This is a genomic window from Fictibacillus fluitans, assembly GCF_030418125.1.
Lineage (GTDB): Bacteria > Bacillota > Bacilli > Bacillales > Fictibacillaceae > Fictibacillus_C > Fictibacillus_C fluitans.
On record NZ_JAUHTR010000002.1, the window covers coordinates 115344 to 346029 of the forward strand.

A 230686-nucleotide genomic window follows, 5' to 3' on the forward strand; every position below is an offset into this window, starting at 1 on the left:
GGGAATTGGCGGCACAGAAATTTCTTTATGACCAGGATGTACTTGTATGCCCCGCAACACCCATTAACCCTAAATTATCAGCGCTTAAGACTGAAGAAATCTGTTCAAAAAAGGAATATGAGCTCGTTGATAAGCTTGTCTATGCCTTGAAAATTGGAAACAAGGACGTCGTTTATAAGATCATTGAGCACGATATCCTTCAGCTGATTAATGGAAAGGACAATGAGAAGTCGGTGAAGGCCAAGTATATTCAGTTCATTTCTTCTGTTTTGACCAAGTTAATGCATATGGATTCCTCTCTTTCCTGGCTGGAAAAGGAATACCCCAAACAGGTCGACCGGATCTATCACTATACACGTTTTGAGCAGCTGGAAACAGGAATGCTGGACTTCTTTACCATGATTTTAAACGAGATGAAAACCGATACGAGAGAAGTCCAAATGGAAAAGCTGCTGGAATTCATTCATGAAAACTATCATAAACCCCTGAAATTAGAGATGCTGGCAGACCTCTTTAATTACAGCAGCGCGTATTTAGGCAAAATTTTTAAAAATGCCACAGGAGAATCGTTCAATACATATCTAGATCAAGTACGCATTGAAAAAGCAAAGCAGTTGCTGCGAACCGATATGAAGGTGTATGCGGTGGCGGAATCGGTGGGCTATACGAATGTGAATTACTTTTTTAGCAAGTTTAAAAAATATATCGGTGTTTCTCCGACAACGTTTAAAAAGAACAAGGAGACAGCAGGGAGGAGGTGAGGCTTGCGCTGAATGTGCAAGCCTTTTTCCCGTGTTTCAGCTTAAATCAACATCATATAAAAAGGCCATCCGCTTCAATTGGGCGGCTTCCGATTCCCGTTTTAACAAAAAGTTTCTCACTTTTATCATCATTTTGTTTTCAAGCTGTCCCACTTGCCCAATCCTTCTTGACATCTTTATTATTTTTGCCGTTCTTTCCATTCTTTTGGCTTCAAACGCTTTAAAGGCACTCTTTGCATCCTCATGTTCTTTAAGGCAGTTACCGAGAATAATGGCGTCTTCAATCGCCTGTCCCGCTCCCTGTCCCATATTGGGCGTGGATGCATGGGCGGCATCTCCCAATAAAAGAATCCTGTCAAAAGCAAAACGCTTGATGGGTGTAATATCCAAGATATCATTATGGATGAGGGCATGATCTTCCGTCATTTGAATAACGAAAGGGATTGGATCATGATAGTCTCTAAAAATAGAATGCAGGTCCTCTGTTTTCATGGCTTTCATTTTTGGATCGTGGGCGTTTGCATTCACACAGGCAAACCAGTAAAGTTTTTGGTTTGCCAACGGAACAATGCCAAAACGGCCGTTTCGCCCCCATGTTTCTGTTGCTGTGTTTTCATTAAATGGATGGTGGTCAATGATTCCGCGCCAACAGGTATAACCCGCGTAGCGCGGGACCGATTCGGGCATTAATTTTTGGCGGATAATGGAATGGATGCCGTCTGCTGCTATAATATAATCACATTTTTCGCTGGTTCCATCTTCAAAATAAACCGTAGCCTCTTGTTCATTTTGTTCCGCATTCACCGCTTTTTTGCCTGTTACCACATGAGTGTCCTTCAAATTTCTCATCAGAATGTTGTGCAGATCGGCCCTATGGATGGTGACATTATCTGTGCCATACTGAGCACTAATGACCCTGGTATCCACTTTACTGATTTGCTTTCCGCCCTGATCACAAATCACCATTCCATCCAGCTGATGTCCGGCTTGTATTACTTCTTCAGCGATACCGAGCTTCTCCATTCCTTTTAAGGCGTTGGCTCCGATTCCAAGTCCAGCTCCGAGCGCTTTTATTTCCGCAGCCCTTTCATAGACAACGGTTTGAATTCCTGCTTTTTCTAAAGCAATTGCCGTGCATAAGCCTCCAATTCCGGCGCCAACAATCAATGCTTTCATAACCAACACTCTCCTTAATGAGTTGCTCATTCATGACTTATATTTGTGTCAAAACATAGACAAGCGGCTCCCGGCTCTTTGTTCCAAAAAAGTAGATGTGGTTGGCCAAAAAAAGTTCATAGTACGAATGAGAGGAGGGTGCTTGATTCCCTTCCAAACTTATTACCATCTGGGGAGGTGCATTTTCCACGGTTTCAAACTTCATATCTTCCGGCAGCTGCATCAAGAAAATCATGGACACTTCCGAGTTATAGCTGCCTGGAGATTCATCATCCAGCAGCCAGTTTGGGGATCCGCCTATTTTTTCATGGTTTTCGTAAGGATCCGCAGCAGGTGACAAACGCCATTTTACAAATTTAATTTTTTCCTCATACTCATTTCGCAGTTCTCCTTTTTCTGTTTCAAAGAGAATGATCCTGAAGTTTTTCTGGTAGGATTCCAGGAACCCCTGTGGGATATCAATTCCCTTTAATGTATCCTGAAGCATCTCGGGAATCAGGTAATCTTCATGTGCGCACATCGTGCAGCCAAAAACGGCCATTGTTCTTCCTTCCCAGCTGTGCCCCTCGGGGAACGATACCTGAAAAAAGAAGGTCAATTTTTCCCCGCACAACTCACATGTGGGCAGCGGTTCTGACTCAGGGATGCGGGGAAGTCCGCCAATGAATGTCAGATCGCTTTCTTCTTGCTGTCCGGAATCCTTTATTAGAAGATAGCTTTTATCCATCTCATCACTTCCTCAGGGATTTTTAAAGATCCTTGTTATTGTACGTCCATTTACTCTTACGGAATAAGCCACTTCATGCGGCCGGTTGGCTCCTGCCGCATACTTCGGAACGACTCGTACGAATACGGTTTTACCCGCTTTTACTTCATCATGTATCTGCTTCTCAAAGGCCCTGAACGCCCCGCGGTTGATACTGTGGTTTTGGGGAAACAGATTGGCCGAATTTTTGTTGCCAAGCCCGCCGAGCTTGTTTCCGATCGCGTGTCCGGCATCGTCCGTATTTCTTCCGCCGAAGAGTCTCATTAACTTTCTTGAAGCATCATTCGTATCCGTTCCTTTTCCAAGGCTGTTTGGTTCAATTTTAGCAAAAACGGCCCGCAGCTCTCCATTTTTTCCGAGTGTTGTACGGTACACGAGGCCATCCTTAGTCACAAGCTCATATTTTTTCCATCCGGCAGCGGTCTTCAATATTCTCTTCCCGACAATTTTACCAAAAGGCAGCCGGTTGAAACCGAGAGTAAAAACAGCAGCGGCCGCATATTCCGGAGACGCTAATTTTCGTGGATGGCGAATGATATCGGCGACTTGATGCCCGCTTTGAGCCAGACCTGCAGCGGCTGAAACGGCTCCGAGCGCAGACCATGCGCCAAGAAAAGGGAAAAACAGCGCAAAGGCGCCTGCGATCAGCATTACTTTTTCTGCTCCTGATAATCGGTGATCCCACCAGTTCTGCAAGGAATCGAACAGGCAGGCAAAGCACGACTCAAGACCTGAAGATTCATTAAACCATCCATATCCTGTGATAATAAGTATAGCTGTAAGCAACAGCAGCGCCCCATAGTACCTGTGTACGGTTGCCGAAAGATCCTGGACCCTGCTCCTGGCCTCCTCATCTCCGCGAATCAGCGTAAACCCAAGCTCTCTCCGTTCTCTGTAGAAATACAGCAAACTTCCGAACCTTTGCCGGTCACGATAAAGAGAAGATAGAAGATGATGGACTTCGCTGACAGGATTAATCAGCCTTTCTTCCGGAAGCAAGAGCAGCTTGTCTTTTACCCTGTTCAGATCCCAGTAATCGATACTAACGGCCGCAATGAGCATACCTAGAAAAAGAGGTTTCGATGCATATCCGCTTCCGAGCAAATCATGAAACCCTTTTAGAACATCAGGTGCCCGGTAACCGGCATTCCACACGATATGATCAAGGATACTTAAGACCAGCAATCCTAATGGTATTAACAAGGTCGCTCGCTTTAATCGATGTTTATACCTTAATGCCAAACCAAAGCCAACGGTTACCATTGCGGTAAGTACCGCATGCCCCGCACTGGTGCCATCGCTGAAAATATTCCCCTCGAAGTAACCAGGAAACAGACTGAAGAATTCCCAATGCAGGACTTGCCCGGTCAATAGGCTTTTCCCGTAAAAAGCCCCTGAAACGAGCCGCCGTGCGGTTTCCTCCAAAAACTGAAACCCTGCTCCTGTGGCTGCACCAGCCAACGCATAATCACTTAAGCTTAATGCAGTGGCTCTGCGGGATAAAAACAAATAGATGGCAAACGGAAGCAGTTTCAGCACTTCTTCTGTTACCGGCGTGATAAAAGACTGGCTCCAAACATCAAGCGCCCTGCCACCAAACATTCCAGTAATAAGAAGGACAATCACCGCATTGAGCGGTGCAATAAGCCAGGCTCCCGCCATAAAGAAATACGTGAATTTTCGCCAGGTAAACGTCTTGCTCCGGCAAAGAAGCCAAAATTGCAGTAAAAGATAAAAGGACCAAAGAAACTGCACAAACATCGTCCGGGAATCTTTCATGAAAAACAGACTTAATATAAAGAGCAGCAGGGAGATCCACGAAAGGATGCTATAAACTGTCTTTATCCAGGGGTGAGACTCTGTCCAGTTCTTCATATGCCTGGCCATTGCCTCTATTTTATTCCTTAAGGTGAACTGTACACGATCCAGATTTGTTTTCAACTTGACCACTCCCATAGAAGTCACTTCTGCAAAGGACATGGTGTTTTCGGTTTCTTACTATACGCTAAGAAGAAGTAAATCTAAATAGGCCAATATTTTCAATTTTCCGAACGTTACTATCCATGTACCCAGAGAATACAAGAGAAAGAGACTGCTAAACTAGCAGCTTCCCCACATGGCCGGGCGTTAGTTGCGGTTCGACACGGAATAGTTGCGGTAAAGCTGGATTTACTTGCGATTCGACACGGAATACTTGCGGTAAAGCTGGATTTACTTGCGGTTCGACACGATTTAGTTGCATATCACGTCATTTTCAGTTTTCGACAAACCCAAAATCATAGCTGAATTTCTGCAATATCAAATAAGTGTATGAAAAGTGTCTAAATTTTTCAGGTTTTGTAACTTCTCTCTTTGTCTTACACTTTTTATATAGACGAAGAAGGGGTGAGAAAAGGGAATTGAAAACGCTGCCATTAGAAGTCTCTAAGCCAATGGTTGTGAAGACCAAAAAGTCAGTATGGAGCAAAATCCTCAGTCAAAAGTATTTAATACTGATGTCGTTTCCGTTTGTGATTTGGGTTTTTGTCTTTTCGTATATCCCGATCTGGGGATGGACGATGGCGTTTCAGAATTTTAAGCCCGGGCTGTCGTTTTCACAGCAGGAGTGGGTGGGCCTGCAGAACTTTAAAGAGTTATTTCTTGATCATGACTTCTATCTGGTCATGCGAAACACGCTCGCCATGAGTATTATGGAATTGGTTGCCGGTTTTCTCTGCCCCATTGTTCTCGCCGTTCTTTTACATGAGTTGAAAAATAAGTACTTCAAACGAACGGTTCAAACCATTTCCTATCTGCCTCACTTTGTTTCATGGGTGGTTGTTTCCGGGATTGTGATTCAAATGCTTTCCACGGATGGCGGGGTCGTCAATCAGTTGCTGATGAACCTTCATGTCATCAACAAGCCCATTGAATTTATGGGAAAGGAAAATTGGTTCTGGTCCATTGTCACCACAGCGGATGTGTGGAAAGAGGTCGGCTGGAACACGATCATCTATCTCGCGGCCATCGCCGGCATCGACCCGCAGCTGTATGAAGCCGCAAAAGTGGACGGAGCATCAAGGTTCCGCCAAATCTGGCACATTACCATTCCGGGCATCCGGACGACCATTACGATTCTATTAATTTTATCCATTGGTAACTTAATCAATATCGGTTTTGAAAAGCAAATGCTGTTAGGAAATCCTCTTGTGCAAAGCCATTCCAATGTCATTCAGCTCTACGCCTTAAACTATGGTATTGGGTTGGGAAGATATTCATTCGGAACGGCAGTCGGTATCTTCAATTCTGTAGTCAGTATTATCCTGTTGTTTTCAGCGAACCGGATCTTTAAGAAAACAACCGGCGAAAGCGTCATGTAAAAGGGGGATATCATGGCAAAAAGGAGAAGTGCTTTACCAACGAATACGTCAGACCGGATTTTCGATATCTGTAACATGGCTTTTATGATGATTGTCGTTGTGGTCATGCTTTATCCGTTTTTAAACGTGCTGGCGATCTCGTTCAATACATCATTGGACACAGTAAAGGGCGGCATTACGATTTGGCCACGGGATTTTACTCTTGAAAATTATAAAAAAATTCTCGAATACGATACCTTATTGGTCGGTTTGAAAAACTCTGTTTTACGGACGGTGCTGGGAACCTTTTTGGGAGTGTTATGTGACTCGATGATCGCATACACGCTCAGCCGGAAAGATTATAAAGCAAGAAAATTCGTTTCCACTTTCCTTGCGCTGACCCTGTTCTTCTCAGGAGGATTGGTTCCGGGATATATGCTTGTTCGTGATCTCCAATTGATGAATACCTTTTGGGTGTATATTTTGCCCGGTATGGTGAGTGTGTTTAACATTTTCATCATCCGTTCGTTTATTGACAACCTGCCCATTTCCCTTCAGGAATCGGCCAAGCTCGATGGCGCCAACGACTTTGTGATTTATTGGCGGATCATCCTGCCGCTTTGTAAACCAGTTCTGGCAACTGTTGCCCTTTTTATAGCGGTGGGTCAATGGAATTCATGGTTCGATACGTACCTTTATAACTCAATGAGTCCCAGTTTAACGACCCTGCAGTATGAGCTGGTTAAAATTTTGCAAAATACGAATTCCACCACCAACGCCAATGCGCAAAGTGCGGAAAACATAGCCAATATGGTGACACCGGAATCGATCAAAATGGCAGTGACGATTTTTGTGACAGTACCGGTTCTTGTGATTTATCCGTTTCTGCAAAAGTACTTTATGCAGGGGATGACACTCGGAGCTGTAAAAGATTGATCTAAAAAGGGGAGGGTTCACAATGAAAGTGAAAAGCAAGGTTATCAGTATCGTTTCTGCCGCACTTCTTCTGATGGGTACAGCCGCTTGCAGCAATGACACCGCAAGCACGGATGCCACCAAGGCAAAAAGCAGTAAAGGTCCCGTTACATTCACCTATTTCGGAGCAGATCCGGTTCCTACCTGGAACAATATGCAGGATGAAGTAGGAAAAGAGATTACCAAACGCACAGGAGTTACGTTAAAAGCCTCCTACCAGGTAGGAAATGATGATAAGGTCGGGCTTATTGCTTCGAGCGGACAGTATCCTGATTTGATCAGTCCAAAGGGTTCTGCAGCCAAAATGGTGGATGCGGGGGCAATGGTCGACCTGAAACCACTCATTGAAAAATATGCGCCCAATATTAAAAAATTGATCGGCAACAACTGGGGCCGCTTAAAGTACAGCAATGAGGATCCGAAGGTTTATTTTATCCCGACCTATGATGCGGTCGGACAAAAGCAGTTCGATGCAGGCGGAGGCTTCGAGCTTCAGCATGCCGCTGTAAAGGAAGCGGGCTATCCGCAAATCAAAACGCTGCAGGATTATGAGAATGTAATCAAGCAATATGTAAAGAAGCATCCAACGGTTGATGGGAAGCCAACCGTCGGAATGTCTCTCATCGGGAGTGACTGGCACTTCCTGATCACGGTCACGAATAATGCCACAGGCGCGACAGGCAAACCGGATGAAGGAGAATATTCCATCGATCCGAAAACCCATAAAGCAACCTTCCATTCCAGGCTGCCTGAAGAAAAGGAATACTTCAAATGGCTCAACCACATGAATGATATCGGACTTTTGGACTCACAAAGCTTTGTTCAAACGTATGATCAATACCTGGCGAAAGTCGCGTCAGGCCGTGTGGTTGGATTGGCAGACCAGTCATGGAGCTATGGAAGTGCGGAAAACACCTTGAAGGGTGCAGGAAAAGATGAATTAACGTACGGACACTACCCTGTTACGTTAAATGATAAATACAAGCGTCATGATTTCCAGAGTATCGGCTTTAATGCAGGATGGGGAATTGGGATCACAAAGAATTGCAAAGATCCGATCCGCGCCATCAAGTTCCTTGATTTCCTGGCTTCAGATGAAGGACAAATTCTAAATTACTGGGGAATTAAAGACAAACAGTACAAAGTGGATAACGGCAAACGCGTTATTCCAGCGGACGTCCAGGAACAAAAAACGAAAAACAATGCGGAGTTCACGAAGAAAACTGGCATTGGCATGTATAACATCTCAATGAGATATGGAGATGGCATGAAGGATTCTACCGGAAACTACTACACAACAAACTTCCCTGAAAATGTGGTTAAAAACTACTCGAAAGAAACCAAGGAAGTATTGTCACATTACAACGCAAAAACCTGGAAGGATTTGTTCCCAAGTGAAAAAGAGTTCCCTGTTCTGCCTTGGGGTGCGGCGTGGAGCATCAATGCATCAAGCAATACCGAATACGGCGCAATCTTCCAAAAAGCAGAGGATACGGCAAAGTCATATGTCACAAAAGCGATCCTTGCCAAGCCAGCTGATTTTGACAAAGAGTGGGATAACTACTTGAAAGCATTGGATGCCATCGGCGTCAAGAAGATGGAAGCCGAGTACACCAAGCTGGTGAAAGCCCGTGTTGAGTTGTGGAGCAGCAAGTAAAATAAAAAAGCTGAAAAGGGGCCGAGTCAATGAAAGTAAGCGGCAATTTGTATAAGTATTGTGATTGGATTATGAAATTTGGTTACCTTAATTTGCTGTGGATACTGTTTACGTTAATGGGTTTGATTGTGTTTGGATTCGTACCGGCTACAGTCGCCTTATTCACGATTACGCGTGCATGGGTCAGAGGAAGCACGGAGATTCCAATGTGGTCTACCTTTATAAATGTATATAAAGCGGAGTTTGTTCAATCGAATAAAGCGGGATTCTTCTATATACTCGGAGGCTGTATTTTATTTGTTGACGAACGATTCCTTGCCCAGTCTTCAGGCGGTCTTCATTTTATTATGGTGCCATTATTGCTGGTCGTTATGGTGCTTTTCGGACTTTCTTTGCTGTACTTTTTTGCCGCATATGTGCATTTCGAGTTAAAGCCGTTTGCCTATATCAGATACTCGCTCATGATCAGTCTCTCTCAATTTCCTTACACCGTCATGATGATCGCCGGAGTCTGGTTTTCGTATATGCTTCTCAAATACGTGCCTGGAGTCTTTCTGTTTTTTGGCGCAAGCTTACTGGCTTTTATGATGACGTGGGCGGCGAATCAGGCTTTTGTCAAAGTCCAGGCAAAGGCTGCCCATCTGCAAAAAGCAAGTAGTCTGTAATTTTATAAAAAAGGTGGAGAACAATGCATGAAATTCAGTAATGGATGCTGGTTAAATAAAGAAGGCTATCAATTTTTTCACCCAACTGAGGTAAATGATACGAGAGTGACAGATAAGAAGGTCACCCTTTATGCTCCATGCCGGAAAGTCAATCACCGCGGCGATACGTTGGATGGAGGGATGGTAACCATTGAGCTGTCCTCTCCCATGAATGATGTGATTAAGGTAAAAGCGTATCACCATAAAGGAGCTGTTAATCAAGGGCCTCATTTCGAGATTCATGAAGACAATGACGGGGCAGTAATGGACGATGGTGAGCAAGAACTGACCTTTTCGAGTGGCAGCCTGAAGGCCCGTGTAGATAAAGAGAATTGGAAGCTATCGTTTTACCATGAGGATGAACTGCTGGCTCAATCTGACAGCCGGTCGATGGCGTATATTTTATCAGATGAGAAGCAGCCGTTTATGCGCGAGCAGCTTTCTCTGGATGTCGGGGAACTGATTTATGGGCTGGGTGAACGTTTTACACCGTTTGTGAAAAATGGCCAAACCGTTGATATCTGGAATGAGGATGGCGGTACTGGCAGCGAGCAGGCATACAAGAATGTTCCCTTCTATGTCAGCAACAAAGGCTATGGCGTGCTGATCAACCATCCTGAAAAGGTATCCTTTGAAATTGGCTCGGAAAAAGTGTCAAAGGTTCAATTCAGCGTGGAAGGCGAATATCTGGAGTATTTTATTATCAACGGGCCAACGCTGAAAGATGTTTTATCTCATTACACCAAACTCACAGGAAGGCCGAGTCTGCCGCCTGCCTGGTCGTTCGGTTTATGGCTGAGCACCTCCTTCACGACCAATTATGACGAAGAAACGGTGACCAGCTTTGTGGAAGGAATGGAGCAACGGGATATTCCAGTGGATGTTTTCCACTTTGACTGCTTTTGGATGAAAGAGTTCGAGTGGTCCAACTTTATTTGGGATGACCGGATGTTCCCGGATCCGGAAGGCATGCTAAGAAGACTGAAAGACAGGGGCTTGAAAATTTGTGTGTGGATCAATCCGTACATTGCCCAAAAGTCCGAGCTTTTTGATGAAGGCATGGAAAAGGGATATTTGGTAAAACGGGCGGACGGCTCCGTTTGGCAGTGGGATAAATGGCAGGCCGGAATGGGGCTGGTTGATTTCTCTAACCCGGAAGCCTGCAAGTGGTATCAGGACAAGCTGGAAGTGCTGATTGAAATGGGCGTGGATTCGTTTAAAACCGACTTTGGTGAACGGATTCCAACCGATGTGGTGTACTTCGATCGATCGAACCCGCAAAAGATGCATAACTACTATACTCATCTTTACAACAAAACCGTGTTTGAATTATTGGAGCGGAAGCTTGGCAAAAATGAAGCGGTGGTTTTTGCCCGATCAGCTACTGTCGGGGGACAAACCTTCCCGGTTCACTGGGGAGGCGACAGCTGGTCCAACTATTACTCCATGGCTGAAACACTGCGCGGCGGCCTATCGTTCAGCTTATCTGGTTTTGCTTATTGGAGTCACGATATCAGTGGATTTGAAGCGGGAGCCACACCGGATCTGTATAAGCGCTGGACCCAGTTTGGCCTGCTTTCTTCTCACAGCCGCTATCATGGCAGCGGAGAGTACAAGGTGCCCTGGCTTTATGGCGAAGAAGCTGTTGACGTGTCCAGATATTTTACTCAGCTGAAATTACGGTTGATGCCGTATCTGTTCAAGAACGCGGCAGAAGCTTCCCAAGCTGGAACTCCGATGATGCGGCCGATGGTGTTGGAATTTCAGGATGATCCCACCTGTCATTATTTAGATCAACAATACATGCTTGGGGACTCCCTGCTGGTTGCGCCGATTCTGAATGACCGAAGTCTGGCAAACTACTATCTGCCTCAAGGAAAATGGACCAATTTCATCACAAACCATGTCGTAGAAGGCGGAAAATGGGTGAAGGAAGAGCATGGATACATGACCCTGCCGTTGATGGCTCGGGAGAACTCTATTATTGTCATGGGGGCTGAGGGAAAGAGAGCCTCTTACGATTATACGGAAGATGTAACGGTTCATATTTTTGAGCTGCAGGATAATACGCCTGCAAGTGCGGATATCTATAACATTCATGGTGAGAAGGCAGCGGCAGTGACCGCGGTAAAAGAAGGGAACCGGATTAGTGTGAATGCGGAAGGGTTGAGTGGGTCTTATCAGGTGGTTTTGAGGAATATCTTCGAGGTGGAAAGTGTTTCTTCTGGGGAGGTTATGCGGACAGAGGAAGGGACTTTGATTAGGGTTGATGGTGAGGGTTTTGGGGTGGAGTTAATATCTTAGAGTATTGTATAGGTTAAGGTGATAACTGGTATTTGCAGTTATCACCTTATTTATTGATATTTCCTTGATGCTTGTCCTGCAGTGACTTACATAATTAGATTGAACGAATTAAGTGTAACGTGGAATGTTATTTTTCATAGAATAAAGTACAAGTTTTATGATACGGGGGATTGTACTTTGTGAAGAAATTTAACAACTTGCAAAGGAGAGTAAAAGATTTAAGAAGAGGAACTTCCATAAACGTTTTTTTAAAAGATTCTTTGCAATCAATTAATATTGTTTTTGTAAATTATCATTGCAGAACTAAATGTGTGACGGCTTTATCTGAAGGGAAAATAATTATTTTTAGTATTGAAGATATTGTGGGTGTTTTATTCCCGTTTTATATTGATACCAATCCGCCGGTCATTATCCCGTGCAGAGGTTGTTCAATTGTAGGTAGTGGAACTGCATCCCCAACTGCTGATTTATCGTACTCTGTCTCCAATATGAATGTAGATTGTGATTGTGAAAATTCCCCGCTATTATTCGCAACCCAGAGAAGAATTATTCGTGTACCACTATCAGAAGAAATTATTCAAGAGGAGCCCATAAATATGGAGCTTGAATTGAACAGTATTACATTAACAGGCCTTGCATATGATTTAACCACTACGACAATTATTATTGATCCTTTAACAATAGCAATAGATACATTTTTAATAGTGTATAGCTCTTCGGATGTTCGATGTGATAATACTGATATACCCTCTGGACCATATGTTCAGTTTATAAAGACAGGAAGTAATACTTCTATTTTTAATTCAAGTTTTTTTGGCCCTGTTTCAATGACAGGAAGTATAACCATTAATAGTTGCTAAAGCAGCAATGAAACTTCAACTTGCTTAAAGGCTATTTCATGGTGAATAAAACCCGTACCGTCTATAGGTACGGGTTTTATCCTTTTTAGCAATTGCTACAGGGACTGATAATTAATTGTCATATTTATTCTTGTTAATTCGCTGCCCGGATTATGGTATGCATGGTGGCAGTTGGCTTTGAAACGGATGGATTGATCTTTTTCGAGTAAGTAGGTTTGCCCAGATATCGTTAATTCGAGCTGTCCATCAAATACTGTAATGTATTCTTCCGTGCCATCGTGATGAGGAGCTGCCTCTAAATAACCACCTGACTCAATTTCTACCATATATATTTCGAACTGCTTGTTGTTTTCGAAAGGGAAATAGGGATACACTTTATATTTTCCATCGTTTTCGGGCAATTCCAATAAGTCCTCTTTTGAAATGATCGTTATATCGTTCGTTGATTCTTTAATGAGCGAAGTGAATGATACCTTTAGTCCATTTGCGATTTTCCACAGCGTTGTTATGGTTGGAATCGATTCTCCGCGTTCGATTTGGCCTAACATCGTTTTGCTGACACCGGTCAACTCAGATACTTTATCCAAACTTAATTTATTTATCCTTCTGAATGCCTTCATGTTTTCAGCGACCACCACATGAATTTCCTTCACATATATCCCTCAATTTTTTTATTTACAATATAACGTATAAATAATACAATTTAAAGTACATAACGCTATAGCGTACATTTGTGCATTATAGCATACAAGGAGTGCTGCCATAATGTCCGTGTTGTCACTGTTGGTTTATGCTTTTATTGCAAGCTTCACACCTGGTCCCAATAATATTATGTCATTGTATTTCGCCAATCAATTTGGTTTGAAACAGACGTTTAAATTTTGTGTAGGAGTGGGTTTGGGATTCTTCATGTTATTGTCGATCGCAAATTATTTTACTGTTGCATTAACCACTGTTTTTCCAAAGCTTGAGGCCATTATGAAACTAGTTGGCTGCCTCTATTTGCTTTACCTGGCTTATAAGATCATGAAAAGCAAACTTGGGAAAGAACAACAATTCAACAGCCGGTACAACAATTTAAAATCAGGTGCGATGCTGCAATTTATCAATCCTAAAGGGACCGTTTATGCCATTACCGTTACGGCTACATTCATTGCTCCTTTTTACCAGCATTATTTGTCTCAATTCTTTTTTGTTCTCTTGTTGGCTGTCATTGGATTCATGGGAACATTCAGCTGGAGCTTGTTTGGGTCATTGTTTAAGAAGTGGATTGCACAATATCAGAGGGTTTTCAATATCACGATGGCTTTGTTGCTTGTTTATACGGCCGCTACGATTTTGTTTCATTAATATAAAGCAACACCCCTACCATCTCGGCACGGGTGTTGCTTTAGGTTCTTCTTAATTCACCGAAACTCCCTCTTCCTCCGCATATGAAGCATCCGCTTGTCTCTTAAGACGGGCAGATCCATATAGCACATAGTAGACTAAAGAAATTAGGAAAATACCGAGAATCACATAGATCAAAGGGACAGAAGCGCCAAACAGCATCATGTTGGTAGTCAGCACGCTGTATTTAATAATGCTGTACAAACAAACCAATCCGAGGATCAGGGCAATGCTTGGCACGACCGGATACTTTACCTTGAACGGACGGGCGAGCTCCGGTTCCTTTTTACGCAGGATGAAGAGGGAAACCATGCTGATGCAGTACATCATCATCGCGCCAAAAACGGAAAGAATGATCAGCGCGTTGGCAAAACTTGCTGAACCCGCACAGATGACACCGATGGCTCCAGGGATCAAGAGGCCGCCGACCGGAACGCCTTTTTTATTCGTTTTGGCAAGGAACTTGGGGAAGTAGCCATCACGTGCCAGGGCGTACGTTTGTCTGGAGAAGCCCATGATGATGCCGTTCAAGCTGGCAATCAGGCCGAACAATCCGATGATGGCAAGAGCCGTGGAAATGCCGTTGTCATAAACAGAGGAAAGCGCCTGTGGAAGAGGGTAATCCGCCAGCTTTCCGCTTCCGCCGCCAAGACCAGCCGTAACAAACAGCGTAAATAACGTAGCAGTCGCCAATGTGATAATGGCACCGATAAAGCCTTTGGGAATGTCTTTTCTCGGGTTCTCCACTTCTTCCGCAGCCATCGCTCCGCCTTCAATTGCCAGATAAAACCAGACAGCGAACGGGATAGCGGCCAGAACGCCTGTCGGGCCATTCAGAAAGGAGTTGCCGTTAAAGATGTTGGAGGCTTCCACATGAGGCAGGCCGGCAACATAAAAGATAGACAAGCCGATCAGTGCCAAAATAGTCGCAGTCAGCTCAATAACGGCAACTTCTTTTACACCGATCAGATTTAAAAGAATGAAGAAAATGAATGCGCCAACCGTGGCATACACCGGGTTCACGACTGGGATGAGGAAGTGAATGTACGCGCCGGTCGATACCGCAATGGCAGGAGGCGCAAATATAAATTCAAGCAGACAGGCCATGCCTGCCATATAACCGCCAAACGGCCCCATCGCCCGTCTCGCATAAGCGGAAGGGCCGCCCGCCTGGGGAATGGAGGTGGAAAGTTCCGCATAGCTGAACATAAAGGTGGTGTAAAAAACGGTCACAATCAGCGTAGCGATCGCTAGCCCGATAATTCCGCCTTGTTCAAACCCATAGTTCCACCCGAAATATTGTCCGGAGATTACCATACCTACTGAAATTGCCCATAAGTGAATCGGTTTTAGCTGCTTTTGTAGCGCCATCTTTTCTCCTCCTTTGTGTTTTATATATTGCTTTCGGACATTTTCGGATAAAGTCTTCCTTGATAAGTTGATTGAAGTGGAAGGTGCGAGACTCCAGCAGGAGATGCGGGACAGGTGAGACCAAGTAGGTGCTTGCGCTGGTAAAGAAGGCGATTGCGCCTGATGGGCTCAGCCCCGCCCTGCGAAAGTAGGCGCTCGCGCCGGTAAAAGCGAGCGACCTGGAACGGAAAGCAACCACTTCCCAAAAGCAACAAAGTAAAACTTAAACAATAAGGTGTACACCGCTCGTCTTCTGCTGAAGCATCTTGTCAATCAAGGTTCCGATATGAGCGGCGGCTTCAATCGGAGGAGTGCCCCGCTTATGGATATTGGAGATGACCATTCGATCCGATTCCTTTTTGCCCTTGCCCGGCTGGTAGCACATATAGGCACTCATTGATTCGGCGCTCATCAGTCCCGGCCGTTCCCCGATCAAGAGCACAAGAGCTTTTGGCTTCAGAATTTCTCCAATTTGATCCATGCAGGCAACCCGCCCGCCTTTAACAAAAAAGGAGGTACCGATCTGAAGATTGTAGGATTCGAGGGAATCAATCAGTGCTGGATACACATCGCCCAGGTTCTCTTCAATGGCTTTCGCGCTTAACCCGTCGGATACAACGACCTGTACATCGGGTGTCTGCAGGCAGTTTTTCTGGAGGAGGGTTTTCGCTTCATCAGCCAGTAACCTTCCGTGGTCGGGTCGTTTTAAATAGTGTTCCATGGATTCCACTTGAGTGGTAACGGAGAAAAGGCTGAATTCAGAAAGGATACTCTCAGGCACGGTGCCGTATACCGAATCGACGGCAGCGGCGTGATCGGTCCGGAACTGAAGCACATCCCTGGTTAAGGGCCTTGTTCCTGTCCGTCCGACACCGATGCGGGCAGGGGTGAATTGTTTGAGCGTTTCAAGCGGATCTTTTTTTGAATTTGCCAACATGATAAGCCACTCCTTACGTTAAATTCAGAAAAATCGTCGGATCGCCGGCCTTGGAAGTAAACCGGCCGTTTTGCGTGATGCCTTGTTCTTCAAGCCATTGTGCAAAGAGGGGAGCAGGGGTCTGGCCCAGAACCTGACGGACGGTGGCGATATCGTGATAGCTCAGGGACTGGTAATTCAGCATACAGTCATCGGCCATCGGTACGCCGATCATGAAATTTACTCCCGCAGTTCCGAGCAGCATACTCAGGTTGTCCATGTCATTTTGGTCGGCGTCCATATGATTGGTGTAGCAGACGTCAACGCCCATCGGCAGGCCGTGCATTTTTCCCATAAAATGATCTTCCAATCCCGCCCTGAGAACCTGTTTGCTGTTATACAAATACTCTGGTCCGATGAAACCGACCACGGTGTTTACGATGAATGGCTTATAATGGCGGGCGAGTCCGTAGCACCGTGCTTCAAGTGTCAACTGGTCAATGCCAAAGTGAGCTTCAGAAGAGAGTTCGGAACCCTGTCCGGTTTCAAAATACCAGCGGTTTGGCCCGGCTGCTGTTCCTTTTTCGTGAATTAAAGCGGTCGCTTCATCCAGCATGGAGAGGGAAATGCCGAACGAGTCGTTGCCGGCTTCGGTACCGGCCAGGCTTTGAAAGATCAAATCGGCAGGCGCGCCTTTTTCGATTGCCCTCATCTGGCTGGTCACATGCGACAGCACACAGTTTTGTGTGGGGATCGACCATTCATTGATTATATTTTTCGTTTCATGCAAAAGGGCATAAATGTTGTCTGTCGTGTCGATGACAGGATTGATTCCGATGACGGCGTCACCAATCCCGTAGCTCAACGCTTCATATAAAGAGGCTCTCATGCCTTTAATGTTATCGGAGGGGTGATTGGGCTGGGCTCTGGAAGCGAGTACTCCTTTTTGCCCAATCGTCGTCTGGCACGTGGTTTGCACCTCGATTTTGGAAGCAGCCTGAATCAAATCCAGATTGGACATGATTTTGGCCACTGCCGCAATCATTTCACTGCTCAACCCCTGGCTGAGTGTTAACAGATCATCGCTGGCGTGCTGGTCGGACAGGATATATTCCCTCAGTTCGGCGACGGTCCAGTTTTTAATAATTTCGTAGACGGCAGGATCCAACTGGTTTTCAATGAGTGCGGACACATTGTCTTCATCGGGACTGAGCAGCGGGTAATTCCGGATTTCTGAAAGTGTGAGATCAGCCAGCACCTGCTTGGCGGCCATCCGTTCTTTCATGGAGCTAGCGCTGATTCCAGCCAGTTCGTCCCCGGAACGTTCTTCATTTGCTTTGGCCATGATTTCCTTCAGACTATGAAATGCAAAGGTTTCTCCTAATAAGGTCGTCGTTTTATCCATGGTCATTCTCCTTGAAAGTGGTTTGGATTATGATGAAAAAGCCAGTGTTTTCACCGAAACAGAAATGGCTTCTCCTGCGACTGGCAATCCTAAATCGATATAGTCTCCATGTGTAAAATCAATCTGATCCAGACAAATGATATCTAGTGTCTTGCTCTGTTTGGCCAAAGCCTGTCCCAATGCTTTAGCGATATCCTGCTCACAGAGGACAACAAGGCATTTCGCATCCTTAAAACAAGCGGTAAATTCAGCAAGTATTGCTTTTGTCAGCTGCTGAAGCATTTTATAGCTGCAGTACGGAAAGTGAGATAACGCCAGAGCAACCGGAGGATCATCCTCGCTAAATAGGGTGGACGCCTGCTGTAATGCCTGTTGAAGCCGTTCTTGGAACCGTTCAGGCATCCATTCTTCTTCCTGCTGCACGGGTATATTCACAATCGGGACGTTTTTTAGCGGAAGCCGGTCAGACCGGATGTACACGGTTGATCCGCTAACCTCCGTATTTTGCATGCCGGCACCAATGACCGTTGCTCGTGCCGTTTCAGGAGCCGGTGACACACCCCATGCTTGGAAATGCCAGGCGAGAAGCGGTCCGACATCTCCATGTACGGTCACTTCCTCCAGCGTTTCCGGCTTTTTCTCCTTCATCATCGCGCCAACACCGCCAGAAACAAGAAGAGTATCGGGCTGAATGTCGGATCTCGTATGAGGAGATACGAGCAGGGAGGAGGCTTTGCTGATTCCTTTAACGTAGTTGATCGTTTCTTCCGCCATGTGCTGGCAGATGGCAGAGAGCTGTTCGAAGGTTGCTTTTCCCCCTTTTTTTAATAGAACGGAAATACTATCTAAAAATTCAGTTAAATAGGAAGAGACGTAGGTCACTTGGCCGTTCTTATCCAGACGGATCAGTCTTCCTCCCACATGAAGGGTGAACGTTTCAATGACTTTTCCGTCCTGGCATAAGGCAATGTTGGCCGTGCCGCCGCCTACATCGATATTTGCGATGGTTTGATCGGTTTGAGTGGAGCGTTCAATGACTCCGGATCCCTTGGCCGCCAGGACGCCCTCCAAATCGGCTCCTGCCGTTGCGACCACGAAGTTCCCCGCATGCTCCGCCAAATAATGAACGATTTTCTCAGCATTTTGCTTGCGGGCACTTTCGCCTGTAATAATGACCGCTCCCGCATGAACTTGGTCCAGGGTAACCCTGGCTTGCTTGTACTCCTTCTGAAGTAACTGAGTTAATTGCTCCACATCAATTTCAACCTCGTTTACCATAGGGGTGGTATAGATGGAACTGGCATACGTTACCCGGCGGTCGATGATTTGACAGCCTGGCAGCGTGAACTGATCCTGTGATTGGGAAATCAACAGCTCACTGGCAATCAGCTTGGTCGTGCTTGTTCCAATATCTAATCCTATGCTCGTTATCCATTGCCGGGTCATATCACCAATTATTCAGCTCCTTTTCAATATGTTGACTATCATAGTACACATTTTTGACCGCTTTCACTAAGTGCGTAAGATAATCTAACAACCTTTCAAATGGAAAAGGTCACAAGAGGCGGGAATTTTGTAAGATTTATAGTAGTGTAACCGCTTTCTAGCAGTCTAACATGAATTAATGAAGAAACGATACAGGCAGTAAAGCCTATATCGGATTGGTATGATACTCCCAGACTTACTCTGTTAAAAGGTATCCTGCGATTCTTGTTGAAGTGTAGAGGCAGAGGTGAGAGAAATGGTCAAAGCAGATAAGTTCGCCTCCTAAAATCGCAGAACTATATTTTAGGAGGCGAATCAAATGACATTTCATAGAATTGATCGGGAAAACTGGGACCGGGCTCCCTATTACGAACACTATTTAAGCCAAAAGTGCAGCTACAGCGTCACAGTGAATATCGATATTACGAAGCTGATAGAACGGCTTCAGGCTAAGGTCTTTAAGTTTTACCCTGCTTTTATCTACATGGTCACTAAGGTAGTGAATGAACATATTGAATTTCGAACGTGCTTTAACGACGGGGTGTTGGGCTATTGGGATCATATGCTGCCAAGCTATACCATTTTCCACAACGAAAACAAGACCTTCTCCAGTATATGGACAGAGTTTTCCAGGGATTATCCTGTATTTCATCATAACTATAATGAAGATCTGAAGAGATATGCTGATGTACCGGGCTTTTTCACAAAGAGTAATGAACCTGATAACACCTTTCCTATTTCCATGGTACCGTGGGTCAGTTTTACAGGATTCAACCTCAATATTAATGAAGACAACAACTATCTATTGCCCATCATTACAGGCGGAAAGTATTTCAAACAGGACGGTAAAACACTTTTCCCATTAGCCATACAAATGCATCATGCGGTATGTGATGGCTATCATGTGAGTTTGTTTATCAATGAGGTTCAGGAGTTGGCTGATCGCTGTGAGGAATGGATGTTTTGAATATGGTTTAGGGGTAAAAGAGGCCCGTGAAGGTTGGGGTTTTTTTGTATATATGCCAAAAGGAGCTTTGCTAGGAGCTTTGCTAAAAAGCTCCTTTTTATGCTTCTCCAATTCCAAATGAGAGTATTAAAAGATAACTGATCCGTTCAAAACAATTCCAAGCAAAATGCTAACCCACGACTTGGACAAAATGGCGAAAACGATTCCGGTTAAAGATATTGACGATCAGGGGAGAATGGAGATGCTGATACATTTACCCCTCATTCCGAAAAAAGCGAAAAAGCTCTTCATACGTTTCATCTGGCGCTTCTTCAGCAAGATAGTGCCCGCAGTCAATTTCCCTGCCCTCGACATGGCCCGCCCAGTCCTTCCAAACATCAAGGACGTTATACCAACGTGGGAGCATTCCTTTTTTGCCCCAGAGCACGAGAGTAGGGCATTGGATTTTTTTATTTCCACGGTCTGCTTCATCCAGCTCATAATCAAACGAGACTCCCGCCCTGTAATCCTCGCACATCGCATGGATGGTTCCAGGCTCTTTGATCCACCGCATATAATCCTCAAGTGCTTCTGGGTCAAAAAGATCTTTTTTTCCGTTGAAGTAAAAGTGATCCGGGTTTTCACCAATCATTTTTTCAGGAAGGTCGTAAGCCTGGGCGAGAAAGAACCAATGAAAATAGCCCATGCCAAAGTCCATCGTTGTCCTGCGGAAAGCTTCACCGGTTGGTACGATGTCGAGGACGGCCAGCCTTGTCACCTTTTCCGGTTTGTCAAGGGCTAAACGGTAGGCGACCCTGCCGCCCCGGTCGTGGCCCGCTACGGCGAATTCGTTGTAGCCAAGCTGATCCATGAGCGATATCATATCCTTTGCCATGGCCCGCTTGGAATAGGGATAGTGGTTCTCATCCGTCTGTGGCTTAGAGCTTCCGCCGTACCCTCTTAAATCAGGAGCGATCACCGTAAAATGTTTAGCCAAAAGGGGTGCGATTTTATGCCACATGACATGGGTCTGGGGGTGTCCGTGAAGCAGCAGCAGCGGTGGTCCTTCTCCGCCAATGCGGACACGCAGGGTAGCTTCACCGGTTTGTATTTGTTTTAACGTGAAATGTTCAAACAATGCATTCTCCTCCTTTCCTTCCTATTTCCCTGTTGAAATACAGGGGTAAACAGACTTCTTAAGGACTTGGAGATGGGTAGGCAGCGGAAGACTGTTGCCCTCCTTTTAAACGCTCGTTTAAGTAGTATTACTCGCTATTCCCATCAGGAATAACGTTTCCTTTTGCATCATAAACGGTCAACTTTACCGGCAATTTCACGCTATCCTTCTGGAAAGTCGCATACCACACCCAAAGGTTATCCCGTATGTAAAAACGGTTGGGCTGCACATTGCCTTCACTGTTAATGACGATGGTCTTTGCCTCATCCTCGGAAAATCCGTATATGATAGACGAATTCTTTTGAACCTTATTTTTCGCCTGCCAGATAATCGGGCCTCTGTCGCCGCGTTCCTCGTTAAATTCCTGGAAATTCAGCATCGGAAAAATGAACTTCTTAAATTTTGTGAACTCATTATTGGTCAGTGCAGGAGTGATTCCTGTACTGCTTTCAGCAAAAACCAGATAGGAATCTGCATCGAATAAACGGATACCTTTGCAGTCACCATCCTGATCCGCTACTTTTTGGCAGACCTGCTCTTCAAGGGAGGTGGCAGGAATGTCGGGGGGAGCTGGACTGGCGGGACTAGATGGCCGTGATACAAAAAAATAAATGACCACAATGATTCCTAAACAGAGTACCGCTAATATCCATTTTTTACTCATTTCCGTTGTCCTCCGTTTTCATCTTCATAATTAATTTCCTTTTCCGTAAATGATTTCCTTTTCGTTAAATCGTATGTTGGCAGTGGTGTGGTTATTAGCAAGAAGACTTATGGCAATAGATAATATATGAAACGATGATAGTTTATTAGCGTGATATACTGTAGATAATTTTATAATGTATAAAGGAAAAAGAGACAGTTATTCAGAAATTTATAGTAAATGAATGTAGGAGGTGGAGCACTTGAACAAAAGAGAAGAACAGATTATCCGTTTTTTAGCCGCTGAGCTGGAACCTTACTTAATTGTTCTGTTCGGTTCCACCATAAAAGGGAATGAGAATCAAGACAGCGATGTTGATATCGGCTACTTAAGTGATAAAGAAATAGATCATTATGAGAGATTTATGAAAAGCCAGGAGTTGGCGTCTATATTAAACAAAGAAGTAGATCTAGTTGATTTAAAAAAAGCGTCTACGGTTTTTCAGGCTCAAATAGTCGGGACAGGCAAAGTTATTTTTTGCGCCGATGACAAACGTAGGATGGAGTTTGAGATGATGACATTGAAGATGTACGCAAAGCTGAATGAAGAACGTGAAATCATCATGAAGGATATTGAGAAGAGAGGATCAATCTATGAAGAATGACGTGATTGTTAACAAAATTAGTGTCATAGAACGGTGCTTAAAGAGGATCAATGAAGAATATGATAACGATTCAAGTAATTTAAACAACTTTACTAAACAAGACTCTATTATTCTTAACATTCAACGTGCCTGTGAAGCAGCGATTGATCTGGGGGTGCATGTAGTGGCAGAAAAAAGGCTCGGAATTCCACAAACGAGCAGAGAGACATTTGATCTGTTAGAAAAGAACGGCATAATTACATCTGAACTTGCCGCAGGACTTAAGGCTATGGTTGGATTTCGAAACATTGCCGTTCATGACTATCAAGAGGTGAACTTAGCTATTGTTCAAACCATTATCGAGAAGCATTTATCCGATTTTAAGAAATTTACGAAACAAATTTTAATGTGTGAATAGAGTGGTAACCAATTAATTGTGAATACGTTGATAGGTTAAGTGATGAAAGTAAAAAAATAAGCCTAAGGAAAGGGAGAAGAGTATTCTAAACCGTTTTAATAGAAGGAATACACTTATTTTGAAATGTGGCACCCTGCCACCAATTAATCCGTTTATTTCCTGCGTAAATTGGGGATAACATAAGTAACCCTTTTACTTGCTTGCCCCCCATGACAAGCAAGACCCCCTAGTGAGCCTGAGGGATGACAGACCTTCAGGCTTCTTTTTTATGTAAATGAAAGTATAAATATAAAATTACGCCTAAATAACCGATTGAAGGGGCTAGCTCTCTACAACCGATATACAAGCCAGTTTCAGAACTTTTCTGGCCAAAATTGGATACTTACTGGCCGATTTACGATTTTTACTGGCCAGTTTTGAAAATTTACTGTCCAACTCCCTATTATGTCAACTGTCACACATACCCTGTTTGCCCCTGAGGCACAACAGGTTATTTTTTTATTCAACAAATTCCTTAAATTTGTCTTGCAATTCTGACAATAAAAGCTATACTAAATGTAACCGATTACATTTTACATCCAGTAGAAATCAATCCAGTAGTATAGGGGATACACCAATGGTGAAGATGAGTGACGTAGCAGAGAAGGCAAATGTTTCAAAAGCAACAGTTTCAAGGGTTTTACGGAATCCTGAAACGGTGAAAAAGACGACTCGTGATAAGGTGATGGCGATCATTGAGCAGATGAATTATCAGCCGAATATTTTGGCCCGGCAATTCAGGCGCAGTGAGACCAACACGATCCTTGTGGTCATTCCGAACATCCTGAATACGGTGTTTTCCCATATTCTTGGCGGCATTGAGCATGAAGCCGGGAAGAATGGATACCGGGTCCTGCTCGCCAACACGAATAAGCAGGTGGAAAAGGAGTATGAATTTCTCGACCATCTGAAGCAGCGCCAGGTGGATGGCATGATTCTGCTTTCTGCCCGGATGGACAAAGGAATTTTAGCTGAAGTCATGAAACAGTATCCTGTCGTTCTCACTGCCGACTATCTTGAAGGGATCCCCATTCCAACGGTTACGATTGATAATGTAAGCAGCGGCCGGACGGCAACCGAGCACCTTATCAAGCTTGGGCATTCACGGATTGCGCATATCAGTGGCCCGCTTCATCTGCTGGTGAGTAGGGACCGCCTGAAAGGATACCGCCAGGCGCTCTTGCAAAATAACCTGGACGTCGACAACATCCTGATTCAGGAGGGAGATTTTTCCCATGAGTCGGGGTACAACCAGATGACCAAGCTGCTGGCCCTCGAACATCCGCCCACTGCGGTATTTGCGGCCAACGATGAAATGGCAACAGGTGTCATTAAAGCAGCGAAGGACCACGGCCTGTCTGTTCCGGAAGATCTTGCGGTGGTCGGATTTGATAACGTTAAGCTTTCCGCCATCTATGATCCTGGCATTACGACCATTGCCCAGCCGATGTTTAAAATGGGCAACAAAGCGATGGAGCTGTTGCTTCAGCAGATCAACGGAGATGACAGCAACAAGACACAATATGTGCTGCAAAATGAACTGGTCATCAGAGAGTCTTGCGGAGCTAAGCAAAAAAATCATGGTTAGTCATGTAATGGGTTACATTTTTACAGAGTTAAGAACCCTTTATTTTTAAGGGTTTAGCAACAACAAAAATGAAACCGATTACATTTATTAAATAAGCTTTATATATAAAAAAGGAGAGTTGTTTATGTCCAATCGCATACCCGTTGCGCTCCAGATGTACACGCTGCGCAATGAAACAGAGAAAGATTTTGTTGGAACACTTAAAAAAGTAGCTGAAATCGGCTATGAAGGCGTAGAGTTTGCCGGATATGGCGGGCTGGAGGCTGCTGAATTAAAGAAGGTGCTTGATGATCTGGGGCTGAAAGCTGCATCCAGCCATGTGCCTCTTACCACATTGGAATCCGAACTGAGCTCTGTCATTGAGTATCAGCAGGCGATTGGCAATAAGCATATTGTCTGTCCTTTCCTGCCTCCGGAGCGAAGAAGTGAACAGGATTACCGTGATCTTGTATCTATTCTAAATAATGTTGGTGAAGCCTGTTCCAAGGAAGGCCTGTCCTTCGCGTACCACAACCATGATTTTGAGCTTCAGCCGCTGTCTGACGGACGAAGGCCGCTTGATCTGCTGCTTGAGGAAACGAATCATGACTGGGTTAAGGCAGAGTTTGATGTGTACTGGCTGACCAAAGCGGGAGAGGACCCTGTGAAGTGGCTTGAAAAGTATCAGGGGCGCACACCGCTCGTTCATTTGAAAGACATGACTACAGACAGTGAGAAGTTCTTTGCCGAGCTTGGCACCGGCGGCGTAGATCTTTCGGGAATTTTAAATAAAGGAGAAGCCTCCCAGGTGGACTGGTGGGTCGTTGAACAAGACCAAAGCCGCCGCTCACCGCTTGAAAGCATCGAAATCAGTTTTAAATACCTCACCAAGAACTACATAACGGCTTAAACCTATTTAAAAACCAGGAAAAGAGGGGATTGCTGTGAAAAGAGTAGTGTTGATGTTAAGTCTAGTGGCAGCACTTTTGTTATCAGCATGTGGGTTAAATGGCGGTGGATCGAAGGAATCATCTGTCGATGGTTCAGGTTCCAAGGGGAAGAAGACGCTGGAATTCTGGCAGATTGATCCGGGCGAAAAAGAGAAAGTGTATAAGGAAGCAGTGGCACGCTTTGAGAAAAAGCATCCAGATGTAAACGTGAAATTCCTTACGATTCCAAATGACGCATATAAGCAAAAGCTTTCTGTTGCGATGTCCGGAAACCGTGCGCCTGACGTGTTTGTCAGTTGGGGCGGCGGCTGGCTCAAGAACTTTGTGGATCAGGACAAGGTGCTTGATATTACAGCTGATACCGACAAAGATCATTTCAACAAACTGGCGCTCGACAATTCAACGTATGACAACAAAGTATATGGATTGCCGCTTGGTTTATCCATCGATGTGATCTTTTACAACAAAGAGATTTTTAAGAAATACGGGTTAACCCCTCCGAAAACCTATGATGAGTGGCTAAAAGTCATTGATACTCTGAACAAAAATGATATTATTCCTCTTTCGTTGGCCAACAAGACCAAATGGCCGGGCGCTTATTACTTTATGAACTTTGCCAGCCGTATCGGCGGACCGGAATTGTTTGACAGCGCGTTCCACCGTACAGGCAAAACCTTTGATGATCCTGCCTATGTGAAGGCAGGCGAAAAGATTCAGGAATTGGTGAAGAAGAAAGCCTTTAACTCGGGCTTTAACGGTATCCCGTATGATGAGGGTCAAAGTCGTCAGCTTATGTATTCCGGCAAGGCGGCCATGATGGACATGACGATTTCATTCGTAAACAACATGAATGAAGAAGCACCTGATTTTGCAAGCAAGCTTGATTTCTTCCTCTTCCCGACAGTAGAAGGAGGAAAGGGTGATCAAACCAATCTTGGTGCAGCGGCAAGCCCGGTATGGTCTGTAGCAAAAAACAGTAAAAACCAGAAGCTTGCGACTGAGCTTGCGAATGAGCTGGCCAGTACAGAAACCGCTAAAGCCTATGTGGAGCGTACAGGCTCATTAACGTCAGTAAATGGCGTGGTTCCAAAAGATCAAATGGGCAAACGCTTCTACAAAGCTGTAAGTAACGCGACACATCTTCAAATGCCTTACGACCAAACACTTCCTCCAGAGCTTGCGGAGCTTCACAAAGACACGACACAAGCGGTGTTCGGTCTTGATATGACACCGCAGGAAGCAGCCAAAAAGATGGAGCAAAAAGCAAAGCAAGATCTGAAGAAGGAATAAATGATGGAGGATTAAAGGGGCGATGAGCCCCTTTGATTCTTTCCTTCATAAATCGTGAGGAGGGATGACGTGGAAACGCAATTAAAAGGAGTACGTACGGCCACACCCGCGGCGCAGACAAAAACACGTCCAAAGAAGAAATCGCTGAATAAATTCATTACGATCAGCTTGTTTTTGGCCCCGGCTATCATTGTTTATATCCTTTATGTGCTGTACCCCATCTTCTCGACGCTGCTCTACAGCTTTTACAAGTGGGACGGGGTGGGCGCCGGTGAGTTTGTCGGGCTGCAGAACTATATTAACCTGCTGAGTGACAACGTGTTTTGGACATCGCTTACGAATAATACATGGGTCATTCTGACATCGATCTTTGTCCAGATTCCGCTCGGACTGATCATGGCGCTCATGCTTCTGGCACCGATCCGGGGCATCCGGTTGTTCAGCGGCATTTACTTTTTCCCCTTCCTGATCTCCACTGTAGCGGTCGGTTTATTGTGGGTACTGATGCTGGATCCGTTGAACGGAATCATCAACCAGATCGTGAGTGTGTTCGGCTTTGAAAATGTGGAATGGCTGAGCCAGAGCCGTACGGCCATGTTTGCGGTACTGCTCGTCATCGTCTGGCAGTTTTCCCCGTTTTACATGATTCTCTTTAAGGCGGCGATCGTCGGTATTCCGGAAGAGCTGTATGAAGCGGCGGAAATCGATGGGGCGAGCGCGTTCACGAAATTTTTCCGTATCACACTGCCGCTCTTGATGCCCACGATTGTAAGTTCATCCATCCTTGCCATTGTCGGGTCACTGAAGGCGTTTGATATTTTCTACGTTATGACCGGCGGCGGGCCGAACCATGGTACGGAGCTGCTGGGAACGTACATGTTCAAGCAGGCGTTCGTGAACTTCAACATGGGCTATGCCAGCGCCATCGCGTTTGTCATGTTCTTCCTGGCCATGATTGTGACCATCATCATTCAGGCGCTTGATTATTACCGGAAAAAGAAAGGAGCCTATGTATGAATGTAGCGATTAAAAAGGTCCCTTTGTATGTGATTGCCCTGATTCTGCTTGTGTTTACAGGCTATCCTTTTCTTTACATGATTTCCACCAGCTTAAAAAGCCGGACGGAGTTCTTTGAAAAGCCATATTCCCTTTTTTCATCCTTTACCCTTGAAAACTTCAAAAGTGTCTTCGAAATGGGATTGTCCCGTTATTTTATCAACAGTATCCTTGTGTCGGTCATCGCGGTGTTCGCTGTTATGCTGATTGCTGCGCTTGCCAGCTATCCGCTGAGCCGGATGAAGTTCAAGCTGAACCGGGTGGTTTTCCTGCTGTTCATCGCGGGCATGATGCTTCCGATTCATGCGACCCTCATCCCGGTTTTCAAGCTGTCTCAAACCATGGGTTTGTATGACACGATTTGGGCGCTGCTCGGTCCATACATCGCGTTCAGTTTGCCGATTTCCATCTTTATTTTAACGCAGTTCATGCAGGAGATTCCCGCGTCACTGGAGGAAGCGGCGAAGATTGACGGCTGTAACCACTTCGGCATTTTCTGGCGTGTCATTCTGCCGATGCTGACTCCGGCGCTAATGACGGTTTTAATCTATAACTTTATTCATCTATGGAATGAATTTATCTTTGCGCTTGTTCTTATTTCAAGTCCCGAAAACATGACACTGCCGCTCGGCCTGCAGGATTTTAAAGGCGAATTCTCCGTTAACATCCCGGGCTTGATGGCCGCTCTGACACTGGCCAGCTTGCCGATCCTCGTGGTCTATATTTTCTCACAGGAAAAAGTGGTTAAAGGGCTTGCCGGCGGAGCAGTAAAAGAGTAATAGACAGGAGAGAGATACCATGAAAAAAATCAACATTGGACTGATTGGCTGTGGTGTCATCAGTGATATTTATTTAAAAAACTGCAGCAGTTTCGAGCATCTGGATATCGTGGCTGTATCCGATCTGGATCAGAAGCGGGCAGAAGAGAAGGCCCGGGAGTACAACATCCCGTCTGTCCTAACGGTGGATGAACTGATTCACTCTGAAGACATTGATATTGTGCTGAACCTTACGCCTCCGGGCGGCCATTACGCGCTTTGCCTGCAGGCGCTGAATGCCGGCAAGCATGTGTACGTGGAAAAACCGCTTTCGGTTTCCGTTCCAGAAGCCCAGGAGCTGATTGATACGGCAAAAGAAAAGGGACTGTTGATCGGTGCCGCGCCGGATACGTTCCTTGGAGCGGGATTGCAAACATGCCGCTCTTTGATTGAGAACGGAGCCATCGGCCAGCCGGTAGCTGCGACGGCTTTCATGATGTCACGCGGACCGGAGCAATGGCATCCGAGCCCGGCATTCTTTTACCAGGCTGGGGGCGGACCGATGTATGATATGGGGCCTTACTACCTCACCGCCTTTATTTCCCTGCTTGGACCGGTCAAGCGCGTGACCGCTTCTGCCGGCATGCCGTTTTTGGAGCGTACGATCATGTCAGGTGAGGATGCGGGCAAGAAAATTCCTGTTCATACACCGACTCACATTTCAGGTAATGTGGAGTTTGAAAGCGGAGCGGTCGGCACCATCATTACGAGCTTTGACGTACAGGCGAGCCGCCTTCCTTTTATCGAGATTTACGGAACGGAAGGAACAATCTCCGTACCGGATCCAAATACATTCGGCGGTCCTGTCGTGTTCAAGCAAAAAGGATCGAACGAATGGGTGGAGCAGGAGCTTGTGTCAGACACAGTGGAAAACTCAAGAGGTATCGGAATTGCCGATATGGCAGCCGCCATTTTGGAAAACCGGCCGCACCGCGCGTCAGGCGATCAGGCATTTCATGTGCTGGAGATCATGCACGGATTCCATGAGGCAGCATCACTTGGCAAGCATTATGACATGACGAGCACCTACAACCGACCTGCAGGTGTAAATGAAACATTAGTATCAGGAGGGAACCAATAATGACTACATTGCGAGTTGGAGTCATCGGCTGCGGCAGTATTGCTAGAAAGCGTCACCTGCTGGAATATGAAGCGAATGAAAATGTGGAAATTGCAGCGGTATGCGACCTTCTTCCGGAACGGGTGCAGGAAACCGCCGAGCAGTATGGTGCTGCCAGTTATACGGATTATGAAGAGTTGTTGAAAAATCCCGATATCGATGCAGTTAGCGTATGTCTGCCAAACTATCTGCACGCGCCTGTAACGATTGCCGCATTGAACGCCGGCAAGCACGTCCTTTGCGAGAAGCCGATGGCTACATCCAAGGAAGAAGCAGAAGCGATGAACAAAGCGGCAGAGGAAAATGGCAAAACACTGATGATCGCTCACAACCAGCGCTTTGTGGCTTCCCATCAAAAGGCGAAGCAGCTGATCGACAGCGGCGAGCTTGGCAAAATCTACAGCTTCCGCACCACGTTCGGCCATCCGGGACCGGAGCAGTGGAGCATCGACGGCCGCAACAGCTGGTTCTTTGACAAAGAAAAAGCCTTTATCGGCGCGATGGGTGACCTTGGCGTACATAAAACCGATCTCATGCGTTATCTCCTCGGTGAGATTACCGAAGTCGGCTCGTTCATCGATACGAGTGCGAAGGAAAACACCGAAGTCGACGACAATGCGGTCTGCATTTTAAAAACCGAAAAAGGTGTCATAGGTACCCTGGCCGCCAGCTGGTCCTACGTCTCCAGCGGCGACAACTCAACCGTCATTTACGGCGAAAAAGGAATTCTCCGTCTGGAAGATGATCCGAACTATTCACTGGTCGCTCAATACAAAACAGGTGAAACCGTCAACTACGAGCTGGAGAGAATCCAGTCCAACGAAAAGGGCGGACAGACCCAGTCTCATGTCATCGACCATTTCACGGACTGCGTCCTGAATGGGAAAGCCCCGCTCATTACTGGCGAAGAAGGCATGAAGTCTCTGGATGTCATCCTCGCTGCGATCGAATCGAACGAGAGCAAGCAGATTGTGAAGGTTGGGGTGAGTGAGGGGAAAGCTGTTACGAATTAATAGAATGTGAGAATACAAGCCTGCTATCTATTAAAAGAATAGATGGCAGGCTTACTTGTTTTTTATAGAATTAAGAAAGGGGAATCTTATGCCTGGGCAGTTGGACGGACAATCATCTCATTGACATCAATATCTGCTGGCTGTTCAATCGCAAACGCTATCGCCCGTGCGATGGCTTCAGGAGGCATTGCGATTTTTTGGAGCTCTTTGAGTCTGTCTTTCGCCGTCGGATTTGTTATAGATTCCGCGCCGCTTGTCAGTGTCATGCCAGGAGAAATAATCGTGACCCGCAGCTTGTCACCTGCCTCTTGCCGCAACCCCTCTGAGAGGGCACGAACAGCATACTTTGTAGCGGAATAGACGGATTGACTGGGTACGGTTTTATGTCCTGCTGTTGATGCAATATTGATAAAATGGCCGGTGCCCTGCTTGCGGAAGACAGGCAGTGCTGCTGCTATGCCATACAGAACCCCTTTAATATTGACATCGATCATTTTCTCCCAGTCTTCGACCCGCAGATCATCAAGGGGAGAAATAGGCATAACACCAGCATTATTTATGATGACATCCACTTTGCCATAAGATTCAACAGCACATTTGACCAATCTTTCTACATCGCTGCGAATTGTCACATCCGTCACCTGATAAATGGCTGATCCGCCAGTGGATGTAATGGCAGTGACTAATTCTTTAAGCTGTCCTTTTCTTCGTGCACCAACCACCACTTTCGCGCCTCGTTCCGCCAATAAAGCTGCGGTGGTTCTTCCCATACCGCTGCTTCCGCCTGTAATAACAACAACCTTGTCTTTAATGTTTACCATGATAATTCCTCCTGCTCTATAAATATTGAGTTCTATTCAAGGATATCTTGTTATAGTAACTGCAAGGCAAGTTTAAATTGTCTATCCGAAAAAGCACGGTCAAATAAGGGTTTTCAGGTTTATCCTTTTCTTTTTATTGCACTTAGCTTATTGTTACTATAACTAGAAAGGGGGAAGTTAGATGTCCTATTCAATCAAATATATTGAGGAACATGTAAATGTGACGGCAAATACGCTTAGATATTACGAAAAGGAAGGACTATTAAAAAACATTTCCCGTGATTCCAAAGGACACAGAGTATACAGCGATGAAAATATTAGGAATTTGTCTTTCATCCGCACGTTAAGATCGACTGGTATGCCTATTTCCGAGATAAAGCGATACCTTGAATTATATGAATTGGGTGATGAGACTCTATCGCAAAGAAAGGAAATAATGATGCAGCATAAAGCAAAGGTTCAAAATAAAATTAACGAGGATTTAAAGCATTTGGAGGTCATAAGTTATAAAGCCGCTATGTACAGCATTAAAGATAATGAGGCCAACCAGATATAGATCATAAATGAACCGAGTAGGGAGGGAAACAATTTGTCATACGAAGTCATACAAACAACCGTATTTTCTTTAGAAGAAGGTGGAGGAAATCCTTGTCCTGTGGTATTAGATGCAGACGAACTGACAACAGAGGAAATGCAAAGGATGACAAAGAAATTTGCACATGAAACAGCCTTTGTGCTGAAACCCACTCGTTCGGATTGTGATGTGAAGTTCCGTTTCTTTGTTCCGCTTCATGAGATGGAAATGTGCATCCATGCAACGATAGGAAGCACCACCGTTCTTGTTAAACGGGGATTGATCAAACATTCGCCGATTACGTTGGAGACCCTGCTCGGGCCTGTAAATGTGGAGTGGGAAGTAAAAGGTTCGGACATCGCCGTTACGGTGGAACAATTCACCCCAAAATTTATGGAGGAAAATCCTTCGGTACAAGAAGTATGTAAAGCTCTGCGTATTGAAAAGGAAGAGATCGGGGATTTTCCTGTTCAATCCGTTTCTGCGTCTCGTTATAAGTTAATCGTTCCGTTAAAAAGCGTTGAAACACTTAATCGTCTTGCGCCTGATTATGAAGCCCTTTGGAAGTTATGTGATGAATATAATACGACCGGCTTTTATCCTTTTGCGATTGACCAAAAATCGGAGCAAAGTGTACAGGCGCGCCAATTTCCCAAAAGAGCGGGGTATAACGAGGATCCGGCGACGGGTGTGGCTGCCTGTGCATTAGGTGCCTATTTAACCAAGCATAACGTATTATCGCCTTTAACGGATGGTTGGAACAGTTACATAATAATCCAGGGAATTGCTATGGGGCGGCCGAGTATTATTGTTTCTGAAACCATGAGCAAAGAAAACAAAGTGATCCGCACCCGAATTAAAGGAAGCGCACTAGAGTTATAGTGCGCCGGGTGTCAGATATCCTGTTATAGCGTATATTGAAACGCCTTTACCACAATTCCATCGTCAAGCGGAGAAAAGTCCAGCTGCGGTAAACGCTTGAAGCCCATCCCCTCATAAAGCTTAACCGCGCTTTGCATAAAATCTGCTGTATGTAAACCAACAGCAGGATAACCTTTGGCTTTGGTTCTTGCAAGGCATTCTTCAACGAGCGCTTTTCCAATCCCCTGTTTCCGAAAAGAAGGCTCGACCACAAGCATTCTTATTTCCGGTAATGTTGAAATATCAGTCAATCCGCCATAAGCATCGCTCTCCGGCGGGAAGACTACGATACTCCCGGCAACCTCCCCGTTCCATTCTGCTACCAAATATTCCGCTTCCTGCTCCATGCTGACATCGGCAGAAATCGCCTTTATTAATACCTCTAAATGCGCTGCAGGTACATCTTTTTCATACTGTGAATAGGCTTTGATCCTTTGCTCCTGAAGGAACTCAAATTCAGATTCCTTCGCTGTTCGAACGACTAACATGTAGAACCCTCCTGAACTAATGGTACATACATCTTACAATAGTTTTCACAGGTAATTATATGAATTTGTTTACGAGGATTTTTCAAATAATTTCGATATTCATTCAGAGAAGGATACGCTATAATATTTTGCGAAAGTGATAGGAAAATAGACCTATTAAAATAAACCCGTTTTCTGGTGGCTTACAAAACAGGAGGAGTCTGCAATGAATCATTCTGAAATACTGGAACATTATATTGATGCTACAAATACGCATGATTTTAAAAATGTGAAGAAGTTGCTGCACCCGCACGCTGTGTACTGGTTTTCAGGGAAAAACTGTACAACCAGTGAGGAAATTCAGCGTTATTTTGAATCCGCATGGAACACTGTGAAAGAGGAAGTGTATTGGGCATCAAACGTTCAATGGCTTGCTGTCGATCAACACGCGGCTACTTGCATCTATACGTATAACTATGAGGGCTATGCAGAAGGCAAATTCGTTCAAGGCAGCGGCAGAGCGACCAATGTGTTTGTTAGAGAAGAAGAGGGCGAGTGGAAGTTGATTCATGAGCATTTGAGTCATTTTTAGAATGAACCTGACGAAACCTCCGGGATGCCCGGCAGTTTCTTTTTTTTGCCCGGTGAGATCTCAAATGATTTTATGGAAAACATTACAATTGACGCTTTTAAAATTTTAATTTAACTTAATAGTTAAGATAACTTAACAGTTTAAGGAGTGAAAATGTGAATTCTAAAGAACGATTGCTGCAGGCGAAACGGAAATCAGAAGAAATTTCAGCTGTCTTTTTAAAGGAATATCAGGAATTAATGGAGGAGTATGAGCTGACATCCAAACAATTGAATCTCCTTCAGTTCATTCAGCGAAATAAACAGACAACCATGAATGATATTGCCCGATTTTTAAATGCATCTGCGAGTGCAGCCAGCCAGGCGATTCGAAAGTTGGAGGGAGAGGGCTATTTGATGCGGGAAGTGAATGTTTCTAACCGCAGAGAAACGTTTGTCTCTCTTGGTGAAAAGGGAAGGACCCTGCTTTCAGACACGGAAAAAGCGGATGTAAGGATTATCGAAAAGTATTACATGCAGCTGCCTGAAAAGGAAATCGAGGCTTACTGCTGTTTTGTAGAACAAATGCACCGTCTGGTAAACGGAGTTGAAGAAAGTGAATGATGTGATCATTTTGGGCCAAAAAAAGTACAAAGAAAACGTGATAGCCGAAAAGGTTAAGGTCGCAGGACACGGATGCTTTCTGAAGGGGCTTCAAGCGGCTAATGCGTATGTATCCGGTGTGTTCACAGTCGGGGGCAAAACAAGCATCAATCATCTTAAAAACAGAGGTCACTTTAAATCGAGGGAACTCGAAGCCTTTACTGTAGACTCCAAAGGTTTTATGAAAATAGATGGGCATGCAGCAGTAAACGAACAATTTTTCTCCAAGGGGGTTTTAACCATTGGTGGCATGCTGTGTGCGAGGAACATTTCCATAAAAAGTGGAGCACTTAGCAAAAGGGGCTGGGGAAGACGCTCGAAATGTTATCAGGTAAAGGGAGACACCATTGAAATGGAAGCTGTTGCTGCGGATTCGGTGGAAGGAAATGTGGTGAGGATCGGAGCCCGGTGCGTGGTTGGGGAATTGCGATATGGAGAACATTGTGAGGTACATCCAACATCCATTGTCAAAAAAGTAACGAAAGCAGGTGGGAACCCATGGCTGAACCTCAACAACGTACGCCATTATGGAAAAAGAGTGGAGTAACCGCGGCCAGGTCAGTTACCTTGCTGTTTGCCATTCCGGTATTAACCGTTCTGTCTCTAGGATTGGCAATCTGTTCTGCAGTAGTGCTGGCCGGAGGGCTATTGAAAACGTTCGGATGGAAAGAACTGCACATGGAAATGCTTCCTGGTATGCATCTGCCCTATTGGCTCGATCTACCGGTTTCCCTCATTTTTTGCGCTCTCTTTTTAGTACTGTCTTTATGGTCCCGTAAAAAGCTGAAATTCTTTTTGCAATGCACAAAATAAGCCGGAAACTTCTGCTGATTTGCACGGCAGAAGTTTTTTTATGAGGATTCACCGGTTTAGCGTTTCTCAACAACGGAAAGATAATGTGCGGTTAATTGATTTAACAGTTCATCAAGCTCGGTGCTTGTCTTGATGGTCTTCTCACTTCTGAATCCTTCAAGCATCCCGGTTTCAATCATCATTTCTCTTTTCTTTTCGAGTTCTTTCCATAAGGTCTGGCATTCGAGGCAACTATGACAATGAGGAGGTTCAATTTTCATGGTATGTACCCAACTCCAGTGTTTTTACATAAAAATAACTGTAAAAAATCACTAATCATAGAAACTTAAGTCACCATTAAGTAACAAAGTGTGCTATATCAGGTTTTCCTTGCTGGCTTTCTGGATGGCCTCGATGCGGTTTGCCACGTCGAGCTTCGCGTACAGCTTGGATACGTAGTTTTTTACCGTTCCCACGGATAGATATAATTTATCCGAAATGTCCTGATTGGTCAGGCCGTTGGCGAGACACTCGAGAATTTCTTTTTCTCTTTTGCTGAGACGATATTTTTCCTGTCTTTCTTCTGCCTGGCTGATGGATTGGTTTTGCACATGCTCCTTAAAGAGCAGCTTGGCAAGGTCCTGAGTGATCAACGTTCCGACCCGGTGAACCAACTTGATTCCGGCAACAAGGTCTTTCGTGTCGATGGCTTTCAGCAGGTAGCCATCAGCTCCTGCTTGAAGGGCATTAATGACGTACTCCATCTCTTGGAAGGTCGTCAAAATGATGACCCTGCTCTGTATTCCTTTTTCCTTAATCCTGAGGGTTGCGTCAATTCCATTCATAATCGGCATATTTATATCCATCAAAACGACATCAGGCTGTGTTTCAGTAATTAAATCGATCGCGGCTTTTCCGTTTTCGGCGGTGCCCGCAATTTGGATTCCATCTTCTGCTTCTAACACGATGGCCAGGCTTGAACGGATCAATTCCTGATCATCTACAATCATAACGCTAATGTCTTTGCTCATTGTAAATCCTCCAAATGAACGGAACACTCGATCGTGGTTCCTTTTGTGGTATGGGCTGAAATCGTTAACCTTCCCCTTAATGCTTCAATTCTTTCTTTCATGGAGGTTAATCCGAACCCCATTTCTTTGATTTCCAGTCCAACTCCATTGTCCCGGATTTTCAAAATTAAAGAAAGATCTGTTCGCAGGAGTTCAACATGAATGGAGGAGGCTCGCCCGTGGCGGATCGCGTTCGTCAATCCTTCCTGCAAAAAGCGGAGATAAACAATTTTCTTTTGGTTGGAAATCGAGAAGTCCCCCGTCTTAACGCCCAAATGGACATCGACACCTGTTTGTTCCTGAAACTGATGAATGGTGCTTTCCAGTAATTTTTCCAAGGGCTGGTTGAGCTCGGAGATCGCCATGGCATGAACGATCTTTCTAAAGTCCAGCAGCCCTTCCTTATTATATTTAATCAAGCTCTCCAATCGTTCTTTGGCCATTTCCGGTTTGCGTTCTATCAGGGAATAGATGGCTTCCATGCCCATAATGGAAGCGGTCATGGAATGGCCTACAATATCATGAAGGTCTTTGGAAATACGGTTTCTCTCTTCTAATATCGTTAACTTTTCGATTTGCTGAACGTAGTTTTCAAGCTCCTTGTTTCTTTGCTCCACAATGGCAATGAATCGGGATAATTGCATCTTCTGATTGAGGAACACTCCGAAGACACTGCCGAACACACTGAAAAGAAGCAAATTTAACACCGATCCGAAAAACCGCTCGAACGGATACTGCATAAAGAAAATTAAAAATAATAGGATCGCTATAAAGAAAATTCCGGTTATCAGGTACTTCCTGTGCCTCATGGCAACGTAGCTCACCACGAGTATGGGGATACTGAGATAGGCAATCGATTCCGGATGGATAAGCAGCAGATAGAGCGTCAGTCCTCCGCTCATGAGCATTTCAGAAATGATATAGCCTGCCGGCCGAATATTATTTGGAATGTAAAACAGCTGCGGAAGAGCAAAAGCTAATAATGACCATGAAAAAATAAGATCGACATGCTTTAGGTAGGGTTCCTCAAAGGAATTGGTCATCGCAATGATAAAGCTGACAAAACGTAAGCAGACCACAAACCAATCAATCCAAACCCAGTCTTTTCTTGTTCTGTTCATAGAACCCTCCTTTTCAAAGGCTCGTTTTTAAGTATGTCCCAAAGTGCTGTATCTCCATTAATATGACTGGGTAATACCAGGTAATTTTATTGTACAAGACAATGATTGGTTCAGTCTACCTGGGTATAAAGTTCTATAAGTTACTACATAAAAAAAGACTCTGGCAATGTACGCCAACGTCTATTTCTTAAAGTTTGTATCTAAAAATGCCACCATGCTGCTGCGGACCTTTTCGTGGAGAGCCTCAGGAGAGGGACCCAATACAGGTGAATAAAGGTATATGTCACTGAAGCTTAAATGTTTGGCATCCTTTATTACCATGTGATCAGTGTTCTTTTGCAGAGCATGTTCTTCCCGTTTTTTGATTTCATGGGCGTAGTGTTTAAATTGTTCTTTTGACATGTTCATATCATTCAGCTGTTTTTGGGGAGGCATATCGATATCTTTTTCATGATCAATTGGCTTGGTCGTCACGTAAAGAAATGGTTTGGTCAGCTTGTTGTTTTGAAGTTGGCTTCCAAAAAAGGTGCCGTCCAGGTTTGCCCCAATTTTTATTCGTGAATCTTTCATAAGGGAATCCGCTGCATTCGCGCCTCCGAATGAGTGGCCGGCCACAGCAATTCGTGTAAGATCAAGTTTTTCCTTCAATGGAGTTTGGATGGTTCCGGCCTGAACCTTCTCCAGCTGATCTAAAATAAAGGACGTGTCACGAGACCAAATATTATCAATAATTTTGTCCCAGGCATTCAATTGGACGGGGGAAGGAGTTTTCACAAGGGAAGCAGCCCGTCCATCCCCGAGTGTCGTGATCAAAGAATGATACGTATGTTCCATGGCAACGACAACATAACCATGACTCGCCATTTCTTCGGCCAGATACGTGTAATTAAATCGGGAAGCAGGAAAGCCGTGCGAGAAAAGAACGACAGGAAATTGTCCTGAAGCCGGCTTCGCTTTTAATTCCGAATAGGTGCTCACATTTTCTAAATAAGAAAAAAGGAAGGTTGGGATGTTATATTTTCTTTGCATTTCACCGCCGGCAGCGTTCAGTCCGAAGATATAGGGAGCCTTCCTGACAACGCCTTGATTCTGATTGGCAGGATACCAGATCTGCACAGGAAGCTCTCTCGCTTTCCCTTTTCGTTCGCCGAGTGTTTCAGTTCGGCTCTTGTCACTCCAATACTTTACAACCGTGCCCACCTCATATTTTCCCGCGGCCTTATCCCAGGACACCATGGGAACAAGAAGGGGAGGGAGCCAAAGAAGAATCACCCAAAGAACCATACCGGCTATAAAAAATACTCTTGCCGTTTTACCTGGCTTTTTTTCTCTGTTTTTATTTAAAGGCAGCGATCCCCATGCCAAAAAGAAACATAATACATAAGCGGGAATCATCTGCCACCGGAAAGATTCCACGGCGATCTGCACGAAGGCCAGCAGAACGGCTCCATAAGAAAGGTACGTCAATCCCCGGCCTCTTCCCCTCGATAAAATAACAAAAATGACGAGCAGACTGGCAGCCGCCAGCAAGACTCCCTCCATAATCTTCATACCGTAGTCTCCTTTTATATAGTAAATTTGCATACCCCCTAACACTATCGTTCCAGTTCGGCGCTCTTAGTAGCATCAGATAACATAGGGCATATTTATCTTATAAAGTTTTAGTCATCATTCGATAGTGAAGTTTGTCATTTGCCTGTCATATGAAGGCAGGGGATGGTGTAAAACCACGTGACTTATTCGTTACTTTCCCCACTTCATTCCCGTGATTTTGGATTGATAAGATGGCCATAGAAAGCGAAATGAGGAGGAATTTATGACATACATTATTGAAACGGCCCACCTCACGAAACAATACGGTGAGAAGCAAGTTGTGTCAGATGTCAGCATGAAAGTGAAAAAAGGTGAGATATACGGTTTTCTCGGGCAAAACGGTGCGGGGAAAACGACAATTATGAAGATGATCACCAACCTGGTGAGGCCAACATCAGGAGAGATCCACCTGTTTGGTGAGCGCTTCACGCGTGATTCGGTTCACGTGATGTCCAAAATCGGAAGCATTATTGAGTACCCAACTTTATACGGTCATCTTACAGCGAAGGAAACACTTCAGCTGCATTGTGATTACATGGGCTTCCGTGACGACTCATCTATTAACGAGTCGCTCGAGCTCGTTGGACTGCAGGATGCAGGGAAAAAGCGGGTGAGTGCCTTTTCATTAGGGATGAAGCAAAGGCTCGGCCTTGCCAGGGCAATCGTTACAAAGCCTGAGCTTCTTTTGCTGGATGAACCGATCAATGGCCTTGATCCTGTTGCGATTAAGGATATGAGACAAGTGTTTAAAACGCTTCAGAAGCAATATGGCATGACGCTCTTCATCTCAAGCCATATTCTTGGCGAGATCGAACTGATCGCAGATACAGTGGGTATTATTCGAAACGGGGCATTGGTAGAGGAGATTACCATGAGTGCTCTGCATGCAAAAAGCTCTGGCAGTATTGTGGTGGAAACCAACAATGCCAACGCAGCAGCCATCGTCCTTAAAGAACAATTAGCGATTCATGACTTTGAGATCACAAATGAAAAACAACTTCAAATAAAGAACTCGCCGGTATCCGAGCACGAAATTACCAAAGTGCTCGTCAACCATGATATTCAGGTGAACAGCGTTTATAAATCAGCTTATTCTTTGGAACAATTTTTTATGGAGAAAATGAGCGGAGGTGCTTTGCATGTTTAATTTCATGAAGCTGGAGATGAAAAAGCACCGGTTAAAAGGTTTAATCCGCGGTGTGATCAGTGCCAATATTGTCATTTTAGCGCTCATTACAGTTATTTTCTTTGCCGAAAAATCCAATCGCGTTATTGCGTTTCCGGATTACACCACGCTATTGGCAGCCATCCATTCTTTCATCCGGCCGACGATGCTGATGTTTACAGGAGTATTGCTTGTCCGGCTCATCATTGATGAGGGGAGAAACAAAACGATGTCCCTCATGTTTATGTATCCTGTGACAAGAAGTAAAGTCATGCTGTACAAGTCTGTTATGGTTTTTGCCTTCGGTTTCCTTACCATTGTTTTGTCGAACGTGATTTGTGGAGCTGTTGTCATTCTTGTAAATCCAGCCGTAGGATTTGTTTCGGGGCCGTTTGATCTTTCCACGCTGTCAAAGTTTTTCATGCAAGTGCTGATCGATGGCTTGATTATTGGGGGAATGGCTTTGCTTCCGATGTATATCGGCATTAGAAAGTTTTCCGTGCCGGCGACCCTTGTAACGACAGCCATCCTGGTCATTCTGTTATTGACCCAGCTTGGCGGCAGCATTCCGGTTCTTGTTTCTTTAAGCATAATTGGCCTTATCGCTGCTTTTCTGGCTGTTAGAAAAATTAATGTGATGGATATGTAATGAATAATAAAAGAAGGCTGAACAACGTGAAAAAATATTCGAGTATTCTCACAGGAGTAGTAGCCGTCTCCTTACTGATCACGGGCTGTGGCACGAAAGCCGCGCCGCATGATTCAGGGGCAAAGGTACAGGCTGCAAAAGTGGCTCCACTCAACAAAAAAGATCTGACAGCGTTTGCTGATCAATTTTTCAACCGTAAAGATATTAAGAAAATGTACCCTGGCCTTGTCGTTACCGTCGTACAAGGAGAAAAGGTCCTGCTGAATAAGGGGTACGGAGTCAGGGATACGGAAAAGAAGCTTCCGGTAAATCCGGACCAAACGCTATTCCGGATTGGGTCGGTAACGAAGTCATTAACCGCCACAGCGTTAATGAAGCTCGTTGACGAGGGGAAATTCAACCTGAACGATGATATTAGAAAATACATTCCTGAAATGAAATTTAAAAACCCGTACACTGAGCCGGTCCAAGTGAAAAATTTGCTTCTTCATAATACGGGCTTTGAGAGCCGTGACCCTAACATCGATGATATTCATGGAGATCTTAAAACATATTATCCGTTAAAACAATATATCAAAAACAATTTTCCGCCGGTCGTCCGTAAGCCTGGCACTTCCTATATGTACGATAACTTTGCCAGCCTGCTTCAAGGCTATATCGTGGAAAAAGTATCTGGTCAGCGCTATGAAGATTACATGAAGAAAACTATTTTCACTCCGTTGCAAATGAAGAACACGACATCTGTTTTTCAGGAGAGCATTGTCCCTCAATTAGCTGCAGGATACAGCCCTGACGGTAAGCCTGTAGGATTGTATGCTGTAAAGCCATCCAACCTGCCAAACGGAGGAGCATTCTCTACCGGTTCAGATATGGCGAAATTCATGATGATGCAGCTGAATGGGGGCAATTATAAGGGGATATCTGTCATCAGCAAGCGAACAGCGGACATGATGCACGTTTTTAAACAACAGATTTCCCCGGGCTTTAGGGACACAACGTATGGATTTGAAGCACCCTACTTTTCACCATCAAAGGAAAGGGTTGTCTCCAAAGCAGGAGACGCACCAGGATTCAGCTCGTACATGTGGCTCCTTCCGCAGAAAAAAGTCGGTGTATTTATCGCCAATAACACGAACGGAGGACCGCGTGAAGAATTTTACCGGGCCTTCATGAACAAGTATTATCCAAGCAAAGCCGTAAAGGAAATGTATTTAAAATCAAGTGCCAAGAAACTGGCTAAGTTTGAAGGGGTATATCGTGATCTGCGGGGCAAAACCAATGTCTCTGAGATTAAAGCTGCTGGAAATGGTGTTCTCAACATCACCTATTACGAAAGCCCGCCAAGGACATTCCGTCAGGTAAAGCCCTTAGTTTTCAAAGAACCCTCTTCTGGAAAATACCTTGTGTTCAGGGAGAAGAACGGAAAAATTGATTACGTTAAAGATGTGACGAGAGCCCGCTACAGTGAAAAGTTAAACATCAAATCCTTTAAAGACGTTCCTGTGTCCGATCCTTATGCGAAATATATCCGCACACTGCAAATCTTAGGATCAGCTGAAGGCAAGAGAGGTCATACCTTTGGCGGGAAGGAGACTTTATCCCAAGCGGAATTTATTGCGATGATGCTTAAATCAATTACCTATAAGGGGTCCCAGAACCCGGGCGTTTTTACCGATACAGCTGGCCACAAGTATGGTTCCTATGTTCAATTCGCTGTTGAGCTCGGCATCATTACTCCTGATCAGTCGAAGCGCTTCTATCCAGACCGTCAGATCAGCCGGCAGGAAGCAGCCACTTTCGCGTACCGCCTCCTGGCAACTAAAGGAGTGCCAAAAGGCGAAGCCAAGTTGGTTGGAGATACGGATCCATGGGCGGTTGAAGCCGTCAAAACGATTGTTGCCAATCATTTGTACGGGCCGGATGTCCAGCCTGAAAAAGATGGTTCCGTCAATTATCATTCCAAACAAAGCATGAAGCGTCAGGAAGCTGCTGCCCTCATCGCTAAAATTATCAATCCGAACTTGTAATGTTTCATGTCATTCGCAACACCTGATTTTTTTGGAATTTCGGGTGTTGCTTTTTCTTCGCGCTTTTCGATTTCGAATTAATATATGATTTTATTTTTGTCAATGAGTAAATAATCATGTAAATCTAAAAATATTTAGAATTTTTGTTGAATTTATAGGACTTTTGATTTATTCTTTATGTAATTAAGTGAAGTTAAAACTTCTTATATATATTTTAAGAAGCATTAACTTCTTAGCGAGGATGGTGGACAGATGTTCTTAAACGCTAACATCGTAAAGGAAGTCAATCATGCGTTCCGTTATTTGCATAGCCATCCGGAAATCAGCTGGGAAGAAGTAGGCACCACGGAGTACATTAGAAACCGGCTCATTGAGAATGGATGCAGGGTTAAAACATTAAATGGAATAACAGGCGTGGTTGGAGAGATTGGCAGCGGGAAACCGGTTGTTGCGATTCGTGCAGATATGGATGCGCTCTGGCAGGAGGTAAACGGCTGCTTTCAAGCCAACCATTCATGCGGCCATGACGCACACATGGCCATGGTGCTTGGAGCCGTCAGTGCGCTCAGCGCGCATAAAGAAAAGCTCAAGGGAACGGTTCGATTTATTTTTCAGCCTGCCGAAGAAAAGGGGACCGGCGCTTTGGCACTCGTTGACCAGGGGATCGTTGATGATGTGGATTATTTGTTTGGGGTCCACCTCAGGCCGATCCAGGAATTAGCCAACGGAAAAGCGAGTCCCTCCATTTTGCATGGAGCAGGAGCTTTTGTCGAAGGTGAAATTATAGGTGAAGATGCCCATTCCGCAAGGCCGCATCTTGGAGTGAATGCGATTGAAGTCGGAGCTGCAATCGTCCAGGCTCTTCAAAGCATTCACGCTGATCCGATGATTCCTCATTCGATCAAGATGACATCCTTTCATGCGGGAGGCACCAGTTCAAATATCATCCCGGGATGCGCGCGGTTCGGCCTTGATGTCCGGGCTCAGACCAATGAGCTGATGGAGAGTCTTTTGGTTACTTTAAAGCATAGAATCCGCGCTGTTGAGTCACTTTACCACGTAAAAGTGATTCTGAATGACAAAGCTAAAATAGCCGCGGCGCAAAATCATGAGGACGCCCAGCGTCTGATGGAAGAAGCGATTATCGAGGTGATTGGAAGAGAAAACCTGAAGCCGTCCATTATAACTTCTGGAGGGGATGACTTCCATTACTACACGATTAAACGGCCCCATATTAAAGCCACGATGCTCGGCCTGGGCTGTGATCTTGCGCCAGGTCTCCATCATCCGAACATGACGTTTGATCATCAGGCACTGGAAGCAGGAACAGGAATTTTAATCAATGTGATTTTTAAAGCGTTACATTCAAGCAGCAACAGTTAATGGGGACAGGGGTGATGGGATGAAAGTATTTATTTCGGCTGATATGGAAGGAATATCAGGAATCACGGACATTGAGGATATTCTTCCAAATGGAAGAACGTATGAATATTGCAGAAAACTTTTTACAAAGGATGTAAACGCTGCGATTGAAGGGGCGCTTGAAGGCGGAGCCACCCAAATCGTCGTAAACGAATCACATGGACCAATGAGGAATCTCTTGCCGGAAGAGCTGCATCCAAAAGCAGAAGTCGTGCGGGGCTTTTATAAGCCTTTGCTGATGATGGAAGGGCTGGATGACTCGTTCGATGCTGTATTTTTTGTCGGCTACCACGGAAAAGCCGGTGAAAAGGACGCCATTTTAAATCACACATTCCTTGGGAGCAGTATTCAAAGGCTGTATTTGAATGGCAGGGAAGTGAGTGAGGGGGACTATAATGCCGCCGTTGCCGGAGAACTGAACGTGCCGGTCGTTCTCCTGACAGGAGACAGCCAGACCTGTGCCGATGCCAGGCGGAATTTTCCAGGCATTATAACAACGGAGGTCAAACGGGGGATTGGTGCCTTCACTGCACAATGTCTCCATCCTAAAATAGCGAGAGAGCTAATCAAGTCTGATGCCCGAAAGGCTGTAGAGAATTGCAAAGCTGTCAAACCGGTGGAAAAACAATCTTCTTATACGATCGATATTGAGTTTAAACATACCAATATGGCCTCTATCGCGAGTTATATCCCCCAAGTGGAATGGGTTGATCCGCGTACTGTCCGCTATATTACGGATGATCTTATCAAAGGCACGAGAGTCTTACTGGCGCTTATGCTGCTATCCATTCAAGCCTCAGGCACAATGAGGTTCTAGAAAATGCTTTTTGGGAGGTATGATTTGAAAAATCAAGCGGAAGTATATCCAAAACGCAAACGCTTCGTTCTTGACGCTCATTTTGATTTGCTGATGGATGTGCAATTGAAGCGTGAAAAGGGAGCAAGAAGGGTCATTGAACGCGAATACCTGGAAGCGTTCAGAAAGGGAGGAATCCATGTGATAGTGGCTGCTGTTTTTGTGGACAGCCAGTTCGTCCCTTATTCCGCTCTCCAAAAGGCCTTAAATCAAATCAGCTGTCTGTATCAGGAAGTAAAGGAGTCACCGGATAAATTAATGATCTGTTTGAACGACAGCGATATGCTGCAAGCGTATGAGACCGGCAAGATCGGGTTTCTTCTGTCGCTGGAGGGGGCTGAGCCAATTGGCACAGACCTGAGTCTTCTTCACATCTTCTACGAGCTTGGGGTAAGAAATCTGGGGCTTGTTTGGAGCAGACGAAATGAAGCTGGCGACGGAAGTCATTTCCAGGAGGTTCGCGAAGGGAAAAAAGGAGGACTGACCTCTTTCGGCATCGAGCTCATAGAGGAAGCTGAGAAGCTGGGCATTACGATTGATGTCAGCCATATAAATGATGAGGGATTCTATGATGTCCTGGAGGTCGCTCAAAAACCGCTTATTGCTTCTCATTCCAACGCCAGAGCACTTTGCCCTACGATGCGGAATCTTACGGATCACCAGATTAAAGAGATCGCGGGGAAAAAAGGAGTCATTGGGGTAAATGCGGTGTCCATGCTGGTTCATTCCGAAGATGCCAAAAGTACACCAACTGCCCTGGCGGACCATATTGAATACCTGATTCAACTTGCCGGAATAGAGCATGTCGGCTTTGGTTTTGACTTCTGTGACAGTGTCATGAAATACATCTCCCGGGAGGATTTGCTTAAGATGCCCCGGATTCCGTTTGATGTGATAAAGGGACATCAAAATCTGGATGGCCTCATGAATGAAATCCTGAAGCGGGGTTATGCCGAAAGTGATCTTGCTTTGTTGGCTGGGATGAACTTTCATCGAATATTTAAATACAACAATGCCGGGTTGGGGTGAGGTTATGAAAATTTTAGTTGGACAAGTCCTGCACGAAACAAACACGTTTTCCAATATAAAAACCACAGTCGATTCTTTTAAAAAATGGGAGTGGGACCTGGGGGAAGCCATTCTGCTGAAAAACCGAGGAGTCAGAGGATTTATGGGAGGAGTCATCGACCGGATTGAAGAGCTGGGACATGTGGCAGTTCCGACCTTCAGTGCATCGGCTTACCCTACAGGGCTGATCACGGAAGAAACCTATGAAATCCTTAAAGATGAACTTCTTCGTCCTCTTTCTGCGGCAGATGAATATGACGCGATTGTGCTGTGCCTGCATGGAGCAGGCGTGGTTGAAAATCATGACGATCTTGAAGGCGAAATTCTTTCCGCTGTGAGAAAAGCGGCAGGGTATAAAATTCCGTTGGTCGTTACTCTGGACCTTCATGCGAATGTTACCCCGCTGATGGTACAGGAAGCAGATGCCATCGTCGGAAACAACCATTATCCTCATATCGACTGCTACGAAATTGGACAAGAAGCAGTGGATCTTGCTGTTGAGATCGTCAAGGGAAACCTAGTTCCTGCTATGCATCTCATCAATGTGCCGCTCGTCATTCCCACATCAGCAACTCATTTTTCTCCGGTAAAGGACATTAATGACTGCACCAGAGAATGGGAAGCGTTGAAGGATGTAGTGGATTGCACATTCTATCACGGATTTCCCTATACGGATCTTCCCCAGATTGGCGTCTCTGTTGTAGCAACCACTCATAACAACCTTAAATTGGCGGAAGAGGCGGCAACGGCCATTGCAGAAAAGATATGGGACATGAGGGAATGCTTTATGCAGCATACAATTGGACCGAAGGAAGGCATTAAGGAAGCGCTGAAATCTCATGCATCCATGGTGGTGATCAATGAGACATCGGATAATCCGGGGGGCGGAACTCCGGGGGATGGGACGCATTTGTTAAAAGAGCTGCTTACCATAAAAGACGAAAAAATTTGCTTTGCCTGTATATTTGACCCGGAGGCCGTGGAACGGGCATTTGAAGCGGGTGTGGGGAATGAGATTGCCCTCATGTTAGGTGGAAAGACCGATGAACTGCATGGAGATCCCATTCTCCTGACCGCTTATGTAAAATGCCTGACTGACGGACAATTTACGTATACTTCCCCGCTTTGGACCGGCCGCAAGGAAAATCTGGGAAAAACGGTACGCCTCCAGGTAAATAATGTGGATATCATTGTCAGCTCTGTTAAAACTCAGGTTCTGGATGACGAAATTTACAAGCTGCATGGCATCGATGTCACGGGATACAAGATTGTGGCATTAAAGTCCAGCGTTCACTTCAGAGCGTGTTTTGAAAAGCTGACAAATGAAATTATAACGGTAGATTCTCCAGGCTTATCGACCATAGACTTTACTTCACTTCCATACCGGAGAGTGGATGATTTTATCTATCCATTGAATGAACGGTTAAAAGGCGCGGCTGCATATTAACCCAAGGAGGGAACCGATGTCATCCCTGAAAGAACTCATAAAAACACATTATGAAAACCTGACCAAGCTTCAAAAGAAAGTCGCAAAACAGATTCTGGATGATCCCAAGAGAGTTGTTCTTCAGACCGCTAAAGAGCTTGGCACAGAGATTGGGGCAAGCGAAACGACGATCATTCGCTTTTGCTACGCCATTGGCTATGACGGTTATGCGGATTTGCAGGAAAACGTCCGCACTGAACTGTTGATTCATAAGGATAAAGATGCTCTGAACAAGTTTGCTAACCGGATGACAGATGCAGAAACGGCATTAAGTGAAACGGCCCATACCGAAATGAACCAGGATCTCCTGTCCATCCAGCGGACACTCGAGGAATTTGACCATGAACAATATATCCAGATTGTAAATGCAATCATTAAGGCAAAACGAGTGGTGGTCGTTGGCTTGAGAACGTCCTTTGCTCCGGCGCATTGGTTGTCCTACACGTTAAATGTGGTCAAGGGAAACACCATTCTTTACCGGGGAGAAGTGGATGATGCCCATTACATCCTTTCTGATTTGAATGAAGAGCATCTGGTGATCGCCTTCTCCTTTCCAAGATATGCAACCGAAACCATTTCTTTTGTCAAAGCCGCCAAAAGTAAAGGAGCTAAAGTATTTGCCTTAACGGACAGTGAACTTTCTCCAGTGGCTGGCTCAGCAGATTACCTGATTAAAGTCACGACACCCGAGCCCTCATCCATTAAAGGAATGCCGACGATCTTTTCCATATTAAATTTGTTCGTAACCGGGATCATGAAGCAAGATAAGAGCAATGTTCAAAAGCAGTTAAATAAATACCGCGAATCCAGCCACTTATTTCATTCTTACGCCGCATCCCATAACAGTCGAGAAGGTGATTAATTGAACATTGAAAGAGTAAGCCTCACACAATTACAGATTCCATTAAAGTCGAGATTTGAAACGAGTTTTGGCGGTGTGGAACTAAAGAATTTTCTTCTTGTTTCCGTTGAAGGAGGAGGAAAGACGGGTTTTGGAGAGAGTGTTGCCATGCCGTACCCCATCTATAATGAGGAAACCACAGAAACCGTAAAGTACATGTTAAAGGAATTTCTCATTCCTATTGTCAAAAATAGTGCGATTCAGCATCCGAAAGAGCTTCTGAAGGCTTTTTCTGGCATCAGAAGAAATAATATGGCCAAATCAGCGATTGAGGGGGCGGTTTGGGATCTCTATGCCAAACAAAAGAATATTTCTTTAGCCCAGGCGCTTGGGGGAACGAAAACCGAAGTGGAAGTCGGGGTGAGCATCGGGATTGAATCCAGCGTGGATGAATTGCTCCGGAAAGTCGATCAATTTCTGACGGATGGCTATAAAAAAATAAAAGTGAAGATTAAACCGGACTGGGACATTGTGCCGATCAAAGCCATCAGGGACCATTTCGGCGATCAGGTTCCTCTCATGGCAGATGCGAATTCCGCCTATACGCTTAAAGATTTGGACATTCTGAAGCAGCTTGACGAATTTAATCTCATGATGATTGAACAGCCACTCGCACATGATGATATCGTCGACCAGGCGATATTGCAGTCCCAGCTCGTTACACCGGTTTGTTTGGATGAAAGCATTCATACGCTCGAGGATGCCAGGAAAGCTCTTCAACTGGGAAGCTGCAAAATTATCAATATTAAGATAGGGCGTGTCGGAGGGCTTACAGAAGCCATTCGCATTCATGATTACTGTAGTGAGCAGGGGATTCCGGTTTGGTGCGGAGGAATGCTGGAGGCCGGAGTGGGACGGGCTCATAACCTGGCCATCACTTCGCTAAGTAACTTCGTTATCCCGGGAGACACTTCTCCATCCAATCGTTACTGGAGCGAAGATATTGTTGAGCCTGAGATTTCCTTCAGCAAGCCCGGCATGATTACTGTGCCTTCAGGACCTGGGATTGGCTATGAAGTAATGGAAGAACGTGTGAGGAAGTATGCCGTAAACGAAGAAGAGTTTGTCATTGCATAAATAAATGATGGAGTGGAGCTTTAGTGACTTCTGCAATTAAATATAAGAATATTACTAGGGTTAAAGAACTGGAAACGGTGGTCAGCCTTCAAAAATTAATTTGGGGAAAAGAAGCTGTAACCGAGGTCCCCCAATTATTTGCTTCGATCCAGAGCGGAGGTTCTGTCATTGGCGCCTACCTGGATGATGAGCTCGCAGGATTTTGCTACGGATTCCCAGGCTATCAAAGTCATAATCTATATCTCTATTCGCACATGATGGGAATCCTCCCAAGTCAGCGGAACAACGGCATCGGACTTCAGCTGAAGCTTCAGCAGAGATTGTGGGCAAAGCAGGCTGGATACGAGAAGATTATTTGGACGTATGATCCTCTGCAGACGAGAAACGCGCATCTTAACTTGAACAAGCTTGGAGGCTATGTTGATCATTACAAAGTGTCTTACTACGGAGAGATGAAGGACAAGATCAATACGGGCTTCCCAACGGATCGCTTTTTATTGGAGTGGGACATAGGCAGTGAAAGGGTGTCCGACAACCTGAGGATTTCTGAAAAAGAAAAGGTGTGGCAGCAGTATCGAAAACTGTCTTGGACCACTACCGGGAGCCATCCTGTTCCTGAAACTTTGAACCATGCTGCAATTGATGAACAGGGTTATTTAGTGCCCGTTCCTGCTGACATCGAACGCATAAAACAAGAGAATTTCAACCTTGCCCTGGAGTGGAGGCTGCATGTGCGGAACAAAATGCTCAGCCTGCTGGAAAAGGATTACAGAGTCGTTGGTCTTCTCAGACAGAAAGAGCCCGTTCATTATTATGTTCTCGAGAACAAGAGTGACAGAGGCTGAAAGTGTTTTCTAACATAGCATGAATTGCGGCAAAATTAGTCAGAATAGTCAGTTTTTATAGTATTACCCATTAAACAAGGAGTGATTTCGGATGGCAAATGACATGAAAGTATTGAATGATTTTGATTCGTATAGTGAAAATCTCGCTCAAAAGTATCACGTTCCAGGAATCTTTATGGCATTGGGGAAAGAGGAGAAGATTGTATTTGAAAAAGGGATTGGCTACCGGAATGTCAACGAGAAGCTTCCTTTATCAAAAGATACGGTGTTTGGTATAGGTTCGGTTAACAAGCAAATAACAGCAGTAGCTGTTCTTCAGCTGCATGATCAAGGAAAGCTGTCTGTTCATGATCCTGTTGTAAATTATTTGCCTGAGTTCCAAACACCCAACGACCTTTATACAAAGGAAATGACGATACACCACTTTCTGACTCATACTTCTGGGCTTCCTCCATTAGCCACGTTGTATGGAGCCATGAAAAAGAGTATGGAAAGGGACCCTAAGCCCGAGAGCGGAGAGCAGCCGGCTGAAAATCCTTTGGATAAAGTTCCTGTTATCGATACGTATGAAGAGCTTATGGATGCATTAAGTAAAGATTCCTTTACCTTGCTTGGCAAACCGGGAACGGTTTTCAGTTATTCGAATGAAGGATATGCCCTTCTTGGTGCCATTATCGAAAGGGTCAGTGGAGTCCCCTACGAGCAGTATATTAAGGATTACATTACAGACCCCGCCGGAATGCATCATACGGTTTTTCAGTATGAAGAGCTTGGAGAATATGATGATATAGCAATTTTGTATCATTCGCGCAAAAAGGACGAAGAGACTGTTGTGTTTGAGTCCAATAATCCGTGGGACGCTCCTCCGATGAGGGCTGCAGGGTTCTTAAAATCAACGGTAGCTGACATGCTGAAGTATTCGGATCTCTTTCACACGGGAGGGAGAATTGGCAATGCTCAAATTCTGACTCCTGAGAGCGTGGAGCTGATGACAACCCCTTACATTAAGTGTGATTTCAACAAATATTATGGTTATGGTGTCATGATCCATCCCGACTTTTTAGGCTATAAGTTTGTAGAACACGGCGGGGCAATTAAAGGGGTGGCTGCACACATCGGGACCATTCCGGAACTCAAGTTAACTGGAGCGGCACTTGCTAACCTGGGAGGTGTTCCGTCCACCAAATTATTATTCAGTGCCTTTGCCAGCTATCTCGGACGCGACATAGAAGATACAGAACTTCAAGTAGAAGAAATTCCTCTCTCTCTGGATGAGTTAAAAGCATATGAAGGTATGTTTGCCTCTCCGGAAGGAATGGCCGTTAAATTTTACCTGGAAGAGGACAAGCTTCAAGCATCAATGGAAAATGAGGCGACCACGCTTACTCCAGTCGGTGAAGATACCTTCTTGTTTGCAATGAGAGATTCCAAATATGCAATTTCTTTCTTGAGAGATGAAAATAAAAAAATACACCGTGTTGCCTTTGGTTATCGCCAGATATCAAAAGCGGAATAGGGTAAATCAGTGCGTGCATCTAACGCATGGGTCTGATGTAAAAATTCAAAATAATCAAAAAGGGGTGTGGAGTTTGGGCAATGCGCTGGCTGTTTCATCTGGATTTGAACAGTATGCTGCGGAGGTGGCGAAAAAGTATCAAATCCCGGGAATTTTTATTGCCTTGGGAAAGGACGAAAAACTAATTTATGAAAAAGGTATTGGTTTCAGGAATACCTCGAATGAACTCCCTCTATCCAAGGACACTGTATTTTCTATCGGTTCGGTAACAAAGCAAGTAACAGCGGTGGCCATTCTTCAGCTCCATGAACAAGGAAAGCTTTCATTGCATGATCCGGTAATCAATTATTTGCCGGAATTCAGGACTCCGGACAAAGAAAGAACAAAAGAAATGACGATTCACCATCTTCTTACTCACTCCTCGGGACTGCCTCCGCTCTCTACCTTGTATGGGGCGATGAAAAAGAGCTTGCTGATAGCAATGAATCCTGAAGTAGATAGCAGGAAGGAGAATTCATTAGTAACGTTCCTGGAAAAATTCCCTGAAATTGAAACGTACAGTGAACTATTGGATGCTATTTCAAATGACACCTTCACATTGCTTGGCCCGCCCGGAGCACAATTCAGCTATTCCAATGATGGCTATGCGCTTTTGGGTGCCATAGTAGAACGGACGAGTGGAATCAAATATGAGCACTATGTAAAAAGCTCTATTCTGGAGCCGGCCGGTATGCAGCACTCCGTCTTTCATTATGAAGAATTAAAGGATTATGAGGATATTGCCGTTTTATATGAATTGCATAAGAAAGACGAAGAGAACATTGTAGTTGAATCCAACATACCGTGGGATGCTCCAGCAATGAGATCGGGCGGCTTTCTTAAATCCACGGCAAGGGATATGCTGAAATTTTCTGATCTGTTTCACACAGGAGGAAGGATTGGCAACGCTCAAATCCTGACTCCTGAGAGCGTAGAACGGATGACGACACCTTACATGAAATGCGGACATGATTTGTTTTATGGATATGGAGTAATGATACACCCTGATTTTTTTGGCTATAAGCTGATTGAACATGGCGGGGCAATCAAGGGAGGGTCTTCAATTATCGGGACCATACCCGAATTGAAGCTGACTGCAGTCTCGCTGGCTAACCTGTTAGGTGTACCGGCAGATAAGCTGCTTTTCAGTGCTTTTGCCAGTTATCTTGAGCGAGACATAGAGGATGTTGATATAAGGCTCGGTGAAGTTTCTTTAACGGTTGAAGAATTAAAAGAATATGAAGGAGAATTTGCTTCTGCAGAAGGGACGAGGGTCACTTTTTATGTGGATGAGGAAGGCCTGCTCTATGGCTCAGAAGGAAAACCATTCCTTCTTACACCAGTTGGTAATGACACCTTCCTTTATAAGAGCAGGGAATTTAAAAAAACACTTCAATTCATACGAAATGAAAATCAACAAATTCACCGTATTGCCTTCGGATTGAGACAAATTCCAAAAGTAGAAGAGGGGGAAGCATGATGTTTGAGAAAAGAATGGGAAGAATGCTGTTAACCGTCATCGCTATTGTTTCAATGTTATTTGTATCTGCTTGCAGCTCCAATGAGGCTACTTCTAAGAATAAAGATAAACAAAACAGTGCCAAGGAAGCGGGAACTCCTCAAAATGGGGGGACGATTTCTATCGGATATACGCAGGAGCCGGATACTATGGATGTGCATAAAACATCGATGAGCATTGTTGATGACATCGGTACTCAAATTGGGGGTTCTCTGTTAGTATTTGACCCCAAAACATTAGAACTGAAACCGCATTTAGCTGAAAGCTACAGCATTTCGGAGGATGGAAAGAAAATCACCTTTAAGCTGAGAGAAGGGATCAAATTTCATGACGGTACCCCGTTTACAGCGAAAGCGTATAAAGAAACCTTTGATCGTTTGCTGGATCCAAAAACAGGAGCCACGGTGGTTAAAAACCTTTTAGCAGGTGTTAAATCCATTAAAGCTCCAGATGATGCAACTTTAATCATTGAGCTTGCTGCTCCGACAGCCCCGGTTCTCTCAAATTTGGCGATAGAAGGTTTCATGCAGCCTTTATCTAAAAAGGCGATAGATACGCATGGAGATAAATATGGAAGAAATCCGGTCGGGGTTGGGCCATGGAAGTTTAAAGAATGGAAGAATGGCCAATCCATTACTCTTGCAAAGAATGAGGACTATAAATGGAGCAAATATTACTTCAGCAATAAAGGGAGTGCGTACCCTGATGAACTGGTATACAAGTTCATAAAGGATTATCAAACCATGCTTTCGGCATTGGACAGCGGGTCGATTGATATTGCTGCCAACTTGCTTCCAAAGGATGCCAAGAGGTATAGTGCAAATCCCCAATTTAACGTCTTTGAGTTTGATCGGCAAGGCATGGGCTTAACGATTGAAATGAATACGGAAAATGAGATTTTAAAAGATATTAAGGTGAGAAAAGCATTAAATATGCTGATCAACAAGGATTCCATCATAAAAGCGGTCCTTCAAGGCGAAGGGAATCCAGCATACGGTCCGATATCATCAAACATTTTTGGGTACGACAAAAATATTGAAAAGTATGGATATCAATACAATAAAGATGAAGCAGTAAAACTGCTTAAAAGCTCCGGTTGGAAGAAAAACAGTAAAGGTATGCTGGAAAAGGACGGTAAAGAACTAAGTTTTGAATTGTCTTCCAGTGGCCAGTGGAATCAGCCGGCTCAAATTGTTCAGGCAATGTTCAAAGAGGCGGGAATCGGAATAAAGATTCAATCCTTTGAAGCGGGAGCATTGAGCGAGAAAGTATCAAAGGGAGATTATGAACTTACCTTCCTTGGTTACTCTTACCCTGACCCGGACATTCTTTTCATGCTGTTCCATTCAAGCCAGCTTGGCGGTTTTAATCACTCTCGCGCCAAGAATAAAGAGCTGGATGCGTTATTGGAAAAGGGAAGGGCGACACTCGACTCTGAAGAGCGCAAAAAGATCTATGCAGAGGCCCAAAAGATTATTGTAGAAGAGGCGTATTGGGCTCCAATTTATGTTGAAAAAATGTTCTTCGTAAGCAATAAGAGAGTGCATGGCCTTAAACAATCACAAACTACGCTTCTATTCCATGACAGCTGGGTGAAAAAATGACCTACCTGTTGAATCGAATCTTCTCGGGCATTATTGTCATCATAGGAATTTCTATCTTTTCCTTCTTCTTGATTCACCTTATTCCTGGAGATCCCGTCAGGATGCTTCTTGGCCAAAATGCAACCAATGAAGAAGTAGCGAGGCTGACCACCTATCTGGGGCTTGATCAGCCCCTGATGGTTCAATACAAGGATTATGTTGTCAATACCTTGCAGGGGGATCTGGGTACATCCATTAAAACAGGCAGACCTGTACTGACAGAAATATTGGAACGATTCCCTGAAACGATGAAACTGGCAGCTGCCGGTATCCTGATTGCTACGGTATTGGGTATATCCGTCGGGGTTATTTCTGCTCAATATAAAGGATCCTTCATTGATAAATTGTCCATGACTTTTGCTACGCTGGGGGTTTCTATTCCGGGCTTTTGGCTGGCCCTGGTTGTTATTATGCTGTTTTCGGTAAAGCTTGGATGGCTTCCGATCGCCCAAGGGACGGGCATCCGGGATTTGATTTTGCCTGCCATGACGTTAGGGGTCCTGGCTTCAACGATGATCAGCCGGCTGACACGCAACGGGCTGGTTGAAATATTATCCAATGATTTTGTCAGGACAGCCAGAGCCAAGGGTCTGGCGGAACGAATGATTTTAATCCGTCACGCCTTAAGGAATGCCCTCATTCCTGTTGTCACGGTCATCGGCTTACAGATGGCGGCTCTTTTAGGCGGTACGGTGATTATTGAACAGGTGTTTAACTGGCCTGGACTTGGAACGCTGGCCATTGGAGCCATTTCAACAAGGGATTTTCCCCTAATTCAGGGAACCATTTTGTTCATGGGGGTCGTATATGTCACCATCAATATTCTGGTTGATTTCCTTTATACAGTGATTGATCCACGCGTGGAGTTAAGTGCAAAGGGAGGGAAATAGGTGGCTAGATTAAAAGAGGTTACACAATCACTTCATGCGCCGCTTATGAAAGAAGAAAAGAATCCGGCCCTTGTTCAGAAGAAGCTGAAGGTCAGTATGTTTTGGAAAGTATGGAATCATAAACGGGCAAAGTATCATCTGATTTTCCTATTTCTTTTCCTGGTGATGGGAATATTCGGGCCAATGATTGCTCCGTTTGATCCCAACAAGCCCTTTTACGATGCCCTTCTGCAAGCGCCGGGCAAAGAACATTTATTAGGAACGGATGCCTTGGGAAGAGATGTTCTTTCCCGTTTGTTATATGGTACCCGGGTGACGCTAACCGTCTCCATTCTGGCTGCCGGCATTACCTTTGTTGCAGGGACTTTGCTTGGTTTGATCAGCGCTTATGTAGGCGGGATTGTCGATAATATTTTGATGAGAATTATGGACATTCTGCTGGCACTGCCGAGTATTATCCTTGCTCTTGCCATTGTTGCTGTGCTTGGGCCAAGTTTAACAAACGCGATGATTGCGGTTGGGGTTTCTTCGATACCGAGCTTTGCAAGACTTACCCGGAGTGCGGCTCTGACGATAAAATCTTCTGGTTATATTGAGGCAAGCCGTTCGATTGGGAGTTCACATTCCTGGATCATTATGAGGCAATTTCTTCCCAATATTACAGGGGTTCTTGTTGTGTACACGACCCTATTTATTGGGGGAGCGATCCTGGACACAGCAGCATTAAGCTTTATCGGCCTCGGTGCGCAGCCTCCTGCACCTGAGTGGGGAACGATGCTGAGTGAGGGGAAAAATTATATATATGAAGCCTGGTGGCTTGCCACATTTCCCGGAATTGCCATTACGGTCGTTGTTTTTGTCATTAATGATTTTGGTGACGTCCTCCGGGATATCTTTGATCCTAAATCAGTGAATTAGTTTTTTACGTGTTTTTTTTAGAGAGGGAGAAACGATATGCCATCTATTTTAAAGGTGAAAGGACTTTCTACCACGTTCTCAGGCAAACATGGAGATACGACCGTAGTGGACGGTGTTGATTTTGAGCTGGGAAAGGGAGAAATTTTAGGAATCGTGGGTGAATCCGGCTGTGGAAAGAGCGTAACCTCTTTGTCCATCCTTCAACTGTTGGGCAAAAAAGGGGAATCATCGGGTGTCATCCAGTTTAACGATATGAATCTTCTTGAACAAAGCGAGAAAGCCATGAGGGGGATTCGCGGACGTGATATTTCCATGATTTTTCAAGACCCTATGTCTTCCCTTAATCCCATTCTCACGATCGGTAAACAGATCGGGGAAATGATTGAAATCCACGAAGAGGCAAGTGGAGCTGAACGGAAGTTAAAGGTAATCGGGTTATTAAAAAAAGTGGGAATTCCCCGTGCGGAGGAAATTTACCGGGAATATCCCCATCGGTTATCTGGAGGGATGAAACAAAGGGTGATGATTGCGATGGCAATTGCCTGTAATCCTGCTGTCTTAATTGCTGATGAACCAACGACTGCATTGGATGTAACGATTCAGGCACAGGTATTGGATTTGCTGAAAGGACTGCAGAAGGAACTCAATATGTCCATTATCCTTATTACCCATGACCTTGGTGTTGTGGCTGAGATGTGTGACCGTGTGGTGGTTATGTATGCCGGGCAAGTGGTTGAGACAGCGGATACGAGAACATTACTGCGTTCTCCCAAGCATCCTTATGCAAAGGGGCTGGTGCATTCCGCTTCCTTGGTTTCCAATGAAAATAAACGCCTTAACTCCATACCGGGACAGGTCCCGCTGCCTGGACAATTTTCAAGCGGTTGCCGCTTTGCGGACCGATGTGAATATGTATTGGACGTTTGCAGGAGGTCACAGCCTTCTTTATCCAAGCTGGACAAGAACACGACTTGCAGGTGCTGGCTGTACGGAAGCAAGGAGGCTGTTCAATGAAAACCAAGCTTCTGGAAGTAAAAGACCTTGAGAAGAGATTCAAATTAAAAAAAGCGGTTTTTGCTCCGCCTTCGTTTGTTCATGCCATAAATGGAGTCAATCTGGTCCTTCATGAGGGGGAGACGCTTGGCATTGTGGGAGAGTCGGGCTGTGGTAAATCCACAACAGGACGATGCCTGCTGCGCCTTATTGAGCCGTCACATGGTGAAGTGATCTTTGAAGGGAAAGACATTACTCACTTCACGAAAAGCGAGCTTAAAGCTTTCCGGAAACAGGTGCAGATGGTGTTTCAGGACCCCATGGATTCCATGAATCCGAAAATGACCATTGGCGAAATCATGGCTGAGCCGCTTATTTCGCATAAAATACCAAAGGCCCAATGGCAGGAGCTGCTGACCTCTACCATTAAACTTGTCGGACTGAACGAGGACCATCTTTCACGATATCCCCATGAATTTTCAGGTGGCCAGAAGCAGCGAATCGGGATTGCAAGAGCCATTATATTAAGGCCAAAGGTGATTGTGGCAGATGAGCCGGTCTCCGCCCTGGACGTTTCTGTTCAATCGCAGATTATCAATTTGCTTCAGGATCTGCAGGAAGAACTTGACCTGTCGTATGTCTTTATCTCGCATGATCTGGGAGTCGTTGAGCATATTGCTCACCGGGTTGCGGTGATGTATTTGGGAGAGGTCGTGGAATTAGCAGACAGTGAAGAACTATTCAGGGATCCGCTTCATCCATATACGAAAGCACTCATTTCTTCCATTCCCAGAAAAGACCCTGATGAACGGAAGGAAAGAATCATACTGAAGGGAGAAATTCCTTCTCCATCCAGCCCGCCTGCAGGCTGTAAGTTTCATCCCCGCTGTGAATTTGCAGCAGAAATTTGTAAAACAAAAAGGCCGGCCCTTAAGCAAGTTTATGGCCGGGAAGTCGCATGTCATCTTTATTAGTTTCTTGGAAGCTGGCTGGAGCCGCATAGTCAATCGCTAAGCGGCTCTTTTTCATGACTTCAAGAAGTGATTACTTTTTTCATGACAGCAGACACTTTGTTATATGACATTCCTTCCATAAAATTTGTAGTGCAAGGCATCTTAGCATCTTACGATAGGAACAGATAAATACTAATTTTATGGAATAGGATGATTCATCATGCCTAAAAAGATCATACTTTTAGTTTCGTTATTAGCCGTTATCCTGCTTATTACATCGGTGACTCCTGCCTATGCATCACGTGAGAGACCCGTGTTTCATGAAGGGAACATCGGAAAGTTTGCAGAGCAGTATTTTTCAGACACCGAAAGGAAAAAGAACGGTGTGACCGGTGCGGTATTTACATTTGTTCATGGGAACAACGTGATTTACAACAAAGGATTTGGATATGCCGACGTGCCAGGGCAAGAACCGGTGGATCCGATTCAGACATCCTTCCGCATTGGATCGGTAAGCAAACTTTTCCTCGGAACAGTCGCGATGCAGCTCGCAGAGGAAGGGAAAGTGGATTTAGATAAGGATATTAATCAGTATTTATCGTCCTTTCAGATTCCACAAACGTACAGGCAGCCGATCACTTTGCACCATCTGCTAACCCATTCTGCAGGCTTTGATGATGATTTAAATGGGTTTGCAGAAGCATCATACAAAAATCGCCAGAAGCTGGGATCCTATGTTAAGAATGAAGTGCCAGACCGGGTTTATCCCCCTGGAAAAGTCATCTCATACAGCAATTACGGAATATCGTTAGCAGCTTATGTTCTTCAGGAAGCTGCGGACAACCCGTATGCAGATTTGATGCAAAGGAAAGTTCTTCGTCCTTTAGGCATGAAAACCAGCAGACCCTATTTAACTTCAGACCGGATTCCGCATTTGGCAAAGGAGTACGCCTTGAAGGGCGGGCAGTATAAACCGCTTCCGCTTTATGACAACAATGTTTTTCCGGCTGCGAGCATCACATCAACCGGCCAGGATATGGCTCGATTTATGCTTGCCCATAAACGAAGTGCGCAACATAAAAGTAACGTGCTCTTTAAGCGTTCAAATGAACAAATGTATAAAACACAGCTTACGGCCCATGAAAAAATTCCGGGATACACCTACACCTTTCATGAGAAGCTCCAGGACGGCCAGCGGTTTCTTGAGCATAACGGAGACATGGCAGCCACACACAGTTATTTAATGATCAGCCCGGAACACGATTTTGCTTTCTTTTATTCGTATACGAGTATAGGTAAACCGCTGCCGATTGAACAAGATTTCTATGAAACGTTCTTTCCGGTTCAGCAATCGGAAGAGCTCCATACCACGGTATCCAAAAAGGCGCTTGAGCGATATGAAGGAGCTTATCTTTATAACCGATATGCGAGAAAGGAATTCACGAAGTTTCAGCTGCTGCTGGCCCCTCCGCTTAAGGTAAAAGCGACGGAGGAGGGATTGCTATTCACAATGGGAGGCAAAGAGGAATTATTCCGGCCTCATCATGGAAAGCTGTTTAAAAGCGATCACAATGACTATGTACTGATGGATGAATACCAAAAAGGAGACGTTGAAGCTGTAACGTATCTGGGCGGCCGTTTTGAAAAGGTGCCATGGTATTTTGTCTCTTATGGCCATCATGCTTGGGTGATATATACCGCTGCTGGAACCATCCTGCTTTACTTCCTGTATTTCCTGGCAAAGCAAATCGTAAGGTTATTCAAACGCACACACCAAAGCAATTCCCTTTTGGACCATACGGCTTTTGCCATGACGATGTCCTTTGTTTTATTCCTGAGTGGTTTTCTGTATGCTGCGGGCTCTGTTGATACGCTGTGGGAGCTCACGTTTTCAGTTCCGCTCATTCTAAAAATCGCTATGCTCATGCCATTGCTTGCGTTCGTATTTACCGGGATACTCATTTACTTGCTTATAAAATGCTGGAACAGTCACGGTATGCACCTGATACAAAAAGCGGTCTATAGTTTGCTCGTCATCTCCAGCATTGTTCTTTTGTTTATTTTAAATGACTTTAACCTTGCAGGATTACGTTATTAGCAGCCAGGAAAGGAGGAAGCACTATTGATTCGCTTTATGAAGCTGGAATTGAGAAAACACAAAATCGGTGGTTTAATGACAGGCTTGCTGGTGATTAACCTTTTAATCGCAGGAGGGTTGACAGGGCTCGCTTATGGCGTGAAATTGACGCAAGGCGTTCACATCTTCTCCAGTTATTCCTTGATGGTTTTGGCATCGCTGGCCTTGATACGACCGGTGGCGCTCATCTTTTCAGCCCTTTTTCTATCCAGGATCGTTATTGAAGAATTCAAGAATAAAACCATCGCTCTTATGTTTTTGTATCCTTATTCCAGGAAGCAGGTTTTGGTTTATAAGGCACTTATGGTATTTCTTTTTACTGTTTTGGTTGTTTTGGGCTCCACTTTGTTTTTCTTGATGGCCATATTGTCACTCAATCCGTTCTTTCATGTGATCGAAGGTTCGATGCGCTGGTCGGATCTGCTTGGTCCATCTCTATATCTTGTAATGGATGCGGTCTTGCTTGGGCTTTCATCTTTAATCCCGATGTATGTGGGATTATTGAAATTTTCTGCTCCTGCTCTGTTTGCATCAGAAATCATTTTACTTTTAATGCTTTCCTCATCGATCAGTGCTAATCCAATATCCTATAGTGCCGTAGGTCTGGCTGGGGTGCTTGCTGTTGTTTTATCTGTCCGAAGAGTTAATAATCTTGATTTTTAATGAGTGTTTTTCAGAACAGTTCCACAGATTACCGATAGTAAGAGGGGAGAAAAAATGCCAGCGATAATCAATACACCATTTGCAATCGGAGAAGTCACTTTAAATAATCGTTTAATGATGGCTCCTATGCAGCAAAATGGAGGAACGATAGATGCGTATGCTACAAACCATCATATTAAGCATTATAAAACCAGAGCGGGAGGAATTGGCTTAATCATTGTAGAATCGACCGCGGTTTCACCCAATGGCCGGCTTTATAAAGATGATATCGGTATTTATAGCGACAGACATATTGAGCCTCTTGCAAGAGTTGTGGACGCTGTTCATTTCGAAGAAACACCTATTTTCATACAGTTGTCACATGGGGGAAGAAAGTCGTGGCCGGAAGTGACTGAACATTTACTTGCCCCCAGTGCGATAAAATTTGATGATCATTACGGTACACCCAATGAAATGAGTGCACTGGATATAAAAAATGCAGTAGAAGAATACCGTCTCGCTGCAAGAAGGAGTGTGCAAGCAGGATTTGACGGGATTGAAATTCATGCGGCTCATGGATACTTGCTTCATCAATTTCTTTCTCCCATTTCCAATCAGCGTACAGACGAATATGGCGGATCTTTGGAGAACCGCAGTAGATTGGTGAAAGAGGTTTTGAGTACAGTCAGAGATGAGGTCGGAACACATTATCCCGTCCAAATCAGGGTCTCTGCTTCGGACTTCTTAAGTGGTGGCCTCACGCCTAATGAAGTGGCACAAATCCTTAAAGGGCTGGAAGCTTTTCTCGATGCCGTCCATGTTTCAGCAGGAGGCATTTTGCCGATTCAGCCAAAAAGTATTTATTCCGGATATCAGGTTCCGTATGCAGCTGTAATCAAGCAGGAGCTTGAGGTTCCTGTCATCGCCGTAGGCAATATTCATAATGCAGACATGATGAATCAAATCATTGAAGACAATTTGGCTGATTTTATCGCAATCGGCCGTCCATTGCTGGAGGATGCTAAGTTTGCGGAAAAAATTTTGGTTAACAGTTAATACAAATGTATTCAAAGTCTGCTTTAATTAAGGAGTGTATGTTGAAATACAAGGGAGAGATTTTTTTGGATTTACAGGATATTTTGAAATTGGATTTTGCTTATCTTTCTACCTTTTCAAAGCGGAAGGATACAGATTGGGGAGCTTTATTCTGCAATGAAAACCAGCCCAACTATTACGATGCCAATCATGCTCATCTTAGTGACAGGTGTTCTGATCCGAAGCGTATAGTGGATGAAGTCGTATCTTACTATGAAAATAAAAACATTGTTCCCCGCTTTTATATTTATAAAATCGAGGAGCAGCAAGACTTATTGAGGGAACTGAACGATAGAAAATTCCGTTATGAAGAAATGATCAGCACCGTACAGTTATGGAATGGGAAGCCGGTGGCCAAAGATCGGGATAAGAGGATTACGGTTGAAGTGGTAACAGCAGAAACCTATCAGGAGGCTTTAACGATTGAGGCAGGTATTCCGGAGTTTGGCGGTATGGAAACGGTGGAGAAGATCTTTGAGGAACAATTCAGCCATCCTGCGTTCACCCATTATTTGCTGCGGTATGACGGTATTCCTTGTTCTGCCGCTTGCCTGTTCGCGGATGGTGACCAGGCGCGAATTGAAAGTGTTGCGACATTGAAAGAGTTTCGAGGAAAAGGCCTGATTGGTGAAATCATTCGATTTATTCAGGAAGAGACACTTGAAAGAGGAATCCGCCAGCTTTGGATCTTCCCTATTAACGAAATGGTTGAAAAGGTGTATCAGAAGTACGATTTCGAAACCGTTGCGCAAGTTAAAACCATACACTCCTTCTTGCGTGGAAAAAGTATTAAGGAAATTCATGAAGGAAAATGAAAGACAAGGGACCGTTCAAATCGTCAGGGTAGACTGACTGTCTGAACGGTCATTTTTCGTATGATAACGGTTTGAAAAGAAAATACTATACTGATCGTTCCGGGATTGGAGGTGTTTTTATGAAAAATCAGGGTTCCCCGCCATTTAATCAAGAAGATTTCTTCACCGCACTTTCGGCAAGGCTGGGTCATCCGCCTGATTTGATTAAACACACCTTTCTTCTTGGAGAAAAGCTGTGGGCTACCTGTATTTTTTTACATACATTGATCGATGTGAAGCGTATAGAAACCTTTGTGTTCGAACATCTGATGACAGAGCAGAAAGCAGAAAAATCGAGGCAGCATGGGATGTCTTATTTTCAGAAGGAAATCCCGATGTCTGATATCACCTTTGAACAAAGCTATAAAGATTGTGCGGATTATCTTCTGTTGGGCAATTGTTTATTATTTATCAATGGTGAAGCGGGTTTTCTGGTGATTGAGGCAGAGGATATTCCGGAAAGAAGCATTGCTGAACCACAGACAGAACCTTCCGTTCGTGGTCCCAAGGACGGGTTTACGGAAAATGTAATGACGAATCTATCCCTGGTTCGAAGCCGTCTCCGGACGCAAGAATTCCGGGTGGTTAAATCCTATATAGGAAGTAAAAGTAAGACAAAGCTTCTTTTATGCTACTTAAATGATACGGCCAACATGAAGGTGGTGAAAGAGCTTCAAGATAAGCTTGAGAAGATTAAGATTGACAGCCTTCTGGACAGTGCCTACATAGAAGAATTGATCACAGACAAGCCGTTTAATCCCTTTCCTGTTTTTCTGAATACGGAACGGCCGGATGTTGCCGTATCCCATTTAACAGAGGGAAGAGTTGTATTGCTTACAGAAGGCACACCGGTGTGTATCATCGCACCCGTCACTTTTTTTCAGTTTTTCAATGCGGTTGAGGATTATTACCAAAAGGCTGTTATTTCATCGCTGATGCGCATGCTTCGTATACTCGCATTCATGCTGGCGGTGTTCATTCCCTCTCTCTATATTGCGATTACTACGTATCATCAGGCGATTCTTCCGACAAACTTGCTGATCAGCTTGTCTGCACAAAGAGAAGGTGTGCCTTTTCCAGCATTTGTGGAAGCGATGTTAATGATGATTGTTTTTGAAATTATACGTGAGGCGGGAATCAGGATGCCCCGCGTGGCCGGGCAGGCAATATCCATTGTGGGGGCCCTTGTTTTGGGACAGGCCGCTGTGGAAGCCGGGCTGGTCTCACCGGCTATGGTCATTGTGGTTTCGCTGACCGCGATTTCTAACTTTGTTTCCCCATCGTACAGCTTTAGCAGTGTCCAGCGCTTATTGCAATACGGATATATGTGCCTGGGGGCGTTCATGGGTTTGTTCGGGATTTTGTGCGGAGTGCTTTATACGTTGCTTTATCTTGTTTCTCTGGAGTCATTTGGCACCCCCTATTTTGCGCCGGTAACGCCCCTGTCCTTTAAGGATTTGAAAGATACCGTTATCCGGGTGCCATGGCCATGGCTGAAAAAGCTTCCCAGCATGAATCATCTGCAGAGGAAAAGGAGGTAACGGTTGAAGATGAGACATACCAAGCTCTTGCTCATTTTGATGCTGTCATTTTCTTTGCTGACAGGCTGCTGGGATAAAGTTGAAATCAACCAATTGGCCATTGTGACAATGGTGGGAATGGATTATGACCATGCTTCCAACCGTTATACCGCATTTTATCAGGTGATTAATCCTAAAGGGCTGGCGAGTAATAAAGGGGGAACGGCTGCACCACTCTATACCTATCACATTAAAAGAAAAGATATTGCTTCTACCCATCTGGAGGCCTTTGATATCCTCCCAAGAGTTTTGTTTCCGGATCATATTCAAGGGATCATGGTTTCCCAAAGGCTGGCTGAAAAAGGGCTGAAGGATTTTATTAACTTTATTGAACGGCAGCCCAATCGCAGGTCCAATATTCCAGTGCTGGTCACTTCTGATTCTTTAGAGCAGGCCATGAAAACCTATACTCCCCTTGAAAGTATTCCGGGAGTAGATCTTCGTTCGCTGATTAAGATGCAGTCAAAGCAATCGGGAAAAGTGTCGGAAAAGAATCAGGTATTGGACCTGTCGGAAAGCATGGAGACGGGAAGCCTCGTTTTCCTGCCAATGATCCGTCTTATACCGGGTGGAAATCTCCGTGGTAATATGGAAGGCCTTAACGACATTGATGCGAATCAAGGGAATTTCCGGCTGGACGGCACCGTCCTCATGAAGTACGGAAAAATGGTGGGTATGCTTAATGGAAAAGACTCGGCTTTGCTTCACTTTGCAAAAGGTCAAAGCACAGAATTTTTTAAAGCGGTTCACTATGATGAGAATAAAAAAGTCGTCCTGAAAAGTATGATCAAGCCAAGGATTCATAAAGAATTAGTTATGGAAGAAAACAAACCGGTTATGAAGCTGAGAGTGAATGCAGCTCTTCAAATCTATGACAGCAATGCCAATGTGGTTCTTACCCAAAGCACATTAAAAAAAATGCAAAAAGCCTTTGATCGTGAAGTCCAGCAAAACCTCGATGAGCTCGTGGACAAAAGTAAAAGAAAAGGCTGGGACCTGTTTGATATTCAGGGACAATTGAAGATGAAAAGAGAAGACAACTGGAAAAAAGGCGGATACTGGAGAAAAGTCCAGGTCCGCACAGAAGTGAATTCTGCCATTCGTAATGTAGGTAATCTTACAAATCCGTATAAAGGTGGATAACGATGGAGCAAGCAATACTTTCAAGGTGGCAATTTTTTTTATTAACCTTCAATGTGACCTTTGGCACGGCCTTTTTTATCCGTCCCGGGGGACTGATCGCCATAGGCAAACAAGATGCATGGGTGCTGCCATTAATCGGAGGGGTGGCGGGGCTTTTGATGGCGCTCCTCTGGTTAGGGCTTGCTTCTCTTTATCCCCAAAAGAACATCATTGAAATTTGCAGGGAGTCAGCCGGAAAAGCAGGGATATTCTTTGCCTTGCTATATATCTGGTACTTTATCGAAATCGCAAGCTGGGTAACGCGCAATCTGGGGGATTTTATGCAGGTTGTACTGATGCCAAAAACACCGAAATCAGTGTTTCACATGATGTTCCTGTTGGTCGCTGCGTATGCAGTTATAAAGGGGATCAATGCTATCTCAAGGTTGAGCGAATTTCTGAGTCCCATCATGTACAGTGTGTTCCTGTTCGTCGGCGTTGTTCTTATTCGTGATTGGGATACGGACAAAGTAAAACCCATTCTGGATACGGAGATTTGGCAATCATTTTGGAACTCAAATTCCATCATCGGTTTTCCTTTTGTGGAGCCAATCTTGCTGTTAATGTTATTTTCCTATGCGCCGAACAAAGGGGGCAAAAGGATATTCTTGTTAGGAATAGGATTGACTGCACTCGCATTAAGCCTTGTGGTATTCATTACGGTTGGCACCATCGGTATTACCCGTGCTTCACATCTTATCTATCCTATTTTCACCATGATCCAAGAAGTCCAGTTGGCCTCGTTTATTGAACATATGGAAGCGACCATCATTATCATCTGGCTGTTTTCCATTTTTATTAAGCTTGCGATCGCCTTGTATTGTGCAACTATAGCCATCTGCCACCTTTCCGGCATCCCAAACCGAACGGGCATTGTCATCCCTCTCAGCATTCTCGTAGCGGGCCTGGCCCTGACCATACATACGAATGTCATTGAAACGATGGATTGGGATAAGAACTACTCGTTTTGGTATCACATTGTATTTGGTATCTATATCCCGGCTTTTCTTCTTCTGATCACATTTGTAAAAAGACGCTTTAAAAAGAATAATGGACTCCCTCATGGTAAGTTAGGCGGTGGCATAAGAAATGAAAAATAAAAAAGGAACAGAAGTCATTCTCTTTTTATACGCACTGGGAATCTCGGTATGGCTGAGCATTTTCCTCGGGAAACCGCTGAACCCCCATCACCTGATCGAATGGATGTTTAAACAGTTTTAACGCGACTGTAATAATGACTTTTTTAATGACAGCAGGCACTTTGTTTTATGACATAACTTTCATAAAATCTTAGTGTAAGGCCCGATGCTATTAAAACAGGAGGTCTGCCATGATCCATGGATTATTTGAAACACACATAAATGTTTCCAATGCGGAGGTTTCTGCAGAGTTTTATGAAAAGGTACTGGGTCTGCAGCGGTTATTTCATGACCCTGAAAGGAGAGCTTACTTTTATTGGGTAGGCAAACCTGGGGAAGCAATGCTTGGCATTCGTGAAAACTACCCTTCAGCAAATGTTCAACGACAGCATTTTGCTTTTCGAACGGAGGTAGATGAATTGAAACAAGCCGCAGCCTGGCTGGAGCAGCGGGGAATAGAATCCCGAAACTTTTTCGGCGGGGATTCATGTACCTTATATGTTTTCTCTTTTATGCCGGCGGTGTCCATTTATTTCAAGGATCCTGACGGGCATTCCCTGGAACTGCTTGCGATGCTCCCCGAGAAGCCCAAACCCGAGCTCGGCATCATCACTTGGGAAGAGTGGGAACGATTGAAGAAAGGATACCTAAAAGGAGAGATAAAATGAAGGTCACAAAAGAAAAAACCATTCACCAAATTACATTCTTTCCAGCTCTGTTTCCGGTAAATTGCTTTTTAGTGGAGGAAGAAGACAGCTTAACGCTGGTGGATACCGCATTGGCCAGCAGTGCTGAAGACATTATTCGTGTCATTAAAGAACTAGGGAAACCATTACACAATATCTTGTTAACACATGCCCATGGAGATCACGTTGGCTCACTGGACGCTTTGAAAGCAGAGTTCCCCGGCGTGTCTGTTGCGATTTCAAAACGGGATGCCCGTCTTTTAGCCGGAGACCGAACAATGGATGCGGGGGAACCGTCCTCACCAATCCGCGGAAGTCTGCCAAAGGGATTGAAAACAAAAGCCGATGTTCTATTGAATGATGGTGACAGGATTGGTTCCTTGTCAGCCATTTCCGTTCCGGGCCATACTCCAGGTTCCATGGCATTCTTGGATCAGCGGAACCATATTCTAATTGCAGGAGATGCCTTTCAAATCAGAGGAGGGCTGGCTGTATCCGGGCAGCTTCGCTGGTCATTTCCGTTTCCGGCGATGGCAACATGGAACAAAGCAGCCGCTCTTGATAGTGCCCGGAAGCTAAGGCAGTATCAGCCGTCTGTTTTGGCTGCGGGACATGGGAGCTTTTTGAAGAATCCTGCTGCAGCAATGGATCAAGCGATAGGCGCTGCAAAGAAAATTTAATAAAGAGGTGCTATTGATTTGAAGAAGACCTTACAGGCAGAATCTCTCCTGTTTTTAATTCTTACATTGCTGCTATATTTTTATCATTTTCATTTTAGTATCGTGTGGTTTTTCGTTTTACTCTTTGTTCCTGATTTTTCTATGCTGGGCTATTCCGTAAATCCGAGAATGGGTTCTATTACTTATAACTTTTTTCACACCTATCTGCTTCCATTGCTGCTTGGTATCGTTGGCATGATCGTAAAGATGGATGCGTTCATCATGATTGGACTGATATGGGCCGCTCACATCGCCATGGACCGGACATTAGGATATGGATTAAAGTCTGAGCATTCATTTAAAGAAACACATTTGCAATTATTGAAATAACAAAGCTGGAGAGAAAAGAAAGTGAAAATCCTTAAAGTATCATTACAAACGAAATCACTGGAAAAGGTTAAACATTTTTACTGCGATTTATTGAGGTTTCCTTTGATATCGGAAACAAAAGAGAGCGTGATCTTAAAAGCTGGAGAATCCCATCTTGCTTTTGAAAGAGTGGAAACAGAAACAGGGGAAGAACCGTATTATCACTTTGCCTTTATGATTCCATCCGATACATTCCGTGAAGCGAAAGCTTGGCTGAGAGAAAAAGGGGTTCAGTTGTTTTCTCGGGAAAACCAGGATGAATTCTCTTTTACGGACTGGAATGCGACAGCTTGTTACTTTTATGATTCAAACGGGAATTTGGTGGAGTTTATTGCTCACCATTCTCTTGATAACCCATCTGATTCTGAATTTGATCAATGTGACATTCTGCGTATTTGCGAGGTCGGTATGCCCGTTAAACAACCGTTTATCGAGTCGCGAAAAATATGTGAACCGTTTAACGTGGATACATGGAAAGGGGCCGGAGAGGGCTTCCTTCCCATTGGGAATACCCATGGGTTAATGATTTTGGTAGATCATGAAAGAAAGTGGTTCCCTGATAACCGGATGCCAGGGAGATTTCCTTTAAAAGTTTCCATACAAGGGACCGAAAATGCAGAATTAACCATTGAAGATATGTATGTTGTCACATCCGTTACTCCACGCTGACAAAGTTACTATTTTCATGACCGCGCCCACTGATTTTATATGACTTTTATTGATTATTATAAAGTTAATAAAACCTATGGAGGAACGAATGAAATGACCAAAACTTATATACGGATAGTGATTAAAACTTTGGCGAGTATAGCTTTCCTTTTTGCATTCATCATGCTGTTTACTATCCTGTTGCAAAATGCAGAACAAATCAACGGAGAAATTTATGCCACTCCCCTTGCTTTAACATTAAGTGCACTGCTGATGTACAGGCTGTTTGAAAAAAACAGCTCATGGGATTTCAGGCTAAAAGATCCTTTATGGTCCCGTAACCTGTTAATGGGAAGCCTGGTGGCGGCCTTGTTCGTAGGAATCAGTGTACTGCTTATGGTGATCGCCGGAAACATCGAAATTCAAAAGAACAATGTAAGTGGTCAAATTCTGCTCTCACAAATTGCCTTATTCTCGCTCGTTGCTGTCGGGGAGGAACTATTCTTTCGCGGGTATCTGTACGGACTTTATGAGAAAGCCTATTCGCCAAAATTTGCTGTGATCATGAGTTCCATCCTCTTTGCCGCCATTCATTTGATTAATCCGGATGCTTTCTCAAGACCGCCTGTGTTCATTGCGCTTGAAATGATTAACATCTTTATGATTGCGTTGTTGTTTGGAATCTCGCGTTATTCTTCGAACAGCTTATGGTTTCCCATCTTTCTGCACCTGTTCATTAATGTCATTCAAACGACCATCTTAGGGTTTGTGAACGGCGGGAAGCAAATGCCGTCCCTGCTGTCACTGGAGAATACAAAGAATACGCTCATTAACGGTTCGGGCTATGGCTTTGAATCCAGCCTGGCCGCTACGATTGTCCTCTTGGCCATTTTAATGATTTTTATCGTTTTTGGTCTGAGAAGAAAAGACGAACCAACGTTAGAGCTCTCTTGAATATATTGTCAGTTGGGGATGTGCCTTTGTAGCTTTTGAAAGCATTAGCTTCGCACCTGCATAGTCTCACCTGTCACGCGCGTCCCACTGGAGTCTCGCACCCATCACTCCAGGTAACTAATCAATGAAGATTATGACCAATACTGCCAAATGATAAAGGAACTGCCAGAAGTCAATTTTTATTTTTCTGGACAGTTCCTTTTTCTTTTTCTAAGAAACAATAAATGAAAACTCTTTTACTCCTTAAGGAAAACTGCTAACGTGTAAGCAAGCCGATCACCAGGCGAAAAAGGAGGATGTTTATTGGACCTGCAGACGCAAAACCGCTCTCCTCTCATTTCCCTTTATGAAAGCAAGCACAATGAAAAAGACGTTGTCCAGCTTCATCACCACCAAAACCATCAGATTCTCTACATTCTGGATGGAGAAGGGATCTGCATGCTTGGTGGGGTGGAGCATGAGCTCAAAAAGGACTGTTTTATGATCATTCCGCCCGGGGTGGAGCATTCCATCCATTCCCATTCAAAAACGAGTGTGCTTGTTCTCGATTTTGATGCAGGCAGTCTTGGGGAGGACATTCAGCAGGAGGTCATCCCTCATGTTTTTCGAAACGCGTGTGTTCTTCAGCTGAATACGTTCGACAGCAGTGATGTCCGGCAGCTTCTGCGGAAAAAGCTGTATGAACAATCCCACCGTGAGCTTTTTTGGCAAATGACACTCAAAAACTCGTTGAGCGAGATGCTTATCATCATTTCGCGCTCCTACACCCAGGAAGCGGCCGACCTTAATTCGCTGAGAGTGGAGCAGTTGAAACGGTACATCGAAACCCGGTACTTTGACATCCGGAGCGCGGAGGATTTGGCGAACCGGCTCGGCATCAGCAAACGTTATCTTCAACAAATCTTCAAGGAACACTACAGCATGACTCCTCTTCAATATTTAACCGAAGTCCGCATTGGGCGGGTTAAAAAAGAGCTGCTTGAAACAGAAAAGGATATTGTATCGATCTGTTTTGAGATGGGCTTTGAATCGTTATCTACGTTTTACCGGCTGTTTAAAAAAATGGTTGGTGTCTCTCCAAATGTTTACCGAACAACCTACAAATCAAAATGAGTTCCGAAATTGAGAATCATCTTCGCTATCTAGTAAGACAGGAAAAGCCTCCGCCTTTAAACTGACGTTAAATCAGTGAGGAGGAAAGAGCCATGACGACCCATAATGCAGGTGTAATTTTAAACGGAGTAACAGGAAGAATGGGAACACGGCAGCACTTGATCCGTTCCATTCTGGCTATTCGGGAACAAGGCGGTATACAGCTTAACAACGGTGATGTGGTCATGCCGGATCCAATATTGGTCGGACGGAATGAAAAAAAGCTGGAAGCATTAGCCGAAGCTCATTCGCTCAGCAGGTGGACAACCAATCTGTCAGAAGCGCTTCAAGACGAGTACAATGTGATTTATTTTGATTCCCAAACGACCGACCGACGGCAGGAGTCGATTAAACAGGCGATTGCTGCCGGAAAGCACATCTATTGTGAAAAGCCGACAGCCACCTCGATGGAAGGTTCTCTGCAGCTGGCGAAACAGGCAGAGGAGGCTGGTGTCAAAAACGGTGTCGTGCAGGACAAATTATTCCTTCCAGGCATCATGAAGCTCAAACGCCTGCTGGATGTTGGCTTTTTTGGAGAAATCCTTTCGGTGCGCATGGAATTTGGCTATTGGGTGTTTGAGGGGGACTGGCAAGAATGCCAGCGGCCGTCGTGGAACTATAAGAAGGAGCTTGGCGGAGGGATTATTGTGGATATGTTTCCGCACTGGCGCTATGTGCTCGATGACCTGTTTGGCGGGGTAAAGGCTGTGTCAGCGGTGGCTTCGACCCACATCAGCACCCGGGTGGATGAAGAGGGGAATACATACCAGGCCACAGCTGATGATGCGGCATACGCCACCTTTGAACTGGAAAATGGTGTGATTGCGAGCGTCAATTCTTCCTGGGCGGTACGGGTCAAGCGGGATGACCTTCTCACCATTCAAGTGGACGGAACGGAAGGAAGTGCTGTGGCCGGTCTTCGTCAGTGCAAAACACAGCACCGGATCAACACGCCAAAACCGGTATGGAATCCGGATTTGGAGAATACGATCGATTTTCAAAGCCAGTGGAGCGAGGTTCCAGATAACCAGATTTTTGACAACGCTTTCAAGGTGCAGTGGGAGATGTTTTTCAAGCATGTCTTCCAGGATGATCCCTTTCCATGGGATTTGCTTGAGGGAGCAAAAGGAACACAACTGGCCGATCTCGGGCTGCAGTCGGCCAAAGAACGCCGCTGGCTTGATGTGCCGGAATTGACCACAGCAGGGAGGGTGAAGGATGAGCACTATTTATCTTCCCGCACCTGATGGTACAGTGTTTCCCTATCAGCTTGAAAACAAGGAACCACTGCCAAAGCCTGGGGCCAACGCGTTTCATTCAAGAACGGCATATGCCGCCGCACATGTGGTGGCCAATCCGTTCTCACAGGGCAAAGGGGATGTCATCGACTGGGAGAGTACATTAAATTACCGCCGCCATTTATGGTCGCTCGGCTTGTCGGTGGCAGAAGCAATGGACACCGCGCAGCGCGGCATGGGATTGCGATGGGAGGACGCAAAGGAACTCATTTCCCGCTCTGTAAAAGAGGCCAAAGCGGTTGGCGGAGGGATTGCCTGCGGCGCCGGGACCGATCATCTTCGAGATAATGAACATTATTCACTACAAGCCATTTGTGAAGCCTATGAGGAACAGGCAACACATATTGAGCAGGCCGGGAGTAAGGTGATCCTCATGGCAAGCCGCGCGCTTGCTGCCTCTGCCCGCTCACCGGAAGACTATGACGATGTGTACGGTAGAATTTTGAACCAGACCGAACAGCCGGTCATCCTCCACTGGCTTGGTGACATGTTTGATCCGATGCTTGCCGGCTACTGGGGATCAGACGACCTGGATGAAGCGATGGAAAATTGTCTGGCCATCATACGAAAATATGAAAACAAAATCGACGGGATCAAGATTTCATTGCTGGATGACCAAAAGGAAATCAAAATGCGCCGGCTGCTGCCGGCTGGCGTGAAAATGTACACAGGTGACGATTTCAATTATCCGTCACTGATTGAAGGAGACGAAGCGGGCTACAGCCATGCACTGCTGGGCATTTTTGACGGGATCGCGTCTGTCGCCTCTTCCGCTCTTGGCGATCTGGACAGCGGAAACCTGGCGGACTACCGCAAGAAGATGGATGCCACCGTACCCCTTTCCCGTCATATTTTCCAGACGCCGACCTACTGCTACAAAACGGGCATCGTGTTTCTGGCGTATCTCAATGGACATCAGCCTCACTTCCGGATGGTAGAGGGTGCGGAGAGCGCGCGTTCCATCCTGCACCTATCGCAATTGTTTCAGCTCGCTGACCAGGCGAATGTGCTGTCTGATCCGGAGCTTTCCATTGAGCGGATGAAGCCTGTACTGCAGCTTGCAGGCATTCATCAGATGGAGGCGGTCAAATGAGCGGTTCTGTGGATGTAAAAAGACTGAGCCTGAACCAGATCACCACTGAAAACTGGTCGCTGGCCGAGGCGATTGAAGGATGCCTCCGGCAAGATATTGAAACGATTTCGATATGGCGGCACAAAATCGCTGATATCGGGCTGAAGGAGAGCAGCCGGCTGATCCGGGAATCCGGCCTGAAGGTGTCCAGTGTATGCCGGGGCGGAATGTTTCCTGCCCTGTCCGCTTCAGAACGCAGCGAACGGATTGAAGATAACAAGCGGGCAATAGAAGAGGCAGCAGAGCTTGGGACAGAGGTGCTTGTGCTGGTCTGCGGGCCCTCACCTCATAAAGATCTTGCCGAAAGCCGCAAGTGGGTACAGGAGGGAATCGAGGCCATCCTGCCGTTTGCACAGCAGCATGGAGTAAAGCTTGGCATTGAACCTCTCCATCCGATGTTTGCGGCCGACCGGTCGGTGATTACCACCCTGGCTGAAGCGAACGACCTGAAAAGCAGAATCGGGTCAGATCAGGTTGGCGTGATTGTGGATGTGTTTCATGTATGGTGGGACCCCTATCTTTATGAAGAAATCAACCGTGCCAACGGCAATATTCTTGGGTTTCATGTTTCCGACTGGAAGGTGCCGATTATCGACCTGTTCATGGGGCGTTCCTTGATGGGAGAAGGAGTCATTGATATCCCGCGCATCCGGAATGCGGTGGAGCAGAACGGCTATCACGGGCCGATTGAGGTGGAGATCATGAACAAAGAATTGTGGGAGATGCCTGGCGATGATAATCTCGCCTTGATTAAAAAAGCTTTTGCTCAGCATGTATAACTCTTCAACAAATTATAGCAATATCTGTCATCAATCCCGAAAAATGAGGCAACGTGAACAAAGCAGGCAGATTGCCGGCCTTTTACCATAAAGGGAAGGAGTAGTGCATACAGGGAGGGATTTCATGAAATTGGCGTTTACCACGCTTGGATGTCCGGGCTGGAGCCTGGGGACGATGATTTCACATGCTCGTCAGTACGGTTATGAAGGAATTGACTTTCGCGGGTATCAGGGAGAAATGGAAATTTACCGGTTGCCTGAGTTTTCGACAACGCTGGAAGAAACAAAGGAAAGGTTCATGGAAGCGGAACTTGAGATTCCCTGCTTTTCCAGCTCGGTCCGCTTATTTACCGAATCAAAGGAAGAACAGAAGAAATACCTCGAAGAGCTGAAGCAGTATGCCGATTTATGTGAGTACTTCGAAACCCCCTTTATCCGGGTGTTCGGCGGTTCGATTGGGGACCATGGCAGAGGGGAAGCGGTGGACATTGCCGCTGAGAATACTGCGGAGTATTTAAAAGTGATTGAAGGGCGGCCTGTCACTCTGCTATTGGAAACACACGATGACTGGACCAGCTGCCAGGTTGCCCAGGAGCTGCTCAGCAGGGTGGATTCTTCTCAACTGGAGGTTTTGTGGGACGTTCACCATCCGTACCGGACGCTTGGAGAGGAACCGGAGCAGACATGGAATGTGCTCGGGAAGCACATCCGATACACCCACTGGAAGGATTCCTATGTTAAAGAAGATCACAAGAGAGGCTATCAGCTGTGTCTGCTTGGAGATGGAGATCTTCCGCTTTACCGGATGTACCGCCTGCTGAAGGATGAAGGCTATCAAGGGTACTTTACGCTGGAATGGGAGAAGGTCTGGTGCCCTGAGATTGAAGAGCCGGAAATAGCGTTTAAGCAATATGCTCATTTTATGAAAAAGTTGGAACAGCAGGTCTCCTCTGGTCCGACCATGAAATTCTGACACCGGGAGGAAGCTATGATCAATTTTGCGATTGCAGGGTGCGGAAGGGTGGCAGCCGTTCATGCGGAGGCGATCCAACAGGCGCAAGGAGCCCGGCTTCTTGCGGTTTGTGATACGAACGAAGAACGCCTTTATCCCTTTGCACAAAAATATGGAGCGGAATCTGCCATTACTGATTTCTCCGCCATGATCAATGATCCCGCGATTGATGTGGTTAATATATGCACACCAAACGCCCTCCACGCGGAAATGGCGATCCAGGCGATGGAAAAGGGCAAGCACGTCATGATCGAAAAACCGATGGCATTATCCGTTCATGATGCAGACCGGATCATGGAGACAGCTGAAAAATACCAGGTTAAAGCAACCGTCGTCCACCAAAACCGGTTCAATGAAGCGGTCCAGACGACAAAAAAAGCACTGGAGCAAGGCAAGTTCGGAAAAATGGCATACGGAACAGCGAATATCCGCTGGCGCCGGGGCCAGGAGTATTATGACCAGGACTCCTGGCGCGGAACGACAGCCATGAAGGACGGCGTGTTGATGAATCAGTGCATCCATACGATCGACCTGCTGATTTGGCTGATGGGACCGGTCAAAAGCGTAATGGGCAAAACGGCAACCCGGACAGTGGATATTGAAATGGAGGATGTGGGCACGGCACTTCTGGAGTTCCAGGACGGATCCATAGGCATGGTAGAAGGAACAGGAGCTATTTACCCCGCAGACCTCGGAGCCAGCCTGAATCTTTTCGGAGAAACCGGCACCGTATGCATTGGCGGTAACGCCGCAAACCAAATTGAAAAGTGGCGGTTCTCCACCTCATTTGCTGAGGAGGAATACAAGATGGTCTCCAGCCAAAAAAACCTGCCCGACTCAGTTTACGGCGAAGGCCACAAGACCATCATCGCCGACTTCATCCGGGCCATCCAGACAAATACCGAACCCTACGTCTCACTACAAGACGGCCGAGCCGCCATCCAAGTCATCCTGGCGATCTACCAATCTTCCAAAACAGGAAAAGCCATCGAACTAGGAGCACCGCAGGACACTAACTCACTTCTATCAGGCTGACAAAGGATTGATTTTAACAAAGTCTTGCTTAGACAGGGAGCTTCATTGCTAGGTTGATTGGAGTGAAAGGGCGAGACTCCTTAGGGATTAGCGGGACAGGTGAGACTGTGAGGCGCTTGCGCCGGTCAGGCTCACCGCCCGCCCCTAGGAAAGCGAGCCCCTGGAACGCAAATCAACTACTCTCATAGAGGCTACGAAGCCAAAACAAAAAACCACAAGGAGGCATTCACATGGAACACGTAAGACTTGGAGTCATCGGAGCAGGAAACATGGGAGGAGCACACGCGCGCTATCTCCTGAACGGAGAAATCAACGGAGCTGTCCTTACCGCCGTCCTCGACTCAAGCGTAGAACGAGCAGAGGCACTAAAAAAAGAAATCGACAGCAGCGTCCAGGTATTCACCGACGAAGACTCATTCTTCGAGTCGGGTCTTATCGATGCTGTGCTCATCGCAGCACCGCACTATTATCATTCGCCGCTCGCCATCAAAGCATTTGGCCATGGCCTGCATGTGCTCTGCGAAAAGCCGGCAGGCGTGTACACCAAGCAGGTTCGCGAAATGAACGAAGCCGCTGAGAGAAGCGGAAAAATATTTTCCATGATGTACAACCAGCGCACCAACCCGCTGTACCAGAAGCTCCGCAACCTCATTCATACCGGTGAGCTTGGGGAAATCCGCCGGGTGAACTGGCTGATCACCAACTGGTACCGGTCGCAAAGCTATTACGATTCAGGCGGCTGGAGAGCCACATGGGAAGGTGAAGGCGGCGGTGTACTGATCAACCAGTGTCCGCACCAGCTCGATCTGTGGCAATGGATGACAGGCATGATGCCCAAGCGCATGCGCGCGTTTTGCTATTTTGGCAAGCACAGGGAGATTGAGGTGGAGGACGATGTCACTGCCTTTGCGGAGTATGACAATGGCGCGACGGCGGTTTTTATTACGACAACCGGGGAAGCACCGGGAACGAACCGGCTGGAGATTGCCGGCAGCCGGGGAAAGGTGGTCGTTGAGGACGGGAAGCTGGATTTCTGGAGGCTGCGAGTATCGGAGCCAGAGTTTAACCGTGAATACAAAGGCGGCTTTGGAGCACCGGAATGCTGGAAGGTCGAGGTGCCGATCGAAGGCAAGGAAACGGCGCACCGCGGCATCACCCAGAATTTTGTGGATGCCATCCTGAAGGGAACGCCGCTCATTGCACCGGGGATCGAGGGCATCAAGGGGCTTGAGCTGTCCAATGCCATGCATCTTTCCACGTGGCTGGATGACTGGGTGGAGTTTCCGGTGGACGAGGAGCTCTATCTGAAGCATCTGCAAGAAAAAGCGGCACAATCCAACGTGAAAAAAGATAAAAACAGCGTTGTGCTGGATGTTGGCGGAACGTACTGATAAAGGAGCGGACACATGAGCAAACAAGACGGCATGAACTATGCCCCAAAAGGAAAACCAAACCGTGTGGTGGCAGAAGGTGACTTTGCCATTGCCGCTGTTGCCCTTGATCATGGACACATTTACGGCATGTGCAATGGACTGGCAGAAGCGGGTGCCACCCTTAAATGGGTGTATGATCCCGACCAGTCAAAAGTTGACCAATTCAAGAAAGCTTTTCCGGAGGTCAGGATCGCTTCCTCCGAGGAAGAAGTTCTGAATGATCCGGACGTAAAAATGGTGGCCGGTGCTGCCATCCCTTCCAAGCGCTGTGAACTGGGTCTTCGAGTGATGGGCCATGGAAAGGACTATTTTACGGATAAAACACCGTTTACCACATTGGAGCAGCTGGAACAGGCGAAGAAAAAGGCTGCTGAAACGAGACAGAAGTACATGGTGTATTACAGCGAGCGGCTGCATGTGGAATCGGCTGTATTTGCCGGACAGCTCATTGATGAGGGAGCCATCGGCAGGGTGATACAGGTGACAGGCTTTGGTCCTCACCGCCTGTCAGCGCCATCAAGGCCCGACTGGTTTTTCAAAAAGGAAACGTATGGCGGAATCCTTTGTGATATCGGCAGCCATCAGATCGAGCAGTTCCTTTTTTATACAAAGTCAAAGGATGCCAGGGTGCTCTCGAGCAAGGTCGGAAACTATGCAAGCAAGGATTATCCAGAGCTTGAGGATTACGGGGACGCCACACTTCTCAGTGAAAATGGGGCGACCCAATACTTCCGGGTCGACTGGCTGACACCGGACGGATTGGGCACATGGGGAGACGGAAGAACGTTCATTCTCGGAACGGAAGGCTATATTGAAATTCGCAAATATATCAATGTGGCCAGTGAAGACAGCGGGGATCATCTGTATCTGGTAAATGGCGAAGGCGAACAGCACTTTCACCTCACTGGCAAAGTCGGTTATCCGTTTTTCGGCGAGCTGATCCTCGACTGCCTGAACCGGACGGAAAAAGCGATGACCCAGGAGCATGCCTTTAAAGCGGCAGAGTTGTGCCTGGTTGCCCAGGAGAACGCAATCAGGGTGGAATAGAAAAAATTAAAAGACAGGCGGGCTGATATCATGAAGTTTTCTGTGTTTACCGTAATGGCACCGGACGCAACACCTGAGCAGTTATTGGGCTATCTGAAGGAATACGGATACGAGGGAGTGGAATGGCGGTTTAAAGAAACGCCACAGGAACTCAAAAAGGAAGAGCCGAGCTTTTGGGGCAATAACCTGTGCACCATTGCCCCGGATATCACGGATGAAGAGCTTGCGCATTTATCGTCTGTAACAAAGGAAAAAGGCATTGAAGTCACAAGTGTAACGCCTTACCTGTCCTGTGGTGATCTGGCGGCAACGGAAAATGTGCTGCGGGTCGCCCAGTCACTCGGTGCATCAACAGTACGACTTGGTGTTCCCCGGTATGACCGGAGCAGAAATTACAATGATTTGTTTAAGGAAGCAGTGAGCTACTTAAAAGAGGCTGAGGAGATGTGCAGGCAATACGGCGTAAAGGGACTTGTGGAGACGCATCACCAGACGATTGCCCCGAGCGCCGGGCTTGCCCATCGGTTGGTCTCATCCTTTAACCCTGACCATATCGGCGTCCTGTATGATCCGGGCAACATGGTGCATGAGGGATTTGAAAATTACCGGATGGGCATAGAGCTTCTCGGCCCTTACCTCGCACACGTTCATGCGAAAAACGCCGTCTGGAAGCAAAGCGGACAGGCGGCTGACGGAAGTGTTCAGTGGAAAGCGGAATGGGCCTTGCTGGAAAAAGGAATCGTGGACTGGAAGCAGGTGATTCAGGACTTAAAAGCGGTTGGCTATGATGGATATATTGGCATTGAAGACTTCAGCCAGGCGCTGTCGACGCACGACTCCCTGAAGCATCATGTTCAGTCCTTGAAAAAACTGCTGAATGAAACACTGGCTGTATAAAGGAGGAGAAGGAATGAAGCTTGGCTGTTGTACGACCATTGATAACTCCGCCATCGCCAAAAATGCCGGTTTTGATTTTCTGGAATGTACGGTGGTATCCCTCGTTCCGGAAAATGATGACGAATTTCCCGCAATCCTGGAACGCTACCAGGATTGCGGGCTTCCGGTGGAGGCCTGCAACATCTTTTTGCCGGGATCACTTAAAGTTACCGGTGAACACGTGAACATTTCATCGGTTGAACGATATGTCGAAAAAGCGCTTCTTCGTGTGAAGCAAATCGGTGCCGATACCATCGTTTTTGGAAGCGGAGGCGCACGGTCCCTGCCGGAGGGGTTTTCAAGGGAAAAGGGTCAGGAGCAGATTGTTCAGTTTCTTGGTCTGGTGGCCAATTACAGTGATTCTCTCGGCATTACGATTGTCATTGAGCCGCTGAACCAAAAGGAAAGCAATATCATTAACTCGGTTCCCGAAGCCGTGGAGATAGCCAAAAGGGTAAATCGTCCTTCCATCAAGGTGTTGGCTGATTTTTATCATATGGATGAAGAAAATGAGCCGCTTGAGCACCTGGTATCTGAAAAAGACTATATCCGACATATCCATGTGGCCGATTCAGGAAGGAGGGCGCCCGGCACGGGAACGTATCCTTATGACCGGTTTGTCTCCTGCCTGAGCGGGGCGGGATACAACGGCCGCATCTCCATCGAATGCCAGTGGCAGGACTTTGAAGCGGAAGCTGCTGCGGCAAGGCAGTTTCTATCATCGGTTCTTTACTCGGGGAAAGTGTAGTCAGGTTTGCCTTTCGTTTTAAATCGTAAAGGGGGAGAAAAAATTGGAGGAAGAATTTTTTGTTTCTGAATATCGGATGTCCAAAGAGATCAAGAAAGAGGACTATGATTTTCATTCCCATGATACGTACGAAGTATATTTCTTTCACAGCGGCCGGTGCAAGTACATGATCGGCGATGAAATCCATCATCTGCAGGAAAACGACATTATCATTATGGACGGTTTGACGCTGCACCGGCCTTATCCTGAAGAAGATCAGCCTTATATCCGGAGTGTCATTCAGTTTTCCGGAGAATGGCTGAAACCGGTGCTTGCCAATTTAAAGGTGCCGGAGCTTCTCAACCCTTTTTATATGCTGAACAATTGCCTGTTCCGCGGGGTGGATCAGGCTATGCTCGCTGAAATTGAAGAGCTGATCAAGAAAATAGCACAGGTTGGTTTTTCAACAGGGTACAAGCAGGAGGACAAGTTTGAAAACCGGCTGAAGGAAGGGGAAGTGACGACACTTCTCGTTCAGCTGCTGTTTAAAATCTATGAATTAAGCAAGCTGAGGATCGTCAAAATTCCCTCCGTCAAGTCGGAAAAACGCATGCACGTCGACCGCATCATCCGCTGGGTGGAAGACAACCGTGAAAAAAACATTAAACTGGATGATATCGCCAAAAGCCTGAATATCAGTAAATATTACATGTCCAGAATCTTCAAGTGCGTGACAGGCTTCACCATCATGGAATACCTGATGAGCTGCCGCATCAAAAGAGCCAAATACTTGCTCGAAATGCATCCTGAAATGTCGATTTTGGAGGTGGCATTGGAGTCTGGATTTGAAAATTCCTCGCATTTCAGCCGCTTTTTCCGCAAACAAGTCAAAATAACACCCACCGCCTACCGCAATGAGCGCACCATAAGTGAAGCACTGGATCAAATCGGAAACTACTAGAACGAAAATAGAGCAACATCAGACAAATTTTTCAAGAAAAAGGACCATCCTGCAACCTTTAAATTATCCGAAAATTAGTAAAATTAAAACAGATAAATGAAAGCGTTTTATATTTACCCTGCCACTTGAAAGGAGGCTGTCATGGCTAACAACAGCATTGAGCTGAACGTAAAAATGGAAGTGGAGAAGGTGCAAAGCAAACGGAAGGACTGGGGGCTGAAATGGTATGTGTTCCTCATTCCGAGCTTTCTGGGAATCCTGCTGTTCATGGTCTACCCTGTGTTTGAATCTCTGCGTCTCAGCTTCTATCAATCCAATGGAACGGTCGAGAATTATATCGGACTCGCAAACTTTAAATCTGTCTTAACCTCGAACTCGTTCTGGAACTCAGTATGGAACACCTTTTATATCGGCATCTTCCAAATCATGATTACGATCCCGCTCGGTTTTATCTTTGCATCACTCATTAACTCTACCAAGCGGGGACAGAACTTTTTCAAGGTACTCTATTTCCTGCCCAATGTGACATCCATCGTTGCCGCTGCCATGATTTTTGCTTTCGTGCTTCATCCGGAAATGGGGATCGTCAACTACGTCCTTCACGCCATCGGTCTTCCGACTCCAGGCTGGCTTTCTGATCCGTCGACCTCAAAGTGGGCGGTTATCATTCTTGCGGTCTGGCACTGGATTGGTTTTGTCATCATCATCTGTCTTGCCAATCTCCAGGCGATTCCGAGTGAAATGTACGAAGCCGCACGAATCGACGGGGCAAGCGGGCTGCAGCAATGGTTTTTCATCACCATTCCCAATATGGCAGGAACCTTCGCCTTTTTACTGATTACCGGATGGATTGGAGCACTGCAGCGTTTTAATGAAGTCTATGTGCTGGGCGGACCGAACGGCAGTCCTGCAAGGTCGATTCAAACGATGGGAGCATTTATTTACGAACGGGGCTTTACAGGGTTCGAGTTCGGAATCGCTTCGGCCGCAACCTATATCATGTTCATTTTGATACTGGTCTTCACGTTTATCAACCTGAAATTTTCCAAAATGAAAATATAAGTGAACGGGGGTTGTGTTGTATGAAAGCTGGATCTTCCTATAAAAAGAGAGAACAGATTGCTGGAGGCTTCAAGTTCGCTATTTTGCTGCTGTTTGGTTTGCTGCTTATTACGCCTTTCGTCTGGATGGTGAGCGTGGGATTTGACCGTACTGCCAATGTCACGATGCCCTTTCCGCCCAAATTAATACCGAAGAGCCCATCTTCATTTAACTTTGGCATCGTATTTGAAAACGGAAGCCTGCTTAAGGCTTACCTGAACTCCGGGATCGTAACCGTAAGTTCTGTGTTTATCGGGGTATCGGCATCACTGCTCGCAGGATACGCCTTTTCCAAAGGACGGTTCAAAGGAAAAAAGGTGCTGTTTGTGGTGGTGCTTTGCACGCTCATGATCCCCATGGAGCCGCGCCTGATTCCGTTGTACAAGCTGTTTAATTCGGTGCACCTGCTTAATACGTTCTGGCCGCTCGTTCTGCCGTCTTTGATCAGCGGCATGCTGATCTTTCTCTGCAAGCAGTTCTTTGACCAGCTGCCTGACACACTGAGGGAGGCTTCGCAAATTGACGGAGCAGGGGAATTTACAACCTTCTTCCGCATTTATCTTCCGCTTGCCGGGCCGATAGTTGCAACGATGATCATTTTGGCCTTTATCTGGAGCTGGAACGATTTCATGTGGCCGCTCGTTGTATTGAACAGCAAAGAGCTGCAGACGGTTCCTCTTTATCTCGCCAGCTTCTCCCTCGAGAATGGGACAAGCCTTGGCGGATTAACGATGGCATTGGCGACCATGAGTGTCCTGCCGATCGTTATTTTGTACCTGTTTTTGCAAAAATACATTATTCAAAGCATTGCGCTCAGCGGAGTAAAAGGAGAGTAGGACCCATTTTAAAGGAGGCGAAAAAATGAAACACATTCGGAAAGGGATTTCGTTATCGCTCATTTTAATGCTGGCTGTCATGATTATGCTGACCGGCTGTTCAAGCTCGGACACCTCAGGAAAAGCGGACGGAAAGTGGGCAGGAAAAAAGATCAAGGTGCAGATGATCGGGGACTTTAAGGACAAAACGGCTACCGACCCGATTACAGGGAAAAAAGTGAAGGGCATTGACGTCTTAAAAGAGGAATTTGAAAAACAGCATCCGGGTGCAAGCGTTGATTTTATCCTGATGCCCTGGGAAGGATACACGGAAAAAACACAGGCGATGATTACCTCCAATGAAGCCGATGTGTACCAGATGCCTGGGCTTGCCGATTTTGCGCCGCAGGGTGTACTGGAACCTCTTCAGCCGTACATCGATAAAGACAAGGAAATGGATCTGGACAAGTTTATCGACAGTCAGGTTGATGGCTGGAAGGTGCTTGGCAAGGACGACGACAAGCTGCAAATCTACGGCCTTCCGTTTTTGGGAGACGCGCGTTTTATCGCATATGACAAAAAGCTGTTTGACGACTGGGGTGTTGACTATCTCTCTGACCATCCGACCATGAAGGAGGTTGCGGAGAAAGCAAAGAAAATGACCGGGAAAAACCCGAAAACCGGAAAGCAGAACTATGGCATCTGGTTCCGCGGTGATTGGTCCTCCGCGTTCACCTTGATCGATCTGGCTGAAGGACAAAACGGCAAATGGGGAGAAGGCTTTGCCTGGAAAGACGTGAAGTTCAATTTTAATTCCCCTGAGATGAAAAAAGGGCTGGACTGGCTGCTCGACATGAAGAATTATGCGCCAAAGGGCCTTGTCAGCAACCAGGGTTCAGAAAAATGGCTCACCAAGGATAACAACGTTGCCATCATGATGAACCAGGGACCTGGCGACACCATCAAACCGACATATGCCCAGGGGCTTGAGGACCGCATTGGCATCGCACAAGAGTTTAAAAACAAGGACGGAAAAGGCGGATTGTTTGCGGGAAGCCCGCTGGCGATTGCCAAGAGCAGTAAAAATAAAGACCTGGCCTGGGAATGGATTAAATTTGCGACAGATGAATTTGCCCAAAAGTATATTTTTGAAGAGGTTGGTGCCATTCCAGCCATTAAAGCCGCAAAAACCTGGAAGAGCACAAAGGAAATGCCTTTGATGCAGCCAGTGTTTGAAGCGATGAGAAGTCCAGTGACACCGCGATACCCATGGGGTTCCTCACAGCCGCGCTTTACCTTGACGTCAGAGATAGAAGCTGCCTTAACGGGTAAGCGCACGGCACAGCAGGCGCTGGATAAAGCGCAGCGGGAAAGCACCGCCTGGGTCGAAAATAGAAAGTAAGTTGAAGGAGGAGGAGAAATCCTCCTTTCTTTGCATAGGAGGGAAGTTTGATGGATGGAACGGCCTTTGGCGGCTTTTATATGGCCTGTGTATGGTTTGCACGGTTCGCGTTTTTAAATGTTCTGTGGCTTCTTTTCAGTCTGGCGGGATTGGTGATCGGCGGTATTTTCCCGGCAACCGCTGCGTTGTTTGCAGTTGAGCGTTCATGGATTCGAAAAGAGGAAAGTCCTTCACTTATCCGGCAGTTCTGGAGAGAGTACCGGGCTCAGTTTGTAAAAGCGAACATGCTGGGGTATCTTATGGTGCTGTTCGGAGGGCTATTGTGGGTGAATGTAAAACTGATGTTCCCGCTCGATTATTTAGTAATTGGTGTGCTGAAGGTTTTACTGCTTGGTTTGTTCTTTTTATTTGTCATCGTACTGCTGTATCTTTTTCCGGTGATGGTTCATTTTAAAGGCGGAATCCTGGATTGTGTGAAGAATGCGCTGTTTGTCGGGCTGTCATCACCGCTGATGACGGTGATGAGCGGGCTGGGTATCCTGGTGGTAACGTATAGTTGCTACAAGATTCCTGGGCTTTCTGTCTTCTTTTATGTGAGTGGTGCAGGCTTTCTTTCAATGTGGTTTTCTCATTGCGCATTCCTCAGGCTGGAAGGGAAGGCAAAAGCGGGTGGACTGGATGGATGATTCCACGCGCTCATTTTGGCTGGTCACGATGCTTACCCTGGCCAGAACTCCGCTTGAAGTACTCGCTAAAAGAGAGCTGAAAGCAAAAATGAAGGTGGAAATGAAGGAAGGTGCAGACCGAGAGTCGTATGTTTATCTGGAAACACTGTCTCGTCTGCTTGTCGGCATGGCACCGTGGCTTGAAGGAAAATCAGAGGGCAGTGAAGAACATCTTCGAAAGCATTATGGTGAGCTGGCCCGTCAGGCGATTGATGCTGGAACAGACCCGGCATCCCCCGATTATATGAACTATTCAGAGGGCTTCCAGCCGATTGTTGACACCGCATTTTTGGCTCAGGCAATTCTTCGGGCACCGACCGAGCTGTGGGAAAAGCTGGACGGGCATGTGAAGAGGAATGTGATCACCGCTTTAAAAGCGACCCGTTCACGAAAGCCCGTCTTCTCCAATTGGCTTTTGTTTTCTGCCGTGATTGAAGCCGCTTTGCAGCGGATGGGTGAAAGCGACTGGGATCCTATGCGGATTGACTATGCCATCAAGCAGATGGAGCAATGGTATGCGGGGGATGGCGTCTACAGTGACGGTCCCCATTTTCGTTTTGATTACTATAACAGCTTTGTTATTCAGCCGATGCTGCTCGAGGTGCTGGAGGCAGTTGGCTCTCATTATGAGGACTGGCAGGTAAGAGTGGAGACGGTGAAGGATAGGTCGCGGCGCTATGCGGAAATTCTTGAACGTTTAATCTCTCCGGAGGGCACGTTTCCGCCCGTTGGCCGGTCACTTGCCTACCGCTGCGGTGTTTTTCATACACTGGCGCAGCACGCATGGCGAGAAGATCTGCCGGAGAGTGTATCATCCGCCCAGGTTCGGTGCGGGTTGACCGCCGTTTTGAAAAAGTGCCTGCATTCACCCGGAACGTATAGTGATGACGGTTGGCTAACGGTTGGGTTTTGCGGTCATCAGCCCGGCATTGGTGAACACTACATCACCAATGGCAGCGTCTATCTGTGTTCACTGGTCTTCTTGCCGCTGGGATTGCCGGAATCGGCTTCCTTTTGGCGGGATCAGGATGAAAATTGGACCTCAAAAAAGGCATGGTCAGGAATGGACTTTCCGAGAGATCATGCGTTGAAAAGTTAAGTGGAAAAAGGAGTGCAAACGGTATGAAAGGCTTATTTATCATGGATGAAGCCCCTTTTGATTGGGTGTATCCATCAGATATACGCGAACAAATTCAAGCACTGGTTGATGGAGATCTTCCTTTTTTGACCAGGGATCAGGTTATGGATAACCTGTCATTGCTCAAGGATGTTGAAGTTGTTTTTTCGGGATGGGGAGGGCCAACGCTTGACGAAGAATTCTTGGAGGCAGCGCCCCGTCTGGATGCCGTTTTTTATGCTGCTGGAACCGTAAAAACTATTGCCACTCCGGCTTCATGGAGAAGAAACGTCCGGATCGTCAATGCGGCGGATGCAAATGCCGTACCGGTCACGGAATTTACACTGTCACAGATTCTGTTTTCCTTAAAAAACGGCTGGCGCTATGTGCGGAGCATTCAGCAGGAACGCGCTTATCCCGAGAAATCCATATCCGCAGGAGCTGGGGCGTATGGTAGCACAGTGGGAATTATTTCATTGAGTAAAATCGGCCGCCGGGTATGTGAGCTGCTGGAGCCGTTTGATGTAAAGGTGATTGCCTATGATCCCTATGTAAGCGAAGAGGCTGCCCGAAGTTTAGGTGTGGAGCTGTGTTCACTTGAAGAGGTTTTTCAGCGGGCAGACGTTGTTTCCCTGCACACGCCGCTGTTGGATGAAACACGGGGGATGATTACCGGAGAGCATCTCTCCCTGTTAAAGCCAAACGCCAGTTTTATTAACACTGCGCGCGGGGCCATCGTGCGGGAGGATGAAATGATAGAGGTGCTGGCGTATCGCGACGACATCACTGCGATCCTGGATGTGACGTATCCCGAGCCGCCTCTCCCTGGCTCGCCTCTATTTACTCTCCCAAATGTGGTGCTGACGCCGCACATTGCAGGCAGCAAAGGAGCGGAGTGTGCACGGATGGGACAAAGCATGCTTGAGGAGTTTCAGCGGTATTTGAAGAACGAGCCGCTGAAGGGCGAGGTACTGGAGAAGGATATGGGGATTATGGCGTAGGTTTTCAATCCCCGGCTATCGTCTCCTTGATTTGCTATGCAAAAAACATCGATCCAAAAATGCAGCGGCAAGGATTCCTGAGGTATACCTCACCAAATCAACCGGCAGAAATCCTTTGCCCAAGATTAGTGCCCCTACCACTGTATCCCGAATCTGATTGATCCCGTCAGCCTGATAGAGCTGTGAAAATTCTATAGCAAAGCTGAACAAAATACTAAGCATCATGGCTGTAAGCAGGCTTTTCCGTACCAATAGAAACCGAAATCCAAAGTACACCATGGCTGCCCAAAGAGCGTCTCCTGCATTTTCAGCAATGATTGCTGGAAGTGAGGAGCCGTATGCTCTTGAGGCAAGGCCAAGCATAATTGTCATTACCATTAGCAAAAGATAAAAGGCACGTTTCAATTCATTCACTCTTTCATACTAGATTAAAACTCTCTCAGATAATCTAACCTATTTTAGGCATATGTCTCAACAAATTATAACAAGAAGTGCCGGTGAGCTTTCTCAAAATGCTCATCGGTTTTTTTGTGGCTTTTTGCCCACATGAAGTGGGTAAAAAGTAGTGATAATTTTCTGAGTATTGTGTTGACGTAATGAATTTACTCAGGTAGAATAAACTCAAAATCTACAGGAAAACGTTTTCCTGTTCTTGCAGGGGGTGTAACTGGTTAGAATTTCAATTAAAGAAGTGGCACAAAAAGCAGGTGTTTCTGTAACAACCGTGTCACGGGTGATCAACAATAGTAAACCTGTAAGCAGCGAACTCAGAGAGAGAGTTGAGAGAGTAATAAAAGAAACCGGCTTTGCGCCGAGCGAAGTAGCCAGGGGACTGGTACACAGAAAAACCAAATTAATAGGCTTGATGATCCCAAAGGTCGCCAACACCTTTTTCTCCCAGTTAATTGAGGGAGCAGAGCAGGTGGCCAAAGCCAATGGATTTAACATTCTGCTTACCGTATCCCACATGGATATGGAAAAAGAAGTAGACTACCTTTCTATTTTTAAAGACCGTCAATTGGATGGAATTATCTTCTCAGTCAGTCAATTCACAAATCTCCACCGCCAATTTTTTAATGAGTTCGAAATACCAACAGTATTTCTCGGACAGCAAATCAAAGAAACTCCTTATCCTTATATTCTCATTGATAACTTTAAAGCCAGCTATGAAGCAACCAAATACCTGATTAATAAAGGCCATGAAAAGATTGGTATTTTAAAAGGGCCCGATTATGATATTTCAACCGGTTACGAACGTTACAGGGGATATCAGCAAGCATTGCAGGACGCGGGACTTGCCGTCCATGATGATTGGGTATTCTCGGATTTTCATGATATCAATAACGGTTACCGTGGCATGAAAACCATTATGGAACAAGACGAACTTCCCACCGCCATGTTTGCCTGCTCTGACGTGATGGCGGTTGGCGCGATCAATTATTTGCAGGATCATGGATTCCGGATTCCGCAGGATATGTCCATTATTGGGTTTGATGATGCGGAGCTGTCAACGATGTTCCGGCCCAAGCTGACCACCATCCGGCAAGACTCCTTTGAAATGGGAGCTGAGGCCATGCGCTGCTTAATTGAACAGATTGTAGAAAAGAAAACGGAGAAAAAGGAAATCATTTTTCCTCACCAGTTGATTGAGCGGGAAAGCACTGCGGAGACTACCAATTATTTAAGGAGATGAGCCATGGAAACGACGGTTATGGACCACCCCTTATTGCACCGGCTGTTTACACGATACCAGATGCTGAAGAGCTGTGAAGATTCCATTATTCAAGCTTACGAAATTCTTGAAAGCGCTTATCGTGCGGGAGGAAAAGTGCTCGTTTGCGGAAATGGGGGGAGCGCATCAGACAGCGATCATATCGTGGGTGAATTGATGAAGGGCTTTTACAGCAAACGGTCATTATCCAATCAGACAAAGAGTGATTTTCATACGATGTTTGGCAAGGAAGGGCAATGGCTGGCAGATAACCTGCAAGGAGCGTTGCCGGCAATCTCTCTGGTCAGTCAATCCGGCTTGATGACGGCCTTCTGCAACGATGTGGATCCCTGTATGATGTTTGCTCAGCAGGTATACGGCTACGGCCGAAAAGAGGACGTACTGATTGGATTAAGCACGTCGGGCAACTCAAAAAATGTTATTGCGGCCGTTAAAGTGGCCAAGGTGCTTGGCATGAAGACCATCGGGTTTACAGGTGAGGACGGCGGAGAAATGAAGGATTTATGCGATGCTGCCATTTGTGTTCCGGAAAGGCGGACAGCAGATATTCAAGAGCTGCACCTCCCAATCTATCATACGCTTTGCCTCATGCTTGAGGAGAAGTGGTTTGTATGAAAAAGGTGCTGGCAGGCATTGATATTGGCGGAACCAAACTTGCTGTCTCTCTTGCGTTCTGTACCGGGGAGCTGACGATTTTAGAAAAGATAAGCACCGATACACCGTCTTCCCCAAAGGAAGCTGTTACTTTTTTTATCCAATCGATTTTTCAGTTAATGAAAAAATATCATGTGAAGGAAGTCGATTCGATTGGGATCAGCTGCGGCGGTCCATTGGATTCCAAAAATGGAATCATCCTTTCGCCCCCTAATCTGCCCAATTGGGACCGGATCGATCTGTTTACTCCTTTACAGGAAGCTTTTGGCTCACCGGTTGCTCTCCAAAATGACGCGAATGCATGTGCACTCGCAGAGTGGCAATGGGGTGCCGGAAGAGGTGTGGGCAACATGATTTTTCTAACCTTTGGCACGGGAATGGGAGCCGGATTGATTTTAAATAACCAGCTTTATTCCGGAACCAATGATATGGCTGGAGAAGCAGGTCATATCCGTTTGGAGGAAGACGGGCCGGAGGGCTATGGCAAAAGGGGATCCTTTGAAGGCTTTTGCAGCGGTGGCGGTATTGCCCGGTTTGCTCAGGAGGTTGTGCTTGGCGAGCTGGAAAAAGGGAGAATTCCAGCCTTTTGCAAGGACAAGGACCACATCCCGTTGATTACCGCTAAAACAGTTGCGCTTGCTGCCCATGAGGGTGACTCAACCGCACAATGGATTTATGAGCAGGTAGGCAGAAAGCTTGGCAGGGGAATTGCTCTCCTGGTTGATATCCTCAATCCCGAGCGCATCGTAATCGGCAGTATCTATTCGAGGCAGCAGCAGCTGTTGGAACCGATGGTAATGGAGGAATTGAAAAAGGAATCACTTCCGCAGGCATTAAAGGTTTGTGAAATTGTTCCTGCTGAACTGGGTGAGCAAATTGGAGATTATGCCAGCCTTTCCGTCGCGCTTCAGCATTTGAAGGTTCAGCCTGATATGAAAGCGTATACAAAAACGTTCGTCAATAGAAAGGGGAAAATGGGTTATGAAGTTGATTAAAAAGGCAGGTTTAACAATTGCAACGGTTTCCTTAGGATTATCAGTTCTGTCGGGGTGCAGTGATTCAGCCGGTTCGGACAGCGGAAAAAAAGTGATTACCGTCGCGTACCCCAACTGGTGGCAGAAGTGGCTTCAGGATCTGGAAAAGGATTATGAAAAAGAAAATCCAAAGGTGGATATTAAGCTCCAGCCGTTAACGGCCAATGAGGGCGGAATCAGCTCTAAAATGGCCATGATGATGAAATCAAAAAAGACAGCTCCTGATGTCGTGCTCGAAGATACATTTATGATTGATGCGGATGCAAAGGCAGGATATTTGGAACCGCTCGATCAAAAGCTTCAAAAGTGGGGAGACTGGGACAAATTCGTTGATACAACGAAAAAAGGGATCACCGCTTCGGATGGAAAAATGTATGGCGTTCCATTCAGCACCGATGTTCAGGGATTATGGTATAACAAAAAACTATTGAAAAAAGCAGGGGTGACCTTGCCGTATGAACCAAAAGACTGGCAAGAGGTCATGAAGACCGCTCAAGCCGTGAAAAAATCCAGCTCGAATGTGATTCCGTTATTTTTGTACGCGAGCAAAGCGACAGGAGAGTCAACGAGCATGCGTACCTTCCAGGTTTTGCACAGCGGAACTGGAGCAGAATTGTACGACTATGACAGCAAAAAGTGGACGGTCAATCAGAAAGCGGTAGAAGATTCATTAGGCTTTGTTCAGCAAGTATTTGACAAAAAGCTCGGTGAAAGCATGAGCCAGGCGGCAGACGGACAAGCAGCCCAGACACTGGCCAACGGCTTAATGCCGGATGATAAGGTAGCGATGGTGATGGACGGCAACTGGGTTACGGCAAGCTGGAGGGAAGGCGGCAGCAAGCCATGGCCAAAAGCTCTCGATACATGGGCCTTTACCGCATTCCCAACGCAAAAAGGCCAGGATCCGAAAACAACATCCATGTCCGGGGGCTGGGCGATGTCCGTTCCTAAAAACAGCGACGAAAAAGACCTGGCATGGAAGTTTATCCAGATGAGCACGGATAAAGAGCATCAGTTGAATTATACAAAACAAACAGGAGATATGACGGTGCGCAGCGATGTTCAGCAGGAAAAGGATTATTTGAACCAGCCGCTCGGCGTTTATAAAGAAGCCGGTGAAATGCTGAAAAAGACCAATTTCCGCCCTGCAGTAGACGGCTATCCTTCCGTATCCACGCTCATCCAGGAAACAGTGGAAAGTGTGGCATCCGGCAAGAAAACACCGAAACAAGCCACGGCCGATTATATTAACGGGCTCAAACGACTGGTGAAAGAGAAGAATATCGAGGTTCAATAGCCATAAAAAGGGAGAATGAAATCCTGAAGGGATTTCATTCTCTATTCACAAAGGGTGATGGAAATGGACACAACCGCAGAAACATCGATGAAGCAAAAGTGGAATACCCAGGGAAAGAAAAAGTCTTCAAACAAAAGAAAATGGCTTCAAGCCCTTATTTTTTTATTGCCATCCTTGCTTTTACTCGGCATCTTTTTTGCCGGTCCGATCATAATGACCTTTTATTTTGCCTTTACCGACATGTCATTGACCGGTGCCTCAGCACAAAATATCCAGTATGTCGGCTTTCAAAACTTCACCAATATGTTTCAGGATCCTTCGTTTAAAACCTCCTTTATGAAAACGATGGTTTTCCTCCTGATGTCAGCCATATTGGGTCAGCAGGTGCTTGGCTTTATCCTGGCGATGCTGATGAGAGAAAAGAACGCGACCGTCAGACGGATTACAGGAACTGCCGTAATTGCCGGGTGGGTAACGCCGGAGATTATCTGTGCGTTTGCTTTTGTTACCTTTTTTAGTGATAACGGTACGCTTAACCATTTACTTAACATTTTTAATTTCGGTCCTGTTTCCTGGTTATACACATTTCCAATGGCTGCCGTTGTTATTGCTAACATATGGCACGGAACCGCCTATTCCATGATGATGTTTCAGGCGGCGCTTGACGGGGTGCCAAAGGAAATCCATGAAGCTGCCATGGTCGATGGAGCCGGAAGATGGCAGAGATTGTGGCGCATCACGATCCCTTCGATCAAAAATACGATTTCAACCAATCTGGTCGTCATCACGCTCGGAACGCTGGGGGTCTTTTCCCTCATCTATACCATGACAGGCGGAGGGCCGGCGAATTCCACCTCCACCATGCCAGTGTTTATGTATAAGCAGGCCTTTGTGAACTATCAGCTCGGTTATGGTACAGCCATCTCATTAATTCTATTGCTGATCGGCATCACGTTCAGTCTGCTGTACATTAAATTCCTGAAAACCGATCAAGAATAGGAGGCGAATCCATATGAAAAAAATGGGCTATCGGCGAACCAAAAATATACTCCCTTACTTCTCTTTATTATTTATTGCGGCCATGTTTATTCTCCCGCTCCTGTGGGTGATCGTGGCTTCGTTCGATTCACAGGCACAACAGTCATTGAAGCTTCCGGACTCGTTTACATTGTCAAATTACTCGTCCGTTCTTTCTGATCCTGCTAACCAGAGAGCGTTTATGATCGGTCTCTTGCTTTCAGGCTGCCAGACGCTGATCGTTGTGTTTTGCTCTGCTTTAGCGGCATATCCATTATCACGATTTAAGTTGAAAGGAAAACAGAAGCTGATGCTGGTCATTCTCTTTTTGACGTCGCTTCCGATCACCGCTGTTATGGTTCCTGTGTATCAATTGTTCCTCATGATCAATCTGCAGGATTCAATCATTGGAACGATGCTGTTTTTGTCTGCTTCTTCCCTTCCTTATGGGATTTGGATGATGAAAAACTTTATGGACAATGTGCCTGTTGAACTTGAAGAATCCGCGTGGATTGACGGCGCGTCTTTGTTCACAAGTTTGCGGCGTGTAGTGGCACCGCTTATGGTTCCTGGACTATTTACGGTGTGTATTTTTACCTTCATCGGAAGCTGGGGCAATTTCTTTGTTCCGTTTATTCTGCTGCAGTCACCGGATAAGCTTCCGGCTTCGGTCACGATCTTTCAGTTCTTCGGACAATTCGGCACGGTTCAATATGGCCAGCTTGCCGCGTATTCCATGCTGTACATGATTCCGACCTTTGTACTCTATGGCATTGCCCAACGGTATATGTCCCAGGGATTCGTGTTAAGCGGCGCCGCAAAAGGCTAAGGAGGCTACTTTATGAAAAAGTTGCACATGATTGGAAATGCCCACCTGGATCCGGTATGGCTTTGGCAGTGGCAGGAGGGCTTTCAGGAAACAAAAGCGACCTTCCGTTCCGCGCTGGACCGGTTAAATGAATACGATGATTTTATTTTCACTTCCAGCTCGGCACAGTTTTATGAATGGATTGAGGAGAATCATCCTGAAATGTTTAAGGAGATTCAGGAGCGCGTAAAAGAAGGCCGATGGGTGCTGTGCGGGGGCTGGTGGATCCAGCCGGACTGCAACATTCCCGGCGGAGAATCCTTTGTACGGCAAGGACTGCTCGGCCAGCGGTACTTTTCCGAAAAGTTCGGGGTTACTGCCAAGGTCGGCTATAACGTGGACAGCTTCGGCCATCATGGCATGCTGCCGCAGATTCTGAAAAAGTCCGGAATGGATGCCTATGTTTTTATGAGACCAGGGCCTGATGAAAAAGGTCTTCCGGGGCGGCTGTTTGTCTGGGAATCCAATGACGGTTCAAGAGTTACAGCTTACCGGATTCCTTTTGAGTACTGTACGTTCGGCAATATGTCTTCCCATATCGAGCTTTGCAAACCGGAGCTTACGTATGCAAAAGATGAGGGCATGTGCTTTTATGGCGTAGGTAATCACGGAGGCGGCCCAACAAAGGAAAATATTGAAGAGATCCGGTCACTGAAGCAAAGCGACCAGGAAACAGAAATCATCTTCAGTGATCCGAATCAATATTTTGAACAGATTAAAGGGAAAGAACATCTTCTTCCCGTGGTCCACGATGATCTGCAGCACCATGCGAGCGGCTGTTACTCCGTCCATTCGGAGGTTAAAAAGAAAAACCGTGACGCGGAAAACCGCCTCCTTGTGGCTGAGAAGTTTTCAAGCATCGCCTCGGTTATGACGCATCAGCCTTATCCGGCGGATTATAATCGTGCATGGAAAAACATCCTGTTTAACCAGTTTCATGACATTTTGGCAGGCACAAGCATTCAGTCAGCTTATGAGGACGCCAATGAAATGTACGGAGAAGCGCTGAGCATTTCTTCACGGGGATTGAATCATGCGCTGCAGGCCATCTCCTGGGACATTCAGATCGACGAAGAGGAAGGCATGAAACCGGTTGTCGCTTTCAACCCCCATGCGTGGGAAGTAACCACAGCTGTTGAAGTGGAATGGGGCATTTTTGGCAATTATGGATCCATTGCCGATGTTCATGTTGTGGATGCCGACGGGAATGAGGTGCCCCACCAGTTTATCAAGCCGCATGCCAAAGTACCGGGACGAAAACGCATTGCGTTTATGGCAAAGCTGCCGGCACTGGGCTATGCCCTTTATAAAATCCGGCCTGGCAGCAGTGAAACTATCCCGGCAGATGTAACGGGTCGGCCCAATACAATCGAAAGCGACCGCTATCATATTACCTTTGACAAGGAGACGGGCGGTCTGAACATTTATGACAAAGAGCACGAGCTGCAGGTTTTTGAAGGTCCTGCCGCATTGCCGGCCATTATAGACGATCATTCCGATACATGGGGGCATGGCAAGCTTCATTTTAACCAGCAGGGTGAATCTGCGAAATTGCTTCATATCAAGGTGATGGAGAAAGGTCCGGTCGTCCATGTCGTCCGGGTGACGACCCGATTCAATCAATCGACGATTACCCAGGACTTTACCCTGCATGCGCAAAGTCCACGAATCGATGTGAAAGTAAAGGTGAACTGGCAGGAGCAGCATAAAACGCTGAAGCTGCTTTTCCCTCTTAATCTGAACCACAGAACCAACACGTATGATATCCCGTTTGGCACCATTACCCGTGAGGCCAACGGGGAGGAAGAAAGCATGCAGCAATGGCTGGATGTTACGGGCACATCCAAAAGTGTGAAGAAAAGGTATGGAGTCAGTTTGATTAATGATGGTAAATACAGTGCAGATATCCTGGGAAATGTGGTTGGACTGACGGTTTTGAGAAGTCCTATTTATGCCCATCATGATCCATATGAAGTTCAGACCGATGAATCCTATACCTATATTGATCAGGGCATGCAAACATTTACGTACAGCATCCTTCCCCACACGGGCGGATGGGAGTCAGCCGGGACGATTCGTGCAGCGCATGAGGTGAACCAAAAATGCCCGACGGTGGTGGAAACCTATCATCAGGGCCGCTTACCGGCAACCCATTCCTTCTTATCGGTGGATGCGCCGAATGTGATTGTTACCGCGCTGAAAAAATCAGAGGATGGCGAAGGGATTGTCCTGCGTTTATACGAAGCCCATCAAACGGAAACCGTTGCGAGCATCCATCTTCCTGAATCGGAGCGGGAAGTTGAAGTTTCGTTCAAGCCCTGTGAAATTAAAACACTCTACATTCCACTGGATGTTACAAAGCCTGTGCTGGAGACAGATCTGACGGAATACAACGGCGCACCCCTCAGGAGTCATGATGAACTGTTACTTAGGAATTGACCTTGGAACGTCTTCGTTAAAAGTCTTATTAGTGAACAGCAGAGGGGAAGTGGTGAGTGCCTCATCAAAAGCTTATCCCATCCATACCCCGAGTCCGAACTGGATGGAACAAAACCCTTCTGACTGGATTGCTGCGCTTAAGAAAGCCATTGCCGAGATAAAAGAAAACAATCCGGTGGAGTACGGTGAATTAAAATCCATAGGAATGACAGGGCAAATGCATGGCATTGTTCCGGTGGACCAGGAAGGCGGAGTTTGTTCACCTGCCATTATTTGGAGTGATCAGAGAAATGAAGCTGAAGCTCAGCAATTAAAGGAATGGTATTCCACAGAACAGTGGGTGGATACCACCGGAAATCAGCCGAACATCAGCTTTTCTCTGGGTAAAATCATGTGGTACAAAAGGCATTATCCTGACCTGTATCAGAAAACCGATGTCTTCCTGCTGCCCAAGGATTATATCCGCATGTACCTGACCGGAAGCAGGGAAACGGACTATACCGACGGATCTGCGACATTAATGATGGATCTCTCCAAAAGAGAGTGGTCAGATGACATTTTAAGCAAGGCCGATATCGAAAAGAACAAGCTGCCTTCACTCTGTGAATCTACCAAAACGACAGGGCAGGTCACAAAAGAGGCAGCCATGGAGCTTGGCCTGGCAGAAGGGGTACCGGTTGTTTGCGGATGCGGGGATGCCCAGGCCCAGGCCATCGGAAACGGAGTGATGGAGGAATCGACCTGGCTGTGCACAATTGGAACCAGCGGGCAATTGTTTGTGACAAGCTCTGAGCTGTTCAACCAGTCAAAGGACACCATTCATACGCTCTGCCATCCGGAACAAGCGAAATGGGCGGTTATGGGTGCGACCCTTTCTGCCGGAGCCTCCTTATCCTGGCTTGCAGCACAGCAGTACAAAAACCAAATCCCGATCAAACAATTAATGGATGAAGGAAGCAATGCCAGAAAAGACAGGGGAATTCCCCTTTTTTGGCCATATCTTGCGGGGGAGAGAACACCGTATATGGATTCCGGAGCCAAAGGCGCTTTTATCGGGTTTACCGCCCAATCTACCAGGGCCGAAACGGTCAGGGGCTTGATTGAAGGTGTTGTTTATTCGTTGTACCATTCCATGGAGTATCTCAAAGGCCGGACGGGCTGCACGCCTGAGCGGCTGGTCCTGTCCGGAGGCGCCACCCTGCATCCCCTGTGGGGGCAGGTGGTGGCTGATGTTTTTGGAATTCCTGTACATGTCAAGGCCAGTAAGGGAGGCGCTGCGCTCGGTGCGGCGATGCTTGCTGCCGTTGGTGTGAAGGATTTTCCATCGTTAACAGAGGTTATGGATCATTGGGAGCTGGATAAAAGCAGCTTTGTCTTCCATCCGGATGAAAAGGAAGCACCTTATCATCAAAAGAGAATGAACCTGTACATAACAGGCTACGGACAGATGAAGGAGATCTTCAACGGCCTGCACGGAATGATGGAACCTCATGAACAGGAATCATTATCTTTATAATTGTCATCAAAAACGGTTGACCATATAATCTTGGTCAGCCGCTTTCTGTTATTTCTTAAATTGAATGGGAGAGGGATACTTACAATGGCTTCTCCTCCCTGGCCGAACGAAATCTGATGTATGTAGTAATAATGACCTTGATTTTAATCTAAATGGAATGGTAATAAATTACTACTAGGTGTTTGTTTTTCTTTTTTTTATTTTTGTAGAGCATTTATTCATTTCATATCTTTGAAGCATTAACAGTCAAATAAATTTTAATTATAAAAATTAAGTTGGTGAACAAGCGAAAGGCAAATAAATAAAACATTCTTTTAGTCGAGATGTTAGTGACTATCATTATATTTGAAAAATTAATGGGTTCTTTAGTGGAATTAACAAGGTACAAAGACTCTCTTCAGTTATCCGACTTTTTAACCTTGTCAATTGGCAGGCTTTCCTAATGCTGATTCTAATGGAACGTGATATTCGGATCAATAATAGTTATATATTACCTTATTTGTGAATAGGTTCTAGACCTAGGTAATTCTTCATGGTATTATTTGGTTTGCATGCTACTTGTGAGGGAAGGTATGAGGGATTTATATGATACCGAACGAAAATGAAAAGTACTGTTATGCGTTGAGTCATCCGCAAAAGAGGATTTGGTACAATGAACAATTGTTCCCTGAAACGGCGATTCACCATATTTGCGGTATAGGAGAAATTAGGGGGAACATCAATGTTTCCCATCTTATAAAGTCTATCCAATCCGTCATTCAAAATCATCAGGCGTTTCAATTTAATATGTCCCGGAGGCAAGAAGAACCAGTTCAGACATTATCTTTTCCAAACGTTTTTAATCTTAACTTTATGAATTTTACCATTTATTCTGACCCATTGGGTGAATATAATAAATGGCTTCAAACTCAGTTGAAGAAACCACTGCTTCTCCATGGTTTCCCATCCTATTTTTTCGAGGTTTTTAAAATTTCGGATGATCATTACGGAATATTTGCCAAGCTGCATCATTTATTTTTTGATGGATGGTCAATGCAGCTTTTGACAGAAGAGATTAGCCGTGCTTATGAAAATGTGACCCTTGATCACTTGCCGCTATATACAAACTTTATTGATCGGGAAACGAAATACCTTACATCAAAAAGGGCTGAAAAAGACCGGTTATACTGGAACCATAAGTTTAAGAACATCCCCGACCCCATATTTCACGTAAAGCCTGGAGAGTTACAGGCAAAACGAAAGTCCTATTCCATAAACAAAAATCTGACATCATCCATCCATGAATGGATTAACAACTATAATTGTTCCATTAATGATTTCTTTATGCTTTTGATTACGATATACATATACAAAGTATACGGGATGCAATCCTTTACACTTGCTGCTCCTGTCTATAATCGAACAACCTCTCACGAAAAAAAGACAATTGGTATGTTTACAAGCACCTTGCCTTTGCTCTTCACCATAGATCCCAATTACTCAGTTCTTGAAATGCTTTCGCTGGTAAAAAAGGAAATTCGCCAAACCTATCTCCATCAGAAATATCCATATGATCTGCTGATTCAAGACCTTCAGTTAAAAAAACGCGGTTATGATTCGTTATTCCAATTAGCTGTAAATTATTATCCTTTTTCACCTGTATCTCTACTATCGGACAACCCTTTTACGTTGATTGAAATGCACCCCGGGGAACAAGCGCTTCCCATGCAACTGATTATAAAAGAGTGGGAAAAAGGACAGCTTTCGATAGAAATCGATTATCAAACATCCGTATTTACTGAAGACGATGTCCAAAGTATGTTTTGCAGGTTAATAGAAACGGCTAATACGGTCATACATAACTCTGAAGAAAAAATTCGAAATATTGGGATATTAACACCCGGCGAAAAATTAAGATTGCTTTCCGAGTTCAATCAAACCAAAAGAGAATACCCGCATGATAAAACAGTCATCCATCTTTTTGAAGAACAGGTTCAAAAGGCACCTGAAAAGACAGCAATCAGTGACGGCCCTGTTCAATTATCCTATGGGGAATTATATGAACAAATGAACCGGATTTCTCATTCCCTGATCAGTTCTGGAGTTAGAAAAGGGGATAAGGTTGGGCTGCATGGGCCGCATTCGATCGATCTGGTGGCAGGAATATTGGCCATTCTAAAAATAGGTGCTGCTTATGTACCGCTTGAGCATACATATCCTGCCAAACGCTTGGCAGATATTATTTTTGATAGTGGCCTTAATCATGTATTAACCAACCAAACTCTTCCGGCAGAAGTGGACTATAAGGGAGAAGTTCTGCAGCTGCAAAAAATGGATGATGAGCCGGGACCAAATCTGTTCAATGTGGGGATGAGTTCAGAACCCGCTGAAACTGCTTATATGATTTATACGTCAGGTTCGACAGGGAAACCAAAGGGCGTAAGGGTTTCGCATAAGAATCTTACAAACTACTGTTGGTGGGCGAACAAAAAATATGTCCAAGACGAGACAGAAGTGTTTGCACTTTATTCATCTTTATCCTTTGATTTAACGCTAACCTCCTTGTTTGTTCCTTTAATTGGAGGCCATGAGATTCAAATTTACAAAGAGTCAGAGGAGGATTTTGTTTTATTCCAGATCCTTCGTGAAAATAAAGTATCTGTTTTAAAGCTTACTCCATCCCATTTATCACTGATAAAGGATTCTGGGTACGAAAATACCTCTCTTCAAACGTTGATCGTCGGTGGTGAAAATCTAAAAAGTGTAACAGCACGTACAGTGCAGAACCAATTTAATCAGGAGATTAAAATTTTCAACGAATATGGGCCAACGGAGGCTACTGTAGGCTGTATGATTCACCACTTTGATCCTGCAAAAGACACGGGTGTCTCTGTTCCAATCGGGAAACCGGCGGACAATGTTCAATTATATGTATTGGATGAACAGCAACAGCCAGTACCGGAGGGAAGCACAGGAGAACTGTATATCGCTGGTGACGGGCTTGCAAGTGGTTATTGGCGACGACCTGACATAACGGATAGCCATTTTATTCCTAATCCTTTTCAGCATGGTAAAAGGATGTACAAAACGGGAGATTTGGTTCGCTTCATGGAAAATGGTCTTCTGGAGTACATAGGCAGGAAAGACCATCAGGTCAAAATCAATGGATTCAGGATTGAACTGGAGGAAGTTGAAGCAAGACTGTTGGATGTTAAAGAAATAGATTATGTTCATGTATTGGATCGGACTCTTAAAGATGGAAGAAAGCAGCTCTGTGCCTATGTCGTTTTGAATGAGGAAATGGATACATCAGCTCTTAAAAAGATATTATCTCATTCTCTTCCTGCCTATATGATTCCCGTTCACTTCATAGCTTTAGATCAAATTCCCTTAACGACGAACGGTAAAGTAGATCGATCCAAGCTTCCTGAGCCGGTATCCCCGTTAGTTGTATCGGAGGGAATGATACAAATGTCAGAAGCCGAACAAATTTTAGTGGATGCACTCCGGGATGTATTAAGAGTAGATACTATTGAGCTCATTCATGATTTCTATGAATGGGGGGGAGACTCCATTAAGGCTATTCAGTTGTCCTCCCGTTTAAAACAACGGGGATATTCCCTTAAAACAAAAGATATTCTGGCCAATCCTCAAATTGGACAGATGGCTTCCTGTATGAAAAACAATCAGCAGCGTAACATGGATGATCAACCCGTTGAAGGCGAGGTGGGGATGTCTCCCATTCATTCATGGTTTTTTGACCAGCATTTCAGTCAGCCCGACTATTATCATCAGTCTATCTTATTGGAATTAAGCGACTGGATGGGTGATCACGACCTAGAGTCAGCATTCCAGGAATTGGTCAGGCAGCATGACAGCTTACGTATGAACGTTCGCAATAACACTGTTCTTTTCTATAATCCTATTCATTTAGAGAAAGATTTCCAATTAAATGTTTTTGATCTTTCGGCAATGGAATATGCCGAACAGATGATAGCGATTGCTGAAATGGGTAGACATCTCAAATCGGATTTTGACCTTGAGTCCGGATTACTGATAAAAGGAGCCTGCTTTGACCTGGGAACTCAGGGGAAACGATTGTTGGTTATTGTCCACCATCTTGTGATCGATGGTGTCTCGTGGCGAATACTTCTTGAAGATTTTGCACTGATTCTTTCCGGCAAACAGCATGGAAATGACAACCATCAATTAGCAAAGACGACATCTTACCGTAACTGGGTTGAAAAAGTTAACGAGTATGCACAAGAAATGCCCAGCAAGCACACTCAGCATTGGGGGTTACTTGAGGAACAATTTCTTCGGAAGACGAGGTTTGATTCGCCTCATTCCCCAGTTTTAATGAGGGATACGCTAACATCACATAAAGCAATGGGCCGGGGATTAACCAAAAAATGGCTTCTTGATGCCAATACAGCCTATCAAACGGAGTCCGTAGATCTCCTGATTGCCTCTCTCGCCATGGCCCTGCTGGATATGAGTAAGGATCGATGTATTGTAATGCAGCTCGAAGGTCATGGAAGAGAAGAGTTTAATGAAGAAATTGATATATCACGAACCGTTGGATGGTTTACAAGCATCTATCCAGTCATGTTTGAATTGCCGGATAACAGCTTGGGTGAGCAAATCAAATATATAAAAGAACAACTCCGAACGGTGCCGAACAAAGGCTTTGATTATCTTATCAATCGCTACTTGAACAATAAGAATATCGCCGCCGGAAAATGGGAACATCAAACCGTTCGTTTTAACTATCTTGGAGATTTTGAGGGCCTGGAGGTTCCTGGGCTGTTCACACTGGCCGATGAAACGATTGGATTGGATACCGGCCCAGAGAATCATTTAAATGTACAATTGGATGTTTCAGTTTGGATTTTAAAAGGGGAAGTGCATTTTTCAGTAACGTATGGATGCAGTGTATACACGGAGGAACAAATCACTGGATTACTGAATCTTTGGAGTGAAAAATTTATTCAAATTATTGAACATTGCACCAGCAAGGAAAGCACTGAATACACACCATCAGACTTTGAAACGGTGGGGCTTGATCAAGAGGAATTGGACTTTTTATTAATGGATTAGATAAAAATACTCTGGGAGAAAGAAGTGTTTCTGTGTCGATAAATGCTTATTACAACGATAAGATGGAGAATTTGGAAATGTATCAGCGTTTGATCCAATACTGGAGCATTATTTTTGAACGCCGCGAAAATATCAATGTACTGGATAACATGAATTTTAACATCAATCTTTTCCAAGAAATCTTCACAAGAAAAGAGATGGCGGAACTACATCCCATCGAACCAGGTTACACATCTCCAGACGGCTATACGGAAATGAATGAGGTAATCAGGGCCCTTGAATTAGCAAGATTGCTTAAACGTGCTCCTGAAGAGGAGAGGGAGAAGAAAGAACAGCTTGTAAGACAGGCTGGAGTAGGATGCGGAAACGGCTGTACAAACGTCATGAATGGAATCATTCATTCAATTTTAAAACACAAGCAGGAAGAAAATCGTTTAGAACAGCCGGAAGTCATTCTAATTTTGCCCAATTACACGGTTTATACAGCACAGCTGTCTAACTTACAAGGAAAAGTGACTCCACGGTACATTCATACAAAAAGGGAAAATGATTTTCTGCCAACCAGTGAGGAAATTAGGAGCGCTATTACTCCTCAGACCGCAGCAATCGTAATCACTTATCCTAACAACCCGGCCCAGTCCACGTATGAAGGCGATAATGTTCAGGAATTAAAAGAAATTGTCGCAATATGCCAGGAAAATGAAATTTTTCTAGTGGTTGATAATATCTATCAGGACCTTGTATTCCCTAAAGAACGTGGATTTACAGAAATTTTTAATCTCACAGATCGTTTGGATTACGTGGTAAAGGTATATGGATGCTCGAAAGATACACCTTTTTATTCAGGATATAGAACAGGCTATTGGTTTGGGGATCCGCGTCTTTCAGAGAAGTATAAGTACATGATTTCCTCCTCGGAAAACAGCTTGAGCACTCCATCATTGGTTTACTTTGCTCTTAATTTGTATTTTAAATATCTATTACTCATTAACAAAGAACCAAAGCTTGAGGATATGAAGTTCTTTTCAGAAGGACTCTTTGGCTGGAGTCAGCTTATAAATGAGAATGATTTATTCGAAAAAATAATGGAGTTGGATTTATTTTCTAAATATAAAACCCGTATTCAGGCATCCAATCAAATTCAAGAGGAAGCACTGCGTAAAGTTACGGAATTTGTCTCACAGTCTCATGTATTTTCAGATTATATGAATCAACAAATCGGTAATGTCTTTTTTATTAAACTGAATCCGGAGCTTCATCAAAACAACGACGATGAATTTTTTAAGAAGTTGTTCCACGAAGCGAAATGCGGAGTGCTTCCTGGTAATGTCTTTGGCATTCCCCGATGTGATAATGAAACCTGGTTCCGCATTACTTTAATTCATGACCATGTTGATAATATCATTCGAAATTTGAGGAAAATTGAGGAAGTTTATCAAGTGCACTGTGTCTAATAGCTTAATAGCGAACGGGGGAGAGAGCATGACCCAGCCATTAAACAAAAGTCTGGTAGAAGATATTGTTGCCTTGTCACCGATACAGGAAGGGATTTTATATCATTGTTTAAAAAGCCCGCAGCTTCCACTGTATATCAGTCAAGTTTCCCTTCAGGTGGAAGGACGAATTGAAACCCATTTCATTCAGGAAGCCTTTGACCGGGTGGTCCAGGAAAATGAATGTTTGCGTTCCGTTATCCGTTGGGAAAAAATCAGCCATCCTGTCCAAATTGTTATGAAAAAAGTGAGCGTTACGATTCAGGAAGAGGATCTTTCACTCTTATCAGCTTCTGAAAAAGAAATAAAAGTTAAGCAAGTTCGGGAGCGAAAACAAAAAGAGGGGTTTGATCTGTCGAATGGTCCCTTGGCGGGGATTGTTATATTTAAAGAACAGCCTGGCCGGTATCAAATACTATTTCAATTTCACCATATTATTCTAGACGGCTGGTCTCTTGGAGTCATTCTCAGTGAATGGTTTAAGACCTATGATTTGTTGCTTAGAAATAAAAAATGGTCACCGGGAAGTAAACCGAAGTACAAGTCATATATTAAGTGGCTGCAGAACTATAATCAGGACAAAGCATCTGAATTTTGGAAGGAAGAACTATCCTCATTCTCTTCTCATACCAAGCTGCCTTATCAGATTAATAAAAGGCACAGCGGAATGGACAATTCATGTATTTCTCTCTCTTTTTCGGATTTATTGCCGAAAGTAGAAGTATTCTCGAGGACGTATGGAGTAACCATTAATGCAGTAATTAACTCAGCATGGGGGTTATTGCTGCAGCATTACAACGATAGTGATGAAGCCATTTTTGGGCTGACCATTTCTGGAAGGCCGGATGAATTGCCCGGGGTGCAGCAGATTGCTGGCTTATTTATTAACACGATTCCATTTATTACGAGAAAAGAAGAGAACTCAACAATAGTTGAGTATATTCGTGGTATACATCAACAAATGATTCGGTGCAAGTCAGCAGAACAATTGCCTCTCAGTGAAATTCAAAGATCTGCGGGCTTGAAAGGAACAGAGGCATTATTCAATCACATCCTGGTATTTGAGAATTATCCGCTTGATCAGCAGTTGATGACTGGCGCTTTTTCTGACTTTAAAATTACAGGCTATAAAGAGGCAGAAATAAATCATTATGATCTAACGGTATCTTTTCTTTTAGCTGGAGATCCGGAATTAAAGCTCGAGTATAACGCTAATCTATTTGACAGACAAACCATAGAGCAGATGGGCAGGCATTTCCTCTCTGCCATGAGTCAACTCATCTCCCGTCCGGAAGAGCTGGTTAACTCATTGAGCTTAGTCACTGATGAGGAATACACTCAGTTACTGAAACAGTTTAATGATACTGAAACAACGTATTCTAACCAGGAAAAAGCAGTCTATGAATTGTTTGTGCAACAGGCGAAAAGAACACCTGATGAAACTGCTGTTATTTTTCAGCAGGATAGCTTATCCTACCGTGAATTAGCAGCAGGAGCAAACCGGCTGGGCTGCCATTTAAAGCAGCAGGGTGAAGGCGAAGGCCATATTGTTGCCATTCTTATGGATTGGTCAACGGAAATGATAACAGCCATTATGGGGGTCCTCGGTTCAGGCAGTGCATATCTTCCAATTGATCCCGGCTATCCGGAAGAGCGAATACGCTATATCGTGAACAACAGCCGGGCTCAAGTGATAATAACTTCTGAGCAATATTCTGCAATGGCCGCCTCCCTTGTCCCCAATACGGTTATTATGGCCAAAGGTGATTTCAGAGCAGGCACTGGCAGCGGTAAGGTGTTATCAGGACACGGTGAGAAGCTTGTTGATTTCCCTTTGGCATATGTGATTTATACTTCTGGTTCCACAGGACAGCCGAAAGGAGTAATGATTGATCAGCAAGCGTTTACTGAATTTGTGCTATGGGCTGTTGAAGAATATGAGCACAGAGCAGGCTACCAGGTATTACTCTCTAACTCATTCGCTTTTGACAGTTCCATTCAGCAAATATTTCCGCCTCTGGTCACCGGCGGTACGCTGCATTTACTTCATCCAAGTGTACGGATGGATGCCAGACAATATTTACGCTACTTAAAAGAGAAGCGCATCAATAATATGGATGAAATCCCCGTGCTAATGAATGTTTTAGTGGAAGCTGCAGCAGAAGAATACGAAGGGCCGTTGTTGGGGGACTTAACCTCGTTATCGCTGGGAAGCGAGTATGTTCCGATTAGCCTGGTTAAAAAATGTAAAAAGTATTTGATTTCGGATGGAAAGATTATTAATGGTTACGGGCCAGCAGAGACGACAGTTGAAACATGTACCTACCATTTTACAGGAGAACAAGATGAAATATCTCTTGTTGGGAAACCCCGAAGTAATCTTAAAGTTTATATAGTAGACAAAAAAAACCGTCTGTGTCCAATCGGGGTTCCGGGTGAAATTTGTGTTTCCGGCCTTGGACTATCAAAAGGATACCTTAATCAGCCGGAGTTAACGGCAGAAAGGTTTATTTCGAATCCTTTTTCAAGCATTTCAGGAGATAAAATGTATAAAACTGGTGATGTCGGCCAGTGGATGCCTGATGGCAATGTTCAGTATATCGGACGAATGGATCATCAGATTAAAATCAGGGGCTACCGTGTAGAACCAGGGGAGATCGAAGAAACACTCCTTACACATCCTCTTATTCATGATGCAGTTGTTGTTGCTCAGAACCGGAATAACTTTCATGTGCTCTGTGCCTTCTTAAAATCATACGATGCTCCTGCTCAACATGAGTTAAAACGTTTTTTAGCAGATGTTTTACCAGATTACATGGTTCCAAGCTTCTTTCAATTTGTAGATGAATATCCCAAAACCCCTAATGGGAAGGTCGACAGGAGTGCTCTGGAAAGAAGTGATACGGGCGGATTCAAAGAGCAGAGGGACACGAGTATGCCTCGTCATGAACTAGATGAAAAACTGGTCAAGATTTGGGAAAGCGTCCTTCAACTGCAGCATATAGGAGTTCATACTAATTTTTTTGAAATTGGCGGAAATTCCATTCAGCTAATGAGAGTGTTTAGCAAATTAAAAAAGGAAATGCCTGATGTAACGATAGATATTAGCGACTTTTTTTCATACAACACCATATCCGAACTGGCAGACTATATACAAAAACCGAACGAGAGCAAAAAGTCTGTACTGTTGTCAGATAGCAAGAAAGACCGTGCTAATGAAACAAAAAATCAGGATATAGCCATTGTCGGCTTGGGTATTCGACTTCCTGGAATCACAGGGCCAGATGAATTCTGGAAGTTACTCGAGAACGAAAAGAGTACCATTCAGGAAATTCAGACATCCAGAAAAGAACTGGACCCTAAAGGCTTTGAAGAGAAGAATTATTTACGCTATGGATATCTTGAAGATATTGATCATTTTGAACCTCAATTTTTTGGTATTACACCAAAGGTTGCAAAATATATGGATCCCAATCAAAGAATTATGCTGGAAACAGCCTACTTTGCTTTGGAGGATGCAGGGTACTCCAAGGAAAAGGTTAAGGATCGGCCGATTGGAGTCTTTATGGGTGCAGTATTGCCGGAATATCACCACTTCTTAAATATACGAATAGATGAATTGCTCTCTAGTAATCTTCCTGCAAACTTAGCGGGCCGTTTATCCTATCATTTCGGTTTTAACGGTCCGTCACTCGTCATTGATACAGCGTGTTCTTCTTCCCTGGCTGCTCTTCATTCAGCGATGCAATCCTTGCGGAACGAGGAATGCGAAATGGCAATGGTAGGTGGAATCCACCTCGATGTAGCACCTGTCAGACGGGAAGAGGCTATGGAATCCAATATTGTCTCCCCGACAGAGAGCTGTAAAGCATTTAGCGAAGACGCCGACGGTACAATTGGTGGAGAAGGATGTATATGTGTATTACTGAAACCATTAAATCAAGCATTAACAGATAACGACCGGGTCTATGCTGTTGTAAAGGGAAGCGGAGTTGTTCAAGATGGGGCCCGTTCAAACGGCATAACTTCCCCAAGTCCTGATGCACAGGCAGAAACATTACTGAAAGCCTGGAGAGATGCAGGTATTGATGATCCAAAGACCATTTCCTTCATCGAGGCACACGGGACCGGAACCAAAATCGGCGATCCGATTGAAGTAAAAGGAATTCAGAAGGCCGTTCAATCCTTTACAAATGAAAAACAATTTATTGCTCTTGGATCCGTTAAATCAAATATCGGTCACTTGGATAGTGCGGCAGGATTAGCAGGACTGGCAAAGGCTGCTTTAAGCTTGAAGAATGGACAAGTCCCAGCCTCCCTTTACACCAAAAAACTCAATCCATTGATTCACTTTGACAAATCACCGGTGTTTATAAACAAGGCGTTAACTCCTGTAGGGGCAAACGGAGACAGTCCGCCAAGAGCCGGAGTAAGTTCTTTTGGATTAAGCGGGACGAATGTGCATGTCGTTTTGGAGAAATATGAACAATTAGCAGAAAAGGTCGACAACCTTTCAGCAGGGCCATATTTAATGACTCTCTCTGCTTCTACTGAAAACAAGCTGGCTAAAAAAATCCAAGACTTGCAAACTCTTTTGAAAGAGAGAAACGGGCAGCAGCTAAAGGATATAAGCTATACATTAAACTGCCGCAGAAGTCATGAGGAATATCGTTTTGCGGCAATTGCCAAAGACACTTCTGAGCTCATTCAGCAATTGAATGGTCCTTCGAAGATCAGCAGTGAAAATCAAGAATCTGTACTCACTGTACAGCTGCAAGATTATGAGACAGGTTCAGAGCAGCTGTATGAAGAACTCTGTCAGTCAGGATTTTTTAACGATGAAGAATTGAAGAAATACAGTCTGGAGATTGATCGATATCAGGAGAATGAACGGTCAGCGCGTTTGGCTAAGTATGTATCCTTTTTATCAGGAATAGTTCAGTTATTGCGTCATACTGGACTGACTCTCAATATTACAGGCACAGGAATCGGGGCCTTAGCAGCGGATTACATAAATGGCGGTTCCACGTTGAAACATGTCATTGACAGCTGGGAAGAAGGAAACGAGAGGAGTTCCGTACAAGAAGGGTATCAAGAAGGCATGCTCCTGTCTATTGGTCATGCTTCTAACCTCAATGCTGGACAGCAAAAGGCAGATTTATATTTACATGAAGCAAAGAGAGCTGCCATCCTGCAACTGTTGGCAAAGCTATATTTGTCAGGAATGAATATGAACTTCAAACCTTTGCAGGAAGGAAAGGTCGTTTCCTTGCCTGTCTATCCCTTCCAGCGAAAATCATATTGGCTGGATATGAATGAGATTAATAATCAAAAAGTACTGCCGCGTGATGAACAGAAGAAGAGTTCGTTAAACTCGGTCAGTCATTTGCTTCATCATTTAGCATGGAAGCCTAAGGAACTAACAAGACAAAACAGACGTCCGCTTAGAGGGACTATCGTAATAGCCGGAGAGCATTCCGATTTAGAAAATTTACTGGCCAGCCAGTTGAGAAAGGAAGGCCGCTCTGTTCTTCAAATCCAGTATGGACCTGAGCATACGGAAAAAGAAACAGAGCAGCTCCTTCACGAAATAAAAAAAGCTGGAATTCCTATGGGGGCTTTCATTTATTTATCAAAGGAGCGAACGGAGAAAAGTCTTCACGACCTGCGCTATCCTAAATCTGATCATTTATCAGCTGTGATAGAGGCACAGCTGCAAACCATTTTAAACACTGGGAAAATCCTTGCTGCCCAAACGGAAGAAGGCCCTTTACCGATGTTCCAGATCACCTTTAATGCGGATAAAGTAGAGCCTTCTGATATACCGGTAGACCCTTTGCAAAGCTTAAACGTTTCATTAAACCGCAGTTTAAATAGAGAATACCCGCAGCTACAAGCGTATTCTATTGATTTCTCAGCTTATGATCAATCATTGGAAGCCATGGTAGAACGTATTGTTCAAGAAGTAACGTGGTATCAGGAAATCCGGGAAATTGCTTACCGTGGCAGCAATCGATATGTTAAGCAGCTGCAACGGAAAGTACTTGATCAGCCGGAACGAGACATGTTCCGCAAAAATGGCGTTTATGTAGTCACAGGAGGGGCAGGAGGTTTAGCGGCAGAAGTCTGTCGTTCAATTGCCAATAAGGTTAATGCTACCTTCCTTTTGCTTGGACGATCCGCATATGAGCAGTTGAGCGAAGAACAGCTAACGAATATGCGTGAGCTTAAAGCATTGGGAGCTTCCGTTGAGTATTTTTCAGTCAATATTGCTGATTTCAGTGCACTTCAGCAAATGGTTAAACAAATTAGCAGCACCTATAAAAAGATAGACGGGGTCATTCATACGGCAGGAGTAATGGGTAACCGTGTACCATTTGGGGAAGCGTCCCTCTATGATTTTAAGCGTGTCTTTGAATCGAAAGTATATGGAACGGTTTACCTTGATTATCTGCTGCGGGATCAGATGCTGGATTTCTTTATTCTGTTCTCTTCTGTTGATGCAGTTCTTTCAGAACAAAACATTGGTCCCTACACAAGTGCCAATCATTTTATGGATCAGTATGCACTGCATCAAAGGCAATTAGGGAAAAATTTCATTTCCGTTCAGTGGGGTGGATGGCAGCTGACTGGAATGGGGGACGCAGCAAGAAAAGGAAAGCAGGAATCACTTATCAATGAAATTAAGCGTTTATCTCTGCTCATCCTTGGCTTTGAGCGCCAGGATGGATTACTTTCGTTTCATCAGCTTGTAAGTTCAAATGCCAGTCACACTCTGGTGACAGGGTTGAACACTCAAGATTTACAAGAAATCAAGGATTTATCCTTTTTTGAGTTGTCTAGTGAACTGCAGATTTTGTCAGAAAAGAAACCAGAACATAATGCTGAGCCTGTCACTTTAGAAAGCATTACTGCTTCAGTCGCATCCTTATGGAAAGAAATTTTGGAATTGGATGAAGAGCCTGGTTTGAAAGAGACTTATTTTTCATTGGGCGGTGACTCGATACAAGGCCTGGATATAACAGTGGAGCTCTCCGAATTGTATGAACTAGAGCTGGATGCCAATATTCTGTTCCGTCATGAAACGATTGAAGCATTGAGTCAATATATTCACGAACAATTAAACAAATCCACGCAAAAAGAGGTTAGCTTTCCCATTCCCAAAGCCACACCGCTATCCTAAATGGATAAGAATAGACGAGGAGAGGATGATCGCTTTATGGGAACAAATACGGTATCACTATTCAACAAATATGAAGTATCTCATACACAAAAGCGCTTTTGGTTTATTGACCAGCTTGACTATTCGAAGGATGAATCCATTCGTTCCATGTCGCATGTGTCAACGGTATTTACGTTATCCGGAACGCTGGACCTGGCCGTATTTCAAAAGTCCATTCAGGATTTGACAGATCGGCATCAAGCCCTGCGCACTTGCTTGAAAGAAGAAAATGGAACTCCTTTTCAACTTGTGTACCACAGGTTAAATATGCAGGTGAATGTTGAAGAAACGGATGAGGACCATCCGGAAGAACAGCTGGAGCAACAGATTCAAAATGAGCTCAACACGCCGTTTAATCTGGAGAAGCCGCCGTTATTAAGGGTAAGGCTGTACAGAGTATCAAAGGAGAAGCATGTTTGTCTTGTAATGGCTCATCATATCATAGCAGATGGTTTATCCATTGATATCCTGCTTGCTGAACTCATGGCATTGTACCGTGCCAATCTGTATCCGGGTTCAACACCACATCCGGCATCAGAGGTTCAGTATAGTGATTACGCTCATTGGCATAACAGTCTATTGAATTCTCCCGATGGAGAAATGATCAGACAAAAGGAATTTTGGTCAAAAGCCTTAGGAGAGCTGCCAGACCTCAATTTTCCTGTTGACCGTCAGCGTTCCACTGTACCCTCCTATGAGGGATCTACCGTTCCTTTAGTGATCGAAAGTGAACTGCTCTCTAAGTTGAAAAAGGTGTGCGAGCAATTGGATGTAACCTTGTATATGTTTTTGTTGGGTGTGAAGAATGTGCTGCTCGCCAAATATACGCGAAACAAGGAGATTATTGTTGGAACTTCTTTTTCCGGACGGTTTCATCCAAGTCTGAATCAGGTAATTGGAAGCTTCATCAACACCCTGCCGATCCGAAATGATGTGAATGGTGAGGAGTCGTTTACTTCTTTTGTGAAACATATCAAACAGAATGTGCTTAATGTACAAGAAAATCAAGCATATCCCTTTGATAAAATCGTTGAAGATTTAGGGGTGGAACGTAATAGCAGCCGAAATCCGATATTCGATGTTGTGTTTGAGATGCACACTCTGCATTCCGACAGCAAAACGGTTCAGGAAATTGCACCGGGACTGTTATTATCATTCGAACATTCTTTAAACCCGATACGATATTCTCCCTTTGATTTTGCCTTTGAATTGTTTCAAAAAGAAGGAAAGATAGAAGGCTATATTCAGTATGCAACCAGCTTATTTAATCAGGAAACAATGGAGAGGCTAGGCGGTCACTTCCTTCACATTGTTCAGCAGGTAGTCGACCAGCCATCTGTGCGCATCGAGGAAATCGATATGCTGTCAGCGGAAGAAAGAGATCAAATTCTTCTGGAGTTTAATCAATTGTCTCAGGATTTCCCAACAGATACTGCATTTCCTTTGCTGTTTGAGAAGCAGGTCCAGCGAACGCCAAATCATATTGCAGTTACTTTTGAAGGAACAAGCTTTACCTATCAAGAGCTGAATGAAAAGGTCAATCAAACAGCAAATTATTTGATCAGTTCTGGAGTTGTTTCGGGGAAAGTGGCTGCCGTAATGTGCGAACGCAGCGTTTATTGGCTGACCTCTTTATTGGCTATTTTAAAAAGCGGGGCGGTATACGTCCCCATAGACCCCAATCTTCCAGATGAACGGGCAGCATTTGTGTTAAATGATTGCGGAGCTGAATGTTTATTTACACAAGAAAGCCTTCTGGATCGTGTAGCGGGAATGGAGACAGCTTCAGCTTTAAAAGTGATCTGTCCAGATGCACATTTAGCCAGTTTGAATGGTACCTCTTCTTACGATCTTGTTACAGGAGATCAGCTGATGGAAGCTCCAACTGCAAATCCAGAGGTAGATCCACGTTCTGACCGATTGGCTTATATGATTTATACATCGGGCTCAACAGGCAATCCGAAAGGGGCCCTTGTCCGGCATAACGGAATGATCAATCATCTTTATGCCAAAATATTTTCTCTTCAATTAACTGAGGACGATGTGGTTGGACAGAACGCATCCATAAGCTTTGATGTATCCATTTGGCAATCACTCGTTGCGCTTCTTGTTGGAGGAAAGACCTCTATTATATCTTTTGAAACGGGACGCGATCAGTCTCTTTTGATCGAGCACTTGATAAAAGAAAAAGTAACGATCATTGAAACGGTACCATCACTATTATTTGCTTTTCTCGATACTGCGAAAGGGATGAAGCCAGAGGAACGCTTTCTAAATTCATTGCGGTGGATGATTGCAAATGGAGAAGAGCTGCCGGTTAAACTGGTGACGAGCTGGTTTGACATGTTCCCTGAAGTTGCTCTAATCAATGCGTATGGACCAACCGAATGCTCTGACGACGTGACACAGCATGTTATGAGGAAAGAGACACAGAACGAGAGTGTGTTAGCGCGCACTAGAATACCAATAGGAAAACCGCTTCCGAACATGCGTCTTTATGTGGTTGACCAGTTTAATCAATTGGCGCCAGTGGGAGTAAAGGGTGAAATATTGATTGCTGGCATAGGAGTAGGAAGCGGTTATTGGAACAATGAAATCCTCACTCAAAAGAAATTTATCGAGAATCCATTTGCAAGAAATACGGATGAAAGCACCGTGTACCGTACAGGCGATCTTGGGTGCTGGCTGCCTGATGGAAGCCTTGAGTTTTCCAGCAGAATAGATTTCCAGGTGAAGGTTCGTGGTTTCAGGATCGAGCTGGGCGAGGTGGAGGCTGCTGTTAATCGTCATAGGCTGGTTGATGAAGCTGCAGTTGTAGTGAAGAAGCAGAAAAACGGAGATTCAATGCTGATTGCCTTTTATACCAGCAAAGAAAAACTAGAAGTAAATGAGCTGCGGGAATATCTTCAAACCAAGCTTCCTTATTATATGGTTCCGGCTCAAATTACGGGGATTTCCAGTATGCCTTTGCTGACCAGTGAGAAAATCGATCGAAAGATGCTTCTTCAATGGGCAGACCAACAACTGGCGTCTAGCTCCTTATCTTCTAGAGGATTACAGACAGAGACTGAACAAGGTGTAGCACGGCTATGGGAGGAAATTCTTGAACAAAAGCATATTCGTTCAGAGGATAACTTCTTCCATATTGGAGGACACTCGATCAGCGCGGTAAAACTAGTTAACCGCATTCGGGAACAGTACAGTATAACAATGCCGCTTCAGCAGATTTTTATTACTCCAGTCTTAAAGGGTCTGTCAGCAGCGATTGATCAGGAAGTGGAAAACCATTCAGCTGGCGGGCAGCAAAGTAAAGTGGACCACAACAGCCTCAGGCGTTTCCCGGAAAAGGAAGTATATGAACTTGCACCGGTCCAGCTCCCGGAATGGTATTTGCACCAGCTTGAACCTGAGAACCCATTCTATAATGTAAGTTTTGATTTGATGTTCTACGGTGAAATGAATCTCATGGCTTTCGAACAATCCTGGCAAGCATTAATTAATCGTCATTCAGCGCTGAGACTGCGTTTCATAAATGAAGAAGGGTCTCCTAAACAGGTGGTCTCCCAAACACTTGAATTTACAATATCCAGCATATATAAGGATCGAAAACATGTTTTAACTGATGAAATGGACCAGGATATACGCCAACTGGCTTACACGCACAATAATCAAATTTTTGATTTTGAAAATGGGCCACTATTTTCTGTACAGCTGGCAGAATACAGAGACAATCAGTTTTTTATGATGTTTGCAGCTCACCATATCATTTGGGATGAGACGTCATCCATGAATCTTGTTTCTGAATTCAGTGAACTGTACAACACCTATTGTAAGAATGAAGCTGTGACGCTTCCAGATCTAGAAGTGGAATATACCGACTATGCTGAGTGGATGAATAACAATATCAAAAGCGGAGTGCTTGAGGAACAAAAGCATTACTGGCTGGAAAAGTTTAAAAATGTACCTCCGGCCCTGGAGCTGCCCACTGATTTTCCGCGTCCGCCTGTTGTTACATTTAATGGAGGGACGGTCTTAAACAAAATAGATGTTGAGTTGCAAAAACAAATTTCTGAATATTGCCAGAAAAACCATATTACCTTATACATGTTCCTGCTATCTGTACTTAATTTGCAGCTGCATCGTCTAAGTGGCCAACAACATTTTGCGGTCGGTTCACCTATTGTGAATCGGGATGATATTAAGCTTGAACGTATGCTCGGTCTTTTTGCAACAGCCATTCCACTTGCTTGCCAGATCGACGAGGGTATGACATTTACTCAACTGGCGAATCAAAGTAAACAAAATGCGATTGAAGCTTATGATAACCATCTCTTCCCGAGCAACCTGGTTATAGAGGAGCTTCAAACAGTAAAGGATTTATCACGCTCAAAATTATTTTCTGTGATGTACGGGCTGCAAAATAACAAACAAAACCTGCTTAAATCCTTACACTTTGAAGGCTTGTCCTTTAATCCCAGAATGTATGATTTTATCGAAACCAGTTCCCGCTTCGATCTATCCTTTGCTTTTGATGAACTGGAGGACAGGATAGAGATCAATGTGAATTATAATTCGGATTTATTTAAGCATTCGACCGCTGAACGGCTTACAGAGCAATTTATACAGTTGGCCAAACAAGTAACCGTAAATCCTGATCAATTTCTTCATCAGTACGAAATCGTATCTGAGAAAGAAAAGCAACAAATGAAGCTATGGAATAAAACTGAACAGGATTTCCCTGATCAACTGTGTGTGCAGCAATTAATTGAACAGCAAGCCGCCTTGACACCGGAGGAACCTGCCGTTATTGAGGGTGGCAAGACATTCACCTACAAGGAGCTAAATGAACGGGCCAATCAGCTGGCACACCTGCTAATTGATGAGGGCATACAGCCAGAAGAACGTATTGGAATAACATTGGATCATTCTGCAGAGCTTATTATTTCCTTGCTTGGTGTCATGAAAGCTGGAGGTGCCTATGTACCGATTAGTCCGGAACTTCCATTGTCTCGGAAACTCCAGATCACGAAAGAGGCATCCATAACACGGATTATTACGGACTGTTGGTACGGACCCAGTCTTAAGGAATTTAAAGGGTCCATTATGGAGTTAACAAAGGAAGAGCTTTTGGAGGGATATCCTGCTGAAAATGTTCTTACAGGGTTAAGTCCATCAAATCTAGCTTATGTTCTCTTTACCTCTGGTACCACTGGCAAACCGAAAGGGATTGAAGTTGAACACCGCGGTGTGGTAAGCCTGTTAACTTGGCTGGCGGAGGCTTATCCCCTTACTGCCGGAGATTCTATCCTGTTTATGACTTCCTATTCATTTGATGCCTCACTTTTAGAAATATTTTGGCCGCTAACTCGGGGAGCGAGAGTTGTTATTCCTCAAATGAAAGAGGCTAAGGATATCGAAGCTATTGGAAACCTCGCTCATCAGCACAACATTTCGTTTCTTCAATTTGTGCCGATTATGCTGGATGAGTTTATAAACGCGCGGAAACGTAATGTAATTCCAGATCTTCCTCATTTGCGATATGTCATTTGCGGTGGTGCCCCGCTCACACGTAAGATTCGAGATGGTTTTATGGAGCAGTTCAAATGCAGCCTGAACAACCATTATGGTCCGACAGAGGTGACCGTGGATGCTACTGTATTTGATTGCAGTCTTGACTTTGAAGGAGAGATTGTTCCGATTGGTAAGCCGATTTCAAATAGTAAAACGTATGTGCTGGACTCTTTTGGAAACCAAGTGCCAATCGGAGTACCCGGAGAGCTGTGTGTACAGTCTTTTGGGGTGGCGCGAGGCTATTTGAATGATCCGGCAAAAAACGCGGAATGTTTCCGTGAGGGTTCATTTGATAAGGATGAACGACGACTTTATAAAACTGGAGACATCGTAAAGCTGACAGAGGAAGGAAATATTCAATATATTGGCAGGCTGGATAATCAAGCGAAGGTACGCGGCAACCGTGTTGAACTGGAGGAAGTGGAAGCGGTGCTGATGCAGAATCCTGAAATTGGACAGGCGGCAGTTCTTCACCGAAAAGATGAAGGTCATGATGAATTGATTGCTTATGTGGAACTTGACGGCAGCCTTCAGCCATTTTCAGCAAGGCAGCTTAAGATGTTTACTTATCAACAGATGCCAAATCTCCAAGAAAGTATGAATGCTCTGCACCGTCAAGCCTGGCCGGAATACTTTCTTGGTGATCGTGTCATGGTAGAAAATTGGCCTAAGCTTTATAAAAGATTTCCTGATTACCAGTTTTCTATTATTCGAGAAGACGGTGAAATCGCAGCTGTAGGCAACACTGTGCCAGTTCAATGGGATGGTTCAGTGGAACAGCTCCCAAATGGCTGGGATGAAGGGCTGTTACAAGGACTTCATGAAGCAGGGGAGCACAATTCACCTGATACCTTGCTTGTCCTTGCGGGGGTTGTTAATGAAAAGTATCAGGGGCATGGCCTTGCATCCATCCTTATTGAAGCTTTTAAGCATATGGCTCATGGACAATCCTTAAAAAGAATCATAGTTCCAGTACGCCCTACTGGAAAAACTCAATATCCAGACCTTGATTTCCCGGAATACTGCAGCCTGTTAAGAGAAGACGGACTGCCTGTGGATCCATGGCTTCGATCGCACATTCGTGCAGGAGGTAAAGTTCTGCAATTAGCAGAGAAGTCTCAGGTCGTGGAAGGTACAATTGAGGATTGGAAACAATGGGGGCTTACAGACTGTACTAAAGCCGGCAGCTATCATATACAAGATACTCTCCAGCCCGTTTGGATGGATCCTGATAATGATCGTGGGGTCTATTATGATCCGAGTATCTGGGTGCAGCATTTCCTGCATGAGGATATGGACGTTAGATGGACGCCAATCCATGCTGAACAACTTGAAGGTAATATAAAAAGAAGACTGCCTCATTACATGGTGCCTAATCAAATTGTATTCCTGAGGGAACTGCCAACGAATGCGAATGGAAAGGTTGATAAAAAAGCCTTAGCCAAGCCGGAGTTTATTCCATCATCCAAACGTGATTTTATTCCGCCTCAAACGGATTTGGAAGCTGAAATTCTCGATATTTGGATAGAGGTATTAAAACTCGATGAAATTGGAGTGACTGAAAACTTCTTTGATCTTGGCGGTCATTCTTTAAAAGCTACCGCCATCCTGGCAAGAATAAATGCATCGCTACAGTGTAATCTGACACTCAGGGAGCTGTTTGAAGGCTTGACCATTCGGCGTCTTGCACAAATGATTGAACAGAAGAAAACCAATCCTAAGAGTGAAGGCCTTTCTTTTAAGAAGGTTGAGAGACGCAGAAGATAGCTTTCAGGTGTGAAATTTCGTGAGAGGATTAAGCCGATGGACCTAAAAGATTATACTGAGGCAAACCGCCGGTCGTGGAATGAAGTCGCAAAGCTGCATCATGCCGCTAAGGAGGAGCATAAAAAAAAATTCCAACTAGAAGGCTATTCTGTCCTGGACGCGCTCGTAACCGGTAAATTGAAACAATACGATATAGAAGGAAAAGAAATAGCCCATTTATGCTGCAATGACGGCATGGAAACACTGTCTCTTGCAAATTTGGGTACAGCCGCATGCACAGGATTTGATATCAGCGACCGTGCAATAGAGGAGGCTCAAAGGTTAGCCGATGCTACAGGTATCCGTTGTGAGTTTGTTAGGACGGATGTGTATGACATACCCATCGAGTATGATGGCCAATTTGATCTTGTCTATATGTCAGCGGGTTCATTGATTTGGTTTCCGGATCTTACACTCCTGTTTCAGAAAGTGAAACGGCTGCTTAGAGGAAAGGGTGTCCTGTTTATCTATGATATTCACCCTGTACTCTTTATGCTCGATGAAAAAGACAAAAAGCATCCGCTTTCTATCCGTTACTCTTACTTTTTGAATGAACCAAGGAAGTATACCGAAGGGCTTGATTATATCAATAATGTGACGTATGAAAGCGAACCATACTATGTTTTTGACCCAACACTTTCTGAAATCATTACGGCTGTTATAAAAAGCGGATTACAATTGCAGCAGTTTGAAGAATTCGACCATGATATTTCAGCTTTATACGAGCATTTGGACCATGAAGAAATAAGGCTGCCTAAGAGCTATATCCTGGCAGCTGGAAATACAAGCGCCACAGCTGCAATGAAGGGAGAATGACCGTTGAGATTCCCCTGTAAAAAAATGCTGATTTCGTGGATCGCTATTGTCTTACTCGTCCTTTTCATACCTGCGCCGTCGATAAAGGCGGCAGACGGCCATGAGGATATTCCCTCTAAGAAGCTGGAACAAATCAGAAAATGGACAAAGGAACAAATGAAGAAGGCTGAGATCCCTGGCATGTCCATTACTATCGTTCAAGGACGTGACACTATATTTCAGCAGGGATTCGGATACGCAGATGTATCTTCAAAAAAGGAAATTACCGATTCAGCACTTTTTGAAATTGGCTCAAACAGCAAAGCTTTTACAGGATTAGCCGTCCTTAAATTGGAGAAAGAGGGGAAACTGAAGCTTAATGCTCCTGTTAGCCGTTATTTACCCTGGCTAAAGCTAACGTATAAGGGAAAACCAGCGGAGGTAACGATTGAGCAGCTTCTTCATCATACAAGCGGCATCCCTTTTGAATCTATAGGACATTTGCCAAAAGGCGATGGTAATAAAGCTTTGGAGAAGACGGTTCGGACTCTCGTAGATCAGCCATTGAATCGGGAGCCTGGAAAAAGTTTTGAGTACGCAACGATTAACTATGATGTATTGGGGCTGATTATTGAAAAAGTATCAGAAGAGGGGTTTTCCACTTACATGGAAGACCACCTTTTTCACCCCATGGGGCTAAATTCAACGTTTGTTTTAAATGGACCGTTTTCTGATAAGGAGAAAGTAAAGGGATATAAATTCTTCCTTACCAATCCACACAGCTACCAGCCGCCATATTATTCAGGAAATGCACCTGCAGGCTATGTCGTAAGCAGTGCGCAAGATATGGCCTTATGGCTGAAGCTTCAGTTAGGTACGATCCGTTCTAAGAGCATCACTCCATCTCTTCTGAAAACTTCCCATTCACCGAACCGCTCAGTGAATCCGGACAGCAATGGCTCATCGTATGCTGCCGGTTGGGATGTGTATCAAAAGGGAAAAGGAGAAATTTCTCACGCGGGTAATAATCCGACGTTCTCTTCATTTATTGCTATGCGTCCAAAAGAAAATATCGGTGTCGTCGTTTTGGCTAATCTCAATAGTGATTATACACAGATAATCGGTCAGGGAATCTTGAATCAGCTTATTGGGGATACACCAGGTTATCTTGCGGCCGACACTTATAAAAAAGTGGATGCCGTTGCATCATGGCTCATCGTAGTTCTGTCAGTATTATGCATCATTATCTCACTGTATATATCGGGGACAATAAGGTCCATTTTAAAGAGGGAGCGTATAGCCGTTTTTAGGGGCATTCGGCCTTACCTTTCTTTAACACTGCATCTCGCTTTACTGTGTGTCTTCGGTATTGCCCTTTACAAAGTTCCGGATATTTTATTTTATCATCTGACTTGGTCATTCGTACGAGTATGGCTGCCGTCCACCGTGATGATTGCAATATGGCTTATGGCATCTGCGGGACTGCTTTATGCATGTTATTCGATCCTGCTGACTTTCTTTCCAAGGCAGAAAGATAAATCGTTATTGGGGCCGATTTTTTTAGGAGTAGTCAGCGGATTTGGCAATGCGTTCGTTATTTTTATTATTAACGAAGCAATTGTGCGGAAAGACAACTTGACGAATGGATTGCTTTTTTATTTTGCGATGGCGATTGTGATGTATGTCGCAGGGCAGCGCTATCTTAGGGCCAGGCTGGTCAATATGACCAACGAAATCATTTATCAAAGAAGAATGGAGCTTATCGACAAGCTGTTGAATACGAGCTTTACACGTATGGAAAGTTTTGAACGAGGGCGTGTCGAGGCTACGCTAAATAATGACACAGAAGTTATCAGCCGCTCCATTGGGATCGTGATATCGGGTGCAACAAATCTAATTACTCTTGTTTTTTGTTTTTTGTACCTTGGTATTATGAACCTCTATGCCCTCATCCTTTCCATTCTCATCATTGCGTTATTAGCGGGTTTGTACATGTATGTTGGAAATCGGGCAAACAAACTCATGGAAGAGACAAGAGACCTTCAAAATGTTTTCTTTGGCTTCATTTCGGATTTAACAGAAGGTTTCAAAGAGCTAGCTCTTCATCAGAACAAGAGGAAAGATTTTCGCCAGTCCATTCATGAAAGCTGCAGAAGCTATAAAGAAAAGCGGAATGTATTTCAGCTTAGGTATTCAGATATTTTTGTACTGGGTGAACTTTTGTTTGTACTTGTCATCGGATGTGTCGTTTTTATTTTCCCGGAACTGTTCAAACAGATGAATCAGACTATGCTCAGCAACTATGTGTTTGTTTTTTTATACATGACGGGACCTGTGAACCAGTTGTTAGACAGTGTACCCCACCTTGCACAAATCAAGGTAAGCTGGGAGCGAATCCGGAAGATGATCACTGAGGTGGATATGGATAAGTCTGGACAAGGATCTCAGGAGCACTCAGGCTGTGAATCACAATCGGTATGTCTGCAGTTAAACAATGTGGTCTACAGGTACAGAAGTGAACTAGATATACAGCAATCTGAATTTGAAGTCGGCCCTATTCACTATGAGTTTCTCAGCGGGACTGTTGTTTTTATTACGGGTGGGAATGGAAGCGGGAAATCCACTTTGGCCAAACTTCTGACAGGACTTTATCAACCTCATAGCGGGACCATCCTGCTCAACGGCAAGAAGGTTTCAGGGAGAGAACTGGGAAACTATTATTCTGCCATCTTTGGTGATTATCATTTGTTTGATCGTCTCTATGGAATTGATTGGGAGGCGAAAAAAGAGGAAATCGGACAGTATCTTCAGCTCTTAAAGCTGCATGACAAGGTTACGATTCAAAAGGGTGTCTTTAGTACGACCAAGCTCTCTACAGGGCAGAAAAAAAGACTGGCCCTGCTAATCTCTTATCTGGAAGACCGGCCCATTTGTTTATTCGATGAATGGGCAGCAGATCAGGACCCTGAATATAGGCGTTTCTTTTACCAGGTTTTATTGCCTGAAATGAAAGCCAGTGGAAAATGCGTCATTGCGATCACTCATGATGACCACTATTTCCATCTGGCAGACCATGTAATTAAAATGGATGCAGGAAAAATGACCATTCTTCAAGTTAAGTCTCTCTCGTCTTCTTTCTAATGTATAAATTGACCTGCGTGACCAAGAACAGAGGTGAGCCTAATTAAAACCCAATTGTTTTGTATACCCTATGCAGGTGCTTCCGCCACCATGTACATGCCATGGACAAATCTTGTGGAAGACCATATTCACATTCGTCCGGTAGAACTTGCGGGACGGGGCTCCCGATTTGATGAACCGCCCAGCTTGAATTTTTCCGACGCATTGGATGATGTGCTTCAGCAAATAATTCCGCTTGCTGATAAGGGGCCGTATGCCATTTTTGGCCACAGTATGGGTGCAGTGCTAGCCTTTGAGGTCTACTATCAGCTTTTGAATAAAAAGTATCCAAAGCCGAGTCATTTGTTCCTTTCAGGTAGACCGGCTCCCAGGGAAAAGAGTAAAAAAAATGGGCTTCACCAGATGATCCGGGATAAGCTGAACAAGTTTTTTATTCTAAAGGGAGGCATCCCAAAAGAATTGGCAAAGCATCCTGATCTGGCTAAAAGTTTCAGAAAAGTCCTTCAGTCTGATTTGGGATGGATGGCTTCCTATCATTTTCAGCCAAAACCAGTAAAAGTCGATTGCCCTGTTACCATTTTTTGCGGTTTGGGCGATCGGATCCGGAGAGAGGATGCAGCAGCCTGGAATAACTATGTATCTTCCCCGTGTACGATAACGTGGATAGAGGGAGACCACTTTTTCTTGAATTCTTACACGCAGGAACTGGTTTCTTCCATTAATCAAGCAATTCCCAAACACTCTTCAAATAAGGAGAATGCGTGATGGAAATCAAACAGCGTTACGAAACGTCTTCCGCTCAGCGGCGCTTATTCATTCAGCAGCAATTCAATCCAGAAAGTACGGCATATAATTTGCCTGCAGTGTTTAAGATGGAAGGTTTGCTCGATATAGAAAAATTAAATCAAGCTTTTCAAAAATTAATAGAGCGCCATGAATCCATGCGGACATTTTTTGAAATCGATCTTGATAATAGTGACATTTCACAAATTGTTGAGGATGAGGTGCCTTTCTCTTTAGAAATGATAAAGTCTGAAAGGAATCAGCTGAATACGTTACTGGAAGATTTGGTCAGGCCATTTCATTTGGAAAAAGGACCTTTGTTTCGTAGCAAGATCATTGATGTTGGGGATGACAGCTATTATCTCTTTTTTGACATTCATCATATCATCGCTGATGGAACATCCATTCAAAACATTATCCGGGAGGTTGTTCTGCTTTATGAAAATGCAGAGCTTCCACCTGTTGATGTGCAGTATATCGATTTTGTGATGTGGCAGAATGATTTGGCCGATGGTGAAGAATTCCGAAAGCAGGAAGCCTATTGGATGGAGCAATTCAAAGATGAACTTCCTGTTTTAAACCTCCAGACGGATTATCAGCGTCCAGCTCAAAAAAGCGGCGTAGGCAAATATATTCGTTTTCACCTGGAGGAAGTTGTGGTTGAAAGCCTCAAAGATATGGCAAGGCAAGAAGATACCACATTATATATGGTGCTTTTCAGCCTGTATACGACATTGCTTTATCGCTACACTGACCAAAATGACATGGTGATCGGTACACCGATTGCGGGACGCCGTGACGCCCAACTCGAAGCAGTTATCGGCATGTTCGTAAACACATTGGCAATCAGGGTGAAGCCTAAGGGAGAAATGACATTTCGGCAGCTTCTGCGTGAAGTAAAAGATATTACACTGGCTGCTTATGAAAATCAAGATTTTCCCTTGGATCAACTGGCGGAAAAGCTGGATATAAATCGTTCGTCTGACAGGCATCCTATGTTTGATACCATGTTCGTTTTGCAAAATATGGACATCGCGGATGCTCAAATCAACGGACTGACCATTCAACCTCACGAACTTCCTTCATGTGGAGCAAAGTTTGATATTACGCTCGAGCTTACAGAGATTGAAAAGGGACTTAGCGGGAAGCTTGAATACAATACAGATCTTTTCAGTACCAAAACAGCTGAAAGGCTGGCCGGGCATTTTGCCTTTTTGGCTCATCAGGCAGCAGCAGAACCAGACACAAGATTACATGACTGTGAACTGCTGGGTGAGCAGGAAAAGGAAGATATATTAGCAGGATTTAATCAAGCACCAACAGAATTTCCAAAAGCCTCAATTGCCGAGCTCTTCGAAGAACAAGTGGAACGCCATCCACAGAAACCCGCTATTCGTTACCATGAGAAATTTTATACATATCGACAGCTTAATGAAAAAGCAAACCAATTGGCTCACACCTTACAAGCCAAAGGAATTGGTCCGGGGAAAGCAGTTGGAATTATTGCTGAACGTTCACTGGAATTAATTGTCGGCATGCTTGGTGTAACCAAAACAGGTGCTGCTTATGTTCCGGTTGAACCGGATTACCCTGCCCAAAGAATTCAGCATATGCTTGAAGACAGTGGCAGTAATTTGCTTCTCATGCATGGAACACTTCAACAGGAATTACCTCCACATATTAAGGTACTGGATTTACTGGATAATAATCTGTATCACTCAGAAAAAAAGAATCCCGTAGTTGTTTGTGATCCGGACGAAACGGCAGTAATTATTTTTACGTCTGGAACGACAGGCCGTCCCAAAGGCATAATGATCAAACACCGCGGAGTTTCCCGCCTGGTGAAACAAGCCCGCTATGTTGAATTAAATGAAGAAACACGAATGCTCCAAACCTGTTCGCTTGGATTTGATGTATTTACATTTGAAACATGGGCTCCCCTTTTAAATGGGGGAGAGCTGTACCTTGTGGAAAAGGAGCTGTATTTGGATGCGGAGCGGCTAAAACCCTTCCTCGCCGCTCACAAGATTAATTTCATGGTTCCAACGACGGCCTTGTTTAACCACTTGGTGAATCAGGATCCGGAAACCTTCTTCCCAACTGGAACCATTATTGTAGGCGGGGAAGCCATGTCGCTATCACATGTGCGTCTTCTGCAGCAATACAATCCTACTGTCACCCTTATGAATGGTTATGGACCGGCAGAATGCACCACGTACTCTACCGTATATAAAGTGGGAGTATCGGAGAAAGGGAGCATTCCGCTTGGCAAACCGATTACCAGCACAGTCTGTTATATTCTGGACTCATCCTTTCAGCCTGTTCCGGTGGGAGTAGCAGGAGAGTTATTTGTCGGTGGTGATGGATTATCTGCTGGTTACTCTAATCGTCCAGAATTAACACAAGAAAAGTTTATAAAGGTGCCCGCAATCTCCCAGCACACACTCTATCGTTCGGGAGATTTGGTGAAATGGCAGGAAGATGGAAATATCGTTTATCTTGGACGCCGTGATGATCAAGTGAAAATCAGGGGATATCGAATAGAACTTGATGAGATTAAACAGCAGATCTCCAACATGGATGAGATATTGGAGACATTTATTCTACCCATAAAGACTGTGGGCAAGGATACAAGATTATGCGCTTACTATACAGCTAAAAGACTTATTGCTGAAGAGGAAGTAAGATCTCACCTTAAAAAGCATCTTCCGGATTTCATGATGCCAGAACTATATGTGCAGTTAGACCAAATGCCGCTTTCACCGAACAACAAAGTCAATAGAAAAGAGCTTCCCGTTCCAAATCAAGCCGTTCCCTCCCTGCATCAAGGGGTGGTCAGCTGGAAAAATGACATAGAACGTCTGGTAGCAGAGGTTTGGCAGGAAGTGCTCAGTGTAGAGGCTGTAAAGCCAGCAGATAACTTTTTTGTCTTAGGAGGACATTCCTTAAAGGCAACCCTGACCGTTGCCAAGCTGAGAAAAGCACTTGACCTGGAACTGGGATTGAATGACTTGTTTGCTAATCCCACGGTGGAAGCCCTTGCCGTTTGTTTAATGAAAAAGAAAAAAGTAAGTCTGCCTGATGTAAAGGTGGCAGAAAAAAAAGCGCTCTACCCGGCCACCTCCCAGCAGACGAGAATGTATGTGCTGGAGAAATCAAAACGGGTACCGGATACCAGCCACAATATCACAGATCTTCACTGGATAGACGGCCCCTTGAATATCGAACATTTGAACCGGGTTTTACAACAATTGATCGATCGGCATGATTCTCTAAGAATATCCTACTGTACCTCGGCCGAAGGAGTAATGTTTAAAGTTCACGATACCCTTGATTACCGTATTGAGGTCGTGGAATGTACAGAGGAACAGGTACCAGAACAGATTCAGAAGTTTATCAGACCCTACAGCATGACAGGCAGCCCGTTATTCCGAATTGGATTGATTCGTGTGGCGCCAGAGAAACATCTGTTGATTTTTGATATTCACCACAGTATATCGGATGGCTACTCACTTGGTTTATTAGCCTATGAATTTATGACATTATTCCAAGGCGGGCAATTGCATGAGTTGAAATACCAATATAAAGATTATGTTATGTGGCAGCGGGTGTTAAATACTACTGATTATATGGCCAAGCAAGAGCAATTCTGGCTAAATTCCTTTAAGGGAAGACTGCCCATTTTGAATTTACCATTGGATTACACCAGGCCAGCGGAGAAAACGTTTGTAGGGGATTCCACCAGTTTTATGATTTCTGAGGAGCTGACGTTAAAGCTTAAGGAATTGGCCATTTCGGAGAACACAACACTTTATATGGTTTTGCTGACGGCTTACTACATGCTCCTTCACAAATATTCAGGGGCAGAGGACATTGTGATTGGGGCTCCGGTTGCAGGACGGAACCAGGCGGAGTTTCAAGATCTTTTTGGACTTTTTGTTAATACGCTTCCTTTCCGGAATTATCCAATGGCCAATAAAATCGTACATCAATTCTTGAAAGATGTTAGCGAAAGCACCATTCAAGCATTTGAACATCAGGATTACCAGTTGGAACAGCTGCTGGCAAAATTGAAAATTAAGCCATCTGCGAACCGGAACCCACTCTTCGATACGATATTTGTTCTTCAAAATATGGACATTCCTCCCTTTGAAGTAGAGGGTTTGCATTTTAATCCGTATTCGAACACTCGAAGCACAAGTATCCTGGATATCATTTTAATTGCCAAAGAGGATAATGGGAGGTTGTACTTTACCTTTGAGTATTGCACCAACCTGTTTAAAAAGGAAACGGTGAGTCAAATGCAGGTACACTTTGAGCGGATGTTAGAAATAATGGCAGGCAGCGAGATGAATATGACGATTGGTGAACTGGAGCTTGATCCACAAGAGAAGGCTGTGCCGACTATAAATACAACTGAAACATTTACATTTTAATCAACAGGGATAGAGGGAGAGGGTAAGGATGTCTGTATTAACTGAAAAATCTATTAAAAAAAGGAATTTCTGGATACAGCAACTCTCGGGAGATTGGCCTGATCAAGTTCTCCTGCCGAAAGCCGGTCATTCAATAAATACGCATTTAGATGAAATGTTGACAGTAGAGTCAATCCTCGACCAAAGTACGTATGAACACTTATCACGGTACTGTAAAGAATCGGATTTTTTATGGTATTGCTACCTGTTGTCTGTGTTCCATGTTTGTCTCTATAAATACTCAGGACAACAGCAACTGATCGTGGCTTCCCCGCAAAAAGACGAAAAGCAAGTTGAGGACCAGCTTCTTCCGGTTCGTGCGGAAGTCAATCCAGCAACTATTTTCAAAGATTGGGTCATGGCTGTCAAAGAAAAAATGGAAGTTATTTATGCCTTCCAGGATTTTTCTTTGAACCCCTTGGCGTCAGAACTTGAATTAGAGAATGAACTGCATGATACAAACCGGATTGTTGTCTCGATGGATGGGCTGCATGCCCCGCTCCCGCAAACCAGCCGGACAAAGGGCATTCACCTTCGATTCAGAAGGACCAAGGAACAACTTCATATACAGTTTGATTATGCGGCAGGTAAGTATAATCAAGAGACCATGAACCGCCTGAAGGAGCATTTTCAGCACGTACTGATAGCAACAGTTAACAATCCTGCAATGGCGATTAGAGATGTATCCATTTGTTCCCCTGAAGAAGAACAGCGAATTCGGCATCAGTTTAATTCATTCGAGGATAGGCCTGTGGAGAGGCTGACCATACCAGAGCTGTTCCATGCTCAGGCACTGGCTGATCCTCATAAAACGGCTTTGCTTCATAACGGAATGGAGATGACATATAGAGAGCTTGATCTGTTGTCTGATCAGTTCGCGTCAGAAATCATGAAGCAGGGCAGCATTCAATCTGGAGACTTTGTAGCGGTATGTATGAATCGGGGAATCCATTATATTCTCTCTATTCTAGCAGTACTAAAAACAGGAGCTGCATATGTGCCTGTAGATCCGGACTATCCGGAAGAAAGAATGATGTTCATCTTAAAAGATAGCGGATCGAAATTAATGCTGGTTGATCAAAACACTCACATACCCTTGCATCTGGAAGTGCCTGTAATACAGGTTCGGGATTCACAAAAATGGAAAGGCGAACCATTTACCTATAACCAGCAAGCCGCCACTTCAGATCCGTTGGCTTATCTCTTATATACGTCAGGCACTACAGGTAAGCCCAAAGGAACGCTGATCGGTCATCAAAACATTATAAATCTGGTAAACAGTACGGGAGAAATATTTCCGTTTAATAGGCGCACATCAATGATGCAGGCGTCCTCCATTGTCTTTGACATTTCTACCATTGAAATATGGGGCACTTTGCTTAAGGGTGGCAGCCTCATTATTGTCGATAAAGAGATATTGCTTAAACCTGATGAGCTGGAACGGACCATTAAAAAGAACGGTATTAAATCTGCGGCTCTGCCAACCGCTGTCTTTCATCACCTGGCATCCTGTCAGGTGAAAGTATTTTCGGGAGTGGAACGGCTCTTGACGGGAGGAGAAACGATTTCGCCGTTTTTAGCCAGACGCACACTGGACAAGCATCCAGGTCTTCAGCTCATTAATGGATATGGACCTACAGAAGGAACGGTAATGACCACTGCTTATATGATTCAGCCGGAGGATACGGGGGGGATACCCATAGGAAAGCCTGGCTCTGGAATTCACATAATTATTGCAGGTCCAGACGGACAGCTTCAGCCGGTTGGTATACCAGGAGAGATGTATATAGGGGGAGGAGGTGTATCCAGAGGATATCTAAACCGCCCGGAATTAACGGAGAAATTCTTTATTGAAAACGCTTTTGACACCGGTCAGACCTTTTACAAAACAGGTGATCTGGCCAGCTGGAGAGAGGATGGCAATATTGAGTTCTTAGGCCGCCAGGATCGTCAGATTAAGCTGAGGGGATACCGGATTGAGTTAGGTGAGATTGAAAACCGTTTGCTTGAGCACTCTGCTGTCAGGGAGTCAGTGGTTATTCCCGTAGACAAAAATGGCAGTGTGACCCTGTGTGCTTATTATGTGCTTAAAACATCCGATGTGGAAAAACAGTCCTTAATTGAACACATGAAGGATGAGCTCCCTGACTATATGGTACCTAATCTGTTTATTCCCGTGAAAGAAATTCCTGTGACCATCGGAGGAAAAGTAGATCTTTTAAAACTCCCATCTCCAGAGGATATTCAGTTCAGCGATACTGAAGAGAGACTGCTAAGTAAAGAGGAGGAAGAAGTTTCAAAAATATGGGCGGGTGTGCTCGGAATTCAAAATATGGGGATACACCAAAACTTTTTTGAGCTGGGCGGCCATTCACTTACACTGGTCATTCTTGCAGAGGAACTTCAGAAACGAGGCTATTCGCTCAACACAATGGACCTTTACAAGTATCCGACCATCTCCAGTTTTCTTGAATTCCAAAAAACGATGAACTAAAACATAAGGTGGCCAAAAATTATGCTTCTGGCTAAGTTGCTGATCTATTTTCTGATTTGGAGTTTGTATTCATATCTTATTCACCGTATCGCGCATATTCCCAGTAAAAAAAATCCCTTATTAAAAATACATTTAGTCCACCACCGAGTGGAATATGATAGCTCATTCCTCCCCTCTTGGCCAAACTTTTTCTTCTGGTTTGGCTCTTGGCGGGCATCCATTGATGTTTGGGTCACTTTGACTCTGCCTCTTGTGGTTATTGCGATTTTAGACCCGGTTCCCGGACTTATACTACTGGGTTTTCATTATTTTTATGAAGTGTTTTTTGCCAGTAATGTGATTGACCATAATCCTCATATCAAAGGAAGAGTTACGAAATTACTTGCTATTGGCCAATATCATGTGAAGCATCATGAAGTGTATCGAAGTAATTATGGGTTCTTCATTACTTTATGGGACCACTTATTTGGAACAGTGTATAACGATAGTGCTAATCAACAGAAAGTCAGAAACAAATCAGCGGTTAAATAATGAAGAAGGTACAAGTGGGGTGTCCTATGAAGGAAAATAAAGGCTCAGAACAATTAACGGGAAGGATTCTAGCATCACCCAGCTCACTACTGCATGAAGAAATATTAAAGCCTCAATTTGATTATGAGCTGGAGCACCTTTTGCCCTTTTATATCCAAATTGAAGTGGCAATGACCCAGGAATATAAACGCATGGGATTGCTGGATGAGGAGGTCAGCGAAGAAATAATCGGCTTGCTAAATGTAATCACACCGGCTGAAATTAAAGCTGATCCAAAGAGCAATATGTCAGACATATGCTTTGCCATAGAACAATATATCGAAAATCACCTTCAGCAGCCTGCTGTAAAATGGCATGTCGACAGAAGCCGAAATGATGTCCAGGCGACAGCTCAATTAATGTTTGCCCGAAGGTGTCTTGCTGAAATGATAGCTGAATTTGCATTACTCGTGGAAGACACCATACAGCTTTGTGAAGAAAACGTGTCGGTTCCAATGCCGGGATATACTCATTATCAATCCGCTCAAATTATAACAATAGGATTTTACTTTACGGCAGTGACTGAAACTCTGCAAAAAACGCTGGGCCGTTTGCTTCGATTGTACGAAGAGATCAATGAGTGTCCTCTTGGAGCCGGGGCGATGGCCGGTATGGAATTGGAGTGGGACAGAGAAGCACTGGCAGAAACGCTGGGATTTAGTCGTCCATGTCCGCATGCACTTGTAAGTGTTGCTTCAAAGGATTGGATGGTGAAAATTGCATCAGAATGTTCAAATGCAGCAGTGTCAATCAGCAGGTTTGTAACCGATTTAATTACGTGGGGAAGCAGTGAATACCAATTTTTCACACTGCCTGATGAAATGTCCGGTATCTCATCGGCGATGCCTCAGAAGAAGAATTTCCCTGTACTGGAGCGGATCCGCGGACGGACTGCTCATCTTACTTCCTATTATTTCGATATTGTAAATTCGCAGCGAAATACCCCTTTTACCAACCTCGTAGAAACAGCTAAAGAGGGAGGGGCTCACTTTTATCATTTGGCAGTGTCCATGAAAAGCGTCTTAAAACTCTTCTCTGCGGTAATGAAGGGAATTCAGTTTAAAGAAGACCGGCTGTATGAACTGTGTACAAAAGACTTTTACGGGGGTTTTTCTGTAGCCAACATGCTTACGCTGAGGGCCTCCATTCCTTATCGCCAAGCTCAGGTAATCGCGGGTAAATATATTGTAAGTATGCTGCAGCAAAACCGAAAACCCACTGAAATCGATGTAGATTGCTTTAATAAACAATGCGAAGCTGCAGGGTTTGTTTCTCCTCTTTCAGAAGAACACCTCCTGGAGGCATTTGAAGTTCAGCAAAGCCTTTTAAAGAAACAGACCCTGGGATCTACTAATCCAATGGAAGTAGAGCGTCTCCTTCATAAACAAAAGCAATATTACTTAGAGCAGCAACGTCTGATATTAAACCTAATGGAAGTAAATAATGGTACTCAGAATGTGCTTCGAACGTTTTAAGCCTTAATTTAGTTGAGGGCGAAACAAGGGCCCATTAAACATAGCTGAGGGGGAAAAGGGCATGTATGAGAACATGATTGAAATGATCGGAAACACTCCTTTAGTAAAGCTTAAGCTTGATGAACAGTCATCTGCTGGAGTTTTTGCGAAATTAGAAATGCAAAACCCTTTTGGTATGAAAGACCGCGTTGCGAAAAAAGCGATTATGAAAGCAAAAGAATCCGGTGAGCTGCGGGAGGGGCAGCCAATTTTTGAAAGCTCCTCTGGCACAATGGCATGCGGAATTGCCCTCGTAGGTACAGCATTGGGACATCCAGTCCACATTGTTACTGATCCTCGATTGGATTCCATTACTAAGGCCAAATTGCATTCTTTAGGATGCGAGGTTCATGTTGTCGAGAAGATGGGAGAACAAGGATGGCAAGGGGGAAGGTTGGACCTGCTTCGCGAATTGCTGAAAAGTTATCCTGACGGATACTGGCTCAGACAGTATGATAACCCCGCAAATCCTGAAGCGTATACTGAATTGGCTCATGAACTGATAGATGAACTGGGACAGGTAGACGTCTTAGTTGCTGCTGTAGGCAGTGGCGGCTCCATTTCTGGAACAGCCCGTGAATTGAAAAGGTATAATCCCGCTTGCAAAGTGATTGCGGTAGATGCAACAGGGAGTGTGATTTTTGGACAACCGGATCGTCCTGCACGGCTCCAAGGAGGAATAGGTAATTCTTTAGTTGCAGGTAATGTGGACTTTTCCCTTATCGATGAAGTGCATTGGCTTAATGACCATGAAGCTTTTGCAGCTACCATTAACCTTGCCAAAAACGAGAAGATATTTGCAGGCAATTCTTCCGGATCGGTCTATGCGGTGGCTCGCTGGATAAGTACCCAGCTGTCACAGGATGTGAAGATCGCAGCCATTTTTCCTGATCGTGGAGACCGGTATGCAGAAACTATTTATTCTACGGATTACAGGCATATGAATGGAATGTCTTCCACGGAGTTTCTCTATCGGCCAGTAGAAGTCAAAAAACATACTGTAGTGGAAAACTGGTCTTATGCACCACTGCTGTAACAGCATTTTAATAATGTTGACCAAATGATTAATAAAACTGAAGGAGCTATCATCATGAATTTTAAACTATTTGAAGATAAGGACTTGCCTAATTGCACGAAAACATTCATGGATGTTTTCAACCAGGAACCTTGGAACGATGAGTGGACATTGGATAATGCAAAGCAATATCTGCTTGATTTCAGCTGTACTCCGGGATTTAAAGGAATATTAGCTGTGGAAAGGGACGAGATTTTAGGATTTATCTTTGGTGTTCACAGAGTATGGTGGAGCGGTGATGAATTTTTTATTAATGAAATGTGTGTTAGGGCGGATCTGCAGAATAAAGGGATTGGTAAGGCGCTCTTAAATCAGTTATCGAAAGAAATTAGTTCAAGCCCCATCACCAATATTTCACTTCTTACGGATCGGGGAATACCTGCCGAGGAATTTTATAAAAAGAATGGATTTAAAGAAATAGAACGGCTTGTTTTTTTAAGTAAAGGTATTTAAATCTGGGGGGATCATTATGAACGATCAGGAATCCTGGTTTTGGTGCCGTGAGCCACGGCTTTCACCGAAAATAAAGGTTTTTTGCTTTCCATATGCCGGCGGGGGCAGTTCAATCTATCGGGATTGGGCACTTGGCCAAGATATTGAGCTGTATGCGGCCCAGCTTCCTGGCAGAGAGTCCCGATATAAAGAGCCGCCCATTTCATCTATGGAAGATATGATTCCTAAGATTACTGAAGCTCTATTGGAGTACCTCGACACCCCATTTGCTTTATTTGGGCATAGTATGGGGGCGGTCATTGCTTATGAAGCAGCATGTGAGCTTAAAAAGAAATATGGGATATCACCTGTACATCTTTTTGTTTCAGGAAGAGCGGCTCCGCAGGTTAATGAGACGGGACCCGATATTTATGATTTACCCCAAAAAACATTTATCCAGCGATTGACAGATTTAGGAGGTACGCCTAAGGAAATTATTGAAGATCCAATTATTTTTGATTTCTATGAGCCTATGCTTAGAGCTGATTTCAAACTTAATGCAACCTACCAATTTACTGACAGGGAGAAGTTGGACTGTTCCATTTCAGTTTTAAGTGGAAATAAGGATAAAGCGGTTGGGACAGAAAGCCTCAGTTCCTGGAGAGAAGTTACTACTGGATCTGCAACTTTTGAAATGTTTGAGGGCGGGCATTTTTTCATCCGCCACCAAAAAAGACAGATTGAGAAATTGATGTTCCGCACTTTAAGGGATCATAACCCCACTTTACAGGAGTTAGCCAATGGACATAATCGCACTGAATATAAATGGAGCAGATCAAAAAGTCTGTGACTGTTTGAGTCCGCTAGTCAGTTTAGAGAGAAGACAGATCATCAGCAGTTACCGGTTTTTAGAAGACCGGTTGCGTTCCTTATTTAGTGAACTGCTTATTCAAACCTATGCCAAGGACAAATGGAAAATGGAAGATAAGGATATAGTGTTCAAAAGAACGAAGTACGGAAAGCCCTTTTTTAGTACCTTCCCGAATTTACAGTTTAATGTAAGCCATTCAGGTCATTGGGTTGTTGGAGCGTTCGGTGAATGGCCTGTAGGTATCGATATTGAAGAAGTATCTCCTATCGACACAAATATAGCAGAAAGCTTTTTTTCAATTATTGAGCAGGAGCAGCTGCAAAAGCAAACCGAAAATCAAAAGACTCTTTTCTTTTATAGGTTATGGACATTGAAGGAAAGTTACATAAAAGCAGATGGACGCGGATTATCAATTCCTCTCGATTCTTTTGCTTTTAAGATAAATGAAGAAAAAATCGTATTTGAATCGAATACGTTGACGGAGCCATGGCACTTTCGACGGTACACTATTGGTAATGGATATGAATGCGCGGTATGCGCTCCCACATCGTCATTTCCTGAGCAAGCCGCGATTCTTTCATGGAATGAACTGGTTAGCAGGTATCACTTGATCAATGGTTCATCTTTCTAACCATGGAAATTGATACTTATCGGGGGAGAGGAAGTGCAGAATTTGATTGTACAATCAGGTCAAAAAAAGCTGGCTGAAGGGCTGCAATATGGCCAGGGCTCTGCTTTTGGTACGTTTGGGGAGCTTCTGCAGGGGGTCCGTAATGATAACGATAAAGACTTTCTCGTGACGTTGCCGATTGCCAAGTTTTCTCACGCTGCTTTTACGTGTATTCCAACAGTTGATTCCCTGGCTATATATCCCTCTAACAAATTGAAGTCTCTTAATTTAGCAAACAACATTTTAAGGCACTATAATCTGCCGGCTGGCGGGCATTTATATATACACTCCAATTTACCAATTGGAAAAGGATTCGCCAGTTCTTCTGCGGATCTTGTCGCGGTGATCAGGGCTATCTCTGATTGTTTCCAAATTCATATCCCTTTAGAAACGGCACAATCCTTTTTGGCAGAAATCGAACCTACAGATGGTGTTATGTATGAGGGTGTCGTCTCTTTTTATCATAGAGAAGTAGAGCTATGTAAGTTTATTGGACAGTTACCCCCTTTGAGTATTGTAGGAATTGATGAAGGAGGAATTGTGGATACGGTTGAGTTTAATAGAATACCAAAAAACTTTTCGTCCGTGGACAAGGTTTATTATGAAGAACTTTTAAAGGATTTAACCATAGCAATCGAGAGCGGGAATGAGGAAGCGATCGGGAGAGTATCCACTATCAGCGCAATGATGCATCAAAAAATCCGACCTAAGAGGACGTTAAACCATGTCTTGGCGATCTGTGAGGAAGTAAAGGGCCTGGGTATAGCCATTGCGCACAGCGGCACATGTATTGGCATCCTGCTGTCCAATAGCGACTATCAATTTCACCAAAAACTGGCGGCAGCAAGGGAAAAGCTCTCTAAACACTCTAAAGAGGTGATGGTTTATCATTCATGGAATACTTCTTCTTGTCAAGGCCATGTTCATATTAGGGAGCCCATCATGGGGAGGAGCTACTGATTTTGAAAAAGAAACTTCTTTTTGTTGAATCAAATACTACAGGTACTGGAATGATCTTATTAAAAAAAGCTGGATTATGGAATTACACACCTGTTTTTCTAACGCGTAATCCAAAGATTTATGAAGGCTTAGCACAAATCGATTGTGAAATCATACAGTGCAATACGAATTCGGTATCAGAGTTACAAAATATCATACATGATTCGTTCTCTATTGATGAAATTGCCGGTATTATGACCACCAGCGAATATTATCTAACCATTGTATCTGAACTTATTGAAGGTTTGGGGCTGCCCGGAAATTCTCCTGAAGCCATGATGAATTGCAGGTATAAGCACCGGACACGGTTGATTCTAAAAGAAGCCGATATTCTGCAGCCATGGTTTAAGATTTTGAAATCATTGGATGAAATAGAAGCCGCTGCAAATGAAATCTGCTTTCCATGTGTAGTGAAGCCAGTGGATGAAAGTGGATCTAACCATGTGCGCCTGTGCCAGACAATTGAAGAAGTAAAAGCCCAGGCACAAAGAATTTTGCGAATAAAGACCAATCCCAGAGGCCAGAACACTGCAAGAGCAGTTTTAGTTGAAGAGTATTTGGAAGGTCAGGAATATAGCGTGGAAATGTATACATGGGAAGGCAATTCTCAATGTATTGGTATAACGGAGAAAAGAGTAAAGGGAAGTCCTTACTTTGTAGAGTATGAGCATATTTTTCCCGCTGGTTTATCATCAATGGTTCAAGGAGAACTGGAGAATACTGTTGCTTCTGCGTTAAAAGCCGTCAGATTTGTAATGGGAGTTACTCATACAGAAGTCAAGGTGACTGAAAAGGGATGTATCATCGTTGAAATTAATGCGCGTCCTGCAGGTGGAATGATTCCTGAGTTGATTCGTCGTGTAAAAAATGTAGATCTCATGGAGCTGCATACAAAAGCGATGCTGGGGAAATTCTCCGTGCCGTTAATGACCTCTTCCGGTTTTGCGGGGATTCATTTTATAGTCGCGGACCAAAGTGGATTCATTAATGAAGTAAATGGTGTTTCACAAGTTGAAAAACTAGAGGGCATTAAGTACATACACCTAACCACAAAACCTGGCAATGAAGTCCATATACCTGCCAATGCTTCTCACCGGCTTGGATTTATTATTGCTCAAATGGACACGTATGAAGAAACAGAAGCAAAGTTGGAAGAAGCTATAAAACTCATTTCATTTAAAATTAACCCATCAAAAGTAGTAACAACATAAACCGGAAAGAATTCTATGTGCTAGATCATAAAACGCCCGTTTCTGCTGTGATTCGAAACTTAACTCCAATCGATTGTGAAGGGAGAGTTTCATGATCCGGTCATCACGTTTCTCATGAGCTGCGGCCGCGTCCCTGTTAAGGTTGTGGAAAACTACCTGGAGGATGAAGAATCCAGGAATTGCGCTGCACTGATGGAATGGAGGAATCCTTTTTTGGAGAAGCGGTGAAGCCTTCCTTGTAACAAACATAAATAAATTATATAATGAGTATAGAAATGACATGCTATGAAAAGAACCCTGATGCTGGAACATCAGAGTTCTCCAGTTACCCGCAATAGCGCGGTGGCTCGATTTTTGCAAAAGTAACCACCTCAAGTTGTCTTAGCGGACAGGGTGGTTACTTTTTTGTGTTGGAGACGATTATTACGATTAACGTTGCAAATGCAATCATTAGAGTTAATGCTTCGTAAGTAGTCATCATCTGTTGCTAGAAACTTAAAATTTTACTAGATTCCACTACTAATTTCCTTCACCCTGACATAGGCTGTATTAAGAGATTTGAGCAGCCAGAATGGAGGGGATGTATGAAACGGGGATTGTTCTTTTTTATGGCGTTTATCATCGCGGCAGGTCTGTGCACAGGGTTAAAAGTTAATCAGCTGCTTTTTGCAAAATATGAAGAAAATGAGACTTCCCCGGTTGGTGCGACAATCGAGACGGTGAAGTCAAAACAGCTGGAGAGAGACGCGAAAAGCAAGATCAAGCGGGATATAGAAGACGAGTTTCGTATATCCATGTCCGATACGTATGGTGACCTGGCACGGTACCATTCGGTTTTGGATACCCAGGCGGTTCTTGCAAAAAAGGAAACGTTCTTTATCATCCGGTCGAAAAATGAGGCGTTTAATGAACAAGTGGAACGGTTCTTTGCGGTAAGTCTTAATCATTTCAGCACGGAAGCCGATCCCAATCTCCGTGTTCATCAGGTGTGGCTGGTAGATAAGGATTATACAATTATAAAAAAGCAAAAAGTATATTGAAGAAAAGCAGCCGCCTCTCGTCAGTACGAAAAGGGCGGCTGTTTTGTGGTTAAACAAATGTTTAAATCCTTTATCCCTTTAAAGGATTTGAATTTCTGTTATACTTAATGCAGGATTCTTTTGTGCAAATACTTAAGTGTCTGGTAAATAGATTAATGACATTGTGCCACGGCCCCCCATTTGGATTTGAGGAGCCGGGCCTTTTCTTATTGGAGGAAAAACGATGAAAGAGACTCAACCCGCCCGTATGCTGTCCGTTTCCAAGCCGGGTGGCTGGCTGTTGATTTTAGGTATTATCTTTGCGGGCGCCAATCTCAGGGCGCCATTAACCTGTGTGGGACCGCTCATTGAGATGATCAGGGAGAATACAGGAATGTCCAACACGCTCGCGGGCATGCTGACGACAGTGCCGCTTCTCGCTTTTGCGCTGATCTCGCCGCTCGCTCCTAAAATGGCGCGCAGATTCGGCCTGGAGCACACGCTGTTTGGCGCCTTGCTGCTGCTTGGGGCAGGTATTTTATTGCGTTCGGTTCCTCTCGCATCCGGATTGTTTGGCGGTACGGTATTGCTTGGGGTGGCGATTGCGGTGTGCAACGTGCTGCTTCCGAGCTTAATTAAACGCGAGTTTCCGAACAAGGTAGGATTGATGACAGGAACGTATTCAGTTTCGATGAACATGTGGGCAGCCGTTGCTTCCGGGGTCAGTATTCCCATTTCAAAAGGATTGGGCTTTGGCTGGCGTTTTGCGCTTGTGTGCTGGGTGCTCATCTCACTCGTTTCCATTCTGGTTTGGCTGCCTCAGCTGAGGAAAAAACATGTTCCATCGTCCGCTGTGACCGGCACTTCCATGTGGGGTTCAGGGCTTGCCTGGAAGGTGACCCTGTTCATGGGGCTGCAGTCCACCGTTTTTTATTCAATTATCACCTGGCTTCCGGCCATCCTGCACCAGCAGGGAGTCAATCCTTCAAAAGCCGGCTGGCTGCTGTCACTGACACAGTTTGCGAGCCTGCTTCCAACGTTCTTTGTCCCGGTGCTGGCAGGCAGGAGTGCCGATCAGCGAAAACTGGTCGCGTTCACCGTACTCTTTTTACTGTTGGGCTATGCCGGTATTCTAAGCGGCCTGACCTGGCTCGCTCCGCTGTATGTCATCTTGATTGGAATCGGCATCGGTTCGGGATTCGGACTGGCAACCATGTTCTTTGTGCTCCGGACCAAAAACGCCCATCAGGCGGCAGAGCTTTCAGGCATGGCGCAATCAATCGGGTACTTGCTCGCTGCAATTGGACCGGCCCTGTTTGGCTATTTGCATGACAAAACCCATAGCTGGACCCTTCCGATTTCTGTCCTGGCAGTGGCTGGCGTTCTTCTTTTTATTGTGGGGATGGGAGCAGGAAGCAACCGGTATGTCGGCGATGAGAGTGACAATGACGTTCTTCATAAAAAAGCATTATAAAAGGCAGACACAGGCTGTGCATAGTCACGGTCTGTTTTTTTTTTAAGCAGAAGTGTTGCTTTCAGGAGATGAAGGCGGTTATACTGGCAAAAGTGTGAAACGATACGTATCGTTTCGTTTAGAGGGTTTTGGAGGTTGCAGCTGATGAATCAAACGAAACAGGCGAGAAATAAGGAAAAAATTTTGGAAGCAACCATCAATGAGTTGAACCAAAAGGGGTATTTGTGTTTGACCATTGAGGGAATTGCGGCAGAAGCCGGTGTCGGAAAAGCGACGATATACCGGTGGTGGCCAACGAAGGCACATCTTGTACTGGATGCCTTTTTAATGGTGACAGAGTGTGCCTTTCAATTTGATTCGAGTGATTCGATCAAGAGCAATTTTGTGGACCAGCTGAAAAACCTGGCGGATGTGTTCAGTACAACGCTCGGACGATCGATGCTGGCCATTATTGTGGAGGATCAAGAAATTTCTGATGCGTTTTATAAATCATATTTGAGTTTGCGGCGAAAGGATTCCGCTTCTTTTTTGCAGCAGGCCATGGAACGGGAAGGGATCAAAGCGGAGGTTAATATCGATATCCTGCTCGATATGCTGATCGGTCCGATCTATTTTCGCATTCTCATCTATAAACAAACACCGGATGAACACTTTATTTCGGAACTGGTGGACCATGTGATTGCCGGTATTTTGCCGGCATGCAGCGGAAAGTAAAGGAGATATGTAGTGGAAAAGAAATATTCAATTATGACCCTAATTTTACTGTGGAGCGGATTGGTCATCATCTCAAGCATGTACGTGACCATCCCGCTGGCCACTGTATTCACAGAGACTTTTCATGTTACGGCCAATCAGGCTGCCTGGATTGGCAGTGCATTTTCATTATGTTATGCGATCGGATGCCTGCTGTACGGACCCTTTTCCGACAAGTATGGACGTAAAATTTTTCTTGTCTGCAGCATTAGCGCGTTAACTATTGTTTCGTTTGCTATTGGATTTGTGGATCATTTCTCTGCATTGGTTACGCTTCGGGCGCTGGAAGGATTGATTGCAGCGGCATTTGCTCCGATCTCTTTCGTGTATGCGGCTGAAATGTTTCCGCCTGAAAAGCGGCTGACCGCTGTTGGCTTTATCAGCTCCGGTCTTTTGATGGCCAGTGTGGTTGGGCAGGTATTCAGCGGCGCTGTCAACCATGCGTATGGATGGCACGCCATCTTCACCATTTTGGGTGTTGTTTACCTGGTATCAAGCCTGCTGATTATTTTCTTTTTACCGAAGGATGATCTTCCCCGGGCCAAGGGCAGTGTATTCGCTCAATTCAAACAAACAAAACTGCTGTTCCGGAATGGACAGCTGATGCTGATCTACCTCATTACCTTTACACTTCTGCTGTCCCTGGTTGGCATGTATTCCGTATTGGGCAACTATTTGACTTCTCCTGAATGGGGACTGTCCGCCCAGCAGCTATTAGGGGTGAGGGCGTTCGGCATTATTGGAATGCTGCTGTCACCATTTGCCGGCAGAATTGCGGGTAAACTCGGGAATGGCTTGATCCTGCGCGGCAGTCTGCTGCTGAGTTTTGCCGGATTGGCGGGGCTTGGTTTCAGCCATAGTTTGCCTCTGCTTGTAGTGGCCACTGTCCTGTTTGTTGCCGGGATTGCGCTGATTACACCAATTTCGATTACGCTCATTAATCAATTGGCAGGACCAGCAAAGGGAAGCGCCATTTCCTTCAACGCCTTTATTTTGTTTCTAGGCGCGAGCACAGGACCCTCGGCAGCTCTGTATCTGATGAACCACGTGTCCTATCAGAGTGCTTTTCTGTGGCTGAGCCTGGTTATGTGCGCTGGATTTATGATTTCGTTGTTTATCAGAACAAGTCCGAGTCAGACGGAGGTAAGGTCGTCTGTTAAACAGGTTTCATAGGACTGGAAGCACCCCGGTTGAGCCGGAGTGCTTTTTTTTTATGAAAATGACGTGATATGCAAGTATTTCTTGTCGAACCGCAAGTAAACTCGGAGTTACCGCAACTAAATCGTGTCGAACCGCAAGTAAATCCCGCGACACCGCAACTAAATGATGTCGAACCGCAAGTAACTCGCTCCCCTACACACAAAAAAAGGCCCGCCTCACCTTAGGCGGTCCTATTTCAAGAAATAATCCCTCTCCGGATCAGTTCAACCACAGCATGTGAGCGATTATGGGCTCCGAGTTTCTTTATGGCTGTTTTTACGTACTGTTTGACTGTAAGCTCGCTTATTTCCATAGAATTTGCCATTTCCTTTGTGCTTTCTCCCCAGGAAATTCTCTTCATGACTTCGAGTTCTCTTTTGCTGAGTAATTTGGAATCCTCTGTACTATCGGTTTTCTCCAGGATTTGTCCTGCCAGCTTCCCGAAGAGGGTGAAGCTTGTCAGCATCTTTTCATCAATGGAGGCTTTTGTTTCAAACTCTGTCGTGCAAATATAACCAATCACGGCTGAACCGAAGCTGATGGGAACAACACTCATGGAGTTGACATTGGAGTAAAAAATGTATTTGCTGCTTGTCGCTTTGAGGAACTCGATGCCTGAGCAATATTTTGCCTTTCTTTCGCGGATCGAGGAGAAGATGATGGACAGCGAGCGGATGTCGTCGCGTATTTCACCAATATGTACAAGGCCGGTGGAATTCAACAAAATGATGCCTTCCCCAAGAAAGCCTAATGGGGAATATCTAAACAAATAGGCGTTTTTCACTGGATACAAATCCATATATAATTCCAGCATTTTATATAATTGCTCTTCATGAGATCCCGTTTCCTGTAACAGTTGAATATGTTCCTTTAACGCATACTGAGATGTAATCGCTTTCATAAAACCATCTCCTTTTGGGGGATCATACACATTCGAAATAAGGAATATTCAGATTATAAAGAAAATTATACCATTAAGACAGGCACTTTGAGAAATGGTTTCTCTCAGGAGTCAATCATCCAATTCAGAAAGGAAGATGATTTTGGCTAATTTATCTCCACAAGCAAAAATGTATTTAGAAGCATTTGCAGAGATGCCGCTTCTGGAATCACTTGAGCCTCAAGCTGTACGGGATTTGTTTGCACAGGCTCCCCCTGTAGAAGTTGAACTGGCACCGTTAGCCAGGATAGAGGACCGGCGCATTCCTGTCGGCGATGATGCTGAGATAACACTAAGGGTTTACACTCCGGAGGGACAGGGGCCATTTAATCTCTTTGTCTATTATCATGGCGGGGGCTGGGTAATAGGGGATCTGGAAACCGTTGACGCGTGCTGCAGGATGATTGCCAATAAAACGGGCAGGGTAGTTGTTTCGGTGGATTACCGCCTTTCTCCTGAGTATAAGTTTCCAGTTCCTCTGGAAGATTCCTATGCTGCCTTGGAGTGGGTAAGTGAACATGCCGCAGAGATCAATGGTAATGCCTCCAATATTGTTGTTGGCGGTGACAGTGCCGGAGGGAACCTTGCCGCTGTAGTCTCCATGCTGTCACGAGATCGAAAAGGTCCTTCCATTGCAGCACAAGTATTGATTTATCCGGTAACAGATCTTAGCTATGACAGTAAGTCCTACGAGGAATTCCAGGTGGGATACGGACTGAACAAAGACCTGATGATCTGGTTTGGCAACTATTATATTAATAATCCCGGGGAGGCGAGAGATCAATACGTCGCACCACTATTGGCAGAGGATTTAAGCAACCTGCCGCCTGCTTTTTTGGTCACCGCGGAATGTGATGTCCTGAGAGATGAAGGAATGGCGTATGCAAAACGGCTGAAGGATGCGGGTGTGAGGGTTGAGAGCACCTGTCAGGCTGGGTTAATTCATGCCTTCTTTACGAACATGGCGGTATTCCCAGACCAAATCAAAGAGACCATTTCGAGTTTTAATTCATTTTTAAGTGAAATAGAGCAGGGGGCAAGCAGAGTTTAGCAACGTGCGTTTATATAGAGGAGGGGAACAAAAATGTCTTCTAGTGAGCAAACGAGTTTTGATGCAGTGGTAATCGGGGCAGGATTTTCGGGGATGTATATGCTACATCATTTGCGTGAAGCCGGATTTTCTGTGCAGGTTTATGAAGCTGGAGCAGATGTCGGGGGCACATGGTATTGGAACCGCTACCCAGGGGCACGGTGCGACTCGGAAAGTATCCTTTATAATTACACGTTCTCTGATGAAATTCTGCAGGAATGGACCTGGGAATCCAGGTATCCTGAGCAGCCGGAGATTTTAAGATATCTTAACTTTGTGGCAGACAAGCTTGATCTCCGACGTGATATCGAATTCAATAAGCGTGTTACTTCTGCACATTACGATGAAAAAAGGAACAAATGGGACATACAGATCAACGATGGCAGCACAGTGGATGCCAAGTATTTTATTACAGGTGTTGGCTGTCTGTCGGCTGCGAACCTGCCTAAATTCAAGGGGCTGGAAAATTTCCAGGGTGAATGGTATCACACCGGACAATGGCCGCATGAAGGTGTGGATTTTACCGGTAAACGGGTGGGCATCATTGGTACAGGCTCCAGCGGTGTTCAGGCAATTCCTGTTATTGCGGAGCAGGCCGGCCACTTAACCGTTTTCCAGAGAACGCCGCAGTACAGCGCCCCTGCGCGAAACCATCCGTATGACCCCGAGTATATTAAGAAGACAAAAGAAAACTACAGCAAGCTGATTCAGCAGATGAAGCACTCGACGGGCGGCTATCCGGTGATACCCGGTGAAAAATCGGCTCTCGAAGTGCCGCCGGAAGAACGAGAAAAGCTGTATGAAGAGCACTGGGAAAAAGGCGGACTTTTCTTGTTCAGCTCCTACAATGACATTACCGTCAACCCGGATGCTAACGAAACCGTAGCCGGATTCATCCGCTCCAAGATCCAGCAGGTGGTGAAGAATTTAGATGTCGCAGAGAAATTGATGCCTTCCTATTACTATGGTACAAAGCGCCCGATTATTGACACCAATTATTATGAAACTTACAACCGCAGCAATGTGGATTTAGTAGATGTGAAAAAGTCGCCGATTGAAGAGATAACAGCCAGGGGGCTTCGAACCGGGGACAATGAGTATGAACTGGATATCCTGGTTTTTGCCACTGGCTATGACGGCATGACAGGTCCATTATTAAAGATCGACATCTGCGGTAAAGAGGGAATCTCCTTAAAAGAAAAGTGGGATGGCGGAGCATCCACCAGAACGTACCTTGGAATTGCAAACGCCGGCTTTCCCAATATGTTCATGATTACAGGACCTGAAAGCCCATCCGTTCTTAGCAACATGCCCGTTTCGATCGAACAGCACGTTGAATGGATTGGTGACTGTATTCAATATTTACGAGAAAATGAAATAGAAACCATTGAAGCAGATGAGGCAGCCGAACAGCAGTGGAGCAAGCATTGCAGGGAAGTCGCTGATTCAACCCTCTTCACAAAAACAGAGTCTTGGTACAATGGCGCCAATATTCCCGGCAAGCCGCGGGGCTTCCAGATCTACCTTGGCGGCGTAGGCAACTATCGCCAAATCTGTGACGATGTCGCCCAAAAGGGATATGAGGGATTTATTTTGAAGGGGGCTACAAAGCCAGTAGTTTAGGAGTAGATAGAGCAAACCAATCTACCCCGAACAGGAGACTTGAACAAGTCTCCTGTTCGGGGATTTTCTTTTGAAAAGGCTCTTTTCTTAAAGATTGTTGCTTTTAAATAAGCTAAAGTCAATTTCCCTTTTTATGGTATTATATTTACAGTAGCTTATTACACCAGTTTATTTATTAGGAGGAAGTATTATGCAGAACAAAGCTTTAGTAATAATTGATATTCAAAATGACATAACAAAGAATTACAAAGATATCATTGACAATATCAACAAATCAATTGATTGGGCGGTCGAAAATAATATTCATGTTGTTTATATAAGACATGAGAATTTGTCACCTGGTACGAGAACTTTTAAAACAGGTACACGAGGTGCCGAATTAGCTCCAGATTTGAGATTAGTATCAGAAAATGTTTTTACGAAATATAAAGGAAACGCTTTAACAAGTGAAGAATTCACAGACTTTATTAGTAAAAATGAAATAGAAGACTTCTACATCACTGGAGCAGATGCTGTTGCTTGTGTTAAGTCAACTTGCTATAACTTACGTAAATCAAACTATGGGGTTAGTGTACTATCAGATTGCATTACCAGTTATGATAAGAAGAAAATTGATGGTATGATAGACTATTATGAAAGTAAAGGAAGCGAGATAATTTGTTTGGATGACTTAGTGAGTTAAGAGTTTTAATCATCTCGAGGTAGCCTTCCGTCTCAACAATCAACAGGTGTGAAAAATCAACATCGTGCTTTAACATAGCCTTAAAATAGGGACTCGATTGGGGTCCTTATTTTATGGTCATTTATCAGGTCATTTATCAACAATATTATTTAACATAGCTATCCCATTAAAAGGCGCTTTTATTGAATAACGATTACAGCCGTTCAATATTTGGTGGTGGCTACTCCTTGAAATAGCAACAATCTATACGAAAAGAGCCTTTGAAAATGCCGTGATATGCAACTAAATGATGTCGAACCATAAATAACTCGCTCCCACTACACAAAAAAAGATAATCAGAGACCCTTAGTTTGTTTAATATCCAAACTTAAAATATAATGTTATAATATTCAAAAAGTTTAATAGTTTAATACGATGAGGAGGGTAGATATTAAAAGAATGGTCAGCTCAGATTTTAATGATTGCCGAAATCTAAGATTATTCTGTATCTATACTCATTAGCAAAAGGATAAGCTGGGAAAATACATAAAAAAAGATATCCGTACAAAACAAATCTATTTAAATAATCAAGGAGACAGATCATGAAAAAACTTAACATCGGAATGGTCGGCTATAAATTTATGGGTAAGGCACACAGTCATGCTTACCGGGATATTCCTCTCTTTTTCCCGGATACGGTTCATCCTGAAATGAAGGTGATTTGCGGCCGTAATCCTGAAGGGGTGGCAACTGCTGCCAGGCAATTTGGCTGGGAAGACTATACAACGGACTGGAAGAGCCTTTTGGAAAGAGAGGATATTGATTTAGTAGATATCAATTCTCCCAGTAATAACCATAAAGAAATAGCCATCGCAGCAGCACGGGCCGGCAAGCACGTGTTTTGCGAAAAACCGTTAGCGCTTACACTGGAAGATTCAAGGGAAATGCTAGAAGTTGTTGAAGCTGCAGGCGTTAAGCATATGGTTGGATTCAATTATCGCTTTGCTCCTGCTGTACTGCTGGCGAAAAAGCTTGTTGATGAGGGCCGGTTAGGAACGATCCATCATTTTCGCGCCTGGTTTTTGCAGGATTGGCTCGTTGACCCGGATTTCCCGCGTGTCTGGCGTCTGGAGAAGGAAGTGGCCGGTTCCGGGTCTCACGGGGATCTGGGAGCCCATCTTATCGATTTAGCTCACTATTTAATCGGTGACATCAATGAAGTCATAGGTATGAACCAAACGTTTATCAAGGAAAGACCACTTCCTTCTGAAATGGCCGGCTTATCAGCAAAAGGAAGCGATAGTGATGAAAAAGGTGAAGTAACGGTTGATGATGCCACTCTCTTCATGGCCCGTTTTGCCAATGGTGCATTGGGAAGCTTTGAAGCCACTCGTTTTGCAACAGGCCACCGGTGCAAGAATTCGTTTGAAATCAATGGCAGTAAGGGCAGCGTTATTTTCGACTTCGAACGAATGAATGAACTGCAGGTTTACTTTACCGATGACAGGGACGATGTCCAGGGATTCCGCCGCGTCCTGGCGACAGATCCTCCGCATGCATATGCAGAAAGCTGGTGGCCGCCAGGGCATACGATTGGCTATGAACATACGTTTATCCATGAAATCGTAGAGCTCATGGAATCATTCAGAGAAGATCGCCAGCCAGTTCCCAATTTCCATGACGGCGTGAAATGTCAGGAGGTGCTGGAAGCCGTCGATATATCAATAGAAAAACAGCAATGGGTCCGAATATTGGACGTTTCAACTACAAAAAAGGGAGAGATTTTATCATGAAAAAAAATGCATTGATCGTTTGGGGCGGCTGGGATGGCCATGAACCGGAGCAGATTTCTCAGATTTTCAAAGGAATCCTTGAAGAAGAAAATTTCAATGTAGAGGTTTCCGATTCGCTTGATTCCTATGGTGATGCAGAAAAACTTAAATCGCTGGATTTGATTGTTCCTCACTGGACAATGGGCGAAATTGAAAAGAAATATGTCCTGAATATTTCTGAAGCGGTCATGAGCGGTGTCGGATTGGCCGGCTGTCATGGCGGGATGTGCGACTCCTTCCGAAACAATGTGGACTGGCAGTTCATGACAGGGGGGAACTGGGTGGCTCACCCTGGAAATGACGGAGTGGAGTACATGGTCAACATTAAGCATTCCACCAGCCCGCTCTTAGAAGGCCTATCTGATTTTAAAGTAGTCAGTGAACAATATTACCTCCACGTTGATCCGGCGGTTGAAGTACTGGCAACCACTCGATTCCCGGTGGTTGACGGACCGCATGCGGCCAATAAAGCGGTGGACATGCCGGTTGTCTGGACAAAGCGCTGGGGTCAGGGACATGTCTTTTATAATTCTTTAGGTCACAAGGCGGATATTGTAGCGATGCCTGAGGTTTCACACATGATGCGCCGCGGTTTCATATGGGCTGCTGAAGGCAAACAACGAGCCAATGATCGGTTGGTATCAGCCTTCGGTGCGTCAGGCAATGGGAACGGGCGGGTTTATACAGGAATGGGAGACAGTCAGTAAATCCCTTAATAGCTGTTCAAAAAAATTTATAAATAGGTGGAGTCTAACATGAGAAAACTTAAAATCGGTATTATCGGCTGCGGCCACATCAGTTCAATCTACATGCAAAATTGTCCGAAATTTGAGCACCTGGAGCTGGTTGGATGTGCCGACCTGGATGTAGAGCGGGCAAAAGCGCAGGCAGAGACATTTAATATTCCTAAAGCATGTTCGGTCGCAGAACTGCTTTCCGACCCGGAAATTCAGTTGATTATCAATTTAACCATTCCAAAGGCACATGCCTCTGTATGCGTCCAGGCGCTTGAAGCCGGCAAGCATGTATTTACGGAAAAGCCACTGGCTGTTACGCGTGAAGAGGGAAGACAAATTTTAGAAACGGCCAAAAAGCATAATCTCCTTGTGGGCAGTGCACCTGACACCTTCCTGGGTGCGGGTATTCAAACGGCGGTCCAGTTGATCGAACAGGGCGAAATTGGTGTGCCAATTGGAGCATCAGCCTTCATGATTTCCCGCGGGCACGAGCATTGGCATCCAGACCCTGCTTTTTATTATGACCTTGGCGGGGGACCGATGTTTGATATGGGACCTTATTACTTAACGGCGCTTGTGGCTCTTTTAGGACCGATTAAACGAATTTCCGGTTCCACCCGCATTAGTTACCCTGAAAGAACAGTGTCCAGCCAGCCAAAAGCTGGAACGAAAATTAAAGTGTCCACCCCGACTCACATTTCCGGCGTGATTGACTTTGAATCGGGAGTCATCGGAAATATGACAACAAGCTTTGATGCCATTGGCGGCTCGACCCTTCCGCCAATCGAAATTTACGGCAGCGAAGGAACGCTGCTTGTTCCAGACCCGAATACCTTTGGCGGACCTGTGAAAATCAGGAAGCGCGACGAGACGGAATTTAAAGAGGTGCCTCTGACTTTTGGCCATGATCAAAACAGCAGAGGGCTGGGCGTTGCCGATATGGCCAAAGCCATCCTCGAGGGAGGCAAATACCGGGCAAATGGAAGATTGGCTTATCATGTTCTTGAAGCCATGCACGGATTCCATGATTCTTCTGACAGCGGAAAACACTATATCATGGAAAGCACCTGTGAACGTCCGGAACCCGTGTCATTGGAATTACAGACGAAATAAAAAAACAGGAGGAATACATATGAACTACAGAACACTTGGGAAAACAGGCTTAAAAATTTCTGAGATTGGATATGGCGCGTGGGGGATCGGAAATACCGGATGGCGGGGAGCCGATGATGAGGAATCGATAAAGGCACTAAACAAAGCCATTGATCTTGGCCTGAATTTTATTGATACAGCCTTAGGATATGGAAACGGACACAGTGAGCGTTTAATCGGGCAGGTATTGAGAGAACGTTCGGAAACAATTTATGTATCCTCCAAGATTCCTCCGAAAAATTTAAAATGGCCGGCTCCGGCCGGGATTTCAGCTGAGGAAGCGTTTCCGGCAAACCATATTATTTCCTCCACGGAAGAGAGCCTGCGCAATCTGGACATCGAAACCATTGATGTTCAGCAGTTTCACGTCTGGTCTGACGAATGGGTCAATCAGGGGGACTGGCTTAAAGCCATCGAAACGCTGAAAGCGCAGGGGAAAATTAAGCATTTTGGTGTTTCCATTAATGACCACCAGCCGGAAAACGCCATTAAGCTGATTGAGACCGGTCTGGTTGATACCGTCCAAGTCATCTACAATATTTTTGAACAAAGTCCGGAAGATAAGCTTTTCCCTGCATGTGAAAAGCATAATGTCGGCGTAATTGCGCGTGTGCCGCTGGATGAAGGCGGGCTTACCGGCAATATTACTCCTGAGAGCCAATTTGATGAGGATGATTTCAGAAGCCGCTATTTTAATGGTGAAAGAAAAGCTGAAGTATCCAACCGCGTCAATAAAATCGCAGAAGACCTTAACATTTCAATCGACGATGTGGCCGAAACTGCTCTGAACTATGTTTTAAGCCATCCTGCCGTTTCCACCGTTATCCCTGGTATGCGTTCCATCAGAAACGTGGAAAGAAACTGTAAAATTGGTGACGGAAAAGGGCTTTCCCAAGAGGCGGTTCAGAAGCTGAAAGCTCACAGATGGATCCGCAATTTTTACCAGGCATAAAGGATGATATGAATAAAACGATGTTAACTAACCCCATCATCTGGGCAGATGTGCCGGATGTTGATGTGATCAGAGCCGGGACAGATTATTATATGGTAAGTACGAGCATGCATACGATGCCGGGATGTCCCATTATGAAGTCAAAGAATTTAGCAGATTGGGAGATCATCGGATATGTCTTCGATCGCTTGGAAGACAATGAATCTCATAATCTGAAGGATGGAAAAGGAATTTACGGGCAAGGCTCATGGGCTGCAAGCTTGCGCTACCATAATGAAACGTTCTATGTTGCTTTTTCAAGTAATGATATGGACCGGTTTTATATCTATCAAACAAAGGATATAGAAAATGGGGAATGGACACGTTCAACGTTTGAAGGAGTGTATCACGACCCGGCATTGCTTTTTGATGAAGGAAGATTGTTTGTCATTTATGGCAATGGAGATATCCATATTAAAGAATTGACTGCGGATGCAACAGCCATCAAGCCGTCCGGCATCGACCAGTTATTGCTGATTACCGATAAAGAAGGAATCGGTCTGCGGTGTGAAGGATGTCACGCCTATAAAATAGACGGGTACTATTATTTATTGTTTATCGAATGGCCAAACACCGGAAACAAGCGCAGAAGGCAAATCTGTTATCGTGCAAGCAGTCTTTTGGATACGTATGAGCGTAAAGAGATTTTTGATGATGACATGGGCTACGATAATCATGGCATTGCACAAGGAGCGATTTTCAACACACCGGAAAGTGAATGGTACGCCATGTTATTTCAGGATCATGATGCCGTTGGCCGAATTCCCTATGTCCTCCCTGTTACCTGGGAGGAAGGATGGCCGATGGTGGGGATGAACGGCAAGGCGCCAAATGAATTGGAAATAAACGTGCCTGCGTCCTCCCAAAAGCAGCTGGTCATCAGTGATGAATTTGATCATAGAGAAAATAAACTGGCTTTGAATTGGCAGTGGAATCATAATCCGGACCATGATCTTTGGTCATTTACGGAACGGCCAGGGTATCTGCGGTTGGAAACCGGGCATTTAATTAACAGTATTTTGTATGCACGCAATACATTGACACAAAGAACGGAAGGACCGCACTGTACAGGAATCACCATGATGGATGCAGCAAACATGAAGCCGGGTGATCATGCAGGATTGGTTGCTCTTCAGAATCATTTTGGAACAGTAGGGATCAAGGCGGATGCGAGTGGAAATAAATATGTCACCATGTGTGTCAATGATGGTGAAGGCAGGGAAGAAACAGTTGAAGAGATCCCTTATTCCGGTGATCGTGTACATTTGAAAATCGAGTTTGATTTTGAAGACAGTAAGGATCTGGCGGGATTTTTCTATTCGGAAGACGGGGAAAACTGGAGCAGGATCGGCCGTCCATTAAAGATGAAGTACACATTGGATCATTTCATGGGGTACCGGATGGGTCTGTTTAATTATGCTGCTGTGCAAATTGGCGGATATGTTGATTTTGCTTATTTCCATTATCAAAAGAGTGAAGGAGATATGTGAAGATGGAGAAGGTAGCTGCACCTCTGCACACGTTGCCACTGAAGTCGGTTCAAATCAACGATTCTTATTGGTCCAGGTACATTCAACTGGTTCGTGATGTGGTTGTTCCCTATCAATGGGAGGCGCTGAATGACCGGATTGAGGGAGCCGAACCGAGCCATGCAATCAAAAACTTTAAAATTGCTGCAGGCGAGGAAGAAGGTACATTCGGCGGTATGGTGTTTCAGGACAGTGATCTGGCGAAGTGGCTGGAAGCGGTCGGCTATTTGCTGCAGACCGAAAAGGATGAGAAGCTGGAAAAAATTGCGGATGAAGTGATCGATCTGATTGCCAAAGCGCAGCATAAAAACGGTTATTTGAATACCTATTATACGCTGAAGGAGCCGGGCAAACAGTGGACGGATCTTTGTGAATGCCATGAACTGTATTGTGCCGGCCATATGATTGAAGCGGCCGTTGCCTATTTTGATGCGACCGGAAAAAGGAAAATTCTCGATGTGGCGATAAAGCTAGCGGACCATATTAACGAGGTGTTCGGCGGGGAGCCCGGCAAAATTTCGGGGTATGACGGCCATCAGGAAATTGAGCTGGCCCTTGTTAAGCTGTATGAAACCACAGGCAACAAAACGTATTTGCGCCTCTCTCAATTTTTCCTGGAGGAGCGGGGAAGCCAGCCGCATTTTTATGACAAGGAAGCGGAGAAAAGGGACGGCACCACTCATTGGCAAAACTCCTTCATGATTGAGAACAAGGCGTACAGTCAGGCTCATGCACATGTCTACGAACAGGACAGGGCCATCGGCCACTCGGTACGGTTTGCTTACATGTGCACCGGCATGGCGCATTTGGCTGCCCGAACCGGTGATGAAGAGATGATAAAGTCATGCAAAAGGCTGTGGAGAAACGTGGTTTCCAGGCAGATGTACATTACAGGAGGCATTGGTTCACAGCGCCACGGCGAAGCGTTCAGTTTTGACTATGACCTGCCCAATGATACGGTGTACGCGGAAACATGTGCATCGATTGGATTGATTTTCTTTGCCCAGCGCATGCTTCAGCTTGAGCCAAACAGCGAGTATGCGGATGTGATGGAGCGCGCGCTGTATAACACGGTGCTTGCCGGCATGTCACAGGATGGCAAAAGCTTCTTTTATGTTAATCCGCTCGAGGTTCACCCACAAGCGTGTGAAGCAAATGAAAATTATAACCATGTAAAGCCGGTCCGGCAAAGCTGGTTTGGCTGTGCGTGCTGTCCGCCCAATGTGGCGCGCCTTCTCTCTTCTCTGGGACAATATATTTACACAGTTCAGGGAGACACGCTCTACACTAACCTTTATATTGGAAGCAAAACGGACGTTGAGCTGAACGGAAACAATGTAACACTCATACAGGAATCCAATTATCCATGGAGCGGCGAAATCAAATTTACGGTGGAAGCCGATCAGGAAAATGATTTCACGCTCGCTTTGCGTCTTCCGGACTGGTGTGCGCATGCGGATCTTCGCCTTAACGGGAAAAAGGTTCTAATGGAAGAGATAACAAATGGCTATGTTCATCTCAAACGAACATGGTCAGCTGGAGACCAGTTTCAGTTGATATTGGCCATGCCGGTCGAACGCATGAAAAGCCATCCCCTTGTCCGCCAGAACGCAGGAAAAGTGGCTCTTCAGCGCGGCCCGCTCGTTTACTGCCTGGAGGAAGCAGATAACGGCCCCCAACTTCATCAAATTTCACTGCCCGCAAACGCACCTCTCCAGGTACAAGAGGATGAGAATTTCCTCAATGGGTTAGTAGTCATTACGGGAGAAGGGGAGCGTCAGAAAGCAGAGGATTGGGGAACAGGACTGTACCAGCGCGGAACACATACAGCAACAGAGACCGTACCGTTAACATTTATCCCTTATTTTGCGTGGGCGAACCGGAAAATTGGAGAAATGAAGGTATGGGTGGATGAAAAGGGGAATAGATAAGGGATTACTGAATTTAACGTTGGAGGCTAGATAAACCATGAAAACGATTCAACGCCCTAAAATGATATCCCCAGGCTTTTTTGGAAGCGTAATTGCCGCCGATTCCAGACGAACGGTATTTGATTTCCACAATGAAGTGCTGATAGCCAAGCAGGCACACATTGATTTTCTTTTTATTGGAGATTCCATTACGGAAATGTGGGATACAGAAACGTATTTTGGCGGTAAAGGAAACAAGATTGTGAACCGTGGGATCGGTGGAGACACCACCACTTATATGCTGAAGCGCTTTGATGCCGATTGCGTTCAGCTTAAACCGAAATACGCCATCATTAAGATCGGCATCAACAATTTATGGGCACTTGATGCTCCGGTAAGAGAGGAACGACCGGAACAAACTACACTGCTTGCAGAGATGGTTGCCGATATTGCGGAGATGGTCAGAAAAGCAAAGGACGGAGGGATTATCCCGATTGTCTGCTCGCTGCTTCCAACGAATGTTGAAACCAACATGCAAACGTTAATCCGGAATGAGCTCGTTCTGAAAATCAATGAGCAGCTAAAAGAACTCGTACGAAACGAAAACATTCCTTTTGTGAATTACCATCCTCATCTGACAGAAACGGATGGCAAAACGCTGCGCCCCGAACTTGCCGATGATGGTCTTCACCCGCATGTACTGGGGTATGATATTATGGCCGAAGTTTTGCGTGAGGAATTGGGAAGACAGGGTATTGCTATATAACGCAAAGTTCTACTCGTAAAAGGAAGGGGCTGTCCAGAAAGTCAGTAAAGCTGACTTCAGGCAGCTCCTTTTTTATATCTAAATCAAAAAATAACTCGAAAATTGTCGGCTAAATATTCTGAAAACAATATTGACTTGGAAGGAAACCGATGGTAAATTTATATCTAATAATATAACAATATATAACGTATTATAATGTTGTGTATTGTTTTGGGTATGCGCGCACCCGAAAATTTACTAATTGGAGGCATTATTCATGAGTACAGAATTAGTTGTTGACGTAAAAAAACAGGTTCAGGCAGCCCTTGAGGAAGTAAAGAAAAAGAATATTGAGAATGTATTTTTTGTGGCATGCGGAGGATCATCCGCTCTCATGTACCCAAGCAAATATGTGATTGACCGTGAGGCGAAAAAAATCGACGCCCACTTATACAGCTCTAATGAGTTTATCCACCGTAACCATAATAAACTCGGCGAAAACTCCCTTGTCATCCTTTGCTCGCACTCCGGCAATACGCCAGAAACCGTAGAATCTGCAAAGTTTGCCCGTTCAAAAGGAGCACTGGCCGTTTCATTGACAAATGTGGAAGGTTCACCATTGGCGCAAGCCTCTGATGTTGTCCTCAAGTATGAGTGGGGAGAGAAAGCGAATGCCTTCACCACCAACTACTCTGTTCTTTATCAGCTTGTTTTCGGCGTATTAAAAACCATTGAAAACAATGACAAATTCTCATTAATCGAAGAAAGTCTTGAAAACCTTCAGCCGGTATACGAAAAAGCAGTGGAGCTTTACAAGGGAAATGCCGAAGATTTTGGCCAATTGTACAAAAACGAAAACATTATTTACACAATGGCCAGCGGAGCTAACTATGGCGTAGCTTACTCATTTGCCATCTGCATCCTGATGGAAATGCAGTGGATCCACTCCCACGCCATTCATGCGGGTGAGTATTTCCATGGACCGTTTGAAATCATTGACCAGGAAACACCATTCATCATTCTCCTCGGTCTGGATGAAACAAGACACCTTGAAGAACGCGCGTTGGAATTCTCCAAGCGTTACGGCAAAAAGCTGATTGTCCTTGATGCAGTTGACTTTGATTTCAGTGGTGTGCGTGAAGAAGTGAAAGGCTACATTGCTCCATTGGTCCTTAACTATGTGCTGAGAACATATGCCGACCGTCTGGCTGAAGAGCGCAATCATCCATTGTCCACGAGAAGATACATGTGGAAGGTTGAATATTAAAATCAAGCTTTTACTGAGGGAGGAAAGGAAATGAAACGACTGCTTATTCTAGGTATGATCACCGCCATGCTCCTTTCATTCATGGCGGGTTGTACCTCCAGTCCGTCATCCGGAAGCAGTGATGATACCGTTGTACTCCGTTTTTTCCATCGTTGGCCGACAGAGCCCAAAAAGCAATATTTTGAAGACGCGGTGAAAGAGTTTGAAAAGTCTCATCCGAAGATTAAAATCCAGACCGAGGCCGTATTGAATGATTCCTACAAAGACAAAATCCGGGTGCTGCTTGGCTCGGATAATCCTCCTGACGTGTACTTTTCCTGGAGCGGCGAATTTGCCTACAATTTCGCCCGGGCGGGACAAGCTTATGATTTAACCAAGTATGTAAACGATGATAAAAAGTGGTCTGATCAAATCATTCCTTCCCAGTTTAAGCCTTTTACCCTGGATGGAAAGATTTACGGCGTTCCGTGGTCTACCGACGGCAAAGCCTTTTTTTACAACAAAAAGATTTTCAAAGATCTCGGGTTAAAGCCGCCAGCCACGTGGGATGAATTGCTCTCTGTTTCCAAGGATATAGAGAAAAAGGGCATCACACCAATCGCTTTCGGCAGCAAGGCACCTTGGACGATTTCTCACTATATCGGCTCCTTGAATGCCCAGATGGTACCGGAAGATGTGATTGAAAAAGACTATAACCTGAAAAATACGGATGGCGAGTTTACACATCCGGGTTACGTAAAGGCTCTGGAGAAGTTTAATGAGCTGAAACCGTTCTTTAATAAAGGTGTGAACTCGGTGGACCATGAGTATGCACGCCAGTTGTTTAACAGCGGAAAAGCGGCGATTGGCTATTTCCAGCTGGCCGAAATTGGAATGATCGAGCCGAGCCTGAAGAAAAATCTTGGTGTGTTCAATACACCGGAGATTGATGGTGGAGAAGGAAATCCGAACTCCATCACGGCCGCTCCGGAAGGAATCATGATTTCTTCCAAAACCAAGCATCCAAAAGAAGCGATGGAGTTCATTAAATTCCTCACTTCCAAAAAGAAGGGCACTGAACAGCTGACCAAGGTCAGTGAATACAGCGCTGTTAAAGGAACAACCAACGCACAGAATGCTTCCAAGCTTCAGCAGGATGCCATTAATCTCATTGTAAATGCGGATAAGACCTATCTCTGGTTTGATACAGCAGTGGATATCAAAATTGTTGATGCTTACCTAAAAGGATCCCAGCTTATGCTGAACGGAAAGAAAACACCAAAAGAAGTGATGGCGGATGTCCAAAAAGCCGCCAAGGGATTGCAGAAAAAATAAAAAATGGTGAAGAGAAGGTGGTTGCACGTTGACCACCTTCTTTTAAAAAAAGAAGAGGTGAATCCATTGCCGATCAGAAAATTCGTCCCGTATCTGTATCTTGCACCTTGCATATTGATGATGGGGCTTTTTGTATATTATCCAATCGTGGAAAACTTCCGGTTCAGTTTTTATGATTTTTCGGCTTTCTCCCCGGACAAGGCATTTGTCGGTTTTACCAATTTCATCAGCCTCTTTCATGATCCGGTGTTCTATACCGCGTTAAAAAATAACGTCTGGTATGCCGTCATCTCGATCATTTGCCAGGTGTTTGGCGGACTGATTTTGGCCGCTATTCTGGAGGACCCCATCACCCGGTTCATCAGCAGCTTTTTTAGAACGGTGTTCTTTTTGCCGGTGGTCATCTCGGTGACGGTAATCGCGCTGCTTTTCACCTTTGTGTATGAACCGAACATGGGGATTCTGAACAGCTTTCTGCATGGACTTGGATTGGACTCCTGGACAAGAGAGTGGCTCGGTGATTCGGAAACAGCGATTTTTGCGGTCATTGCCGTATCTCAATGGCAGAGTATCGGCTATATCATGATGTTGTTTATCGTTGCCATTCAGGCGGTCCCAAGAGAAATTTATGAAGCGGCAGAAATGGACGGGGCCGGGAAAGTCCGAAAGTTCATTTCCGTTACCGTTCCACAGGTGAAAGAGATGTTTTTTGTCGCTTCGCTTATTACGCTGACAGGCGCTTTTACCGTGTTTAATGAACCGTATATTTTAACCGGGGGAGGTCCTGGCAACGCCAGTGAGGTGCTTGGAACGCTCCTTTACAATTCGGCTTTTGCCAAAGACCAGATGGGCTATGCATCCGCTATCGCCACCGTCATTCTCGTTCTCACATTGCTTGTGTCCTTGGTTCAAATGAAGCTATTCCGTACAGGGAAGGATGATTGATTTGGAAACGAAAGCAGCGATTGATTATACCTACAATGTACCTGCCAAAAGAAGATCGAAGAAAGGAAAGATCAAAGAAGCTGTTCCGCTTTATTTCATTTTAGTAGTCTACTTTATCGTGGTGGCGTACCCGCTGTTCTGGATGATCGTTAATTCCTTTAAAACCACGGACGAGATTTTCTCCAACAGCTGGGCCATGCCGCAGAAATGGCTATTTTCCAACTATTCCCACGCCTGGGAAACAGGAATTTCGGGATACTTCGTGAATAGTTTAGTCGTCACTGTCACCACCTGTTTGGGAACAGTGTTCATAAGCGCACTGGGGGCATACGGGTTAACACGGTTTTCCTTCAAGGGAAAGAATGCGCTTCTTATTCTTTGCATGGGCGGAATGATGCTCTCTCCGCAAGTCAGCCTTGTTCCTTTATATAAATTGATCCAGGCATTGGGCATCCATGATACGTATTTGGCGCTGATTCTTCCGTATGTGGCATACCGGATTCCCATCACCCTTCTGCTCATTCGCGCTGCTTTCCTTGATGTGCCGAAGGAGCTTGAAGAATCTGCGGTTCTTGATGGATGCAGTTCGTGGGCTGTCTTCACCAAAATATTTTTACCGCTCAATTATCCCATCCTTTTAACAGGGATTATTCTTACGGCGTATTTTACATGGAATGAATTTATGTTCGCGCTCATTTTTGTCGATTCAGAATCATTGAAAACCATTCCAGCCGGCCTTATGCAGTTCAGGGATGCGCTGCAGACCAACTGGGGAGTCCTGCTGGCGGGGCTGATGATTTCAGCGGCACCTATTATTCTCTTATTTTTATTTATGCAAAAATATTTCATTCGCGGCTTGGCAGCAGGCAGTGTAAAAGGATAAGAAAGGATTGAAATACAAATGAAATTAATAGCGATCGGTGATAATGTGGTTGATGTTTACCTCGAGCGGAATGAAATGTATCCGGGGGGAAATGCGCTGAACGTAGCGGTGCTGTCCCGTCAGTGCGGAGCAGAAGAAACGGCGTTTATTGGAATTGTGGGAAATGACACAGAAGGTGACCATATCCTTGAGTCTCTGAAAAAGGAAAATGTCGATGCAAGCAGGGTACGCCGGGCGGTCGGAGAGAGTGGGAAAGCTTATGTAAATCTCGATGAAGAAGGCGACCGGATTTTTGTAAAATCCAATAAGGGCGGTGTACAGGCTGAATTAAAGCTGAGATTAACAGAAGAAGACTATGAATCTGTTAAACGCTATGATGTACTTCATACCAGTATTTACAGCAGCCTGGAGGATGAGCTTCCACGGCTGAAAAAAGTAATTCCTCTTTCTTATGATTTTTCCAACCACTATAACGATGAATTGCTCAAAAAAGCATGTCCGTATCTTACGTTTGCTTTTGTGTCGGGAAGCGATTTATCAGAGCTGGAAATTGATGCATTGATCGCTAAAATTCATACCTTTGGAGCCGCGAATGTGGTGATTACCAGAGGATCGAAGGGTGTTATGATGTCGGATGGGTCCAACCGGTACACTCAGGGCATTGAGGACGCGGAGGTCATTGATACGCTTGGAGCAGGTGATTCGTTTATCGCTGGATTTTTAACAAGCTGCTTTAACGAGTCTTCCATTGAAGCGTCTCTGCAGTTTGCAGCCTTAAAAGCCGCAAGAACCTGTGAAGTTATGGGTGCGTTTGGTTATGGTAAATCGCTGATCGTATGAAAAATGGAACTAGCCAGCAATGGCTTAGTTCCATTTTTTTATGTGGAGATCGTAAATGCGATATGTGTGGTTGGTACTTTAAAGGTGGAAATATGAATAGGTACTCCTTGTGCGTCAAACACTGTTTTATCAATGTTGAACAGCATGGACCCGGGATCGCAATCCAGGTACTCGGCCTCGACAGCGGAAGCAGGTACAGCGGTTAAAATCTTGGTGGAGGTGGTCGACTGCATGTCCACCTGGTAAATATGTTTCAGTACATCGTAGGTGGACTCATACTCGAAAATGTTCTCCATCAGTTTAGGGAAGCGAATCAGGGAATAATGGACAATATCGATGGTAAACGGCATGTCATCAATGAACATCAGGCGCGATAGATTGAGTACAGGCGAGCCCACTTCAACTTGAAGCGCCTCGGCCACTTGCTTTGTTGCTTTGATCTCCTTGCATTCCAGCACTTTTTTGGAGGAGTTAACCCCCATTTGCTTGCTGAAGTCAGAGAACCCTTCAACCGTAATCAGCTCGCGGGCAACCTTTTTTCGGGAAACAAACGTGCCTTTGCCTTGCTTACGTTCCAATAGTCCTTCTTCAACTAATTCCTGGATTGCCCGCCTGACGGTAATCCGGCTCACACTGTAAATGTCACAAAGCTCAGCCTCATTCGGAATTCTGTCTCCAACTTTATATACTCCCTTATCCATCTCATCTTTTATGTTGATCATCAGCTGTTCATATAAAGGAAGGGAACTGGCGTTGTTCAATTTCATGGATTAAGCTTCCTCCTATTATTAAGTCGTTATATAATATTATATAACAAATATATAATAAAATCATATGATTAATAGGTCCCTATAAAACTATACGATGGATAAGCGGAATTGACTTCTTATTTGGTGTACCCTGTTACATTTTTTTCTGAAAAATAGTGGTTGGCAGTTGACGTTAAGTATAATTTTACATATTAAGGAAAATATTTAATGCGCATAAAACAGGAGGCTGCTATTGGATGAAAAGGTGGATCATGCTGTTATTTCTTTTGGCCAACATCGTTTCTATCATTTACTTCCTGATTAACTTTGAATCTGCGTTCAACCCTTTATGGATGGCGTTTTTTATTCTGGGGCTGGTTCTTTCTATTGTTTTTATGAAAGAGAGAGGTAGGCGGGCCTTGCCTTTCAGCGTTCTTGTCACAAGTTTGAGCTTGCTCGGTGCGTTTGCTTTTAACTACTTTTTGTCGCATTTAATGGGTTGAATCCTTGTTGAAGAATACACCTGTGCCATAAAAGGGAGGGCGATATGCCTTCTTTTTTTATATCTTAATTTTGTACCAATCTGCCTTAGCTTTCTCTATTCTGATTAAGATTTCCTCTGTTTATAATCAAGGGGAAATGAAGAAAGGGAGGCAGATCACATGGCGACGCAGTTGAAAGTGGATTCACCGCTTTTGTTGACGGATGAGCAGATGAAGACGTTTATCACAGACGGCTTTCTCATTCTGCAAACGGACTTCTCCGAGGAATTTCATGAAACGTTGAACACGCAGTTGAAAACGGTATATGAGGAAGAAGGAAACCCCGGGAATAATCTCTTGCCAAGGATTCCGGAGCTTCAAAAGGTGTTTGACCATCCGATCATTACAGGGGCCTTAACCAGTGTTTTAGGTTCGGATTACATGCTTCATGCTCACCGGCATGGCCATTTCAATGCTTCTCCGGAAGCGGGAGGATGGCATAAAGACAGCTACTGGGGATATCAGCGGATGCGCAATCATCATCCATGGTGGGCGATGATCATGTATTTTCCACAGGACACGCCTGTGGAGCTCGGACCGACGGGAATCATGCCGGGGACGCAAAATTATGAAACCCGAACTTTCCAGGACGATGAAACAAAGGAAGAAGCTTTGGCGAGCGGTAAGGCAGGAACCTTCGCTCTGATCCATTATGATATATGGCATAGAGCCACTCCAAATGTGGTCGGCGAGCCGCGGTTTATGCTGAAGTTTGAGTTTATGAGAACGAAGGCGCCGCTAGCTCCAAGCTGGGATCATGAGGCGGAGTCCTGGAGCAAGCCGTCTTCTGCTCAAGCGCTGCCCGAACAGCATGATGTGATGTGGGAAGACACATGGAACTGGCTGGCTGGAAGGGTTGGAAGCCTGGCAGACACTAGGCTGAAGGATGAAGCTGAGGTTCAAGCGCTTGTTCAGGAGCTGGGGGATGAATCCGAGCCACAGGGATTGAATGCGGCCTATGAACTGGCCTGCAGCGGGAAAAATGGCGTGTACGAACTTTTGCAGGCCCTGTACCATGAAAATGTCAGGGTATCGCGGGTTGCGGCTTACGGCCTTTCCATCGCTGGCCCTGGGGCGATTTCTGGGTTAATTTCTGCTTTGGAGAATGGCCGACCGAAAACGGTCGTGCATGCGGCGTTTGCGCTGGGTGAACTGGGACATCATGCGGCTAAGGCAGTCCCTCAGTTAATTCAATGCTTGAAGCATTCATCGGAGAAGGTCCGCCGAACGGCAACAGAGGTGCTTTCCATGATTGGACAGCCAACGGAGGAAGTAGTTCAAGGACTATCTCAATGCCTGGAGGACCCGGATGTTCAAGTCCGCTTCATGGCCGGGTTATCCCTTGCACGCCTTGGTCCTGCTGCCGCCTCTGCCGTTCCGTCGCTCGAGAAAGCACTGAATGATGAGAACCGGTATGTACGTGCTCATGCGGCAGAGGCGCTTCGTTACATTGGAACGGAGGAGGCAAAAGATACCCTCATTCAGTTTCTGTTTAATTCACGATGGTGCCCGACGACCACACCGGCAAATACGTTTTATCCTTAAAAATGACTCAGGCTCCGTTTTCTTACGGGGCCTTTTAGTTCTTTGTTACCCCGGTGCGTGAAATCATTTCCCGGTAGTTTTTCGGCGAGAATCCAATCTGTTCGCGGAACATTCGCGAGAAATAAGAAACCTCCATACCGAGCGAATCCGCGATACCAGTAACACTCTGTTCGGTGAACAGCAGAAGGTGTTTGGCCCTTTCCATGCGCTGCCGGTTAATGAATTGGATGGGGGACAAACCTGTGTATTTTTTAAAAACAGAAATAAAGTAGTTGGGATGAAAGCTGGCGATGCGGGCCAAATCCTCAACCGACAACGAGTCATGAAGATGGCTTTCAATGTACTGCAGAATCTTATCCATTTTTTCAAAGGAGGGAACCGTACGGGAATCAAAATGAACTTCGCTGCTTTGTTCAATAAAGTCAGCCATGATCCCAAACAGGGTGGAGTGAACGCGAAAGCCGCTGGATAAATCTCCTTTTTCCGAATGCAAAATGAGCTGCTTAAACTTGTGGATTAACAGCTCGGGATCGCACGGTGTAATAAATACCGGAGCCTGTATGATTTGAAACAAGTGAGCATCATTGACCTTTGAGCTGAAGTGGCACCAATACTTTCCGAAGGTGTTATGATCGTTGAGGGTTCCGTACGCCTGGGTGGAGCCGGCTGGAAGAAGATACAGTTCGCCGGGTTTAGGGTAATAGGTTTCGCCGTTGACCTTTACAAAGCCCTCACCCTCCATAATAAAATATAGCTTGTTAAACTCGGGAACATAGCTGTCCTCTGCCCAGGTAGCGGGAACTTTCGTGTACCTCGCAATGGACAAGTCCAATTGAGCATTCGTCATATAATTTTTCCAAAAGGTGGTTTGCTGCATGTTCTTCACGCGCCCGTCTTGTCTGTTTTACTCATTATATCAAAATATTCGGTAAACTATCGCGGGGAGGTTTTATGAAAATGACGTGATATGCAACTATTTTTTGTCGAACCGCAAGTAAATCGGTAATTACCGCAACTATTCCGTGTCGAACCGCAAGTAAATCACGATTCACCGCAAGTATTCCATGTCGAACCGCAAGTAAGCAAAAATCCACCCCTCCCATCCTGATAAAAGAAGGATAAACCTATAGGCAGCACGAACCTTTTCATCAATAAGTAGAGGAGTTGATGTGCATTTGATTGTGAAAAACCGAAAAATACCGATTCATATTCGAAAACTCGAGGCATTGTTGAGGAGATTGCCCCCAGAACATGCGAAACGAAGAGAGATTGAAGAACAATTAGCCCGCAGAATGGCTGGATATCGCGGAGAGCAGTCCTTGGATTATTATCTGGGTTTCCTTCAAGATTATTTTATTCTGCAGGATCTCCGTCTCCCAAATGGAGATTACCATTTCCAGCTTGATGCGATCCTTATTTCTCCTTATTTCATCCTCATTTTAGAAGTGAAAAACATTTCCGGTACGCTCATTTTTGATGACCACTTTAAACAGTTGATTCGCGTTACTCCAGAAAAAGAGGAGGGCTTTCCGGATCCGATTCTTCAAGTGGAACGCCACCGTGAGCAATTGAGGAGCTGGCTTTTGGGACAAAAATTTGAAAAGATTCCAATTGAAACGTTGGTAGTGATCAGCTATCCCAATACAGTAATTAAAAACACCCTGCTGAATTTGGCGTCCCATTTATCAGAAAAGGTCATTCATAGTGGGCACTTACTTACAAAAATCAAGTCTTTCGAAACACTCCACCGCAAGCCACTGCTCAATCCCCAGCATATTAAAAAAATTTCAAAAAAACTCCTCATGAGCCATACCCTTTCCAACCCAGCCGTTCTAAAGCAATTTCAAATCCAGCCCCATGAAATTTTAACGGGTGTCCAATGCCCTCAATGTTCTTCTCTGCCAATGGTCAGACTGCATGCCAAATGGATTTGCCCTACTTGTGGTTCCCTGTCCAGAGACGCACATTTTTCCGCCCTGAACGACTACAAGCTCCTCGTTGATCTCACTATATCAAACCGTGAACTTAAAGATTTTCTTCATTTGTCTTCCATCTATGCAAGCTCCAGAATTCTTCAGTCCATGAATCTTCCTTATTCAGGCTCATATAAAAATCGGCGCTATATGATGTCCCTTGATGATTGAGTGAAAGCTGATAAAGGCCATCCATGAAGCATGGGTGGCCTCTGTATTTTTGTGAAAATGATGTGATATGCAAGTATTTCTTGTCGAACCGCAAGTAAATTTCGTTTTACCGCAACTATTACGTGTCGAACCGCAAGTAAATCATGATCTACCGCAAGTATTCCATGTCGAACCGCAAGTAAGCTCCATAACCTAACAAAAAAGAGCTGAATCCTCAGCTCTTGTCATACCTCATAAATCCAATAAAGATCAAAATCGACGCAATAATATTAAAAGCAACCCGAAACCAGTGCACAATGAGAAATTCATGAGCGGTTTGCTGCAAAAAGGCAGCAGAATGCATCTTAGTTCCTTCAATAAACATGATTTCGTTGCGAGGCCATTCAAAAATCATGGAGACTGCTCCTTCCACGACGATCATGAGCATGCTGAACAAAATCCAATACCGCGCGACTTTGAATCTCCACCCCAAAGCCAGTGCCAAGATCCCTGTAACAATACTCGCCGCTCCTAGTGGCGGAAAGTAGGTGTGCGGGCTTGCTACCTTCATGAAATCCATGCCGGTTTGAAGAGATTGCGGGACGTTATAAAAAATATTGGGATACAGCATGAATGTATCAGCTAAAATGCTTCCAAGCATAATCCACTGCACCCAGAGATGAGAGAGAATGGATAAAAACGTTAATCTTTTCATTATAAAAATCCTCCTTTAACGAGCTTGAACTCATCATAAGGTGGAAAGCTTAAATGATTATAAGCAAATTCTTAACGATTTCTTAAATCTCAGCTTTTAAATCGATAGCCAACACCCCAGACCGTTTCGATAAATTGGGGTGCTCCGGGGTTTTCCTCGATCTTTTCTCGGATTTTGCGGATATGTACGGTAACGGTGGAAAGGTCGCCGATCTCGCTCATACCCCAGATCCGCTCAAAAAGGTCTTCTTTGCTGAACACATGATTGGGGTGTAAAGCGAGAAATACCAGCAAATCGAACTCTTTGGCGGTCATTTTTACTTCCTTCCCCTGAAGGAAAACCTGCCGGGAATCTCTATATACTTCAAGGGCTTGATGTGAGATCAGGTCAGGCGCTCCCCGGTTTTTTGTCAGCCGCTGATACCGGTTAATATGAGCCTTCACGCGGGCTACCAGTTCGTTGGAATTAAAGGGCTTGACGATGTAATCATCGGCACCCCGGTCAAAGCCGCGCAGTTTATCAATATCCGCTTTTCTGGCGGTTACCATAAGAATCGGAATATCCAGCCGGTCGCGAAGCATGGTGCACAGTTCAAAACCGTCGGTTCCGGGAAGCATCAGATCAAGAAGAATAAGATCGTACGAACCTCCATCCGCTTTTCTTAACCCGTCATCTCCGTTTACGGCAATATCGCTCTGGATCCCGTGGAATTCCAAGTAATCCCTCTCCAGTTCCGCAATGCTCAGTTCATCTTCTATAATCAGCACTCTCGGCATGACTGTCCTCCTTTTTCAATGTAAAAAAGATGCTTGTGCCTTTTCCTTCTTCACTTGCAACCCAGATTTCACCGCCATGCCGCTCAATGATTTTTTTGGCGATGGAAAGGCCGAGGCCGCTTCCGCCAGTCGATGAATTTCTTGATTTCTCTGCACGGTAAAAGCTGTCGAAAATATGCTGCAGCTCTTGTTTACCTATACCGCTGCCGTTATCCGCAATTCCAACCAAAATATGATCGCTCTCTTCCATTAGCGAAACCTGGATTTCCTTCCGCTGTGTGTCGGTGTATTTCAGGCTGTTTTGAATGAGGTTATGCACCACTCGTCCCAAATTGGAACGGTCAGCCTTGACCATATATGTTTCCTCGGGTTTCGTTTGAAGCCAAGCATGAACGTGCTCCACCTCGTTTACTTCATCCAGAACATCCTCAAAAAAGGCTCGAAGGTCTATGGGTTCATATTGAAAAACTGTCTGGCCGGCATCGAGCTTGGAATAGAAAAAAAGTTCATCGATCAATTGATCCATTTCCGCTGCTTTCTGATACACGGTTTGAAGATAATGATTTTGTTTTTCCGGAGTATGGGCCACCCCGTCCAAAATACCCTTAACGTAACCCTTGATCGAGGTGAGCGGCGTTTTTAAATCATGCGATACACTCGCGATCAATTCTTTCCGGTTCTTTTCGTATTGATCTCTGGCATCATTTGCTGTTTTGAGCTGAATTCTCATACTTTCAAAGGTTTCCGAAAGCTGGCCAAGCTCGTCCTTTTTCATGGGTTCAATTTTGTAATCCAGATTCCCGTTGCTGATTTCCTCTGCCGCTCTGGACAGTTTTCGTACTGGAATGAGGATCGAGCGGGCTACCGCATAGGTTAACAGACCATTGGTCAGAGTAAGGATAACGAGCAGACCGACGAACCTCATCGTCATAAAAAGCTGTGACCGGCTTCCTTTTACGTCCACATGAAAACCATAAATGAGCAGCAGGGCAATAATCATTTCCAAAATGAAAAAGGATGCGACAGGGACAGCGATCATTGCGATATTTGAAAGGATCAGTCGCTTTTTTATAGACATGTATTCCACCCATCGTATTATGCCGTTTCTTTCTTTTTATGTGAAAATGACGTGATATGCAACTAATTTTTGTCGAACCGCAAGTAAACTTAAGATTACCGCAAGTATTTCGTGTCGAACCGCAAGTAAATCCAGCATTACCGCAAGTATTCCATGTCGAACCGCAAGTAATGCACCCCACCCCGCAATTCCTCCAATAATTCTTCAAGAAAAACTAGTAAACACTCCCCGGTCTGTGTTATTTTTACTGTATCAGAGTTACGTACAACTTTAAAAAGTGAACATACAAGTAAAGAAAACAAAGGATGGATGCACGGTGAAGGAAAACTCAAAATACATACAAGTGAAAAATCAGATAAAAGACTGGATCCTGGAAGGGAAGGTCAAGCCGGGAGAAAAGATCTATTCGGAAAACGAATTGGTGAAGCTGTTTGGCGTCAGCCGCCATACGGTAAGGCAGGCGATTGGCGTCCTGGTTCATGAGGGCTGGCTGTACCGCGAGCACGGATCAGGGACATTTTGCTCCAACCGCCTTCTGCAGCAAACCAAACGGGAGAGCAGCAAAAACATCGGTGTCATTACAACGTACATGTCGGATTATATCTTTCCGTCGATTATCCGAGGGATTGAACAGTATCTTTCCAGCCAGGGCTATTCATTGATCATGGCGAGCACGAACAATGATTTGGAAAAAGAAAAACAGTGCCTGCAGACGATGCTCAGCAAAAATATCGATGGCTTGATTGTTGAGCCGACAAAGAGCAGCTCGGCCAATCCGAACATCAGCTATTATTTGAATTTGGAGCAGCATAATATTCCTTATTTAATGATCAACCAGTATTACAAGGAAATCAATCCGCCGCATCTGGTGGTCGATGATGAAAAGGGTGGCTTTTTGGCGACTGAGCATTTGATTCAATATGGCCACAAGAAGATTCTTGGCATTTTTAAAAGTGATGACCTGCAGGGAGTCAACCGGATGAAAGGCTATATTGATGCGTTTCGGAAATACAATCTGCCGTTTTTTCCTGACATGATTGTGACCTATACGACGGAAACGAAGGAAGAGAAGATTGCTGAAATTCGTTCCTTGCTTGAAGGGAAGGAACGCCCGACGGGACTGATCTGCTACAACGATGACGTGGCCTTAAGCGTGCTGAATGTTGTCCGCAGCTTGAATTTAAGCGTGCCGGGAGATCTCTCCATTGTAGGATATGATGATTCCCAGCTGGCTACGGCGTCCGAAGTGAAGCTCACGTCTGTCTCCCATCCAAAAACGCAAATGGGCATTGATGCTGCCAAACGGATTATCGCCAAAATTGAAGGGAAATCGTTGGAAAACGGAACCGATTCATTCGTTTATGAGCCTGAATTAATCGTAAGAGAGTCAACGAAAAAATTGTCTTCGAAAATAGTTACTTGAATTTTTTGAATTTTATCCTTGAAATTTGTAGAATCGGTGCTACAATAAAAAACAAGTGATGCGTACAAGTTATTGTACAAAGAAGCGTATGTATAGAAGTGATTAATGACTTTCCCCTTTGTCATCTCACCAATGCGTACGCTTTTATTTTAACTTGTACGTACATCATCTTCAGTATGTAAACGCTTACTAAACTATTTTTGTCGTAAGAAGGTGAATGGATGAGCAAGTATTCAATCGGTGTGGACTTTGGCACGCAATCTGGAAGGGCGCTTCTGGTGGAAGTGGCCACAGGCAGGGAAGTTGCAACCGCAGTAAAGGAATATACACATGGAGTGATGGACCGCCAGCTCCCGGGCGGTAAAAAGCTGAAAGAGGACTGGGCGCTGCAGCATCCGAAGGACTACCTTGAAGTTCTGCAGACAACGATACCTCAAGTATTGAAGGAAGCAGGGATAGCGGCAGATGAGGTAATCGGGCTTGGAATCGATTTTACCGCCTGCACGATGCTGCCGGTTGATCATGAAGGAACCCCGCTGTGCATGCATGAAGGATATCAGGATCATCCGCATGCTTACGTGAAGCTATGGAAGCATCATGCGGCACAGGAAGAGGCCAACCGGTTAAACGAAACCGCCGAAGCGCGCGGAGAAGACTTCCTTGCGCGCTATGGCGGAAAAATTTCATCGGAATGGCTGATTCCAAAGATTTGGCAGATTTTAAATGAAGCACCTGAAGTGTATGAAGATGCCAGTCATATGCTGGAGGCGACCGACTGGGTGATCTCCCAATTAACCGGATCAATTCAGAGAAACAGCTGCACTGCGGGCTATAAGGCGATCTGGCACAAGCAGGAAGGCTATCCGCCAAACGACTTTTTCAAAGCACTCGATCCGAGGCTCGAGCATGTGGTGGAGGAAAAGCTGAGTGCGCCGATTGTCCCGATCGGTTCAAAAGCCGGGGAGCTGACAGAAAAAGCGGGAGAGCTGACCGGGTTGAATCCGGGAACAGCCATTGCGATTGCGAATGTTGACGCTCATGTCGCCGTACCGGCCGTCGGCATCACAGAGCCGGGCAAGCTGCTGGCCGTGATGGGAACATCCACCTGTCATATCCTGCTTGGTGAAAAAGAGGAAATCGTACCAGGCATGTGCGGCGTGGTGGAGGATGGCGTCATTCCGGGATACCTCGGTTATGAAGCAGGACAGTCGTGTGTCGGTGACCATTTTGAATGGTTCATTAAAAACGCTGTACCGAAAAGCTATCAGAAGGAAGCAGAAGAAGCCGGCAAGGAAATTCATCAGTACCTTACCGAAAAAGCGGGTGAGCTTAAAGCGGGGGAAAGCGGTCTTCTGGCGCTGGACTGGTGGAACGGCAACCGCTCGGTGCTTGTCGATGCGGATCTTACCGGACTGCTGATCGGTGCCACACTGGCCACCAAACCGGAGGAAATTTACCGGGCGCTCATTGAAGCGACAGCCTATGGAACGCGAATGATTGTGGAAACCTTCCGGAAATCCGGTGTCCCGGTTCATGAATTCTACGCTTGCGGCGGCATTGCCCAGAAAAACGCTTTCATGATGCAGGTGTATGCGGATGTACTGAACATGGAGATCCGGATTTCGGATTCGGCGCAGACTCCGGCGCTTGGAAGCGCGATGTTCGGAGCAGTGGCAGCCGGCAAAGAGAGCGGAGGCTATGATGATATCCGGGAAGCGGCCAAACATATGGCCCGCATCAAGGATAAGGTCTATCAGCCGCAAAAGGAAAATGTGGAAATTTACAGCGCGCTGTACGATGAATACGCGAAGCTGCATGATTACTTCGGCCGGGGTGAAAACAACGTGATGAAAACGTTGAAAAATTTCAAGAGACAAGCAGGGGAGGTCATGCACCATGCTTGATCAGCTAAAAGAGGAAGTGCTGGAAGCGAACCTTGCGCTGCCAAAGCATCAGCTCGTAACGTTTACGTGGGGAAATGTAAGCGGCATCGACCGGGAGACTGGGAGCGTTGTCATTAAACCGAGCGGCATCCCTTATGAACAGCTGAAAAAAGAGCACATGGTCGTGGTTGATCTGAATGGTGACGTGGTGGAGGGAGACTTAAATCCGTCCTCAGATACGCCAACCCATGTGGGGCTTTACCGGGCGTTTCCCAATATCGGCGGCATCGTCCATACCCACTCGCCCTGGGCCACCAGCTGGGCACAGGCCGGCCTTGCCATACCGCCGCTTGGCACCACGCATGCCGATTATTATTACGGCGAGATTCCGTGTACGAGGGCATTGACTGATTTGGAGATCCAGCAGGATTATGAAGTGGAAACCGGCAATGTGATCATTGAAACATTCCGGGAGCGGGGACTTGAGCCCACTGCGATTCCCGGGGTTCTTGTGACCAACCATGCACCGTTTTGCTGGGGAAAAAATGCCGATCAGGCGGTGCATAATGCTGTCGTCCTTGAGGAAGTTGCGAAGATGGCGCTTCATACCATGCAGCTGAATCCCGGGATCCCGGCAATCAGCCAGGCGATTCTCGACAAGCATTATTTGCGCAAGCATGGTGTGAATGCCTATTATGGGCAGAAGTAATAGAACAACTTGTCCGTATGAGTAGAAAGAGGAGGAGCTTATGATTGGAACAGCAGCATATGAATTTTGGTTCGTAACGGGAAGCCAGCACCTGTACGGAGAGGAAACGATCCGCGAGGTGGAGGAGCATTCCAAAACCATGGTCAGAGGATTGAACAACCATATTGAGGGAGAGAGCTCGATCGTCTTCAAGCAGGTCCTGACCCAGCCGGAAGAAATCCAAAGGCTCTTTTTGGAGGCGAACCTGGATAAAAAATGTGCAGGCATCATCACATGGATGCACACCTTTTCTCCGGCCAAAATGTGGATTTCCGGACTGAAGTCCCTGCAAAAGCCCCTTTTGCACCTACATACACAATTCAACAGAGACATTCCGTGGGACTCCATCGATATGGACTTCATGAACACCAACCAGTCAGCGCATGGCGACCGGGAATATGGGTTCATTAACTCGCGTATGAACATTGCCCGCAAAGTCGTGGTTGGGCACTGGGAGAGCGAACAGGTACGTGCCAAGCTTTCCGGCTGGATGCAAACGGCCGCTGCTTTTGAAGAAAGCAAGCATCTGAAGGTAGCGCGCTTCGGCGACAATATGCGTGAAGTTGCAGTAACTGAAGGCGACAAGGTCGAAGCGCAAATCAAATTCGGCTGGTCGATCAATGGCTATGGAGTGGGAGAGCTGGCCGAATACGTTCAGGCTGTCAGTGATTCAGAGGTCAATCAGCTTTTTGAGGAATACAGCACGCTGTATGACATCGCGGAACATGGAAGAAAAGGCGGAGAAAAGCATCATTCCATTTTGGAGCAGGCCCGCATAGAGCTTGGCATGAGAGCTTTCCTGGAGGATGGCGGATTCACGGCATTTACCACCACCTTTGAAGACCTTCATGGCATTCCACAGCTGCCCGGCCTTGCCGTACAGCGCCTGATGGGTGACGGATATGGATTTGCCGGTGAAGGGGACTGGAAAACTGCGGCCCTTGTGCGTGTCATGAAAATGATGGCAAACAACCGGGATACGTCCTTTATGGAGGATTACACCTATCATTTTGAGCCGGACAACGAGCTCGTCCTTGGCTCGCACATGCTTGAGGTATGCCCGAGCATTGCGGCGACCAAGCCGAGAATTGAAGTCCATCCGCTTTCCATCGGAGGAAAAGCGGATCCCGCCCGGCTCGTATTCGACGGAAAAGCTGGGCGCGGACTGAATGCTTCGATCATTGACATCGGACACCGCTTCCGTCTCGTCATTAATGAAGTGGATGCGGTTCAGCCGGTCGAGAATATGCCGAAGCTGCCGGTCGCCCGCGTGCTGTGGAAGCCGCAGCCGTCACTTGCCCAATCGGCGGAACAATGGATTATCGCGGGTGGCGCGCATCATACGTGCTACTCTACCGTCCTGACGCCGGAGAATCTGAGAGATTTTGCAGAAATGAGCGGAATTGAAAGTGTACTGATCAACAATGATACCAAGTTTCACGCGTTCCAAAACGAGCTTCGCTGGAATGACCTGCTTTACCGATAAAATTTCAAGGAGTGGTGATTAATGGCACAGCTGGACAAAGCAAAAATGATCGTGGACAAGGATTTTCGCATTGCAGACATTGACGAACGGATATACGGCTCTTTTATCGAGCATCTGGGACGGGCGGTTTATGGAGGAATTTATGAGCCCGACCATCCGTCAGCAAATGAAAACGGATTTCGCATGGACGTCATTGAACTTGTAAAACAGCTGAATGTGCCGATCGTCCGGTATCCGGGCGGAAACATGGTGTCCGCCTATAACTGGGAGGATGGCGTTGGGCCAAAGGAGGAGCGGCCGAGACGGCTTGAGCTCGCCTGGCGCACGATCGAGAACAACCATGTGGGTACTAACGAATTTGCGCAATGGACAAAAGAAGCCAATTCTGAAGTCATGATGGCGGTAAACCTGGGAACACGCGGAATTGATGCCGCCCGCAACCTTCTGGAGTACTGCAACCATCCGGAGGGCACGTACTACAGCGATCTTCGCATCAAGCACGGCTACAGGGAGCCTCATAAAATTAAGACATGGTGCCTCGGCAACGAAATGGACGGCCCATGGCAGATTGGCCATAAAACCGCGGATGAGTACGGCAGGCTTGCGGTAGAAACAGCCAAAGCGATGAGGCTGGTGGATCCTTCCATTGAACTGGTATCATGCGGAAGCTCCGGCATCCAAATGCCGACGTTCCCTGAATGGGAGGCAAAAACACTTGACCACACGTATGAGTACGTGGATTTTGTCTCGCTCCATCAGTACTACGGCAACCAGGACAATGATTCTGCGAACTATTTAGCCAAAACGATGGACATGGACCATTTTATTAAAACAGTTATCTCCACCTGTGATTATATCCAGGCGAAAAAACGCAGCAAGAAGAAAATCCATTTAAGCTTTGATGAATGGAACGTCTGGTACCATTCCAAGGACCATGATACCAAGCTGGATCCATGGACCATTGCACCTCCGCAGCTGGAGGACCATTACAATTTTGAGGATGCATTGCTTGTCGGAAGCATGTTGATCACGCTTTTGAAGCATGCGGACCGCGTGAAGATGGCCTGCATGGCTCAGCTTGTGAATGTGATTGCGCCGATTATGGCCGAGCAGGGCGGATCCTGGAAACAGACGATTTTCTATCCTTACATGCACGCTTCTGCCTTTGGACGCGGTGTTTCCCTTCAGCCGGTTGTGTCCTCACCGCTTCATGACACGAAGGATTATACAGATGTTCCTTACCTCGACTCAGCTGTCGTTTACAACGAGGAAAAAGAAGAAGTGACGATCTTTGCCCTGAACCGCCATCTCTCTGAATCTCTTCCGTTGACAGCTGACGTTAGAAGTTTTGCAGATTACAGCTTGGTAGAGCACATGGTGCTTGAGAATGACGACCTTAAAGCGGTTAACTCACTGAATGAAGAAAAAGTTAAACCTCATGGCAATGGTTCTGCCGAGCTAAAGGACGGAATCATTGAAGCGCAGCTGTCAAAGGCGTCCTGGAATGTGATCCGCCTGGCCAAATAAAGGGGAGGTGCCTGGCATGCGTTCATTCATAGAGTCTGTAACATCGGCGTTTCAGTCCTGCACATGTCCTTCACTTCACCATGAAATCAATATGAAGGAAATCCTGATCTCGGACGAAGCGGTGTACGGGAGAATGTCCGCTTTTATCAAGGAGCAGGGGTTTGAAAAAACCGTACTCGTTTGTGACGAAAATACGCTGAAAAGTGCAGGCAGCAAGGTGAAAGAGATACTGGAGTCCTCGGGGATTTCAGTTTCTCTGTCCCTCGTTCTGCCCAACCATCACGGAGACGCAGCGGCTGATGAAAAATCGCTCGTCCAAGTGCTGCTGGAAACACCAAAGGACACGGATGTGCTTGTGGCTGTGGGTTCCGGCACTCTTCATGACATTGTCCGGTTCGCTTCCCATCAGCGCCGTATTCCGTTTATTTCTTTTCCAACCGCCGCTTCCGTTGACGGATTTACCTCCGCCGGGGCTCCCCTGATTGTGAGGGGGGAAAAGAAAACCATTCAGTGTACCGCTCCGGTTGCGCTGTTTGCCGACATTAATGTGTTAAAAGAGGCACCCCCAGCATTGGCCGCCGCAGGGTTTGGCGACATGCTTGGAAAAATAACCTCGCTTGCCGACTGGAAGGTATCCCGCTGGATGGCAAATGAACCGTACTGTCCGACAGGGGCTGCCCTGACAAAAGAGGCGCTGGAAAACTGCCTGTCCCACTTGGAGGATGTTGCTGCACAATCCGAAAAGGGTCTGACTGTTTTGCTGGAATCGTTGATTATCTCCGGCCTTGTAATGCTTGTCCTGGATCATTCCCGGCCGGCATCAGGCGGGGAGCATCATCTTTCCCATTACTGGGAGATGGATCTTTTAAAAAGAGACGCCCCACAGCTCTTGCATGGAGCGAAGGTGGGTGTGGCTTCTGCCCTTCTTACTTCAATATATAAAAGATTAATAGAAGAAATGAAAAGTGGCCAGGAACTGCCAGATCCGGAGAAAAACAGAAAGTTTAAGCTGCATCAACAAGAGATGGCCCAAAACTATGGGGAACTGCCCAAAGAAAAACAAATGCAAGAGTGGCTGGTGAAAGTTGGGGGTCCAGCCACGATTGAAGAGCTCGGAATTACAGAGGAACTATTGGAAGAAGCTTTGCAGCATGCGCATACCATCAGAGACCGGTGGACCGGCTTGAAAATGAAAAACCAGCTCAGATTAACACCACAGCAGTAAAAATCAGTTCATACTGAGGGGGGTTAATGATGAAGAGGAAGGTTTTGTGTGTTTTGGCTGTTTTGCTCGTGATTTCCCTTTTATCCGGTTGCAGCGTGAAGACCTCGGGTGATCCCGCTGAATCGAAGACGACCACATTAACGTACTGGACGTTTAACGGACTTCACGAGGCATTATTTCAGGATGCTGCGAAGAAGTGGAACAAGATGCATCCGGACCGGAAGATTAAATTAAATTCGGTGGTTTATCCTTATGGTCAGATGCATGACAATCTATCCATCTCTCTGATTGCCAACCAGGGTGTGCCTGATTTGGTGGATATTGAACAGAAACGGTTCGCAACCATGGTCAAGGGCAACAAGATTCCTTTAGTGGATTTGACGTCATTGGTGGCAAAAGACCGCGACAAGTTCGTTGAATCACGGCTTACCATGTACAGCAAAAACGGAAAACTGTACGGTATTGGCACCCATGTAGGAACCACTGTGATGTACTACAACACGGAAGTTATGAAAAAAGCGGGAGTGGACATCGACAAAATCCAAACATGGGAGGATTACGTAAACGCTGGCAAACAGGTGAAGAAAAAAACAGGCAAGCCAATCACCACGATTGAAACGAAGGATCCGAATAACTTCCTGCCAATGATTATCCAGCAAAAGTCTGGTTTCTTTGACAAAAACGGCAAGCTCATCCTGAACAACAAAATCAACGTAAAAACGCTCGAGTTTCTCAGGGATATGGTATATAAGGACAAAGTCGCCGTACCTACTCCTGGCGGAAACCATCATGCCGAAGAATACTACGGGTTCATGAATCAGGGAGGCGCCGCTTCTGTAATGATGCCGATTTGGTACATGGGGCGTTTTCTGGACTATATGCCGGACTTAAAAGGAAAAATTGCCATCCGTCCGATGCCCGCCTGGACAAAAGGCGGAGACCGGTCAGCGGGAATGGGCGGTACAGCCACTTCCATCCCGAAAGCATCCAAGAATATAGATCTCGCCAAAGACTTCCTGCAATATGCCAAAGCTTCCAAGGAAGGCAACATCAAGCTTTGGACCGTTCTCGGCTTTGATCCGCTCAGATGGGATGTCTGGGACGATCCGGCTCTGCAAAAAGAAAATAAATATACCAACTACTTCACGAATGGAACCGGCCTGTTTAACACACTTCTTGAACTGAAGGATGAAATCAATCCTCTGTATATGACGAAGGATTTCCCGGCTGTTTCCGATAAGCTGGCCACACAAATTTTATACAAGACCATTAAATTGAAGAACGAATCACCAAAGAAAGCACTTGATGATGCAGCCAGAGAACTCAAATAACCTGACTTCTTAAGATTTTTTAAGATGAAACTAAGCGAGGGGGATATTGATGAAGGTGGTGCACAGCAATACCCAGCCTGTAACTCTTTCCAAGGAGAAGAAAAGAAGCTGGTTCTCCGGCATGCTGTATTCAAGAAAAGTGGCTCCTTATGTGTTTGTTGCTCCGTTTATTCTTTCTTTTTTAATCTTTTTTGCGTATCCGCTCGTCCAGACCTTTATTATGAGCTTTCAGGAGGTGCTGCCGGGTGAAACAACCTTTGTCGGGCTGGAGAATTACAGAAGGCTGAATAACCCGACGTTTTATACCGCTTTACTGAACACAATTCAATACACGTTCTGGACGCTTGTTGTCTTAATTCCGATTCCATTGGTGCTGGCCGTTCTATTAAACTCGCGGATGACGAGATTTAAGAACATTTTTAAATCAGCGCTTTTTATTCCGGTTCTTACTTCTACCATTATTGCCGGTATCGTGTTCCGTCTGATCTTTGGCGATATGGAGTCCGCGCTTGTGAACTCCTTTCTCATCAAGCTCGGATTGGACCCCGAGTTGTGGCTTTCAAACGAGAGCACAGGAATGTTTGTCATGGTGCTGCTTGCTTCATGGCGGTGGCTGGGTGTGAATATGCTTTATTTCCTTGCCGGGCTGCAGAACATTTCGAACGATTTGTATGAAGCGTCAGACATCGATGGAGCTTCCACCTTTCAGAAGTTTTTTCACATCACGCTGCCGAGCTTGAAGCCAGTTACGGTCTATGTGCTGACCATCAGCATTGTCGGCGGGTTCCGGATGTTTGAGGAAAGCTACGTCTTCTGGCAAAACTACTCTCCTGGCGATATCGGATTAACACTGGTGGGCTATATTTACCAGCAGGGGCTGGCCTACAACAATATGGGACTTGGCGCTGCCATCGGAATCGTTCTGCTTGTCATTATCCTGCTTGTAAGCGTTATCTCACTTAAACTTTCCGGTTCATTTAAGGAGGAACATTGAGATGAACAGAAAACAGAACACAGCACTTTCAAAAGTATCGGTCAATGCGCTTTTTATCCTTTTGTGTGTCGTTACGCTGTTTCCGCTGTTCTGCCTTGTTCTTGCTTCACTCAAGCCTTCCACAGAGCTCTTGCGGTTTGGCTTGAATTTGAAGCTGGATTTTCAGGTGATGAGTCTTAAAAACTATGCCTTTCTGTTTCAGGGAGGAAGCATCTACTTCGAGTGGTTTAAAAACAGTCTGCTGCTCCTTGTGATTACAACCGCCCTTACGCTGTTTTTCTCTTCGATGGTCGGATACGGGCTCGCTGTCTATTCATTTAAAGGAAAAAACGTACTCTTTCTTCTCGTTCTTTTTATCATGATGGTGCCTATTGAGATTATGATGCTGCCGCTTTTCAAGATGACGGTAGCGTTAAGGATCGTTGATTCGTACACCGGGGTGATTCTGCCCTTTATCGTGGCACCTGTCGCCGTGTTCTTTTTCCGGCAATACGCGCTTGGCCTGCCAAAGGCGCTTTTGGAATCGGCGAGGGTGGATGGCTGTACTGAGTTTGGCATATTCCTCAGGATCATGATGCCGCTGATGAAGCCGGCATTCGGGGCTATGGCCATTTTGCAGGCCATGGGAAGCTGGAATAACTTTCTCTGGCCGCTCATTGTGCTCCGTTCCAAAGAGATGTTTACGCTGCCGATCGGCTTCGCTTCACTTCTGAGCCCGTACGGAAATAACTACGACATGCTTATTTCCGGAGCCGTACTCGCGGTTATACCGATTATCATCATCTTTTTGTTCTTCCAAAAGTATTTTATCTCCGGCTTAACCTCCGGAGGAATCAAGGGATAGAGAGGGGAGAGGCAGGTATGAAATGGACGGTACATGATATCGTGCGGCTGTTTTTGTTAAATACGCTGTGGCTGATTTGCTCACTGCCCATCGTCACGGTTTTCCCGGCAACGGCTGCCCTGTTTGGTGTTCTCCGGGACTGGAGGCTTCAAAAGGAGCCTCCCCTGGTGAGCGGGTTTTGGTCGCATTTCAAGGAAAACCTGAAGCAGAGTTTGCTCATTGGCTGGGGATTGGTGCTGTGGGTTTCGGCGCTGCTGCTTAACGTAAACATTATTCTGCAGCTCGGCACGGTATTCCGCTGGATGCTGCTGCCGGTTACGGTGGCATTGCTTCTTGGTGCTGTCTTTGTCCTGCTTCTCTCTTTTCCTTTTATGGTGCATTACGAACTGGATCTAAAAAGCATGATCAAAAACGCTCTGTATTTCGTTGTTATTCAGCCGCACGCCGCGTTTTTTTGCCTGCTTCTTTTTTCACTCTCGACAGGCATCATCATCACAATGCCATTCTTTCTTTTTATCATCATCAGTCCTACAGCTTGGCTCATGTACCGGGTATGTGACCAGTCGTTTCAAAAAATCGAGAACATCAAAGGCACGGCCAAAAAGATGTCTTCCATGACCGGACAGTAATATTTCAGACTTCAAAGGAGATATTTCAATGAGAAAAATCCTTTCTGTCATTCTGCTGCTTACGATAGTAACAGTGCTTTCCGCATGCGGTATAAAAAAAGCAGAAAGCACAAACAGCGGCTATGTGGGTATTTCCATGCCAACAAAGTCGTCGGAGCGGTGGGTCAATGACGGTGAAAATATGAAAAAGCAATTTACGAAGCTTGGGTATAAAACCGACCTGCAGTATGCGGAGGATGTGGTTGAAAACCAGGCCGCACAGCTCGAAAACATGATGACCAAGGGAGTCGACGTCATCGTCGTTGCCCCCATCGATGGAACGGCGGCTCTGACCAATGTGCTTGAACGGGCTCACCGCGAAGGCATCAAGATCATTTCGTATGACCGCTTGATTTTCAACACCGATTATATCGATTACTACGCCACTTTAGATAACTTTAAGGTAGGCGTTCTTCAAGGAAAGTATATTGAAAAGAAGCTCGGACTGAAGAAGAAAAAAGGTCCGTTTAACATCGAACTGTTTGCCGGCTCGCCGGATGACAATAACGCGTATTTCTTTTTCGAGGGGGCCATGAGCATCCTCAAGCCCTATATCAAGGAAGGCAAGCTGAAAATCCAGAGCGGGCAGGACAAATTCAATCAGGGAGCCACGCTCAGATGGGATGGTTCGCTTGCCCAGTCCCGGATGGATAACCTGCTCAGTGCCCACTATTCCAATAAAAAGCTGGATGCGGTGCTGTCACCTTATGACGGGATCTCCATAGGGATCATCTCCTCTTTGAGGGGAGTGGGGTACGGAAAGCCGGACAAGCCGCTGCCGGTTATCACCGGACAGGATGCGGAACTCGCCTCTGTCAAATCCATCCTCAAACATCAGCAGACGCAAACCATTTTTAAGGATACAAGAAAACTGGCCGAACAGGCCGTCAACATGTCTGCGGCCCTGCTGCATGGCAAAAAAGCGGAAGTCAATGATACGAAAACGTACGATAACGGCAAAAAGGTTGTTCCTGCCTACCTGCTGCAGCCGGTTTCGGTGGATGCAGACAATGTGGAAGATGTGCTCGTCAAAAGTGGCTATTATACGAAAGAACAGCTTGGAATCAACTAGCAGCGGGGAGGTTTTGAGAACCATGTCTGACATCATATTGGAAATGAAAAGCATCACCAAGGAGTTTCCTGGCGTTAAAGCGCTGGACAATGTTTCCCTGAAGGTAAAAGAAGGAGAAATTCATGCGCTTTGCGGGGAAAACGGCGCGGGTAAATCGACGCTCATGAAGGTGCTGAGCGGCGTGTATCCCCACGGCACCTACTCAGGAGAAATACTGTTCAACGGAAGTTCGTGTGCCTTCAAAACCATCAAGGACAGTGAACAGCTCGGAATCGTCATCATCCATCAGGAGCTGGCGCTTGTTCCGTACCTGTCGATCGCTGAAAATATTTTTCTCGGAAACGAGCAGTCACGAAGGGGGATCATCAATTGGCATCAGACCACAATGAAAACAAAAGAATTGCTGGCAAAGGTGGGATTGAAGGAAAATCCTGATACAAAGGTTGGCGACATCGGTGTTGGAAAGCAGCAGCTTGTTGAAATTGCCAAGGCGTTTTCCAAGAATGTTAAGCTGCTCATTCTGGACGAACCGACCGCTTCGCTCAATGAAAGGGACAGTGAAAATTTGCTGCAGCTGATGCTGGAGTTTAAAAAGCAGGGCATCTCCTCCATCGTCATCTCCCATAAGCTGAACGAAATTGAAAAGGTTGCCGATTCAATTACAATCCTGAGGGACGGACAGTCCATTGAAACGCTGTCGATGAAGGACTCACAGGTGAATGAAGACCGGATCATTAAAGGAATGGTCGGGCGTGATCTGACACATCGTTATCCTGACCGCTCCCCGAACATTCACCAGACGATCTTCGAGGTGAAAAAGTGGAATGTGTATCACCCTCTTCACACCCATCGCAAAGTGATTGATGAAGTGGATCTTCACGTCCGAAGCGGCGAGATCGTAGGCATTGCCGGCTTGATGGGAGCCGGGCGAACGGAGCTGGCGATGAGCCTTTTCGGAAGATGCTACGGCAAGAAAATCACCGGCCAAACCTTCCTGAGAGGGGAGGAAGTGGTGCTTGATGGTGTGGACCGGGCGATCGGCCATGGCCTTGCCTATGTTTCCGAGGACAGAAAAGACAGCGGCCTGATTCTGATGGAGGATATTAAAACAAATATCACGCTCGCCAGCCTGAAGCAAATCTGCAGCCGGCTGGTGGTGAACAAAAACAAAGAGGTGCAGGTGGCCGAGGAATACCGAAGGAAGCTGAACATTAAAACACCGAGCGTCCACCAAAAGGCAGGACTTTTAAGCGGAGGGAATCAGCAGAAGATCGTACTGAGCAAATGGATTCTTTCCAATCCGGACCTCTTGATCCTCGATGAACCGACAAGGGGAATTGATGTGGGCGCAAAGTATGAAATCTATACGATCATAGATGAACTCGCCCGGCAAGGAAAAGGAATTCTCATGATTTCTTCAGAACTGCCGGAGCTGCTTGGCATGTGCGACCGGATCTATTGTATGAACGAAGGCCGGATCACAGGCGAAGTCACGCGCGAAGAAGCCAGCCAGGAAGTACTGATGAGATACATGACAAAACGTAAGGAGAGTGACCACCATGCAAAGTCAGCTGGAATTACCGCAAAAGCAAGATAATCACCAAGAGCTTTCCGTAGGACAGGTAATCAGGAAAAACATGCGGCAGTACACGATGATCATTACCTTGATTGTCATCATGCTTCTTTTTCAACTGTTAACCGATGGCCTGCTGCTCAAGCCGCTTAACATCACCAATCTTATTCTGCAAAACGCTCATATTCTTGTGCTTGCCATCGGAATGGTCCTCGTCATCATTACCGGTCACATCGACTTGTCCGTTGGTTCGGTCGCTGCCTTTGTGGGTGCCGTTTCAGGGATTATGATCATTAACCATAACGTTCCTACCTTCCTGGCCATTATCATTTCTCTGCTGCTCGGAGCGGCAATCGGCGCGTGGCAGGGATTCTGGGTCGCCTATGTGAAGATTCCGGCCTTTATCGTCACCCTGGCCGGCATGCTGATCTTCCGCGGGCTGACGATGGTCGCCCTGGAAGGGAAATCCATCGCACCATATCCCGATGGCTTTCAAGCCATGAGCGCAGGCTTTATTCCCGATTGGCTCGGCGGTGGTTCACTGCACGTGACCACAATGGTCATTGGATTTGTGTTAGCTCTTCTTTATGTTTTCAATGAGTGGAAAGCCAGGAAGAATCAAATTTCCTATGGCTTTGACTTACAGCCGGTAGGCTTATTCATCGCCAAGCTTGCCGTCATTTTTATCGTGCTGAATCTGTTTGCCTACGTTCTCGCCACCTATGAAGGCATTCCGAACATCCTTGTCATTCTCGGTGTCCTTGTTCTCCTTTACAGTTTTGTTACCAATCAGACGACAGCGGGCCGCCATATTTATGCGATCGGCGGAAACGAGAAGGCCGCACAGCTGTCCGGGATCAAAACAAAGAAGGTTACCTTTTGGGTATTCGTCAACATGGGCGTTCTGTCTGCGCTTTCCGGATTGTTGTTTGCTGCCCGTCTGAACGCAGCTACCCCTAAAGCAGGAAACTTGTTCGAGCTGGATGCGATTGCCGCCTGCTTCATCGGCGGCGCTTCAGCCTACGGCGGAATCGGAACCGTTGCGGGAGCCATTATCGGCGGCCTGGTTATGGGAATCATGAACAACGGCATGTCCCTCCTTGGCGTTGGCATCGACTGGCAGCAGGGCATCAAGGGCTTTGTCCTTCTAGCTGCGGTAGCGTTGGATATCTACAATAAAAATAAAGCCGCTTGATTAGCGGAAATGTCTGGCCCCTCTTCAGAAAAATGGAGAGGGGTTTTTTGTGTGACTACTAAAATAAATAGGGTGGTATTTATTAATACTACTATAGTGTAAGGTATGAAAAATGAGGTATAGCGACCAAACTGATTATAGAAGCAGGGAAGCTTAAAGGGCAGTCAGTCAGGGTAATGTTTGAAAGCTGGTAAGTCATTCTATGGGAAGTGTGAATTATGAATATTGAATCAGTAATCAAAATGTCCGCGGCCATTGAATTGGCTGCGGCTGCCCATCAATCACAGGTCCGAAAAGGAAACGGGAAGCCCTATATCTCTCATCCCTATACGGTCGGTATGCTGCTGATGGATGCGGGGTGTCATGAGGATGTGGTGATCGCCGGCATTTTGCATGATGTGATTGAAGATACAAGCTATTCTGCAACTGATATTGAAATAAAGTTTGGAAAGAACGTGCTTCAATTGGTCCAGGGAAGCTCGGAGCCGAATAAATCAGCATCGTGGGAAGAAAGAAAACAGCATACCATCTCCTTCATTGAGAAGGAAGCAACCGTGGAGGTCTGCCAAATTGCATGTGCTGATAAGCTGCACAATGTGCTGTCGCTGAAACAGGACATGGAGGTACAAGGTGACGCTGTCTGGGATCATTTTAAGAGAGGAAGGGATCAGCAGAAGTGGTATTACCGATCATTGGTGCAAGCACTGCGTAAAAAAGTCGGCGGCTTTTCGTTGTTTATTCAGTTGGAAAGGGAAGTTGAAGGAATGTTTGGTTTACAGAGTTCATAGGTCCTTTTACTTACCATGCGCTTGTTTCTGGTAACTAAACAAAAATATACAAATTAAAACTTTTTCTGACAATTATTATGCTATAATACAGGAACGAAACCGATTTAGCCGGTTACCAACCTAAATTATTATATGACAAAACAAAAACCACCCTCATGAAGAAGGTGGTACTTTTGCTGTGAACTAACCCTTTGTACCTACACTAACGTTTAAAGATGAAAACATACAGTAAATCTATTATTCAAAAGGGGGGGCATTATGCCGATAAAGAATAGGGATGATTATAAGATTTACCTGGAAGCCGATTTGATAGCAAGAAAGCTGGACCGATGGAAATACAGCTACCGGGTGATGCATCCAGAATTGTATTTTCAACGATTGTTAAGAAAATCGGAGTACTTAAAAACAAAAAAATTTAACAGCAGATTTTCCATGCTGAGATATAACCTTTCTTTGAGAAAACTAAAAAAAGTCGGAGCACGTCTTGGAATATCCATTCATCCTGGATCCATTGGACCGGGTTTGAAGATTCCTCATTGCGGCTCTGTTATTGTAAATAAAAAGGCGAGAATAGGGAAAAATTGTGAAATTCATTCCGGTGTAAACATTGGCATGCACAAGGGTGGGGTGCCTGACATTGGAAATAATGTATACATAGCGCCCGGCGCCAAATTATTTGGAGGAATCAAAATAGGAAATAATGTTTCTATTGGCGCAAATTCCGTTGTCACAAAAGATGTTCCTGATAATGTGACAGTAGTGGGAATACCTGCAAAGATCATTTCCGAAAACTCCAAATCACAAGTAAGAAGAGCGTACGATATGGTGAAAAAATCACGTTTACATCAGGTGGCAAAATAAGCAGGCAGGAGCTGAGACACGTCAAGAGAAGAGGCAATAAAGGGAGAAAATATGCTGAAAAATAAAAACAAAACCATTTCATTCAGTCATGTTGAATGGAATGGCACTAACCTGAATCTTTTATTCAAAGACTTTCCTCATCATGAGCCATTTCATATTTTTATTCAAAAGAGAGACAGCGGCGAAAGAAAAACTGTAAAACATCATCTTATCGAAACATCACCTGGCTATAAACTGACGGTTTTCATGAATCAAATGGAAAAATTAGGAAAAGGCCGATGGGACTTTTATATTGCGTTTAACGGAAGAGACGGTACGGTCAAACAGAAGGGGAGACTGGGATTGTATGATGCGCCTGTTGCGCCTGTAACCATCCGTTATCTTACACCGATTTTTCATCAAAATCACAAAACCACATTCATTCCTTACTTTACGGAGAAAAATGGTTTGTCCCTTCATTGTGCCAATCTCATGCAGCTGGAAGATAAAAGCTATGATGTAGTGGAATTCCAGCAAAAAGATTGCATGGTGATGGAATCAGAAAGAGCCATACAGTTGAATTGGGCTGAACCATTTTTAAATCGTGTCCACAAGGAGGAGGCGAGGCTTGTACTGAAAAGTGGAGATGCTGCGGTAGTCGTTCCCATGGAGATCGGAGTCAACAGTATCCACTTCCCAAAAAGTGAGCTGGACGTCCTGGATAAGGAAAAGAAGTGGAATGTTTATATAGAAATAGAAAAAGGACATTTGTTAGAACGCCATCGATTAGATATACAGCTTCTTTTTGACTATTTGAATCAATCTTTCTTCATCCAAATTCATAGTTCACAAACGATGAATACGGCTGTAATTAGAGGGCATATCTATGCAGAAAGCTTAGAAGTTCAAGAAGACCATGTTGTTTTCCAGATGAAAAAGAGTGACCTGCACCATGCTGAAGCAGTGAGGTTTTATATAAGGAAAAGGAGAAAAGCGGAAAAAGTAGAGCTCCAGGCAGAACGTTCCTCTCATGGTGAAAAAGAATGGATTAATATTCCAGTTTCTCAGTTTCAAAGTATCATTGGGTCTAGCGGCCGGTGGGATCTGTTTGCTGTGCTTTCTCATGCGGATGTTGTTGAAGAACGGAGAGTTGGCCAGTACTTGAATCAACCTGAATCGGTTCAAGATAAACGAGTGGGTTATCTTGAACTAAATGAAGAACTGGGTTTATCTCCATACCTGACAAAAGACAATGAATTCGCTTTTTACTTTTGTACACCTGAGCAGCATGTCAATACGCTCTATCCGTCGAAGGCTTACCTCCACCAATTAAGCATGTCTCAAGAAGGGCAATTAAAGCTTACAGCATCCATAAAGGTAGACGAGACAGACCAGTTTTCGGTTGACTCTGTGGTGCTGCGAAGTCGTCATAATAAAAGCAACTTGATTCATATTCCGTGCACAGAAAAACCTTTAAAGCTTGGCAATAGCCGGAAAGTAAAAGCTGGATTTTCCATAAAAGATTTGCCGCTAGAGCAATTTTATTGGGATTTCTTTATTTGTGTTGTCTTTAAGAATCAAACCAAGCGGCTTGTTCGATTAAAGAACGAGAGTCTTCTCGTTCACCGAAAACTGAAAAATGCTATTTTAAATTATAATATTAAAACCGAAGATAACTATCTCGTATATCCCTACATTACCATCAACAATTGTCTCAGCCTGACCTACCGTCAAATGGGTGAGTTTGAAACTGTTAAATACAAGATAAATGAGTATACTGCCTTTATTTTGTACCTGCTGTGCTTTTGGTACTTTTTGAGAAAGCCGGCATGGCTGATTCATGAAAAGTATTCAGAAACGGCACAAGACAACAGTTATTACTTTTTCAAATATTGCTATGAGCAGCATTATGACAGAAACGTGTTTTATGTCATAAAAAAGGGCTCAAAGGATGAACAGCACCTGGAGCGATATAAAAACCGTGTTGTTTATTTCATGAGTATAAAACATCTTTTGCTGCTGCTGGGTTCCAGGATGATTGTCTCATCCGAAACGAAAGGTCATGGCTATGCCTGGCGGGTGTCACAAGGGGTCATCCGGGATTATCTCAACAAGAAACCGTATATTTTCCTTCAGCACGGTGTACTTGGCCTTAAGAGAGTGGATAACACCTTCAAGGTGAATACAGCCAATGGAGCTGAGCTGTTTGTTGTATCTTCGGACTTTGAGAAAGAAATTGTTAAAACGTATTTCGGTTATGATGATGACAATGTAATCGTGACCGGACTTTCAAGATGGGATGTTGTGGAACAAAAAAATGCGGAGAAAGAGAAGAAAGAAATCTTTCTGATGCCTACATGGAGAAACTGGCTGGAAGAAGTACAGGATGAGCAGTTTATTCAGTCGGATTACTACTTGCAGTACAACAGCCTGATCCAATCCCAAAAGCTTGCGCATTTACTGAAAAAGCATGATGTCATTATGAATTTCTACGTACATCCAAAATTCATGCCGTACGTTACCAACTTTACCAGCTCCAACGAGCACATCAATGTCATTCAGTTTGGCGATGCAAAGATCAATGATTTGCTCATGAGATCTGATCTTTTGATTACAGATTATTCTAGTGTTGCATGGGAGACCTATTATCAGAAAAAGCCAGTCCTCTTTTTCCATTTTGATTTGGAAAAATATCAGGAACATCAGGGCAGTTACATGGATCTTAAGAACGATTTGTTTGGTGAAGTGGCGTACAACTCAGCCGGATTGGTGGACAAATTGAGCGAGTATATTGAAAATGAATTTCAGGAAAGAGAAGAATTCAGCTTAAAGCGTCATGACTATTTTAAATATGTTGACCAAAATAACAGCTTCAGGATTTTTGAAAAGATCGTAGAGCGAGAAGCTGATATTCTTCAGCCTAAAGGATGGATAAATGGGCTTAAAAGAAACTACGCAGTACGATACACCTGGACAAAATACAAAAAATCATTGGCAGGAAAAGCAGGATTTGCAACCTATCATACATTAAAACGCAGCAGACACCTAGTTAAACAGGTATTCAGAAAGAATGAGTTTCAATAAAATGCAATAGTAAAAAGGCCCCTTTCTTATTTGGGAAAAGGGCCTTTCTTTGTGTTCGGGTAATGCAGCTTTTCAGAATGCTTGATTTTAAATTGTTTCGGAGACTCACCGGTAAACCTTTTGAACAGCACGGTGAAGTAATTGGGGTTTTCGTAACCAACAAGCTGGGCTACCTCGCGTACCTTTAAGTTGGTTGAGACCAAAAGCCGCTTGGCTTCACCCATTCTTCTTGTAATCAGGTAGTGGATGGGAGATAGGTCTGTCTCTTCTTTGAAAACATGGGACAGGTAATAGGGACTGATAAAAAAAACTTCCGCCAGGTCATCCAGTGACAGGCTTTTCGTATAGTGCTTGTCGATATACTCTTGTATTTGGTGAGCGAGTGATTCCCTTGATTCAGCCGAAACATCACTGTGGTGCAGGTGAAGGATGCGGTAAATCAACGTAATGAGGGAGATCAGTAAATGCTTCGAGACGCTTTCATATCCATCTGCTTTTAGTGCGGCTTCATCAAAAATCTCGGCTAACAAGGTTTTTAGTTTGTCAGAATACTTATTGCGTCTGATCACAGGCTCAATTCCTGAAGGGATGATATGGAGATCGTCGAGCCCGGAAATGGAAAGGTTGGTTACTCCGCAAAAATAGGTTTTTAATGGATGAGCTGGGTTCGACCATTCCTCGTGCAAGACGCCTTTATTGTAGATGAGGGTATCTCCATGGGATACTTTATAGGTTGTACCATCCACCATAAACGTTCCCTTACCGGCACATATATGGACAATTTCGCTTAAGTCGTCATGCTTGTGACTGGAGAACTTCCAATGGGGGTTATCGCTAATCTGCCCGGCATACAGAAGACGAGGGGCTTTATTGATTAACAAGGTGTCAGGGGAGAGGGATTTGTGATTGAGTACGTCTAACATACAATAACCTCCCGATTCGTTTGAGAACCATTCAGTTCAGAATAGTTCTTTTTAGTGTATAAGAGAAAGCGCTTTAAATCTATAGAGAACCGCAAGATAAGAAAGGTTTTTGTAAAGGTAAACAAGATAGTGATGGTTTCCTGCTTATAAGCGAATTTCAGGTGAAATATTACAAGATTAATAGGAGATACCCGCAAGATTGTATAGTTTTTTTAAGAAGAAGACAAGATCGTTTATTGTACGTAAACAGCTGGGGGACTACGATTAAAACAACATCAACCAACAAATAAAAACAGGGAGGAAGTAAAAATGAACCAGCAAAAGCTCAATAATATTCTCGAAATGTCAGTTCCGTTAAATGAGAGAAAGAACAATGAACCACTGCGTGTGCTGAGTGAAGATGATTGGACGTTTTGGAAAGAAAATGGCTATGTCATCGTGCGGGATATTGTTCCAAAAGATCACCTTGAGCGGCTGGTGAACTTGATTTGGGATTTTGAAGAAAAGGACCCTCATGATTCTTCCACCTGGTATAAACCGGCAAGGCGCGAGATTCAGATGGAGGAGCTGAAAAACACAGGGATGGTGGAGCTCTACAATCATCAGTACCTGTGGGACAATCGGATGTATCCGAAGGTTTATGAGGCATTTACAGATATCTGGGGAACGGAGAAATTGTGGGCAAGCATTGACCGCTGCAACCTCAACCTTCCAATGAAGCCCGGCCATGAGTACAACAGTTTCATCCATTGGGACGTGGATACTTCACTTGATCCCATACCGGTAAATGTGCAAGGGGTCTTGTCCCTCGCTGATACCGATGTTGATATGGGAGGGTTTCAATGCATCCCAGAGCTTTACCGTGATTTCGATGAGTGGGTAAAGAATCAGCCGGATGACCGTGATCCGCATAAACCGGATACGGCTGGGTATTCACCGACCAAAGTGGTCACAAAGGCCGGGGATCTGCTGATTTTTAACAGCATGCAGCCGCACGGCATCCGTCCCAATTATTCAGATAAGCCTCGTCTCGCTCAGTATATCTCCATGTTTCCTGCACAAGAGGACAACGATCAGTTGAAGGACACGAGAATCCAATCCTGGAAAGAGAGAATACCACCAACCGGGAAGGCTTTTCCGGGAGATCCGCGCAACCTGGAGCATCAAAAATATGAGACTGCACAGCTCACGGAATTGGGAGAAAAGTTGCTGGGATTGAAAAAATGGTAGATTTTGAAGCAGTGCCTTGGTGCACTGCTTTTTCTTATTCCTATTTAGGGGTACTTCACCTATAATTGTAAAAAATAATAGGGGGCCTGACCATGAAAGAATTGCAGACTGCGAGGATGCGCTTGAGACCTTGGAAAACATCTGATTCCAAGGATTTGTATGAGTATGCGAAGAGTGAGGACGTGGGTCCGAATGCAGGTTGGAAGCCTCATTTGGGTGAAGAGGAAAGCAAGGAAATCATTGAGGTGTTTATAAAAGAAAATGACACATGGGCAATTGAACTGCCTTCAGAAGGAAAGGTGATCGGCAGTATCGGTCTCCATGAACGTGTACCAGATCTGTCACAGATGCATTTGAGACAAAAGGAAATCGGCTATGTGCTGAATCCCGCCTACTGGGGAAATGGCTATGTTCCGGAAGCCGTCAACGCTGTGCTCCAATTCGGATTTGAAGAACTGAAACTCGACGTTGTATGGTGCGGGCATTTTGATTTTAACCACAACTCCAAACGGGTGAATGAAAAGTGCGGGTTTACGTACCGGTTCAGCGAGGAGAAAATTTTGGAGCGTTTGGACGGGAAAAAAGTGATGTCCTTGTACTACAGTATACTTAGGAATGAATATGAGGGACGGGTACAACGATAGGATGAGAGAAAATACCGTTTTCAAACGGTATTTTTTCGTCGGCTGTTTTGAAAATGATGTGATTGGTGAGTAAAGCAAGCAAAACGGTGAGATAAATAAGAAATCCCTAGAGTAAATGCAGCGGAATGGTGGGTAAGGGACGAAATTCCGTGAGTAAACCAACAAAAGTGGTGAGATAACTCCGCCCATCTCTTCAAAAATATTGCAGGTCTTCCCGGTTGAACAGGGAATGTATAAAATATTCGATTTTTCGCCAAGAAAGGGGTGCCTGCTGTGAAAATTGTCATTTTGGGTTACGGTTTTATCGGAAACATCCATTTAAGCGCCTATCAGAAAATGAATGATGTCGAAGTGGCCGGGATTTACTCGACAACCAAAACCGGCAGCATTGAAGGAGTACCGGTATACAACGATCTGGACGAGTGCCTGGAGCTTGCGGATGTGGTGGATATTTGTCTGCCGACCTTTATGCATCGTGAGGTTTTTGAAAAAGCGGCAGCCAGGGGCAAGCATATTTTTCTGGAAAAGCCGATGGCGCATACAGAGGAAGACTGCCGGTTCATGCTGGAACTGGAACAGCGTTCGGCTGGCAAAGTCATGGTCGGACAGGTGCTTCGTTATTTTCCGGAATACCGCCAGTTAAAAGAGAATATTGATCCCGGCAAGCCAGCGTCCTCGCTGCTTTCAAGGCGGTCACAGCTGCCGGTCAGCGCGAAAAACTGGTCGCTCGACCGCAACAACAGCGGCGGTGTCATACTTGATCTTTTGCTTCATGACATTGACTTTGCATGCTGGGCGTTTGGGCCGGTGACAAGAATTTACGCACAAAGTGATGCCGAGTATTACTACGCATTACTAACCCTGCGTCATGAGAATGGGTCCATCACCAGGCTGGAAGGAAGCTGGAGGTATGAGGGCGGCTTTGTTCAGGAGGCGGAAATCGCACAGGAAAATGAGCTATTTACCTACAACAGCCAGGATGTTCTTCCGTTGCAGGTTCATCAAAAGGCCTCAGCTTCAAAGGATTCCACCGAGATTCCGGCAGTACTTTTGCGGGACGATCCCTGGTATCTCGAGCTGCGGGAATTTATCGACGCCATCCGAGACGACCGCCCCATCCCGATAACACTTCAGGATGCGTATGAAAGCACAAGGGTGGCTTTGCTGGCCTTGAAGTCGGCGGACGAAAAGCGGCCCATTTCCTTAGTGAAGGAGCTGAATGCCTGATGAAGATTTCTATTTTATCAACTGCCCATGTTCATTTTGAAGCCTTTGCAAGTGCGGTAAAGCAGTGCGCGGGCACGGAGCTGGCCGGGATTTATGACGATGATGCCCACCGCGGTAAAAAGAAGGCGGCTGATCTGCAGACCGTCTTTTATGAAAACCTTCATGATGCACTGTCGGTATGTGAGGCGGTGGTCGTCTGTTCCGAGAATGCCAAGCATGAGGAGCTGGTGCTTGCCGCCATTGAAGCGAATAAACACGTTCTGTGCGAGAAGCCGCTGGCCATATCCACTGTCAGTGGGGAGCGGATGGCAAAAAAGGCTGTGGAGCAGGACGTGGTATTGGCTACCGCATTTCCGCTGCGGTTCAACACACCGGCCATGGAACTGAAACGGGTGATTGAGCAAAAGCAAATTGGAGAAGTGCTGGCCTTTCACGGTAAAAACCCGGGGCAGTGCCCGAAAGGCTGGTTTATTGATAAAAAGCGTTCAGGCGGGGGTGCACTGATGGATCACATTGTCCATCTCGCTGATTTAATGAGATGGCTGACCGGAGCCGAAGTGTCAAAAATCTATGCAGAAGCCGATTCATTTTTGGTTCCGTGCATTACGATTGACGATGTGGGACATGTACAGCTGGAATTTAACAATGGCATTATTGCCGATATTGACCCAAGCTGGTCGCGGCCGGAAGGCTATCCGACGTGGGGAGGAATAGACCTCCGGGCGACCGGAACCCAGGGGGCGGTCGATTTACGGGCGTACGCACAGAAAGTGACTCAATACAACAATACGAAGACCCTTCAACACGATTATGGTGACTTTGAATATTTGTACATGATGAATGCCTTTGTTGAAACCATTGGAAATCACCAGACCGAGCTTGCAACTGCCTGGGACGGGGTAGCCGCCACCAAAATCGTGGAAGCTGCCTACCAATCGGCAAAGGAACATGAAGTCGTAACGATTACATGAGCACCTTTTACATGGGTGCTTTTTTTCTGCCTATTTATTACATTTTAATTGAATATTATTCTCAATTAGGATAGGATGTTAGTAGATTACGAAGTTTCTCCTTCTCATTTTCTGGAGATTCACATTTTAACAAGAAGGAGGGGGCATCCATCGATACGATCAAACGTTTCGCCTCTTATTATAAGCCTTATAAAGGCCTGTTTATTCTGGACTTCAGCTGTGCGGTTTTCGTTGCTCTGCTCGAGCTTGCGTTTCCTGTCGCCATGAACCGGGTGATCGACGACCTTCTGCCAAACAGCAACTGGCGCTTGATTTCCATCGCTTGTATCATCTTGCTGTTTGTTTTTATCCTGAGCACGTTCATGAACTATGTGGTGACCTACTTCGGCCACCGGCTTGGAGTTGGTATTGAAACCGATCTTCGCAGAGATTTGTTTGCCAAGCTGCAGAGACAGTCCTTTTCGTTTTTTGACAACAATAAAACGGGACACCTTGTTTCCGGTTTTACGAATGACTTAATGGATATCGGCGAAGTCGCTCACCATGGTCCGGAGGATTTGTTCATCGCCATGATGACCATCATCGGTTCCTTTGTGATCATGTTTAACATTAACTGGCAGCTGGCTCTGATTCTGGCTGTTGCGATTCCGATCATCATTTTTGTTTCTCTTTTTTACAGCAAAAAAATGTCCAAAGCGTTCCACACGATGTATGAAAAGATTGCCGGCTATAACGCCCGGATCGAAAATAATATCGGCGGAATCCGCATCGTTCAGTCTTTTACGAAAGAAGAGCATGAAATCAACTTGTTCAAAGGCACAAACTCAGGCTTCCGCATTGCCAAGCTGGTCGCCTACAAGATCATGGCGTGGAGCAGTTCCATCAACTTCGCCCTCATGAAGGTGATCCTGCTGCTGGTTCTCGGCTGCGGCTCCTGGTTCGTAATTAATGACCAGATGACCTACGGGGAATTTGTTGCGTTTGTCATGCTTTCCAATGTCTTCATCGCACCGATCAAGCACATCAACCAGATTCTCGAGCTGCTTCCCAAAGGGTATGCGGGATTCAAACGGTACCTTGAAGTATTGGATATGGAGCCCTCCATTAAGGACAAGGAAGATGCGATTGAGGTTGCCCATGTGCGCGGGGACATCGCCTTTGAAAATGTCAGCTTTGACTATGAAGAGGACCAGCCCGTCTTAGAGAATATTTCCTTCCGTGTAAGGAACGGGGAAACGCTGGCACTTGTTGGTCCGTCCGGAGGCGGAAAAACGACGCTGTGTTCTTTAATTCCGCGCTTTTATGATATTACAGAAGGAAAGATCACCATTGACGGCATGGATGTGCGTGACCTGACGCTGCAATCGCTGCGCAGCCAGATCGGCATCGTCCAGCAGGATATTTATCTTTTTGACGGAACGATTCGGGACAATATTATGTATGGTGATTTTGAAGCGGATGAAGAGGTGCTGTGGAAGGCAATCCGAAGCGCCCAGCTGGAAGAGCTCATCGAAAGTCTGCCGGAAGGCCTTGATACGATGATTGGCGAGCGCGGCGTGAAGCTGTCAGGCGGGCAGAAGCAGCGTATTTCCATCGCCCGCATGTTCCTAAAGGACCCGGCGATACTGATTCTGGACGAAGCGACATCCGCCCTGGATACGAAAACCGAGCGGGCGATCCAGGCGGCGCTCGACGAACTGTCCAAAGACCGGACAACCATCATCATCGCCCACCGATTGTCCACCATCCGTAATGCGGATAAAATCATTGTTGTCAAAGACGGACAAATCCAGGAAGAAGGCAGCCATGAAGCACTGATTGCCGGTGGAGGAGACTATTATCAGCTGCTGCAGACGCAGATGGTGTAGGAAATGGTATGATGCATTGAGAAAAGCTGCCGACCGGCAGTTTTTTTTGGGTGATTCTAGTAAAAACGTCGGAGGAAAGATTTAGCGAACATTGGATAAACTTGCTGTATTTTGTAATATAAATGTAAAAGAGGTGCTATATTCCTGTTACATTGGTACTATATAGTAAGACAGGTAGAAAACAACAGGGGGAACACAACACAATGTTAAAAAAGAATCTTCTAGCTTTATTGTTGCTCGCTACTATTCTTACTACGGTTACAGTATCACCATCCAAGAGTGAAGCTGCATCGACTACATACCATAAAAAAGCCATTTCTGTCGCTAAGTCCAATTTAGGTGTCCGCTATCTTTGGGGAGGCATGTCTCCAAGAGGGTTTGACTGCTCCGGACTAGTGAAATACTCATATAGCAAATCAGGAAAAACACTGCCTCGTACGGCAGCTGACATGTATAAAAAAGGAACCAAGGTAAAATCTCTTAAGGCGGGCGATCTTATGTTTTTCGCTCCCAACAGAGCTTCACGCCCTACGCACGTTGCCATCTATATGGGAAGCGGACAGATGATTCAATCTGCCAGCTCTCATGGAGTGTCTATCACAAAAACCAGCAACAGCTACTGGCAGCCGCGCTATATTGGCGCAAAAAGAATATAATGAATCAGCCGCTCATCATTTGAGCGGTTTTTTTATTTGCTTTGAGTCATTTTACGTTCTAAATCAAACAGCTTGGCCATACGCTAAAATGATTACGCTTACATTTAGAGAATATTCTAAATTTTATAATAAACGTATTGACTTGTCATTTTGAAGCTGTTAACCTTAGTTTTAAAATTGAACAGAAAACATTCAATGACGAGAACAGTAGGATAATATTTTTGTTCCAAAGAGAGCCGGAATTGGTGGGAGCCGGTGAACAAACATTATCTGAAAATCATCTCTGAGAAGCAAAGCTGAACCATCAAGTAAGCTTTGTCGGTATTTTACCGTTAACATGTTGGTTGACTAAGAGCCGGAGCCCGTTTGCTCCGGAACTAGGGTGGTAACGCGAGCTAAACTCGTCCCTAAAAAGGGAGGAGTTTTTTTATGGGTAAAAAAATAGAGTTTTTTATTTGTAAAAATGGAACGAGAAAGGAAGAGGAACATGGAACAGGTACAGCAAAAACAAAGAACGGTGCTGGTCGAAGACATCATGATCGCCAATCAGCGCATCAGGGACGTGGTCCTTCATACCCCTTTGCAATATAATCCTTTATTGTCCGCGCAGTATGACTGTAAATTATATTTGAAACGCGAGGACCTGCAGGTGGTCCGCTCGTTCAAAATCCGTGGGGCGTATAACCGGATCAAAAAGCTCAGTCCTCAGGAGCTTGCCAACGGGATTGCTTGTGCCAGTGCCGGGAACCATGCACAGGGCGTTGCCTATTCCTGCCACCTCTTGCAAAGCAACGGCAAGATCTTCATGCCGACCACTACGCCAAAGCAAAAAGTGAACCAGGTGAAGTTCTTCGGCGGCGAGCACGTTGAAGTGGTGCTCACAGGTGATACATTCGATGATGCTTACGAGCAGGCGATTGTCAGCAGCCGCGAGGAAAACCGTACGTTCATCCATCCTTATGACAACGAGGATGTAATTGCGGGCCAGGGGACGGTCGCAGTAGAAATTTTGAATGACTGTGATGATAACATTGATTACATGTTTGTTCCGATTGGCGGCGGCGGCCTGGCAGCTGGAATGGGCACATTCATGAAAAGTGTATCTCCGCAAACAAAGGTTATCGGCGCAGAGCCGGCAGGGGCGGCAGCGATGAACGAATGCATGCTTAAAGGAAAACATGTATGCCTCGACCGCATTGATCCGTTTGTGGACGGTGCGGCAGTTAAAAACGTAGGGGCAATTACGTATGAAATCTGCCAGCAGATCCTGGACGATATCGTCGTTGTACCTGAGGGAAAAGTCTGTTCCACCCTTTTATCGCTATACAATAAGAATGCGATTGTGGCTGAACCAACCGGGTCTCTTGCACTTGCGGCACTGGACGAGTATGCCGAGCAGATCAAAGGCAAAACCGTTGTTTGTGTAGTGAGCGGAGGAAACAATGACATCGGCCGCATGCAGGAAATTAAAGAGCGTTCCATGATCTATGAAGGACTTCAGCATTATTTCATTGTTCATTTTCCACAGCGGGCCGGTGCGCTCCGTGAGTTTTTGGACGAAGTGCTGGGACCGGATGATGACATCAACCGATTTGAATATACAAAGAAAAACAACAAAGAAAGCGGGCCAGCATTGGTCGGCATTGAACTGAAGCACAAAGAGGACTATCCAGAGCTGATCGAGCGAATGAACCGCAAAGGCTTTGCCTATCAGAACGTCAATCAGGACAAAACATTGTTTCAGTTGTTGGTATAAGAGAAAGGCAGCGTACAGAGATGTGCGCTGTTTTTTTATGGAAAGAAGAACATACCTCCATATTTACTATTCTCAGAAAACTCTATAAAATAAGCAAAGATAAATGACGGGGCTGCCGGCAGTCCATGGGGGTTCAACATGTTCAAGAAATTTAACATATTTACAAAGATCAATTTGCTAATTGTAGCAATGCTTCTTCCGATTCTTCTTTTATACATTTACTCCAACCGGGTAGGTACTGATGTCGTAGAAAATGAAATCAGCAAGTCGAGTAAAGGTCAGCTCCTCTACTTTCAAAGCCAGCTTGACGCAAATATTAATCGTCTGTCCCTTTTTCCAAACCTTTTGGTTGAAGACCCTGATGTGCTGCGGCAGCAGAATGAATTTTTGAAAAGTGACATTCTTGATTTGGATGCGATTACGGTCATCAAGCAAATTCAATACAAACTGGGGATACTGTCGAACTCTACCAACTGGAGAAATCAGCTGTTCGTGTATTCCCCCAGTGTCAAAAAAGTAATTTCCACTGATCCTTCTGCCACTTACCAAACCTACAATGAAACCGTCTTAAAATCCCGCCTGAAACCAGGATGGTCTGTGCGAAAAAGCACTCAGGAAAATTCGCAGTATGACTTTCATTGGTATAGTGTAACGCCGTTTTCTGCCAATAATGATCCCCAAAAGGCAAAATTAATTATTGAGGTTCAGTTCAGCGATGACAACATTAAAGATATGCTTGATGAATTCAAGCAAGGGGGAGGGCATGATCCCTTCTATTATAAAAAAGGCTACAATCCTGTCTATAACCGGAACGGAAACGGAGAAATCATTCACGGTCTCATTCAGCAGCTGAAGAAGGAAAAACTGCCAGGAAGCAGCCAGAGAGTATTGGAGTATCAGCATAAAAAGTTTCTTGTGAACGCTGTCAAATCGGAAAATATGTCCTGGTTTCTGGTGGATTATGTGCCGTTGGAACAAATATTCGAGCCAATTAACAGAAGCAATTATTTATTTTATTTGTCCATGGTGGTTTTGCTGTTAATGAGTTCCATTGCGGCCTATTTGCTGTACAACCAGGTTCAAGTTCCTATCAATCAATTTATCTCCGGTTTCAGAAGGCTGAAGAATGAAGATTATTCGGTGAGAATGGAGCCTAAAGGAACGGCAGAGTTTGGATATTTGTTTCAGCAGTTTAACATGATGGCCGCACGCCTTGAGGAATTGATCGAGAGAGTGTATGTGGAGAAACTAAGGATTCGTGAGGCCAAGCTCAAACAGCTTCAATCTCAAATCAACCCTCATTTCTTTTATAATTGCTTTTCGTTTATTTCAAGTATGGCAAAGTTGAATGACACAAAAGCGGTAGTGGCGATGTCTCAAAACCTTTCGAAATACTACAGATACACCACCAGACAGGAAAAAAGCCTTGTCCCGTTGGAGGAGGAAGTTCAGTTTGTAACCAACTATCTTGAGATACAGAAAATGCGCATGAAGAGATTGAATTACTCCATTGACCTTCCCTCCTACATGCGAAAAACGAAAATCCCGCCTCTTACCCTGCAGCCCCTTGTGGAAAATGCAGTCATACATGGAATTGAGCCTGTTTTTGAAGCAGGTATGATTCACGTTAAAGGTGAGCAGCGGGACGGATACCTGATATTAATAGTGGACGATGACGGAAAAGGACTGGGTGAAAAGGAAATCAAAGAGCTGCAGAAGAAGCTGTCGCAGCCAATGGATGAAGAGATGGGCTGTGGTTTATGGAATGTCCATCAGCGTCTGTCTCTCCACTATGGTGAAGATGCAGGAATCACTATAGAACCTTCACCCCTCGGTGGCCTGAGGGTGAGTATTAGATGGAAGCCTTAAAAATGAACCATCAAGAACAGGGGGGAATACTTTATGATTGAGCTTTTACTAGTGGATGATGAATCATATGTGGTTGAAAGCCTGAAGCAAACCATAGCATGGGAGGAGTTTGGTGTCAGCAGTGTTCATTTGGCCTTTTCAGGGCAGCAAGCGTTGGAGATCATGGAAAAGCAATCGATAGATGTGATGGTGACAGATATTCGAATGCCGGGCATGAGCGGTCTTGAACTGATTGAACAGGCCAAACAAAAGTGGAAGCAGATGAAGTGTATTCTGTTAACAGGATTTTCCGATTTTGAATATGCGAAAAAGGCGATTCAACTGCATGCTTTTGATTATTTGTTAAAGCCGGTCGATGATGATGAATTTATGGATACGCTTGGCAAGGCAATTGCCCAGCTGAACGAGGAGTGGCAGCAGCCCGGCAATCTGCCTCCGGCCAGCGGGCCGGATCTCGCATTACTGCGGGAGAATCTTTTAAATGATCTTTTGCTTGGAAAGAAGTTTTCAGACAAAGCCTTAACCGACCTGATTCATACATACAGGATAACAGTTTCTCCAGATGTCCCTGTTATCATGCTTTTGATCAAGCCGGGTGAAGGATTTCCGGATTATAACCATGAGTCACATAATCTGCTGACCTTTGCCATTTCTGATATTACTCAAGAGGTATTGGAGGAACACTTTCATCAATGGTATGGGGTGAGTCCGCACGGCTATATCACGGGCTTGATTCAGCCGAAACTGCAGCAATTTGGACATGAAGAGGAGCTGAGAAGCCTGATGTCTGAGCATTTCGCTGCAGTGAAGAACAACGTAAACCATCATCTTTTTGGGGACATCACCATGCTTGCAACAGATATGATTCGTTTCCCGGAGGATCTGGCGTCCAACTATCAAAAATGTTTGCTGGCTTTTTTTCAAGGTGAACGACCTGAAGAGAACCACGTTCATTTTCTTAAGGACAGTGCCGCATCAAAAATGGATATGAAATGGGTCAGAAGCATGTACAAGCCTCCTTCATTGATTCAATTGCTGGAAACAAGCCAGTGGAATGCAGCAGAGAAGAAAATGGATGAAATCTTTGATGAGATGAGCAGCCTGCCTTTTTCTCATGAACATATGTATGAGGTGTTTTTTTCCTTTTCCAATGCTTTTGTTTACCTTGCACATAAACAGGGGCAGTATCTTTCCGACATCGATCATACGATGATAGATATTGTCATGGGCAATCGCACGTTTCATACAATTAATGGTTTAAAAGAATGGACATTCTCAATTTTTAACAAGCTGAAAAAAGAGATTGATACCGGTGAAAAAAAGGAAAAACGCCAGATCATCCATCAGGTGCAGGAGTTTATTGCTGAACATCTGAGCCAGGATGTGTCTGTCAAATCCATTGCTGTCCAAGTATATCTGCATCCGGTTTATTTATCAAAACTGTTTAAACAGGAAACAGGAGAAAGTCTCGGAGATTACATTATACGCATGAAGATGGAAAAGGCAGCAGACTTACTCAAGCATACCCATCTGAAAAGCTATGAAATCACCTCACAGCTGGGTTATCAAAATCCCCAATATTTCAGCAAAATGTTCAAAAAGGTATTTGGGATGACACCTCAGGAATTCAGGGAGACCGGAATAAGTTAATAAAAGTGCAGAAAAGTTGGCATTATGTCATATAACATAAAAATGTTTGCGCTTACAATAAAAGAGATTCGAGGTTTTCAGGGTGGAGGTTAACATGACAAGGTACCGGCTGATTCTGTTGCTTCTTATTATGGTACTGGGTGTGGCAGGCTGTACAAACGATCATGAACAAAAACCGGTCAGGCAGAAACCTTCTGAAGGCTATAAGAAAAAATACAACCCACCCGTCACCATTACAACGGTTCGGGATGTCGGGCCCAACACAGCCTTCAAAAATGGAGAAACCATCGCCAGCAATGTAGCGACAAAATGGGCGCATGATCAGCTTGGAATTAATATCAAGACACTTTGGTATGTCTCCGATCGTAATAATGCGTTTGAAACCAAGCTGAGGCTTATGCTGCAATCCGGCCAAAAGATGCCTGATTTTGTAGTGGTGCGGGACCAGCTGCTTGCGCAGGATTTGATTGATTCGGGAATATTCCGGGATGCAGGTGCCTTGTTTGACCGGTATGCAAATGAGAAATGGAAGAAGGCCATGGCATTTGACCCTAATGTGTGGAATGCCTTTTTACGGAATGGAAAACGAATGGGCATACCTGTACTTAACTATGCCTACAACAATGATTATGTTTTATGGATCCGGCAGGATTGGATGGACAAGCTCAAGCTAAAAGCCCCCCAAACCATTCAGGATTTGGAAAATATCATGGAAAAGTTTAAGTATAACAATCCGCAGGGACTGAAGCCAAAAGATGTTGTCCCCCTTTCCATCGGCTTCAAATCATCAATGAATACCTGGATGGGTGATCCTTCCTGGATTTTTGGTGCTTATGGCACCCTTCCAGAACAATGGAACAAAAATGCTTCAGGAAAGCTCGAGTACGGCTCGGTCCAGCCGGGAATGAAGGAAGGTCTTTTGAAAATTAAAAAATGGCGAGAAAATGGGCTGATTTCCAATGAAGGGGCACTCTGGGATGAAACCAAAACCGCTGAGCCGGCGATCCAGGGTACAGCAGGAATTATTCCGGGTCCTTACTGGATGAGCGGATGGCCATTAAGAGAAACAAAGGCAAATCAGCCAGATGCTGTATGGAAACCTTATCCGATACCTACAGGTCCCAACGGTAAGGCAGAGAGGCATGGAACACAGGTATATACAGAGGTACTGCTGATCAATAAAAATATGAAACACCCTGAAGCTCTTTTTACGTATCAAAACTATCTTTTTGATCATGTAGCAGATCCTGACCCCGCCGATCCCTGGGCCAAGGGAATATTCAAAGGATACGATTATGACATCATTGACGGAAAAACGGTATACAACGAAGACATTCCAGGCGGATATGTCAATGTAAACGGCTATTTTTTAATGGGGGAGGGCGCCCGTATTCCTGATGTTCAAATCAATAATTTAATTCGGCTTTCAGAGGGAGCAAAACCCAAAACGGCGAAGGAACTGGAAATTGTAAATAACTTTGGAGCTGAAACAGCCAATGCGGCCAAGCTGGTTCTGAAGCAAAAGCGAATTTCCAGGAAGAATCTGTTCACCGGACCGCAAACTCCCGCTATGAAAGAGAAGTGGGATTACTTGAGTGACATTGAAAACCGTACGTTTAATGAAATCATTTATGGTAAAAAAAGTCCGGCCTCCTTTGATCATTTCGTAAAAACATGGAAAGCATCAGGCGGGAGCCAGATTACAGATGAAGTAAATAATTGGTATAGCGGAATACAAAAATCTAAAAAGAAATAGGTGGATTTCATGGTCAAAAAATATCCTTCAATCAGCAGCAGGGCACCAGGGTTTCTGCACGGAGCTGATTATAACCCAGACCAATGGCAGGAATATCCGGAAATTCTGGAGGAAGACATTCGCTTAATGAAGCTTGCCTCATGCAATGTGATGTCGGTGGGGATCTTTGCCTGGTCAGCATTGGAGCCTGAAGAAGGAGTGTTCACCTTTGACTGGCTGGACCGCGTCCTCGATACCTTTGAACAAAACGGTATTTATGCTTTTTTGGCTACTCCGAGCGGAGCACGGCCTGCCTGGCTTTCACAGGCTTATCCGGAGGTTCTGCGCGTAAGAGAAGATGGTGTTCATCATCTTCATGGCGGCCGCCACAATCATTGCTATACCTCACCGGTTTATCGTGAAAAAGTGGAAATCATAAACAGCAAGCTGGCAGAGCGCTATGCTCATCATCCTGCAGTTATTGGCTGGCATATTTCCAATGAATATGGCGGTGAATGCCATTGCGGGAATTGTCAGGAAGCGTTTCGGGGCTGGCTGAAAAACAAATATGGAACACTGGAGAAGCTGAATCATGCCTGGTGGAACTCTTTCTGGAGCCATACTATTACGGATTGGACGCAAATTGAATCGCCATCCTCACGCGGTGAAAGTATGGTGCATGGATTAAATCTGGATTGGAAGCGTTTTGTCACGGATCAAACGGTCGATTTTTGCCGTCATGAAATCGGGCCGCTCCGCAAGGCAAATACGGATCTTCCCATCACGACGAATTTTATGGAAACCTTTGAAGGACTGAATTACTGGAAGTTTGCTGACCTGCTGGATGTGATTTCATGGGACGCCTATCCTACATGGCATGATTCACTGCAGGATGATACCGAACAGGCGGTGCTTTTTGCTTTTAACCATGACATGTACCGTTCAATGAAAGGGGGAAAACCCTTCATGCTGATGGAAAGCACGCCAAGCATGACGAACTGGCAGCCAGTGAGCAAACTGAAGCGGCCGGGCATGCATAAACTTTCCTCCCTTCAGGCGGTGGCTCATGGATCGGATACCGTACAGTACTTCCAATGGCGGCAAAGCAGGGGGTCCAGCGAAAAGTTTCATGGCGCAGTTGTCAGCCATAGCGGTTCAGAGCAAACCCGGGTATTTAACGATGTGGCGGATTTGGGTCAGATGTTATCCGCCATTGGTGAAATTGCCGGTACGACGGTTCAGCCTGAAGTCGCCATTATTTTTGATCAGGAAAACCGCTGGGCCATAAAGGACGCCCAGGGACCGCGAAATCAAGGTATTCATTATGAAGAAACAGTGAGGAAAGCCTACCGGGCGTTCTGGGAAAAAGGAGTTTCAGTGGATGTCATAGACAGTGAATGTGATCTGTCCTCATACAAGCTTGTGGTCGCTCCCATGCTTTATATGGTTCGCTCCGGAGTAGGAGAAGCGATAGAACAGTTTGTTGAAAACGGAGGAACCTTTGTAGCGACTTACTGGACAGGCATTGCTGATGAAAACGACCTCTGTTTTCTCGGAGGCTTTCCGGGACCGCTTCGCAATGTGCTTGGCATCTGGTCCGAAGAAATCGATGCCCTTCATGATTATGACAAAAACAGCATTGCGTTTGTGGATAATAATGACCTTGGAATCAAGGGGGAGTATGAAGCGCATGAGCTTTGCGACCTGATACATCTGGAAGGGGCCGAAGCACTGGCTGTTTATGAAAGTGACTTTTATGCCGGCCGGCCATCCCTGACTTGCAACAGGTTCGGGCAGGGATCCGCATATTATGTGGCTTCACGAAACAAGGAGCCGTTTAACAGGGACTTCTTCGGCCGATTGATCGAAAAGCTCGGAATCCAGAGAGTCCTAGACTCAGAACTTCCCGATGGAGTAACGGCCCAGCTCAGAACGGACGGTACGGCTCGTTACATCTTTTTAATGAACTTTACGGCACAGGAAAAAACGGTTGAATTGCCAGCAGAAGAACATTTGGATTTGCTTCAGGGGATTGAGGTCTCGCATCGAATGAATTTGCAGCCTTATGGTGTTTCCATTCTAAAAATATGAAGATGACTTGGAGGATTCTATGAAAACCATTATTCGCTTATTCCTCATATTTAGTGTGCTTGTACTTATCTTTTCAACTATGAATCTGGCACCGGCCAGCGCAGAAAAAAGAACTCCTTTTATTAAAGGCGCGGATGTATCCAGCCTGCCCGCAGTAGAAGATCACGGCGGGAAATTTTACGACCATGGAAAAGAGAAGGATGCGCTGGTTATTTTACGGAGCAAAGGTGTGAATTATATCCGGCTTCGGCTTTGGAATAACCCGGTGGAAGCGAGCGGATACAACGATTTAAAGCATACACTCCTGCTTGCCAAGCGTGCAAAAGCGCACGGTTTTAAAGTGTTGCTGGACTTCCACTACTCCGATTTCTGGGCGGACCCCGGCAAACAGAATAAACCGGAGGAATGGAAGGACTTGAATCAGGGCGAGCTTGAACAGGCGGTTTATACCTACACTAAAAATGTGATGATCGCTTTCGAAAAAGCTCATATTACTCCGGACATGGTGCAAATCGGCAATGAAATACAAAGCGGCATCCTTTGGCCAAACGGCAAAACATGGGGCGACGGAGCAGGCGGTTTTGACGGATTGTCAGCTCTTCTGAAATCAGGAATTAAAGGTGTCAAGGACTGCAGTCCAAAGGGCAAAAAGGTTAAAGTAATGCTTCATCTCGCAGATGGCGGAGATAACGGGATGTACCGCTGGTTCTTTGATGAAATTACAAAGCGCAGCGTCGAATTTGATATCATTGGGTTTTCCTACTATCCAATTTGGCATGGCACTCTCGAAGATCTTCAAAAAAATATGAATGATATCAGCGTAAGATACAATAAAGATGTGCTTGTTGCGGAGACCGCTTATGCCCATACACTTGAAAACGGAGATGATCTCTCTAATATTTTTGAGCCAGGATTCGAAAAGATAGGAGGCTATCCTGCTACAGTTCAAGGTCAGGCACAGTTCCTTAACGATTTAATGGATGTGATCGAAAAGGTGCCGGGCCATCGCGGTTTAGGTTTGTTTTACTGGGAGCCGGCATGGCTTCCAGTAGAGGGAGCTGGCTGGAAACAGGGAGAAGGCAATGCGTGGGAGAACCAGGCCATGTTCGACTTCCAAGGAAATGCCCTTCCATCTTTGAATGTATTTAAGCACAGAAGATAAGAATAAGGAAGAGAGCAAACCGGATTGCGGTTTGCTCTTTTTTTACATATCAAAGGAAGAATCATGCTGTCCTAAAAAGAGATTGCTAAAAGTGCAGAAAGGTTGGAATTGTGTCATAGGATGCCGAAATGTTTGCGCTTACAATAAAGGTAAGACATTGATATTAGGTAACGAAGGGAGGAAATCATGAACCTATTAATAGCAGGTGCCAGCAGAGGATTAGGATGCAGCCTGGCAGAAGCGGCCGTAAAGGAAGGGCATACCGTATTTGCTGGTGTAAGAAATCAGGACCGGATCTCGGAGCAACTGAAGGACTTAAACAAGAAGCATGAAACACGTTGCCGGCTTATCCAGCTTGATGTCTCTGATGAAGATTCAGTGGAACAGGCAGCTAAGGAGACAGGGGAGCATTGTTCTTCTCTCGACATTATCATCAATAACGCGGCAATCCTTCTGGGGCGGGAAAGAAAAATCGAGGATGTGGAATTTCAGGAGATGGAACGAGCCCTGGATACAAACCTTCTTGGCCCCATGAGGGTGGTTAAGCACTTTCTGCCGATGCTTCGGAAAGGGAGCCAGCCGTTTATCGCCAACATTTCCTCAGAAGCCGGCGCCGTAACCAAGGAACATGACAACGATTATCCGTATGGGTTATCAAAGGCGGCTCTCAATAAATTTACCATGCAGCTGCACTGTTATTTGCATAGTGATGGAATTGGCGTCTGTTCCATTCACCCGGGCTGGATGCACACGGATATGGGAGGAGAACAGGCTCCGTTAAATCCGGCCATCAGTGCACAGGGCATTTTGGATATTGTGACCCGCAAGACACCGGTTGACAGCCCATATCAGTTTATTAATTACGAAGGCAAACCAATGAAAATATGAAAACAGAAAATCATAGGGGGAGAAAGATGAAAAAGGCATGGAGTTTACTCAGTTTAATTCTTGTGTTTATCCTGGCCATGACCGGCTGTTCCGGACAATCAGCGGATGAAGCGAGCGGTGTGGCAAGCAAAAAAGGAAAAACACTTACAGTATGGGCATGGAATACGAATGTTCCGGTCTTAAAGCAGGCAGAAAAGATTTATGCCAAAGACCACAAAGGATTCAAATTGAAAATACAAGAAATCAGCAATAATGATATGTATCCCAAATTGACCACATCCTTACAGGGAGGCGGCCAGGGATTGCCGGATATTGTTCTCATTGAGGACACTCATATTCAGGGGTATCTGCACAACTTCCCGAAAGCCTTTGTGAACCTTTCGAAAAAAGGATTCGATAAGGAAGGCGAAAAATTCCCGTCTTATAAACGCGAACTTGCTTCACGGGATGGAAACATGTATGGCATGCCGTTTGACGGTGGTCCTGCCGGAGTTTTCTACCGAACAGACTATTTCAAAAAAGCAGGCATTAATCCTGATTCCATTGAAACATGGGACGACTTTATTGCAGCAGGCAAAACACTTAAGCAAAAAACAGGCATCAAGTTCTTAAGTCTTGATATGAACTCGGACGACCCCGTTTACCGTTTGATGCTAAACCAGCAAGGGTCTTTCTACTTCGGAGATGATAATAAACCTGCACTTGCTTCAAAAGAGTCGCAAACAGCGATGAAGATGCTGAAAAAACTGAAGGACGAAGGTGTTGCCAGCAACGTGACCGGCTGGGATGCATGGCTGAGCGGAGTGGCAAGCGGCAAAGTGGCGACTGCTGTATCGGGTTCATGGATGGCTGGATTGATTGAACAGCAGGCACCGAAGGATAAAGGAAAATGGGGCGTATTCCCGCTTCCTGCATTCGAGAAAGGCGGAAACCGTGCAGCCAACATTGGCGGAAGTGCCTGGACGATTCCGACGGCAAGTAAAAACCAGGATTCAGCTTATGACTTCCTGAAATTCTTCTCCACAACTAACAAGATTCAGGAAATTGCTACAAAAGGCGGCTTATTCCCTACATTAAACACCGTGTATACCTCACCACTTTTCACAGAAGCGGATGATTATTTTAACAACCAGAAAATCTGGCAGATCTTTGCTAATGAAACGAAGGAAATTAAAGCAGCAAACTATACTGGAAACTATGCTATCGCAAAGGATGAAGCCGTTAAAGCCCAATCCGAAATCCTGACAAGCGGAAAAAACATTCCAACCGCATTGAAAGCAGCGGAGAAGCGTTTGGAAAACCGATTAAGCACAAAGGAATGAAGGAAAGGGTTGGGAGGCTCCCAGCCCTTTTTTAAAAGGATTTCTATTAATGGCTGAGACAATCACTTTTTGAAAGGAGATTTGTACGCGATGAAAAGAAATGTGGCCTTTCCCTATTTTTTTATTGCTCCGGCAGTATTGCTGTTTGCGGTTTTCACCATTTATCCGGTTCTGTCTTCACTATTGCTGAGCTTTCAAAAATCAACCGGAGGGGAACTGATTTTTACCGGACTGGCAAACTATCAAAGGCTGTTCGGAGACGACATCTTTATTAAGGCACTTAAAAATACCTTTTTGATCCTGATTATCCAGGTGCCCATCATGATTTTTCTGGCGCTGGTTCTAGCAAATGCTTTGAACCGAAAGCTTTTGAAGCTGAAGGGCTTTTTTCGGACCTCGTTCTTCCTGCCTGCCGTTACGTCCCTGGTGGCATATGCTGTTTTGTTCTCCATCATGATGCAGGATGACGGCATTTTTAACACTGCCATCCACATGCTGGGGCTTGATTCCATTCCATGGCTATCCCATCCCGTGTGGGCAAAAATATCAATGATTCTGGCTATGACGTGGAGATGGACGGGGTATAATATGGTCATTTTTCTGGCTGCTCTCCAGAACCTGTCAGATGATATCTATGAAGCTGCAGCGCTCGATGGTGCGGGAAAATGGCAGCAATTCTTTCATATTACGATTCCGCAATTAAAGCCGGTTATCTTGTTTTCAACGATTCTGTCGACCATTGGTACGCTTCAACTGTTTGATGAACCCATGAACCTGACCAAGGGAGGACCGGCTGATTCCACCATGACGCTGGGTCTCTATATCTATCAGAATGGATTTGAATACTTTGATTTTGGATATGCGTCAGCAATTGCTTATGTTGTCGTTATCCTGGTTGCTGTTCTGTCATTTCTGCAATTTAAAGTAACGGGGGAGGATTAAGATGAATGTTATCGAAAAAGTAACACTGAATAATCCGCATGCTCTGCCGGCTAGGGTAAAATCACAAAAGAAAAAGGGCTTTTTCAGACAAAGCGGGGTCTACCTCTTTCTTGGACTGTTTGCCTTTATCTCGATCTTTCCATTTTACTGGATGATCATCGGAGCAACCAACCATTCAGGAAAAATGTTTTCAAGTCCGCCGACATTGCTTCCGGGCAAGGAATTTATGGTGAACCTGGCACATCTGAATGAGGCAGTCAGAATTGGCCGGGTCTTGTTTAACTCTGTCTTTGTTTCCGTTCTTTTCGTAATTCTGGCACTGGCCATTTCAACAGCCGCCGCCTATGTTCTGGCAAAGTTTGAATTCAAAGGCAAGAAGACCATCTTTACGGCTTTTCTGCTGTCCATGATGATCCCGGGGCAGGCCACTATGATTCCGCTGTTTAAAATGATGTCGGATTTCCACCTGCTCAATACGTACTTCGCATTGATTGCGCCCAGCCTTTGTTTTCCGTTTGCCATTTTTTTAATGAGGCAGAACTTGATGGCTTTTCCTACCGAGCTGATGGAGTCCGCCCGTCTGGATGGCGCAAGTGAACTGCGCATCTTTCTGTCCATTGTCCTGCCGTCCATGAAGCCGGCTCTTGCTGCGACGGCCATCTTCTTATTCATGTCACAGTGGAACAACTTTATGTGGCCATTGGTGGCGACCACTTCGAGTGAAATGTATACGTTCCCAGTAGCAATCGCTAGCCTCATGGGGGTCACCAGCATTGATTATGGCCAGGTTATGATGGGGGTAACGATCGCTACCATCCCGATGATTATCTTTTTCCTTGCCCTGCAACGCCATTTTATCTCCGGGATGCTTGGCTCTGCACTAAAGTAGCATTTATCAATTTAAAAAAGCAGAGGAGTGAAGAAATTGAACACAAAAAGTGATTGGGAAAATCTTTCGGTCCTTCAGCGAAACCGGCAGCCTGAACGCGCGTGCTTCGTCTCGTATGAAGACAAAGCATCGGCACTGTCCTATGAAAAAGGGAGATCCGGCAGGTATCAGCTGCTGAATGGAACATGGAAATTTCATTATGCCGACCAGCCTGCTCTGGCGCCTGAAGGTTTTCAAAAAGACAATTTTGATGTGTCAGCATGGAATGAGATTCCCGTGCCTTCCAACTGGCAGATGAACGGTTACGGACGTCCTCACTATACAAATGTGCAATATCCGTTTCCTGTGGATCCTCCATATATACCTGATGAGAATCCAACGGGCTCATACAGACGGGACTTTTATGTAACCGAAGGCTGGAAAGACGATACTATCATTCTCCGGTTTGAAGGGGTGGACAGCAGTTTTCATGTGTGGGTGAACGGCGAGGAAGCGGGCTACAGCCAGGGCAGCCGTCTTCCGTCAGAGTTTGACATCACCTCTTTGGTCCGGGACGGTAAAAACACCCTGGCGGTACAAGTCTATCAATGGTCTGAAGCGAGTTACATAGAGGATCAGGATATGTGGTGGCTGAGCGGGATTTTCAGGGATGTCTCGTTGATTGCACAGCCGCGGGTTCATGTGAATGACTATTTTATCCGGCCGGAACTGGACGAGAATTATGAGGACGCGGTGCTGCATCTCGACGCGGTTCTTCACAATCACAGTGGTGATCAGCTGAAAGATTATCGATTGGAAGTATCCCTTTTGGACTGCGATTTTCAGGAAGTAAGCAATGTCCGTACAGATGAAGAGGTGGCAGCGGATGCGTTCGGGGAAGCACGGCTATCCATTTCCCTGCCCGTAGAGAACCCTGAAAAATGGTCGGCAGAATCTCCTTATTTGTATCATCTTCTTATGACGTTGAAGGATGAACAAGGGAATACGATTGAAGTGATCTCGAGCAAGACGGGTTTTCGTTCGGTTGAGCTAAAAGACGGACTGTTTCTTGTTAACGGAGTGCCGATCAAGCTTAAAGGAGTTAACCGGCATGATCATCATCCGGACTTCGGGCGTGCGGTTCCACTGGAATGGATGATCGAAGACGTCAGGCTGATGAAGACCCATAACATCAATGCGGTAAGAACCTCTCATTATCCAAACGATCCAAAGTTTTATGATCTGTGTGATGAGTATGGATTGTATGTGATAGATGAGGCTGATCTTGAATGCCATGGTTTTGTGTTTACTGACAACATGCATCAACTCAGTGAGGACTCCGATTGGCAGGAAGCGTATATGGACCGGATGCGCCGCATGGTCGAGCGGGATAAAAATCATCCTTCCATTATTATGTGGTCGCTCGGGAATGAGTCCGGATTCGGACAAAACCATGTGGCGATGGCCGAATGGGCAAAACAAAGAGACCCTTCGCGTCTTGTTCATTATGAAGGAGAAGTCCGGGAGATCATGGTCAGGGATAATAACGAACCCAAAAGCGAACCTGTTGCTTCGGATGTGTTCACCACCATGTATACGGCAGTCGAGGTGATGGACCAATTGGGGAGCCGGACCGATTTGGAAAAGCCCCATATACTATGTGAATACGCCCATGCTATGGGAAATGGAGCAGGCGGATTAAAGGAGTATTGGGAAACGTTCTATAAGTACCCGCGCCTGCAGGGCGGTTTCATCTGGGAGTGGCTCGATCACGGCATTCGCCAATACACAGAGGATGGACAAGAGTACTTTGCGTATGGCGGAGACTTTGGAGAGCAGCCGCATGACGGGAATTTTGTGATTGATGGCCTGGTCATGCCGGATCATACCCCGTCACCTGCATTGGCTGAATACAAAAAAGTCATTGAGCCGGTAGTGGTGGAAGAGCGCGATTTGAAAAGCGGAAAAATTTCCGTTACGAACCGATATGACTTTCTTTCGCTCCATCATCTTCAGTTAAACTGGTCAATCGAAGCGGATGGCAAGCGATTGAACAGCGGAATTATGGGGGTGGATGAGATTCAAGCGGGTGAATCGAAGGAGGCAATGATTCCATATGCTCTTCCGGCGATTATTCAGCCGGGAACCGATTACTGGCTGAACCTTTCATTTACTTTAATTGCGGATACTGCCTGGGCAAAAGCTGGACATGAGGTCGCCTGGTCTCAGTTCAAGCTTCCGGTTCATACAGACGCCCGGGTAATGGACCGGCGTGTCATACCTGGTTTGGAAGTGAAAGAGGACTCACATAAAATCCGGGTAAAAGGCCAATCGTTTGAGGTTGTGTTTAACCAGCTGAACGGACGAATGGAATCCTGGACACATGAAGGGTCTTCTGTACTGGAAAAAGGACCAAAATTAAACTTCTGGAGAGCCCCGATCGACAATGATTATTTGGCGAACTCGGGCTGGAAGACGGTATCTTCCTATGAACAGTGGGTGGAAGCGGGAGTGAATCATCTGCAGCAGCGGATGCTCTCTTTCTCATATGAGCTTTCAGATGATAATAAGAGCGTTGTGCTTGAGACAAAATTCAGGATTGCACCGGCTAAGCTCAGCTGGGGAATATCCGCAGCACTCACGTATGAGATTTATGGAAGCGGAGATGTGGTTGTGAGGGCAGAAGGCCAGCCTGAAGGGAACTATCCGGCCACGCTGCCGAGAATTGGATTGCAGCTTGAGCTGCCAAACCAATTGGATCAGGTGAAGTGGTATGGCCGCGGACCAGGGGAGTCCTACATGGACAGCAGGCAGGCCGGACGAATGGGAGTCTGGAGTTCCCATGTGGATGGACTTTACACACCATACGTGCTGCCGCAGGAAAATGGCAACCGCCACGAAACACGCTGGGCGTCATTTACCAGTCCTTATGGTGGAGGTCTGTTCGCAGGAGGAATGCCGGTGATTGATTTCAGCGCTTCACGTTACACCGTGGAAACCCTTGAGACTGCGAAGCATACGTATGAGCTGGTTAAAGCTGATCATATTGTTCTTCATCTGGATCATCAGCAGCACGGGCTCGGGTCTGCCAGCTGCGGACCGGATGTCTTGAATAAATATCAGCTGCACACGAAGGATTTTCAGTTTGCTGTCCGTCTGAAACCTTTTAATGACGGGCAGATGCCGGCAGCGGAGTTAGCGAAGCTCAGTTTTGAACAAAAAATTGGCGCGGTAAAAAACTAAATAGAACAGATGGGATGACGCGAGGGATTGCGTCATCTTTTTTTATGAAAATGATAGGGTCATGCGACGGTACACAGTGTTCTGCATTATCTCCGGAAGCTTTAGGAAAGGTTTCCCTTTTAATTGGTTTGGGTAGTGTTTCATCAAGTGGTTTGTACGGAAAAAACCGCATATTCTCTGCCGCCCAAGGGATAATATGGAAGTATTTGCACAATGTGAGGCAGTATTCAAAAAGGAGAGTGCTTATGAAGAGAACAGTTGCAGATCTGCTGGTCGAGTCATTGAGAAGTGCTGGTATTGAACGGATTTACGGAATTGTGGGAGATTCGCTGAACGCTGTGCTGGACTCTATCCGCCGATCCGGAAAAATTGAATGGATTTCCGTACGGCATGAGGAAGTTGCCGCTTTTGCAGCAGGATCTGATGCCATGCTGAGCAACAGTATTGCGGTATGTGCAGGCAGCAGCGGTCCGGGTAACCTGCATTTGATTAACGGTCTTTATGATTGCCACCGAAACCGGATCCCGGTCCTTGCCATTGCGGCCCATATTCCAAGCAACGAGCTTGGCGGACAATACTTTCAGCAAACCCGTCCTGAATTGCTGTTCCGTGATTGCAGCCATTACTGCGAGGTGCTGACACGTCCTGAACAGATGCCGCGCATGGTAACGATGGCCATGCAGCACGCCATTGGACAGGCAGGGGTATCCGTCATCATTTTGCCAGGTGATGTGGCTTCTCTACATGACGAGGAAACAGTTCCTCCGCAGGTCATTCATGTGACCAAGCCAGTTGTGCGCCCATCCGATGAAGAGCTTGATAAGCTGGCGGGCTATTTAAATAAAGGGAAAAAAGTGACTATTCTCGCCGGTGCCGGCTGTGCAGGCGCACATACGGAAGCCATGGCCTTGTGTGATGCGCTCAAATCCCCAATGGTCATCGCGCTCAGAGGGAAGGAGCATCTTGAGTACGATAATCCGTATTCGGTCGGCCTGACAGGGCTTATCGGATATGCCTCAGGCTATCACGCCATGATGGACTGCGACGTGCTGCTCATGCTTGGAACCGACTTCCCGTACCGGCAATTCTTCCCTGAGAAAGCGGATATTCTGCAGATCGACATCCGGGGTGAACACCTGGGACGCAGAGCTGCCCTCAGCTATGGGGTGGTTGGCGACGTAAAACATACGATAGATGCACTGCTTCCATTATTGAAGGTTAAAAAAGATACCGGCCATTTGGACAAGTATGTGAAAGACTATGCCAAGGTACGCAAGGATCTCGACAAGATGGCGACAGGTAAAAAAGGAAAAGGACCGGTTCATCCTCAATACTTAACCAAGGTCGTCAGTGACTATGCTTCGGAAAACGCCATTTTCACATGTGATGTGGGAACGCCGACATTATGGGCCGCCCGTTACCTGCAGATGAGTGAGGGGCGCCGCCTGCTGGGGTCATTCAACCATGGAACGATGGCCAATGCGCTGCCGCAAGCCATTGGAGCCCAGGTGTCAAGAAGAGATGCACAGGTCATTTCCTTATCAGGTGACGGCGGACTGGCCATGCTTATGGGCGATCTTCTCACCCTGAAGGTTCATCAGCTGCCGGTCAAAGTGGTTGTTTTCAACAATACGTCATTAAGCTTTGTGGAATTGGAGATGAAGGCGGCCGGCTACCTGGAGACTGGAACCTCGCTCGGTGAATTCAATTATGCCTCCATTGCTGAGGGGATGGGCATTAAAGGCATTCGTGTGGAGGATCCGGGTGACCTGGAGGACGCGGTTAAACAATCGTTTAATCATAACGGTCCGGTGCTGCTTGATGTGGTGGTCAACCGCCAGGAGCTCGCCCTTCCGCCAAAAATCGAATTCGAGCAGGCACACGGCTTTACCATGTGGATGCTCAAAACCGTGCTGAACGGAAAAGGAGACGAGCTGGTCGATTTGGCCAAGACCAACCTGTTCAGATAAAAAAAATAAAAGTGACATGCGATGGTTTCGCATGTCACTTTTTTGTTTGCGTTTACGTTTGATGCCCGAAGCTGTTCAAAACAATATTTTACATAAAATGGTTTTAGTTCATATATTTAGGGAATTGGCAATACAAAAGCATGAAAGAGGTGAAGCTGTGGTCCGGACGGTCGTGTTGGTCGCTGCTATTGCTTTTGTTCTCGGTGTTGCCTATTTTTCTTTTGCAGGTGTACAGCCAAGTACATATAAGAATTCAAATGGAAAACAGGTAGTGAAGGGATCGGATCTTTGGAGACAGGTATCCTACCGAATAACAGAGAGGAAAGGGAAACCCCACAAGTGGCACATGGTAACGGAAAATGGTTACGCTAATACCGAAGAAAAGGCAGCAACGATTAGATATCTTAACCGTTTTAAAACCCATGTCGAGCATACAGGTTATTTGGAAGCCGCAATTCATATTGTGGCTGCGATCTGTGCTGCTGGGGGGTTAATAGCTTTTATGTACCGGAAATCGATAAAACCCCAATCTATGCAGCTCATAAAAGGGGCAATAGGCTTTGCATTACTGGCCACCTTTTACATTGGAAGCCTGAACTGGAATAACATGAGTTCGAGAGCTGAGGATATTACGGAGGCTGCGGCAGAACATGCAAGAAAATAATAAAAACTTTCGATATGGTTATGGGAGTAAAGGAGACTGGTGATGGTGCGACTCGTATTGTCGATAATAGGCGGTATAGCCGCCATGATTTGTGTAGTGGTTTATTCCTTTACTGCAATGAGTACTGAAGAAGAGGTTAACGGCACGAAAGTCTCCAGATGGTGGGATCACTGGCACCAATTACACTATAAGGAGATTTTTGATTCACAGGATGATACAAAGGAATGGACATTGGGCACCAAGTATGGGGTGATCCACCTTTCTGAAAGCAAGAAAGATGCTGGTACGAGTCACAAGGATTCAGAAGCTTGGGATGCGGTTAATGAGGCGGGGGACAGCGAATCACTTTTCTATTTACTCCTTGGGTATTGGGCGGTGGTAACAAGCGTGCTGCTCATTAACCACAGACGCTTCACCAAAAAAAATCCTTACTTGGTAAAGATTCTACTGTGTTTTTTACCTATTTTCCTAATAGGTCTGATGATAGGAATTGTGCAAGATGCAGCCAGAGCAAGTGAACGCGCCGAAAAGGTGTTTTTAGAGCTGGAAAAATAAATAAATGAGGTGTTCATGTGAGCGGGCGTTTTCTTGTGCTTCTAGTAACAGTCGCAGTTTGCTTCGGAGCTCTATACTTCTTTCTTGATTCAGCACATTCGACTTATCGTGAATCAAAAGAAGTGATGGTATTTCAAAGGCAGGATTATTGGAGTGATATGTCTTATCAGCAGAAGGTCTTTATCAAAAGTGACCGGCCCACAGAATGGACGCTATCTATGGGTAAGGTAAAAAGCCGGACCTATGAAGAAACAGAAAAAAATCGAGAATTTCTACAAGACTTTGAAAAGGGATTAGACAAAGCCATTTCAGAAGAAACAGAGGTCTTTACCTGGGCAACAGTGGTTGTGCTCACCTTTTTTTATGTTGTGCTTTACAGGAATGAATGGATTGCGCCTGATAAGAAATTTCCAAAACAAGGTCTTTTTATTGGATTCTTTTTAGCCGCCTATTTTTGCATGCATATTTTTCAGCATGTACAGCCAGCTTTGTATGCAAAAGAAGATGCAGAGGATGCTTATTATGACCTGCGTGTCGGTTTCCGGCAATAATTTACTTTGTTTAAAATCTACTGAAGTAGCAGGCGTTTATATAGGATACTTTCAAAATAATATTGAAAAAGCAGGAGGGAAAAACTTATTGTTTTTCCCTCCTGCTTACTATGAAAAAAAACCGTAGTTTGGCAGTTTTTGCTCAAACTTATGCTGAAAACGATTGTTCAGAAGACAATTCTATATCGTTTGGCGAAGATAGCTCATTAAAAATATTCTTATGGATAAAGTCGTAGGTGTTTTTTGTATTTTGCCCATCTGTACATTCCATTAATTTAGCAAATTGAGCTTTATGAAAAGATAATTGCGGTCGAGCATAGTTTTCTATAATTTTTGAATTTAACTCATTAAATTCTTCGACTATATCTCCAAATACGATATTTTTCTGAAGAGTATTTGGTGAACCATATTCTTTTTCAGCCAACTCCTTGTCTTCCCAATAAAAAATGACATTGCTCCCTCCTGCATATGCATAAAAGGTGATTGAGGAATAGTCTGAAATAACGACCTTACTACTCAATAGAGCATCCTTAATATCCCCTACAAAAAAGTAGGGTTCATATTTCTTGTAAATGTCAGGGAACTGCTCCTGCAAAATAATTTTTGATTTGGGATGAAGAACTACATTAACTTTCTTATCCAGATAGAATGGTTCTTTACGTATTAATTCAATAAAAGATAAATAACGATCCAAGTAGCTGCCAGCTTCAATACTTCCGGTAAGATCCCAAGGTCTCCAGGTTAGCATAAAGGTAACTTCTTTCTTTTGATTGTTTTGTTCTTGTACATAAAGGTCGAGGTTTGGAAGCCCCGTTACCATAATTTCTTTTTCCGTATAAGAAGTATTCTTTAAAAATAAGTCTTTTTCAAACTTAGAATTAACCAGCATATAATCTGGAGCAATCGGTACTTTTCGGTTAAAGTAGCCTCTTTCAAAAATATTGGTCGCCATACACGGACCATGTTGAAGCATTATTTTTTTGTTTGTATTAAGAACCTTTCTCTTTACAAGGTAGTCATTGTCATATAATCTTCTTTGAATATGGCTGACTAAATCAGAAGATAGAAAGCTTCTAGCTAAGAAAATATATAAAAAAGCAAGAAAACTATTTTTTGCCACAACACTCTTACCATACTTTTTCTTTAACTCTTGAAATTTTACATGATCTTTATCCAGGATATATAGGCAGACATCACCTTTATTATACGCATACTTAAAAAGCTCAAAAGCAGATTCTGAGGCACCCATGCTAAATTTTTCAAAATAAATGTCGTATTTTTCTTTATTAGATATTATTAAATGGAGTAAAAATGCAAATAGTTCTTTAATAGCTATCCATTTGCTCAGTATACTGGTTACAACGATAACGTATTGGCCAGTTATTGATTTCCTTACAAATAATTCACTATTCATTTTTCTTAGCCGACATGACAATGTATTATATAAATAATGCTTTTTATCATAGTTATGTTTTGATGCAGATTTTAAATTATACCAATAGCTGTGCTCCTCATGCTCAAGCTTGATGTAGACAGGGATATTAATTGAACTTGTTTCTAAGTAGTGTTGATATAGCATTTTTACTGGAATCCAACACCAATAAGCATGAAAAAGCATAGTAATTTTTCCAGTTTTAAATGCAAATTTCTCTCTAATTGTTTTAGGGAAAATAAAATTCAGTTTTACATTGACGCTTTTATCATAACCAAAGGATAAAAAAGTTTGTCTAAATGAGTAGTTCTGAAATCGCATTATGCCAAAAAATAAGAAGTGGAACAAAACTAAGAGGACAGTTCCGCGAAGTGCAGGGGTTTTTTCAATCTTATCTATATATTTTCCAAATTGCTTTTGCCTTGTTTTAACAAAAGCAAGTTTTCGCTTTGAATCTACATAAAATATAATTTTCTCTTGGATTGCATTGCCTTGTTTTGTACGTATACTTCGTAAATTCATACTTTGTAATACTGTCAATGGCTCATGTTCAGCAAGTTCAACAACCTTTCCAGATTCTTGATTGTAAACATAGTACTTTTTGTTTAGTTTCTTCTTCCGATCGTTTATACTTTTGGTCCCGTTAAATGTACAATAACCGTTTGTTAGTACAGGTGTATTGTTTACTTTTTCCCCAAAAGTTTTAGTTAATCCCATCTTTTTCCCCCATTTTTATATTTATTGTAAATTACAAAATTCAACAAAAATAGTCATATTGTACCATGATATTATTAAGCGAAAAGGAAGTAAAGACCTTTTTACTTTTTAATTAAATCAATCTCTTTAGTTTGGAGGTATCATGAAAAAAAGAATAGTTTTAACCCTAGCCATATTACTCGTCTTATTTCTTGTATTAGTGGGTACATATAAACTCATGAATGCCCGGAATTTTCAGGTGTTTGGCGGTTTGATAAGTCATGTGGAAACGAAGGAAAAGGTGGTTGCAGTCACGTTTGATGACGGACCAACGGATCATGTGGATGCTCTTCTTCCTGTTCTTAAAAAGTACGATGCAAAAGGAACCTTTTTTCTCATTGGAAATGAGCTGCAGAAGAATATGGCAGAAGGAAAGAAGCTGGTCAAGGCTGGCCATCAGATCGGCAACCATACGTATTCCCACAAACGAATGATCTTTAAATCGCCTTCCTTTATCAAGCAGGAACTGAAAAAGACAAATGCTTTGATTCGTCAGGCCGGCTACAAGGGGCAGATTGATCTCCGACCGCCGAACGGCAAAAAGCTCATCGGATTGCCGTACTATGCAAATAAATTTCACATGGACACCATCACTTGGAACCTTGAGCCGGATACCTATTACACCTCGGTGGAGGACAAGGTGAATTATGTGGTGAAAAATGTGAAGCCAGGTTCCATTATTTTGTTTCATCCGATGTATGATAAAACAGGGAATGAGCTGATGTCAGTGGAGAAAACGCTGGATGCATTGAGTAAAAAGGGGTACCGGTTTGTAACGGTGAATGAACTGCAAAAATTAGATAGGTAGTGGGAGCAATACAAACCAAAAACCGGGAAGGAGTTGACCTTCACGGTTTTTCTCTTGTTTATTATACTGCCTTCTTTATCCCCGTGTTTGGCAGCAGCCGAGCCTTTTCCAACCTGGACCGAACGGTAATGCCGATCCAGCTGGCAAGAAAAGCCTTGATCAGCCCGACTATGATAAACGGATAGGCACCGGCTGCGAGCGCTTTTGCCCAGCTGAGGTCAACCGAAAATTTGAGCTGGATGACACCGAATAACAGGGTAACCACCATACCGACTGTGTTGGCCAGCATGGCGTTTTTCAGGGTAAAAGATGTCTTTTCAAGAATGAGTCCGGTAATATATGCGGCAAAAATAAAACCGATAATGTAGCCTCCGGTAGGCCCAATAATGACGCTTAATCCGCTTTTCGCTTCGGCAAAAACCGGTACACCTGCTGCCCCAACGGCCATATAGCCGATCATAGCCAGTGCCCCAAGACGGCTTCCCAATATGGTAGCCGTGATTCCGACGGCGAGCGTCTGTCCGCTGATGGGAACAAGCGGAAGCGGAATTTCAATTTGCGCCAAAATGGCTGTCATCGCCACAAACAAAGCGCAGATGATGGTCATGCGCAAACGCGTGGATTGATCCATAACAAGTCTCCCCTTTAATCTTTAATGTAAACTATATATATTTTAAAGTTAACATTAAAAATGCAGATTGATAAGATTTTTTTTGATCAAAATCCAGTTAAATGGTGTTAACCACCTTATATGAGAGCTATAACGAAGTAATTCGTGATTAAACAGTTGTTTAATAAAAAACTAACTGGATTGAAAGCGATTTCTTCCTTTTCTCGTTTCCGAGAGGTATGCTGAAGATATAGGAATAGAGAGGGGATGAGTGAAGTTGGAAATGAAAGATTTGAAAGACACGATGCTTGGTGCGCTGGGCATCGAGATTGTTGAACTTTCCGATGAAAAGGCGGTTGCGACCATGCCGGTTAACTCTGCCACACACCAGCCGTTTGGACTTTTGCACGGCGGCGCATCCGTCGCACTGGCGGAAACCATCGCCAGCATCGGAACCTTTCATTTTATTGATGAAACCACCGAAATGGCTGTCGGAATGGAGATCAACGCCAACCATCTCCGCGGCAAAAAGGATGGAGTTGTGACCGCAACGGCAACCCCGTTACATAAGGGCAGAACCTCCATGGTCTGGGACATTAAAATTACCGATGAAGAGGGAAAATTGGTATGCGTGTCCCGCTGCACCATGGCGATCATGAAAAGGAAGTAAGGAAAAGGCCTGATGAGGGCCTTTTTTCTTTTTAATAAAAATTTTCTAATTTCGCGTATAGGACAAGTTTGGTCCCGGGGACAATGAAGATAAAGGAGGACGATGCTGATGAACACATTTGAAGTCATCTCGCTCATGATCAGCTTTGGAATGTTTGTAATCGCTGTTCTCGACTTTCACAACCACGACAAAAACTCCTGACCCCAGACCTAGAAAACGATCCGCACGAAAAGGGCCCTTAGAGAGGGCCTTTTTTTGCGGTTTGAGAGTAAAACATGCGTTTTTGAGAAAAAGTGAGCCGAATTTGAGAATAAATGAAGTTGATTTGAGAGTGAGTTAATTTTGTAAACGATAAATCAGCCTGTTCGCGGATAAACACAGCAAATTCGCGTATAAGTTAGTTCCTGGAAACGGAAATTCGATAAAGTATACACCTGCCGAGTTTAAAAAGTTGAAATAGTGTGAATTTGGGTATAGCGTAGGTGAATAAGAGAGGAGGGAGTCCAAAGACTTGGATAAGGTAAATCCCAATTTTTCATTGATGAGGATGCTCGCTTTTTTTATCCCGCTGGGGTTCTCGGCCAGCCTGACGTCCATTACCCATGTCATCATCAACGGGACACTGGGCCGTGCCGACCATGCGGAAATCATCATTGCCAATTACGCGATTGCACTGTCCCTGTTTGGCATTATTGAACGCCCGGTTCTTGTTTTCAGGCAAACGTGTTCGGCGCTGGTCAAAGGCCAAGCATCATTTCAGGTGTTGTTCTCTGTGTTTGTGAGGGTGACAATTGCCATTTTTCTCGTTTGTGCCCTGATTGGATTTACACCGCTTGGCAACTGGATTTTTCTCACGCTGTTTGATGCCGATCCTGCCTCGCTGAATCAGCTCTTTTCCAGCTTCAGAATCATTGCCCTTGTGATTCTTTTCTCCGGGATGCGCTGCCTCTACCAGGGAATCATCATCAATCACTATGAAACAAAGTGGATTACCGCGGGGGTTATTTTCCGTCTGGCAGGCATGCTGATCATCTCATTCAGCCTTGTTCATTTTGATCTCGTGAAATCCAGTTCGGCGGGTGCGCTCATTTTCTTGACGGGAATGGTCATCGAATGCGGGTTCAGTGTGTGGAGAGGCCGTTCCATCCTGGCCGAACAGGGAGAGATAGAAGAGCCTGAGCTAAAGAAAAAAGAAATTTATTCATTTTATACGCCGCTCGTTTTCTACCTGTCCTTTCAGACCATCATCATCCCGATTATCTATGCGTTTCTCGGGAAAATCGAAAATGTCCACATGGGAATTGCTTCGTTTGCGCTGGCCTTCAGCATCACCAATCTTGTTTTGAGCTTTTTCATGTATACACATCAGCTCGTGCTGCAGTTCTTCAAAAATAACAGAAGCACGGTGATTGAATGTGTCATCGTCTTCAGCCTTGTGCCTTCACTGCTTCTTTGTGTGCTTTGTTTTACACCGGCGGGGCTTTGGTTCATGAGCCATATTATGGGCACCAACGAGGCACTCGGTCAGGAATGCTTAAGTGTGTTGAAATACTTTATTATTAAAACGCTCGTTTTTCCGTGGGTGGATTTTCTGGGTGGCATCCTTATGCTGCAAAAAAGTACTCGGAGCATGCTGAAGCCTCAGGTTCTGAACATTATTACCGTTTGCGTCCTTATTGTGCCATTGGTCTATTATCTGCCTGATTTGAATGGCAGGGCCGGAGCGATTGCCGCATCCATCGGTGAATTGGCGGGCTTGCTGGCGGTGTATCAGGTGGTTCGTAAAGTCCTGCAAAGGAAAAAGCCGCAGACAGAAATATCGGAAAATTTTTAAATAGGTATTGTGTTTGGAAAAGTGAAGTTGTACAATAAACCACGAGGAAAATTGTTAACGTGAACATCAACGGTATTTTGTAAGCGGTTTTTTAGAGATCCATTCTCATGAAGAAAACCGCTTTTCTGAACACTGTATTGTTAGCGTTAACATTTTAGAAAATTAGGAAAGTTGGTGGAATGATGGCAAAGTTTATGGATGAGAATTTTTTGCTCAAAAACGATGTTGCTGTTACGTTGTATCACGATTATGCACGTGAAATGCCGATTATCGATTATCACTGTCATTTGAGTCCTAAGGAAATCTATGAAAACAAAACCTTTAAAAATATCACGGATGCCTGGCTTTCCGGCGACCATTACAAGTGGCGCGTCATGAGAGAAAACGGCATTTTGGAAGAATACGTAACCGGAGATGCACCGGACTATGAGAAGTTTCTTGCCTGGTCCAGAACCGTTCCGATGGCGATCGGCAACCCATTGTACAACTGGACACACCTTGAGCTTCAGCGCTTCTTTGGAATCTATGACATTCTTAATGAAAAAAGCGCACCGCAAATCTGGGAGAAAACCAATGAGCTGCTGGGCAATGGATCCTTTGGCGCAAGAGACTTGATTGTGAAATCCAATGTAAAAGTGATCTGCACAACCGATGACCCGACAGATTCCCTTGAGTATCACGCACTTTTGAAAGATGAATCCAACTTTCCGGTAAGCGTGCTGCCAGGGTTCCGTCCGGACAAAGGACTTGAGATGAATAGAGATACGTATCTTCCATGGGTGGAAAAACTTGCAGAATCTGCTGACCGCAGCATCGGAAATTACGATGAATTTCTCGAAGCACTTGAATCCAGAGTTCGTTTCTTCCACTCCCTTGGCGGACGCGTTTCCGACCATGCCATCGATTCCATGGGCTTTGAACAAGCAAGCAAAGAGGAAGTGGAGGAGATTTTTGCGAAGCGTCTTTCCGGAGATACCGTATCCCTTCAGGACGAAACCAAATACAAAACGTATACGCTTCGCTTTTTGGGAGAGTTGTATGCAGAGCTGGATTGGGCCATGCAATTCCATATTAATGCACTGCGCAACAACAGCAGCAGAATGTTTAAAACAATCGGGCCGGATACCGGTTTTGATTCCATGAACGATGAAGGAATTGCAAAGCCGCTTGTTCAGTTGCTCGACTCGCTCGACACCAACAACAAGCTGCCGAAAACCATTCTTTATTCCTTGAATCCGAATGATAACTATGTAATTGCAAGCATGATTAATAGTTTCCAGGATGGTGTAACGCCAGGAAAGATTCAGCACGGTACGGCATGGTGGTTCAATGATACGAAGGACGGAATGCTCGCTCAGATGAAAGCGCTGTCGAATGTGGGCTTGTTCAGCCGGTTTATTGGAATGCTTACCGACTCCAGAAGTTTCCTTTCCTATACCCGCCATGAATATTTCCGAAGAATTGTCTGCAACTTGATCGGTGAATGGGTGGAAGACGGGGAAGTGCCGGAGGATATCGAGCTGCTGGGCAGCATCGTGCAGGGCATCTCGTACAACAATGCGAAGGAATATTTTCAGTTTCAAGAGAGCGAAGTAAACGTATAAACAAAAAAAGATCCCCTGCTCAGCATAGAGGGCCAACAATATGCTGAGCGGGAATCTCTTAAAAAAACTTTAGACTAGAAGTATATCGTACAAAAAAGGCAAGTTCAAATAATATCATAGAGGTGCGAAATGAGTGCAGAGCTGGCAAAAAAAGTCGTACCAATAGAGGCAGAGAAAAGGCTGTCCCTAAAGGAAAAAGTATCATACGGTTTTGGTGATTTTGGCAACGGCTTCATGTTTGACCTGGGCCAAATTTATTTATTAAAGTTCTTTACTGATGTGGCAGGCATCCCGGCAGCATTGGCGGGCACCATCTTTTTGGTCAGTAAGCTGTTCGCTGCGATTACGGACCCGATCGTCGGTTCTTCCATCGATTACCGGAAGAACATCGGTAGCCGCGGCAAATTCCGTCCTTACCTTTTGATCGGAAGCATGGTTCTTGCGCTGTTAACCATCTTGATTTTCCTGTCTCCGAACCTGTCAACTACCGGAAAACTGATCTACGCGTATGCGACCTATATGTTGTGGGGACTGGGCTACTCTTTTGTTAACATACCGTACGGTTCACTAGGTGCAGCAATGACACAGAATGCCGATGACCGGACGTCGATTGCGACCTTCCGCCAGATCGGTTCTCTTGGCGCCTTGTTCATCACAAGTGTCGCTGTCATGCCGATCCTGGTGAAATTTAACAACCCAAAAGTCGGCTACCCGATCGTAATGGGGCTGTTTGCGGTCATCGGAGTTATCTGGTTTTATGTATGCTACCGAAATTGCAAGGAACGTGTTGTGGTAAAAGAGGCACCAAAAGAAAAGCTGACGTTCAAGTCTGTCATCAAGACGTTTGTGCAAAACAAGCCATTGCTGACACTTGTACTAATGACAATCTTTTCGATCTCCGCCTACAACATCAAGTCAGCCATGCTTGTGTATTTTGCCCAGTATAACCTTGGTAACGTGGAACTCATGGCATACATGAACTTTATCATTATTGGTTCCTCTTTCCTTGGCGTGGTGTTCCTGCCCAAGCTTGTAAGGATTTTTGGAAAAAAACAAACGGCGATGATCGGTTTTGGAATCAGTGTCGCAGCCGACCTGATCAACTTCCTGGTTCCGTCCAATGTGTACATTTTTACGATTCTTGCCAGTATTGCCTTTATCGGAATCAGTATTCCAAATGGCATCACGTGGGCGCTAGTCTCTGACATTATCGATTACGGCGAGTGGAAGTCTGGCGAGCGTAAAGAAGCAACAACCTATTCACTGTTTAACTTTTCGCGCAAACTGGCTCAGTCATTATCCGGCTTCCTTTCCGGAATTGGCCTCGGGCTAGTCGGCTATGTGCCGAACGTAGCGCAGACCGCCGGTGCCCTAATTGGGATCAAGGCGCTTTTACTCCTGTATCCTGCGCTTGCCCTGACACTCGCCATGATTATTGTTGGATTTATGTATAAGCTCACAGACAAGCAGCATGCCCGTATTGTCACTGAACTTCATCAAAGAAGTTAAAGTTTTTTGAAAACGGGGCACATGCAGGTTTAGCTGAGGGAGCCTCCGTGTTAAACTATAAACAAAGATTGCAGATTAAGGACTATGGCAAAAGGATGAAACAAGTATGGTAACGATAAAAGATATTGCTAAACTGGCTAATGTTTCTCATACAACGGTATCAAGAGCGCTTAACAATAGTCCTTACATTAAGGAACCCACCAAGCGGAGGATTCTTGAAATCGCTTCCCAGCTTAACTACACGCCCAACTACAACGCCAAGAACCTGGTGATGCAGAAGTCGCATACGATCGGCCTCTTTTTCACCAGCATTTCAAACGGAACATCACCGATCTTCCTGGCGGATACCATCAAAGGGGTAAACAGTGTGATCGGGCAGGAATTTAACCTGTTCGTGCGGGGAATCGATGATTACGATAATTTTTCTTCCATTAATAATATGAGGTTTGATGGCATCATTTTAATGAGCCAGAGTGAAGTCGATAATACCTTCATCTATCATGTGATGCAGAAGAAGATCCCTCTTGTTGTCCTTAACCGGGAGATACAGGAACAAGGCTTGATCAACCTGCTCTCCAATGACGAGGTCGGAGCCCGGCAGGCGGTCGAACACTTAATCGCCAAAGGGCACAAGGACATCGCTTTAATTGAAGGGAAAAAAGGATTCAAATCCGCCCAGGCCCGCAAGGACGGATATATGGCTGCCCTCATTGAAAACGGGCTTTTGATTCATAAGGAGTATCAGGTGGAAGGCCATTACGACATGCAGAGCGGCTACACCGCCATGAATCAATTGCTGGACCTGAATCGCCCTCCTACAGCTGTGTTCTGCTCGAATGATGATATGGCCATTGGAGCGATGAATGCCGTTTTTGCCAGGGGCCTGAAGGTTCCGGATGATGTGTCCATCGTCGGTTTTGATGACATTGGGTTCGCCCAGTACACAACACCAAGGCTTACAACCGTAAAACGCCCAGTTGAAAAAATCAGTATCGAAGGGGCAAAGCGGCTTTTGTTCGCCATCAGCAAGGCCCCTGCACAGAGCGTCAAGCTGTACGAAAACACATCCTTGATTATCAGGGACTCGGTGAAGGATCTGAAAGAGGAAAAAAGGTAGGCTCCTTTTTAGTACATTTATGCATAGTGTCTTCACTGACAAGTTAATTGGAGTGCAAGGTGCGAGACTCCTCGAAAATGAATATCACATTTTCTTCGTGCGATCTATCGCTGCCGAAGCGTTCCTTGTCCTGAGGGAAAAGCGGGACAGATGAGACTAAGGAGGCGTTTACGCCGGTAAGGAAGGCGTTTCGCCGAACCCCAAGACCAAGCGACGAGGAAGTAGGCGATTACGCCGGCCAGGCTCAGCGCCCGCCCTAGGAAAGCGAGCAGCCTGGAACGGAAATTAACCACTTTCAAGGCAACATGTGAAAACGCTAAATTAACGCCCGTTTAAACCTAAACGGGCCTTTTTTTCAAAATATATTGTTCACGTGTGCAAAAATAGACAACAGGAGGGGATTGGATTGGAAACATTAAACCGAAGCATTGCAGGTACTGCGAACCGCTATCCCGAGAAGGTGCTGCAATTTGGAGAAGGCAACTTTTTGAGAGCGTTTGCGGACTGGCAGATTCAGGAGCTGAACGAAAAAGCAGGCTTTAACGGAAGCGTTGTCGTGGTCCAGCCGAGAGGATCCGGCAAGATTGAGCGTCTGAACCGTCAGGAGGGCCTTTTTACCCTTTATC

At 45.1% G+C, this 230686-nt stretch carries 190 protein-coding genes, 1 pseudogene and 1 other annotated feature (2 of these 192 only partly in view); of the genes and pseudogenes, 164 read left to right on the top strand and 27 right to left on the bottom strand.

Translation table 11 applies throughout. The features are described 5' to 3' along the window. Window positions 1–761 carry the end of a response regulator transcription factor gene (locus QYB97_RS05860; RefSeq protein WP_301165044.1) on the top strand. 787 nt of this gene lie to the left of the window's left edge, so the window shows 761 of its 1548 coding nt (coding positions 788–1548); the start codon falls outside the window, past its left edge; its stop codon occupies window positions 759–761. A gap of 36 nt (window positions 762–797) precedes the next feature. On the opposite strand, the gene QYB97_RS05865 is transcribed toward QYB97_RS05860, so the two are convergent. From QYB97_RS05865 to QYB97_RS05875, 3 genes are read right to left on the bottom strand one after another with little or no spacing between them, the layout of a single operon-like run. Then, the gene (locus QYB97_RS05865) at window positions 798–1937 is read right to left on the bottom strand and encodes an FAD-dependent monooxygenase (protein ID WP_301165045.1); all 1140 of its coding nucleotides are present in this window, start codon (window positions 1935–1937) and stop codon (window positions 798–800) included. 37 nt (window positions 1938–1974) lie between these two features. Further along, on the bottom strand, window positions 1975–2664 hold the full coding sequence (locus QYB97_RS05870; protein ID WP_301165046.1) for a hypothetical protein: 690 nt from the start codon (window positions 2662–2664) through the stop codon (window positions 1975–1977). A gap of 12 nt (window positions 2665–2676) precedes the next feature. After that, a complete protein-coding gene (locus QYB97_RS05875) occupies window positions 2677–4644 on the bottom strand; it encodes a DNA/RNA non-specific endonuclease (protein WP_301165047.1) in 1968 nt (655 codons plus the stop codon). A gap of 491 nt (window positions 4645–5135) precedes the next feature. Here QYB97_RS05875 and QYB97_RS05880 point away from each other — a divergent pair, with 491 nt between their 5' ends. From QYB97_RS05880 to QYB97_RS05905, 6 genes are all read left to right on the top strand, one after another. Beyond that, window positions 5136–6062: an ABC transporter permease gene (locus QYB97_RS05880; protein WP_301165302.1), complete on the top strand. Its 927-nt coding sequence runs from the start codon at window positions 5136–5138 to the stop codon at window positions 6060–6062. Window positions 6063–6074: 12 nt separating this feature from the next. Continuing rightward, window positions 6075–6977 (top strand): carbohydrate ABC transporter permease, encoded by a 903-nt coding sequence (locus QYB97_RS05885; protein WP_301165048.1) that lies wholly within the window; start codon window positions 6075–6077, stop codon window positions 6975–6977. 22 nt (window positions 6978–6999) lie between these two features. Next, window positions 7000–8673: an ABC transporter substrate-binding protein gene (locus tag QYB97_RS05890; protein WP_301165049.1), complete on the top strand. Its 1674-nt coding sequence runs from the start codon at window positions 7000–7002 to the stop codon at window positions 8671–8673. Between the two features lie 29 nt (window positions 8674–8702). Beyond that, entirely contained in the window at window positions 8703–9338 is a 636-nt protein-coding gene (locus QYB97_RS05895; protein ID WP_301165050.1) for a YesL family protein, read from the top strand. Window positions 9339–9365: 27 nt separating this feature from the next. Continuing rightward, window positions 9366–11681, top strand: coding sequence for an alpha-xylosidase (gene yicI, locus QYB97_RS05900; RefSeq protein WP_301165051.1), 2316 nt, complete (start codon window positions 9366–9368; stop codon window positions 11679–11681). Between the two features lie 179 nt (window positions 11682–11860). Next, window positions 11861–12541: a hypothetical protein gene (locus tag QYB97_RS05905; protein ID WP_301165052.1), complete on the top strand. Its 681-nt coding sequence runs from the start codon at window positions 11861–11863 to the stop codon at window positions 12539–12541. Window positions 12542–12636: 95 nt separating this feature from the next. Here QYB97_RS05905 and QYB97_RS05910 read toward each other — a convergent pair whose 3' ends face one another. Then, window positions 12637–13194 (bottom strand): helix-turn-helix domain-containing protein, encoded by a 558-nt coding sequence (locus QYB97_RS05910; protein ID WP_301165053.1) that lies wholly within the window; start codon window positions 13192–13194, stop codon window positions 12637–12639. Between the two features lie 112 nt (window positions 13195–13306). Here QYB97_RS05910 and QYB97_RS05915 point away from each other — a divergent pair, with 112 nt between their 5' ends. After that, the gene (locus QYB97_RS05915; protein WP_301165054.1) at window positions 13307–13891 is read left to right on the top strand and encodes a LysE family translocator; all 585 of its coding nucleotides are present in this window, start codon (window positions 13307–13309) and stop codon (window positions 13889–13891) included. 51 nt (window positions 13892–13942) lie between these two features. Here QYB97_RS05915 and eat read toward each other — a convergent pair whose 3' ends face one another. From eat to QYB97_RS05935, 4 genes are all read right to left on the bottom strand, one after another. Further along, window positions 13943–15301 (bottom strand): ethanolamine permease, encoded by a 1359-nt coding sequence (gene eat, locus QYB97_RS05920; protein ID WP_301165055.1) that lies wholly within the window; start codon window positions 15299–15301, stop codon window positions 13943–13945. 262 nt (window positions 15302–15563) lie between these two features. Continuing rightward, complete coding sequence (gene eutC, locus QYB97_RS05925) at window positions 15564–16277, bottom strand: ethanolamine ammonia-lyase subunit EutC (RefSeq protein ID WP_301165056.1); 714 nt, start codon at window positions 16275–16277, stop codon at window positions 15564–15566. 13 nt (window positions 16278–16290) lie between these two features. Continuing rightward, entirely contained in the window at window positions 16291–17661 is a 1371-nt protein-coding gene (locus QYB97_RS05930) for an ethanolamine ammonia-lyase subunit EutB (RefSeq protein ID WP_301165057.1), read from the bottom strand. Window positions 17662–17688: 27 nt separating this feature from the next. Then, complete coding sequence (locus tag QYB97_RS05935; RefSeq protein ID WP_301165058.1) at window positions 17689–19107, bottom strand: ethanolamine ammonia-lyase reactivating factor EutA; 1419 nt, start codon at window positions 19105–19107, stop codon at window positions 17689–17691. Window positions 19108–19465: 358 nt separating this feature from the next. Here QYB97_RS05935 and catA point away from each other — a divergent pair, with 358 nt between their 5' ends. Then, the gene (gene catA, locus QYB97_RS05940) at window positions 19466–20113 is read left to right on the top strand and encodes a type A chloramphenicol O-acetyltransferase (RefSeq protein WP_301165059.1); all 648 of its coding nucleotides are present in this window, start codon (window positions 19466–19468) and stop codon (window positions 20111–20113) included. A 253-nt stretch (window positions 20114–20366) separates the two neighbouring features. Here the strand turns inward: catA and QYB97_RS05945 are convergent, their stop codons facing one another. Then, window positions 20367–21230 (bottom strand): alpha/beta fold hydrolase, encoded by an 864-nt coding sequence (locus QYB97_RS05945; protein WP_301165060.1) that lies wholly within the window; start codon window positions 21228–21230, stop codon window positions 20367–20369. Window positions 21231–21357: 127 nt separating this feature from the next. Continuing rightward, window positions 21358–21933, bottom strand: coding sequence for a hypothetical protein (locus tag QYB97_RS05950; protein ID WP_301165061.1), 576 nt, complete (start codon window positions 21931–21933; stop codon window positions 21358–21360). 241 nt (window positions 21934–22174) lie between these two features. On the opposite strand from QYB97_RS05950, the gene mntA reads away from it, so the two are divergent. From mntA to QYB97_RS05995, 9 genes are all read left to right on the top strand, one after another. Further along, window positions 22175–22576, top strand: a complete 402-nt coding sequence (gene mntA / locus QYB97_RS05955; protein WP_301165062.1) for a type VII toxin-antitoxin system MntA family adenylyltransferase antitoxin — start codon at window positions 22175–22177, stop codon at window positions 22574–22576. Beyond that, on the top strand, window positions 22566–22973 hold the full coding sequence (hepT, locus tag QYB97_RS05960) for a type VII toxin-antitoxin system HepT family RNase toxin (RefSeq protein ID WP_301165063.1): 408 nt from the start codon (window positions 22566–22568) through the stop codon (window positions 22971–22973). Before mntA ends, hepT begins: the two co-directional genes overlap by 11 nt. Before the next feature lie 616 nt (window positions 22974–23589). Then, entirely contained in the window at window positions 23590–24600 is a 1011-nt protein-coding gene (locus QYB97_RS05965; RefSeq protein ID WP_301165064.1) for a LacI family DNA-binding transcriptional regulator, read from the top strand. Between the two features lie 124 nt (window positions 24601–24724). Then, window positions 24725–25489, top strand: coding sequence for a sugar phosphate isomerase/epimerase family protein (locus tag QYB97_RS05970; RefSeq protein WP_301165065.1), 765 nt, complete (start codon window positions 24725–24727; stop codon window positions 25487–25489). 34 nt (window positions 25490–25523) lie between these two features. Continuing rightward, complete coding sequence (locus QYB97_RS05975; RefSeq protein ID WP_301165066.1) at window positions 25524–26819, top strand: extracellular solute-binding protein; 1296 nt, start codon at window positions 25524–25526, stop codon at window positions 26817–26819. A 69-nt stretch (window positions 26820–26888) separates the two neighbouring features. Beyond that, a complete protein-coding gene (locus QYB97_RS05980) occupies window positions 26889–27836 on the top strand; it encodes a carbohydrate ABC transporter permease (RefSeq protein WP_301165067.1) in 948 nt (315 codons plus the stop codon). Next, complete coding sequence (locus QYB97_RS05985; protein ID WP_301165068.1) at window positions 27833–28654, top strand: carbohydrate ABC transporter permease; 822 nt, start codon at window positions 27833–27835, stop codon at window positions 28652–28654. Before QYB97_RS05980 ends, QYB97_RS05985 begins: the two co-directional genes overlap by 4 nt. Before the next feature lie 19 nt (window positions 28655–28673). Then, the gene (locus QYB97_RS05990) at window positions 28674–29774 is read left to right on the top strand and encodes a Gfo/Idh/MocA family protein (protein WP_301165069.1); all 1101 of its coding nucleotides are present in this window, start codon (window positions 28674–28676) and stop codon (window positions 29772–29774) included. Next, window positions 29774–30826, top strand: coding sequence for a Gfo/Idh/MocA family protein (locus QYB97_RS05995; protein ID WP_301165070.1), 1053 nt, complete (start codon window positions 29774–29776; stop codon window positions 30824–30826). The genes QYB97_RS05990 and QYB97_RS05995 overlap by 1 nt, the downstream gene beginning before the upstream one ends. An 86-nt stretch (window positions 30827–30912) precedes the next feature. Here the strand turns inward: QYB97_RS05995 and QYB97_RS06000 are convergent, their stop codons facing one another. Beyond that, complete coding sequence (locus QYB97_RS06000; protein ID WP_301165071.1) at window positions 30913–31647, bottom strand: SDR family oxidoreductase; 735 nt, start codon at window positions 31645–31647, stop codon at window positions 30913–30915. 181 nt (window positions 31648–31828) lie between these two features. Here QYB97_RS06000 and QYB97_RS06005 point away from each other — a divergent pair, with 181 nt between their 5' ends. After that, window positions 31829–32203, top strand: coding sequence for a MerR family transcriptional regulator (locus tag QYB97_RS06005; RefSeq protein ID WP_301165072.1), 375 nt, complete (start codon window positions 31829–31831; stop codon window positions 32201–32203). A 33-nt stretch (window positions 32204–32236) separates the two neighbouring features. After that, window positions 32237–33103 carry a PhzF family phenazine biosynthesis protein gene (locus QYB97_RS06010; protein WP_301165073.1) on the top strand — a complete coding sequence of 289 codons (867 nt, stop codon included), beginning with the start codon at window positions 32237–32239 and terminating at the stop codon, window positions 33101–33103. A gap of 23 nt (window positions 33104–33126) precedes the next feature. Here QYB97_RS06010 and QYB97_RS06015 read toward each other — a convergent pair whose 3' ends face one another. Then, window positions 33127–33630 (bottom strand): GNAT family N-acetyltransferase, encoded by a 504-nt coding sequence (locus tag QYB97_RS06015; protein WP_301165074.1) that lies wholly within the window; start codon window positions 33628–33630, stop codon window positions 33127–33129. A 205-nt stretch (window positions 33631–33835) separates the two neighbouring features. Between QYB97_RS06015 and QYB97_RS06020 the strand changes: the two genes are divergently transcribed. The 4 genes from QYB97_RS06020 to QYB97_RS06035 all read left to right on the top strand — a co-directional run bounded on the left by QYB97_RS06020 (window position 33836) and on the right by QYB97_RS06035 (window position 35655). Further along, window positions 33836–34201 carry a YybH family protein gene (locus tag QYB97_RS06020; RefSeq protein WP_301165075.1) on the top strand — a complete coding sequence of 122 codons (366 nt, stop codon included), beginning with the start codon at window positions 33836–33838 and terminating at the stop codon, window positions 34199–34201. A 155-nt stretch (window positions 34202–34356) separates the two neighbouring features. Beyond that, on the top strand, window positions 34357–34803 hold the full coding sequence (locus QYB97_RS06025; protein WP_301165076.1) for a MarR family winged helix-turn-helix transcriptional regulator: 447 nt from the start codon (window positions 34357–34359) through the stop codon (window positions 34801–34803). Further along, window positions 34796–35389, top strand: coding sequence for a hypothetical protein (locus QYB97_RS06030; protein ID WP_301165077.1), 594 nt, complete (start codon window positions 34796–34798; stop codon window positions 35387–35389). The genes QYB97_RS06025 and QYB97_RS06030 overlap by 8 nt, the downstream gene beginning before the upstream one ends. Then, window positions 35341–35655 (top strand): hypothetical protein, encoded by a 315-nt coding sequence (locus QYB97_RS06035; protein ID WP_301165078.1) that lies wholly within the window; start codon window positions 35341–35343, stop codon window positions 35653–35655. The genes QYB97_RS06030 and QYB97_RS06035 overlap by 49 nt, the downstream gene beginning before the upstream one ends. Window positions 35656–35711: 56 nt before the next feature. Here QYB97_RS06035 and QYB97_RS06040 read toward each other — a convergent pair whose 3' ends face one another. From QYB97_RS06040 to QYB97_RS06055, 4 genes are all read right to left on the bottom strand, one after another. Next, on the bottom strand, window positions 35712–35915 hold the full coding sequence (locus QYB97_RS06040; protein WP_301165079.1) for an aspartyl-phosphate phosphatase Spo0E family protein: 204 nt from the start codon (window positions 35913–35915) through the stop codon (window positions 35712–35714). 93 nt (window positions 35916–36008) lie between these two features. After that, window positions 36009–36665, bottom strand: coding sequence for a response regulator transcription factor (locus tag QYB97_RS06045; protein ID WP_301165080.1), 657 nt, complete (start codon window positions 36663–36665; stop codon window positions 36009–36011). Then, window positions 36662–37825, bottom strand: coding sequence for a sensor histidine kinase (locus tag QYB97_RS06050; RefSeq protein ID WP_301165081.1), 1164 nt, complete (start codon window positions 37823–37825; stop codon window positions 36662–36664). The genes QYB97_RS06045 and QYB97_RS06050 overlap by 4 nt, the downstream gene beginning before the upstream one ends. Before the next feature lie 180 nt (window positions 37826–38005). Then, on the bottom strand, window positions 38006–39376 hold the full coding sequence (locus QYB97_RS06055) for an alpha/beta hydrolase family protein (RefSeq protein ID WP_301165082.1): 1371 nt from the start codon (window positions 39374–39376) through the stop codon (window positions 38006–38008). Between the two features lie 265 nt (window positions 39377–39641). On the opposite strand from QYB97_RS06055, the gene QYB97_RS06060 reads away from it, so the two are divergent. The 47 genes from QYB97_RS06060 (at window position 39642) to QYB97_RS06290 (ending at window position 89063) form a co-directional block, all read left to right on the top strand. Further along, window positions 39642–40565 carry an ABC transporter ATP-binding protein gene (locus QYB97_RS06060; protein WP_301165083.1) on the top strand — a complete coding sequence of 308 codons (924 nt, stop codon included), beginning with the start codon at window positions 39642–39644 and terminating at the stop codon, window positions 40563–40565. Beyond that, complete coding sequence (locus tag QYB97_RS06065; RefSeq protein WP_301165084.1) at window positions 40558–41232, top strand: hypothetical protein; 675 nt, start codon at window positions 40558–40560, stop codon at window positions 41230–41232. Before QYB97_RS06060 ends, QYB97_RS06065 begins: the two co-directional genes overlap by 8 nt. Continuing rightward, window positions 41232–43259, top strand: a complete 2028-nt coding sequence (locus QYB97_RS06070) for a serine hydrolase domain-containing protein (RefSeq protein ID WP_301165085.1) — start codon at window positions 41232–41234, stop codon at window positions 43257–43259. Before QYB97_RS06065 ends, QYB97_RS06070 begins: the two co-directional genes overlap by 1 nt. Before the next feature lie 252 nt (window positions 43260–43511). Next, the gene (locus tag QYB97_RS06075; protein ID WP_301165086.1) at window positions 43512–44642 is read left to right on the top strand and encodes a M20 peptidase aminoacylase family protein; all 1131 of its coding nucleotides are present in this window, start codon (window positions 43512–43514) and stop codon (window positions 44640–44642) included. Window positions 44643–44661: 19 nt separating this feature from the next. Then, window positions 44662–45498 carry a M55 family metallopeptidase gene (locus QYB97_RS06080; protein ID WP_301165087.1) on the top strand — a complete coding sequence of 279 codons (837 nt, stop codon included), beginning with the start codon at window positions 44662–44664 and terminating at the stop codon, window positions 45496–45498. 24 nt (window positions 45499–45522) lie between these two features. Beyond that, on the top strand, window positions 45523–46566 hold the full coding sequence (locus QYB97_RS06085; protein WP_301165088.1) for a dipeptidase: 1044 nt from the start codon (window positions 45523–45525) through the stop codon (window positions 46564–46566). Between the two features lie 4 nt (window positions 46567–46570). Then, a complete protein-coding gene (locus QYB97_RS06090) occupies window positions 46571–48052 on the top strand; it encodes a M81 family metallopeptidase (RefSeq protein ID WP_301165089.1) in 1482 nt (493 codons plus the stop codon). Between the two features lie 16 nt (window positions 48053–48068). Further along, on the top strand, window positions 48069–48953 hold the full coding sequence (locus QYB97_RS06095; protein WP_301165090.1) for a MurR/RpiR family transcriptional regulator: 885 nt from the start codon (window positions 48069–48071) through the stop codon (window positions 48951–48953). Continuing rightward, on the top strand, window positions 48954–50069 hold the full coding sequence (gene menC, locus QYB97_RS06100; RefSeq protein WP_301165091.1) for an o-succinylbenzoate synthase: 1116 nt from the start codon (window positions 48954–48956) through the stop codon (window positions 50067–50069). Between the two features lie 23 nt (window positions 50070–50092). Then, on the top strand, window positions 50093–50914 hold the full coding sequence (locus tag QYB97_RS06105) for a GNAT family N-acetyltransferase (protein WP_301165092.1): 822 nt from the start codon (window positions 50093–50095) through the stop codon (window positions 50912–50914). Window positions 50915–51005: 91 nt separating this feature from the next. Further along, window positions 51006–52430, top strand: a complete 1425-nt coding sequence (locus QYB97_RS06110; RefSeq protein ID WP_301165093.1) for a serine hydrolase domain-containing protein — start codon at window positions 51006–51008, stop codon at window positions 52428–52430. 73 nt (window positions 52431–52503) lie between these two features. Then, complete coding sequence (locus QYB97_RS06115; RefSeq protein WP_301165094.1) at window positions 52504–53949, top strand: serine hydrolase domain-containing protein; 1446 nt, start codon at window positions 52504–52506, stop codon at window positions 53947–53949. Next, entirely contained in the window at window positions 53946–55592 is a 1647-nt protein-coding gene (locus QYB97_RS06120; protein WP_301165095.1) for an ABC transporter substrate-binding protein, read from the top strand. Before QYB97_RS06115 ends, QYB97_RS06120 begins: the two co-directional genes overlap by 4 nt. Continuing rightward, window positions 55589–56521 (top strand): nickel ABC transporter permease, encoded by a 933-nt coding sequence (gene nikB, locus QYB97_RS06125; protein WP_301165096.1) that lies wholly within the window; start codon window positions 55589–55591, stop codon window positions 56519–56521. The genes QYB97_RS06120 and nikB overlap by 4 nt, the downstream gene beginning before the upstream one ends. Window positions 56522–56566: 45 nt before the next feature. Then, window positions 56567–57439, top strand: coding sequence for an ABC transporter permease (locus QYB97_RS06130; protein ID WP_425589768.1), 873 nt, complete (start codon window positions 56567–56569; stop codon window positions 57437–57439). Between the two features lie 36 nt (window positions 57440–57475). Further along, on the top strand, window positions 57476–58453 hold the full coding sequence (locus tag QYB97_RS06135; protein ID WP_301165097.1) for an ABC transporter ATP-binding protein: 978 nt from the start codon (window positions 57476–57478) through the stop codon (window positions 58451–58453). Then, entirely contained in the window at window positions 58450–59406 is a 957-nt protein-coding gene (locus tag QYB97_RS06140; protein ID WP_301165098.1) for an ABC transporter ATP-binding protein, read from the top strand. The genes QYB97_RS06135 and QYB97_RS06140 overlap by 4 nt, the downstream gene beginning before the upstream one ends. Before the next feature lie 199 nt (window positions 59407–59605). Next, window positions 59606–61483 carry a serine hydrolase domain-containing protein gene (locus QYB97_RS06145; RefSeq protein WP_301165099.1) on the top strand — a complete coding sequence of 626 codons (1878 nt, stop codon included), beginning with the start codon at window positions 59606–59608 and terminating at the stop codon, window positions 61481–61483. 24 nt (window positions 61484–61507) lie between these two features. Further along, the gene (locus QYB97_RS06150) at window positions 61508–62185 is read left to right on the top strand and encodes a hypothetical protein (RefSeq protein ID WP_301165100.1); all 678 of its coding nucleotides are present in this window, start codon (window positions 61508–61510) and stop codon (window positions 62183–62185) included. Window positions 62186–62239: 54 nt separating this feature from the next. After that, the gene (locus QYB97_RS06155) at window positions 62240–63220 is read left to right on the top strand and encodes an oxidoreductase (protein ID WP_301165101.1); all 981 of its coding nucleotides are present in this window, start codon (window positions 62240–62242) and stop codon (window positions 63218–63220) included. A gap of 65 nt (window positions 63221–63285) precedes the next feature. Continuing rightward, on the top strand, window positions 63286–64074 hold the full coding sequence (locus tag QYB97_RS06160; protein WP_301165102.1) for a GNAT family N-acetyltransferase: 789 nt from the start codon (window positions 63286–63288) through the stop codon (window positions 64072–64074). A gap of 119 nt (window positions 64075–64193) precedes the next feature. Continuing rightward, window positions 64194–65654, top strand: a complete 1461-nt coding sequence (locus QYB97_RS06165) for a spore germination protein (RefSeq protein WP_301165103.1) — start codon at window positions 64194–64196, stop codon at window positions 65652–65654. 9 nt (window positions 65655–65663) lie between these two features. After that, window positions 65664–66836, top strand: coding sequence for a Ger(x)C family spore germination protein (locus QYB97_RS06170; protein WP_301165304.1), 1173 nt, complete (start codon window positions 65664–65666; stop codon window positions 66834–66836). A gap of 2 nt (window positions 66837–66838) precedes the next feature. Further along, a complete protein-coding gene (locus QYB97_RS06175; RefSeq protein ID WP_301165104.1) occupies window positions 66839–67975 on the top strand; it encodes a GerAB/ArcD/ProY family transporter in 1137 nt (378 codons plus the stop codon). Next, window positions 67965–68096, top strand: a complete 132-nt coding sequence (locus QYB97_RS06180) for a hypothetical protein (RefSeq protein WP_301165105.1) — start codon at window positions 67965–67967, stop codon at window positions 68094–68096. Before QYB97_RS06175 ends, QYB97_RS06180 begins: the two co-directional genes overlap by 11 nt. Window positions 68097–68205: 109 nt before the next feature. Continuing rightward, complete coding sequence (locus QYB97_RS06185) at window positions 68206–68682, top strand: VOC family protein (protein ID WP_301165106.1); 477 nt, start codon at window positions 68206–68208, stop codon at window positions 68680–68682. After that, window positions 68679–69380, top strand: coding sequence for an MBL fold metallo-hydrolase (locus tag QYB97_RS06190; protein ID WP_301165107.1), 702 nt, complete (start codon window positions 68679–68681; stop codon window positions 69378–69380). Before QYB97_RS06185 ends, QYB97_RS06190 begins: the two co-directional genes overlap by 4 nt. A gap of 18 nt (window positions 69381–69398) precedes the next feature. After that, entirely contained in the window at window positions 69399–69749 is a 351-nt protein-coding gene (locus QYB97_RS06195; RefSeq protein ID WP_301165108.1) for a DUF4260 domain-containing protein, read from the top strand. A 21-nt stretch (window positions 69750–69770) separates the two neighbouring features. After that, a complete protein-coding gene (locus QYB97_RS06200; RefSeq protein ID WP_301165109.1) occupies window positions 69771–70457 on the top strand; it encodes a VOC family protein in 687 nt (228 codons plus the stop codon). 93 nt (window positions 70458–70550) lie between these two features. After that, window positions 70551–71390, top strand: coding sequence for a CPBP family intramembrane glutamic endopeptidase (locus QYB97_RS06205; protein WP_301165110.1), 840 nt, complete (start codon window positions 70551–70553; stop codon window positions 71388–71390). Between the two features lie 303 nt (window positions 71391–71693). Further along, window positions 71694–72503 carry an AraC family transcriptional regulator gene (locus QYB97_RS06210; RefSeq protein ID WP_301165111.1) on the top strand — a complete coding sequence of 270 codons (810 nt, stop codon included), beginning with the start codon at window positions 71694–71696 and terminating at the stop codon, window positions 72501–72503. 92 nt (window positions 72504–72595) lie between these two features. Beyond that, a complete protein-coding gene (locus tag QYB97_RS06215) occupies window positions 72596–73789 on the top strand; it encodes a Gfo/Idh/MocA family protein (protein ID WP_301165112.1) in 1194 nt (397 codons plus the stop codon). Beyond that, a complete protein-coding gene (locus QYB97_RS06220; protein ID WP_301165113.1) occupies window positions 73761–74933 on the top strand; it encodes a dihydrodipicolinate synthase family protein in 1173 nt (390 codons plus the stop codon). The genes QYB97_RS06215 and QYB97_RS06220 overlap by 29 nt, the downstream gene beginning before the upstream one ends. Further along, entirely contained in the window at window positions 74930–75751 is an 822-nt protein-coding gene (locus tag QYB97_RS06225) for a sugar phosphate isomerase/epimerase family protein (RefSeq protein ID WP_301165114.1), read from the top strand. The genes QYB97_RS06220 and QYB97_RS06225 overlap by 4 nt, the downstream gene beginning before the upstream one ends. Window positions 75752–75875: 124 nt before the next feature. Beyond that, window positions 75876–76724 carry a sugar phosphate isomerase/epimerase family protein gene (locus tag QYB97_RS06230; protein WP_301165115.1) on the top strand — a complete coding sequence of 283 codons (849 nt, stop codon included), beginning with the start codon at window positions 75876–75878 and terminating at the stop codon, window positions 76722–76724. Window positions 76725–76739: 15 nt separating this feature from the next. Beyond that, complete coding sequence (locus tag QYB97_RS06235) at window positions 76740–77798, top strand: Gfo/Idh/MocA family protein (RefSeq protein WP_301165116.1); 1059 nt, start codon at window positions 76740–76742, stop codon at window positions 77796–77798. Between the two features lie 230 nt (window positions 77799–78028). Next, window positions 78029–79189, top strand: coding sequence for a Gfo/Idh/MocA family protein (locus QYB97_RS06240; RefSeq protein WP_301165117.1), 1161 nt, complete (start codon window positions 78029–78031; stop codon window positions 79187–79189). Window positions 79190–79204: 15 nt separating this feature from the next. Then, a complete protein-coding gene (locus QYB97_RS06245; protein WP_301165118.1) occupies window positions 79205–80278 on the top strand; it encodes a Gfo/Idh/MocA family protein in 1074 nt (357 codons plus the stop codon). A 30-nt stretch (window positions 80279–80308) separates the two neighbouring features. Further along, window positions 80309–81175, top strand: coding sequence for a sugar phosphate isomerase/epimerase family protein (locus QYB97_RS06250; protein ID WP_301165119.1), 867 nt, complete (start codon window positions 80309–80311; stop codon window positions 81173–81175). Window positions 81176–81188: 13 nt separating this feature from the next. Next, the gene (locus QYB97_RS06255; RefSeq protein ID WP_301165120.1) at window positions 81189–81962 is read left to right on the top strand and encodes a sugar phosphate isomerase/epimerase family protein; all 774 of its coding nucleotides are present in this window, start codon (window positions 81189–81191) and stop codon (window positions 81960–81962) included. A gap of 43 nt (window positions 81963–82005) precedes the next feature. Beyond that, window positions 82006–82902 (top strand): AraC family transcriptional regulator, encoded by an 897-nt coding sequence (locus QYB97_RS06260; protein ID WP_301165121.1) that lies wholly within the window; start codon window positions 82006–82008, stop codon window positions 82900–82902. Between the two features lie 141 nt (window positions 82903–83043). Beyond that, complete coding sequence (locus QYB97_RS06265) at window positions 83044–83964, top strand: carbohydrate ABC transporter permease (RefSeq protein WP_301165122.1); 921 nt, start codon at window positions 83044–83046, stop codon at window positions 83962–83964. A 20-nt stretch (window positions 83965–83984) separates the two neighbouring features. Then, the gene (locus QYB97_RS06270; RefSeq protein ID WP_301165123.1) at window positions 83985–84839 is read left to right on the top strand and encodes a carbohydrate ABC transporter permease; all 855 of its coding nucleotides are present in this window, start codon (window positions 83985–83987) and stop codon (window positions 84837–84839) included. 25 nt (window positions 84840–84864) lie between these two features. Beyond that, window positions 84865–86220, top strand: a complete 1356-nt coding sequence (locus QYB97_RS06275) for an ABC transporter substrate-binding protein (RefSeq protein WP_301165124.1) — start codon at window positions 84865–84867, stop codon at window positions 86218–86220. Window positions 86221–86270: 50 nt separating this feature from the next. Further along, window positions 86271–86906, top strand: coding sequence for a YesL family protein (locus tag QYB97_RS06280; protein ID WP_301165125.1), 636 nt, complete (start codon window positions 86271–86273; stop codon window positions 86904–86906). Continuing rightward, window positions 86899–88044 (top strand): DUF2264 domain-containing protein, encoded by a 1146-nt coding sequence (locus QYB97_RS06285; RefSeq protein WP_301165126.1) that lies wholly within the window; start codon window positions 86899–86901, stop codon window positions 88042–88044. Before QYB97_RS06280 ends, QYB97_RS06285 begins: the two co-directional genes overlap by 8 nt. 23 nt (window positions 88045–88067) lie before the next feature. After that, window positions 88068–89063, top strand: coding sequence for a hydroxyacid dehydrogenase (locus tag QYB97_RS06290; protein ID WP_301165127.1), 996 nt, complete (start codon window positions 88068–88070; stop codon window positions 89061–89063). A 15-nt stretch (window positions 89064–89078) separates the two neighbouring features. Here the strand turns inward: QYB97_RS06290 and QYB97_RS06295 are convergent, their stop codons facing one another. After that, a complete protein-coding gene (locus tag QYB97_RS06295) occupies window positions 89079–89441 on the bottom strand; it encodes a ribosomal maturation YjgA family protein (RefSeq protein ID WP_301165305.1) in 363 nt (120 codons plus the stop codon). A 313-nt stretch (window positions 89442–89754) separates the two neighbouring features. Between QYB97_RS06295 and QYB97_RS06300 the strand changes: the two genes are divergently transcribed. From QYB97_RS06300 to QYB97_RS06425, 26 genes and pseudogenes are all read left to right on the top strand, one after another. After that, entirely contained in the window at window positions 89755–90756 is a 1002-nt protein-coding gene (locus tag QYB97_RS06300; protein ID WP_301165128.1) for a LacI family DNA-binding transcriptional regulator, read from the top strand. A gap of 3 nt (window positions 90757–90759) precedes the next feature. Then, entirely contained in the window at window positions 90760–91410 is a 651-nt protein-coding gene (locus QYB97_RS06305; RefSeq protein WP_301165129.1) for a D-sedoheptulose-7-phosphate isomerase, read from the top strand. Then, window positions 91407–92444 carry an ROK family protein gene (locus tag QYB97_RS06310; protein WP_301165130.1) on the top strand — a complete coding sequence of 346 codons (1038 nt, stop codon included), beginning with the start codon at window positions 91407–91409 and terminating at the stop codon, window positions 92442–92444. Before QYB97_RS06305 ends, QYB97_RS06310 begins: the two co-directional genes overlap by 4 nt. Continuing rightward, window positions 92431–93780, top strand: coding sequence for an extracellular solute-binding protein (locus QYB97_RS06315; RefSeq protein WP_301165131.1), 1350 nt, complete (start codon window positions 92431–92433; stop codon window positions 93778–93780). The genes QYB97_RS06310 and QYB97_RS06315 overlap by 14 nt, the downstream gene beginning before the upstream one ends. 87 nt (window positions 93781–93867) lie before the next feature. After that, window positions 93868–94779 carry a carbohydrate ABC transporter permease gene (locus QYB97_RS06320; protein WP_425589769.1) on the top strand — a complete coding sequence of 304 codons (912 nt, stop codon included), beginning with the start codon at window positions 93868–93870 and terminating at the stop codon, window positions 94777–94779. A 13-nt stretch (window positions 94780–94792) separates the two neighbouring features. Next, window positions 94793–95626: a carbohydrate ABC transporter permease gene (locus tag QYB97_RS06325; protein ID WP_301165133.1), complete on the top strand. Its 834-nt coding sequence runs from the start codon at window positions 94793–94795 to the stop codon at window positions 95624–95626. 12 nt (window positions 95627–95638) lie between these two features. Then, the gene (locus QYB97_RS06330; protein WP_301165134.1) at window positions 95639–98104 is read left to right on the top strand and encodes an alpha-mannosidase; all 2466 of its coding nucleotides are present in this window, start codon (window positions 95639–95641) and stop codon (window positions 98102–98104) included. Further along, the gene (xylB, locus tag QYB97_RS06335) at window positions 98082–99620 is read left to right on the top strand and encodes a xylulokinase (RefSeq protein ID WP_301165135.1); all 1539 of its coding nucleotides are present in this window, start codon (window positions 98082–98084) and stop codon (window positions 99618–99620) included. Before QYB97_RS06330 ends, xylB begins: the two co-directional genes overlap by 23 nt. A gap of 585 nt (window positions 99621–100205) precedes the next feature. Beyond that, entirely contained in the window at window positions 100206–104699 is a 4494-nt protein-coding gene (locus QYB97_RS06340; protein WP_301165136.1) for an amino acid adenylation domain-containing protein, read from the top strand. A gap of 77 nt (window positions 104700–104776) precedes the next feature. Further along, on the top strand, window positions 104777–106153 hold the full coding sequence (locus tag QYB97_RS06345) for an aminotransferase class I/II-fold pyridoxal phosphate-dependent enzyme (protein ID WP_301165137.1): 1377 nt from the start codon (window positions 104777–104779) through the stop codon (window positions 106151–106153). Between the two features lie 28 nt (window positions 106154–106181). Then, on the top strand, window positions 106182–113375 hold the full coding sequence (locus tag QYB97_RS06350; RefSeq protein WP_301165138.1) for a non-ribosomal peptide synthetase: 7194 nt from the start codon (window positions 106182–106184) through the stop codon (window positions 113373–113375). 36 nt (window positions 113376–113411) lie between these two features. Then, window positions 113412–120752, top strand: coding sequence for a non-ribosomal peptide synthetase (locus QYB97_RS06355; protein ID WP_301165139.1), 7341 nt, complete (start codon window positions 113412–113414; stop codon window positions 120750–120752). Window positions 120753–120788: 36 nt separating this feature from the next. Further along, on the top strand, window positions 120789–121607 hold the full coding sequence (locus tag QYB97_RS06360) for a class I SAM-dependent methyltransferase (protein ID WP_301165140.1): 819 nt from the start codon (window positions 120789–120791) through the stop codon (window positions 121605–121607). Between the two features lie 3 nt (window positions 121608–121610). Further along, window positions 121611–124727, top strand: coding sequence for a cyclic peptide export ABC transporter (locus QYB97_RS06365; RefSeq protein ID WP_301165141.1), 3117 nt, complete (start codon window positions 121611–121613; stop codon window positions 124725–124727). Window positions 124728–124760: 33 nt separating this feature from the next. Next, window positions 124761–125492, top strand: a complete 732-nt coding sequence (locus QYB97_RS06370) for a thioesterase II family protein (RefSeq protein ID WP_301165142.1) — start codon at window positions 124761–124763, stop codon at window positions 125490–125492. After that, entirely contained in the window at window positions 125492–129946 is a 4455-nt protein-coding gene (locus QYB97_RS06375) for an amino acid adenylation domain-containing protein (protein WP_301165143.1), read from the top strand. The genes QYB97_RS06370 and QYB97_RS06375 overlap by 1 nt, the downstream gene beginning before the upstream one ends. 28 nt (window positions 129947–129974) lie before the next feature. After that, window positions 129975–132479 (top strand): non-ribosomal peptide synthetase, encoded by a 2505-nt coding sequence (locus QYB97_RS06380; protein WP_301165144.1) that lies wholly within the window; start codon window positions 129975–129977, stop codon window positions 132477–132479. 21 nt (window positions 132480–132500) lie between these two features. Further along, window positions 132501–133010: a sterol desaturase family protein gene (locus QYB97_RS06385; protein ID WP_301165145.1), complete on the top strand. Its 510-nt coding sequence runs from the start codon at window positions 132501–132503 to the stop codon at window positions 133008–133010. Window positions 133011–133036: 26 nt separating this feature from the next. Then, entirely contained in the window at window positions 133037–134524 is a 1488-nt protein-coding gene (locus QYB97_RS06390) for an argininosuccinate lyase (RefSeq protein ID WP_301165146.1), read from the top strand. Window positions 134525–134585: 61 nt separating this feature from the next. Continuing rightward, window positions 134586–135599: a cysteine synthase family protein gene (locus QYB97_RS06395; protein WP_301165147.1), complete on the top strand. Its 1014-nt coding sequence runs from the start codon at window positions 134586–134588 to the stop codon at window positions 135597–135599. A 54-nt stretch (window positions 135600–135653) separates the two neighbouring features. Beyond that, complete coding sequence (locus tag QYB97_RS06400; RefSeq protein WP_301165148.1) at window positions 135654–136091, top strand: GNAT family N-acetyltransferase; 438 nt, start codon at window positions 135654–135656, stop codon at window positions 136089–136091. 16 nt (window positions 136092–136107) lie between these two features. Next, window positions 136108–136920, top strand: coding sequence for a thioesterase II family protein (locus QYB97_RS06405; protein ID WP_301165149.1), 813 nt, complete (start codon window positions 136108–136110; stop codon window positions 136918–136920). Beyond that, a complete protein-coding gene (locus tag QYB97_RS06410; protein ID WP_301165150.1) occupies window positions 136871–137572 on the top strand; it encodes a 4'-phosphopantetheinyl transferase family protein in 702 nt (233 codons plus the stop codon). The genes QYB97_RS06405 and QYB97_RS06410 overlap by 50 nt, the downstream gene beginning before the upstream one ends. A 33-nt stretch (window positions 137573–137605) precedes the next feature. Continuing rightward, entirely contained in the window at window positions 137606–138571 is a 966-nt protein-coding gene (locus tag QYB97_RS06415; RefSeq protein ID WP_301165151.1) for a GHMP family kinase ATP-binding protein, read from the top strand. A 2-nt stretch (window positions 138572–138573) separates the two neighbouring features. After that, complete coding sequence (locus QYB97_RS06420; RefSeq protein WP_301165152.1) at window positions 138574–139821, top strand: ATP-grasp domain-containing protein; 1248 nt, start codon at window positions 138574–138576, stop codon at window positions 139819–139821. Between the two features lie 63 nt (window positions 139822–139884). Continuing rightward, window positions 139885–140049: pseudogene (locus tag QYB97_RS06425) on the top strand (GNAT family N-acetyltransferase); the annotation flags it as partial. 169 nt (window positions 140050–140218) lie between these two features. Here QYB97_RS06425 and QYB97_RS25170 read toward each other — a convergent pair. Then, on the bottom strand, window positions 140219–140302 hold the full coding sequence (locus tag QYB97_RS25170) for a putative holin-like toxin (RefSeq protein WP_356948168.1): 84 nt from the start codon (window positions 140300–140302) through the stop codon (window positions 140219–140221). 103 nt (window positions 140303–140405) lie between these two features. Here QYB97_RS25170 and QYB97_RS06430 point away from each other — a divergent pair, with 103 nt between their 5' ends. The 4 genes from QYB97_RS06430 to QYB97_RS06445 all read left to right on the top strand — a co-directional run bounded on the left by QYB97_RS06430 (window position 140406) and on the right by QYB97_RS06445 (window position 144240). Further along, complete coding sequence (locus QYB97_RS06430; RefSeq protein ID WP_301165153.1) at window positions 140406–140861, top strand: hypothetical protein; 456 nt, start codon at window positions 140406–140408, stop codon at window positions 140859–140861. Window positions 140862–141084: 223 nt separating this feature from the next. Beyond that, complete coding sequence (locus QYB97_RS06435; protein WP_301165154.1) at window positions 141085–142314, top strand: CynX/NimT family MFS transporter; 1230 nt, start codon at window positions 141085–141087, stop codon at window positions 142312–142314. Between the two features lie 144 nt (window positions 142315–142458). Further along, window positions 142459–143028, top strand: a complete 570-nt coding sequence (locus tag QYB97_RS06440) for a TetR/AcrR family transcriptional regulator (protein ID WP_301165155.1) — start codon at window positions 142459–142461, stop codon at window positions 143026–143028. A gap of 12 nt (window positions 143029–143040) precedes the next feature. Further along, complete coding sequence (locus tag QYB97_RS06445) at window positions 143041–144240, top strand: MFS transporter (protein WP_301165156.1); 1200 nt, start codon at window positions 143041–143043, stop codon at window positions 144238–144240. A gap of 223 nt (window positions 144241–144463) precedes the next feature. Here QYB97_RS06445 and QYB97_RS06450 read toward each other — a convergent pair whose 3' ends face one another. Continuing rightward, entirely contained in the window at window positions 144464–145168 is a 705-nt protein-coding gene (locus tag QYB97_RS06450) for a response regulator transcription factor (protein WP_301165157.1), read from the bottom strand. Between the two features lie 142 nt (window positions 145169–145310). Between QYB97_RS06450 and QYB97_RS06455 the strand changes: the two genes are divergently transcribed. The 15 genes from QYB97_RS06455 (at window position 145311) to QYB97_RS06525 (ending at window position 162726) form a co-directional block, all read left to right on the top strand. After that, the gene (locus tag QYB97_RS06455; protein ID WP_301165158.1) at window positions 145311–146258 is read left to right on the top strand and encodes an alpha/beta hydrolase; all 948 of its coding nucleotides are present in this window, start codon (window positions 145311–145313) and stop codon (window positions 146256–146258) included. A gap of 33 nt (window positions 146259–146291) precedes the next feature. After that, complete coding sequence (locus tag QYB97_RS06460) at window positions 146292–147920, top strand: flavin-containing monooxygenase (RefSeq protein WP_301165159.1); 1629 nt, start codon at window positions 146292–146294, stop codon at window positions 147918–147920. Between the two features lie 190 nt (window positions 147921–148110). After that, entirely contained in the window at window positions 148111–148602 is a 492-nt protein-coding gene (locus QYB97_RS06465) for a cysteine hydrolase family protein (RefSeq protein ID WP_301165160.1), read from the top strand. Between the two features lie 581 nt (window positions 148603–149183). Further along, on the top strand, window positions 149184–150374 hold the full coding sequence (locus QYB97_RS06470) for a Gfo/Idh/MocA family protein (RefSeq protein ID WP_301165161.1): 1191 nt from the start codon (window positions 149184–149186) through the stop codon (window positions 150372–150374). Beyond that, entirely contained in the window at window positions 150371–151120 is a 750-nt protein-coding gene (locus tag QYB97_RS06475) for a ThuA domain-containing protein (protein WP_301165162.1), read from the top strand. Before QYB97_RS06470 ends, QYB97_RS06475 begins: the two co-directional genes overlap by 4 nt. 48 nt (window positions 151121–151168) lie before the next feature. Beyond that, entirely contained in the window at window positions 151169–152263 is a 1095-nt protein-coding gene (locus QYB97_RS06480; RefSeq protein ID WP_301165163.1) for a Gfo/Idh/MocA family protein, read from the top strand. 19 nt (window positions 152264–152282) lie between these two features. Next, complete coding sequence (locus QYB97_RS06485) at window positions 152283–153254, top strand: aldo/keto reductase (RefSeq protein WP_301165164.1); 972 nt, start codon at window positions 152283–152285, stop codon at window positions 153252–153254. Window positions 153255–153262: 8 nt separating this feature from the next. Beyond that, window positions 153263–154783 carry a glycoside hydrolase family 43 protein gene (locus tag QYB97_RS06490; RefSeq protein WP_301165165.1) on the top strand — a complete coding sequence of 507 codons (1521 nt, stop codon included), beginning with the start codon at window positions 153263–153265 and terminating at the stop codon, window positions 154781–154783. 2 nt (window positions 154784–154785) lie between these two features. Continuing rightward, complete coding sequence (locus tag QYB97_RS06495; RefSeq protein WP_301165166.1) at window positions 154786–156753, top strand: glycoside hydrolase family 127 protein; 1968 nt, start codon at window positions 154786–154788, stop codon at window positions 156751–156753. Between the two features lie 37 nt (window positions 156754–156790). Next, window positions 156791–157498: a GDSL-type esterase/lipase family protein gene (locus QYB97_RS06500; protein ID WP_301165167.1), complete on the top strand. Its 708-nt coding sequence runs from the start codon at window positions 156791–156793 to the stop codon at window positions 157496–157498. 256 nt (window positions 157499–157754) lie between these two features. Then, window positions 157755–158744, top strand: coding sequence for an SIS domain-containing protein (locus tag QYB97_RS06505; RefSeq protein ID WP_301165168.1), 990 nt, complete (start codon window positions 157755–157757; stop codon window positions 158742–158744). Window positions 158745–158774: 30 nt separating this feature from the next. Then, complete coding sequence (locus QYB97_RS06510) at window positions 158775–160058, top strand: ABC transporter substrate-binding protein (protein ID WP_301165169.1); 1284 nt, start codon at window positions 158775–158777, stop codon at window positions 160056–160058. A gap of 117 nt (window positions 160059–160175) precedes the next feature. Further along, window positions 160176–161003: a carbohydrate ABC transporter permease gene (locus QYB97_RS06515; protein ID WP_301165306.1), complete on the top strand. Its 828-nt coding sequence runs from the start codon at window positions 160176–160178 to the stop codon at window positions 161001–161003. A gap of 70 nt (window positions 161004–161073) precedes the next feature. Continuing rightward, window positions 161074–161886, top strand: coding sequence for a carbohydrate ABC transporter permease (locus QYB97_RS06520; protein WP_425589771.1), 813 nt, complete (start codon window positions 161074–161076; stop codon window positions 161884–161886). An 18-nt stretch (window positions 161887–161904) separates the two neighbouring features. Further along, window positions 161905–162726 carry a PfkB family carbohydrate kinase gene (locus QYB97_RS06525; protein WP_301165171.1) on the top strand — a complete coding sequence of 274 codons (822 nt, stop codon included), beginning with the start codon at window positions 161905–161907 and terminating at the stop codon, window positions 162724–162726. Between the two features lie 38 nt (window positions 162727–162764). On the opposite strand, the gene QYB97_RS06530 is transcribed toward QYB97_RS06525, so the two are convergent. Then, window positions 162765–163493, bottom strand: coding sequence for a UTRA domain-containing protein (locus tag QYB97_RS06530; protein WP_301165172.1), 729 nt, complete (start codon window positions 163491–163493; stop codon window positions 162765–162767). Window positions 163494–163732: 239 nt separating this feature from the next. Here QYB97_RS06530 and QYB97_RS06535 point away from each other — a divergent pair, with 239 nt between their 5' ends. Beyond that, complete coding sequence (locus QYB97_RS06535) at window positions 163733–163978, top strand: hypothetical protein (RefSeq protein ID WP_301165173.1); 246 nt, start codon at window positions 163733–163735, stop codon at window positions 163976–163978. A 159-nt stretch (window positions 163979–164137) separates the two neighbouring features. Next, entirely contained in the window at window positions 164138–165562 is a 1425-nt protein-coding gene (locus QYB97_RS06540; protein ID WP_301165174.1) for a HEAT repeat domain-containing protein, read from the top strand. 34 nt (window positions 165563–165596) lie between these two features. Here QYB97_RS06540 and QYB97_RS06545 read toward each other — a convergent pair whose 3' ends face one another. Next, window positions 165597–166439: an AraC family transcriptional regulator gene (locus QYB97_RS06545; protein WP_301165175.1), complete on the bottom strand. Its 843-nt coding sequence runs from the start codon at window positions 166437–166439 to the stop codon at window positions 165597–165599. A gap of 304 nt (window positions 166440–166743) precedes the next feature. On the opposite strand from QYB97_RS06545, the gene QYB97_RS06550 reads away from it, so the two are divergent. Beyond that, window positions 166744–167706, top strand: a complete 963-nt coding sequence (locus tag QYB97_RS06550; RefSeq protein WP_301165307.1) for a nuclease-related domain-containing protein — start codon at window positions 166744–166746, stop codon at window positions 167704–167706. Between the two features lie 214 nt (window positions 167707–167920). Here QYB97_RS06550 and QYB97_RS06555 read toward each other — a convergent pair whose 3' ends face one another. The 3 genes from QYB97_RS06555 to QYB97_RS06565 all read right to left on the bottom strand — a co-directional run bounded on the left by QYB97_RS06555 (window position 167921) and on the right by QYB97_RS06565 (window position 170254). Beyond that, window positions 167921–168400 carry a hypothetical protein gene (locus QYB97_RS06555; protein ID WP_301165176.1) on the bottom strand — a complete coding sequence of 160 codons (480 nt, stop codon included), beginning with the start codon at window positions 168398–168400 and terminating at the stop codon, window positions 167921–167923. An 89-nt stretch (window positions 168401–168489) separates the two neighbouring features. After that, window positions 168490–169176, bottom strand: a complete 687-nt coding sequence (locus QYB97_RS06560) for a response regulator transcription factor (protein WP_301165177.1) — start codon at window positions 169174–169176, stop codon at window positions 168490–168492. Then, a complete protein-coding gene (locus QYB97_RS06565; protein WP_301165178.1) occupies window positions 169148–170254 on the bottom strand; it encodes a sensor histidine kinase in 1107 nt (368 codons plus the stop codon). The genes QYB97_RS06560 and QYB97_RS06565 overlap by 29 nt, the downstream gene beginning before the upstream one ends. A gap of 316 nt (window positions 170255–170570) precedes the next feature. Here QYB97_RS06565 and QYB97_RS06570 point away from each other — a divergent pair, with 316 nt between their 5' ends. From QYB97_RS06570 to QYB97_RS06645, 16 genes are all read left to right on the top strand, one after another. Beyond that, entirely contained in the window at window positions 170571–171677 is a 1107-nt protein-coding gene (locus tag QYB97_RS06570) for a GntR family transcriptional regulator (RefSeq protein WP_301165179.1), read from the top strand. Between the two features lie 221 nt (window positions 171678–171898). Further along, complete coding sequence (gene araB, locus QYB97_RS06575; RefSeq protein ID WP_301165180.1) at window positions 171899–173581, top strand: ribulokinase; 1683 nt, start codon at window positions 171899–171901, stop codon at window positions 173579–173581. Further along, entirely contained in the window at window positions 173574–174269 is a 696-nt protein-coding gene (gene araD / locus QYB97_RS06580; RefSeq protein WP_301165181.1) for an L-ribulose-5-phosphate 4-epimerase, read from the top strand. Before araB ends, araD begins: the two co-directional genes overlap by 8 nt. A gap of 40 nt (window positions 174270–174309) precedes the next feature. Then, the gene (gene araA, locus QYB97_RS06585; protein ID WP_301165182.1) at window positions 174310–175794 is read left to right on the top strand and encodes an L-arabinose isomerase; all 1485 of its coding nucleotides are present in this window, start codon (window positions 174310–174312) and stop codon (window positions 175792–175794) included. 21 nt (window positions 175795–175815) lie between these two features. After that, window positions 175816–177321, top strand: a complete 1506-nt coding sequence (arfA, locus tag QYB97_RS06590) for an arabinosylfuranosidase ArfA (RefSeq protein ID WP_301165183.1) — start codon at window positions 175816–175818, stop codon at window positions 177319–177321. Window positions 177322–177337: 16 nt separating this feature from the next. Continuing rightward, a complete protein-coding gene (locus tag QYB97_RS06595; RefSeq protein WP_301165184.1) occupies window positions 177338–178546 on the top strand; it encodes a sn-glycerol-1-phosphate dehydrogenase in 1209 nt (402 codons plus the stop codon). A 29-nt stretch (window positions 178547–178575) separates the two neighbouring features. Beyond that, entirely contained in the window at window positions 178576–179877 is a 1302-nt protein-coding gene (locus QYB97_RS06600) for an ABC transporter substrate-binding protein (protein WP_301165308.1), read from the top strand. 121 nt (window positions 179878–179998) lie between these two features. Further along, window positions 179999–180871 carry a carbohydrate ABC transporter permease gene (locus tag QYB97_RS06605; RefSeq protein ID WP_425589772.1) on the top strand — a complete coding sequence of 291 codons (873 nt, stop codon included), beginning with the start codon at window positions 179999–180001 and terminating at the stop codon, window positions 180869–180871. After that, on the top strand, window positions 180867–181715 hold the full coding sequence (locus tag QYB97_RS06610; RefSeq protein WP_425589773.1) for a carbohydrate ABC transporter permease: 849 nt from the start codon (window positions 180867–180869) through the stop codon (window positions 181713–181715). The genes QYB97_RS06605 and QYB97_RS06610 overlap by 5 nt, the downstream gene beginning before the upstream one ends. A gap of 17 nt (window positions 181716–181732) precedes the next feature. Then, entirely contained in the window at window positions 181733–182344 is a 612-nt protein-coding gene (locus QYB97_RS06615) for a YesL family protein (RefSeq protein ID WP_301165187.1), read from the top strand. A gap of 28 nt (window positions 182345–182372) precedes the next feature. Beyond that, window positions 182373–183455 carry a multiple monosaccharide ABC transporter substrate-binding protein gene (chvE, locus tag QYB97_RS06620; protein ID WP_301165188.1) on the top strand — a complete coding sequence of 361 codons (1083 nt, stop codon included), beginning with the start codon at window positions 182373–182375 and terminating at the stop codon, window positions 183453–183455. Window positions 183456–183477: 22 nt separating this feature from the next. After that, a complete protein-coding gene (gene mmsA, locus QYB97_RS06625) occupies window positions 183478–185052 on the top strand; it encodes a multiple monosaccharide ABC transporter ATP-binding protein (RefSeq protein ID WP_301165189.1) in 1575 nt (524 codons plus the stop codon). Further along, window positions 185015–186223: a multiple monosaccharide ABC transporter permease gene (gene mmsB / locus QYB97_RS06630; RefSeq protein WP_301165190.1), complete on the top strand. Its 1209-nt coding sequence runs from the start codon at window positions 185015–185017 to the stop codon at window positions 186221–186223. The genes mmsA and mmsB overlap by 38 nt, the downstream gene beginning before the upstream one ends. Before the next feature lie 218 nt (window positions 186224–186441). Next, complete coding sequence (locus QYB97_RS06635) at window positions 186442–187011, top strand: HD domain-containing protein (protein WP_301165191.1); 570 nt, start codon at window positions 186442–186444, stop codon at window positions 187009–187011. Window positions 187012–187269: 258 nt separating this feature from the next. Next, on the top strand, window positions 187270–187872 hold the full coding sequence (locus QYB97_RS06640; protein ID WP_301165192.1) for a serine O-acetyltransferase: 603 nt from the start codon (window positions 187270–187272) through the stop codon (window positions 187870–187872). Window positions 187873–187923: 51 nt separating this feature from the next. Continuing rightward, window positions 187924–190935, top strand: a complete 3012-nt coding sequence (locus QYB97_RS06645; RefSeq protein WP_301165193.1) for a CDP-glycerol glycerophosphotransferase family protein — start codon at window positions 187924–187926, stop codon at window positions 190933–190935. A 26-nt stretch (window positions 190936–190961) separates the two neighbouring features. Here QYB97_RS06645 and QYB97_RS06650 read toward each other — a convergent pair whose 3' ends face one another. Beyond that, window positions 190962–191858, bottom strand: coding sequence for an AraC family transcriptional regulator (locus tag QYB97_RS06650; protein ID WP_301165194.1), 897 nt, complete (start codon window positions 191856–191858; stop codon window positions 190962–190964). A 309-nt stretch (window positions 191859–192167) separates the two neighbouring features. On the opposite strand from QYB97_RS06650, the gene QYB97_RS06655 reads away from it, so the two are divergent. The 21 genes from QYB97_RS06655 to QYB97_RS06755 all read left to right on the top strand — a co-directional run bounded on the left by QYB97_RS06655 (window position 192168) and on the right by QYB97_RS06755 (window position 219720). After that, on the top strand, window positions 192168–193088 hold the full coding sequence (locus QYB97_RS06655; protein WP_301165195.1) for a phytanoyl-CoA dioxygenase family protein: 921 nt from the start codon (window positions 192168–192170) through the stop codon (window positions 193086–193088). 92 nt (window positions 193089–193180) lie between these two features. Further along, window positions 193181–193732: a GNAT family N-acetyltransferase gene (locus QYB97_RS06660; RefSeq protein WP_301165196.1), complete on the top strand. Its 552-nt coding sequence runs from the start codon at window positions 193181–193183 to the stop codon at window positions 193730–193732. Between the two features lie 273 nt (window positions 193733–194005). Beyond that, on the top strand, window positions 194006–194959 hold the full coding sequence (locus tag QYB97_RS06665) for a Gfo/Idh/MocA family protein (RefSeq protein ID WP_301165197.1): 954 nt from the start codon (window positions 194006–194008) through the stop codon (window positions 194957–194959). Continuing rightward, the gene (locus tag QYB97_RS06670; RefSeq protein ID WP_301165198.1) at window positions 194959–195930 is read left to right on the top strand and encodes a Gfo/Idh/MocA family protein; all 972 of its coding nucleotides are present in this window, start codon (window positions 194959–194961) and stop codon (window positions 195928–195930) included. The genes QYB97_RS06665 and QYB97_RS06670 overlap by 1 nt, the downstream gene beginning before the upstream one ends. A gap of 149 nt (window positions 195931–196079) precedes the next feature. Continuing rightward, complete coding sequence (locus QYB97_RS06675; protein ID WP_301165309.1) at window positions 196080–197798, top strand: ABC transporter ATP-binding protein; 1719 nt, start codon at window positions 196080–196082, stop codon at window positions 197796–197798. A 203-nt stretch (window positions 197799–198001) separates the two neighbouring features. Next, on the top strand, window positions 198002–198454 hold the full coding sequence (locus QYB97_RS06680) for a C40 family peptidase (RefSeq protein WP_301165199.1): 453 nt from the start codon (window positions 198002–198004) through the stop codon (window positions 198452–198454). Window positions 198455–198640: 186 nt separating this feature from the next. Continuing rightward, window positions 198641–198866: a binding site (T-box leader), on the top strand. A 75-nt stretch (window positions 198867–198941) separates the two neighbouring features. Continuing rightward, on the top strand, window positions 198942–200210 hold the full coding sequence (gene ilvA / locus QYB97_RS06685; RefSeq protein ID WP_301165200.1) for a threonine ammonia-lyase IlvA: 1269 nt from the start codon (window positions 198942–198944) through the stop codon (window positions 200208–200210). Between the two features lie 138 nt (window positions 200211–200348). After that, the gene (locus QYB97_RS06690) at window positions 200349–202079 is read left to right on the top strand and encodes a sensor histidine kinase (RefSeq protein ID WP_301165201.1); all 1731 of its coding nucleotides are present in this window, start codon (window positions 200349–200351) and stop codon (window positions 202077–202079) included. A gap of 33 nt (window positions 202080–202112) precedes the next feature. Continuing rightward, entirely contained in the window at window positions 202113–203729 is a 1617-nt protein-coding gene (locus tag QYB97_RS06695; protein WP_301165202.1) for a response regulator, read from the top strand. Between the two features lie 94 nt (window positions 203730–203823). Beyond that, window positions 203824–205485 (top strand): type 2 periplasmic-binding domain-containing protein, encoded by a 1662-nt coding sequence (locus QYB97_RS06700; protein ID WP_301165203.1) that lies wholly within the window; start codon window positions 203824–203826, stop codon window positions 205483–205485. Window positions 205486–205494: 9 nt separating this feature from the next. Beyond that, entirely contained in the window at window positions 205495–207555 is a 2061-nt protein-coding gene (locus QYB97_RS06705; RefSeq protein WP_301165204.1) for a beta-galactosidase, read from the top strand. A gap of 19 nt (window positions 207556–207574) precedes the next feature. Beyond that, window positions 207575–208717 carry a glycoside hydrolase family 53 protein gene (locus tag QYB97_RS06710; RefSeq protein ID WP_301165205.1) on the top strand — a complete coding sequence of 381 codons (1143 nt, stop codon included), beginning with the start codon at window positions 207575–207577 and terminating at the stop codon, window positions 208715–208717. A 186-nt stretch (window positions 208718–208903) separates the two neighbouring features. Beyond that, window positions 208904–209605, top strand: coding sequence for an SDR family oxidoreductase (locus QYB97_RS06715; protein ID WP_301165206.1), 702 nt, complete (start codon window positions 208904–208906; stop codon window positions 209603–209605). A gap of 26 nt (window positions 209606–209631) precedes the next feature. Then, window positions 209632–210927 (top strand): ABC transporter substrate-binding protein, encoded by a 1296-nt coding sequence (locus QYB97_RS06720; RefSeq protein ID WP_301165207.1) that lies wholly within the window; start codon window positions 209632–209634, stop codon window positions 210925–210927. 90 nt (window positions 210928–211017) lie between these two features. Beyond that, on the top strand, window positions 211018–211869 hold the full coding sequence (locus QYB97_RS06725; protein WP_301165208.1) for a carbohydrate ABC transporter permease: 852 nt from the start codon (window positions 211018–211020) through the stop codon (window positions 211867–211869). Window position 211870: 1 nt separating this feature from the next. Then, the gene (locus QYB97_RS06730) at window positions 211871–212758 is read left to right on the top strand and encodes a carbohydrate ABC transporter permease (protein WP_301165209.1); all 888 of its coding nucleotides are present in this window, start codon (window positions 211871–211873) and stop codon (window positions 212756–212758) included. 36 nt (window positions 212759–212794) lie between these two features. Beyond that, on the top strand, window positions 212795–215980 hold the full coding sequence (gene lacZ, locus QYB97_RS06735) for a beta-galactosidase, LacZ type (protein WP_301165210.1): 3186 nt from the start codon (window positions 212795–212797) through the stop codon (window positions 215978–215980). Window positions 215981–216225: 245 nt separating this feature from the next. Next, window positions 216226–217950 carry a ubiquinone-dependent pyruvate dehydrogenase gene (poxB, locus tag QYB97_RS06740; RefSeq protein ID WP_301165211.1) on the top strand — a complete coding sequence of 575 codons (1725 nt, stop codon included), beginning with the start codon at window positions 216226–216228 and terminating at the stop codon, window positions 217948–217950. A 31-nt stretch (window positions 217951–217981) separates the two neighbouring features. Then, entirely contained in the window at window positions 217982–218614 is a 633-nt protein-coding gene (locus QYB97_RS06745) for a hypothetical protein (RefSeq protein ID WP_301165212.1), read from the top strand. Between the two features lie 42 nt (window positions 218615–218656). After that, window positions 218657–219169: a hypothetical protein gene (locus QYB97_RS06750; protein WP_301165213.1), complete on the top strand. Its 513-nt coding sequence runs from the start codon at window positions 218657–218659 to the stop codon at window positions 219167–219169. Window positions 219170–219186: 17 nt separating this feature from the next. Then, window positions 219187–219720, top strand: a complete 534-nt coding sequence (locus QYB97_RS06755) for a hypothetical protein (RefSeq protein WP_301165214.1) — start codon at window positions 219187–219189, stop codon at window positions 219718–219720. 148 nt (window positions 219721–219868) lie between these two features. Here QYB97_RS06755 and QYB97_RS06760 read toward each other — a convergent pair whose 3' ends face one another. Continuing rightward, on the bottom strand, window positions 219869–221869 hold the full coding sequence (locus QYB97_RS06760) for a CDP-glycerol glycerophosphotransferase family protein (protein WP_301165215.1): 2001 nt from the start codon (window positions 221867–221869) through the stop codon (window positions 219869–219871). Between the two features lie 142 nt (window positions 221870–222011). On the opposite strand from QYB97_RS06760, the gene QYB97_RS06765 reads away from it, so the two are divergent. Continuing rightward, window positions 222012–222716, top strand: a complete 705-nt coding sequence (locus tag QYB97_RS06765; RefSeq protein WP_301165216.1) for a polysaccharide deacetylase family protein — start codon at window positions 222012–222014, stop codon at window positions 222714–222716. A 61-nt stretch (window positions 222717–222777) separates the two neighbouring features. Here the strand turns inward: QYB97_RS06765 and QYB97_RS06770 are convergent, their stop codons facing one another. Beyond that, window positions 222778–223347 carry a biotin transporter BioY gene (locus QYB97_RS06770; protein ID WP_301165217.1) on the bottom strand — a complete coding sequence of 190 codons (570 nt, stop codon included), beginning with the start codon at window positions 223345–223347 and terminating at the stop codon, window positions 222778–222780. A gap of 262 nt (window positions 223348–223609) precedes the next feature. Here QYB97_RS06770 and QYB97_RS06775 point away from each other — a divergent pair, with 262 nt between their 5' ends. From QYB97_RS06775 to QYB97_RS06805, 7 genes are all read left to right on the top strand, one after another. Beyond that, window positions 223610–223996 (top strand): hotdog fold thioesterase, encoded by a 387-nt coding sequence (locus tag QYB97_RS06775; RefSeq protein ID WP_425589774.1) that lies wholly within the window; start codon window positions 223610–223612, stop codon window positions 223994–223996. Window positions 223997–224104: 108 nt separating this feature from the next. Next, a complete protein-coding gene (locus tag QYB97_RS06780; RefSeq protein WP_301165218.1) occupies window positions 224105–224197 on the top strand; it encodes a putative holin-like toxin in 93 nt (30 codons plus the stop codon). Between the two features lie 310 nt (window positions 224198–224507). After that, window positions 224508–225830 carry a multi antimicrobial extrusion protein MatE gene (locus QYB97_RS06785; RefSeq protein ID WP_301165219.1) on the top strand — a complete coding sequence of 441 codons (1323 nt, stop codon included), beginning with the start codon at window positions 224508–224510 and terminating at the stop codon, window positions 225828–225830. A 182-nt stretch (window positions 225831–226012) separates the two neighbouring features. Continuing rightward, window positions 226013–227434: a glucuronate isomerase gene (gene uxaC, locus QYB97_RS06790; protein ID WP_301165311.1), complete on the top strand. Its 1422-nt coding sequence runs from the start codon at window positions 226013–226015 to the stop codon at window positions 227432–227434. A 129-nt stretch (window positions 227435–227563) separates the two neighbouring features. Continuing rightward, the gene (locus QYB97_RS06795) at window positions 227564–228943 is read left to right on the top strand and encodes an MFS transporter (protein ID WP_301165220.1); all 1380 of its coding nucleotides are present in this window, start codon (window positions 227564–227566) and stop codon (window positions 228941–228943) included. 106 nt (window positions 228944–229049) lie between these two features. Next, window positions 229050–230060 (top strand): LacI family DNA-binding transcriptional regulator, encoded by a 1011-nt coding sequence (locus QYB97_RS06800; RefSeq protein WP_301165221.1) that lies wholly within the window; start codon window positions 229050–229052, stop codon window positions 230058–230060. 406 nt (window positions 230061–230466) lie between these two features. Next, window positions 230467–230686, top strand: the 5' portion of a protein-coding gene (locus QYB97_RS06805) for a tagaturonate reductase (RefSeq protein ID WP_301165222.1). Its footprint extends 1247 nt past the window's final position; only the first 220 of its 1467 coding nucleotides appear in the window; it begins with the start codon at window positions 230467–230469; its stop codon lies off the right edge, out of view.

What these genes read in the sequence shown, in the direction of transcription:
- mmsB (WP_301165190.1), top strand. Translation starts at nt 185,015, where the DNA reads ATGCAAAGTCAGCTGGAATTACCGCAAAAGCAAGATAATCACCAAGAG.
- QYB97_RS06375 (WP_301165143.1), top strand. Translation starts at nt 125,492, where the DNA reads ATGGAAATCAAACAGCGTTACGAAACGTCTTCCGCTCAGCGGCGCTTA.
- QYB97_RS06295 (WP_301165305.1), bottom strand. Translation starts at nt 89,441, where the DNA reads ATGGTAATGACAATTATGCTTGGCCTTGCCTCAAGAGCATACGGCTCC.
- QYB97_RS06280 (WP_301165125.1), top strand. Translation starts at nt 86,271, where the DNA reads ATGGATGGAACGGCCTTTGGCGGCTTTTATATGGCCTGTGTATGGTTT.
- QYB97_RS06700 (WP_301165203.1), top strand. Translation starts at nt 203,824, where the DNA reads ATGACAAGGTACCGGCTGATTCTGTTGCTTCTTATTATGGTACTGGGT.
- QYB97_RS06175 (WP_301165104.1), top strand. Translation starts at nt 66,839, where the DNA reads ATGGAGCAAGCAATACTTTCAAGGTGGCAATTTTTTTTATTAACCTTC.
- QYB97_RS06165 (WP_301165103.1), top strand. Translation starts at nt 64,194, where the DNA reads ATGAAAAATCAGGGTTCCCCGCCATTTAATCAAGAAGATTTCTTCACC.
- QYB97_RS05930 (WP_301165057.1), bottom strand. Translation starts at nt 17,661, where the DNA reads ATGGATAAAACGACGACCTTATTAGGAGAAACCTTTGCATTTCATAGT.
- QYB97_RS06305 (WP_301165129.1), top strand. Translation starts at nt 90,760, where the DNA reads ATGGAAACGACGGTTATGGACCACCCCTTATTGCACCGGCTGTTTACA.
- QYB97_RS06695 (WP_301165202.1), top strand. Translation starts at nt 202,113, where the DNA reads ATGATTGAGCTTTTACTAGTGGATGATGAATCATATGTGGTTGAAAGC.
- QYB97_RS06775 (WP_425589774.1), top strand. Translation starts at nt 223,610, where the DNA reads ATGAAAGATTTGAAAGACACGATGCTTGGTGCGCTGGGCATCGAGATT.
- QYB97_RS06205 (WP_301165110.1), top strand. Translation starts at nt 70,551, where the DNA reads ATGACCAAAACTTATATACGGATAGTGATTAAAACTTTGGCGAGTATA.
- QYB97_RS06500 (WP_301165167.1), top strand. Translation starts at nt 156,791, where the DNA reads ATGAAAACGATTCAACGCCCTAAAATGATATCCCCAGGCTTTTTTGGA.
- QYB97_RS06545 (WP_301165175.1), bottom strand. Translation starts at nt 166,439, where the DNA reads ATGCAGCAAACCACCTTTTGGAAAAATTATATGACGAATGCTCAATTG.
- QYB97_RS06395 (WP_301165147.1), top strand. Translation starts at nt 134,586, where the DNA reads ATGTATGAGAACATGATTGAAATGATCGGAAACACTCCTTTAGTAAAG.
- QYB97_RS06525 (WP_301165171.1), top strand. Translation starts at nt 161,905, where the DNA reads ATGAAATTAATAGCGATCGGTGATAATGTGGTTGATGTTTACCTCGAG.
- QYB97_RS06435 (WP_301165154.1), top strand. Translation starts at nt 141,085, where the DNA reads ATGAAAGAGACTCAACCCGCCCGTATGCTGTCCGTTTCCAAGCCGGGT.
- QYB97_RS06230 (WP_301165115.1), top strand. Translation starts at nt 75,876, where the DNA reads ATGAAATTGGCGTTTACCACGCTTGGATGTCCGGGCTGGAGCCTGGGG.
- QYB97_RS06450 (WP_301165157.1), bottom strand. Translation starts at nt 145,168, where the DNA reads ATGAAAGCGATTACATCTCAGTATGCGTTAAAGGAACATATTCAACTG.
- QYB97_RS25170 (WP_356948168.1), bottom strand. Translation starts at nt 140,302, where the DNA reads ATGATGACTACTTACGAAGCATTAACTCTAATGATTGCATTTGCAACG.
- QYB97_RS06015 (WP_301165074.1), bottom strand. Translation starts at nt 33,630, where the DNA reads ATGTTAGTCGTTCGAACAGCGAAGGAATCTGAATTTGAGTTCCTTCAG.
- yicI (WP_301165051.1), top strand. Translation starts at nt 9,366, where the DNA reads ATGAAATTCAGTAATGGATGCTGGTTAAATAAAGAAGGCTATCAATTT.
- QYB97_RS06120 (WP_301165095.1), top strand. Translation starts at nt 53,946, where the DNA reads ATGATGTTTGAGAAAAGAATGGGAAGAATGCTGTTAACCGTCATCGCT.
- QYB97_RS06765 (WP_301165216.1), top strand. Translation starts at nt 222,012, where the DNA reads ATGAAAAAAAGAATAGTTTTAACCCTAGCCATATTACTCGTCTTATTT.
- QYB97_RS06320 (WP_425589769.1), top strand. Translation starts at nt 93,868, where the DNA reads ATGAAGCAAAAGTGGAATACCCAGGGAAAGAAAAAGTCTTCAAACAAA.
- araB (WP_301165180.1), top strand. Translation starts at nt 171,899, where the DNA reads ATGAGCAAGTATTCAATCGGTGTGGACTTTGGCACGCAATCTGGAAGG.
- QYB97_RS06060 (WP_301165083.1), top strand. Translation starts at nt 39,642, where the DNA reads ATGACATACATTATTGAAACGGCCCACCTCACGAAACAATACGGTGAG.
- QYB97_RS06250 (WP_301165119.1), top strand. Translation starts at nt 80,309, where the DNA reads ATGAAGTTTTCTGTGTTTACCGTAATGGCACCGGACGCAACACCTGAG.
- QYB97_RS05950 (WP_301165061.1), bottom strand. Translation starts at nt 21,933, where the DNA reads ATGAGTAAAAAATGGATATTAGCGGTACTCTGTTTAGGAATCATTGTG.
- QYB97_RS06540 (WP_301165174.1), top strand. Translation starts at nt 164,138, where the DNA reads ATGGCGACGCAGTTGAAAGTGGATTCACCGCTTTTGTTGACGGATGAG.
- QYB97_RS06530 (WP_301165172.1), bottom strand. Translation starts at nt 163,493, where the DNA reads ATGAAATTGAACAACGCCAGTTCCCTTCCTTTATATGAACAGCTGATG.
- QYB97_RS06185 (WP_301165106.1), top strand. Translation starts at nt 68,206, where the DNA reads ATGATCCATGGATTATTTGAAACACACATAAATGTTTCCAATGCGGAG.
- QYB97_RS06650 (WP_301165194.1), bottom strand. Translation starts at nt 191,858, where the DNA reads ATGTTAGACGTACTCAATCACAAATCCCTCTCCCCTGACACCTTGTTA.
- QYB97_RS06405 (WP_301165149.1), top strand. Translation starts at nt 136,108, where the DNA reads ATGAACGATCAGGAATCCTGGTTTTGGTGCCGTGAGCCACGGCTTTCA.
- QYB97_RS06235 (WP_301165116.1), top strand. Translation starts at nt 76,740, where the DNA reads ATGATCAATTTTGCGATTGCAGGGTGCGGAAGGGTGGCAGCCGTTCAT.
- QYB97_RS06770 (WP_301165217.1), bottom strand. Translation starts at nt 223,347, where the DNA reads ATGGATCAATCCACGCGTTTGCGCATGACCATCATCTGCGCTTTGTTT.
- QYB97_RS06310 (WP_301165130.1), top strand. Translation starts at nt 91,407, where the DNA reads ATGAAAAAGGTGCTGGCAGGCATTGATATTGGCGGAACCAAACTTGCT.
- QYB97_RS06290 (WP_301165127.1), top strand. Translation starts at nt 88,068, where the DNA reads ATGAAAGGCTTATTTATCATGGATGAAGCCCCTTTTGATTGGGTGTAT.
- chvE (WP_301165188.1), top strand. Translation starts at nt 182,373, where the DNA reads ATGAGAAAAATCCTTTCTGTCATTCTGCTGCTTACGATAGTAACAGTG.
- eutC (WP_301165056.1), bottom strand. Translation starts at nt 16,277, where the DNA reads ATGTTGGCAAATTCAAAAAAAGATCCGCTTGAAACGCTCAAACAATTC.
- QYB97_RS06040 (WP_301165079.1), bottom strand. Translation starts at nt 35,915, where the DNA reads ATGAAAATTGAACCTCCTCATTGTCATAGTTGCCTCGAATGCCAGACC.
- QYB97_RS06240 (WP_301165117.1), top strand. Translation starts at nt 78,029, where the DNA reads ATGGAACACGTAAGACTTGGAGTCATCGGAGCAGGAAACATGGGAGGA.
- arfA (WP_301165183.1), top strand. Translation starts at nt 175,816, where the DNA reads ATGGCACAGCTGGACAAAGCAAAAATGATCGTGGACAAGGATTTTCGC.
- QYB97_RS06315 (WP_301165131.1), top strand. Translation starts at nt 92,431, where the DNA reads ATGAAGTTGATTAAAAAGGCAGGTTTAACAATTGCAACGGTTTCCTTA.
- mmsA (WP_301165189.1), top strand. Translation starts at nt 183,478, where the DNA reads ATGTCTGACATCATATTGGAAATGAAAAGCATCACCAAGGAGTTTCCT.
- QYB97_RS06485 (WP_301165164.1), top strand. Translation starts at nt 152,283, where the DNA reads ATGAACTACAGAACACTTGGGAAAACAGGCTTAAAAATTTCTGAGATT.
- QYB97_RS06710 (WP_301165205.1), top strand. Translation starts at nt 207,575, where the DNA reads ATGAAAACCATTATTCGCTTATTCCTCATATTTAGTGTGCTTGTACTT.
- QYB97_RS06220 (WP_301165113.1), top strand. Translation starts at nt 73,761, where the DNA reads ATGAGCACTATTTATCTTCCCGCACCTGATGGTACAGTGTTTCCCTAT.
- QYB97_RS06020 (WP_301165075.1), top strand. Translation starts at nt 33,836, where the DNA reads ATGAATCATTCTGAAATACTGGAACATTATATTGATGCTACAAATACG.
- QYB97_RS05890 (WP_301165049.1), top strand. Translation starts at nt 7,000, where the DNA reads ATGAAAGTGAAAAGCAAGGTTATCAGTATCGTTTCTGCCGCACTTCTT.
- QYB97_RS06745 (WP_301165212.1), top strand. Translation starts at nt 217,982, where the DNA reads ATGTCACTTTTTTGTTTGCGTTTACGTTTGATGCCCGAAGCTGTTCAA.
- QYB97_RS06670 (WP_301165198.1), top strand. Translation starts at nt 194,959, where the DNA reads ATGAAGATTTCTATTTTATCAACTGCCCATGTTCATTTTGAAGCCTTT.
- QYB97_RS05915 (WP_301165054.1), top strand. Translation starts at nt 13,307, where the DNA reads ATGTCCGTGTTGTCACTGTTGGTTTATGCTTTTATTGCAAGCTTCACA.
- QYB97_RS05880 (WP_301165302.1), top strand. Translation starts at nt 5,136, where the DNA reads ATGGTTGTGAAGACCAAAAAGTCAGTATGGAGCAAAATCCTCAGTCAA.
- QYB97_RS06730 (WP_301165209.1), top strand. Translation starts at nt 211,871, where the DNA reads ATGAATGTTATCGAAAAAGTAACACTGAATAATCCGCATGCTCTGCCG.
- QYB97_RS05895 (WP_301165050.1), top strand. Translation starts at nt 8,703, where the DNA reads ATGAAAGTAAGCGGCAATTTGTATAAGTATTGTGATTGGATTATGAAA.
- QYB97_RS06215 (WP_301165112.1), top strand. Translation starts at nt 72,596, where the DNA reads ATGACGACCCATAATGCAGGTGTAATTTTAAACGGAGTAACAGGAAGA.
- QYB97_RS06555 (WP_301165176.1), bottom strand. Translation starts at nt 168,400, where the DNA reads ATGAAAAGATTAACGTTTTTATCCATTCTCTCTCATCTCTGGGTGCAG.
- QYB97_RS05870 (WP_301165046.1), bottom strand. Translation starts at nt 2,664, where the DNA reads ATGGATAAAAGCTATCTTCTAATAAAGGATTCCGGACAGCAAGAAGAA.
- QYB97_RS06510 (WP_301165169.1), top strand. Translation starts at nt 158,775, where the DNA reads ATGAAACGACTGCTTATTCTAGGTATGATCACCGCCATGCTCCTTTCA.
- QYB97_RS06600 (WP_301165308.1), top strand. Translation starts at nt 178,576, where the DNA reads ATGAAGAGGAAGGTTTTGTGTGTTTTGGCTGTTTTGCTCGTGATTTCC.
- nikB (WP_301165096.1), top strand. Translation starts at nt 55,589, where the DNA reads ATGACCTACCTGTTGAATCGAATCTTCTCGGGCATTATTGTCATCATA.
- QYB97_RS06715 (WP_301165206.1), top strand. Translation starts at nt 208,904, where the DNA reads ATGAACCTATTAATAGCAGGTGCCAGCAGAGGATTAGGATGCAGCCTG.
- QYB97_RS06350 (WP_301165138.1), top strand. Translation starts at nt 106,182, where the DNA reads ATGACCCAGCCATTAAACAAAAGTCTGGTAGAAGATATTGTTGCCTTG.
- QYB97_RS06565 (WP_301165178.1), bottom strand. Translation starts at nt 170,254, where the DNA reads ATGTCTATAAAAAAGCGACTGATCCTTTCAAATATCGCAATGATCGCT.
- QYB97_RS06535 (WP_301165173.1), top strand. Translation starts at nt 163,733, where the DNA reads ATGAAAAGGTGGATCATGCTGTTATTTCTTTTGGCCAACATCGTTTCT.
- QYB97_RS06255 (WP_301165120.1), top strand. Translation starts at nt 81,189, where the DNA reads ATGAAGCTTGGCTGTTGTACGACCATTGATAACTCCGCCATCGCCAAA.
- QYB97_RS06190 (WP_301165107.1), top strand. Translation starts at nt 68,679, where the DNA reads ATGAAGGTCACAAAAGAAAAAACCATTCACCAAATTACATTCTTTCCA.
- QYB97_RS06225 (WP_301165114.1), top strand. Translation starts at nt 74,930, where the DNA reads ATGAGCGGTTCTGTGGATGTAAAAAGACTGAGCCTGAACCAGATCACC.
- QYB97_RS06660 (WP_301165196.1), top strand. Translation starts at nt 193,181, where the DNA reads ATGAAAGAATTGCAGACTGCGAGGATGCGCTTGAGACCTTGGAAAACA.
- QYB97_RS06780 (WP_301165218.1), top strand. Translation starts at nt 224,105, where the DNA reads ATGAACACATTTGAAGTCATCTCGCTCATGATCAGCTTTGGAATGTTT.
- QYB97_RS06495 (WP_301165166.1), top strand. Translation starts at nt 154,786, where the DNA reads ATGGAGAAGGTAGCTGCACCTCTGCACACGTTGCCACTGAAGTCGGTT.
- QYB97_RS06640 (WP_301165192.1), top strand. Translation starts at nt 187,270, where the DNA reads ATGCCGATAAAGAATAGGGATGATTATAAGATTTACCTGGAAGCCGAT.
- QYB97_RS06145 (WP_301165099.1), top strand. Translation starts at nt 59,606, where the DNA reads ATGCCTAAAAAGATCATACTTTTAGTTTCGTTATTAGCCGTTATCCTG.
- QYB97_RS06340 (WP_301165136.1), top strand. Translation starts at nt 100,206, where the DNA reads ATGATACCGAACGAAAATGAAAAGTACTGTTATGCGTTGAGTCATCCG.
- uxaC (WP_301165311.1), top strand. Translation starts at nt 226,013, where the DNA reads ATGGCAAAGTTTATGGATGAGAATTTTTTGCTCAAAAACGATGTTGCT.
- QYB97_RS05965 (WP_301165064.1), top strand. Translation starts at nt 23,590, where the DNA reads ATGGTGAAGATGAGTGACGTAGCAGAGAAGGCAAATGTTTCAAAAGCA.
- QYB97_RS06325 (WP_301165133.1), top strand. Translation starts at nt 94,793, where the DNA reads ATGAAAAAAATGGGCTATCGGCGAACCAAAAATATACTCCCTTACTTC.
- QYB97_RS06430 (WP_301165153.1), top strand. Translation starts at nt 140,406, where the DNA reads ATGAAACGGGGATTGTTCTTTTTTATGGCGTTTATCATCGCGGCAGGT.
- QYB97_RS06410 (WP_301165150.1), top strand. Translation starts at nt 136,871, where the DNA reads ATGGACATAATCGCACTGAATATAAATGGAGCAGATCAAAAAGTCTGT.
- QYB97_RS05970 (WP_301165065.1), top strand. Translation starts at nt 24,725, where the DNA reads ATGTCCAATCGCATACCCGTTGCGCTCCAGATGTACACGCTGCGCAAT.
- QYB97_RS06180 (WP_301165105.1), top strand. Translation starts at nt 67,965, where the DNA reads ATGAAAAATAAAAAAGGAACAGAAGTCATTCTCTTTTTATACGCACTG.
- QYB97_RS06135 (WP_301165097.1), top strand. Translation starts at nt 57,476, where the DNA reads ATGCCATCTATTTTAAAGGTGAAAGGACTTTCTACCACGTTCTCAGGC.
- QYB97_RS06760 (WP_301165215.1), bottom strand. Translation starts at nt 221,869, where the DNA reads ATGGGATTAACTAAAACTTTTGGGGAAAAAGTAAACAATACACCTGTA.
- QYB97_RS06475 (WP_301165162.1), top strand. Translation starts at nt 150,371, where the DNA reads ATGAAAAAAAATGCATTGATCGTTTGGGGCGGCTGGGATGGCCATGAA.
- QYB97_RS06130 (WP_425589768.1), top strand. Translation starts at nt 56,567, where the DNA reads ATGAAAGAAGAAAAGAATCCGGCCCTTGTTCAGAAGAAGCTGAAGGTC.
- QYB97_RS06170 (WP_301165304.1), top strand. Translation starts at nt 65,664, where the DNA reads ATGAGACATACCAAGCTCTTGCTCATTTTGATGCTGTCATTTTCTTTG.
- QYB97_RS06005 (WP_301165072.1), top strand. Translation starts at nt 31,829, where the DNA reads ATGTCCTATTCAATCAAATATATTGAGGAACATGTAAATGTGACGGCA.
- QYB97_RS06690 (WP_301165201.1), top strand. Translation starts at nt 200,349, where the DNA reads ATGTTCAAGAAATTTAACATATTTACAAAGATCAATTTGCTAATTGTA.
- QYB97_RS06515 (WP_301165306.1), top strand. Translation starts at nt 160,176, where the DNA reads ATGATGGGGCTTTTTGTATATTATCCAATCGTGGAAAACTTCCGGTTC.
- QYB97_RS06460 (WP_301165159.1), top strand. Translation starts at nt 146,292, where the DNA reads ATGTCTTCTAGTGAGCAAACGAGTTTTGATGCAGTGGTAATCGGGGCA.
- QYB97_RS06705 (WP_301165204.1), top strand. Translation starts at nt 205,495, where the DNA reads ATGGTCAAAAAATATCCTTCAATCAGCAGCAGGGCACCAGGGTTTCTG.
- QYB97_RS06680 (WP_301165199.1), top strand. Translation starts at nt 198,002, where the DNA reads ATGTTAAAAAAGAATCTTCTAGCTTTATTGTTGCTCGCTACTATTCTT.
- QYB97_RS06560 (WP_301165177.1), bottom strand. Translation starts at nt 169,176, where the DNA reads ATGCCGAGAGTGCTGATTATAGAAGATGAACTGAGCATTGCGGAACTG.
- QYB97_RS06635 (WP_301165191.1), top strand. Translation starts at nt 186,442, where the DNA reads ATGAATATTGAATCAGTAATCAAAATGTCCGCGGCCATTGAATTGGCT.
- QYB97_RS06605 (WP_425589772.1), top strand. Translation starts at nt 179,999, where the DNA reads ATGCTGTATTCAAGAAAAGTGGCTCCTTATGTGTTTGTTGCTCCGTTT.
- QYB97_RS06270 (WP_301165123.1), top strand. Translation starts at nt 83,985, where the DNA reads ATGAAAGCTGGATCTTCCTATAAAAAGAGAGAACAGATTGCTGGAGGC.
- QYB97_RS05885 (WP_301165048.1), top strand. Translation starts at nt 6,075, where the DNA reads ATGGCAAAAAGGAGAAGTGCTTTACCAACGAATACGTCAGACCGGATT.
- QYB97_RS06110 (WP_301165093.1), top strand. Translation starts at nt 51,006, where the DNA reads ATGGCAAATGACATGAAAGTATTGAATGATTTTGATTCGTATAGTGAA.
- QYB97_RS05865 (WP_301165045.1), bottom strand. Translation starts at nt 1,937, where the DNA reads ATGAAAGCATTGATTGTTGGCGCCGGAATTGGAGGCTTATGCACGGCA.
- QYB97_RS06800 (WP_301165221.1), top strand. Translation starts at nt 229,050, where the DNA reads ATGGTAACGATAAAAGATATTGCTAAACTGGCTAATGTTTCTCATACA.
- QYB97_RS06000 (WP_301165071.1), bottom strand. Translation starts at nt 31,647, where the DNA reads ATGGTAAACATTAAAGACAAGGTTGTTGTTATTACAGGCGGAAGCAGC.
- QYB97_RS06070 (WP_301165085.1), top strand. Translation starts at nt 41,232, where the DNA reads ATGAATAATAAAAGAAGGCTGAACAACGTGAAAAAATATTCGAGTATT.
- QYB97_RS06400 (WP_301165148.1), top strand. Translation starts at nt 135,654, where the DNA reads ATGAATTTTAAACTATTTGAAGATAAGGACTTGCCTAATTGCACGAAA.
- QYB97_RS06345 (WP_301165137.1), top strand. Translation starts at nt 104,777, where the DNA reads ATGTATCAGCGTTTGATCCAATACTGGAGCATTATTTTTGAACGCCGC.
- QYB97_RS05985 (WP_301165068.1), top strand. Translation starts at nt 27,833, where the DNA reads ATGAATGTAGCGATTAAAAAGGTCCCTTTGTATGTGATTGCCCTGATT.
- QYB97_RS06720 (WP_301165207.1), top strand. Translation starts at nt 209,632, where the DNA reads ATGAAAAAGGCATGGAGTTTACTCAGTTTAATTCTTGTGTTTATCCTG.
- QYB97_RS06330 (WP_301165134.1), top strand. Translation starts at nt 95,639, where the DNA reads ATGAAAAAGTTGCACATGATTGGAAATGCCCACCTGGATCCGGTATGG.
- QYB97_RS05935 (WP_301165058.1), bottom strand. Translation starts at nt 19,107, where the DNA reads ATGACCCGGCAATGGATAACGAGCATAGGATTAGATATTGGAACAAGC.
- catA (WP_301165059.1), top strand. Translation starts at nt 19,466, where the DNA reads ATGACATTTCATAGAATTGATCGGGAAAACTGGGACCGGGCTCCCTAT.
- QYB97_RS06265 (WP_301165122.1), top strand. Translation starts at nt 83,044, where the DNA reads ATGGCTAACAACAGCATTGAGCTGAACGTAAAAATGGAAGTGGAGAAG.
- QYB97_RS06355 (WP_301165139.1), top strand. Translation starts at nt 113,412, where the DNA reads ATGGGAACAAATACGGTATCACTATTCAACAAATATGAAGTATCTCAT.
- QYB97_RS06795 (WP_301165220.1), top strand. Translation starts at nt 227,564, where the DNA reads ATGAGTGCAGAGCTGGCAAAAAAAGTCGTACCAATAGAGGCAGAGAAA.
- QYB97_RS06080 (WP_301165087.1), top strand. Translation starts at nt 44,662, where the DNA reads ATGAAAGTATTTATTTCGGCTGATATGGAAGGAATATCAGGAATCACG.
- QYB97_RS06075 (WP_301165086.1), top strand. Translation starts at nt 43,512, where the DNA reads ATGTTCTTAAACGCTAACATCGTAAAGGAAGTCAATCATGCGTTCCGT.
- QYB97_RS06390 (WP_301165146.1), top strand. Translation starts at nt 133,037, where the DNA reads ATGAAGGAAAATAAAGGCTCAGAACAATTAACGGGAAGGATTCTAGCA.
- QYB97_RS06645 (WP_301165193.1), top strand. Translation starts at nt 187,924, where the DNA reads ATGCTGAAAAATAAAAACAAAACCATTTCATTCAGTCATGTTGAATGG.
- xylB (WP_301165135.1), top strand. Translation starts at nt 98,082, where the DNA reads ATGAACTGTTACTTAGGAATTGACCTTGGAACGTCTTCGTTAAAAGTC.
- QYB97_RS06360 (WP_301165140.1), top strand. Translation starts at nt 120,789, where the DNA reads ATGGACCTAAAAGATTATACTGAGGCAAACCGCCGGTCGTGGAATGAA.
- QYB97_RS06385 (WP_301165145.1), top strand. Translation starts at nt 132,501, where the DNA reads ATGCTTCTGGCTAAGTTGCTGATCTATTTTCTGATTTGGAGTTTGTAT.
- hepT (WP_301165063.1), top strand. Translation starts at nt 22,566, where the DNA reads ATGAAGAATGACGTGATTGTTAACAAAATTAGTGTCATAGAACGGTGC.
- araA (WP_301165182.1), top strand. Translation starts at nt 174,310, where the DNA reads ATGATTGGAACAGCAGCATATGAATTTTGGTTCGTAACGGGAAGCCAG.
- poxB (WP_301165211.1), top strand. Translation starts at nt 216,226, where the DNA reads ATGAAGAGAACAGTTGCAGATCTGCTGGTCGAGTCATTGAGAAGTGCT.
- QYB97_RS06285 (WP_301165126.1), top strand. Translation starts at nt 86,899, where the DNA reads ATGGATGATTCCACGCGCTCATTTTGGCTGGTCACGATGCTTACCCTG.
- eat (WP_301165055.1), bottom strand. Translation starts at nt 15,301, where the DNA reads ATGGCGCTACAAAAGCAGCTAAAACCGATTCACTTATGGGCAATTTCA.
- QYB97_RS06595 (WP_301165184.1), top strand. Translation starts at nt 177,338, where the DNA reads ATGCGTTCATTCATAGAGTCTGTAACATCGGCGTTTCAGTCCTGCACA.
- QYB97_RS06065 (WP_301165084.1), top strand. Translation starts at nt 40,558, where the DNA reads ATGTTTAATTTCATGAAGCTGGAGATGAAAAAGCACCGGTTAAAAGGT.
- QYB97_RS06440 (WP_301165155.1), top strand. Translation starts at nt 142,459, where the DNA reads ATGAATCAAACGAAACAGGCGAGAAATAAGGAAAAAATTTTGGAAGCA.
- QYB97_RS05995 (WP_301165070.1), top strand. Translation starts at nt 29,774, where the DNA reads ATGACTACATTGCGAGTTGGAGTCATCGGCTGCGGCAGTATTGCTAGA.
- QYB97_RS05990 (WP_301165069.1), top strand. Translation starts at nt 28,674, where the DNA reads ATGAAAAAAATCAACATTGGACTGATTGGCTGTGGTGTCATCAGTGAT.
- QYB97_RS06615 (WP_301165187.1), top strand. Translation starts at nt 181,733, where the DNA reads ATGAAATGGACGGTACATGATATCGTGCGGCTGTTTTTGTTAAATACG.
- QYB97_RS06465 (WP_301165160.1), top strand. Translation starts at nt 148,111, where the DNA reads ATGCAGAACAAAGCTTTAGTAATAATTGATATTCAAAATGACATAACA.
- QYB97_RS06035 (WP_301165078.1), top strand. Translation starts at nt 35,341, where the DNA reads ATGGCTGAACCTCAACAACGTACGCCATTATGGAAAAAGAGTGGAGTA.
- QYB97_RS06045 (WP_301165080.1), bottom strand. Translation starts at nt 36,665, where the DNA reads ATGAGCAAAGACATTAGCGTTATGATTGTAGATGATCAGGAATTGATC.
- QYB97_RS06480 (WP_301165163.1), top strand. Translation starts at nt 151,169, where the DNA reads ATGAGAAAACTTAAAATCGGTATTATCGGCTGCGGCCACATCAGTTCA.
- QYB97_RS06095 (WP_301165090.1), top strand. Translation starts at nt 48,069, where the DNA reads ATGTCATCCCTGAAAGAACTCATAAAAACACATTATGAAAACCTGACC.
- QYB97_RS06155 (WP_301165101.1), top strand. Translation starts at nt 62,240, where the DNA reads ATGCCAGCGATAATCAATACACCATTTGCAATCGGAGAAGTCACTTTA.
- QYB97_RS06725 (WP_301165208.1), top strand. Translation starts at nt 211,018, where the DNA reads ATGAAAAGAAATGTGGCCTTTCCCTATTTTTTTATTGCTCCGGCAGTA.
- QYB97_RS06055 (WP_301165082.1), bottom strand. Translation starts at nt 39,376, where the DNA reads ATGAAGATTATGGAGGGAGTCTTGCTGGCGGCTGCCAGTCTGCTCGTC.
- QYB97_RS06655 (WP_301165195.1), top strand. Translation starts at nt 192,168, where the DNA reads ATGAACCAGCAAAAGCTCAATAATATTCTCGAAATGTCAGTTCCGTTA.
- ilvA (WP_301165200.1), top strand. Translation starts at nt 198,942, where the DNA reads ATGGAACAGGTACAGCAAAAACAAAGAACGGTGCTGGTCGAAGACATC.
- QYB97_RS06750 (WP_301165213.1), top strand. Translation starts at nt 218,657, where the DNA reads ATGGTGCGACTCGTATTGTCGATAATAGGCGGTATAGCCGCCATGATT.
- QYB97_RS06505 (WP_301165168.1), top strand. Translation starts at nt 157,755, where the DNA reads ATGAGTACAGAATTAGTTGTTGACGTAAAAAAACAGGTTCAGGCAGCC.
- QYB97_RS06245 (WP_301165118.1), top strand. Translation starts at nt 79,205, where the DNA reads ATGAGCAAACAAGACGGCATGAACTATGCCCCAAAAGGAAAACCAAAC.
- QYB97_RS06140 (WP_301165098.1), top strand. Translation starts at nt 58,450, where the DNA reads ATGAAAACCAAGCTTCTGGAAGTAAAAGACCTTGAGAAGAGATTCAAA.
- QYB97_RS06275 (WP_301165124.1), top strand. Translation starts at nt 84,865, where the DNA reads ATGAAACACATTCGGAAAGGGATTTCGTTATCGCTCATTTTAATGCTG.
- QYB97_RS06090 (WP_301165089.1), top strand. Translation starts at nt 46,571, where the DNA reads ATGAAAATTTTAGTTGGACAAGTCCTGCACGAAACAAACACGTTTTCC.
- araD (WP_301165181.1), top strand. Translation starts at nt 173,574, where the DNA reads ATGCTTGATCAGCTAAAAGAGGAAGTGCTGGAAGCGAACCTTGCGCTG.
- QYB97_RS06490 (WP_301165165.1), top strand. Translation starts at nt 153,263, where the DNA reads ATGAATAAAACGATGTTAACTAACCCCATCATCTGGGCAGATGTGCCG.
- QYB97_RS06470 (WP_301165161.1), top strand. Translation starts at nt 149,184, where the DNA reads ATGAAAAAACTTAACATCGGAATGGTCGGCTATAAATTTATGGGTAAG.
- QYB97_RS06380 (WP_301165144.1), top strand. Translation starts at nt 129,975, where the DNA reads ATGTCTGTATTAACTGAAAAATCTATTAAAAAAAGGAATTTCTGGATA.
- QYB97_RS06050 (WP_301165081.1), bottom strand. Translation starts at nt 37,825, where the DNA reads ATGAACAGAACAAGAAAAGACTGGGTTTGGATTGATTGGTTTGTGGTC.